This is a genomic window from Caulobacter segnis, assembly GCF_023935105.1.
Classification (GTDB): Bacteria; Pseudomonadota; Alphaproteobacteria; order Caulobacterales; family Caulobacteraceae; genus Caulobacter; species Caulobacter segnis_B.
On record NZ_CP096040.1, the window covers coordinates 4361319 to 4584199 of the forward strand.

Sequence of the window (222881 nt, forward strand, 5' to 3'; positions counted from 1 at the left end):
GCGCTGATCCGTGCGTCGCATTGAGCTTTCCAGGCTCGCCGAGACCGATCTGGATCGCCTGGAAGCTTGGCTCGAAAAAAATGGCGCGCCGTACGCCGCCGATCTCGGGGTCGCGCTGGAAGATGCGATCACCAGTTTAGGAGAATTTCCGGAACGAGGCAGGCATTCTGGTTTCGGCGAATTGCGCGAACTGGTCGTGCCGTTTCGCACCTGGAGTTACGTGGTGACCTATTCCGTAACGGTCAGCAGGGTGATCATCGTGCGCATTCATCACGGCTTCGAAGATCGCTGAACCCGCCGGACTCGCCTATATCTGCCCTCGTGACCGACGTGACTTCCGACACCCCCGCCTCCCCTCGCCTGATCGGCGCCGCCCTGATCAAGGACGAGGTCACGCGCCTGCCCGACGCGCCCGGCGTCTACCGGATGATCGGCGAGGCCGACGAGGTCCTCTATGTCGGCAAGGCCAAGAGCCTGAAGAAGCGGGTGATCCAATACGCGCAAGGCCGCTTCCACACCAACCGCATCGCCCACATGGTCGACGCCACGCGGGCCATGGAGTTCGTCACCACCCGCACCGAAGCCGACGCCCTGCTGCTCGAGATCAACCTGATCAAGCAGCTGAAGCCGCGCTTCAACGTGCTGCTGCGCGACGACAAGAGCTTCCCCGAGATCGTCATCCGCCGCGACCACGACGCGCCGCAGCTGCGCAAGCACCGCGGCGCTCACACGATCAAGGGCGACTATTTCGGCCCGTTCGCCAGCGCCTGGGCGGTCAATCGCACGCTGAACACCCTGCAGAAGGCCTTCCTGCTGCGCTCGTGCAGCGACAGCGTCTACGACAGCCGCGACCGGCCCTGCATGCTGCATCAGATCAAGCGCTGCGCCGCCCCCTGCACCGGCCTGATCGGCAAGGACGACTACCAGGCCCTGGTCGACCAGGCCGAGGCTTTCCTGCGGGGCAAGTCTCGCGCCGTCATCGCCTCCATGGCCAAGCAGATGGAGGACGCCGCCGAGGACCTGGAGTTCGAGCGCGCCGCCCGCCTGCGCGACCGCATCCGCGCCCTCTCCAGCGTCGCCCAGGAGACCCAGATCAACCCCGAGACCGTCGACGAGGCCGATGTCGTGGCCCTGCACGTCGAGGGCGGCCAGGCCTGCGTCCAGGTATTCTTCTTCCGCGCCGGCCAGAACTGGGGCAACCGCGCCTATTTCCCGCGCGTCACCGGCAACGCCGAGGAGACCGATGAGACCACCACCGAGGAACAGCGCATCCTCACCGCCTTCCTCGGCCAGTTTTACGACGACAAGCCGATCCCGCGCCTGATCCTCTCGAACCTGCAGCCGGCCGAGGCCGACCTGCTGGCCGAGGCCTTCGCCCTGAAGAGCGGCCGCAAGGTCGAGATCAGCACGCCCAAGCGCGGCGAGAAGGCCGACCTGGTCCAGCACGCCCTGACCAACGCGCGCGAGGCGCTCGGGCGAAAAATGGCCGAGGGCAGCGCCCAGACCAAGCTCCTGGCCGGCGTCTGCGAGGCCTTCAAGCTGGAGGCCCCGCCCGAGCGGATCGAGGTCTACGACAACAGCCACATCCAGGGCACGAACGCGGTCGGCGGCATGATCGTGGCCGGGCCGGAAGGCTTCATGAAGGGCCAGTACCGCAAGTTCAACATCAAGAGCACCGAGCTCACGCCCGGCGACGACTACGGCATGATGAAGGAGGTGCTGCGCCGCCGCTTCGCCCGCCTGGTCAAGGAGGAGGAGGAAGGCGACGACGCCAACCGCCCCGATCTCGTGCTGGTCGACGGCGGCAAGGGCCAGCTGGACGCGGCGCTGGAGATCATGGCCGACCTGGGCGTCGACGACATCGCCGTCGTCGGCGTCGCCAAGGGCCCGGACCGCGACGCGGGGCTGGAGCGCTTCTTCCTGCCCGACCAGCCGCCGTTCATGCTCGAGCCCAAGTCGCCGGTGCTCTACTACCTGCAGCGCCTGCGCGACGAAGCCCACCGCTTCGCCATCGGCGCCCACCGCACGCGGCGCTCGATGGACCTGAAGAAGAACCCCCTCGACGAGATCGAGGGTGTCGGCCCGGGACGGAAGAAGGCCCTCCTCCACGCCTTCGGCTCCGCCAAGGGCGTGGGCCGGGCCAGCGTGGAGGACCTGATCAAGGTCGAAGGCGTCAGCCAGGCGCTGGCCGAGCGGATTCACGGGTTTTTCCGGAAGGGGTGAGGGGGCCCTCACCCACCGAAGACGAAGTCGGCTTTGTAGTAGCCCTTGGCCGGGTCGAGGATATCGATGGCGAACGGCGCCGAGCCGTCAGCTAGGTCGGTCAGCCAGGCGTCGTTGGACCGGGCCATGACCCCGAGGTTCTCGGTCGCCGCCGCGGCCAGCAGGAAGCCGACCATCGCCGCCTTGGTCCCAATGCCTTCCGCGCCATCGCCGCCATAGGCCGCCAGATAGTCCACCCGACCATCGATCAGGGCGTGGACCTTGGTGTCGGTCGGCGTGCCCCCGAAGATGGCCGCATAGGCTTTCTTGGTCGCATCGAACAGGCTCAGTCCGCCGTAGTTGGCCGCGAAGCTGTCCTTGGCCTCGCCGTTCTTGCCCAGATTGACCGCGAAGTTGATGTAGCGGTTCACGGTGTTGAACTGGGCGTAGTAGGCGCTGTTGAGATTGTTGCCGTTGGCGCTGGTCGGCGAGATCAGGAAGTCGATGCCGCCACCGCTGGGAACCTTGCCGGTGAAGAACTGGTAGCTCAGCGCGGCGACCGTGGTGGTGGCGTCGGCGGCCTCGACGACCGCCGAGACGGCCTGGGCCTGGGTCATGGCGCCGGCGGTGATCTTGGCCGTGAGCTCGGCCGTCAGAACGCCGCCGGCGCCCGCCGCGGCGCTGGTCCGCAGCAATTGGGCGACCGCCAATCCCACCTGCGGGTCGCCCAAGTTGAGGCTCTTGTCGGCGAAGAGCAGGGTTTCGACATTGACCAGGGTGTCGGCGCCGTCGCGCGGATCGGCGCGCGCGTCGGTGACGGTCCAGCCCCCGCCCCGACCCCGATGACGTAGTCCGCCGCCGCGCCGCCGTAGCGGGCCTGGTCGGTCCCGGCCCCGCCGTCGATCCGGTCGGCCCCGGCCCCGCCGATCAGGATGTCGACCCCGTCGCCGCCGTTCAGGGTGTCGTCCCCCGCGCCGCCGGCCAGGACGTCGTCCCCGGCCAGGCCGTTCAGGGTCTCGCCCCGCGCATCGCCGATCAGGGCGTCGGCGCCGGCGCCGCCATTGACCGTCGTTCCCGCGTCGACCCCGAGGTGCACGGTCACGTGCTCGGCCCCCTCCCAGACGCCGCGCCAGGCGATCACGTCCATTCGGCCGTCGCCATTGACGTCGGCCGCCTGCAGCCGATCGTATTGCGAGATGTTCAGCCAGCCCTCGGGCAGTTGGACGAAGCGGCCGGCGCCGTCGTTCAGGAACGCCGCCTGCTTGTGGCTGTTCGACGCCAGGAGATCGGCATAGCCGTCGCCGTTGAGGTCGACCAGCTGGGTGCGGGTGTACCAGTCCTCGGTCGTCTGGACGGGCAGGCGCTTGGCGGTCTCGTCGGCGAAGCCGCCCTTGCCGTCGTTGATCCAGATCTGGGTCGTGCCCGGCTTGAACAGGTCAACGACCGTGGTCAGCACCAAGTCCAGCTTGCCGTCGCCATTGAGGTCCGCCGCCTTGGCGTCGATCACGGTCTCGGTGGCGCCGTGCTTGGGCATCGTGAACGCGGACAGGGCCGTGAAAGCGCCCTTGCCATCGTTCTTCAGCAGCCGCGCACCCTGGGTCTGGGTTTCGTTGGGGGTCAGCAGCAGGTCCAGGTCGCCATCGCCATCGGCGTCGAACAGCAGGCTGGCGGGGGAATTGTACTGGCCCGCGACGATGTCGGCCGGCAGGCCGGCGCGGCTGAGGGTGAAGTTGGCCGCGCCGTCGTTGAGCAGGAAGTACGAGGCCTCCTCGGTCCCGCCGTTGTAATTGCCGACATAGAGGTCGATGTCGCCGTCGCCGTCGATGTCGCCCGCGGCGGCCGAGTGGCTGTAGTCGGCCAGGGTCGGCAACCGCGTCGTGGCGTCGATCACGCCCGTCGCGCCCGACGACAGGAACAGCGCGTTGCGCGCGCCGGGGAACGGCGCGGCGTCATAGCCGTGGTCGGCGAAGAAGGCGTCGGCGCGGCCGTCCTTGTTGAAATCGGCCAGCACGATCTGGCGCCCGTGCACCGTCACCGGCGGCTGGGCGCCGAACAGGGCGACGGTGGAGTCGGTGAAGGTCCCTGAGCCGTCCCCAGTCAGCACCCGGATCGGGACAGCGCGATCCTCCAGCGGATACAGGAAGTACGAGATGACCACGTCGACCTTGCCGTCGCCGTTGAAGTCGCCCACCGCGATCTCGTGGGCCGAGGCGGCGGTGAACCCGGCGCGCAGCGCCAACGTCAGGTCCTGGGTCTGAAACTTGGCGGCCATCGAACTGTCTCCACGCGCCCGGACACGGGCCGTCACGCGATGTCAGCTAATCCACCTGGCCCGGCGCGGGCATCGCCGTTTGTAGGGTGTGACGCCGCCCCCCTGGACGCCTGGCCGGACCCGCGCCAAGCTGGGTGTTCCGGCCGCGGGTGGTTCGCTTTCCGGAGATGGGGTTGGTCGTCGTGGTTTCGAGGTCGGCGCTTGGCTGAGGACGCCGACGAGCAGCGCCTGGCGCCTTTCCTGCGGGCGGTCCTGGAGAACGCCGACGCCGTGCTGGAGACGGCCCAGTCGGACCCCGATGCGCTTGCCGGCCTGATCACCACCGACGCCGCCCAGGCCGAGTTCCTGCCGCTGTTCGACCCCCAGAGCATCGCCGCGGCGGTGCTGGACGCCCAGGGCGCGGTGCGAGTCGCCTCGCGCCTGTTCGCCGAGGAGCGGGGCGAGCGCTACATCGATCCCGGGCTGGTCCAGCGCGCGCTGCGTTCGGGCGCGCCGGTCGTGGTCCCGGTCGCCATCGAAACCCAGGACGGGGCCGAGTCGGCGATCTTCGTCTACGCCTCGGCCGCGATGGCCTTTCCGCTGTGGCGCCTGCCGCCCGAACTGTCGGCCGAGGCGCCGTCGGGCAAGGTGGTGGTGCTGACCACCCTGGCGGCGCGCACCGAGCCTGTCGCCCGGGCCTGCGCCGCCTTCGGCCTGACCGGCCTGCAGACCCGCGTCGTCCTGGCGGTCGTCCGCGCCGGATCGATCAAGGCGGCCGCTGGGAAGCTGGGCATATCGCACATCACCGCCCGCGAGGCGCTGTCGAACGTCTATCGCCGCACCGGCGCGCGGCGGCTGCCGGAGTTGGTCGGACTGCTGTCGGGCCTGGCCTTCGGGCTGCTGCCGTCGGAAGCCGATCACGCCCCGCTGCTGGTCGACGTCTGGGGGCTGACGCGGAAGCAGGCCTCGATCGCGCTGCTGGTCGCGGGCGGCGCCTCGCGGGAAGAGGCGGCCAGAGCCCTGGGCCTGTCGGTCGCGGTCGTGCGCAAGGACCTGGAGCAGGTCTTCGCGGCCCTGCGGGTCGGCTCGGCCAGCGAGCTGGCGCGCACCGTCTCGACCATGAACGCCCTGGCCGCCCTGCTGGCGGCGACGCGGGGCCAGCTGGGCTTCGCCGACCCGCGCGCCGAGCCCCTGCGGTTGCTGCCCCGGGCGGACGGCACGCGCATCGCCTGGAGCGACTACGGCCCGGCCGGAGGCCGACCGGTGCTGATCGTCCATTCCAGCATGACCTCGCGCCTGGCGCCGTCGGGCCTGGTGGCGGCCCTGCAGGCGGCGGGCCACCGCGTGCTGGCCATCGACCGGCCGGGCTTCGGCATGAGCGACGCCGTGCGCGGCGTGCGGGCCGGCGAGCATGATCCCTTCGACGTGGCGGCCCTCGACGTCGTGGCGCTGCTGGACGCCCTGCGGCTGCCGGCTATCGACATCGTCGCGCGCGGCGGGGCCCAGGCGGTGCTGGCCCTGGCCCGCCGGGCGCCGCATCGCATCGGCCAGGTGGTGCTGGTCAATCCCGATCCCCCGATGGGGACCGACGGCCGGCGGCACGGCCCGCTGGGGGCGTTCAAGGAGGCCTATCTGCGCCGCCCCGAACTGATCGGGACCTTCGCGCGCCTGCTGGCCGGCAATCTGACCCGCGAGCGCCTGCACCGCATGCTGCGCCAGTCGATGCGCGGCAGCCCGCCCGACGAGGCCGCCGCCGCCGACCCGCGCCTGGCCGAGAACTACTGGCGTTCGGTGCGCATGTTCGCCACCGGGCGGATCGAGGGCTATGTCAACGAGCAGGTGGCCATGGCGCGCGCCGACAAGCCCCAGCCCGCGCCCGGCCTGACGCGCTGGACGGTGCTGATCGGCGGGCACGACACCATGCACGATCCCGAGCACGTCGAGCGCCACTGGCGCGAGGTTCTGCCCGACAGCGCCTTCCAGCGCGTGCCCGAGGCCGGCCGCTTCCTGGCCATGACCCATCCCGAGCGGGTCGTCGCGGCGCTGTCGCCCGAGGGCGCGGCGTCGGACGCGACCCGAGCCGTCACGCCCCCTTGACCGCCGCCTCGCGACCGGTGAAAGGTTCTCAACCTTAGAGCGTGGAGCGTGCATGCGCGGCTTGTTGTGCCTGGCCCGGACGGCCGTGGTTTCGCTCGTGATGGTCCCGGCCCTCCTGGCGCCCACCCTGGCCCGTGCGGCCATCCCGCCGCCGCCCAGCGATCCCAAGGCGCCGATCAGGCTGGTCAGCTTCGCAGCGCCGCCGGTCAGCGTTACCTGCGCCGGCGGGCCGGTCGCGTTGCTGGAGGGCGCCGGGCCGCCGCCCAAGCTCTGGCAGGTCTGGATGCCGCCCGTCGGCCAGGCCAGCGCGCCGCCCTATACGCCCCCGCCGCCGCCCACGGCCGAGGTCTACGGCTTCTCGATCGACGCCGGCGGCCATCCCGCCGACCTGAAGCGCAAGACCGTGTCCAACGGGCTGGGCATCTGGAACAGCGAGGAGCACGCCGCCATCCTGGCCAGCTGGCGGTTCCCCGCCGGCGCGGCGGCCAAGGACTGCTCGGTCGATCTGGCGCCCAGCTACATCCCGCTGGCCGAGGCCTCGCCGGCCCGGCTGTTCGAGGCCCTGGCCGCCGACCCGCGCAACGCGCCGCCGATGCTGCGCAAGGCCGTGGCGGCCGACGGCGATTGCGTCGGCGCCGAGCGTCGCCGGCCCAAGACCATGTCCTATCCCGACACTCGCCCGTTCGACGACAAGACCGTCGATCCGGCCTGGGCGGGGCTGACCTTCGACATCGACGCCGGCGGGGCCACGCGCAACGTCCGAGTCGTCGCCCAGCACGGCGCGCCCGCCTTCACCAAGGCCGTGACCAGCGCGGTCGCCAAGGGCCGCTACTTCCCCGGCCCGGCGCGCACCCGCTGCTACATCGTCTTCAAGGCCATGCCCAAGGCGACCGACGCGCCCAAGCGCGAAGGCCCGCCCGCGGTCGACGAGGAGACCTGCAAGATCACCCGCGAGCAGTTGAACCTGCCCGAGAACAAGTTCTTCCCGCCCGCCTACGCCCGCCAGCGGGTCGGCGGCCGGGCGCTGCTGCGCTTCGACGTGGCGCCGTGGGGCCAGATCGGCGCCGTCGAGGTGCTGGAGAGCCAGCCCACCGCCGCGTTCGGCGACGCGGCCCGCATGCTGCTGGGCATCGCCCGGCCCAAGGCGGCCGGCGTCGGCCATCACGGCTGCGTCGTGCCGATCATCTACGCGATCCCGCCCAGCGGCGAACAGGAGCCCTGACCCGACTCGAAATGAGGATTTCTGGCGAGCTTCACTGCAACCAATCGTCCCCGGCCTCGTTTGAGAGCTTGAGTATTTTTTCCCGAACGGGGGCCGTCATGGACCATCAAGACCAGAAGACCTTCGAACGCGACCTGATCGCGCTTATCCCGCACCTGCGGGCCTTCGCCCGCTCGCTGTGCGGCGACGCCACCGCGGCCGACGACCTGGCGCAGGACGCCGTCGCCAAGGCCTGGGCCAGCCGGGGCAGCTTCACCATGGGCACCAACATGAAGGCCTGGACCTTCATGATCCTGCGCAACCAGTTCTATTCCGACAAGCGCCGCAGCTGGCGCTCGGTCGGGCTGGACCAGGAGACCGCCGAGCGGACCCTGGTGGCCAACACCAATTTCGACAGCGCCATCGCCCTGGACGACCTGCGCCAGGCGATGATGATGCTGCCCGAGAACCAGCGCGAGGCCCTGATCCTGATCGGCGCCGGCGGCTTCAGCTACGAAGAGGCGGCCGAGGTGATCGGCGTCGCCGTCGGCACGGTCAAGAGCCGCGTCAGCCGCGCCCGCGCCGACCTGGTCCGCATCTTCGAGACCGGCGACTACGAACGCGACGGCCTGCCGGTGCATGAAGCCATGGGCAGCATGCTGCGCGCCCTGGAACGCCTGGCGGCTTAGCGTGAACCGCTTCCCCTCTCCACTTGCGGGAGAGGGTGGCCCGCGAAGCGGGTCGGGTGAGGGGTTGAAGACAGAAACCGCCGCGACTGGCCTGACCGCTGGTCGCGGCGGTTTTCGTTTGCGAGACCCCTCATCCGTCATCCTTCGGATGACACCTTCTCCCGCAAGGGGAGAAGGACCCCTATGTCAGCCCCGCGCACGCCGCGCAGAAGGCCGCGATATCCGCCTCGTCGTGATAGATCGACAGCCCGATCCGCAGCACGTCGTCGCGGACGTCCACCACCACGCCCTTGTCGGCCAGCGCCGCCTTCCAGGCGTTGGCGTCGGCGTGCCGTAGCGCCAGGAAGCGCGCGGAGGGCCCGGGGCCCAACGGGTTGACCACGGTCGCGGCCTTCAACGGCCCGGCCTCGCCCAGGGCGATCCGGGCCAGCAGCACCGACTTCAGCCGGGCCACATGGCGGGCGACCGCCGCCGTGGTCAGGCCTTCGGCCTCCAGCATCCGTCCGGCCGCCACGAAGCGGTACAGGCCCGACGGGTCGAAGGTCGCGCCCAGGAAACGGCCGGCGTCGCGGGCGTAGCCGACCCCGCCCGGCGGGCCTTCCAGGTCGCCGAACTCGGCGTACCAGCCGGTCAGGACGGGGCGCGGCCCGAAGCCCGGCGGGGCGTGCAGGAACGCCGCCCCCTCCCCGGCCATGGCGTACTTGTAGCCGCCGGCCAGGTAGAACAGCCGGTCGGCCACGGCCGCAAGATCGGTCGGCACGGCCCGGAAGCCATGATAGCCGTCGACCACCACCCATGGCCCCTCGGGCCGGGCCAGCTCCGCCAGCTCGAACACCCGGTCGAAGACGTATCCGGTCTTGAAGAACACGTGGCTGGCGAAGATCAGGTCATGACCGCCTTCGCGCGCGGCCGCCAGGAAGCGCTCGGCGAAGTCGGCCCCCTCGCTCTCCACCAGGGTCAGCTCGATCTCGCCGGCCTCGACCCAGCGCTGGGCCTGGCGGCGGAACGAATGGAACTCGCCGTCGGTCGACAGCACGCGGACAGGCCGAGGCCAGTCCATCGCCGACAGCAGGCCCGCCAACAGGGTGTGGGTGTTGGGGGCGAAGACCACGGTCTCCGGCGACGGCAGCGACAGCGCTCGCGCCACCAGCCCCTGGGCGGCCGGATAGACCTCGCCGAACACCTTGTCCCACTTGTGGTCGGCCAGGACGGCGGCGTCGCGCCAGGCGTCGACCTGGGCGTCCAGAGTGACGTCGGGCCACAGATGGTGGCTGTGGGCGGCCATGTGCAGCCGCCCCCCTCCTGACGAATTGGGCACGCCCAGAGCTCGCGCGAACAGGTCCTTGCGCGCGCCGCTCGTCACAGCTTGGTCCTCAGCGACCACAGCTCCGGGAACGCCCGCCGGCGCAAGGTCGAGGCCAGGTAGCCGACGCCGTCGGTGCCGCCCGTCCCCGGCCGCCCGCCGATGATCCGCTCGACGGTCAGCACGTGCTTGTGGCGCCAGGTGACCAGGGCGTCGTCCAGGTCGACCAGCTTCTCGGCCAGCTGATACAGCTCCCAATAGCGCTGCGGGTCGCGATAGACCTCCAGCCAGGCGGCCTCGACCGCCTCGGACGGGACGTAGGTCTGGGTCCAGTCGCGGTGCAGCGCCGCGTCGGGGACGGCCAGGCCGTGGCGCGGAAGCTGGGCGATGGCCACGTCGTACAGGCTGGGCGCGGCCAGGGCCGCCTGCAGCAAGGCCAGGCCGTCCGAGCCCTCCTCCTGGAACTTCAGGAAGCTCTGGTCCTTCAGGCCCAGCAGATATTCCAGGGTGCGGAACTGCGCCGACTGGAAGCCCGAGCTGGAGCCCAACTCGCCCCGGAAACTGAGATAGTCGGCCGGAGTCATGGTGGCCAGCACGTCCCACGACAGGGTCATCACCGTCTGGATCCGCGACACCCGCGCCAGGGCCTTGTAGGCCGGCTCGACATCGCCGGCCGCGATCAGCCGCCGGGCCAGTCCGACCTCGTGGATGATCTCCTTGAGCCACAGCTCCTTGGTCTGGTGGATGACGATGAACAACAGTTCGTCGTGCCGGTCGCTCAGTGGCTGCTGGGCCGAGAGCAGGGTGTCGAGCGCGAGATACCGCGCGTAGGTCATGTCTTGCGCCATGGAGGGACCTTAGAGCCGTCGCGACGGCACATTGTCCCGGTTTGCGCACGTCCTGGCGAGCGGGATAGAACGATGTCCCGTCTTGGCATGATTGAGCAGAACGAATGCCGCCCCTCAGCCGTATCGACCTATCCATCCTCCGTGTCCTGGAGGCCGACGCCCGCATCTCGTTCGCCGATCTGGCAGAGCGGGTGGGCCTGTCGAAGTCGCCTTGCTGGACCCGCGTCCAGGCCCTGGAGAAGCAGGGTGTGATCACCGGCTACCACGCCCGCCTCGCGGCCAAGGCGGTCGGCAAGGGCCTGACCGTCTACGCCCAGGCCACCGTCGACTTCGCCCGCGCCGAGGCCTTCGAGGCCGCCGTCCTCAAGCACCCGGCCATAACCGACTGCCACTCCACGGCCGGCGCGGGCGACTACCTGCTCAGGGTCGTGGCCGCCGACGTCGAGGACCTGGACCACCTGCTGCGCAAGGACCTCAGCCAGCTGCCGGGCGTGCAGCGCTTCACCACGACCGTGTGCATGAAGGCGATCAAGGAGGGCGGCGGGTTGATGGGGTGAGACGGGCGGCGATCGGGCCGAAAGCTTCACGCAAGCCTCGGCGCTCATAGGCGGTGGGCCTTCCCATGGAGCCCCTCGCGATGACACCATCCTCGATCACCGGCCGTCTCGGATTGCTCGCCAGCCTGGCCCTTGTCTGCGCCGCGCCTCACGCCGCCTGGGCCCAGTCGCCGGTCGACGTCGCGGAAACACCGGCCGAGCCGCCGTCGCCCTACGCCGCCGCGCCGAACGATCCCTGGGAGGGGTTCAACCGCGGGACCTTCAAGCTCAATCGCGGCTTCGACCGGTTCCTGATCGGACCGATGGCCCGCGGCTACATGAGGGTCACGCCGCGCGTCGCGCGCAATCGCGTCACGACCTTCGTGGCCAACCTCGCCGAGCCGCGCACGGCCCTCAACGACCTGGCGCAGGGGCGGCCGCGCGCGGCGGGCGTGACGGCGTCGCGCTTCCTGATCAACAGCACGGCCGGCGGCCTGGGCCTGTTCGATGTGGGCGGCAAGCTGGGCCTGGAAGGGCATGTGGGCGATTTCGGCCAGACCCTGGGGCGCTATGGCGCCAAGCCCGGGCGCTACCTCGTCCTGCCCCTGATGGGCCCCACCACCTTGCGGGATGGCGCCGGCCGGCTGGTCGACATGATGACCGATCCGGTCTCCATGGCCACCGCCGACGCGCCGAAGATGTTCGGATCGATCCGGGCGACCACCACGGTCCTCGACAAGCGCGCGACCGGCGACGGCTTCTTTCGCGCCCTCGACGACGCGGCTGATCCCTACGCCATGATGCGCTCGGCCTATCTGCAGAACCGCGCCGACATGGTTCGCCAGGCCAAGGGCGGCGTCCAGGTCCTGCCCGATTTCGACGCCGCCAAGATCGAGCCCTGATCCCGGCATGGCCTATCGCTTCACCTCCTGGCGCGCCCTGATGGAGTGCGCCCTCCCGGCCCCGGAGGACGTCGTGTTCGGCGATCCGGACGCAGAGGCGTTCGTGACCGACGCCTTGCGGGACCTGCTGCGCATCGCCGGCGACGCGGACCTGACCGCGTCCCGGCGGGCGGCGGCCTTCGCCTCGGCCGTCAGCGGCCTGACGGGCGGCGGCGCGGGCGTCGCCTATGCCTATGACGGCCGCCTGCGGCGCGGATCCGCCGGCGACATGACGCTGCTGGGCTCGACCAGCCCCGGGCGCGACGAGGCGATCGTCATGGTCGCCGTCCGCGACGACCGGGCGTTCGCGCCGCTGCAGATGTCCTGGCGGGTCGCGAGATCCGCGGGCGGATGGCGGCTGATCGACGTAGAGTGTCGCGGAATCTGGCCGCGCGGTGGGCGCCGGTCGGCATTGGCGGGACGACGTCGCGAATGAAGCACATGCTGGGGATCCGCGCGCGCCTGGCGCCGCTGAGACGCCGACGGGGCGGGCCGTCGCTGATGCGGATGCTGGCGCCCCTGGTCCTGCTCGCCGTGGCCACCACCATCCTGTTCGCGGAGGTCAATGGCGATAAGCCGGACGAACCCTCTCTGCCCCTGATCCAGCACCTGACTCCGGCGCACCTTTGGGAAGAGCTCAAAGGCAACACGATGGAGATCCTGCTGCTGATCACCCTGATGATGATCGGCGTCTACCTGACCCTGCATATCGGCCTTCGGCCGCTCCGCCGCATGTCGCAGCTGGCCGGACACATCACCCCCGCCACCATCGAGGCCCGCCTGTCCGTCGACAGCGCCCCGCGCGAGATCGCGCCCCTGGTCGAAGCCTTCAACGCCGCCCTCGATCGATTGGAAAGCGGCCTGCGCGCGCAGCGGGACTTCTCGGCCAACGCCGCCCACGAACTGCGCACGCCCCTGGCGACGCTGCGCGCCCAGGTCGAAAGCCTGCTGGAGCCGGGCGAGCGCCGGGCGGCCAGCGAGGAGTTCGAGCGTCTTGGACGGCTGATCGCCCAACTGCTGTCCCTGGCCGAGGCCGAGGGCGGTGCCTCGGGCGTCAGCGCGCGCTTCGACCTCGTCGCCCTGTCACGCGACGTGACCGGCGAGATGGCCAGCTTCATCCTCTCCAGCGGCCATGGCGTCGGCTTCGACAGCGTGGTCGAGACCTTCATGATCGACGGCCAGGCCGGCCTGGTGGAGACGGCGCTGCGCAATCTGCTCGAGAACGCCGTCCGCCATACGCCGCCCGGCGCGGAGATCCTGGTGACGGTGGACGCCGCCGGCGTCCTGCGCGTCAGGGACGACGGTCCGGGCGTTCCGGCCGGGGTGCGGGACCGCGTGTTCGAGCGGTTCAGCCGCGGCGATCCGCGCGGCTCCGGCGCGGGCCTTGGCCTGTCGATCGTGCGTCAGATCATGGAGCAGCATGGCGGCGCCGCGCGGCTCGCGCCCGCCGACCGCGGCGCCTGTTTCGAGTTGGATTTCCAGCCGGTGGCGAAAGAGACGATCAGTCGGCCGCGCCGCCGCCTGACCTGACGGCCATGTAGCCGAGGCCGCGAAGGGCGCGGATCGTCACGTCCGCCCCCAGCTCGGCCATCTTGCGGCGCACGCGATGGACGTGAACCTGGATGGAGTTGTCGGTGTAGTCCTGGTCCAGGCTGTGCAGGCTGTCGCCCAGCTGGGCCTTGGTGACGACCCGGTTGGGATTGCGCAGGAACCTTTCCAGCACGATGCTTTCGCCGCGCGACAAGGGCAGGCGCGCCTCGCGCACGCTGATCTCGCGCGCGTTCTGGTCATATTCCAGATCGCCGTAGCGCAGGACGTCGGCCGTCAGGGCCGGCCGACGTCCCAGCGCCCGCAGGCGCGCCACCAGTTCCTCTATCGCGAACGGCTTGACCAGATAGTCGTCGGCGCCCCGCTCCAGCCCCTGCACGCGCTGGTCGACGCTGCCCAGGGCGGTCAGCATCAGCACCGGCGTGCGCAGGCCCGCCGCCCGCGCCCTGGGCAGCAGGTCCAGCCCGCTCTCGTCGCCCAGCATGATGTCGAGGATCACCACGTCATAGGTCACGCTGCGCCAGGCGTGCCATCCGTCCCCGACGGTGTCGAACAGATCGACCGTGAATCCGGCCTTGGCCAGCGACTTCACGGTCGCCTCGCCGAGCCGAACATTGTCCTCGATGAGCAGGGCGCGCATGGCCGTCAGAAGTTGTAGAGCAAGGCGAAGGCGACCTGACCCTGGTTCGCGGAGCCCCCGCGCGCGACTATGGGACTGTCGGCCGCGCTGTCAACGAGCCGGCGATAGCCGCCAAGGGCCAGGGCGCTCCAGCGGTCGCTGATCCGATAGCTCAGGCTGGCCCCGACCTCGACGTTCTCGATCCCGGCGCTGGCGACATAGGGCGAAAACCCGCTCGCCGCGGCCCCGGCGCCGGAGACGCCGTAGTAGGTCCTCATGTACTTCCGGTCGGCCCAGGTCGCCGACAGGTTGGCGCTCACGTTCCAGCGGTCGTTGAGCTGGCGGTCATAGCCGACGCCGGCCGTAGCCAGCACGCCCTTGTGGACCTTGCCGGTGTCGGTCAGCGCCTCCACGCCGATCGTCAGGTCGCCCGCCCCGACCTTCAGCCGCTTGCGGGCGAAAGCCCCGACGTTGACGGCGGCGTCGATCTCGCCCAGGCGGCGGACCGCCAGGTTCTTGATGTCCTTCTTCCGGCCGCGCTCATACGAGATGACCGGGCCGAACTCCAGGACCTGGCCGGACAGCACATTGGCCCGCAGCGAAGGCCCCTCCAGGGCCACGTAGCGGTCGCCCAGCCCATAGCGCAGGCCGACGAAGGGCAAGGGCTTGAACTCATAGTCCTTCGAGCCCTTGAACTCCGGCCGGTAGACGCCCGCCACGCCCAGCGACAGACTCAGGCCATCGCGCTGGTCGTCTTCGGCCCGGGCGACGCCGCCTCCGGCCAGGACGGGCGCGACAAGGCAGAGAATAAACAGATGGGGCTTCATTTCGGTGGGATCCGGCAACACCGCCTTGGCGCGGTGGCTGGCCTATGCGAGCCCAAGCTTGCGCGGACCTTTCGGCGGCCAACCTCGCCGCGCGCCGCGTCTCCGGCGCGTGGATTTTTCAGGCGACCAGGCCCTGTGGATAACTTTTCACTCGCGCGGCGCCCCCTCCCCCTCGGCGCTTAAGCCCGCTAAACCAGCGCCATGGTTTCGCCCGTCGCTTCCGCACCCGCCTCCAACGCGCCCGTCCCCGCCCCCACCCGCTCGCGCGTCGGCAAGCGGCTGTCGATCGTCGCCCCCTGCTTCAACGAGCAGGAGGTGCTGGACCTGTTCTTCGATCGGATCGAGGCGGAGCTGGCGGCGCTGGGCGTCGAGTACGAGATCGTCTGCGTCAACGACGGCAGCCGCGACCACACCCTGGCGGTGCTGCTGGCGCATCACCAGCGCGACCCGCGCGTCAAGGTCATCAACCTGGCCCGCAATTTCGGCAAGGAGACGGCCCTGTCGGCCGGGCTGGACGTGGCGACGGGCGACATGGTGGTGCCGATCGACGTGGACCTGCAGGATCCGCCCGAACTGATCGGCCAGTTCATCGACGCCTGGGAGGCCGGGGCCGACGTCGCCTATGGCGTGCGGGTCGACCGCAGCGCCGACTCGCTGCTCAAGCGCCTGACCGCCCAGGGCTTCTACAAGGCGTTCAACGGGCTGTCAGACGTCGACCTGCCCTACAACGCCGGCGACTTCCGGCTGATGGACCGGCGGGTGGTCGAGGTGCTGCGCCAGCTGCCCGAGCGCAACCGGTTCATGAAGGGCCTGTTCGCCTGGGTCGGCTTCCGGCAGCAGGCCATTCCCTACGCGCGGCCCGAGCGGGCGGCGGGGACCAGCTCGTGGCGCTATTGGAAGCTGTGGAACTTCGCCCTGGACGGCATCACCTCGTTCAGCACCGCGCCGATCCGGGTGTGGAGCTATGTCGGCCTGGCCGCGGGCCTGACCGCCGTGGCCTTCGCCGGAGCGATCGTGCTGCGCACCCTGTTCTTCGGCCGCGACGTGCCCGGCTATCCGTCGCTGATGGTGGTGATCCTGATGAGCTTCGGCCTGCAGATGCTGGCCATTGGCGCGCTCGGCGAATACGTCGCCCGCATCTATCAGGAGGTGAAGGGCCGGCCCCTGTACGTGGTCATGGACCGCTACGGGTTCGACTCTTGAGCCTGGCCGCCCTGCTGACCCCCGCGCGGCGGGCGTTCCTGGTCTCGGCGCTGCGCTACGGCGTGGCCGGGGTGTTCAACACCCTGGTCGGCTTCTCGATCATCGTGGCGCTGGACGTCGGCCTGCATCTGGATCCGCACCTGGCCAACGCCATCGGCTACGCGGTGGGGATCTGCTTCAGCTTCGTGCTGAGCAAGGTCTTCGTGTTCAAGGCGCGGCGCACGACCCGCTCGGCCCCGCTGCGCTACATCGTGGCCGTGGCCGCCGCCTTCGCCCTGAACCAGGGCGTGCTGACCCTGGCCCGGCTGGTCCTGCCCGAAGGGCCCCAGGCGGGCCCGCTATGGAGCGTGGCGGCGCAGGGGGCCGCGGCGGTCAGCTACACCGCCGCCCTGTTCCTGCTGAGCCACTTCTGGGTCTTCGCGCATGTGGAGACGGAGGCCTAGGACCTCCGCCCCCTACTGCACGATCCGGATCTCCTGCACCCCGATGCCCAGGACGCGGGTGTCGGGACGGGCGGAGCGGGCGTCGGGCAGGTCGAACATGAACCGCACCGGCTTGCCCGGGGTCACCGTCCCGTTCGGCACCTTGAAGCGGTAGGTGTAGAAGTTGCCCGTGTCGACGTTCTGGGTCTCCAGACGCTTGCCCTCGGCGTACAGCGTGGCCCGTTGCGGGCGCACCGGCTCATCCGAGAAGGCGATGGCGACGATGTCGACGAAGAAGCCGCCCGGCCCGATCTTCGCCGGCGCGTCCAGCTCGAACAGGGCCTTGTGGCCCACGGTCCACAGGCCCTTGCCGCCCGGGTCCAGGTCGGCCCAGCCCGAGATCAACGCCGACGACTTGGGCAGTTGGTCCAGACGGATCGACAGCAGCGGCGGGCGCTCGATGGCCAGCTCGCCCGGCAGCACCGGCGCCAGGCCGTCGATGCCGGCCAGGTCGCGGCCGCAGACCACGCCGCGCTTGAACCGATAGCAGTCGCTGCGCCGGGCGATTGGCTGCAGGTCGCCGCCCTCCATCTTGCCGTTGGCCATCACGATGGTCATGCGCCGGTCGCCAGGGGCTGCGTCCATGGTCAGGGCCGGGTCCACCGAGGCGCAGGGGGCGTCGTTGCTGCGCGCCGTGGCGAAGGTGTTGGAGGTCCCGCCCGTGCGCGAGGCGATCAGGGCCATCTGGCTGATCACCCGCTCGTCCAGCGGATTGGGGCTGCAGAAATAGGTCGGGCGGAACACCCAGGGGCGGCCGCGGATGACCGGGCTCTCGGCGAAGGCCTTGGGCATGTCCAGGGTGTCGGGCGCGGAGAAGATGTGGCGCACGCCCTGGCGCAGGGGGCTGGAGTCATAGGCCTGGACGGCGAAGGCCACGCCCAGCAGCGACAGGCCCACGCGCGGCGGCAGGCGGCTGGTCCAGTTGATCGCCAGCGCCATCAGCAGATAGCCCGGCGCCCAGAAGAACCTGCCGTGGGCGCGATAGCCGCCGACGATCTCGGCGATCTTGCCGCTGGGCTTGGGCACGTCGAACAGGTGCAGCGGGCCGGCATAGACCACCCAGCCGATGGCCCACAGGGTCAGCACCGTCATGGTCAGGATCAGCGGGGCCCAGCGGGTCCAGAAGCCGCTCTCGGGACGACGGCCGTCGATCAGGTCGCGCACGGCCAGGCCCAGCATGGCCAGCACCAGCAGCAGCACGCCCACGCCCATGAACTGGAAGCCCTCGAAATACTGGCCGCCGTTCGGGTCCAGGGTCCCGCGGTACCAGCCGCCGGTCCAGTACTGGCCGAAGACGTTCGAGGCCTGCGGCCACACCGGGCCCAGCACGTTCATCGAATAGAGGCCGATGGCGGCGGCCCCGCCGGTCGGGCCGCTGCCCTCGCCGTAGCCGAGGATGAAGGCCGGCAGGGCCACGGCGGTCAGGACGGCGACGGCCGCGATCGGGACGCGCTTCCAGGCGTCGACCCGGCGCTGGGTCAGCTCGGCCAGCAGGGCCGCGCCGAAGCAGGCCGCGATGGGGACCAGGTGATAGGCGTGGATGCCGGTGGCCAGAGCCGCCAGGGCCGCGAAGCCGCCGATCCGCTTGGCGGTCAGGCCGAAGCGCGCCGACGACACCGACAGGGCCAGGGCGAACAGGATCAGCCAGTGGCCGACCAGGGCGATGTGGCCGAACTGGCGGGCGATCCAGGTCGGGTACATCACGGCCATCAGCCCGCCGATCACCAGCGCCGCGCGGCTCTTGACCCCCAGCGACCGCAGCAGGGCGACCATGCCCCACGCCTGCAGCGGGTAGCTGATCATCAGGAAGACGCCCAGCGGGTTGAAGTACGGGCCCAGGCCCGAGGCCTTCAGCAGGACCGACAGCCAGGGGATGCTGTCGCTGAACACGATCGAGAAGGGCTTGGGCAGCAGGCCCGAGACCATGGTGATCGGGAACGTCCACGGCTGGCGGACATAGGCCTCGTAGGCCGCCGTCATGGCGATCATGTCGTTCTTGGGCCGAACCCAGAACTTCGCCGACGCCAGCGGAATGTCGAAGCCGAACATGAACCCGCACAGCAGGATCGGCACGATCGTGACGATCGCGACGAAGGCGATCCGCTCGATCTGGTCGCGCGACAAGCTAGTCGAAAAACGCATGGATTCTCCCGGCACGAGGACTGCTGCATAGCATCGAACCCGCGCCCGAACACCCCTGCGGCGGTAAGGGCGGGATCGCGCGTCCGGGGGTTGCGCCAAGGGACTTGTGATACGGCCCCGCGACCTCACATCGAAGGGATGAGCCAGACCACCCTGATCCTGATCGCCCTCGCGGCGCTGGTGATCCCGCTGGGCGTCTGGCTGATCCGCGCGGCCCGGCGCTCGCGCGGCGCCTTCGCCCCGCTGGTCGGGATGCTGATGCTGCTGGGCGCGTTCTATCCGCCCGATCCGCCGCCGCCCCCGCCGGCCGAAAGCGTCGCGTCGGACGAGGACGACGAACCGAAGGATCCGGTCGGCTAGGGCCGCATGACCAGCGACGCGCAATGAATTTATACTTGTAATTTTCAATGCGACCGCCGAACCTCCGTTCAACGGGATGGGAGAGCCTCGATGGCGGTGCTGGATTTCGGAACGCGCGTGACGCGGCGACTGTGGGCGCCGCTGGTCATCTCGGCCGTGGCGGTGACCGGGACGCTGGGCGCCTTCGTGTTCACCGGCTTCGACCTGGCGCGGTTCGAGCGCGAGAACGCCCTGCTGCCCACGCCCTCGCCCGTGCAGATGGCGCGCTACCGGCCGCTGGCCCAGGCCGAGTGGCGGATCGTCCGGGCCAATCTGGAGAGCCGCCTGAACCAGACCAATCCGCTGGAGCTGGGCGCGGTGTGGTCCACCCGCACCGGCCAGATCTGCGGCCTGGTCAACGGTCGCGGCAGCTTCGGCGGCCTGACCGCCATGACCCGCTTCTACACGGTCGACCAGCGCCCGGTCTTCCACCAGGACGTCGACCACATCGCCTTCCAGAAGGCCTGGTTCGAATGCCGCCGCGACCAGTACGTGATGCTGCACGCGGGGACCGAGGAGCCGGGCTTCTGCGGGACGGAACTGGGCCGGCGGCGGTGCTTCAACGTGCGGAACGGGGTTCCGGAGGGCTGACGGCGGGCGTTCAGATCCTGGCTCCCAGGCCTCTCGCGGGCCCGGAGGGTGAGACCGCCGATCGGGCGGCGCGACGACGGGAAGCCCAGCGGAAGAGCTCGGCGCTGACGAAGATCAGGACGACGTAGAAGACCGCGCCCTGCCACTGCTCGGACTTGGTCGCGACGGCCTCCGCCGCTCCGTCGGCGTTGACTTCGGACGCGCCCACAAAGGGTTCATGGACCAGAAACGACACGAAGTTGACGCCACAATGCGCGCCAATGGGAAACGCCAGGGTTCCGGTTCGCACGGCCGCCCAGCCAAGCGCCACGCCCAGAAGGAACCGGGTGACCAGGAAGTCGAGGCTCATCTCCATATGCGCGTAGGCGAACAGGACCGAGGCCAACAGAAGCGCCGCCGGCGTCCCGATCGCCTTCGCCAACTGAGGTTGGATGGCGCCACGGAACACGAGCTCCTCGCTGGCCGCCGCCGCGACCAGGAGCGCCAGCGCCAGCGAAACGAAGCCAAGATTGGTCAGGGCACCCCACGGCGGCCCGGTGACGACGGACGTTATGCCGATCGCCACGGCTGCGCCGATCAAAGCCAGTAACGGGAAGCTCGCGCCGAAAAAGCCGGCCATCCAGCCCTTCAACGCCTGGCGTCCCAAGGATGGCTTCACCGGCGCGATGAGCCGCAGGCGGCCCGCGATCCACACCGCCAACACCGATGCCGCGACGACCGACACCCCGCCGATCAGCAGCTGCAAGGTATGGTCCAGCGGGTTCTCATCGCCCCGCCCGATCACTTTGCCGGCTATCAGGATGGAAATACAATGACTCAGGGCCAGGCGGGTCAACGCCAGGAGCGCCCCGAAGAGAAGAACGACACCGACGGCCCGGACGAACGCTCCCAGCCTTTCGCGCTTCCACCCCACGGCCCCGCTCCGCGCATCCCCAACACCCTCAACCTTTAGGAGAGTCTCGGTCGGGTCAAGCGGCTATGTCGAGCCCGAGTAGGCGCCGGGACTTCGAGGTGAGCAACGGGGTTCGGGTTGAACCGCCCACGTCGTTCCTCCCCCGCGTCGCGGGGGAGGTGGCCCAGAGGGCCGGAGGGGGCCAATGCAGCATTCGCCAGCTTGCCCCCTCGGTCGCTCCGCGACAGCTCCCCCGCATCGCGGGGGAGCATCTGGAAAGTCCTACTCCGCCGCGTAGCTCTGCAGCGGGCGCACGTCCAAGGCTTCGGCCGGGGCGCTGGAGATGGCCTGGGCGGCGGCCAGGGCGCCGGCGCTGGTGGTGTAGTACGGCACCTTCATCATCAGGGCCGTGCGGCGGATCTCGAAGCTGTCCTCCAGGGCCTGCTTGCCCTCGGTGGTGTTGAACACCAGCTGGACGCCGCCGTTCTTCATCACGTCGACGATGTGCGGACGGCCCTCCAGGACCTTCTTGACGTGCTCGACCTTGACGCCCTGGGTCGCCAGATAGGCCTGGGTGCCCTCGGTCGACAGCACCGTGAAGCCGGCCTGCTGCATGAGGCGCACGGGCTCGACGATCCAGGGCTTGTCGCTTTCCTTGACCGAGACGAACACCGCGCCCTTGGTCGGCAGCTTGACCCCGCCGCCCAGTTGGCTCTTGGCGAAGGCGCGGGCGAAGGCCGGGCCCAGGCCCTGTTCGCCCTCGCGGATCCAGTCCAGGCCCATGACCTCGCCGGTCGAGCGCATTTCCGGGCCCAGCACCGTGTCGACGCCGGCGAAGCGGGCGAACGGGAACACCGCTTCCTTGACCGCGATGTGGTCGTAGGGGACGTCCTTCAGGCCGAAGCTCTTCAGGCTCTCGCCGGCCATGATCTTGGCGGCGATGGCGGCGACCGGCTGCCCGATCGTCTTGGCCACGAACGGCACGGTGCGCGAGGCGCGCGGGTTCACTTCCAGCACGTAGATGCGCGGGTTGTCGCCGTGCGGCTCCTCGATGGCGAACTGCACGTTCATCAGGCCGCGCACGTTCAGGGCCAGGGCCATCTGCACCGTCTGGCGCTTCAGCTCCTCGACCGTCTCGGCCTTCAGCGAGAAGGGCGGCATCGAGCAGGCGCTGTCGCCCGAGTGGACGCCGGCTTCCTCGATGTGCTCCAGCACGCCGGCCACGAACACGTCGGTCCCGTCGCACAGGGCGTCGACGTCGACCTCGGTGGCGCGGCTCAGATAGTGGTCCAGCAGGATCGGGTGCTCGAACGAGATCTCACCGGCGTTGGCGATGTAGCGTTCCAGGTGATCGTGGTCGCGGATGATCTCCATGCCCCGGCCGCCCAGCACGTAGGACGGACGCATCACGAACGGGAAGCCGATTTTGTCGCCTTCGGCCCGGGCCTCGTCCCAGGTGCGGGCGATGGCGTTTTCCGGCTGGGCGATGTTCAGGCCGTTCAGCAGCTGCTGGAAGCGTTCGCGGTCCTCGGCCAGGTCGATGGCGTCGGGGCTGGTTCCCAGGATCGGGATGCCCGCCTCTTCGAGAGCATGCGCGAGCTTCAGCGGGGTCTGGCCGCCGAATTGGACGATGACGCCGGCCAGGGTCCCCTTGCTCTGTTCGACATGCAGCAGCTCCAGCACGTCCTCGGCCGTCAGCGGCTCGAAGTACAGGCGGTCGGAGGTGTCGTAGTCGGTCGAGACGGTCTCAGGGTTGCAGTTGACCATGATCGACTCGACGCCGATCTGGTCCAGCGCGAAGGCCGCGTGGCAGCAGCAATAGTCGAACTCGATGCCCTGGCCGATCCGGTTGGGACCACCGCCCAGGATCACGGCCTTCTTGGCCGACGACGGGTCGCTCTCGCACTCGGGGACCTGGCCCAGGGCGCCGGTCTCATAGGTCGAGTACATGTAGGGCGTCGAGGCCAGGAACTCGCCGGCGCAGCTGTCGATGCGCTTGAAGACCGGGCGGACGTGCAGTTCCTGGCGCAGGGCGCGCACGGCGCCTTCGCTGGAGCCGGTCAGCTTGGCCAGGCGGGCGTCGGAGAAGCCTTGGGCCTTCAGGGCGCGGAAACCAGCGGCGTCGGTGGGCAGGCCGCCGGCCCGGACCCAGCCTTCCTGGCGGACCAGTTCGGCGATCTGGCGCAGGAACCACGGCTCGTAGCTGCAGGCGGCGTTGACCTCTTCCACGGTCAGGCCGTGGCGGAAGGCCTGGGCGATGACGCGCAGGCGGTCGGGCGTGGGCGTGCCCAGGGCGCGGATCACCGCGGCCTTGCCGGTGTCGGGATCGTCGGCGCCGTCGATCAGCACCTCGTCGAAGCCGGCCAGGCCGGTCTCCAGGCCGCGCAGGGCCTTCTGGACGCTTTCCTTGAAGGTGCGGCCGATGGCCATGACCTCGCCGACCGACTTCATGGCCGTGGTCAGCAGGGGCTCCGAACCCGGATACTTCTCGAAGGCGAAGCGCGGGATCTTGGTGACGACGTAGTCGATGCTGGGCTCGAACGAGGCCGGGGTCGCGCCGCCGGTGATGTCGTTCTTCAGCTCGTCCAGGGTGTAGCCGACGGCCAGGCGCGCGGCGACCTTGGCGATCGGGAAGCCGGTGGCCTTCGACGCCAGGGCCGACGAGCGCGACACGCGCGGGTTCATCTCGATGACGACCATGCGGCCGTCGGCCGGGTTCAGGGCGAACTGGACGTTCGAGCCGCCGGTCTCGACGCCGATCTCGCGCAGCACGGCGATCGAGGCCGCGCGCATCCACTGGTACTCCTTGTCCGTCAGGGTCAGGGCCGGGGCGACGGTGATCGAGTCGCCGGTGTGGACGCCCATCGGGTCGATGTTCTCGATCGAGCAGACGATGATGCAGTTGTCCGCCGTGTCGCGGACCACTTCCATCTCGTATTCCTTCCAGCCCAGGACGCTCTCTTCGATCAGGACTTCCGTGGTCGGCGACAGGTCAAGGCCGCGTTCGACGATCTCCTCAAACTCCTCGATGTTGTAGGCGATGCCGCCGCCGGTGCCGGCCAGGGTGAAGGACGGGCGGATGATCGCCGGCAGGCCGACGAACGCCAGGCCTTCGCGGGCCTCGTCCATGTTGTGGGCGGCCTTGGACTTGGGGCTTTCCAGACCCAGCTTGTCCATGGCGTCGCGGAACTTCTGGCGGTCCTCGGCCTTGTCGATGACCTCGGCCTTGGCGCCGATCATTTCCACGTTGAACTTGGCCAGGGTGCCGTCGGCCTCGAGCGCCAGGGCGGTGTTCAGCGCGGTCTGGCCGCCCATGGTCGGCAGGAGGGCGTCGGGGCGCTCCTTCTCGATGATCTTGGCGACCATCTCGGGCGTGATCGGCTCGATGTAGGTCGCGTCGGCCACGTCCGGATCGGTCATGATCGTCGCCGGGTTCGAGTTGACCAGGATGATCCGGTAGCCCTCGGCGCGCAGGGCCTTGCACGCTTGAACGCCGGAGTAATCGAACTCGCAGGCCTGACCGATGACGATCGGGCCGGCGCCGATGATCAGGATCGAGGAAAGGTCGGTTCTCTTGGGCATGGCTAACTCGCGCAAAGACACGGTCGCGCACATCCGCGCGCCCGCTGTCGACCATCTTGCAGGTTAAGGCGCCCGTGTAGAGACGGAGTCGGTTCCGCGCAACCCCGCATCTTATGAAGGGGTTAACGGGGCCTCCCGGCGAACGCGGTTCGCCTCTGGGAGGCTTGCCACGACGCCGTGAAGAAAGGGGCTGGACTGATATTTCGATCTTTAGCTAAATAACAAATATGAGCAGCGTCTTCAAAGCCCTCTCCGACCCCACCCGGCGCCGTGTCCTGCAGTTGCTGAGGGAGCGCCCGATGACCGCCGGCGAGCTGGCCAGCCACTTTTCCAGCTCCAAGGCGACCATGTCGGCCCACTTCGCCGCCCTGCGCGAAGCCGGGCTGATCTTCGCCGACAAGCAGGGAACGACGATCACCTACACCCTGCGGCTGTCGGTGCTGGAAGACGCGCTGCTGGGCTTCGCCGAGTCCCTCGGGATCGGCCTTCAGATCCAGGGCGCTCCGGCCCTGCGCAGCGAGGAGGGTTCGAAGTGAAGAACAAGACCAAGATGGTCGTGCTGCTGGCCTTCAGCGAAATGACGGCGGTCGCCCTGGGCGTGCTAGCCTGGAAGTTTCCCCAGCTGGGTCCGCTGACCGCCTTCGACGGCTCGCCGGAGTGGCGGCGGCTGTTCAGCCAGGTGGCGGTGATCGCCTTCTGCCCGATCTGGCTGGGGGCCGGATGGCTGGTCGCCCAGCACCGGCTGGCGACGGCCATCCCCCGCCCTTCCGAAGACTATCGCCGCTGGACCGAGGTCAGCCTGGTGGCGTCGGGCCTGGCGCTGCTGGTCATGCAGGGCTGGGTGGCCCGCAACTTCATCGCCGAGGAGAATCTGGGCCGCGAAACCCTACTGCGAGGCATCACCCTGTTTCTGGGCGCGATGACGACGGCGCAGGGCAACTTCCTCGCCAAGGTCGAGCCGCCCACCGGCGTCGGCGCGCCGGCGCCGGGCGTGTGGACCCGGGTCGCCCTGCGCATGGGCTGGGCCATGGCCCTGACCGGCCTGGGGATCATGGTCAGCGCCCTGGTCCTGGACATGCCCGCGCTGTTCTTCGTCCCGCTGATTGCATTCGTGGTCCTGATCACCAACGCCGTCCTCAGCCGCCGGGCGCTGCGGGCCCAGACCTAGCGCGCGCCAGCCCAAGCCATCGACATCGCGCGAGCCGGAGGGGCAGCCTTCCGGCTCTTTTCGTTTGACAGGCGCGCGCCCCCAATTTAACAAACTCATTAAATAACACACTCGTTAAATAGATGACCGATCCCCTCTCCTCCACCTTCGCGGCCCTGGCCGATCCGACCCGCCGCGCGATCCTGGCGCGGCTGGCCAGCGGCGAGGCCACGGTCAATGAACTGGCCCAGCCGTTCGACATCAGCCTGCCCGCCGTCTCGCGCCACCTGAAGGTGCTGGAGGGCGCGGGCCTGATCAGCCGCTCGCGCGAGGCCCAGGCCCGCCCCTGCAAGCTGGAGCCCGAGGCGCTGAAGCGCGCCTACGGTTGGATCGACCACTACCGCCGCTTCTGGGACGCCAGTTTCGACCGCATGGCCGACTATCTGGCGGAACTGCAGGCCGCCGAGCCCGAGGAGTCCGACGCATGACCGACACCGTGTTGATCCAGGACGACGAACTCGTGATCGAGCGCATCTTCGACGCGCCGCGCGCGCTGGTGTTCCGTGTCTGGACTAGGCCCGAGCACCTGATGAAGTGGTGGGGCCCCAAGACCTTCGAACCGATCGGCGTCGAGCAGGACTTCCGCGTCGGCGGGACCTATCGCTTCGGCATGAGGAGCGCCGAGGGCCGCGAGGTCTGGAAGTCGGGCGTCTACCAGGAGATCGTTCCCGACGAGCGCATCGTCATGACCTTCAAGTGGGACGACGGCGCCTGGGACGTCGACAACCTGGTCACCGTCACCTTCCTGACCATGGCCAGCGGCCGGACGCTGTTCCGCTTCCACCAGGCCCCGTTCAAGACCATCGCGGCCCGCGACTCCCACGTCGGCGGCTGGACCAGCCTGCTCGACAAGCTCACCGCCTATCTGGAGACCGTGCAATGAACGCTATCGTTTCCGCCTTCGCATGGGTTCCGGACTTCGCCAAGGGCCACGTCCGCGACCTGCGGGTGCGCTGGGCCCTGGAAGAGGCCGGCCTGCCCTACGACGCCGAGCTGATCCACCTGGAGGACAAGACCGCCTATCGCGCCAAGCAGCCGTTCGGCCAGATCCCCGCCTATGTCGACGGCGAGGTCGAGATGTTCGAGAGCGGGGCGATCGTGCTGCACCTGGCCGAGCGCTCCGAGGCGCTGATGCCCCGCGATCCGGCCGGGCGGGCGCGGGTCCAGACCTGGATGTTCTGCGCCCTCAACACCATGGAGATCCCGATCGGCGGCCTGGCCGACATCGACGTGTTCAACGCCGGGGCGGCCTGGACCAAGGAGCGCCGTCCGGCCGTCGAGGCCGCGGTGCGCACGCGCCTGGCCGAACTGGCCGCGCGCCTGGGTGACAACGCCTATCTGGACGGCGAGCGCTTCACGGCCGGCGATCTGCTGATGACCGACGTGCTGCGCAACGCCCCTCCGCCCTGCTGGCCGAGCAGCCGAGGCTGGCGGCCTATATGGAGCGCTGCATGGACCGGCCGGCCTTCAAGAAGGCCCTGGCGGCGCAGATGGCCGATTTCACCGGCTCGCCGCCGCCGGGGTGGCCACCAGCGGCGGCGTAGGCTCTTCCGGCGTCGCCGGCGTCGTCCAGGCCACGCCCATCTCGGCCCGCCGCCGCCCCAGTTCGAACAGGTCGATGCGGTTGCTGGCGCTGAAGTCCAGGCCCGAGGTGTCGACCAACGCGTCGTCGGGAATGGCCGCGTAGACCAGGCTGCCCCCGTTGCGCCGGGCGAAGGCGGCGCTGGCCGTCAGATGGGTGCGCATCAGCGCCTTGCTCATGGTCAGCCACGAACGGCCCAGGACCGACAGGGTGCCGCCCTTGGTGAAGCCGAACGCGCCGCCGACCTTGCCGTTGACCAGCACGGTGATCCGGCCCGGCCGCGCCTCGCCGCTCTTGGGCGCGGTCCACAGCAGCAGGGATTCGGGGGCCACGAAGAACGGCGTCGTCACCCCACCGTCGACATGCATCTCCGACAGCCGCCGGCCGCTGCCCTCGACCTCGATCAGGGTCGGCGGGAAGACGCCCGGGATACTGGCCGAGGCGACCAACACGTCGCGGAACAGCTTCAGCGAGGCCTCGTCGCCCCGCGCGGCGATCGCGCCCATGTCCCAGATCACCGTCTCCTCGGTGTCGAGATTGGTGGTGGCGATCAGCAGGCGGCGGCCTCGCGCCTGCTCCATGGCGATCGCATAGAGCATGGGCGCGTCGACATACTTCTCGACCAGCCCCCGCAGCGCCTTGGTGTCGTAGAAGCCGGGCCGGAATAGCAGGTCCAGGCCGCGCCGCTCCAGGATCCGGTCGGCGGCCTTGCTGGTGTAGGCTTCGGTCAGGCGGCGATCCCAGTCGGGGCCCAGGAAGGCGAACGGCGCGGTCAGGGCGCCGGTCGAGACGCCGGTGACGATGTCGAACTCGGGCCGGTGGCCGGTCTTGGTCCAGCCGACCAGGATTCCGGCCCCGTAGGCCCCGTTCGAGCCGCCGCCCGAGATGGCCAGGACGTCGAAGGTCTTCTGGCCCGCGCGGCGGGTGCGGGCGGCCTCGGCGAAGCGGATGCCCGCACCCGCGTCGCTGGCGTTGAAGCGGACGTCGCTCAGGCCTTGCGGCGCCTCGCCGGCCAGGTCGCTGGCCGTGAACGGGTCGCGCGGCAGCGAGCCGCAGGCGGCCAGCAGCAGGACGGACAGCAAGGCGGCGAATAACCGGGCCATGGCGAATGGGAAAGCCGTGACGGTCGCCGCCGTCAAGGGGTCTTCCGGAACGCGAGCGGGCCAAACGCAAACAGGCCGGCGCGAGCGCCGGCCTGTCGTTGGCGAACCCTGGAGGGGTCCGCGATCGTTCGTCGATTAGACAGCTTGCAGCTGGCCAGCCGAGGTCTTGCCGCTGCGGCGGTCGACTTCCGGCTCGTACGAGATCTTTTGGCCTTCATTCAGCGAGCCGAGGCCCGCGCGCTCGACGGCCGAGATGTGAACGAAGATGTCCGAGCCGCCGTTGTCCGGTTGAATGAAACCGAAACCCTTGACGCTGTTGAACCACTTCACGGTGCCAGTAGCCATGGCGAGTATCCTTGTAGACATGGGTGTTCGTCATCCGAAAACGTCCCGGGTGACGATCAAATTTCGTTGGAAGTTCGGAAGGCGCGTCCGGCGCTCCACCGCGGGAGCAAGGAATAGCAGGCCGATCGGCAGCGAATTCGATGCCGTATAAGTCGACAATTCAACTTGAAAGGCAAGGAAAATAATTTTCGATCTACTTGAGAGAGATTCCACCACCCCTTTCCCGGTTCGAGCGTTGCCTTGTCGGGCGAGTCTTTTTCGTCCGATGACGACCGGAGTTCGGTATGACCTTGATCGACAAAATTCCCACGCTCAGCGACGCCGAACTGAAACAGCTGCTGTCCAACGCCCGCCGGCTGGACGTCACCGGCACGCCCGCCCAGCGCCGCGAAGTCGCCAGCGTGATTACCCCGCTGGAACGCGAAGCCTCGCGCCGCAGAGCGGTCCTGCTGAAAAAGCGCTGAACCCGAAATCGGCCTTGCGAGAGTCGTAATTGCAATTCATTCTCAGAAACATCATCGCGAAGGAGACGACGATGGTTCTGCGGATGACGGGCGTGGCCCTGCTGGCCTCGATGATGCGGGTCGGCCGTGAGGACGAGGATCGCCCCCCGGCCGATCCGGCCTGGCTGCTGGACGGCGCGACCGAGCCCGAAATGGCCGAGGCGCTGGACCGGCTGGCGGCGAACGATTGATGCTCCCCCGCGATGCGGGGGAGCTGTCACGAAGCGACTGAGCAACCATGTTGTTCAGGGTGCGACAGACCTCCAGGGGAGTTGCCTCGCGAGCACGAGGTTTGCGGCTTCGATGAGCTTTCGCATGACGGCGACGATGGCGACCTTGGGAGGTTTTCCGGCGTCGCGCAGGCGCTGGGCGAAGGCTTTGAAGCCAGGGTCGAAGCGCTTGGCGGCGATGGCGGCCAGGTAGAGCATGTGGCGCGGGCGAGCCCGTCCGCCGCCGATGAAGGCCTGGCCCTTCCATTGTCCCGACTGTCGATCGAAGGGCGCTACGCCGAGCAAGGCGGCGGCCTGCCCGCGCCGGAGGTTTCCCAGTTCGGGCATGCGGATCAGCAGGCTGGCGGCCACGATCGGTCCCACGCCGGGCAGCGACATCAAGAGGCGGTGACGCGTCAGAAGGTCTGGACAGGCCTTGATCTGCTCCAGGATCTGATCGGCCAGCCTGGCCTTCAGGTCCGACAGGCTCTGGATCTGCTCGTCCAGGGTCTGGATCAGGTCGGGCAGGTCGACGTGCTCCATGAAGGTCTTCATGGCCGCCGCCTGATCCGTGATCTGTTCGTAGGCCGTCAGGCGCTGGGCCAGTTCAACCAGGCGCGGGTCCTGGGCGGCGCGGACCGTGTCGACCTGGGCCGTCGCCGCCGCGATCAAAGCCGCATCCAGCGCATCGGTCTTGGCCTTCCAGCGCTTGAGCCGGGCGAACAGCCGAACCTCCAGCGGCTGATGGACCACGACCTCAAGGCCCACCGCTTCAAGCCGGGTCCGGATCTGGCGCTCGTAGCCCGCCGTCGCCTCCAGCCCCGCCCGAACGACGCCTTGCTCGGTCAACCAGCCGATCAGCGCCTCATGGCCCGTCTCGTCGTTGCCGAACCGGCGCGTCTCGCCCTGACCATGGACGGCGACGTCCAGCCAGCGCTTGCCTACGTCGATCCCGGCGATTTTCGTGTTACGCTCCACCCGTTCCATCGACCCATCCTTGTGGCTTCGGACCCATCCGTCCCTGCAACCATCCGGGTCATGAAACGTCGGCGGCGGCCCTGCTCAGTCCCAGCACTCAAACGCTCGGGGGCAAACGGCCCCTCCGCCGACAGCTCGCTTGGCGTTCCTCCGCCAAGCGAGCGTCCCGGAAGACCCCGTCACAATGCCACCAAATCAACAGACAAGGGGGCTGATGCGGCCTAAGCCCAGCTCGCCCCCTCTGGCTCTCTGGGCCATCTCCCCCGCATCGCGGGGGAGGATCTATTTCGCGAACGGCCAGATCCAGGCGATCAGCCAGGGCGCGATCAGCAAGATCATTGCGGTGAGTGGCGCGCCCAGGCGGGCGTAGTCGCCGAAGCGGTAGCCGCCCGGCCCCAGCACCAGGGTGTTGCACTGGTGGCCGACGGGGGTGAGGAAATCGCAGCCGGCCCCGACCGCCACGGCCATCAGGAACGGATCGGGCGACAACCCCAGCCGCTGGGCCAGACCCATGCCGATCGGGGCGGCGATCAGCACCGTGGCGGCGTTGTTCAGGAACGGGGTGGCGGCCATGGCCACGGCCATCATCGCCGTCAGGGTGGCGATCGGCGGCAGGCCGTGGAACGCACCCGACAGCCAGCCGGCGATCAAATCCGCCCCGCCGGTCTTCTGGATCGTGTCGCTGACCGGGATCAGGGCGGCGACCAGCACCAGCACCGGGGCCTCCAGCGCCGCATAGGCCTCGCGCATGCGCAGGGCGCCGGTGGCGACCACCAGCACCGCCGCGCCGAAGAAGCCCGCCGCCACCGGGACCAGGCCCGTCGCCACCAGGACCATGGCCGCGACCAGGATGGCGGTCGGCAGCACCGCGTGGCGCACCCCGCCCAGCCGCACCTCGCGCTCGGCCAGGGGCAGCAGCCCCAGGGCCTGCAGCGCGCCCGGCAGCGACTGCTCGGCGCCCTGCAGCACGATGATGTCGCCGGCCTTCAGACGAATGGTCGCCAGGCGCCCGGCCATCCGATGGCCGCTGCGGCTGACGCCCAGCAGGTTGACGCCATGGGTGTCGCTGAGCGTGACGCCGCGGGCCGACTTGCCGATCAAGTCGCTCTCGCCGCCGATCACCGCCTCGACGACGCGAACCTCCTCGGTCGGCTCGCTCATGGCCACGGGGCGATCGGCGTCGCGCAGCCGCAGCTTGGTCTTGACGATCAGCTGGTTCAGCTCCTGCTGCTCGCCCTCCAGCAGCAGGACGTCGCCAGGCTGGATCTTCAGATTGGCGTGCGGCGCCTCGATCCGCCGGCGGCGGCGCAGGATGGCCACGACCGAGACCGCGCCCTCGGCGGCCTTCTTCAGCGCCCCCACGCGGCCTTCCTCGAAGCTCCAGTCCTCGGGGACCTCGACCTCGGTGACATAGGCCTGGGCCGCCAGGGCGGCGTCGACGTCGATCGCCGCCTTGCGCTCGCGCGGCAGCAGGCGATAGCCGACCGTGAGATAGGCGATGGCGATCACCGTCAGGATCCCGCCGACCGGGAAGAAGTCGAACATCTTGAACGGCTGGCCCAGGGTCTCCTGGCGCACCTCCGAGACGATGATGTTGGGCGAGGTGCCGACCAGCACCGCCAAGCCGCCGACCAGCGAGCCGAAGCTCATCGGCATCAGCAGGCGTCCGGGTGGCACGCCGGTGCGGCGGGCGATCTGCAGGGCGCTGGGCATCATCAGGGCCAGGGCCCCGACGTTCTTGGTGGCCATCGACAGCAACGCCGTCGTCCCGGCCAGCACGGGCACCTGGGTGCGCTCGTCCTTCAGCTTGGGCAGCAGAGGGGCCATCAGCATGTCGACCACGCCCGAGCGGGCGACGGCGGCCGACAGCACCAGGGCGCTGGCGATGATGATGACGATGTCGTTGGCGAAGCCGTCGAAGGCCTCCTTCACCGGGATCAGCCCCAGGGCCATCCCGGCCGCCAGGGCGCCCAGCGCGATCAGGTCATAGCGCCACCGCCCCCAGACGAAGGCGGCGACGGTGGTCGCGATCAGGCCGAAGGCGAGGCCTTGGTGCAGTGTCACGTGTGGTTGTTCCCCGAAGCTGTGCTGGGGAAACGGGGAAGCAGGGCGGATGGTTCAGCGCCCGACCAAATCCTCCCCCCAGCGGGGGAGGTGTCGGCTCGAAGAGACGACGGAGGGGGAAGAAGCAGGCTCGGCAGGACTTCCCCCTCCGGTCCTCCGGACCACCTCCCCCGCTAGGGGGAGGATTGCTGTCAGGCCAGCGCCTTGCGCGCGGCTTCCCAGTATTGCGCGCCGGTGATCAGGGTCACGATCGTCGCCACCCACAGCAGGCCGTGGGCCACGAGCGTGAAGCCGCCGATCACCCCCGTGTCCGGCGACAGGTTGAAGGCGCCCCACGAGGCCAGGATCAGCTCGGCGCCGATGGCGACCAGCTGCAGGGTCGTCTTCCACTTGGCCAGCAGGGTCACCGGCAGCTTGACGCCCTTGCCGGCCCCGACCTCGCGCAGGGCGCTGACGGTGAATTCGCGGAACAGGATCAGGCCGGCCGGCAGCACGACCATGGCGTTGGGGCCCAGGGCCATCAGGCCCAGCAGCGCGCCGCAGACCAGGATCTTGTCGCCGATCGGGTCCAGAATCGCGCCCCAGATGCTGACCGCGTCCAGCTTGCGCGCCAGCCAGCCGTCGAAGAAGTCGGTCACCGAGGCGACGACGAAGGCGTAGAACGCCCACCGCTCCAGACGCAGCTGGCTTTCGGCCGTCAGCTGGTCGCTGACCCACGGCACGGCGCCGGCGGCGGCGGCCAGGGCGACGAACATGAACAGCGCCATCACCAGGCGCGAGGCGGTCAGGATGTTGGGCAGGTTCTTCATGGCCGTCTCATAACGCACAAAGCCCCGCCAGGGATACGGCCCAGCTGTTTGGCGAGCGTTTGGAACGAGACCACCGTTTTTGGGACGCGGGACGCGACTCCGTTCGTTATACAGGCTGGAAGAGCGACATGGCGCTCTGGTCGCAGCGGGCGCGCCTGCGCATGGATGGGTCCGGAGGTGAGAGCCTCGAGGGAGAAGACTACGGCGCGCGACGCCGCGTCGGCTCCGTGCGCGGTCGCCTCGTCCTCCTGAGCGTCAGCCTGCTGGTCCCGGCCCTGCTGTCGATGGGCCTGCTGCTGGCCACCGCCGATCGCGAGTCGCGCGGGCAGCTCTACCAGCAGCTGGTCACCACCGCCCGGGCTCTGTCGGGCGCCGTCGACCGCCAGGCCGCCGTGGGCATCTCGGTCGCCGAGACCCTGGCCACCGACCAGGCCCTGCTCAACGGCGACTGGGCCGACTTCCACGCCCGCGCCCAGCGCGTGGCCCAGAAGCGGCCGGGCTGGATCGTAGTCTCCGACCTCGACGGCCAGCAGATCCTCAACACGCTGAAGCCCTATGGCGAGCCGCTGCCGCGATCGCCGCGCGCCAACGAACTGACCAACGCCCTGCTGGCCGGCCGCAGCAAGATCTCGGACCTGCGCCAGGGCAAGGTCTCCGGCAAGCCGGTGATCACCGTGGCCACGCCGATCATGGTCAAGGGCGAGACCTACATCCTGTCCTACGTGGTGGAGGCGCAGTCGTTCACCTCGGTGTTTCGCCAGCAGCGGGTGCCCGACAACTGGGTGGCCACCTTGCTGGACAACAACCGCCGGGTCATCGCCCGCTCGCGGCTGAACGAGAAGTTCACCGGCGCCCTGGCCTCCAAGGACATGGAGGACAACCTGCGCCACTCTACCGAGGGGGTGAACAAGAGCCAGTCCCTGGAAGGCGTTCCCACCATGGTCGCCTATACGCGCTCGCCCCAGACCGGCTGGACCCTGGTGGTGGCCATCCCGCGCCGGGACCTGACCAGCACGGTCAACCGCTCGGTGGCCCTGGGCGGCGGCATCTTCCTGGTGCTGCTGGGCCTGGGGATCGCCGTGTCGCTGGTCTATTCGCGCCGCATCAACGACGACATGCGCCAGCTGGTGCTGGACGCCCAGGCCATCGGTCGCCGCGAAAGCCTGCCGCCGGCCAATCCCGCCAGCCTGGAAGAGATCGCCGCCGTCCACGCCGCCCTGCGCTCGGCCTCGCGCGAGCTGAAGGCCCGCGAGGAGCGCCAGGGGGTGATGATCAACGAGCTGAACCACCGCGTGAAGAACACCCTGGCCACCGTCCAGGCCCTGGCGCGCCAGACCTTCGCCAAGGTGCCCAATCTGGAGGATGGGGGCGCGCCGCTGGAGGTGTTCACCGACCGGCTGATCGCCCTGTCGGCCGCCCACGACCTCCTGACCCGCAGCGGCTGGCGCGAGGCCGACATGGGCGCGCTGGTCGCCGCCAGCGTCGGCGCCCATGTCGAGCGGGTCGACCGCGCGGGACCCGAGATCGCCCTGGCCCCGCACACGGCGGTGGGCCTGTCGATGGTGTTCCATGAACTGGCCACCAACAGCGCCAAGTACGGCGCTCTGTCGGCCCCCGGCGGTCGGGTCGAGATCACCTGGCGGCTGGACCCGGTGACCGACGTCCTGGCCTTCACCTGGCGCGATGTCGGCGGTCCGCCGGTGAAGCCGCCCGCCCAGCCCGGCTTCGGCACCCGCCTGATCGAGGGCTCGATCCGCCGCGAGCAGAAGGGCCAGGCCCGGTTCGACTTCCGCCCCGACGGCCTGGTCTTCGAGGCCAGCCTGCCGCTGCCCGAGCAGGCGCGGTGGAGCAACGCCTTCTGATGGCCCCCATCTGATGGCCCTGACGGCGAACGGCGAGAGCGCCCTGGTCTCGGCCTTCGTCCGCGACGAGCGCCTGCCGCCCGACTTCGCCGATCTAACCGCGCGCCTGCACCGGCCGCTGGCCCGGCGCATCGCCGCCTGGGCCGAGGCGCGCGAGGCCGCACCGCTGGTGGTGGGGATCTGCGGCCCCCAGGGCTGTGGCAAGTCGACCCTGACCGGCCTGCTGGCCTTGCTGCTGGAGGCCCGCGACCTGAAGGTCGCGACCCTGTCGATCGACGACCTGTACCTGCCCCGGACCGAACGCGAGCGGCTGGCCCGCGCGGTTCATCCGCTGCTGCGCACGCGCGGCGTTCCCGGCACGCACGATCCGGCCCTGGGTGTGGCGACGCTGGACGCCCTGGCCCGCGCCGGTCCCACCGCCCTGCCCCGCTTCGACAAGGCCGCCGACGATCGCGCCCCCGCCGCCGATTGGCCGATCTTCGAGGGCCCGGCCGACATCGTGCTGCTGGAGGGCTGGTGCGTGGGCGCCCGCCCGCAGCCGCCCGAGGCCCTGGCGGCGGCGGTCAATTCGCTAGAACGCGACGAAGACCCCGACGGGACCTGGCGCGGCTTCGCCAACGCCGCCCTGGCCGGCCCCTATCGCGCGCTGTTCGGCCGGCTGGACCGTCTGGCGCTGCTCACCGCGCCGGACTTCGCCGTCGTCCGCGCCTGGCGCGGCGAGCAGGAGGACAGGCTGCGCCAACGCCTCGCCGACCTGGGCCGGCCGCCGGACCAGACGATGGACGGCCCCGCCCTGGACCGCTTCGTCGCCCACTACGAGCGCCTGACCCGCTGGATCGCCCAGGACCTGCCCGGCGCCGCCGACGTGGTCATCCGGCTGGACGCCGCGCGACGGCCTCTCGAAACCCTGGCCTTGGCGAACGCCGGTCGCTAAAGGGCGGGCATGACCGCCTTCACCGACGCCGATATCGCCAGCCTCGCCGAGCGCCTGCTGAAGCGGACCCTGCCCAAGGACCAGTGGACCCACGCCGCGCACCTGACGGCCACCCTGCGGCTTGTCCGGGTCCGCGACGCGGGACTGGAGCGCGACCTGCCGGGCATCATCCGCGCCTACAACGTCGCGGTCGGCGGCGTGAACGACGACCAGAACGGCTATCACGAGACCATCACCCAGGCCTATCTGGCCGGCATCCGCGCCTTCGCCTCCGCCCTGCCGCCGGGGACCACCGACGCCGAAGCGGCCGCCCGCCTGCTGGCCACGCCGATGGGCGACAAGGCCTGGCCCCTGACCCACTGGTCGCGCGAGCGCCTGTTCTCGGTCGAGGCCCGGCGCGGCTGGGTCGAACCGGACCTGGCGCCGCTGGCGCATCCACCGGAGTTTTAGGGACTGGGATCGGTGGAGGGCGGACAGTTGCGGTCTGGCTGAAAACAGACGTCGGCGTTCGTCCACGCCCCCCCTTGGGGAGAACGCGGACTACGGCCAGCGATCAGACGGTCGGCACCGTCCCGCCATCAATGACGAACTCGGCGCCGTGGATCGCTGCGGCGCGATCCGAGGCGAGGAAGGCGATGAGCTCGGCAACCTCGCACGGCTCTGCGCCACGCCCGATCGGTATGCCGCCGATCCAGGCCATGACGGCTTGCCGCGCCTCCTCGAACGTGCCGCCGTTGGCGGCCTGCATGGTCTTCACCAGGTCGACGGCGCCTTCGGTCATGATCCAGCCCGGACAGACGATGTTGATCCGGACGCCCTTTGGCCCCAGTTCCTTGGAAATGGATTTGCTGTAGGTGCGCAGCGCCGCCTTGGCGGCGGCGTAAGCGGTGGTCGACTCGGGCAGGGGCAGCACCGACTGGGTCGAGGTGACGTGCACCACCGCGCCGGCGCCGCGCTCGATCATCTGAGGGATCAGGAGGCGGTCGAGGCGAACCGTCGCCAGAAGGTTCAGGTTCAGCTCCGAAAGCCAGATGTCGTCTGTCAGCGCGGCGAAGCCGCCGGGCGGCATGGCCGATCCCCCAAGGTTATGCGCCAGGATGTCAATTCCCCCGAAGCGCTCGAGCGCCGCCTTGGCCAGCGCTTCGCCACCTTCCGCCGTGGTCAGGTCCGCCTCGACGAACTCGACTCCCTCGATGGGCTCCGCCGCCGCGCGGGCGGCGGTAATCACCCGGGCGCCGCCGGCCAGGAAGCGTTCAACCGTGGCGCGACCCAGCCCTTGGTGCCGCCGCTAACGAGCACGCGCTTGCCGGCGAACTCGGTCGGATCAACCTTGCTGGTCATGCCGTGATCTCCACGGCTTTGATCGCGCCGTCTTCGAGCGTGAAACGGTAGGTGAAGCGGATCGGGCTTCCGGGAAACTCGCCGTGGGCGGGGCCTTCGACAACGATCTGGCCGTCCTCTTGGCGCAGGGTGTCGGGCGTGAAGATCGCCTTCACGGGCTCCACGGCTTCTTCGAAAAGGCGCCGGATCTCAGCGTGGCCGCTGAAGACCTTGCCGTTGTCGCGAAGGACGGCGTCCGCCGCGAACGGCTGGACCATGGCGTCGACATCGAGCCGGGCGTTGGCCGCCACATAGGCCGCGATCGGAGGCGGGAGTTCGAGTGTCATAAGACCGTCCTGCTTGCTGGGTTCGCCAGGAAGTTAGGCGTGGACAGGCTTGGCGATAATCGGGACAACACGGGATGATCTGTCACGAATATCAGGACAATGGCGCAGCATAACCTGACCGAACTGGACGCTGTGCTCATGGTCGCACGGCGGGGTAAGTTTCGTGCGGCGGCGATTGAGCTCGGGGTTTCCACGACGGCGCTCAGCAACGCGGTCGGAAAGCTTGAGCGCGCCCTGGGCGTGCGGCTTTTCAATCGCACCACCCGAAGCGTCTCCCTCACCGAGGCCGGCCAACGGTTCGTTGACCAGGTCGCGCCCGCCGTCCGGGAGATTCATGAAGCGATGGAGGCCGCGCGCTCTCAGCAGGCCGCCCCGTCCGGCACGCTGCGCATAAACGCGTTTCCGACGGCGGCGCGCGAGATCTTCGCCTCGCTCGTTCTGCCATTTCATCGGTTGCACCCTCAGGTCCACTTCGACATCGTGACGGAAGGGCGTCTGGTCGACATCGTCGCCGGCGGCTTCGATCTTGGCGTGCGGAGCACCGACCGGGTGCCGGTCGACACGATCGCCCTGCCGTTCGGCGGCGCCCGGCGCAATGTGGTGGTTGGCGCGCCGAGCTATCTGGAAGCGCGCGGGACGCCGATGACCCCACAGGACCTGGTCGCCCACGCCTGCCTGCGCGTCCGCCTTCCCAATGGCGCCATCCACCGCTGGCCGTTCGAGAAAGACGGACAGTCGATCCATATCGACGTGGACGGCGGTCTGACCCTCGACGAAGCGAGCCTCGCCCGCACCGCGGCCCTGGCGTCCATGGGACTTACCTTGGCCATGGAGTTCGACGTGCGAGACGACATCGATGCAGGCCGGCTTGTTCGGGTGCTTGAAGACTGGACGCCAACGCTGCCGCCCTTAAGCCTGTACTATCCGAGCCGGCGCAATCCCACGGCCGCATTCAAGGCCTTCATCGACTTCGCACGGCGGCAAGGCTGAGCGGCGAGCCGCCATTGGCGTCACCGAACGCCCAAGTCAGGGGGCCTCCCTGGATTTCACGGCCCGTATCAGACCTCGCCGACGTCCGCCATGGATCGAAAGCCGACGTCGGTCGCGCCTGCTCCGCTGCATTTCTTGAACCGCCTGTACAAAAAACGCAAAGACCACGCCCCGCGCTCGGGTTATGAGCGCCGTCCCATGACCAGCCGTCTCCACGCCCTCGTCCGGGGCAAGAGCCCCATTCGTCCGATCGACGCCCTGCGCGGCGGGGCCGGGGCGCTGCTGGGCCTGCTGTTCGCCGGCGTGCTGGGGCGCTTCGCCGTTTCTTCCGTTTCCGGGGGCGGCGGCGACTGGCTGCATCCGCTGCTGGTGGCGCCGATCGGGGCGTCGGCGGTGCTGGTCTTCGCCGTGCCGGCCAGTCCGCTGGCCCAGCCGCGTTCGGTGCTGGGCGGCAACATCGTCTCGGCCCTGGTCGGAATCACCGTGGCCCTGCTCGTCCCCCAGACCCTGGTCGCCGCGCCCCTGGCCGTGGGCGCCGCGATCGGAACCATGATGCTGCTGGGCTGCCTGCACCCGCCGGGCGGCGCCGTGGCCCTGATCTGCGTGATCGGCGGGCCCAAGGTGGCGCAGGCCGGCTACCTGTTCGCCCTCAATCCGGTGGCGGTCGACTCGCTGCTGCTGACCGGCGCCGGGATGATCTGGGGCCGGCTCACCGGCCACTCCTATCCGCACCGCGCGCCGGCCGCGCCGGCCAATCCGCACGGCGCCAAGGATCCCTCCCCGGCCAGCCGCATCGGCTACAGCGCCACCGACCTGGATGTCGCCCTGGCCCGCTACGGCGAGCTGCTGGACGTCAGCCGCGAGGACCTGGACGCCCTGTTCCGTGAGGTCGAGCTGTCGGCCGCCCAGCGCCTGCACGGCCAGATCCGCTGCGGCGACGTGATGTCCCGCGACGTCATCAGCCTGCACCACGACCAGTCGGCCGAAAGCGCGCTGGCCTATATGCGTGAGCACGACCTGCGCACCGCGCCGGTGGTCGACGCCGACAATCGCGTCATCGGCCTGGCCCGCCGGGCCGAGCTGCAGGCCAATCGCCGCCGCAAGGTCGAAGCGGCCCTGGATCCCTTCGTCCACAAGGTCATGGAGGGCACGCCGATCGCGGCCCTGCTGCCGATCCTCTCCACCGGCCACACCCACGAGGCCATGGTCGTCGACGGCGAGCGCCGGCTGATCGGGGTGATCACCCAGACGGATCTGATCGCGGTGCTCTACCGCGCGCACATCGTCGAGGCTGTGGTGGGGGGTTAGGGATCTTACCCATCCTCGCCCACTAAATCCGCCTTCCTAGGCCTTGCGCCTAGGACCCAGTGTTCCGCTGCTCAGATCCGAAACTAGAGCATGCCCACGCTGGCGGCGCGCTTCTTCGGCGCCGAACCCAGCTGCGCCATGGGTCCTAGGCACAAGGCCTAGGAAGGCGAATTGAGTGAGTCCTGCCGGCTGGCCTTAAGCCGCCCGCCGCATCCCCGCCTTGCCCAACCTAAACCGCCCGACCAGGTCCATCAGCCTCGCGCCCTGCCCCGCCAGGGCCTGGTCGGCGATGCGGGCGTCCTCGACCATGGCCAGGTTCTCCTGGGTGAAGCGCTCGATCTCGGCGACCTCGCCGTTGACGGCCGAGAGGTCCTGGGCCTGCTCGCGGACCGACGAGGCGATGCGGGTGGCGGCCGCGTCGATGCCGGCCATCCGCCCGGCGACGCCATGCAGGGCCGCGCCGGTGCGCTCGACCTGGGCCACGCCCGCCTCGACCCGGACGTTCGACTCGCCGATCAGGGTCTTGATCTGCCGCGCGGAGTCCGCCGAGCGCTGGGCCAGGGCCCGCACCTCTTGCGCGACCACCGCGAAGCCGCGTCCAGCTTCACCGGCCCGCGCCGCTTCGACGCCGGCGTTCAGGGCCAGCAAGTTGGTCTGGAAGGCGATCTCGTCGATCAGGCCCACGATGTCGCCGATCTGGCGCGAGGAGGCGTCGATCTCGCCCATGGTGCGGGCCGATTCGCTGACCAGGGCCCCGCCCTCGTCGGCCTCGGTGCGGGCCGAGGCGACCAGGCGGCGGGTCTCGTCGGCCCCGCCGGCCACCTCGCCCATGGCCCCGGTGACGGCGTTCAGCGAGCCGGCGGCCCGCTCCAGGCCCTGGGCCTGGCGTTCCGTGCGGCGGGCCAGTTCGCCCGACGCCTGGCTGAGGGTGTCGCTGGCCGCGCCGATCGCGTCGGCGGCCTCGGCGATCTCGCCGATCGCCAGGTCCAGGCTCTGGACGGCGCGGTTGAAGTCGGCGCGCAGCGGCTCGTAGACCGGCGCGAACGGGCCGGCGATGCGGCGCGAAAGATCACCTTCGGCCACGGCGGCCAGGGCCTCGCCCACCTGACGGACCACGGCGGTCTGCTCGTCGATCGACATCGTCAGGGCGGCGGCGCGATCGCGGTCGGCGTCGGCGGCCTGGCGTAGGGCGTCCTGCTGGTCGCGCAGGGCCTGGGCCCGCGCCAGCTCGGCGCGCAGGGTCTCCAGCGAACGGGCGATCGCCCCGATCTCGTCGGCGCGCTCCAGCTCGGCCACCGGCTGGTCGTAGCGGTGATCGGCCATCACCCGCACGGTGTCGCGCAGGGTCAGCAGCGGCTTGGCGATCAGCTTGCGCGAGGTCGCGGCCAGCACGCCCAGGGCGGCCAGCAACAGCACCAGGCCGCCGATGGCCAGGCCCAGGGCCAGTTGGCGCGCGGGGGCCAGCAGGGCCTCCTCCGTCACGTCGACCACCACCGCCCAGGTCGCGCCCGAGGCCAGCCGCACCGGGGCCACCAGGCGTTCGGCGCGCTTGCCGCCGATCTTGATGTCCTCGATCACGGTCGGCCCGCCGCCGGCGATCACCGCCTTGATCTGGCCCAGGCCAGGATCGGCATAGGCCTTCATGCGCAGCGCCGCCTCGGGGTGCGAGACCCACAGGCCGCCGGGCGAGACCAGCATGGCGCGGCCGCCGTCGAAGGGCTTCAGGGCGTTCAGCCGGCCGGCGATGTCGTCCAGCGCCAGGTCGGCGCCCATGACGCCCACCGTCTTGCCGTTCGCGATCACGGGGTAGGTGATCGAGGTCATCAGCACGTACTTGGTCTGGCCGCCGTCGGTGATGTTGTCGCGATAGGGCTCCAGGATCGCCGGCTTGCCGCTGTCGAAGCTGGTCTTGAAGAAGCCCTCGTTGAACTCGTTGTCCTCGCCCTGCTCGGAGGTCAGGGTGTCGCCGGTGCGCACCCAGTAGCCGATGAAGCGCCCCTGGGGGGTCGAGCCCAGGTCGGCGCGGCCGGCGAAGGCGGCGTCGTCGCCCAGCGCGTCCGGGGCGAACATCAGCCAGCCGCCCAGCATAGTCTTGGACGCGTGGGCGATCGGCTTCAGTTGGGCCAGGTACTGGGCGCGGTCGCGCTGGCTGGCCTCGTAAGAGGCGGCGAACAGCCCGGCCGAGGCGCGGACCACCGCGTCGGCGTCGTCCAGGTCGTTCTTGATCTCCTGGCCGGTCTGGGCGGTCACGGTGGCGGCGTAGCGTTCGGCCAGGCCGCGCATGGCCTTGCCGCTCTGCCAGGTGATCAGCAGCGATCCCGCGATCAGCAGCGCACCCAACGCGGCGCCGCCCGCTGTCATCAGCTTTCCCGCCAACGACAACCGCCTGAACGCTCCGGTCATCCTAAGTCCCCCGACTCGACTCAAGGGAGCAGAAGGCTTGGTAAACCTTGCAGAACGCTGAACGAGTGATCATCGTTCATGCAAACAGACGTATGGAACGGGGAGCTTCCGATGATCGTGGTCCACCACCTGAACAACTCGCGCAGCCAGCGGGTGCTGTGGCTGCTGGAGGAGCTTGGCCTGCCCTACGAGATCAAGCGGTACCAGCGCGACGCCAAGACCATGCTGGCCCCGCCCGAGCTGAAGGCCATCCATCCCCTGGGCAAGTCGCCGGTCATCACCGACGGCGACAAGGTCATCGCCGAGACCGGGGCGATCGTGGAGTACATCCTCGAGACCTATGGCCAGGGCCGGCTGATCCCGGCGGCCGGCACGCCCGAGCGCCTGCGCCACACCTACTGGCTGCACTACGCCGAGGGCTCGGCCATGACGCCCCTGCTGCTGAAGCTGGTGTTCTCGGCGCTGCCCGCCCGCGCGCCCGGCCTGATGAAGGGCCTGGTCAAGAGCGTCGCCGCCCGCGCCCAGCAAGGCTTCGTCGACCCGCAGCTGAAGGCCCATGTCGACTACTGGGAGGCCGAACTGGCCAAGTCCGAATGGTTCGCCGGCGGCGAGATGACCGGCGCCGACATCATGATGAGCTTCCCGCTGGAGGCCGGCGCCGCGCGGGCTGGAGCGTCGTCGCGCCCGCACATCAAGGCCTTCCTGGACAAGATCCACGCCCGCCCCGCCTACCAGCGCGCCCTCGAGCGCGGCGGGCCGTACGCCTACGCCTGACGCCTAGGTCAGGGCGACTGCTGACAGGTCCGGGCGTCGGCGCGTGAAAACGTCTTCGTCCTGGACTAACGTTACGGAAACCCAAGGGAGGATCCCCATGAAGATCGTCACCAGCCTGAGCTTCAAGGGCGAGTGCCGCCAGGCCTTCGACTTCTACGCCGAGGTGCTGGGCGGCAAGGTCACCGCCGCCTTTCCGTTCGGCGAGGGCCCGCCCGGCGGCCCGCCGATGGATCCCCAGTACAAGGACTGGCTGATGCACGCCTGGCTGGACGTCGGCGACCAGTCGATCATGGGCGCGGACATGCCGCCCGAGTTCGCCCCCAACATCGACAAGCCCAAGAACGGCTTCGACGTCACCTATCACACCGACGACCCGGTCGAGGCCAAGCGGGTGTTCGACGCCCTGTCCGAGGGCGGCAAGGTCGGCATGGCCTTCGCCGAGACCTTCTGGTCGCCCGGCTACGGCAACCTGATCGACAAGTTCGGCATCCCCTGGATGATCAACACCACGCCCAAGCAAGGGTAAGGACCGACGGCCACCGCTGCGCATGTCCGACAAATTCCACCCGAGCATGTTGGGGACGCGCAGCGGGGTTTCGGTGGCGGCCGACGAATCCTTGTTCCGCCACGGGCACCAATACCGACCTTCGGACGATTGACCTCTAAATTTGTCTGAGTAATTCTTGCGGGGGAACGCAAGGAATAATGACAAATGCGATTGGGGTTGGTGACGTTGGCGCTGGTCGCGGCGCTGTCGGTCGGCGCGCCGGCCGGGGCGCGAGAGACCAAGGGCGCCGAACCGGGCTCGAACCCCATCGTCCGGGACAAGTTCACGGCGGACCCCGCCCCGCTGGTCGTCGGCGACCGCCTCTTCCTCTACGTCGGCCATGACGAGGCCCAGCGCGACGAGATGTTCAACATGCGCGAGTGGCTGGTCTACTCGACGACGGACATGAAGCACTGGACGTCGTATCCGCCCATCATGAAGGCCACGGACTTCAAGTGGGCCAAGAAGGACGCCTGGGCGTCGCAGGCGATTGAGAAGAACGGCAAGTTCTACTTCTACGCCGCCGTCGAGCACGACAGCACCCATCCGGGCAAGGCGATCGGCGTGGCGGTCTCGGACAAGCCGACCGGCCCCTTCGTCGACGCCCGCGGGTCCGCTCTGATCACCAACCAGATGACGCCCAAGGGGACCCACAGCTGGGAGGACATCGATCCCACGGTGTTCACCGACGACGACGGAACGACCTGGATCGCCTGGGGCAATCGTCAGGCCTATATCGCCAAGCTCAAGCCGAACATGATCGAGATCGACGGCCCGATCACCGAGATCACGCCGCCGCACTTCGAGGAAGGGCCGTGGCTGCACAAGCGCGGCGAGCTGTACTACCTGACCTACGCCTCGCTGGACCGGTCGACCCAGCGTGACGAGCATGTCTCCTACGCGACCGCGCCCGCCATCACGGGGCCCTGGACCTATCGGGGACTGCTCACCGGATCGGGCAAGTACAGCTTCACGATCCATCCCGGCATCGTCGAGTTCAAGGGCGCCTGGTATATCTTCCTGCACAACGCGGACCTGGCGATCGGCGATCAGAGCGGCGCGATCGGACGCCGGGCCGTGACGGTCGAGCGTCTCCACTACAACGCCGACGGGACCCTCAAGCCCGTGGTTCAGACCAGGGCTGGGGTGTCGGCGCGGCCCTGAAACCTCTGCGACCAACCGTCGCCGTGGGCGCGATGTTAGGGGTTCGCGAACCACGTTGATCGCACCGTCCCTCCGCGCCGTGGGGTTTTTCTCGCCGCGCGAAGGAGACGCCCCGTCTTGAGCCCTCGGATCCCCGCGACGCGCCGCCTCGCCGCCGTCGCCGGTCCGACCGCCCTTGCAACCCTAGGGGTTCTTCTCAGCCTTTTCGCGGCCGTCGCCGTCGACGCCCACCCCCGGACGCCGGGACGGGTGGCGGCGGTGTTCCCGCCGTGGTGGAGCCCCGCCCAGATCGTCGGCGCGGCCGGATCGGCCGGCGACATCGCCGGCGCCGGCGGCGCGCCATTCATCGTGATCCTGCGCGCGGCCCCCGACGACAGGGGCCCCGCCGACCTCCTACAGCGCGCGCGGCAGGCCGGCGCGCTGCTGCTGCTCGACCCCGCCCTGGCCGGCGCCTGCGCGCGCCCGGCCTCGGACCTTTCCTCTCAAGACCCCGTCTGATTCATGAAGCTCTCGTTCTCGAACCTCGACGCCCAACGCGCGGTCGGCGGCAAGCTGATCGTCATCCTGGCCTGGGCCATGATCCCGGTGGTGCTGGCCGCGCGCCTGACGGTGCATGGCGGCCTGACGGGCCTGATGGTCGCCTCGGCCCTGGCGGCGACGGGCGCGACCCTGGCCTGGCGCTTCGGCGGCGAGGGCTCGGCCGGGCGTTCGCTGGTCGGCGTGGCCCTGATGGCCCAGGTCTCGCTGCTGGTCGCCGCCCTGGGCGGCCACGCCTGGCAGACCGACATGCACATGGCCTATTTCGCGGCCCTGGCCCTGCTGGTGGTCTATTGCGACTGGGTCGTCATCGCCGCCGCCGCCGCGACCGTGGCCGTGCATCACCTGGGCCTGTCCTACCTGCTGCCCAGCGCCGTTTTCCCCGGCTCGGCCAGCCTGGGCCGCGTGATCGTCCACGCCGTGATCCTGATCGTCGAGGCCGGCGCCCTGATCGCCGTCACCGCCAGCGTCAGTTCGATGTTCGCCGTCGCCTCCAGCGCCCGCGCCAAGGCCGAGGCGGCCGTCGGCGAGGCCCGCGCCGCCAATGACGCGGCCGAGGACGCCCGCCGCTCGGAGGAAGAGACCCGGGTCGTCAACACCGCCGCCCGCGAACGGGCCGAGGCCCAGCGCGACGCGGCCATCGCCGCCCTGGGCCAGGCCCTGTCGCACCTGGCGCGCGGCGACCTGACCGCCCGCCTGGAGACCCGCTTCGCCGAGGCCTTCGAGCCCTTGCGCGCCGACTACAACACCGCCGCCGGCAAGCTGGCCGACGCCCTGTCGGTGATCGAGGGCCGGGTCGACGGCGTGCGCGCCGGCTCCGACCAGATCGCCGACGCCTCGGTCAGTCTCTCGCGCCGCACCGAGCGCCAGGCCGCCAGCCTGGAAGAGACCGCCGCGGCCATGGACGAGATCACCGTCACGGTCGGCCAGACGGCCTCGGGCGCCAAGAAGGCCGCCGAGGTGGTGGCCCGCGCCCGCGACGACATCCGCCGCTCGGGCGAGGTGGTGCAACAGGCCGTCGCCGCCATGACCGCCATCGAAGGCTCGTCGCAAGAGATCACCAACATCATCTCGGTGATCGACGAGATCGCCTTCCAGACCAACCTGCTGGCCCTGAACGCCGGGGTCGAGGCCGCCCGCGCCGGCGACAGCGGCAAGGGTTTCGCGGTCGTCGCCCAGGAAGTTCGCGCTCTGGCCCAGCGCTCGGCCGAGGCGGCCAAGGAGATCAAGACCCTGATCTCGACCTCGTCCCACCAGGTCGAGGCGGGCGTCGGCCTGGTCGGCCGCACCGGCGAGGCGCTGGAGCGGATGGTCTCGCAGATCGCCGAAATCGACGGGCTGGTCAGCGAGATCGCAGCCTCCGCCCAGAGCCAGGCGCACGGCCTGAGCCAGGTGAACGGCGCGGTGAACCAGATGGATCAGGTGCTGCAGGAGAACGCCGGCATGGTCGAACAGACCTCGGTGGCCACCCAGACCCTGAACGCCGACGCGGCCCTGCTGGCCGACCTGGTCGGCCAGTTCGAGCTGCCGCGGACGGCGCGCGAACCGGCGCGACGCCGCGCCTGAGGGAGCCAGGCGCCGTCGGCCCAAACCCCTTAAGGCCAAGCTCGCCCCCTTGCGTATCCAGAACGGGGCGCCTATCCTCCCAGCCCCCGGTTGTGAGCGCCCGCGACCGGAAGTCTTTCCTCCCAAGGCGTCCGAGCTAAAATCCGCAATGGAAAAAGTGCCGATGACCGTCGGTGGGTATCAAACCCTCGACGAAGAACTGAAGCGTTTGAAGACCATCGAACGACCGGCCGTGATCGCCGCGATCGCGGAGGCGCGCTCGCACGGCGACCTGTCGGAAAACGCCGAGTACCATGCCGCCAAGGAGCGTCAGGGCTGGATCGAAGGCCAGATCGCCGAGATCGAGGACAAGATCGCGCGCGCCCAGGTCATCGACGTGTCGAAGCTCTCGGGCAAGCAGATCAAGTTCGGGGCGACCGTGTCGGTGATCGACGAGGACACCGAGGACGAGGCCCGCTACCAGATCGTCGGCGAGCATGAGGCCGACGTGAAGTCGGGCCGCATCTCTGTCTCGTCGCCGCTGTCGCGCGCGATGATCGGCAAGGAAGTCGGCGAGGTGGTCGAGGTCAACACGCCCGGCGGCGTGAAGGCCTACGAGATCACCAAGGTGGAGTGGCTGTAGGCGGTCCGCCGCCCAAGCCGCGCCATATTGCGAGTTCAAGGGAACGAGGCCGCTTAAGCTAAGCGGCCTCGTTTCGTTTGCGTTGTTCGGGATCGACGACTTGACCGAAGCTCCCAAGCTCCCCCTGCGAGTGTGGGCCGTGTCCGACGGCCGCGCCGGCATCGAGGCCCAGGTGGTGGGTCTGTCGGAGGCCCTGGCGCGCCTGGTCCCCTGCGAGGTCACCGTCAAGCGCGTCGCCTGGAAGGGCGACACGGGTCGCCTGCCCTGGTGGCTGAACCTCCTGCCCAAGCGCTGGCTGACGCCGGAGAGCGGGATCCCGACCGGCAAGCGCCGGGAGGGCGAGGACAGCGCGTGGCCCGACGTCTGGATCGCCGCCGGCCGCGCCACCCTGCCCCTCTCGATCCGGGCCAAGCGCTGGTCGGGCGGCCGCACCCACGTGGTCCAGATCCAGGACCCGCGGGTGCCGGCCCACATGTTCGACCTGGTGATCCCGCCCCGGCACGACCGCCTGACCGGCGACAACGTGCTGCCGATCACCGGCTCGCCCCACCGGACGACGCCGGCGCGACTAGAGGCCGAGTACGCGGCGTTCAAGAGCGTGATCGATCCCCTGCCCCGTCCGCGCGTGGCGGTGCTGGTCGGGGGCAAGTCCAAGGCCTTCGATCTCTCCAGCGAGCGCGCCGCCCAGATCGCCCACTCGATCCAGATCCCGCTGGAGCAGGAAGGCGGCAGCTTGCTGATGACCTTCTCGCGGCGCACGCCCGAGCCGGCTCGCGCGCTGATGACCGCCCGGCTGCGCCACCTGCCGGGGGTGATCTGGCCAGATGGGAAAGGGAACAGCGAGGGACCGAACCCCTACTTCGCCTTCCTGGCCGGCGCCGACTACATCCTCGTCACCGAGGACTCGACCAACATGGCCACCGAGGCGGCCTCGACCGGCAAGCCCGTCTTCGTGCTGAAGATGGACGGCTCCAGCCTGAAGTTCCGGCTGTTTCACGAGGAGCTGGAAAGCAGGGGCGCGGCCCGGCCCTATGGCGGCGCCTTCCATGGCTGGACCTACGAACCCGTCAACGAGACCGACCGGGCGGCGCGGGCGGTGCTGGCGATGATCGGGGTGGAAATCCCGGAACCCGCGGTCGCGGCGCCGACGGTCGAGGACGCGTCGGCGTCCAAGCCCCGCAAGCCTCGCGCGACCAGGCCGAAAGCCTGATTTTTCCAATTGCCGACGCGCGAATGTTCGCGTTACGTTCGCGCCATGATTGAGTTGCCGATCATTTCTCGCGCCTGCAAGGCCGCGCGTAATGAACAGCGCAAGGCGCTGGCGGCGACCTGCGACACGGCGTCCATCGCCTTCGTGGGCTCGGCGTTTCTCCAGCCCTTGGTGGCGGGCCATGCCAACGCGTTGCTCGTGGTTGGCGCCTTGGCGAGCTTCGTTGCTCTACAAGGCGCGCTCCATTACATTCTCTATCGGGTGGAGGATTGAATGGACCCATTCTTCCGAATGCAGCTGATCCTTTGGATCGCTATCCTGGGCGCGTTCGGCGTCCATTGGTTCTTCATGCGCGGCTACATCCGGGAACGGAAGAAGCAGCAACGCGATCGAAAATCCTAGAGATCGCATCCCACCGACGACACGGCCCACGGGCATGACCCGCATCCTCTTCATCTGCGCCGCCGGACCCAGCGTGGGCGGCGGGCATGTCATGCGGTCGCTGACCTTGGCGCGAACGCTGGAGGCGCGCGGCGCGACCTGCGCGTTCAAGGCGACGCCCGAGGTCGCCAAGGTGCTGGACGCCTTCGCCGCCGGCATGGCCCGCGTCGACGCCGACGACGGCTTCGACGCCCTGGTGTTCGACAGCTACGCCCTCGCCGCCGACGACCATCGCGCGATCGCCAAGGGTCGCCCCAGCCTGGTCATCGACGATCTGGCCGACCGGCCGCTGGCGGCGAACATGGTGCTGGACTCGGGCCCGGCGCGGCGGGCGGAGGACTATGCCGGCCTGGTCCCGCCGGACGCCAAGCTGCTGCTGGGTCCAAGCTTCGCGCCCGTGCGTCCGGCCTTCGCCGCCCTGCGCGACGAGGCGCTGGGCCGACGCGCCGAGAAGAGCCCCGTGCGGCGCATCCTGGTGTCGCTGGGCCTGACCGACGTCGGCGGGATCACCCAGCGGGTCGTCCGACTGCTGCGGCCTCTCGCCGGCGAGGCCAAGCTCGACCTCGTCCTGGGCGGCGGCGCACCCAGCCTGCCGGCGCTGTGGGCCCTGGCGGCCGATGACCCGCGCGTCGAGCTGCACGTCGACACCCAGCACATGCCACAGCTGGCGCTGGAGGCCGACCTGGCGATCGGGGCCGGAGGCTCGACCACCTGGGAGCGTTGCGTGCTGGCCCTGCCGACCCTGACCCTGGTCCTGGCCGACAACCAGGTCGCCGCCGCCCGGGCCCTGGAAGCGGCCGGCGCCTCCCCTGCCTGGACGTCCACGCGGCGGATTTCGAGACCGCCTTTACCCGCGCCGTCAAGACGCTGTTGGTCGACACCGACGCCCGCGCCGCCCTGTCGGCGGCCAGCGCCACCGTCTGCGACGGCCTGGGCGCGGACCGCGCGGCCGAAGCTTTTCTGGCGGCCCTCTAGCGAACAGCGTTCGCCTACCCCACTCTCCTTTCAGGCAAGGGAGGGCGAAACATGTCTCGGAACAAGAAATCCGTGGTGGTCACCGGCGTCTCCACCGGCATCGGCTGGGGCTCGGTCAAGGTGCTGACGGGCAAGGGCTTCCACGTCTTCGGCAGCGTGCGCAAACAGGCCGACGCCGACCGCCTGAAGGCCGAGTTCGGCGAGGCGTTCACCCCCCTGCTGTTCGACGTCACCGACGAAGCCGCCGTCAAGGCCGGCGCCAGCCAGGTCGAGGCCGCCCTGGCGGGCGCGACCCTGGCCGGCCTGGTCAACAACGCCGGGATCGCCGTGGCCGGCCCCCTGCTCTATCTGCCTGTCGACGAATGGCGCCAGCAGCTGGAGGTCAACCTGACCGGCGTGGTCATCGCCACCCAGGCCTTCGCGCCCCTGCTCGGCGCGGGCGGGCCCCGCCGCGCCGACGCCGGCCGCATCGTCAACATCTCCTCGGTCGGCGGCCGTAACGCCAACCCGTTCATGGCCCCCTACTGCACCAGCAAGTTCGGACTGGAGGGTCTGTCAGAAGCCCTGCGTCGCGAGATGCTGCTGTTCGGCGTCGACGTGGTGGTGGTCGCGCCCGGGGCGGTGGCGACGCCGATCTGGGACAAGGCCGACCAGATCGACACCAGCCGCTACGCCAATACCGTCTACGCCACGGCCCTGGACCGGCTGCGCGCCTACATGCTGCAGATCGGCAAGGCCGGGCTGGCGCCCGAGGCGATCGGCGAGGCCATCGCCACCGCCCTGACCGCGCCTCGGCCCAAGGTCCGCTATGTCGTCTCGCCCTCGCCGATGCAGGTGCTGATGACGGAGATCCTGCCCAAGCGCACCCTGGACCGCATCACGGGCCAGCGCCTGGGGCTGCTGCCGGGATCATAGATTTAGGATTGTAGTTCCCGCTCCGCGCGCTCAGCATCGCCGCCTGAGCGAGGGGGAATCAATGCCGAAGGACGGGACGCCGGACCGGACGAAGGACCGCATCGTCCTTCTCGACTCGCTGCGGGGCCTGGCGATCCTGGGGATCCTGCTGTGCAACATCCCTGTCGCCTTCGAACCGGAGTCCGTGGCCGAGAGCGTGCCGTTCTGGCCGCACGGCCAGGCGCCGGCCAGCCTGGCTGTCTGGTGGGTCACCCAGGTGTTCTTCCAGCAGAAGTTCTACACCCTGTTCGGCATGCTGTTCGGGGCCTCGGTGCTGCTGGTCGGCGGCGAGGGGGGCGACCGCGACCGTACGACGATGATCGTCAAGCGCCTGCTGGCTCTGCTGGCCATCGGCCTGCTGCACGGCCTGGTGATCTGGCAGGGCGACGTGCTGTCGTTCTACGCCGTGGTCGGTCTGATCGTGCTGCTGGTCCGGGGCTGGTCGGCGCGGCGGCTGCTGACGACGGGGATCGTCCTGCACCTGGCCATCCAGGGCTGGGAGCTGTGGCGCATGCTCAGCCGCGCGGCGCGCTTCGACTAGCCGATCCCGCCGGACCTGGCCGCCCGGATCGCCGACAAGGCCAGCGCGGAAACCGCCCGGTTCAGCGGCGACTTCATGAGCTCCCTCGCCCAGAACGCCCACGGCTATTGGGACTTCGTCACCGGTTCGTGGCAGTGGCCGCCGATCTGGCCGTTGATGGTGCTGGCGCTGATGCTGATGGGCATGGGCTTGTTCAAGACGGGCGTGCTGAAGGGCCAGCTGTCGCCGGCCGCGCACAAGGTCCTGGCGGCCATCGGCCTATCGGCGCTGGTCCTGGTCGCCGCGGTCCTGGCGCTGTACCTGGCCGTCCCGTCGCATCCGCAGATGCTGGGCCGCCTGGCGCGCTGGATGCAGGCGCTCACCGCCCCGGCGGTCAGCCTGGGCTACCTGGCCCTGCTGGCTCTGGCGTCGCGGAGCCGGGTCTGGCGCGCCATCCCCGCCGTGCTGGCCCCGGCGGGCCAGATGGCCTTCACCAACTATCTGATGCAGTCGGTGATCATGACGGTGCTGTCGTATGGCGGCCGGGGGCCCGTGCTGTACGGCAAGCTGGATCGGCCCGCTCTGGCGGGGATCGTCGTGGCGATCTGGATCGCCCAGATCCTGTGGTCCCGCTGGTGGCTCAAGCGCTTTTCCATGGGGCCGCTGGAATGGCTGTGGCGGCTGGCCTATCGGGGCCCGACGCCTTTGCGCAAGGCGGCGGAAGCCTAGCCCACCATCGACCAGTCCAGCGGCTCGCCGCGCGAGATGTCACGCGACGCGGGCTTGCCCAGGACCTTGTCCAGCTCGCCGGGCGGCAGGCCGTTGCCGGGGCGGACCGAGCGGATGTTGGCGCGAGACAGCGTCTCGCCAGCCTTGATGTCTGACGTGACGTAGAGCGAGCGGCGGAACTGCAGGTTGGCGCGCTCGGCGCCCAGCACGTCGTAGTGGGCCGCGCCCAGCGCCGCCCAGGCGTTCCTGGTGTCGTCGACCAGGGCCTTGAACTCGGCCGGCTCCAGGCTGAAGGCCGCGTCCGGTCCGCCGTCGGCGCGGGCCAGGGTGAAGTGCTTTTCGATGCAGCAGGCGCCGACCGACACCGCCGCCACCGAGGCGGCCGTGCCCGGCGTGTGGTCGGACAGGCCGACCGGGCAGCCGAAGCGGGCGGCCATGTCGGGGACCGTGCGGACGTTCGCGTCGGCGAAGGTCGCGGGATAGCTGGACACGCAGTGCAGCAGCAGCACGCCCGCCGCGCCGGCCGCCAGGGCCGTATCGCGGGCCGTCCGCATCTCCTCGAGATTGGCCATGCCGGTCGAGATGATCAGCGGCTTGCCCTTGCTGGCCGCGTACTTGATCAGCGGCAGGTCGACGGCCTCGAACGAGGCGATCTTGAAGGCCGGGGCTCCCAGGCTGTCCAGCAGGTCGACGGCGGTCTCGTCGAACGGGCTGGAGAAGATCGTCACCCCACGCTGGCGGGCGCGCTCGAAGATGGCCGCGTGCCATTCGAACGGCGTCTGGGCTTCCTGGTAAAGCTCGTACAGCGAGCGGCCGTCCCACAGACCGCCGTGGATCCGGAATTCGGGCCGGTCGACGTCCAGGGTGATGGTGTCGGCGGTATAGGTCTGGATCTTGATCGCGTCGCAGCCGGTGTCGGCCGCGGCGTCGACCATCGAAAGGCAGCGCTCGAGGCTGCCGTTGTGATTGCCCGAAAGCTCGCAGATCACATAGGGCGCGTGATCAACGCCGATCTTGCGGCCGGCGATCTCGATGAAGGGGTGGGACATGACGGATCAGCCGCGAACGTGGTTGCCGCCAGTTTAACCCCGCAAAGGTGGACGAGGCGTCAATCGCTACTCGACGACGCCACGTTCCATGGCCGGCGGCTCGACCGGCCGGGCGTCGTAATCGCGCTTGCCCATCCAGGCGGCGAATCCGGCGATGGCGCAGAAGACGCCGACCATGCCGACGCCGATGCTGACGTCGCCGAACCACAGATTGGCCAGACCCGCGAACAGCGAGACGATGGCCGCGCACAGCAGGATTCCCAGCTTCATGCGATTTCCTCCATGTGGCTTGTGTCGCCACTGAGTGGAATCGACACTATATCTGCGGCCATGTCCACGACCGCTCCCCGCCAAACGCGCTGCCTGATCATCGGTTCGGGCCCCGCTGGCTATACCGCCGCCATCTATGCCGCCCGCGCGCTGCTGAAACCCGTGCTGATCGCCGGCATCCAGCCGGGCGGCCAGCTGACCATCACGACCGACGTCGAGAACTATCCGGGCTTCGCTGACGTGATCCAGGGTCCGTGGCTGATGGACCAGATGCGCGCCCAGGCCGAGCATGTCGGGACCGAGCTGGTCAACGACATCGTGCTGTCGGTCGACCTCAGCAAGCGCCCGTTCACGGTCAAGACCGACAGTGGCCAGGACTGGATCGCCGAGACGATCATCATCGCCACCGGCGCCCAGGCCAAGTGGCTGGGCCTGGAGAGCGAGAGCCGCTTCCAGGGCTTCGGCGTGTCGGCCTGCGCCACCTGCGACGGCTTCTTCTATCGCAACAAGGCCGTCATCGTGGTCGGCGGCGGCAACACCGCCGTGGAAGAGGCCCTGTTCCTGACCAGCTTCGCCAGCAAGGTGACCCTGGTCCACCGCAAGGACGAGCTGCGCGCCGAGAAGATCCTGCAGGAGCGCCTGCTGGCCCATCCCAAGATCGAGGTGGTCTGGGACAGCGTCATCGACGAGGTGGTCGGCGAGACCGATCCCCAAAATGGACAACCGGCGGGCGTCACCGGCGCGCGTCTGAAGAACATCAAGACCGGCGAGACCACCGATATCGCCGCCGACGGCGTGTTCATCGCCATCGGCCACGCGCCGTCGTCGGAGCTGTTCGCCGGCCAGCTGGATCGCAACTCCGGCGGCTATCTGAAGGTCAAGCCGGGCACCGCCTCGACCGCGATCGAGGGCGTCTACGCCGCCGGCGACGTGACCGACGACGTCTACCGCCAGGCCGTGACGGCCGCCGGCATGGGCTGCATGGCCGCCCTGGAAGCCGTGCGCTTCCTGGCCGAGGAAGACCACAAGGCCGCCCACCACCCGATCAGCCACGCGGAAGCGAACAAGATCGGGGTTTGGTGATCCAATCCTCCCCCGCTGGGGGAGGATTTTCAGGTCTCAGTTCAACGGATTCAGCAGGCTCGGCGGCCGAGGCTTCGGCTTGGGCGGCGGCGGTGGCGGCGCGGCGGGCGCGGCGGGCGCCTCGACGGCCGGCGGCGCGGGTTCGCTGACCGCTTCCAGCGCCTTGTTGATGCGGGCGATCTCGTCCGCCGTCGGGATCCTCCGCCCGGCCACCGTGCCCTGCACGGTAACCCGCTCGCCACTCGGCGAGTTGGCGTCGGGCACCGAGACCAGCTTGGCGTCGGGCAGGACCAGGTTCGAGACCCCCAGCATCTGGGCCGCCGCGCCGACGGCGGGGGCCGGGGCGTTCTGGGCGGCCAGCACCTCGGGCGGAGCGGCCTCCAGCGTGCGCGGGTCGGCGGCCATCAGGATCTCGGCGCTCACCGTCTCGTTGCCGGAGTAGCGGCCGGTGAAGGCCCGCAGCATCCCCGACGGCCCGGTCCAGCGATAGAAGATGTGCTGGCCGAACTGCTTCAGCTTGACCAGGGTCGGGGCCCAGTACGGCGAGACGTAGTCGGCGTGGTAGTGGGTGGCCGTGCCCACCGGCTTGAACACGAAGCCGTTCAGCGCCCGGCGCGCCACGGCCTGGGCGTTGGCCCACAGGGTCGGCACCGGAACCCGGGCCAGGGAGCCGTCGCAGGCGAAGCTGAACTGGCAGCCGGTCGCGCGCGCCGCGCCCTCGTAGATCACCCCGCAGATCGACTTCGGATAGCCTGGGTGGCGCATACGGTTGATCACCGTCTGGGCCACGGCCATCTGGCCCTCGCCCGGCTCGAAGCCGGCCTCGTAATAGACCGCCTGGGCCAGGCAGTTCAGCGCCTTGGCGCGGGCGTCGGACGAGCCGGTCAGCACGAACGGCCGTGCGGCCTCCAGGCCTTCGGGGACCATCGGGCGCAGCGAATTGATCAGCCGCGCCTCGTCGAAGTCGGGCTCGCGGTCGCCGATCCGGGGGATGTCCTTGAGATTGATCACCTCCCAGCCCCGGACGCGCCCCCAGTAGTCCTTGCGCGGACGCGGGTCGTGACGGCGCGCCAGGGCCAGCATGGCGGGATCCATGTCGGCGACATAGCGTCGCAGGCCCCGCTCGCTGAAGCTGGACGTGATGCGCATCAGGCCGCCCTCGCGTCCCGCGGCGGCCGGCACGTAATGCGTCGCGCACGCGGTCAGGCCGCCGACGACCAAGGCGGTCGCGGCGGCTTTCCAGACCTGGTTTTCGATCAGGGTCCCCACCCCGCCCCCGGCGCGGCTACTTGCTACCGAGGGTGGAGCGCAGCATCCAGGCGTGCTTCTCGTGGGCCTGGAGGCGCTGGGTCAGAAGATCGGCCGTGGCCTCGTCGCCGGCGTCGTCGGCGACCGGGAACGCCTCGCGCAAGGTGCGGATAACCGTTTCATTGTCGGCTTTCAGCTCGCTCACCATGGCTTCCCACTCATTTTCGGGATTGCCGTCCTTGAGGCTGGAGAGATTACCGAACGCGCCGTAGCCCTGCGGCGCCAACTCGCCCAGAGCGCGAATACGCTCGGCGATGTCGTCCAGCGCCGCCCACTCTTCCTGGTACTGACCCTCGAGCAGAACGTGCAGCGACTGGAAGTTCGGACCGCGAACATTCCAGTGATAACCGTGCGTCTTGAGATAGAGCGCGTAGCTGTCGGCGAGAACCTTGCTGAGCGAGGCGGCGATGTCCGCGCGTTGTTTGGCGGTCAGTCCGGTGTTGAGGGCGTCGGCCATCAATGATCTCCCGTGTTGCGTGCTCTAGGTAAGCGTGTCCATGCTCATGGCAAGACATCTTTGCGGGGAGCAGAGGTGGAGAATAAAGACGCCCCGAACTTGGCTTCCGACGAGCACGGTCGAATCCATAGTCTGCTTAGCGCGTGGCTGATCCCTCCGGTTCCGCCGCCCGCCTGGCGATGCGCGGTCGCGGCCCTGATCGGCGTGGCGATGGCGGTCCTGATGCGCGTCGCCCTGCTGGGCCTGCATGGCGGGGTCGGCGCGACCCAGCCGTTCTTCCCAGCGATCATGCTGGTCACCCTCTACGCGGGCTGGCGCTGGGGCCTGGTTCCGGTCGCGGCCGGCGGGGCGTTCGGCTGGTGGCTGTGGGGCGGACGCTATGGCGAGCCCCTCAGCGAGGACGAGCTGGCCACCATGGTCATTTTCCTGCTGTGCGGCGTCATGGTGGTCGCGGCGGCGGAAGGCCTGCGCGGCGCGATGCGCGGCCTGGCGCGGGCTCGCGAGGAGCGCGCCGACGCCGAGGCCCGCCTGCGGGTGACCCAGACGGCCGCCGGCGTGGGCCCTTGGGACTTCGACCTGCGCACGGGCGAGCTCTACCTGTCGCCCGCCGCGCGCCGCAACCTGGGCATCCCCGAGCACGAGCGCGTGGATCCCGGACAACTGCCCACCCACGTCCATCCCGACGACCGCGACTGGGTGCGCGAGCGGCTGCGCCGGGCGCTCAAGGGCCTGGAGGACTACGAGGTCGAGTACCGCCTGTCCGACACCGGCCAGGGCGAGCGCTGGGTGCACGGCCGCGGCGAGGTGATCCGCGACGAGGACGGACGGGCGATCCGCATGATCGGCCTGAACTTCGACGTCACCAACCGCCGTCGCTCGGAAGAACAGGTGCGCGAGAGCGAGGCGCGGTTCCGGAACCTGGCCGACAGCGCCCCGGCCCTGATGTGGGTCTCGCGGCCCGGCGGCATCCGCGAGTTCGTCAACCGCGCCTATGTCGAATACACCGGCCTCGACTATGACGGGGCCCTGACCCTGGACTGGCGCACGCGCCTGTTCCCCGAGGACCTGCCGGGGATCCTGAAGGCCCAGGTCGCGGGCGAGGCCTCGCGCCGGCCGTTCAACCTGGAGGGTCGCTATCGGCGGGCCGACGGCGAGTGGCGCTGGCTGAAGTCGTTCTCGCAGCCGCGCTTCGGCCCCGACGGCGCCTTCCTGGGCTTCATCGGCATCGCCTTCGACACCACCGACGCCAAGCAGGCCGAGGCCAATCTGACCGGGGTCAACGAGCTGCTGGCCGACCGCGTCGCGGCCGCCGTGGCCGAGCGCGACGCGGCCCAGGCCGCGCTGCTGCAGTCGCAGAAACTGGAGGCGATCGGCCAGCTGACCGGCGGGGTGGCCCACGACTTCAACAACCTGCTGACGGTGATCATCGGCGCCCTGGACGTGGTCGAGCGTCACCCCGGGGACGCCGTCCGGCGTGAGAAGATGGTCGGGGCGGCCCTGGCGGCGGCCAAGCGCGGCGAGAAGCTGACCCAGCACCTGCTGGCCTTCGCGCGCCGCCAGCCGCTGAAGCCCGAGGTCTGTCGCGTCGACCGCCTGATCGCCGAGTCCGAGGGGCTGCTGCGGCGGGCCCTGGGCGACGCCTATACCTTCAACCTGCGACTGGGGGCCGGGGTGCGCTCGGCCCGGATCGACGCCGGCCAGTTCGAGGCGGCCCTGCTGAACCTGGTCGTCAACGCCCGCGACGCCACGCCGCCGGGCGGCGAGGTCACCATCGAGTCCCGCCCGATCACCATCGCCAAGAGGCATGGCGAGCTGGAGCCCGGAAAATACCTGCGCGTGGCCGTGCGCGACACCGGCTCGGGCATGGACGCGGCGACGATCGCCCGCGCGGTCGAGCCGTTCTTCACCACCAAGGCGCCCGGCGAAGGCACGGGCCTGGGCCTATCCCAGGTCTACGGCTTCGCGCGGCAGTCGGGCGGCTGGGTCGACATCGAGAGCAAGCCCGGCCAGGGCGCGACCGTGGTCCTGCTGCTGCCGGTCGTCGAGGGCGACACCGTCATCCTATCCGCGCCCAAGATCGACCATGTCCAGGCCCAGGTCCCCTCGCGCGTGCTGCTGGTCGAGGACGATCCCCAGGTGGCCGAGCTGATCGACGCCATGCTGAACGACCTGGGTCACAGCGTCATCCGGGCCGGCGGCGTCGACGAGGCGCTGGTTCGCCTGGAACAGGACGTCGGCATCCAACTGGTGCTCAGCGACGTGATCATGCCCGGCGGCAAGAGCGGCGTGGACCTGGCCGAGCAGCTCGCCGCGACCCGGCCGGGCCTGCCGGTGGTGCTGTGCTCGGGCTACACCGGCGGCGACCAGGGCCGCGCGCGGGCCGGCGACTGGCCGTTCATCTCCAAGCCGTTCTCCCTGGAGACCCTGGCCCAGGCCCTGGCGCGCGCGCGGCCGCACTGAGCCCATGCTCTGCCTGTGCTCTGCTCCCCCGCATCGCAGGGAGGAGAGGCGCTTGACAGATCCATAACTACAGAGTTATGAAAAAACCCATAGCTCACCAGTTATAAATTATCCCATGTCCCCCACGCCCGACGCCCTGTTCCGCACCCTCGCCGATCCGACCCGGCGCGCCCTGTTCGAACGGCTGTGCCGTGACGGGGAGCAGACGGTCGGGGCCCTGACCGCCCAGGCCGGCGTCAGCCAGCCGGCGGTGTCCAAGCACCTGATCGTGCTGCGCGACGCCGGGCTGGTGCGCGACCGCCACGAGGGTCGCCAGACCCACTATTCCGCCCAGCCGGGCGCCCTGGCCCCGCTGATCGACTGGACGCGCCAGATGGCCGGCTTCTGGGAAGCCCGCTTCGACGCGCTCGAAAACCTTCTGAACAGGATGGACCAATGACCCAGAACATCCCTGCGGACACCAAGACCGTCGTCGTCGAACGCGACATCGCCCACGCGCCCGAAAAGCTGTGGCGGGCCCTGACCCAGCCGCACCTGATGGAGGAATGGCTGATGAAGAACGACTTCGCGCCCAAGGTCGGCCACCGCTTCAACCTGCGCGGCGAATGGGGCGGCGTGCTGGACTGCGAGGTGCTGGCCCTCGAGCCGCCCACCAGCCTGTCCTACAGCTGGAACTTCAAGCACGGGGACCCCGCCTTCGACCTGACCAGCGTCGTGACCTTCACCCTGACCCCGACGCCGACCGGCACGCGCCTGCGCATGGAGCAGGCCGGGTTCCGTCCCGATCAGAAGCAGGCCTTCGGCGGCGCCCACGCCGGCTGGAAGAGCTTCCTGGACAAGCTGGAAACCCTGCTGGCCCAAGACGACCGGACCGGGGAGGCCTGATCGTCATGAGCACGCTGATGCGCCAGGTCCACCGCTGGCTGTCGATCGCCTTCACCGCCGGAGTGCTGGGCTACATCGTGGTGATGACTCGAGGCCAGCCGCCCTTCTGGGTCGGCCTCTTCGCCCTGATCCCGCTGATCCTGCTGCTGGTCACGGGGCTCTATCTGTTCGTGCTGCCGTACGCCCTGAAGGCGCGGCGGAAGGCCTGAGGACAAGACCCATGAGCAAGATGAAGCCCGCCCCCGCAGGCGTCCCGGTCTCGGACCTGATCGACAACGCCATCGCCGAGCTGGGCGACTGGCGCGGCGAGATCCTGGCCCGCCTGCGCGCCCTGATCCTGGAGGCCGATCCCGGCGTGGCCGAGGAATGGAAGTGGGGCAAGCCGGTCTGGTCGCACGACGGCCTGATCTGCACCGGCGAGACCTACAAGGCCTACGTCAAGACCACCTTCGCCAAGGGCGCCTCGGTCCCCGACCCCAAGGGCCTGTTCAATTCCAGCCTGGACGGCAATGTCCGCCGGGCCATCGACTTCCGGCAAGGCGAGCCGATCGACGAGGCGGCGTTCAAGGACCTGATCCACGCGGCGGCGGCGGTCAATGCAGCGGGAAAGAAGAAGGGCAAGGCGTAGGGCGAGGATGTTCGCCTTCGCATTGGACGTCCAAAAAATCCCGCCCTTCCCGGCGAAAGCCGGGGCCCAGATCGAACCAAGGGTGTTCATCGGAATAGCAGGGCGAAAAGGCGCGTCAGCCCCGGCCTCATCGCCTGAATCTGGGCCCCGGCTTTCGCCGGGGAGACGGCTCGTGGGGCTGGGAAAACGTCACCGGCCTGGCCGATGTCGCTCCGCCCAGACCGCCTTCCGGTGGAACCACCCCACCGAAATCACGGTTTCTCAAGTCTCCCCGGGAAGAAGCCATCCGGGGAGCGCACCGTTCTCGCCGCCTGTCGTGAGGCGGCGAGGTCGTGCCGGTCGTCCGGTTGGGGGACCGGCGACCGGAAGCGGCCACCCCGGGAGTCGCCCCTCCCCGTGAGGCGCGGGCGCCACACGCGCGGGCTCACGCGATGCAAGTAAGTAAAACTTCACTGAACCGACATCGAAAGCGCCTATGAGCGCGAGCGCGCTCGGGGGCGCGGTGGCGAGGAATCGTCTTCCGCCCGCTCCGGAGCTTCACGAAGACGGCCGCCAACGGCCGCGATGAAAGGTTCTCTCATGCATTCGACTTCCCGCAAGCTGGTCTGCCTGATGGGCGCGGCTGCCGCGGCCATGGCCTTCGCCGGCGCCGCCCAGGCGCGCCAGGCCGACGCCAGCGCCACCGCCCTGGACGAGATCGTCGTCACCGCCGAGCGCCGCTCGGAAAACCTGCAGAAGGTGCCGCTGTCGGTGGCCGCCGTCTCGGGCGACCAACTGCGCGCCGTCACCGCCGACGGCGGCGACATCCTGGCCCTGTCGGGCAAGGTCCCCAGCTTCTACGCCGAGACCACCACGGGCCGGATCTTCCCGCGCTTCTACATCCGCGGCCTCGGCAACATCGACTTCTACCTGGGCGCCTCGCAGCCCGTGTCGATCATCCATGACGACGTGGTCATGGAGCACGTGGTCCTGAAGTCGAACCCGCTGTTCGACATCGGCCAGGTCGAAGTGCTGCGCGGTCCGCAAGGCTCGCTGTTCGGCCGCAACACCACCGCCGGCATCGTCAAGTTCGACACCATCAAGCCGAGCGAAGACTTCAAGGGCCGCTTCTCGGCCTCGTACGGCACGTACGGCACGACCACGTTCGACGGCGGGATCGGCGGCCCGATCGCCGACGGCCTGATGTTCCGCGCCTCGGTCCTCTATCAGCACCGCGACGACTACGTGGACAACACCTTCGCCGGGACCAGCGCCGACGGCACCGTCACGCCGAAGAAGAACGCCATGGGCGGCTTCACCGAAAAGGACGCCCGCCTGCAGGTTCTGGCCAAGCCGAACGACAAGCTGTCGGTCCTGGTCTCGGCCCACGCCCGCAACTATTCGGGCACCTCGACCCTGTTCCTGCGCCAGGCCCTGACCAAGGGCAGCAACGACAGCAACGCCCCGCGCGACAAGGTCGCCTTCGACGAAGCCAACAACAACCCGCAAGCGTACGACACCCAGGGCATCTCGGCTCACGTCGACTACGACTTCGGTCCGGTCACCCTGACCTCGATCAGCGCGCTGGAGCACACCTCGGGCTACAGCCGCGGCGACACCGACGGCGGCGCGGCGGCCAACTTCCCGGTCAATGGCGTTCCGAACGGCTTCGGCCAGTCGATGGGCCAGATCCGCGACCTGGACCAGCTGACCCAGGAAATCCGCCTGGCCAGCAACGGCTCGGGCAAGCTGAAGTGGCAGGTCGGCGGCCTGTACTTCGACTCGCGCGACACGACCGACTTCTATCAGCGCGGCTATTTCCTGCTGCCGACCTCGGCTGGCTACAACCCCAACAACTGGGTCAGCCTGAACAACCTGAACACCTCGTGGGCGGTGTTCGGCCAGGTCAGCTACCAGCTGACCGACGCCCTGACGATCACGGGCGGCCTACGTGACACCTACGACGCCAAGAAGACGGTCCTGAAGAAGACCTCGAACAACGCCGCCAACGTCTCGACCTACACCGGCCGTCGCTATGTGCGCCTGGCCGACGAGCAGGTCAGCTGGGACCTGTCGGCCAACTACCAGGTCAATCCGGACGTCAGCGTCTACGCCCGCGCGGCCAAGGGCTTCCGTGGCCCGACCATCCAGGGCCGCTCGGCGGTGTTCAACGCCGACTTCACCACCGCCGACAGCGAAACCATCCTGTCGTACGAAGCCGGTTTCAAGAGCTTCCTGCTCGACAACACCCTGCGCTTCAACGCCTCGGCCTTCACCTATGAGGTCAGCGACATCCAGCTGAACGGCAACGACAGCAACGGCAACGGCGTGCTGTTCAACGCCGACAAGGCCAAGGCCTACGGCGTCGAGGCCGACCTGGAATGGCGTCCGGTCCAGAACCTGCTGCTGACCGCCGGGGCCAGCTACCTGCACAGCGAGATCAAGGACAAGCGCGTCTACGCCCAGGTCTGCGCGCTGAACGGCGTGGTGGTCTGCACGGTCGAAAACCCGACGATCAAGGTGGGGGCCAACACCTTCGCCCAGATCGACGGCCAGCCGCTGCCGAACGCCCCGAAGTACAATCTGAACTTCACCGCCCGCTACGACATCCCGGTCGGCGAGGCCGGCCGCGTGTTCGCCGCGACCGACTGGAACATGCAGGGCTACACCAACTTCGTGCTCTACAAGACCAAGGAGTTCTACTCGAAGGGCAGCTTCGAGGGTGGCCTGAAGCTGGGCTACGAGAACCTCGACAAGGGCTACGAGATCGCCGTCTTCGGTCGCAACATCACCAATGAGAAGAACCTCAAGGGCGTGATCGAGAACTACATGGCCGCCGTCTACAACGAGCCCCGCATCGTCGGCGTCTCGCTGAGCGCCAAGCTGAAATAACGAACTTCCTCCCCCGCTCGGCGGCCTCGCGCCGCCGGGCTCCCCCTGCCTGGCCCCGGAGTGAAAGCTCCGGGGCTTTTTCTTTGGGCGGACCTAAGGTCCGAGAGGGTGGGAAGCGGCCATTCTGCTCCCCCCCGCGATGCGGGGGAGGAGAGATCCGCCCAGGGCCGAAAGCCGACCTCACCCCGCAAAGAAAAGGGCCGGCTCCTTTCGGAACCGGCCCCGCCGAAAACCCTGAGGTCTTGGCTCTTAGTACTGGAAGCGCACGCCCAGCTTGAACGTCCGGCCGATCAGGCCGGCGTAGTGGAAGGCGCTCAGGTAGTTCGGGTTCGAGGTGTAGGCGCCCGGCGCGACCGGAGCCTTCTCGTCGAACAGGTTGCCGACATTGCCGTAGACCTGGACCTGGTCGGTCACCTGGGCGGTGGCGTTCAGGTCGACGTTCACGAAGCTCTTGATGTGGCAGAACTTCTTGCCCATCTCCTTGTCGCCGTTGTTGTACAGGTTGCCGTTTTCGCAGCTGGTGTCCTCGTACACGTCGGCGGCGACCTGCTTGATCTTGCCGACATAGTAGGCCGTGGCCGACAGGGTGTACTTGTCACCGAAGGCCAGGGTGTTCTGCCAGTTGCCGCGCCAGTTCGGCGTGCCGTTGCCGGCCGACAGGCCGTTCGGACCCAGGGTGCCCGCGTACTTCTGCACCTTGCCGTCGGCGGTGTGCAGGTCGGACTTGAACACGTGGGTGACTTCGACGCGGCTGGTCCACCGGATGCTGTCGGTGATCGGCGCCTTGACCGTGGCCGCGACGTCGATGCCCGAGGTGATCTGGTAGTTGGCGTTGACGAACGGCGCGTTGATGATCAGCACGCGCGGCAGGGCGTTCGGGAACTGCGGATCGATGCCGTCGACCAGGTTGCACGAATAGCCCGGGCCGATGGCCGCGACGGCGGCGCAGCCGTCGGCCTGGTTCGTCTTGCTGTAGTAGGCCGCGCGGGCCTGGGCCAGCAGCGGTCCGGCCACGATCAGGCCCGACTTCTTCACGTTGTAGTAGTCGGCCGTCATGCTCAGCCAACGGGTCGGCTCGAAGATCACGCCGCTGGTGAAGCTGCGCGACACTTCCGGCTTCAGGTCCGGATTGCCGTTGTAGCCGCCGCCGATCGAGTACTGGCCGGCATAGGGGTTCTTGTTGCCGCCGGTCACCGTACCGCCGTGGGCGTTCTGGAAGCTGGTCGGCGGGGTGTAGTTCGAGAAGCCGGCGTACTGCGAACGGGCGCTGGCTTCGGCGAAGGTCGGGGCGCGGAAGCCCTTGGCATAGGTGCCGCGGAAGGCCAGTTGCTTGATCGGCGTGTATTTCACGCCGAACTTCGGCGAGAAGTGGCCGTAGCCTTCCGAATAGTGGTCATAGCGACCCGAGACGTTCAGCTCGACCTTGTCCAGCACCGGGGCCAGCACTTCGAAATAGCCGGCCGACACGGTGTGCTTGCCGAACGCCGACGAGGTGGTCAGGGTCCAGGTGTCCAGGCGGGCGTTCTGGTTGTTGTTCTCCAGAACCTCGCGGCGGACCTGGCCGCCGACGGCCAGCTGCATGTCGCCGCCCGGCAGGGTCCACAGACGCTTGGTGATCGAGCCCTCGATCGCCATCAGCGACGAGTGCGACGGCGTCGTGATGTCCGGCGCGATCGCGTTGCGCACGTCGGCCGTGTTCTGCTCCGGGTTCACGAAGTTGTACGAGCCGGTGTTGATGGCCTTCAGCGTGTTGGCGATGTTCAGATAGCCATGCTGGACCAGGCGCAGGTTGTCCTTGGCGCCGACGGCCTCGACCTTCCAGTTCCAGTCGTCGCCGAAGCTGCCGGTCAGGCCGGCAGTGCCGCGGATGACTTCGTTGCGACGATCGCTGCCGAACGGGATGTCGCCGAACACGTAGTAGATGCGCGCCGCGCCGTTGGTCGGATCGTTGGCGTAGGCGGCCGCGTACGGGTTGTTCGGGTTCAGGCGGCGACCAGCGGCGCTGGGATCGGCGCAGTTGACGCCCGACGAGCAGATCCACACCGGCAGGACCATGCCCGGATTGTTCGAGGCCAGGGTCGCGGGCGCGCCGAACGGCTGACGCAGGCGGGTGTTCTGGGGCTGGCCCTTGATGCTGACTTCGCTGCGCGAGAAGCTGCCCGTGGCGTAGGCCTCGATGTTCTCGTTCAGGCGCACGCTCAGGCGGCCATTGACCGCGAAGCGCTTCTGCAGCGGCGCGATCTGGTTGTACTTGTCAGCCAGATTGTACTTGCAGCTGGTGCCTTGGGCCGAACCCGTGGTGACGGTGAAGGTGCCGTCCGCGCAGTTCAGGTTCAGGGCCTGGTACTGGTTGTTGATCGTACCGACGCCGCCGGCCAGCGGGTTGTTCAGGTCGGTCTGGACGACGCGGGTGACGACGGCGGTCGGCGTGCCCGTGGTCGGGATCATGCTGCTGTCGCCGGTGTTGTTGTCCACACCGCCGATCGGCGTCAGGTCCAGGGTGTTGTACGGGAAGCCGCGGCTGTGGTTGGTGACCCGGCCGTCCTTCTGGTACTCGGCGTTGACATAGACGTTCCAGCCGCTCTCGGCGTAGTCGCCATAGCCCAGGGTCAGGTCGGCGCGCTTGTGCTCGGCGTCGCCGCGATCGCTCTCGCCGGCCTCGGCGCTGCCCATCACGCCGACGAAGGTCTTGCGCAGCTTCAGGTTCACCACGCCGCCGATGGCGTCGGCGCCGTACGACGACGAGGCGCCGTCCTTCAGCACTTCGATCTTCTCGATCAGGCTGAACGGGATCGAGTTCAGGTCGACATAGGCGTTGTGGCCGTCGTCATTGATCGGGAAGTTGGCCGAGCGCAGGCCGTCGACCAGCACCAGGGTCGACGAGACGCCCAGGCCGCGCAGCGAGACGGCCGAGCCGCCGGCGCTGAAGCCGCCCTGGAAGCCCGTCGGGATCGAACCCGCGCCGTCGGCCGAGATGGTGCGAATGGCGTCGGCGGCGGTGGTGATGCCGGCGCGCTGCAGGTTTTCCGAGGTCAGCACGGTGACCGGCGACGGGGTCTCGGTGTCGGTGCGGCGGAACAGCGAACCGGTGACGACGATCTCTTCGACCTGCGTCTGTTCGGCGGCCGGCGCGGTCTGCGCCACGGCCTGGCTCGCCCCCAGCAGGGCCACGGCGGTTCCACAGATCATGGAGGAAGCGAGCAACCGCTCCCGGATGGACTTCGTATTCAAGTTTAGCTCCCCAGCATCTAGCGCGCGAAGACAGGCGCGCACGGCTCCGAACTCGTCGTTGAATTCGGCAGGCGGGGAGCTACGGATTGAAATGATCGTAGGTCAACGATCATTGCTACGCCGAAACACGTCGCCATCTTAGAGTCTCTTTAAAGTCACATGATTACGCAAATGTAACTTAAATACTTCTAAGATACTCACAAATATACAAGAAGACGAAATTGCTACTTTCAGCGAGGCGAGTCACTCAAATTCATCGAAATTCGATACCGGAGAAGCTATACGGCTACATGTACAGTGATTACTGTACATCCTTGATAGCCAGAGATCTGCACGAAGTTTCCGCGCAACCGCCGCTGCGGCGGAATTTTTCTTCCACATTGCCGATATGTAAGGATTAACTCTAGCGCTTGATCGGCAAATCTTGGCAACGCGTCGTCGCACGCGCACACCTTATCGCGCGAGCCCAAACGCGCCGCCCCAGACATTGGCGCGGCGCTTTTTAGAGAAGCTGGGTTTGCAATCCGACTCGCAAGAGCTATATGTGACGGACAGGTTATGCTCACTTTCAGCATAACCCCGACGCCGGACCGCCCGATCGGGGATCGCCCGAAGAGGCACGGCGTTTTTTGAGGCCCTGGAAATGCTCACTTTGAGCATAACGGAGGATCGGATGGCCGACGGGTTTGCGGCGCCGCTGGAATTCACCGCCCAGGTCGAGGCGGAGACGGCGGGGATCTGGGATAAGGTCAAGCACCACGTCACCCCGATGGAGTGGCGGACGCAGGCCCCGCTGATCGCCGAGATCAACCGCCTCAAGCGCGAGAAGAACGCCGCGATCCTGGCCCACAACTACATGACGCCGGACATCTTCCACGGCGTGGGCGACTTCGTCGGCGACAGCCTGGCCCTGGCCAAGGAAGCCGCCAAGAGCGACGCCAGGATCATCGTCCAGGCCGGCGTGCACTTCATGGCCGAGACCAGCAAGGTGCTGAGCCCCGACAAGAAGATCCTGATCCCGGACCTGAAGGCCGGCTGCTCGCTCGCCTCCTCGATCACCGGCGCCGACGTGCGGCTGATCAAGCAGCGCTATCCCGGCGTGCCGGTCGTGACCTATGTCAACACCACCGCTGACGTGAAGGCCGAAACCGACATCTGCTGCACCAGCGCCAACGCGGTGCAGGTGGTGGAGTGGGCCGCCAAGGAATGGGGGACCGACAAGGTCATCCTGATCCCCGACGAGTTCCTGGCCCGCAACGTCGCCCGCCAGACGGACATCAAGATCATCGCCTGGGCCGGTCACTGCGAGGTGCACAAGCGCTTCACCGCCAGCGACATCGCCGACATGCGCGCGGCCTGGCCGGGCGCCGAGGTGCTGGCCCACCCTGAATGCCCGGCCGAGATCCTGGAGGCCGCCGACTTCGCCGGCTCGACCGCCGCCATGAACGACTATGTGGCGTCGCGCAAGCCAGCCCAGGTGGTGCTGATCACCGAGTGCTCGATGGCCAGCAACGTCCAGGCCGAGAGCCCGGCGACCCAGTTCATCGGCCCCTGCAACATGTGCCCGCACATGAAGCGCATCACCCTGCGGAACATCCACGACGCCCTGGTCCACGAGCAGTACGAGGTCACGGTCGACGCCGACGTCCTCGACCGCGCCCGCCTGGCCGTGCAGCGGATGATCGACCTGCCGCCGCCGGCGGTTCCGGCGCGTTACGACCTGGTCAAGGCGCGGCATCACGTGGATGTCGAGCTGATCTAGTCCTTCGCCAGCTTTTCTTCCCTCTCCCCAGGGAGTGTTTCCAGTGATCGAGCGTATCTCCTTCGACGGCCCCGTGATCCTCGGCGCCGGTCTGGCGGGCCTCACCGCCGCCCTCGCGGCCAAGACGGCCCTCGTGCTGTCGCCGACGCCGCTGGCGACCGGCTGCTCCAGCGCCTGGGCGCAGGGCGGCATGGCGGCGGCCTTGGCCGGCGACGATACGCCGGCCCTGCACGCCGCCGACACCATCGCCGCCGGCGCGGGCCTCTGCGATCCGAAGGCCGTGGCGCTGCTGACGCAGGAGGGCCCGCAGGCCGTCCGCGACCTGGCCGCCCTGGGCGCGCCGTTCGACCGCAAGACCGGTGGCGACTTCGTCCTCAGCCTCGAAGCCGCCCACGCCAAGGCGCGGGTCGCCCGGGTCGGCGGCGACGGAGCCGGCGCGGCGATCATGGCCGCGGTGATCGCCACGGTGCGCGCGACGCCGACGATCGAGATCCGCGAGAACGCCCGCGCCCGCCGGCTGCTGCAGGACGCGACCGGCCGGGTGGTCGGGGTGCTGGCCCAGATCGACGGCGCGCTGATCGAGATCCGCGCCAGCAGCGTGATCCTGGCCACCGGCGGCGTCGGCGGTCTCTACGCCGTCACCACCACGCCAGCCGAGGTGCGCGGCGAGGGCCTGGGCCTGGCCGCCCTGGCCGGCGCCACGATCGCCGATCCGGAGTTCGTGCAGTTCCACCCCACGGCCATCGACATTGGCCGCGATCCCGCTCCCCTGGCCACCGAGGCCCTGCGCGGCGAGGGCTCGATCCTGCGCGATGCGAATGGTCGCGCCTTCATGGCCGACTATCACCCGGCCAAGGAACTGGCTCCGCGCGACGTGGTCGCCCGCGCCATCCACGCCGAGCGCGCCGCCGGTCGCGGCGCCTTTCTCGATGCGACGGAGGCGGTCGGCGACCAATTCCCGCACGAATTCCCCGCCGTGTTCGAGGCTTGCCGGAGCGCCGGGATCGATCCGCGCCGCGAGATGATCCCGGTCGTCCCGGCCGTGCACTACCACATGGGCGGGGTGGCCACGGACCTGGACGGTCGCGCCAGCCTGCCGGGCCTCTTCGCCGCCGGCGAGTGCGCCTCGACCGGCGTGCAGGGCGCCAACCGCCTGGCCTCCAACAGCCTGCTGGAAGCGGCCGTGTTCGGGGCCCGCGCCGGGCGCGCGGCGGCGACCGAAGGTGTGGCTCTTTCCGCTCTTGGGGGCGGCGAGCCGGTCAGCCTGGAGCCCTTCCCGGACCTGCCAGACGCCACGTTGCAGATCCTGCGCCGGGCCATGAGCCGCGACGCCGGGGTGATCCGCGACGCGGCGGGCCTCTCCCGCCTGCTGGAGCAGCTGAACGCCCTGGAGCCGGCCTACGGCCCCTGCCCGCCCCTGGTCGCCGCCCGCCTGATCGTCGAGGCCGCCCTGGCTCGCCAGGAAAGCCGGGGCGGTCACTTCCGCTCGGACTTCCCCGCGACCGCCGAACCGGTTCGCACCTTCGTGACCCTTACGAGCGCGGACGCCGCCGTCCGCTACGCCGCCGAATGACCATCCAGCCTCTCGACGATATCCTCGTCCGCCCGATCGTCGACCTGGCCCTGGCCGAGGACCTGGGCCGGGCCGGCGACATCACCGGCCGGGCCTGCATCGATCCGGACGCCCGCCTGTCGGTGGTCTGGGCCAGCCGGCAGGATGGGAGGGTTTCGGGCCTTGCCTGCGCGCGCCTGTCCCTGGCGGCCCTGGACCCGACGGCGTCGTTCGAGGTGGTCACGCCCGACGGCGCCGACGCCGCGCCGGGCGCGATCCTGGCCCGCGCCGAAGGGAACGCCCGCGCGGTGCTGGCCGCCGAGCGCACGGGCCTGAACCTGCTGGGCCGGCTCTCGGGGATCGCCACCCTGACGCGGGCCTATGTCCGCCTGGTGGCCGGCACGAACGCGACCATCGTCGACACCCGCAAGACCACGCCGGGCCTGCGGGCGCTGGAGAAGTACGCCGTCCGCTGCGGCGGCGGGGTCAACCACCGCTTCGGCCTGGATGACGCGATCCTGATCAAGGACAACCACGTCGCGGCCTGCGGCGGGGTCGGCGAGGCCGTGCGGCGCGCCCGCGCCCACGCCGGGCACCTGGTCAAGGTCGAGGTCGAGGTCGACGGCCTGGACCAGCTGGAAGAGGCCCTCAAGCACCGCCCTGACGTGGTCATGCTGGACAATTTCAGCCTCGCGGATCTGGCGACCGCCGTATCGCTGGCCAAGGGCCGCGCGGTGCTGGAGGCCTCGGGCGGGGTGAACCTGCTGACGGTCAAGGCGATCGCCGAGACCGGCGTCGACGTGATCAGCGTCGGCGCCCTGACCCACTCGGCGCCGGTGCTGGATATCGGTCTGGACGCCAACTAGCGGCAAAGCGAGCTCCCTCTCTCTTAGAGAGAGGGTTGGGGTGAGTGGTTACAGCGCTTGACGGAGTGCCGGCGCGCCGTCGATCGGCGTACCCACTCACCCTCCCACCGCTTCGCGGCGGGCCCCTCCCTCTCTCCTTGAGAGAGGGACTCCTTGCCCCTAGAACAGCTTCATCAGCTCGCGCACGACCATCGCCGCCAGCACGCCCGTGGACACCACGAACAGCAGGAACCGCAGCGCCACCAGATTGACGCTGATCTGCAGCAGGCTGTGCAGGATCCGCACGCCGACATAGACCCAGGCGAAATGCACGGCCATGCCGTCGGCGTGGCCGGCGACCTGGATGGCCAGCGCCGCCGCGTAGAAGATCGTCGGCTGCTCCATCAGGTGGTTGTAGTTGTCGGCCGCCTGGCGCGCCGTGTCGGGCAGCCTGTCCAGCGAGCCCGGGAACCGCGCCTCCTGCGGCTTGATCCCCGCCTTCTGCATCGCCGGGATCCGCTGGACGTACATCCAGATCCAGATCACCAGCGACCAGGCCACCAACGCCATCACCGGCGCGATCATAGTGTCGTTCATGGTTTCCTCCCCGTGGCGTCTGCGCGCCGATGGGAAGGCTATTCAACGACCACCGTTATGGGAAGGCGGACCCGACGTCAGGCGACGGCCCGAGACGGGGCGCCGTCGTCGCCCAGTTCGAACTCGGCCATCATCGCGTTCATGTCGCGGGCCTCGCGCGCCAGGGCCGTGGCGGCGGCCGTGGCCTGCTCGACCATGGCCGCGTTCTGCTGGGTCACGCCGTCCAGGTCGGTGATCGCCGCGTTGATCTGACCCAGGCTGGAGGACTGCTCGCACGCCGAGGCGGCGATCTCCTGCATGCGGCCGGACAGGTCGCCGACCTGCTGGACGATGCTCTCCAGGGCCTGGCCGGACGCGCCCGCCTTGTCGACGCCGTTGCGGACCTGGCGGTTGCTGTCCGCGATCAGGGCCTTGATCTCCCTGGCCGCGTCGGCCGAGCGCTGGGCCAGGGCCCGCACCTCCTGGGCGACGACCGCGAAGCCCTTGCCGCTCTCACCCGCCCGCGCCGCCTCGACGCCGGCGTTCAGGGCCAGGAGGTTGGTCTGGAAGGCGATCTCGTCGATGACCCCGACGATCGAGCCGATCTGGCTGGCGGACCGCTCGATGCCGGTGACGGCCTCGGCGGTTTCCTGGACGATGTCCCGCGCCCCGGCGGCCACCTGGCGCATGTCGCCCAGATAGTCGCGCGCCGCCGCCGCGGTGGCGGCCGCCGAACTGACCGACTCGCTGATCTGGTGCAGGGCCGCGGCGGCCTCCTCCAGCGAGGCGGCCTGGTGCTCGGTGCGGCGCGACAGGTCGTTGGCCGCGGCGCGGATCTCGCCGGAGGCCGCGCCCACGCCGCCCGAGGCGACGTTCAGGCGCTTGAGGGCCGCGCCCATGGTCTCGGCGGCGGTGTTGAAATCGGCCTGCAGGGGCAGGAAGGCCGGGGGCGCGGCGCTCACCCGGCAGGTCAGGTCGCCCGCCGCCAGCCGGCGCAGGGCCTGGCCGAAGGCGGCGTTGACCTCGGCCTCGCTGGCCGCCTGGACGCGCAGACGGGCGGCCTCCAGCGCGGCGGCGGCCTCGACACGATCGCGTTCCCGCTGAGCCTCGCCCTCGCGGCGCGCGATCTCGCCGGCCTGGAAGACCTCGAGCGCCGAGGCCATGGCGGCGAACTCGTCGCGGCGGCCAAGGCCCGGAACCTGGATGTCCAGCTGGCCGTCGGCCAGGGCCTTCATCGCCCAGACCTGCTCGGCCAGCGGATTGATCACGCCCATGCAGGCGCGCCGGGACAGCAGGACGACCAGTCCCAGCCCGACCAGGGTGGCGACGCTGACGCCCGCCAGGGTCGCCATCGCCGAGCGGCCGGCGGTCAGGGCCATGGTTCCGATGGCGCCGCCCTGCGACTTCAGGACCTCGCGCAGGTCCTCGATCCGGGCGCTGCTCGCGTCGAACCAGGCCGCGCCGGCGACGTCGCTGGGCTGGCCCGAGCGGACAGCCTCGATCGCCTTGGCCCGCATGGCGTCGACCCGCTTCCAGGTCTCGCCCTGCCCCCGGACACGCAGATCCTGGCACAACGCGGCGCGCTTGCGGCACGCCTCGTCCAGAGCGCCCTGCTGCTGGCCCGCCAACTGCCGCATCCTGGCCAGCAGCTCGGCGTCGAAGCGGGCGGCGCCGAAGCCGGCCGCCCCGGCCGCGCGCTCCTGGCCGGCCGCCTCCTTGGCGCGCAGCAGGGCGGCATAGGCGCCGACGGCGTCATCGACGTCTCCGCCCAGTTTCTTGACCTCGACCGCCTCGGCGCCCCGGATCAGGGCGGCCACCAGGTCGGTGTAGCCGGCGATGACGACCGCGCGCTGAGCATTCGGCGCGTCGGCCTGGGCGCGAAGGGCCGGCAGGGCGTCCAGCTTGGCCATGGCCTGGCGCATGGGCTCGCCCAGGGTTCCGCCGCGCACGCTGGGCGCGGCGCCCGACCAGCCGGCCGACAAGGTCGACAAGGCCTGGTCGGCGGCCGCCCGCTGCCGGGCGACCTTGGCGGCGAAGGGGCCGCGGTCCGCCGCCGCCATCATGCCCGAGGTCGCCCCGCGCTCTTTCTGCAGAGCGTCGACGGCCGCCTCGATCGGCGCGACCAGGCGCAAGGTCGCCGTCGCCTTGCGCGCCTCCATGACCTGGCCGAACTGGTTGACGCAGACCGCCAGGCTGAGGACCGCCAGGGCCAGGACCGGCGTCAGGATCGCCAAGAACATGCGCTGCTTGATGGACATTCGCGTCTTCCTCTGGCGCCGGAGGACACACACAAGGACGCGGCGCCGGACACCGAACTCCAGCGAAACTCGCCAAGTATTGATTGAATAATTGCGCCAGAAAGATACCGTCGCATGATCAATTTTTTTATTCCGGAATGCTTAATGGAGAATAATCAAGACAAATTTATCATTATACGTAAAAACACCTAATAAAATAACTTAGTTCGAATATTTCCGTTCTTGATATTGATCAAGAAACCACCAGACGCCGGAACCGACCTCCTGCGATTGCCGGAGCGCGCACATGAAGACGCCGCCGCCCCGGGCTGGGCGACGGCGTTTTCTCGACGACTTTTTAGAGCCCTGGGGAAGAGGGATCAGGTTCCACGATCGCGGAACGGGTCCGCCGGATAGACCCCGAGGATCTCGAACTTCTCGGAGAAGAACTTCAGCTCGTCCAGGGCCAGGGCCAGGCTGCGATCCTCGGGCCGGCCGTCGACCTCGGCGTAGAAGAAGGTCGCCGTGAAGTTGCCGCCCTCCATGTAGCTTTCCAGCTTGGTCATGTTGACGCCGTTGGTCGCGAAACCGCCCAGGGCCTTGTAGAGGGCGGCCGGCAGGTTTCGGACGCGGAACACGAAGCTGGTCACGCAGCGATGGGTGAACTCCGGGGCCGGCGGGTTCGGGTCGGCCGTCATCACCAGGAAGCGGGTGGTGTTGTGGCGCTCGTCCTCGATGTCGCGGGCCAGGATGTCCAGGCCGTAGATCTCGGCCGCCAGGGCCGGGGCCACGGCGCCGCGCTTGGGGTTCGGCTTCAGGGCCAGTTCCTTGGCCGCGCCGGCGGTGTCGCCGGCCGCCTCGGTGGTCACGCCCAGCTTCTTGAGGCTGTTGCGGCACTGGGACAGGGCGATCGGCATCGAGGCCACGACCTCGACGTCCGACAGCTTGACGCCCTTGTTGGCCATCAGCTGGAAGCGGATCGGCTTGAAGCGCTCGCCGATGATCTTCAGGCCCGAGGCCGGCAGCAGGTGGTGCACGTCGGCGACCCGGCCGGCGATCGAGTTCTCGATCGGGATCATGCCCAGCTGGGCGGCCCCGGTCTTGATGGCCTCGAACGCTTCCTCGAACGTCTTGCAGGGATAGGCCTCGTAGTCCGGGAAGTAGGTCCGGCACGCCTCGTGGCTGTTGGCGCCGGGCTCGCCCTGGAAGGCGATCTTCTTGAGGATGCTCATTCTGCTTTTCCTGCGGCTTGTCGCGCCGCTTCGAGGTCGGAAGGATTGTCGACGGAGATCGGTGCGGTCGCGGCCACGGCGGCGCGGATGGTCAGGCCCAGCTCCATGGCGCGCAGCTGTTCCAGCTTCTCGCGCGTCTCCAGCGGCGAAGGCGCGGCGGCGTTGAACGCCTCCAGCGCTGCGCGGCGATAGCCGTAGATGCCGATGTGGCGCCAGACGGGCGCGTCGCCATAAAGCGTCGAGCGGGTGAAATAGAGGGCGCGGCCGCTCCTGCCGTCGGCTTCCATCGTGAGCACCGCCTTGACGACGTCGGGATTCGACCGGTCGGCCGGCGAGGCCTCGGGGGCCACGACGGTGGCGATATCGGCGTCGCCGAACTCCTTAAGTACGCGGGCGCAATCGCTGAGCACGGCCGGGTCGACGAACGGCATGTCGCCCTGCAGGTTGATGACCACGTCGTGCTTCGAACCCGGATCGAGTTGCGCCAGGGCCGCCAGGATCCGGTCCGAGCCGGACGGCAGTCGCGGGTCGGTCAGTACCGCCAGACCGCCAGCGGCTTGAACCGCCTCGACGATTTCGGGATCGCCGGCGGCCACCGCCACAGGGCCGACGCCGGCCTTCAGCGCCTGGTTCAGGACGCGGACGATCATCGGAACGCCGCCGATGTCGGCCAGCGGCTTGTTGGGCAGACGTGTCGCCGCCATCCGCGCGGGGATCAGGACGATAGGGTTCATGGCCTCAAATCTATGCTGCCCGGTTGCGCGAGGGGCGGTAGCGTGTAAGAGACGCGAGCGCAACATGAGGCGTGCTGGGGACTCAGAGGGGGATTCCGGCGCGCGGGTTCAAAGCCCGCCCCTGGGGTGGGCCGACAAGAGGCTGACAAGGCTGAAATGAGCGACCTGACGTTCAACAAGATCGCTGGCGGCGTGCTGCTGACCGGCCTCGTTATCTTCGGTCTCCGCGAAGCGTCCGACATCGTCTTCAAGAAGCACGAAGTCGAGAAGGCCGGCTACGAGATCGCGGTCCAGGAAGAATCGGCCGGCGGCGGCGAAGCCGTCGACACCCCGCCGGACTGGAACGCCGTGCTGACCCCGGCCAATGTCGCCGCCGGCCAGGCCGTCTCGGCCAAGTGCGCCGCCTGCCACAAGCTGGACGCTTCGGACGCCAACGCCACCGGCCCCGGCCTGTGGGACGTCGTCGGCCGCAAGCCCGCCTCGCACCCGGCGTACAACTATTCGGGCGCGATGAAGGACTTCGCGACCAAGACCCCGATCTGGGACTACGACGCGCTGTACACCTTCCTGAAGGCGCCCGGTAAGGACGTCCCCGGCACCAACATGACCTTCGTGGGTCTGAAGAAGCCGGAAGACCGCATCGCCATGATCGCCTACCTGCACAGCCTGGGCAGCAAGCTGCCGGTGCCGCCGCCGCGTCCGGCCGCCGCGGCTCCGGCCGCCGCGGGCGCTCCGGCCGCTGACGCCGCGGCTCCCGGCGCCGCGGGTGGCACGACGGCTCCGGCCGCCGGCGCCGCGACCGCCCCCGCCGCTCCGGCGGCTGGCGGCGCCACGGCCCCGCCGAAGGCCTGATCGCTTCTCGAGCGGATCAACGAGATCTGAAGGGGCCGCGAAGTTTTCTTCGCGGCCCTTTTCCTATGCGGAAGCTAGGCTTTCCGAACTCCAAGGTTCGTCCGAAAGCCCTCGCCGATGAAGCTCCGCGCCCTGGCCGTCACCGGCCTGCTGGTTCTCTCCGCCTCCCTGGCCGCCCCGGCCGCCGCCTTCGCCGCCAAGGCCCCGACCGTGGCCCTGACGTCGATCGACGGCCTGCCCACGCCCCTGCCCTATCCCTACGACGAGAAGGCCGACGCCGAGGCCGACCTGGCGGCCGCCCTCAAGCGCGCCAAGGCGCACAGGAAGCTCGTCCTGATCGACCTGGGCGGCAACTGGTGCGGCGACTGCCGCGTGTTCGCCGGCGTCATCGAGCAGCCGGACGTCAAGCGCTGGGTCGACAAGCACTACGAGGTCGTGACCATCAATGTCGGCCGCTACGACCACAACATGCAGATCCCGGCCCGCTACGGCGTCGATAAGCTGAAGGGCGTGCCGTCCTTCCTGGTCGTGGACACCAAGGGCAAGCTGGTCAACGACGGCGCCTTCTTCGCCCTGACCGACGCCCGCCACATGACCCCGCAGTCGATCGTCGACTGGCTGGCGCAGTGGGTGAAGTAGGACGGCGGGCCCGTCCTCGCCCTTTGACAAGCTCAGGGTGAGGACTACTTTTGGCGGCCTATCGGTAGAAACCTCATCCTGAGCCTGTCGAAGGACGAGGTTTCGGCCCCGCTAGACCCGCCGATACCCCAGCGGCGCCCCCGTCGGGGTCGCTTCGATCCGCGCGATCGCCTCGGCCAGGCGCTCCACGGCCGTGGCCATGTGGTGGGCGTTGGCGTGCAGGATGGTGTCGCGGTCCAGTAGGATGGCGACGTGGCCTTTCCAGAACACCAGGTCGCCGCGCTGGCGGTCGGCCTCGGCCACTTCCGGGAAGAAGCCGCGCTGCATGTCGGTGTCGCGCGGGCAGGCGCGGGCGCAGGCATAGAGGGCCTGCTGGACCAGGCCCGAGCAGTCCAGGCCCAGGCTCTCGCGGCCGCCCCACTGATAGGGCGCGCCCAGGAAGCGCTCGGCGACGGCGACGTAGTCGCGCTCGCCCCGGCCGATCGGCGTCAGATGGTCCTCGACGAACCAGCCCGCGCCGACGGCCTTGGCGAAGCGGCCGTCGCGGTCCTCGATCGTCACCAGGGCGTTGAGGCTATAGAGCCCCTCGGGCCGCGACTTGATGTCGGGCCGACTGAACGCGTAGGTGCGCAGGGCGCTGACCGCGTGGGTCGGCGGATGGCCCTGGGGCGCCAGGTCGGCGACCGCCACATGGCCGACATAGCCGTCGCGCGGGGCCTGCCCCCAGGCGAAGCCGTCCTTTTCCTCCAGCACCCGGAAGACCTCGCCGAACAACAGCTGGTCCCACTGCTCGGCGTCGGGCGAGGCGATGGCGCGGATGGCCGTGGCGGGCGCGACGCAGACCATCACCCGGGTCTCGGCGTAGCGCTCGGCCGGGGCCAGGCCTTCCAGGCGCTGGTCGGCCAGGTCGGGGCGGGCCAGGGTGATGCGGGTGTCCAGGGTCATGCGAAGCGGCTCTTGATCATGGCGAACGCGGCGCGGATGGCCTGGACCTCCGCCCCTACCGGGAATCCGGGGCGTCCCTTGGGGTTCCAGGCGAAGACGTCGAAGTGGGCCCAGGGGCCGACGTCTTCTCCCTGCGGCGCGAACCGTTGCAGGAACAGGGCGGCCGTGGTGGCGCCGGCCTGGGCCCAGCCGTCGGGATCGTTCTTGAGGTCGGCGATGTCGCTGTCCAGGGCGTCGCGATAGGCCTGCGTCAGGGGCAGGCGCCACAGCGGGTCGGCGACCGCCGCCGAGGCTGCCTCGATCTGGCCGGCCAGCTTGTCGTCGGCGGTCCAGAACGGAATGACGAACGGGCCCATGGCGATGCGCGCCGCGCCGGTCAGGGTGGCGAAGTCCAGGGTCAGGGCCGGCTTCAGCTCGCTGGCCCGGGTCAGGGCGTCGGCCAGGATCAGGCGGCCCTCGGCGTCGGTGTTGCCGACCTCGACGGTCAGGCCGGCGCGGGTCTGCAGCACGTCGCCCGGCCGCATGGCGTCGCCGGCGATGGCGTTCTCGACCACCGGGGTCAGGATCACCAGCCGCACCGGCAGGGCGGCTTCCATGATCATCCGACCGAGGGCCAGGGCGTGGGCGGCGCCGCCCATGTCCTTCTTCATCAGCCGCATGCCGGCCGAGGGCTTGATGTCGAGGCCGCCGGTGTCGAACACCACACCCTTGCCCACCAAGACCAGCACCGGGTGCGAGGGATCGCCCCAGCTGACCTCGATCATGCGCGGCGCGCGGGCGTCGACGGCCGCGCGGCCCACGGCGTGGACGGCGGGGTAGTTCTCGCGCAGCAGGTCGTCGCCACGCACCACCGACAGGGTCGCCCCGTACTTCTGCGCGATCTCGCCGGCGATGGTCTCGATCTGCAACGGCCCCATGTCGTTGGCCGGGGTGTTGACCATGTCGCGGGCCAGGGCGCAGGCGTGGGCGAAGGCGGTCACGGCGGCGGCGTCGACGCCCTTGGGCGCGACCAGGCGCGGGATCGGCTCGCCGTGCTTCTTCTTATAGCGGTCGAAGCGATAGGTCCCCAGGGCGAAGGCCAGGGTCGCCTGCTCCGGGTCGATCCCCTTGGGAACCTTGGCCAGGGCGTACTGGCCGGCCGGAAGCTTGCCGGCCAGGGTGCGGAACAGCGACAGATCCGCGCGGCCCGCGCCGGTTCCCAGCAGCACCCGCTCGACCGCGCCGCTGGCCCCTGGGACCGCCAGCACCTGGCCGACCTTGCCCGTGAAACTGTTGGCGGCGGCGTAAGTCCTTACCGGAGCGCGCTTTTGCGCCAGGAACGCCTCGACGTCGCTCTCGGCCAGCGGATGGACGGGGATCGCCTGACCGTCGGCCTCGGCGAGGATCGGATGCGTCGCGTCGGTCATCGGCTGAACCCTTCGAGATTATGCTTAACGCTTCCTTGAGAGCCGCGCCCGGACAATGGGCGGGTTCTCTGGAGACATGTCTCTCATGTGTCGCAACCGCGCGCTCGTCGCAACCGTTCTCGCCGGCCTGCTGACGGCGGCGCCCGCGTTCGCGGCGGATGCGGCCACGTCGGTCGAGGCCGTCCGCGCCGCGCCGGCCAAGGCCTCGCCCCAGCAGCGCGCCGAGGCGCGACGCCTGGACCCGCTGGCGCGCGCGGCCTTCTGGGGTTCCGAATTCGAGCTGGATCCGGGCGACGCCGAGGCCGGCGCGGGCCTGGCCCAGGCGCTGCGCGCCCTGGGTCGCAACGACGACGCGGCCCAGGCCGTCGACCGGGCCCTGATCGCCCATCCCGACGACACCGCCCTGCTGCTGGAGCTGGCCCGCGCCCACATCGCGCGCGGCCAGGGCTTCTACGCCATCGCGCCCGCGCGCAAGGCCGCCGCCCTGGCTCCCAGGGACTGGCGTCCGCAGACCCTGCTGGGCGTGGCCTACGAACAGGCCGAGCGCGACGACGAGGCCGAGGCCGCCCATCGCCAGGCCCTGGCGCTGGCGCCGAACGAAGCGACGCCGCTGGCCAACTACGCCATGCACCTGGCCGCCAAGGGCGACCTGGCCGGGGCCGAGACCCAGCTGCGCCGCGCCGCCGCCCTGCCCTCGGCCGGGATCCAGGTGCGCCAGAACCTGGCCCTGGTGCTGGGCCTGGAAGGCCGCCTGCCGGAAGCCGAGAAGCTGGCCCGCGCCGACCTGCCGCCCGAACAGGTGGCCAACAACCTGGCCTATCTCCGCGCCGCCATCGGCCAGGCCGGCGCCAACCGCTCCTGGGACGCCCTGAAGGCCGGCGGCGGGCAGTAGCCAAGGCCTTACCTTCGCCGCAACCCGAGGCGAAACCGCGACCGTGATCGCTTTCCTCGCCCTCGCCGCCGCCCCCGCCGCTTCCACGCCGGTTCCCGATCGGGTCGTGGTCGACCTTTCCGCGCCCAGACCGGTGAACGTCTTCCGTCCCGACGAGGCTTTCGGCGGCGGGCTGGACGGGATGGGCAAGGACGAGGTCAAGGCGATCTACACCCCGCACAACGTCGCGGCCATGCGCCAGGCGGGCCTGGCCAAGATCACCTATCGCTTGCGAACCGAACTGGGCAACGAGGCCTGGCACTGGAACCCCAAGGGGCGCTGGAGCGACGCCGCCCACGCTCAGGGCTACTGGACCTCGGACGACACGCCCGGCGGGCCGATCCTGCTGTCGCACGGCTACAACCTCCCCCGGCGCGGCATGACCAAGGACCAGGCCAACAATCTGGGCTATTCGCGGCTGGACGACGGCGACCCGGCGACTTTCTGGAAGTCGAACCCTTATCTGGACAGCCGCTACACCCACGCCCCGGCGCGGCCGCAGTGGCTGATCGCCGAGCTGGACGAGGCCCGGCCGATCGACGCGGCCCGCCTGACCTGGGCCACGCCCTACGCCGTCGACTACGCGGTGCAGTACTGGACCGGTCACGACGACTGGGACCCCGACGGCCGCTGGGTGACCTTTCCGAACGGCGCGGTGAGCGGCGCGGCCGGCGGCGCTGTGACCCTGAAACTGGCCGAGGCGCCGATCCGCACGACCATGATCCGGGTGTTGATGAGCCGTTCGTCCGGGACGGCGCCGGCGGGGTCGACCGATGTCCGCGACGGCCTGGGCTACGCCCTGGCCGAGGTCGGGTTCGGCACGCTGGATGGCGACGGCTTCCACGACGCGATCCGCACGGGCCGCTCCAGCACGACCCAGACCGTCATGCACGTCTCCTCCACCGATCCCTGGCACCGGGCGGTCGACGAGGATCCTGACCTGGAGCAGCCGGGCCTGGACCTGGTGTATCGCAGCGGCCTGACCAACGGCCTGCCGATGATGGTCCCGGTCGGCGCGATGTTCGACACGCCCGACAACGCCGCCGCCGAGATCCGCTGGCTGAAGCGTCGGGGCTATCCGGTCGACCAGGTCGAGATCGGCGAGGAGGCCGACGGCCAGTACGGCTCGCCCGAGGACTACGCCGAACTCTACATCCAGATGGCGCGGGCGGTGCGCGCCGCGAACCCCAAGATCATCACCGGCGGCCCCAGCCTGCAGGCGGCCGTCGCCGACATGTGGGCGCCCGACGCCGGCGAGGACCGTTCGTGGACCCGCCGCTTCGTCGACACCCTGGCCGCGAGGGGCCGCCTGGCCGACCTGGGTTTCGTCTCGTTCGAGCACTATCCGTTCGACGATGTCTGCGGGCGGATCGACGAGAAGCTGCTGGACCACGACGCCATGCTGGACCGCGATCTGAAGCGCCTGCGCGACGACCACGTGCCGGCGACCACGCCCCTGGTGATCAGCGAGTACGGCTTCTCGGCCTATTCGGGGCGGGTGATGTCGGAGATCCCCGCGGCCCTGCTGAACGCCGACATCGTCGGTCGCTTCCTGGCCAAGGGCGGCGCCCAGGCCTTCCTGTTCGGCTACACGCCCAACCAGCCGATCAACCAGCACCAGGCCTGCGCCGGCTACGGCAACATGATGACCTGGCAGACGGACGAGAACGGCCAGGCCAAGTGGCCCAGCCCGACCTTTCAGGGCGCCTGGCTGTTGAGCCACGCCTGGAGCCAGCCGGGTCATGGCGCGCACGCGGTCTGGCCGGCGACGTCCAGCGTCCGCGACGCCAAGGGCCGCGCCTTTGTCAGCGCCTATGCCGTCAAGCGTCCGGACGGCCAGTGGTCGCTGATGCTGGTCAATCGCGACGCCAAGGCCGCCCACGCCGCCAAGCTGGTCTTCGAGAAGGGTCAGCGCGCGCACGGCTTCAAGGGTCCCGTCGACGTCTGGACCTACGACCGCACGCGCTACGCTTGGAAGGACGCGGGCGAGCAGAGCCGGCCAGCCAAGACCCTGCCACCCCTGAAGCGGCGCCAGGACGGGGCCAGGGCCGTGGTCCTGCCGCCATGGTCGCTGACCGTGGTGCGCGGACGGATCGACGCCCCGGCGCCTTAGGGCCGATCGACGTTCAGCTCTTTGCCCCCAAATCCGATCTCCCCGGCGAAAGCCGGGGCCCAGATCGAGCCCGGGACGGTTACCGGACGGGCGAGGCGAACAGGCGCGTCAGCCCCAATCTCTCCGGATGAATCTGGGCCCCGGCTTTCGCCGGGGAGACGGGTTTTGGATGGATCGCTGAATGTCGATCCCTCTCTAGCGTGCCTCAGTGCTTTCCGAAGATGTCCTGCACCCGCATGATCGCGGGGCCCAGGATCATGATGAACAGCACCGGCAGGAAGAACAGGATCATCGGCACGGTCAGCTGGGCCGGCAGGGCGGCGGCCTTCTTCTCGGCGGCGGCCAGGCGCAGGTCGCGGTTCTCCTTGGCCATGACGCGCAGGGCCGCGCCCAGCGGCGTGCCATAGCGCTCGGCCTGGATCATGGCCGTGGCGACCGACTTGACGCCCGGGTGGTTGTTGCGGCGGGCCAGGCCTTCATAGGCCATGCGACGGTCGGGCAGATACGACAGCTCGGCGGTGAGCAGGGACAGCTCCTCGGCCAGCTCCATCGACTGGCCGCCGACTTCCGAGCCGACCTTCTGGATCGCCGCCTCGATCGACATGCCGCTCTCCACGCAGATCAGCAGCAGGTCCAGGGCGTCGGGAAAGGCCGCCACGATCGACTCGCGGCGCTTCTGGGCGACATTGGTGATGTAGACGTTGGGGGCGTAATAGCCGGCCGCCAGGAAGGCCACGCAGGCGCAGACCTTCTGGATGGGCAGCAGGCCGAAGCCGTTGACCACGCTCAGATAGACCGCCACCACCGCCGCGAACACGAACGGCATGACGAAGCGGAAGAAGTAGAAGGTCGTCACCGGCCCCGGACCGCGGAACCCCGCCTGGGCCAGGTTGTCGACGACCTTGGGGTCCTCCAGCAGCTTGGACAGCTGCAGGCGCTCGACGACGGTCTTGTACAGGTCCTTTTCCTGGTGGCGCAGGGTGGCCGGCCCGCCGCCGCGCGCGGCCAGGCTCTGGCGCGAGCGCCGGCGCAGTTCCTCGCGACGGTTGGCCACCGACTTCAGGCGCCCTTCCAGGCCGCTGCCGCGCACCACCGGCGAGGCCAGGGTGATGATGGTCGCGAACACGACCAGGGCGATGAACGCCGTCAGGATGTTGGAGGGATCGGTCAGGGTCTTGACGATGTCCACGCGGCCCTCCCCCTCAGAATTTGAAGTTGATCATGCGGCGCATGACCAGGACGCCCAGCGTCATCCAGATCCCGCCCGCCAGCAGCATCAGGTGGCCGCGCGGGTCGGTGAACATCGGCCGCATGTAGGCGGGCGAGGTGATGCTGATCAGGGTGACGACGCCGGGCGGCAGCGCGCCGATGATCATGGCCGAGGCGACCGCTTCGGCCGACAGCGCCTTGATCTTCTCCTTCATCAGCTTGCGGGCGCGCAGCACGCCGGACAGGTTGTTCAGCGCCTCGGCCAGGTTGCCGCCGGTCTTCTGCTGGATGGCCAGCACGATCGCGAAGAAGCGCAGTTCGCTGGTCGGCATGCGCTCGTGCATCTTGTCCAGAGCCGCATCCATCGGCACGCCCATGCCGAGGTTCTCGGTCAGCACCCGGAACTCCCCGGCCAGGGGCTCGGGGCTCTCCTTGCCGATGATCTTCAGGCAGTCGTGGACCGGCAGGCCCGACTTGACGCCGCGCACGATGATGTCGATGGCGTCCGGGAAGGCGGCCGTGAACTTGGCGGTGCGGCCCTTGGCCAGGATGGCGAGCACCCAGCGCGGCAGGCCCGCCCCGGCGGCGAAGCCCGCGCCCAGGGCGATCAGCGGCGCCTGGCGCAGCAGCAGGAACATCATCGCCACGAAGAGACCCAGCACGCCGCTGACGATCCAGAACATCCGGACGTTGTCGCCCAGGCCGGCCGCCTGCATGCGCGAGCCGATGCTGAGTAGGCTCTTCTTCTGCTTTCGCTCCTGCTCCTTCAGCGCCTTGAGGATGGCCTGGCGGCGGGCGTCGGGGGTGTTGGCGGCGGCCTTGTCGCGCGCGCCGGCCTGGCGCGCGGCGCCGCGCACGACCAGCTGGGCGCGCTTGGAGGCCTTGGCCGAACCGCCGTCGCCGCCGGCGAAGGCCAGGCCAAGGCCCGCGATCATCAGGAAGCCCAGGACGCCGGCGATCACGTACAGCATCGCCTACTCCGCCGCGTCGAGGGCTTCGGCCAGCTCGCGCTCCAGGCCGTAGTAGCGGGCGCGATCCCAGAAGCGCGGGCGGACGATGCCGGTCGAGCGGTGCCGGCCCAGAACCCTGCCGTGCTCGTCCTCGCCGGTGATCTCGTAGACGAAGAGGTCCTGGGTGACGATCACGTCGCCTTCTAGGCCGAGCACCTCGGTGATGTGGGTGATGCGCCGCGTGCCGTCGCGCAGGCGGGCGGCCTGGATGATCACGTCGACCGAGCCGACGATCATCTCCTTGATGGTCTTGGAGGGCAGGCCGTAGCCGCCCATGGTGATCATGCTCTCGACGCGGCTGATCGCCTCGCGCGGGCTGTTGGCGTGCAGCGTGCCCATCGAGCCGTCGTGGCCGGTGTTCATGGCCTGCAGCAGGTCGAACGCCTCGGGACCGCGCACTTCGCCGACGATGATGCGCTCGGGACGCATCCGCAGGCAGTTCTTGACCAGGTCGCGCATGGTCACCGCGCCCTGGCCCTCCAGGTTCGCCGGCCGGGTCTCCAGGCGCACCACGTGCGGCTGCTGCAGCTGCAGTTCGGCCGCGTCCTCGCAGGTCACGACCCGCTCGGTGGGGTCGATGAAGGCGGTCATGGTATTGAGCAGGGTGGTCTTGCCCGAGCCGGTGCCGCCCGAGATGACGACGTTGCAGCGGCAGGCGCCGATGACCCCCAGGACCCGCGCCCCTTCAGGGCTGATGGAGGCGAACTCCACCAGGTGCTTCATGGTCAGCTTGTCGCGCCGGAACTTGCGGATGGTCAGGGTCGGACCGTCCAGGGCCAGGGGCGGGGCGATGACGTTGACGCGGCTGCCGTCCGGCAGGCGGGCGTCGCAGATCGGCGAGCTTTCGTCGACACGGCGGCCGACCTGGCTGACGATCCGCTGGCAGATGTTCATCAGCTGGTGGTTGTCGCGGAAGCGGATGTTGGTCAGCTGGACCTTGCCGCCCACCTCGATGAACACCCGGTGCGCGCCGTTGACCATGATGTCGGCGATGTCGTCACGGGCTAGAAGCGGCTCCAGCGGGCCATAGCCGAGGACGTCGTTGATGATGTCCTGGACCAGGTGCTCCTGCTCGATGACCGACATCGAGACGTTCTTGATCGCCACCAGCTCGGCGACGATGTCGCGGATCTCCTCGGCCGCCGCCTTGGTGTCGAGCTGGGCCAGCTGGCTCAGGTCGATGGTGTTCAGCAGGGCGTTGAAGATCGTGGTCTTGGTGGCGTGGTAGAAGTCGCTCTGCTCGCGGACGATGGCCGCCGTCTGCGGCTGGACCTGGGCGGCGCGCGGCGGGTCCAGGCTCGCCGTCGGCTTGGGGACGGGACCATTGACCTTGGGCGGCGGGGCCTTGGGCTCGGGTGCGGGCGGCGGCTCGGCGCGCGGCGGGCGCGCGGCGACGGCCGCCTCGCCGGCGGGCGCCAGGGGCGAAGCCTTCTGTTCGGCGGGGGCTGTCGAGGCGCGCTTGCCGAACATCTATCGTTTCTTGAACAGGCCCGAGAACATCGAGGTCTTGTGGACCGGCGGCGGCTCGCGGCGGCTGATCAGGCGCGCCAGATGCTCGACCCCTTCGGCGGCCTTCGACCTGGCCGCCACCTCGGCCAGCATCTGGCCGTTGTTGGCCGCCTGGCCGTAGGGCTTGGGATCGAACGGCAGCACCAGCGAGGGGTGGACGCCCAGGGCCTCGCCGAAGTCCTTGACCGGGATCTCGGGACGGCCGGGCACGCCGACCTGGTTCAAGACGAGGCGCGGCGGCGCGTCGTTGGGCCGCGCGCCGCGCACCAGGTCGATGATGTTCTTGGCGTTGCGCAAGCTGGCCAGGTCCGGCGTGGCCACCACCACCAGGTCGTCCGACCCGACCAGCACCCGGCGGGTGGCGGCGTTCCAGGCGTGCGGGATGTCCAGCACCACGAAGGGCGCGGCGCCGCGGATCTTCTGGGTGACTTCCTCGTAGGTGTCGGCGTCGAAGGCGTAGTCGTCTTCCAGCGTCGCCGGCGCCGCGAATAGCGACAGGCGATCGCCGCAGCGGACCATCATGCGATCCATCAGCACCGGATCCAGCCGCTCGGGCTGGTTCAGGGCGTCCAGCACGCCCTGCAGCGGGTCCTGGTTGAAGTCGAGGCCGGCGGTGCCGAAGGCCAGGTCCAGGTCGACCAGCACGGTGGCCGTCTCCAGCGTCTCCGCCATCGCCCAGGCGAAGTTGTGGGCCAGGGTCGAGGCCCCCACCCCGCCCTTGGCGCCGACGAAGGCGATCTGGCGGCCGACGAACGGCGCGGACGGGTCGGCGTACAGGCCACCGATGGCGCGGATCACCTGCAGCGGCGACAGCGGCTGGGTCAGGTACTCGCTGACCCCTCGGCGCATCAGCTCGCGATAGAGGGCGATGTCGTTGGCCTGGCCGACCACGACCACCTTGGTGCCCGAGTCACAGACCTGGGCCAGGCTGTCCAGCAGGTGCAGCAGGCGCTGGGCGGTGTCGGTGGTCTCGACCAGGACCAGGGAGGGGGTCGGCTGGTTCTGGTAGAAATCGACGGCCGCCTCCAGCCCGCCGTCGCGGACGATGGTCGTGGCGCGCGCCATGCGGCGATCGGCGGCCGCGTGCTCGACCAGCGCCGCCGTCTGGGGCCGCGCGCAGAAGGCGTGGATGGTGATGCGCGGAATGACCGCGTCGCCCAGGCCGTCGTCGGCGATGGGTTCGTGATAGACCGACGCGGCCGGCGTCTCGGCCATGGGACGCGGCGCGCCTTCGCGCGGAGGGGCCGGCGGGAACTGGGCGAACGGGTCCTCGAAGCCCTCCACGGCCGGCTTCAGCGACGGCGCGGCCGAGCGCCAGGGATCCGACGCGCCGGTCGTGAACTGGTCGGCGGCGTCGAAGCCCAGGTCGAAGGGATCGTTGTCGGTGGGCCGCATCTACTTGATCGCCTTCGACAAGGCGCCGTTGGCCTGCTCGTCCTTGGCCGAGCTGGTGATCTCGCCCTTGCGGTACTTGCCGAACACGGTGTCGCGGCGGCCCGCGTCGGGCGGCGTCATGTCGCGCGGCCGGACCAGGTCCTCGGGATTGGCGACCTGCGCCGCCAGGTTGGCGGCGACGGCGCAGCCGAAGTTGTCGTAGGCCTCGTTGTTGCGGGTGGCCGCCAGGTTGCCCCAGCGCTGGCCGCACTTGATCGGCTCGACCGCGTGGCCGACGAAGCCGACGCGGATGACGGCGTCGTCGGGGCCGGCCGGATCGAAGCCGACGACGCGCACGCGCGCGGCCGGCGCGCCCAGGGCGATCAGGCGCTCGCGGATCTGGACGGCCATGGCGCCGGCGGCGTTGGGCGCGGTGACGACCAGCTCGCGGGCCTGCGCCTCCAGCCAGCGCCCCATCAGGCCGTCCAGGGCGGCCGACTGGTTGACCGACAGGCCCACGGCATGGGTCGCCAGCACGATCTCGTCGGGCGCGGCCGTGACCTTGATCCGGTCCATCCACTGCTGAGTGTCGGTGGCGGCGGTCTTCGAAGGCCCCAGATCCGACGGCGTCGCGGCGCAGGCGGCCAGGGCCGCGAAAGCCGAGGCCAGGAGGACGATCTTGACGGGGGTGGCGAGCGTCATAGGGCGTCCTACTCGATCACGTAGCCGACGGGGCCCTGATAGGCCCGCCCGGCGTTGGCCCCGGCCGGCGCCTTGACCACCTTGTTGAGCCGCCCCAGCAGGACCGTGCTCATGTCGCTAGCGATGTCCAGGCCGTCGGCCGGCGTCTGCAGGTTCCGCGGCTTGGTCGGGTCGACGATGTACGGCGTGACGATGATGACCAGCTCGGTCTGGCCGTCCAGATAGTCGCGCGAGCGGAACAGCGAGCCCAGGATCGGCAGGCTGGTCATGCCCGGCAGCGAGTCGACGGTCTGCTTGGTGGTCTGGTGCAACAGGCCCGCGATCATGAACGAGCCGCCGGACGGCATCTCGACCGTGGTCTCGGCGCGGCGCACCGACAGGCCCGGCACGGTCAGGGTCGTGGTGGCGTTGCCGCTGCCGCCGGCGGCCAGGGTGAAGGCGCCCAGGCTGGAAAGCTCGGAGACCTCGGTGGAGATCTTCAGCGAGATGCGGCCGCCCGACATCACCAACGGGGTGTAGCCCAGGCCCACGCCGTACGGCTTGAACTCGATCGTCACCTTGCCGGTGGAGTCGCTGCCGGTCGGGACGGGGAACTCGCCGCCGACCAGGAAGTGGCCGGCCTCGCCCGACACGGCCGTCAGGTTCGGCTCGGCCAGGGTGCGGACCAGGCCCACGCGCTCGAAGGCCTGCAGGCAGGCGTTCAGGTCGTTGCCGGTGACGGTCTGCCAGGCGGTGGAGGCGGCGGACGACAGCACGGTGCTCAGCGCGCTGGACACTCCGCTGGACGTGCTGGCGTTGTTGGAATTGGTCGTCGTCACGCCGTTGGCGTCGACGGTGGTCCCCGAGACGACATTGCTGACGCTGGCGCCGTTCGACGCGGTCGAACCGGTCTGGTTCGAGGCGCTGGCGTTGCTGGTGTGGTTCGTCGCGCGGATGGTGTCGCGGCCGTAGCAGGCGCCGCCGCCGCCCAGCAGCGTGTTGTTGACGCCGTAGGTGTTGACGCGCGACAGGCTGTAGGACTTGGCGCCGTCGTTCAGCAGGTTGCTGGTCGAGATGCCCAGCTGCTTGATCACGTTGCGCTGCACCTCGACGATGCGGACCTGCAGCGTCACCTGGTCCTTGCCGCCGATGCTGATCATGTTCAGCACCTTGTCCTCGCCGCCGACGAAACGGGCGGCGATGCGCGAGGCCATCTCGGATTCGGCGGCCGAGCGAACGGCGCCGGTCAGCACCACGCTGTCGCGGATCGGCCGCACGCTCAGCTTGGCGTCCGGCAGGACCTGGTTCAGGGTTTCGGCCAGCTGGTCGACGGGCTGGGTGACCCGGATGTTCAGCGACACGATGCGGCGGCCGGCGGCGTCGAAGAAGGCCGCGTCGGTCACGCCCTCTGCCAAGCCCACCACATAGATGCGGCGCTTGTCGCGCAGCACCGCGTCGGCCACGACCGGGTTGGTGACCAGGAGGTCGCGGACGTCGGTGGGCAGCTCGATGATCGCCGACTTGCCCTTGGCCAGCTCGATGGACGCCGCGTTCTGGTCGGCGGTCAGGGTGACGCGCGTGACCTGGTCGGCGGGCGCGGTCGTGGCGACCCGCGCGGGCGCCGGACGCGCGACGCGGGCGGCGGGGCGATAGACGTGCGACCCGGAGACCGGACCATCGGCCAGGGCCGGCGCGGCCCAGGCCAGGGCCAGGGCCAGCACGGCGGCCGTGGCGAAACCTCGCTTGGCGGACATGGACGCGTTCACCAGGCTCACGGGCGCACCGCCACGCTGGTGGTCGCGCCGCCGCGATTGACGCGGACGGTGGAGTCGGCGACGGCGGCCGCGGCGCCGAAGGCTCGCCCAGGTCGGTATAGGCGCGCAGGGCCAGGGTGACGGGGCCATAGGCCTTGGCGCGGGCCAGGGTCTCGGCCTCGACCGGACCCACCTCGAGGGTGGCGGTGGCCGCGACGATCGCCTTGGCGTCCTTCTCGGCGACGGCGTTCTGGTCCAGGGCCAGGACGCGGATGTTGCGCAGCACCGTCTCGGCGATGACCACCTTGCCCGCGGCGACGCCGTCGGCGACGACCGGGGCGTCGCGGGTCGAGACGACGTCGACGCGATCGCCCGGCAGGATGAAGCCGCCCACGGCGGTGTCGGAGGTGACGGGCACGGACATGGCCCGCTTGCCGGGATTGAGCACGACCGAGAGGTAGCCGCCCTCGCCGCCGCGCACGATCTTGCGGGCGGTGATCGGCTCGCCGGTCAGGATGGGGTCACGGACGATCGCGCCGTCGACGACCTTGGCCGGATCGACGCCGGCCATCTGGTCGGCGGTGGCGGCCAGGGTGGCCTTGGCGGCCTCGACCTTGCCCTCCGGCGCCGCGCCGTTGGTGATGAAGGCGGCGTTGACCGCCTCGGACGGCCAGGCCTGCCAGGTGACGTCGTCAGCCACCAGGCGCGTGCCGATCGGCAGGTCGCGCTTGGCGACCAGCACCCGGGTCATGGGTTTACTGGACTCCGCGACGGGCGCGGCGCGCGCGACCGGCGCGACGGACTTCCCGCCCATGGCGCGCTGCAGGACCAGGGCGAGACCGATGGCCGATACGGCGGCGACCAGGACCATGATGAGACGAACGGGATTCATGGACGCGGGTTGAAACTCTCGGGTGAGCCGCGCGACCGCCTTCCGGCATGCGTGCGCGATTCGTCATTCAGCCTTTCTGGCCATCGCCATGTTCGCTTGCACATGGTTAACGCCCACTAAAATGTTCGCCGCGTCGCGGGTCGCCAACGCGCGACAGGGTGTCGCGGAAAGGGGTTGGCGCGCGCCGGAAACTCAACCCAGCGCGGCCAGCGCCAGGGCCCCATGCGGGAAGGCCGCCAGGGCGCCGACGGCGATGGCCACCCCGTACGGCAGGTCGCCGCCGCTGGCGCCCAGCCTGCGCACCCAGGCCGGCGCGCCGGCCACAGCGGGAGCCAGATAGCCCGAACGCAGGGTCAGGATGGCCAGGGTCAGGCCGCCGCCGGCCAGGGCCGTGAACAGCAGGAACAGCAAGGCGCCCGGCCAGCCCATCCACAGGGCGCACACGGCCAGCAGCTTGCCGTCGCCGCCGCCGATCCAGCCGGCCGCGAACATCCCCATGCTCAGCACCAGCGTGGCGAGGCCGACGGCCAGGCACAGACCGATCTGCGCCAGCGGCGCGCCGCAGACCAGGGCGACCGGAACGAAGGCTGCGATCAGGGCCAGCGAGATCCAGTTGGGGATCGTGTAGCTGGTCAGGTCCTTCAGGCCGCCGATCACGGCCAAGGCCGGGAAGATCAGCAGCAGCGGGATCTGGATGGCTTGCATGCGGATGAGCCTTGTTCGGCCTCTGGGGGGATCGGGCCATTCTGGGCCGGACGGATGAAGCAACCGTTTCCCGGCGAGCAGGACGGCCGCGCCCAAAGAAAAAGGGCCGAGGCTTGGAGCCTCGACCCTCTTCTTTTCGAGCGTGCGACGCGGCTTAGCTGCTCGGCGTGGCGACCTTGTCGGAGACGTCCTTGAACTTGGCGTTCAGGTTGGTGCCAAGAACGGTGACGCCCGAGATGATCACGACGGCGATCAGAGCGGCGATCAGGCCGTATTCGATGGCGGTGGCGCCCGATTCATCCTTCAGGAAGCGCGAGACGAACTTGGTCATGACTTGGTCTCCAAACCAGAGCTTGTTGATTTGAGGCTCCAAGCCGGTCGACTTGTTCACCCCCGAAAACATGATCACCTTCACGGAACGCATTTAATGCGCAGTAAATTGGAAATGGTTTATTCGCTATTTATTTTGATTTACTCAAATTCATTATTATCAACCCTTAACCATACAAGCAAAAAGGCGCGAGCAGTCCTTTCAAGTCAAGCATTTCGCGAGACGACGCTTGGTCGCATGTGATTTCGCCTTATCCTTTTGTTGACCAAAGAAAGGGATGCTCGCGGACATTCGGATCCGGGATTCCAAGACCCTCATGCGTCGCCTTTCACTCGCCATCGCCGCCCTCGCGGCCCTCTCGGGGACCGCCGCCGGCGCCCAGGGCCGCCCGGCCGACCTGCCGGTCGCCGCGGGTCAGGCCTCGTACGTCAATCTGGGCGGCGCGGTGCGCGACGTCGTGATCGGCGATCCCAGCATCGCCGACGTCAGCGTCGTCAACGACCGCACCCTGGTGGTCCTGGGCAAGCGCCCGGGCGTGACCAGCCTGCTGGCCTTCGGGGCGGGCGGCCGCGCCCTGGCCGACCGCCAGGTCGTCGTCTCGGAGAACGGGGCCGGCTCGGTCACCGTCTATCGCGGCGCCAGCGCCAGCAACTACGCCTGCGCCAGCCAGTGCACGCGCCTGACGCCGACCGCCGGGACGCCGTAGGCCGCCGATGGTCCGCAGCCTCGCCGACCGCGCCCGACGCCTGGCCGCCCGCTTCGCGCGGGCCGAGCACGGGGCCACGGCCGTCGAGTTCGCCCTGGTCTCCATCCCCTTCATGGTGCTGATCTTCGCGATCATCGAGCTGGGCCTGGTCTTCCTGGTGTCGCTGACGCTGGAGAACGCGATCGTCGACGTGGGCCGCACCATCCGCACCGGCCAGGTCCAGACCACCGGCGGCACCGCCGCCAGCTTCAAGGCCGCCGTCTGCAACAAGATCGGCTGGCTGGGCGGCGACTGCGACGGCGCCCTGTCCATCGACGTCCGCACCTTCCCCGACTACACGACCGGCGCGACGGCGACCGCGCCGACGACCATGTCCTGGACCCCGGGCGGGGCGGGCTCGACCGTGCTGATCCGCGCCTACTACACCTGGCCGCTGGTCACGCCGCTGCTGCGGACGGGCCTGCAGGACGTCAGCGGCAAGCGGGTCATCTACGCCGCGACGGCCTTCACCAACGAGCCCTACCAATGAGCCGTCGCGCCCATCGCGGCGTCCGCGTCGGCTTTCGGGGCTTCTGGCGCGACCATCGGGGCGTTTCGGCCGTGGAGTTCGCCCTGATCGCGCCGCTGCTGATCCTGATGTACTGCGGCATGGCCGAGCTGTCCCTGGCGATGATGGCCCAGCGGCGGCTGTCCAACATCGCCTCGGCGATCGGCGACCTGGTGGCCCAGAACGCCCAGACCGGTCCCGCCAAGACGGCCGACATCTTCAAGATCGGCGACACCATCATGGCGCCGTTCACGACCACCGCGCTGCAGATGTGCCTGGCCAGCGTGACGTCGGACGCCAAGGGCAAGAACACGGTCGCCTGGTCGCGGGCCTCGGTGTCCGACATGGCCAACTGCCCGGCCCAGGACGCGGTCCTGACCGACGTGCCCGCCGGCGTCCTGGCCGCCAGCCAGACGGTGATCCTGGCCCGCGCCAGCTACACCTACACGCCGACGATCAAGCTGGTGTTCCCGGGCGGCGTGACCTTCAACCGCACCTTCTATCTGCGCCCGCGCCGGAGCGACGCGGTGATCTGGAACGCGGCGAGTTAGAGAAGCGCCCCGATCAGGGGATGCGGCTGAAACACCCGCTCACCCAGGCGCGAGACCGAGCGGGCGTCGATCAGGCTGTTGGTCAGGAAGATCGCGTCGGCGCCTTCCAGCGCTTCAATCCCCACCGCGACCTCCTCCACCGACCACGCCGCCAGGATCCGCGCGCGGGTGACGCCGGCCAGCACGCCGCAGTCCAGGCGCGGGGTGAAGAGTCGTTCGCCCACGATCCAGAACAGGTTGGCCGCGCCGGCGCAGGCGATCTCGCCGCGATTGTTCAGCATCACCGCCTCGTCGGCGCCGGCGTCGCGGGCCTCCGCGCGGGCCAGGACATTGTCGAGATAGGAAAGCGTCTTCAGCCGCGCAGCGGGCGAGCCTTCGTTGCGGCGCGTGGTCGCCACGACCAGGCTGGCCGGCGTCGTCACCGGGGCCGACGGCGCGGCCGTTGCGAACAGGCGCGGGACCGGCGCGGCTGGCCGCTCCAGGCCCCGACCGCCAGACCCTGCGGTCAGGGTCAGGCGCACGGCGAACCGGCCGGCGGACGGCGTCGCCGCACGGACGCGCCGCTCGGCCTCGGCACGGTCGAACGGCAGGCCCAACGCCTCGCAACCGGCGGCCATTCGGTCCAGGTGGGCGGGCAGGCGCGGCGTCTCGCCGTCCAGCGCCAGCAGGGTCTCGAACAGGCCGTCGCCCAGCAGCAGGCCCCTGTCGTCAAGAGGAGCGCCGGTATCCGGGATCATTCGGTCAGGGCCTTCTTCAGCGCCGCGATCTTGGCCTCGGTCTCCAGGCGCTCGGCGCGAGGGTCGCTGTCGGCGACGATCCCCGCCCCGGCCCGCGCCTCCACGCGCCAGCCGCCCGCGTCCTCGACCAGGCCGACGGTGCGGATCAGCACGCTGCTGTCCAGCGCCCCGTCGAACCCTGCCCAGAACAGACTGCCGCAATAGGGCCCGCGCGGCGGCTCCAGCCCGGCGATCACCTTCATCGCCTGGACCTTGGGCGCGCCGGTGATCGAGCCCGGCGGGAAGCTGGCCCGCAGCAGGTCGGCCACGCCTTTGCCGCCGGCCAGCTGGCCGGTCACCGTCGAGACCAGATGGTGGACGTTGGCGAAGGTCTCGACCTTGAACAGCTCGGACGCCTTGACGCTGCCCGGCGGGCTGACCCGCGCCAGGTCGTTGCGCATCAGGTCGACGATCATCAGGTTCTCGGCCCGGTCCTTGTCGCTGGTCATCAACTCGGCGGCCAGGGCCAGGTCCTCGGCGGGACCCTGGCCACGCGGGCGAGTGCCTTTGATCGGCCGGGTCTCGATAGCGCCGGCGGCGTCCAGCTTCAGGAACCGCTCGGGCGAGTTGGAGACCAGCGCCCGCCCGGGCAGGCGCAGATAAGCCGAGAACGGCGCCAGGCTGGCGGCCCGCAGCCGCACGAACAGGTCGAACGGGTCGGCACCGGACGCCAGGCGTCCGGTCCAGGCGCGGGCGATGTTGGCCTGGAAGAGCTCGCCGCCGACGATCCGCTCGACCACCTCGGCGACGGCGGCCTCATAGGCGTCGGCGTCGGTGACGGCGAGGTCGGCGCACAGCGGGCCGGCGGGCTCGGGGCGGTCGTCGGCGCGGATGTCCAGCCAGGCCAGGGCGTCGCGGGCGCGGGCCTGCGCCTCGGCGTCGGTCTCGCCGCGTCCGACCGCGACGACCTGGCGGCCGTGGTGGTCGAAGGCCAGCAAGGCCGGATAGCGGGCGCAGGCCAGGTCGGGCCAGTCGGTGCGGGCCAGGCCCAGCGGCTCGACCCGGTCGCCCAGCTCATAGGCGGCCAGGCCCACGACGCCGCCCTGGAACGGCGGGCCGTCTGGATCGCCGGCAAGGCGAGGGCCGATCAGCGTTGCGAGCCTCGCGAACGGATCGGCGGCGTCGGCGGGCAAGCTGTCGAAGGTCTGGTCCGGCGCGCGCAGCAGATAGGACCACCGCGCCTGCCCGCCCGTGACCAGGGCGCAGGCGTAGGGCTCGTCCCGGAACGGAGCCAGCGCCCAGACCGGTTCGCGCCAGGGGGCGGTGAGGAGAGCGACGCGGCGCATGACGTCGAAGTATCAAAATCCTCTCCCCAGAGGGAGAGGTGTCGGCTCGAAGAGACGACGGAGAGGGAAGAGACATGCCCTCTCAGACTTCCCCCTCCGGTCGCTTCGCGACCACCTCCCCCGCTAGGGGGAGGATTGGATTCAAGCCTCCCGTCCGCCGCCCTTGACGGTGAACAGCCCGACCAGCCCCAGGGCCAGCAGGCCGGCGATCGGGATGAAGCCGGCGACCTGGCTGTGGAACATCTTGGTCGCCAGGGCCACCAGCAGCGAGCCCAGCCACATGGTCGCCGTGCCCGACAGCGAGAACAGGCCGAAGAACGCGGCCATGCGGTCCTGCGGCGCCAGGCGCACCAGCAGGGTGCGGCTCGAGGCGTACTGGGCGGTGACGAAGACGGCGATCAGCAGACCCATGCTCAGATAGATCAGCTCCGGCAGGGTGCGGAACAGCGGGCCGTTCCAGACGGCCGGGTGAGTCGCCGCGTCCCAGGTCCAGAAGAACAGGATCTTCTCGCGGCCCATGCCCAGGGTGCCCATCAGCATCAGGATGCAGCCGGCGATCTCGACCTGGACGGCGCGGCGCGGTCCCAGCTTGCGATCCAGCCAAGGGGCGATCAGCCCGCCGATCACGCCGAAGATCGACAGCGAGATCCCGTAGGCCAGCATCTCCAGCTCGCCCCACTTCATCAGCCCGGCGGCGAACAGGCCGCCGAAGATCAGCAGGGCCGTCATGCCGTCGCAGTACAGCATGCGCGCGCCCAGGAACTTGGCGACCTCGGCGTGGCCCTTGAGGTTGCCGAAGGTGTCGACGATCAGCTTCACCCCTTCCTTCAGCGAGGCCAGGACCGAGACGCCAGTGCGCGGCGCGTCCCGGGTCCACAGGAAGAACGGGATCGCGCCCAGCAGCATGACCGCGCCCGCCAGCGGCCCGACGATGCGGCTGGGCTCGTGCGCGGTCTGGCTGAGGCCGAACAGCGGCGCCGACGGCACGAACGACCACGGCACGGCCCCCGGCAGCACGAAGGCCCACATCACGAAGATCAGCAGGCTGACCGACAGGCCGTTGGCGACCGCGTAGCCCAGGCCCGACAGCACCGGCTCCTGCCCCGGCTCGGACGCCCGGGCCAGCAGCGAGTTGTTGGTCACGTCGCCCCAGTTGTAGGCCACGCCCAGCACGATCAGGGCCCAACCGACCAGCTCCACCGACGGACCGCCGGGCTTGGCCAGCCACAGGGCGAACAGCAGCGGGACCATGATGGCGATGATCAGGGCCATCAGCGGCTTGCGCGGCCCGAAGCGCTCGATCGAGGCGCCCAGCAGCGGCGCCGTGCAGGCGGTGATCAGGCCGAAGATGGTGGAGATGTCGGCGACGGTCGCCTGGCCCTTGACCGGGTCGCCGACCAGCACCCGCGAGAAATAGGGCGAGAAGACATAGATGGTGATCAGGATCACATAGGGGTCGCGCGTGCCCTGGTGCAGGATCCAACTCAGCGCGCTGCGGGAGAGCCGTCTGGGCGGAGCCGGGATGAGCCTGTCTTCGGCCACGACTTCGCTAAGGCCCGCCTCAGTTACGCCCGGGGGCGTACCCGCCAACTCGCTCATGCCACACCCTAAGCTGACTGGCCCTCTGTCGGGGCCGTAAGGGAAGGCTGGACCTTAAACGAACGTTTGTCACCTTACGGATTTGATCGAGATCAACCGCGCGCCCGGCGCCGGGTCATTTCCCGGCGGGCAGCTTGATCCCCAGCAGGACCAGCCGTTCGCCGGTGATCCCGAACCAGTGAGGGACGCCCGCCGGAACAAGGATGACATCGCCCGGGCCAAGAGGCCGCGTGGCGCCGCCCTCGATCCGGCTGCCCTCGGTCAGATTAGCGTTCTTGACCTGCGTATCGGCCAGGGCCCCGCCGGAAACCAGCGTGCCGGTCCCCTCCAGCACGATCGCGTATTCGGCCTGGGCGGGGTGAACGGCCGGACGGCCCGGCTTCTTCCAGATCTCGATCGCCGCCACGTTCGCGCCGTCGCGGACCAGGGGCCGCCACATGAAGCCCTGATCGGGCTTCATCGCGGCGAGCATCTCTCGGAGCTGGGCCTGGACATCCGCCGAGCTGGCGAAGCCGGACGGCTGGGGCGCCTCCGCGCCGCTCGCCTGGGCGGACGCCGTGGCCACGCCCGACGAGACGGCGAGCAGCAGCGACATCGCGCAGATCCTGAAGGCTCTAGCCATCGTGTTCACAGCAGCTCTCCCTAGGCGGCGAACTCATCAACGCCATAATCAGCGCCATTCCGAAAGCCTCAAGCCCGAAGGCGCCTACAGCAGGATGTGCGCCCGCACCTTTTCGCGCGCGTCGGCGTCCACGCCCAGCACCTGCTCCAGATAGGCGTCCAGCGAGCCGTGCTCGGCCTTGATCACCGCGAAGGCGGCGGCCAGGTAGCGGGCCTCGACGCCCATGGCCGCGCGGATCGCGCCCTCGGTCGGACGCCGACCGGTCGCGGCCTCGACATAGTCCATGAAGCCGACGCCGCGCCGCTCGAAGCGGGTCGGATCGTTGGTCAGTAGGTAGTCGTCGATGACGTCGTCGTCCGCGACACCGGCGATGTGGTGGGTCAGGGCCGCCAGCACGCCCGTGCGGTCCTTGCCGGCCGCGCAGTGGATCAGCACCGGCCCCCGCCCCTCGGCCAGGGCCTGGAAGTAGCGGCGGAACAGGTCGATGTGCCGCTCCTTGAACGGCAGGCGGCGATAGTACTCGTCCATGTAGCCGTGGACCGAGGTCTCGGTCAGGTCCGTGCTCTTCATGAACTCCAGCCAGGGATCCGGCCCGGTCACGCCCAGGTCGTTGTCGATCACCCGGGCGGCGAAGCCCGTCCACCGGCGCGAGGGCGAGTGCTGGCGCTCGTTGGGGCGGCGCAGGTCGACCAGGGTGGCGATGCTCAGGGACGCCAGGGTCTCCAGGTCGGCGTCGGTGGCCTCGGCCTGGTGGGCGGCGCGGAACAGCACGCCCCGCTTCAGACGCCCCACTCCGGCGGCGTAGTCGCCGAAGTCGCGGAAGTTCTCGACGCCCTGGAGGGGGATGCGGCGGGTCATGTCATTTCCTCAGCAGCGGCTGCAGACGATCCTGAATCGGCTGGTCGATATAGGTGTGGAACAGCCACGCCGCGCCGTAGGCGACCGGGAAGCCCGCCAGCCACATCAGCCATTGCCAGCCGATGCCGATCGGCACGGTGTCGATCAGCTCGTGCACCGCGCTCCAGTAGATCACGCCGACGAAGATGTGGGTGATGAACAGGGCGAAGGACAGCTTGGCGCCCTCCTCGATCCACTTGCGGGGCCGCTTGACCGGCAGACGGCCGGCGCCCAGCACGATCAGGGCGATGGCCAGCAGCGACGGCGCGTCGAACAGCCAGGGATCCGGCAGGGCATAGCGGTCCAGCGGCTGGGTGATCACCAGCAGGGCGACGCCGCCCCACAGCATGACCTTGGCCATCGTCTCCGAGGGCCAGCGCATGTCGACGGCCCGCGCCAGGCAGACGCCCAGGATGAACAGCGGCAGGGCCCGCACGACGCCGTACTGGAACTGCAGGTCGGGCAGCGCGTGGTGGAAGACCTTGCGCGCGATGACCTCGAACACGCCCAGGATCGCGGCCGCGCCCAGGGGCAAAAGCCAGGCGTGGCGCACCTTGCTGACCGTGCGCCAGAACAGCGGAAACAGGGCGTAGCAGACGATCAGGGCCGACAGCGACCAGCTGGGCAGGTTCCAGCCGTCGCTGGGAAAGCCCCAGGCGTGGATCAGCAGGGCCTGGGCCGGCAGCTGGTCCCACGCGAAGCGGCTGGGCTTGTGGGCGTCGGTGCCGACGGTGTTGAGCACCAGCACCAGAAGCGCCAGCAAGCCCAGCACCATCAGATGGCCGGGCCACACCCGCGCGGCCCGGCGGGCCCAGAAGCGTGGCGTGCTCAGCCGCCCGCTCAGCACCGAGTCGCCATAGGCCCGACCCAGCACGTAGCCGGACAGCATCAGGAAGAAGTCGGTGGCCAGGAATCCGCGCGAGAACACCTGGCCGAAGCGCTCGATGCGCATCGGGCTCTCGGCGCCATAGTGGTAGACCACGATCAGCAGCGACGCGAGGAAACGCAGGAAGTCCAGGGCCCCGCCCCGCACGGCGTCCTTGCCGGGTCGGAAGTGGGCTTCCGGCTCCGAGGGCTCGGCCGAGACAGGAGTCTCGTCCGGTGGAATCTGGGAAAGCGGGACGGTCACGGGGCTGGCCATAGCAAAGGCGCCGCGCCCACGAAAGCCGGGTCTGGAGCCTGTCCGGTTTCGGATGAACATCCGAAACCGGATAAACAGGCTCCATTCAAATAGTTGGAGCGTGATCGCCGCCGAAACCGCTCACACTTTCGGCTATCACGCTCCGGACCATGATCTTGCGGTATGGCCTTACGGCCACCATCTGTAACCAGACCTGTTTCTAAAAGGGGATCCATCATGTCCCGCATGCCCGTCCTGTTCATCGGCCACGGCTCGCCGATGAACGCCATCGAGGACAACGCCTGGAACCGCGACTGGGCGCGCCTGGGCGTCGAGCTGCCGCGCCCCAAGGCGGTGCTGATGATCAGCGCCCACTGGGAGACGCGCGGCGTTTCGGCGGTCAGCGCCTCGGCCGCGCCCGAGACCATCCACGACTTCGGCGGCTTCCCGCAGGCGCTGTTCGACGTCCAGTACCCGGCGCCGGGCGATCCGGCCCTGGCGGCGCGGGTCGTCGACATGCTGTCGCCGGACGTCGTGGTGCAGCATCCGACGCGCGGCCTGGACCACGGCGCCTGGGGCGTGCTGAAGCCGATGTATCCGCACGCCGACGTGCCGGTCGTCCAGCTCAGCCTGGATCGCGGCCGTCCGGATCGCTGGCACTACGAAGCCGGCCAGCGCCTGGCTCCGCTACGCGACGAGGGCGTGCTGATCGTGGGCAGCGGCGACATCGTCCACAACCTGCGCGCCATCGACTGGCGCCAGCCCGCCGCCCCGGCCTGGGCCGACCGCTTCAACGAGACGGCCAAGACGCTGATCCTGGCCGGCGACCACGACCCACTGATCGACTGGCGAAGCCTGGGCCCCGACGCCGAAGCCTCTATCAACAGCGCCGAGCACTACCTGCCGCTGCTCTACGTTCTGGGCGCCCAGGACAAGGGCGAGCCAGTGAGCTTCTTCAACGACGACGTCTGGGCGGCGATCTCGATGACGGGGGTCCGCATAGGGTAACCCTCTCCCCTGGGAGAGGGCGGGGCCCGCGCCGCAGGCGTGGGAGGGTGAGGGGTTCCGCCGGCTGCCGTCTCGTTCCCCTCACCCTACCCTCTCCCGAGGGAGAGGGAGACTAAACCCGCTCCGCCGCCTTCTCCGCCGCCGCCAATCGCGTCGCCATGTCCTTCCCATAGATCTTCGACACCCGTTCCAGCACCTGGGCGGGCGCCGTCTCCGGCCGGCCCGCGTTGAACGGCGGATCGGGCGCGTACTCGACCGCCAGCTGGATGCTCTGGGCCATGTCGTCGCCGGCCAGCTCGGCCACCACGGTCAGGGCGAAGTCGATGCCGGCGGTCACGCCGCCGCCGGTGATGTAGCGGCCGTCGCGCGCCACCCGCGCCGGATCGGGGATCGCTCCGAACAGCACCAGCTGGTCGCGCCATGCCCAGTGGCAGGCCGCCCGCCGCCCCTTCAACAGCCCCGCCGCCCCCAGCACCAGCGAGCCGGTGCAGACCGAGGTCACATAGCGGGCCTCGTCGGCCAGCCGGCGAACCTCCGCGATGAAGTCGCGATCGTTCATCGCCTCGGTGACGCCGAAGCCGCCGGGGATCAGCAACAGGTCGCAGGCCTCGACGTCCTGCAGCCTGGCCAGGCGCGTGAACACCAGGCCGTCGGCCTCGACGTCCGCGCCGTCCAGGCTGGCGACCGTGACCTTGGCCCCGGGCAGCCGGCACAGGACCTGGTGCGGACCGGTGAAGTCCAGGTGCGTCACGCCCGGAAACAGCGCGATCACGATTTGCAACGTCTGGCTCATGCGATGGTCTCCGTCACATTGACGGAGAGAACATGGTTCGATTAGCGTCTGTCTGAAATGACATAGTTCCCACGCTTTCAGCCAAGGCTTCCTCGCATGGCGCGCGCGATCGGCTTCCTCGTCTATCCCGGTTTCCAGCTGCTGGACGCCACCGGGCCCATCGCCGCCTTCGAGATCGCCGGGCGGTTCTCGCCGGGAGCCTATTCGCTGCACTTCCTGTCGCTGCGCGGCGAGCCGACGCCCAGCTCGTCGGGCGTGACCATCCACACCACCGCCCTGGCCGACGCGCCCCGGCTGGACACCCTGGTGATCTCCGGCGGCGACGGGGTCAAGGTCCCGGCCACCTGCGCCGAGACCCTGGCCTATGTCCGCGAGGCCGGGCGGCTGGCCCGCCGCGTGGCCTCGGTCTGCTCGGGCGCCTATGTCCTGGCCGAGGCGGGCCTGCTGGACGGCAAGCGCGCCACCACCCATTGGAGCCGCACCCAAGACTTCCAGCGCCGCTATCCGAGCGTGAAACTGGAGCCCGACCGCATCTTCATCCAAGACGGCGCCATCTGGAGCTCGGCGGGCATCACCGCCGGCATCGACCTGGCCCTGGCCCTGATCGGCGCCGACGAGGGCGAGACCATCGCCCGCCGCACGGCCCAGCAACTGGTGGTCTATCACCACCGCCCCGGCGGCCAGAGCCAGCACTCGGCCCTGATCGACCTGCGCCCCGGCCGCTTCGACGCCCTGCTGTCCTGGGCTCGCCAGAACCTGGCCGAGTCCCTGTCGGTCGAGCAACTGGCCGACCGCGCCGCCATGAGCCCGCGCAACTTCGCCCGACTGTTCGCCCAGGAGACCGGCGTCACCCCGGCCAAGGCCGTCGAGCGCCTGCGGGTCGAAGCCGCCCGCGCCCTGCTGGACAGCGGCCCGCTGCAGGTCGAGGACGTGGCCCTGGAGGTCGGCTTCGGCGATAGCGAGCGCATGCGTCGCGCCTTCATCCGCGCCTTCGGCCAGCCGCCCCAGTCGCTGCGACGCGCGACCCGAGCCGGCTAGGCGCGCGGCGTCATCAGCTCGATGCGGTTGCCGAACGGGTCGTCGGCATAGACTCGGTCCCAGCCCACTAGCGGCTCGTCCTCGACCACCCGCACGCCGGCCGCCTTCAGACGCGCCGCCAGGGCCAGGACGTCGTCGACCACCAGGGCCGGATGCGCCTTGCGGGCCGGCCGGAAGTCGGCCTCGACGCCCAGGTGGATCTTCACCGACCCTTCCTCGAACCAGCACCCGCCGCGCGCGGCGAGGTGCGGAGGCTTCGGCGTCTCGGCTATGCCCAGCAGGTCGCGATAGAAGGCCCGCGCCGCATCCTCACCGCCCGCCGGCATGGCCAGTTGCACGTGCTCGATCGCCAGGATGGTCATGGACGCCTCCCGCTCTGTGCTTGGACCTGGCGCCGGATCGGTCCAGGCTGGCGGCATGCTCTATCTCGCCATCAAGGCCGCCGTCTCGGGGGTCATCGTCGCCGCCGTCGCCGAGATTTCCAAGCGCTATCCGGGCCTGGGCGGGCTGGTCGCGTCGCTGCCGCTGGTCTCGGTGCTGGGCATGATCTGGCTGTGGCGCGACACCCACGACCCGGTGCGGATGGCCGACCACGCCACCGGCACGTTCTGGTTCGTGCTGCCCTCGCTGCCGATGTTCCTGCTGATCCCGGCCCTCTTGAAGCGCGGCGCGCCGTTCTGGGCGGCGCTGGTCGCCGGCTGCGTCCTGACCATGGCGCTCTACGCGGCGATGGTCTGGGCCGGGCCGAAGCTGGGGCTGAAGCTTTAGGGCGGATCGACATTCATCGATGCGGATGGGGCTTCATGCCCGCTCACCGCTCAAAGCGGACTGCAGATTGCCTCATCAGCCCCGCTCCGCCCGCAGCCGCGCCACCTCGTCCTGCAGCGCCGAGAGGCGCTCGGCGTGCTCGCGGCACAGGACCATCAGTTCGTCGCTGCGCAGGGCGTCCAGCTTGTCGATCACCCGCATGATCTCCAGCTCGGCCCGCAGGTTGACGGCGTAGTCGTGCTCGGCGGTCATGCGGTCCTTCGCCGCCTGGCGGTTCTGGCTCATCATGATCACCGGCGCCTGGATGGCCGCCAGGGTCGAGAGCAGCAGGTTCAGGAAGATGAAGGGATAGGGGTCGAAGGCGTGCTTGAACGGGGTCAGCGCCAGGTTCAGCCCCATCCACAGCACCAGGGCCAGGGCGAAGCCGCCGATGAAGCCCCATGAGCCGCCGACCGCCGCCACCCGGTCGGCCAGCCGCGTCCAGAAGGTGGATTCGTCGTCCTCTTCCGGCTCATCCGACGGCGTCTCGGTCAGGATCAGGTCGATGACCCGCTTCTGCACGTCGGTCAGGTCGTCGTACGGGCTGTTCAGCAGCTCCAGCGACAGGTGATTGAGGCGTTCATGGCTCATCGGGGACTCGGCGACGGGAGACTTTCCCCGATCATGTGTCGACGTCGGCGCGGCATGACAAGGTCGAGATTGACAGGGTGGCGTCGGGAAGGCGACGCTCGACCATCGGGGGGCCGATACTTCGCAACCTTCAAAAGGAGCAAGCCGATGGCCCACAAGTTTCTGATCAAGAAGAACAAGGCCGGCGAGTTCGTCGCCTACTTCACCTACAACGGCGAGAGCATCTTCTGGACCGAAGGCTACGCCTCGAAGGCCTCGGCCAAGAGCGCCATCGAGTCGATCAAGAAGAACGGCCCAGGCGCGGTGACCGAGGACGATACGGTCGAGCTCACCGAAGGGCCGTAGGATTCTGTCGCGGAGCGACTGAGGGGGCTGGGCGGCCCCGGCCGAGCCGCCCCCTCCGTCCCTCTGGGCCACCTCCCCCGCATCGCGGGGGAGGATCTACGCAAAGCAGCCTTGACCCCTCCCCCCATTCGGCCTTCTGATCATTGATAACAATGATACGGGAGGGGAACGCCATGGCCGCCAACGGCCGGAAATCCATCTTCATCACCGGCGCCGCCAGCGGCATCGGCCTGGCCTGCGCCAAGCGGTTCGCCGCCGCCGGCTGGTTCATCGGCCTGTCCGACATCGATCGGACCGGCCTGACCGCCGCCCTCCAGGCGATCGGCCCGGACAACGGCTCGGTCCACGTCCTGGACGTCCGTGACCGTGAGGGCTGGGCCAACGCCCTGGGCGACTTCGGGCGCGAGACGGGCGGCAAGGCCGACGTCATCCTGAACAACGCCGGCGTCGCCCGCTTCGGGGTGCTGGAGGATCTGTCCGACGCCGACTGCGACATCCAGGTCGACGTCAACATCAAGGGCGTGATCAACGGCGCCCGCGCCGGCCTGCCGCTGTTGAAGGCCGCCGGTGGGCGGCTGATCAACGTCGCCTCGTGCGCGGGCCTCTATGGCTCACCCAAGCTGGCGGTCTATTCGGCGACCAAGTTCGCGGTGCGCGGCCTGTCCGAGGCGCTGGACGTCGAATACGCCCAGCATGGAGTCAGCGTCGCCTGCGTCATGCCGTGGTTCGTCGCGACGCCGATCCTGAACGCGGGGGCCTCGGGCTCCAACGAGCAGATGGCCGACGCCCTGCGCGCCGGAGGCCTCGAGGTCTATCCGGTCGAGGACGCCGCCCAGGTGGTCTGGGACGCCGCCCACGGCAAGGCGCTGCACTACTTCGTGGGCAAGCGGGCCAAGCAGATGCGCTTCGCCACCAGCCACATGGCGGGCAGCGTCAGGAAGCGGCTCCGCTCCCAGCCCCTACTGTCGTCTTGAGGCCTTCCAGCGCCGGCTTGTCGGCCGACGGGACCAGCGCCTTGACCGGGGTCAGGGCGGAGACCGAAGCCTTGGGCGCGGTGGCGATCGGGGCCGAGGCCGGCTCGCTGACCGGACCGATCGGACCGCCCATGCCGGCGCCGGCAGAAGCGGGTTCCAGGCGGCCGATGGCGCTGGCGGCGTAGACGACCGGCGGCTTGCCGTCGGCGGTCAGGCTGGCGATCTCGGACGGGGCGATGTCGTCGACGGTCGGCAGGCGCGTCGGCGCAACCGCGCCATGACGGCCGAAGCGATAGAAGATGTGCATGCCGACCTGGGCGACGCGCAGCAGGCGCGGGCCCCAGCCGGGCGAGACGTTGATCGTGTGGAAGTGCGTGGCCGAGCCGACCTCGTTGGACATCGCGCCAGCCAGGGTGCGCGAGGCGACCTTGCGGGCCCGGTTCCAGGCGCCGACGTCGCGGGCGCGGCGCATCGAGCCGTCGCAGGCGAAGCTGAACTGGCAGCCCGTGCGATGGTAGGCGCCTTGGAACACCACGCCGCAGATCGACTTCGGGAAGGCCGGGTGGCGCACGCGGTTCATGACCACCTGGGCCACGGCCGCCTGGCCGCTGGGGGTTTCGCCGCGGGCTTCGTAATAGACGGCGTCCGCCAGGCACTCGAGCTCGCGCGAGCTCTCCAGGGCGTTACCCAGCTGGAACGGGCCGGTCTGCAACAAAGACGCGCCGCCGACGTTGAATGAGGAGCCGAAGCTGGCGCGCAGCATCAGCGGGCCGGTGCGGCCGCTCTGGCCGGGACGCAGGGTGTTCGAGGCGCCGGCGCCTTCCAGGCGGGCGGTCAGCATGGCCGACTGGCGGTCGCGCTGATCGAGAGCGGCGAACAGATAGGGATCGTGACGCTTGGCCACGGCGAGGGCGCCGGGGTCCATACGCGTAGAAGCGCTCAGCATGGCCGCGTCGGAGAAGTTCCCCGAAGCGCCTTCCGCCAATCGGGCGACGCGGGCGTGGGTGGAGGCCGACTGGGCAAGGCCACCCATGAGGTAAACGCCGCCCAGGGCCAGACCCGTGATGGATCCGACCAATACGGCGCCGACCAGCCCGCGCGCATCCGCGCGCGTCTGCGACTTGATATACAAAACTCGTGTCCTGCGCGGCGAGGGCGCTCCGGCCCCCCGACAAAAACCGCCTCGAAATCCCCGGTAAAAGCACTGGCGGGGAGCCCTTCGAAGCGGAGGATTGGCCGTATCACGACGTGGCCAGGATCCTGCTATTGCCGGCTTATGACGTATCGATGACCGGCGCGCAAGCACTTGCCGCAGCGCAGCATGGCCCATTCTCGGTCAAGTTTCGGGTTCAAATCCTTAACGCCTTGAATCCTCGCGAAAAGCTCGACAAGAGCGAGCGACGTTTTTTTGTGGATCAAAAACCCTTGCCCTGGCTTTGCTCGGCCTGAACCTGGGTGACTTCGGCGCCGCCGCATCGTTACTCGACGACGACATGAACCTTAACGAACATGCTTAATCATGACCTAAGGGCAAGCCGTGGACGGACCGGCGGGAACATGGCCCTAGCGACCCCGGATCAGCCGCCAGCCGTCGACGAAAAGCTTGGTCACGTTGATGGCGATGGCGACCACCAGAATCACCTGGAAGGTCAGGTCCGTGACCCGCTGCAGATCGGCGAAACCCTCGGTCGCGGCCGCGCCGGTCACAAAGGTCACGATCGGCTGGGCATGCCACAGGACGGCGCTGACCAGCAGACCGCCCGCCGCGCAGCACAGCTCCAGGCTGGCGCGGGCTCGCACCCAGCCCGGCCGGACGACCAGGACCAGAGCCGAGACCCCCTGCAGGACCGCCAGGGCCAGAATCGGCCCATGCAGTGCGACGAGCACCGGGCTCAGGGCGACGCCGACACCGTCGGGCGCGCGCACCAGCTTCTCCATCGGAAACGGCAGGCCGCCGGTCCACCAGGCGATGAACAGGGCGATGGCCGCCAGCTCGAACAGGCCGTCGAAGCGGCTCTTGGCGAACCACGCCTTGCCTTCCGGAACGCGCGGCAGCTCGCTGGCCTTCCAGTTGGCCAGGCCGCCGACCTTGATCCAGCCGCGCTCGATCGCCGCCCCGACCAGGGTGGCCGCGCCGATCAGGCTGAGCGCCGTCGGGACGAAGTCGCCGAAGATCCCGTTGAACGCGTGGGCGTCGGTGTGACCGGTGGCCAGCAGCACCCCGGCTGGGACCACGGCGGCGAAGGCGGCGATGACCAGCATCACCTTCACCGCGACCAGCCAGAACGGATAGAGCTCCGGCCCGATCAGCGCGCGGTGCGGCCCGTAGCGGCCAGCCACGGCGATAGGGTGGCCGATCTCGCGCAGCAGGTCCTCGGTCTCGCGCCTGTCGAGCGGACGGCCCAGGCGCGCTTCGGCCTCCTCGATCCGGTTCATGACCATGTCGCGCAGTTCGGCGACGATGTCTTGGCGCTGGGCCTTGGGCAAAAGGGCGGCCACGGCCGCCAGATAACGATCGACCAGATCGCTCATGGCTGGGTTCCTTGGACGGGAGAGGCCGGGCCGGTCAAAGCAGCGGCTCGAGGGCGGCGTTGATCGCGCGCCATTCGTCGGCGAGGCGGGCCAGCACGGCCCTGCCCTCCTCCGACAGCTGGTAGAAACGCTTCTTGCGCTTGTCTTCCTCGCGCCACTCGCTGGCCAGCAGCCCCTGGGCCTCCAGCCGTCGCAGCATGGGATACAGCGCGCCTTCGTCGATCTCGACCCCGACCGCCGCGAGGGCCTGGCGCAGGCTGTAGCCGTAGCGCTCCTCCCGCAGCTGGGCGAGGACGGCCAGGATCAGCGTCCCGCGCCGCAGCTCCTGGCGGAGCGATTCAAAGATGTCCGTGTCGGTCGGCATGGGGTGTGTGACGCATAGTGTGTGGCGCATGGTGTGTGATACACACTATGTGACATACAGTACTGATGGAAGTCAAGCCGACGGAACGCCGTTCGCCTTCAGGGTTTCTCTCCGGCGAACAGGACGGAGGCTTCGCATGCTCGGCGATCAAGACGCCCAGGCGACGGTGGCGGTGAAGGACCTGGCGGTCGCCCGCCCCTTCTACGAGGAGACCCTGGGCCTGAAGCCCCTGCCCTCGGACCAGCCTGGCGTTCAGGCCTTCCAGGCGGGCAAGTCGCTGGTGCTGGTCTACGAGTCCGAGTTCGCCGGGACCAACAAGGCCACCGTCCTGACCTGGGCCCTGGGCGAAACCTTCGACGCGGCGGTGGAGATGCTGCGCGGCCGAGGCGTCGTGTTCGAGAAGTACGACCTGCCCGCCATGAGCCACGACGGCGACGTCCACGTGGCGGGCCGGATGCGGGTGGTGTGGTTCAAGGACCCGGACGGCAACGTGCTGAGCCTGGGGAACTACTGACTACGCGACGTCCGTTCGGGCTTCGGCCGGGAGACTGATCTTATCAACGCCAACGCTAGCCGCTTGGTCATGCCTTCGATCCCGAAAACCTCTCGCGCAGGAGACCCGACCCATGATCGGCGCCTATGCGGAGATCCTTTCCGACTTGGACATGCAGCCTGAAAGACCCCCATCGGGAGGTAGAAGCATGACGGTCGGCATCGAACTTGGAAGCATCATCGATGAAATCGGCACGGGCGATTTCTTCCACGCGTTCTTTTCGACGATCTCGGGCAATCTCGAGCCGAAGGGGTGGGGATCACGCTTTCCGGTGCTGATGAACAAGCTTTACCAGGGCGAGGTGACCCAGTCGGACGCGGCCGCGGCCCTGGCCGAACTGGATCAGGCCAGCGCCGAACTGGCCAAGCTGCCGGCCCGAAAGGTGATCTGGGATGTCGAGGATCGGTCCAAGACGCCGCCGTGGGGCGACAGGATCGCCACGACCATCACCGACCTGTCCAACTATTTCGTCACCTCGACCGGGCGCGACCTGATCGAGCTGCTGCGTGAGGTGCTGGTGGAGCTGAGGGATGCGGGCGGCGTCGCCAAGGTGGTGAACTATTGAGCCAAGGGCGCGTCGGCCGGCGAGCAACGACGCTAGTCTAGAAACACAGATACGACGCCTCATGCCGCTGACGAGTGTTGAGCGGCGACGATACCTCTTTATCCCTACGCGCTCGGATTGGACCGTTTTCCTGGATAATGGTCACCAGGGAACCGATGCGTTTTCACCGCTGTCCTACATGGCGGAAAAGCTGTCTTGTGAAGCCGTGCGCGCGACCTGCGCCCCGGGAACGAGGGAAAGCTCGGATCTGGCGGTGATCTGGGAGTTGTACGGGCCGGAAGTCATCGACTTCTCGAACACCGTCCGTGCTGTCTTCGTCGCCGATGATGGAAACGGATTGGTCTTCTCGGAAAGTGGCGAGGTTCAGCCCTACGAAGATATGGGGAAATATTCCAGCCGACTGAAAAGGGATCGCTTCACACCCCAGATACTTGACCACTATCTACGCGCCGTGGGGATCGAGGCCTTCGACGAGACCTTTTACCAACCCGAGGGGCAAGCGGCCATTCTCGTGGAGAAGCTTGGCCCCATCGCCCCCGCTTCGCGAGAATTCCAGCTCGCGGACTTGCGGTGAGCCTGGCGAGGGCCGTCAGCCCAGAGCGGCTGAAGGGGCTAGGGCGGCCCATGCCCAGTTGACCCCTCCGCCCCCCCAGGGGAGGAGAGTCCGGCCCTACACGATCCCGCCATTCACCCGGATCACCTGACCGTTGACCCAAGCGCCGTCCGGGCCGGCCAGGAAGGCGATGGCGCTGGCGATGTCCTCGGGCGTTCCCAGGCGCTCCAGCGGAGCGGCCTTGGCGAGGCGCTCGACCACCTCGGCGGGCTTGCCGTCCAGGAACAGCTTGGTGGCCGTGGGTCCGGGGGCGATCGAATTCACGGTGATCGCGCGGCCGCGCAGCTCCTTGGTCAGGATGGCGCTCAGCGTCTCGACCGCCGCCTTGCTGGCCGCATAGACGCCGTAGGTCGCCGGCAGCAGCCCGACCACGCTGGACGAGACATTGATGATCCGGCCGCCGTCGCGCAGACGGCGCGAGGCCTCGCGCAGGGTGTTGAACACACCCTTCAGGTTCACCGCGATCGTCTGATCGAAGAGGGCGTCGTCGGTGTCGGCCAGGGGCGCCAGCTTCATGATCCCGGCATTGTTGACCAGCACATCGACGCCGCCGAACGCCGCCTCGGCGTGGTCGAACAGGCGGGCGACGGCGGCCGGGTCGGCGACGTCGGCCTGGGCGGTGATGGCCTTGCCGCCGGCGGCCGCGATCTCGCGGGCCACCGCCTCGGCCGCCGCCGCGCCGCCGGCGTAGTTGACGATGACGGTGAAGCCGTCGCGGGCCAGGCGCCGGGCCGTCTCCGCGCCGATGCCGCCCGAGGCGCCGGTCACCAGCGCCACCTTGTCGTTCAGGGATTGCGTCATGTTGAGGTCTCCTTCGATGAAGAGACCTTGCGCCTTCGCCGCGCTTGAATAATTCAACCATTCACGACATCACTATTCGCATTGGCGAATAATAGAGGCGCGACGCGTGGATCGGTTCGAGGCGATGCGCCTGTTCGTGCGGATCGTGGAGCGGCGCAGCTTCACCCAGGCGGCCGCTGACCTGGACCTGCCGCGCTCGACCGCGACCGAGGCCGTGCAGCAGTTGGAGGCGCGGCTGGGCGCGCGGCTGCTCCAGCGCACCACCCGCCAGGTCAGCCCCACCCTGGACGGCGAGGCCTATTACCAGCGCTGCCTGCGCCTGCTGGAGGAACTGGAGGACGCCGAGGGCGCGTTTCGCCAGCGCGCGCCCAGCGGCCTGTTGCGGGTCGACGTGCAGGGCGCCCTGGCGCGGCGGTTCGTGCTGCCGGGCCTGCCCGACTTCCTGGCGACCTATCCCGACCTGAAGATCCAGATGACCGAGGGCGACCGCCTGGTCGACCTGGTGCGCGAGAGCGTCGACTGCGTGCTGCGACTGGGCGACCTGACCGACAGCGCCATGGTCGCCCGCCGCGTGGCCCTGCTGCCGGAGGTGACCTGCGCCGCGCCGGCCTATCTGGCGCGGCGCGGTATTCCGAGGGCGCCCTACCACCTGGCCGACCACCGCATGGTCGGCTTCCTCCAGTCCGGGACGGGCCATCCCCACCCACTGGAGCTGACCATCGACGGCAAGCCCCGCCAGGTGCCGGTCGCGGCCGACGTCATCGTCAACTCGGCCGAGAACACGGTGGCCATGGGCCTGCTGGGCCTGGGCCTGATCCAGGTCCCGCGCTATCGCGTCGAGGACGCGCTGGCGGACGGAAGCCTCGTCGAGGTGCTGGCCGACTTCCCGCCGACGCCGACGCCGGTGTCGCTGCTGTATCCGCGCAGCCGCCAGTTGTCGCCGCGCGTGCGGGTCTTCATCGACTGGGCGGCCAAGCGGTTCGCCCCCTAGAACGGCCGTCTAAGTAGTTTTCCGACCCGTAGCGCCCCGAACTGACGCCCCGGAAGGCCCGGGCCTAGGGTGATGGCCACCATCCGCAATCCGGGAGACGCCACCATGCAAGCGATCATGAAGGCCGCCGTCGTACGCGCCTTTGGCCAGCCGCTGGTCTTCGAGGACGCGCCCAAGCCGACGCCGGGCCCCGGCCAGGTGCTGGTCAAGATCGCCGCCTGCGGCGTCTGCCACACCGACCTGCACGCCGCCCACGGCGACTGGCCGATCAAGCCGACCCTGCCGTTCATTCCGGGTCACGAGGGCGTCGGCGCCGTGGTCGAGCTGGGCCAGGGCGTCACCCACCTGAAGCTGGGCGACCGGGTCGGCGTGCCGTGGCTGCACACCGCCTGCGGCCACTGCGTCCACTGCCTGGGCGGCTGGGAGACGCTGTGCGAGGCCCAGCAGAACACCGGCTACTCCGTCGACGGCGGCTTCGCCGAATACGTGCTGGCCGACGCCGACTATGTCGGGCTGATCCCCGACGCGCTGAGCTATGTCGAGGCCGCGCCGATCCTGTGCGCCGGCGTCACCGTCTACAAGGGCCTGAAGGTGCTGGACGCCAAGGCCGGCGACTGGGTCGCGATCTCGGGCATCGGCGGCCTGGGCCACCTGGCCGTACAGTACGCCAAGGCCATGGGTTTCAAGGTCGCCGCCGTCGACGTCGCCGAGGACAAGCTGGCCCTGGCCCGCGACCTGGGCGCGGAGATCACCATCGACGCCAGCCGCGAGGATCCGGCGGCCGTGCTGCGCAAGGCGATCGGCGGGGCTCAGGGCGTGCTGGTCACGGCCGTCTCGCGCATCGCCTTCTCTCAAGCCCTGGGCATGGTCCGGCGCGGCGGCACGGTGTCGCTGAACGGCCTGCCGCCCGGCGACTTCCCGCTGGCGATCTTCGACACCGTGCTGCGCGGGATCACCGTGCGCGGCTCGATCGTCGGCACCCGGTTGGACCTGGCCGAGGCCCTGGCCTTCGCCGCCGACGGCCGGGTCAAGGCCACGATCGAGACCACCCGGCTGGACGCCGTCAACACGGTGTTCGACCGCATGGAGAAGGGCCAGATCAACGGCCGCGTGGTGCTGGACTTCGAGGCCGGCGCGTGAAGCCGGCGGGCGTCCTGCTGGTCGCCGCCGCCTTGACCCTGGTCGCCGTTCCGGCCCTGGCCCGCCAGGCCTCGGCCAGCAACGGCGAGCGGCTGGCCCGCCGCCATTGCGGCGGCTGCCACGCCGTGCGGGACGGGGTCAGCCCCCTGCCCGACGCCCCGCCGTTCGCCAGCCTGCACGACCGCTATCCGCCCGGCGGCCTGGCCGCGATCCTCGAGGAGGGCATGCTGGCGCCCCGACAACCGCCCGAGGAGGGCGCGCCGCGCGGCCACCCGCGCATGCCGATGACCCAGCTCGACGACGACCAGCGCGCCGACCTCGAAGCCTATCTGCGCGGCCTGGATCCGCGCCGGCCCGGCCTGCGGAGGCCCAGGCTTTAGCCCGTCGGCGTTCGGCTTTGAGCTTCCAGATCCGCTCATCCGAGGATCGAAGGGCTGCTCTTGGCCCTAGTCGGACGGCCACCAGAAACCCTCTCTCATAGAGAGAGGGAGGGGCCCGCCGCGCAGCGGTGGGAGGGTGAGAGGTTACAGTCTCTCAGAATGGAACTCTGGCGAAGATGATCGGCATAGGCGGGCCCGCCGGTGTCAGAGAACGTTTCTTGGTGGCGGGAAGCGACCGAACGGCTCTGGTTGTGCCCGAAAGGGTGAAACCACTCACCCTCCCACCGCCTCCGGCGGCGGGCCCCTCTCTCTCTCCATGAGAGAGGCACTCTGAATGTCCGCCCTACGCCTCCTCGCCACGCCTTCCCAGCCCTTGTTGCAAGTCATTTGCATTAGCGGATTCGCGCGCTATAGCTCCCGCCGATGTCGGACAGACCGACGTCGTGGCGCACTCCCCGCGCCGCGCCCGCCGGCGTTGGGCCGCGCGGGGTCAGTGCAATCCAGTTTAGGTGGGGCATATGGTTTTGAAGGCTACGCTGCTCGCGGGCGGCGCGTTCCTGGCTCTTGGTTCTCAGGCTTCGGCGCAGACGACCTCGGCGACGGCCGAGGACACGCGCGTCGACGAGGTGGTCATCACCGGCTCTTACACGCTCAACAACCGGATCGACACGGCCACCGGCCTGGGCCTGACCCTGCGCGAGACGCCGCAGTCCGTCACCGTGATCACCGCCCAGCGCATCCTCGACCAGAACCTACGGACCATCTCCGACATCGTCGCCAACACGGTCGGCGTCGCGACCAATCAGGTCGACGACGTGCGCAACACCTTCAACGCGCGCGGCTTCGCGATCACCAACTATCAGGTCGACAGCGTGCCGACGGCCTGGACCCTGGCCGGCGGCGCCGGCGAGACCATCACCGACGTCTCGCTCTACGAGCGGGTCGAGATCGTGCGCGGCGCGACCGGCCTGATGACCGGCGCGGGCGATCCTTCGGCCTCGATCAACATGGTGCGCAAGCACGCCACCAGCCGCGAACTGACCGGCTACGTCAACGCCAGCGTCGGCAGCTGGAACAACCGCCAGGTCCAGGCCGACGTCGCCGGACCGCTGACCGCCAGCGGCAATATCCGCGGCCGCGCCGTCGCCAAGTACGAGAAGACCGAGAACTTCATCGACTACTACAAGAACGAGAAGTCGGTGCTGTACGGGGTCATCGACGCCGACCTGACGCCGAACACCCTGCTGCGCGTCGGGGCCAGCCAGCAGAAGGGCTCGCCGAACGCACCGGCCTGGGGCGCCCTGCCCACCTTCTTCGACGACGGCTCGGTCGCCGTCTGGCCGCGCAGCAAGACCGCCTCGGCCAAGTGGAGCTACTGGGACAGCAAGAACCAGAACGTCTTCGCCAATCTGCAGCACAGGTTCGGCAACGGCTGGTCGCTGAACGTCAACTACAACTGGACCCGGAACGCCCAGGAAACCAAGCTCCTCTACCTCTCGGGCCTGATCAACAAGACGACCGGCGCCTGGCAGTTCGCGGCCTATCCCTACAAGGACCAGGGCGAGAACACCCAGAACAGCTTCGACGTCCAGCTGAAGGGCGACTACGCCCTGTTCGGCCGCCAGCACGAGTTCATGCTGGGCGCCCTGCACAGCGAGCAGGACCTGACCACCGACAGCTTCGCGGCCAACGCCTTTGGCGACGCGGGGAACTTCTACACCTGGGACGGCAATTTCCCGGATCCGGGCTTCTCGAGCACGGGCGTGCGCCAGGTCGACCAGACCACCAAGCAGACCGGCTACTACGCCGCCACACGCCTGAACATCACCGACGCCTTCAAGATCATCGGCGGCGGCCGCCTGGCGACCTGGAAGCAGACCGGCGTCAGCTACGGCGCCAAGCTGGACTTCGGCGACGACAACGTCTTCATCCCCTATGTCGGGGCGCTGTACGACCTGACGCCACAACACCGGCTGTACGCCAGCTACACCGAGATCTTCCAGCCGCAGAACGCCCAGGACTACACCGGCGCCTACCTGGCCCCGGTCACCGGCGAAAGCCTGGAAGGTGGCCTGAAGAGCGCCTTCTTCGACGATCGCCTGCAGACCTCGATCGCGGTGTTCCGCACCGTGCAGGACAATCTGGCCCAAACCGATCCGGACGCGACCCATATCATCCCCGGCTCCAGCCCGCCGACCCGCGCCTCGATCGCCGCCAAGGGGGCGACCAGCAAGGGCTTCGAACTGGAAGTGATCGGCAGGCCGCTGGAGAACTGGAACATCTCGCTGGGCTACAGCCAGTTCCAGATCCGCGACGAGGCAGACGCCAGGGTCAATACCGACTTCCCGCGCCAGCTGTTCAAGCTGTTCACGACCTACAAGCTGTCGGGCGGGCTGGACGGGCTGACGGTCGGCGGCGGCGTCAACTGGCAGAGCCAGGCCTATTCGGCCTCGACCAACCCGGTCACCGGCGCGCCGTTCCGCTTCGAGCAGAAGGCCTACGCCCTGGTCAGCCTGATGGCCCGCTACGAGATCAACGACCAGCTGTCGGTGCAGGCCAATCTCGAGAACCTGACCGACAAGACCTACTTCGCCCAGACCGGCTTCTACAGCCAGTACCGCTATGGCAAGCCGCGCAACTACACGGTCGCCCTGAAGTACGCGTTCTAGACGCTCCCGGGCCCCTCCGGCGGTCGCCGACCGTCGGAGGGCGAGCCCAACGCTTGCGATTATTTCCCCACGATGCAACTATGAAGATCATCGTTCGACGAACCTAGGTTCGCGACGGCCGGTCTTCGTATTGCGGCCGTCTTCGCGTTGAGGGAAGCGAATGACACGGCACATCCTGTTCCTCGTCCACGGCATGGGCCGCTACGGCGTGTGGGCGGACGGCGCCTACAAGCCCGACCAGAAGAGCTGGTTCGAAGAGTGCGAGCGGGAGCTTCGGGCCAACTACGCCCGGTTCATCCAGGACACGGTCGGCGCGGGCGCCGCCTTCGACGACCTCTTCGTCGTCAAGCCCATCGAGTACGACAGCATCCTCGACCATTTCCGCGCGGTCTGGGAAACCCAGTCCGACGCCTGGAGCCAGCTGGGCGTCGGCAAGGGCTTCATCGGCGGGATCCAGAAGTTCTTCGCCAAGAACAGCGACGACGCCTTCCTGTGGACCCACCTGGCCGATGTCGCCCTCTACATGGCGCCGACCGTCCGGGCCCACGTCCAGGCCCACGTGGCGACCGAGATCACCAAGGTGCTGGCCGAGGCGCTCGCGGCGGGCAGGTTCTCGCAGTGGAGCGTGATCGCCCACTCGCTGGGCACGGCCGTCACCCATGACACGGTCGCCCAGCTGGCCCGGCTGACCAAGACGACCTGGGGCAAAGCGCTGGGCCCGATCCCATCGCCGCGCGCCCTGGTCATGGTCGCCAACGTCGCCCGCCTGCTGACCGACGACGCCGCCACCTTGTACGCCGACACCCTGGCGCCGGTCGGACCGCGCCATCCGACCTATTACATCAGCTGCGCGCACGTCCTCGACCCGTTCACGCGCCTGGCCCCGTTCAAGCCGGCCTGGACCAGCCCGCGCTACAGGGCCTTGGCGAGGCTGGACACCTACTACCTCGCGCCGGAGGTCATCGACCTCCTGCGCCCGGGGGAGAACCACAACAAGTTCGGCCAGGTCGCGCCTCACGGCTTCAAGCACTACCTGCGCCAGCCCGAGGTCACGGCCACGATGTGGCCGCTGCTGCTGGCCGAGGATCCAGCCGACTATCCGGGCGTCGCCGACGCCGTCCTGAAGGCCTATCTGGACGAACAGAAGGACGCGCTGAAGGCCAAGCTGAAACCCAGGCTCGACGACCTTCTGGCCCATATGCCCCCGGCCGACCCGGTCCTGGAAAAGCTCCTCAAGCTGCTGAAGGGGCTGCTCTGATGCGCCTCGCCGTCCTCGCGCTCGCCGCCTGTCTCGCCGGCCCCCTCCCGGTCCGAGCCCAGACCCCGCCGCCTTTGTCGTTCGAGGCCACGCGGACGGCCTGCGTCGCCGCCGTCCAGGCCGCCCTGCCGGCGGGATCGACGGCGGACCAGGCGATCGGCGTCCTGGCGCGGCAGACCCGCGACGCCGGTCCCACCGACTGCAAGGGCCCCGACCTCGAACCCTATTCGCCGCCCCGGATCCTGGACGCCGTCCAGGCGGGCGTGGCGCGCGGCCAAGTCGACAACGGTTGCGCCAGCGACGCCGCCCAGCCGGCCTGCGAAGGCCTGGCGGCGGCCGCGACGCGCCTGACGACGGCCCGCGTGCTGCTGGGTCCCGACGGCCCCGCTAAGACCGCCGCCCGGCAAGGCGCCCTGGCGGACTACACGACCGCGGTCCATTGGGACCACGCCTATCTCGGCTTCGGCCAGTCCCCCGCCGGGATCAGCCTGCTGAAGCTGGCCCTGAAGGCCGGTCCCGGCGCCGAGGCGGCGGCCAGCGTCGACGCCGCCACCGTCGCCAGCGATTTCCGGACGACATTCCGCGACACGCCGCAAGGCGCGGCGCCCTGCGACGCGGCCTGCGCCCTCGCCACCGCCAGGGTCGTGGCGCTATTTCCCCTGCTGCACGGCCTGGACGTCGCCTGGCAAGGGCCGGCCGGCGAGGGCCTGGCGGCCTATGGCGACCACCTCCAGGCCACGCGCGAGCGCTGGGACGCCTATCATTTCGGCGGCGGCGACGCCCGGGTGCAGCTGCCCTGGGAGCTGGCGGTCAACGGCCTGATCTTTCAGCGGACGCGGCCGCGCCTGGCCGACGGCTCCCGCGAGCCCTTTCCGCGCCCGCCCGCCTGGGCCCTGGTGGTCGCCCACCCCAGCGTCGGCCTGGCGCTGAAGGACACGCGCGGCGCGGACTCCAACCTCGTCGGCGTGATCGAGGTGCTGGGCTTCTCCAAATGGACCTATGGCGAGGACAACAAGCGCTCCGGCGAATGGGGCGTGTCGGCCGTCGCCGCCTACCAGCCGCGCGACAACGGGCGGGACTGGGGCTACGGCGTGCTGGCGCGCCTGCCCTGGCGCGGCGTCAACCTGGCCTGGACCCGCGCGCGCCTCGACGGCGGCAAGGACGTCGACCATGTGCTGGTCAGCGTCGACGTCTCGAAATACCTCGGCGGCGGCGCGGGGAACCTGGCCAAGCTGTTCGGGCTGCGGGATCCGGGGAAGTAGGACCGCCGCCTCTCCCGCCACCCTGCTGCCAGTGCTGTCAGCAGCCCCTCTAGCCGAGACCCGCGCGGGCGCCTAACTTGGGGCCATGCCTTCTCGCGACACTTCCGGCGTCTCCGACGTCTCGACACCCTTCGTGATGGACACCGTCCAGGACGTGGCGGGCGGCGTCATGCCCATGCTGTGGACCCCGCACCGTCCCGCGCGGCCGGACAAGACCGAGGGCGGCAAGAAGTTCAAGCTGGTCAGCGAGTACAAGCCCGCCGGCGACCAGCCGACGGCGATCGCCGAACTGGTCGAGGGCATCCAGAACCGCGAGCAGGATCAGGTGCTGCTGGGCGTCACCGGCTCGGGCAAGACCTTTACCATGGCCCAGGTCATCGAGCGCACCCAGCGCCCGGCCCTGATCCTGGCCCCCAACAAGACCCTGGCCGCCCAGCTCTACAGCGAGATGAAGTCGTTCTTCCCGGAGAACGCGGTCGAGTACTTCGTCAGCTACTACGACTACTACCAGCCCGAGGCCTACGTGCCCCGGACCGACACCTATATCGAGAAGGATTCCTCGATCAACGAGCAGATCGACCGGATGCGCCACTCGGCCACCCGGGCGATCCTGGAGCGCGACGACGTCATCGTCGTGGCCTCGGTGTCGTGCATCTACGGCATCGGCTCGGTCGAGACCTACACCGCCATGACCTTCACCCTGGAGGTCGGGCAGAAGGTCGACGAGAAGCAGCTGATCGCCGACCTCGTGGCCCAGCAGTACAAGCGCAACGATCAGGCCTTCGAGCGCGGCACGTTCCGCCGCCGGGGCGACACCATCGAGATCTTCCCCGCCCACTACGAGGACCGCGCCTGGCGCGTGACCATGTTCGGCGACGAGGTCGAGGCCCTGTCCGAATTCGACACCCTGACGGGCAAGAAGACGGCCGAGCTGGAGATGATCAAGGTCTACGCCAACAGCCACCACGTCACCCCGCGCCCGACCCTGCGCCAGGCGATCATCGCCATCCGCGCCGAGCTGAAGGAGCGGCTGGAGTGGCTGGTGGCCAACGGCAAGCTGCTGGAGGCCCAGCGCCTGGAGCAGCGCACGACCTTCGACCTGGAGATGATCGAGACCACCGGCTCGTGCGCCGGCATCGAGAACTACAGCCGCTACCTGTCGGGCCGGAAGCCCGGCGAGCCGCCGCCGACCTTCTTCGAATACATCCCCGACAACGCCCTGCTGTTCACCGACGAGAGCCACCAGACGGTTCCGCAGATCGGCGCCATGTACAAGGGCGACCGCAACCGCAAATGGACGCTCGCGGAGTACGGCTTCCGCCTGCCCTCGGCCTTGGATAACCGCCCCCTCAAGTTCGAGGAATGGGACGCCATGCGGCCGCAGTCGGTGCACGTCTCGGCGACGCCGGCCGATTGGGAGCTGGAGCGCGCCGGCGGCGTCTTCGCCGAGCAGGTCATCCGCCCCACCGGCCTGATCGACCCGCCGGTCGAGGTCCGTCCGGTCTCCAAGGACGGCGCCAGCCAGGTCGACGACGTGGTCGACGAGATCCGCCAGACCATCAAGAAGGGCTATCGCACCCTGGTCACCGTGCTGACCAAGAAGATGGCCGAGGACCTGACCGAATATCTGAACGAGCAGGGCATCCGCGTCCGCTACATGCACTCGGACGTCGACACCCTGGAGCGCATCGAGATCATCCGCGAGCTGCGGATGGGCAATATCGACGTGCTGGTCGGCATCAACCTGCTGCGCGAAGGCCTGGACATCCCCGAGTGCGGCTTCGTGGCCATTCTCGACGCCGACAAGGAAGGCTTCCTGCGGTCGGAAACCTCGCTGATCCAGACGATCGGCCGAGCGGCGCGGAACGTCGACGGCAAGGTCGTGCTGTACGCCGACCGGATCACCGGCTCGATGGAGCGGGCCATGGCCGAGACCGCCCGCCGACGCGAGAAGCAGCACACCTACAACCTTGAGCACGGCATCACGCCCGAGAGCGTCAAGCGCGACATCAAGGACATCCTCAACAGCCCCTATGAGCGCGGCGACCGCGTGCTGGTGCCGATGGGCATGTCCGAGACAGACGACCGCCCGTTCAGCGGCGACAACTTCAAGGCCGCGCTCAAGGACCTGGAGGCCCGCATGCGCGAGGCCGCCGCCAACCTCGAGTTCGAGACCGCCGCCCGCCTGCGCGACGAGATCAAGCGCATGAAGCTGATGGACCTGGAATTCGCCAACGAGGCGCTGGCGGCGACGGGCGACGAGGTGGACCGGGCGGCGCCCAAGCGCATCCGGGCGGAGATCCGCCAGGAGAAGGCCGAGGAGTTCCGGAAGAAGCGGAAGTGATCCCCCCTCTCCCGCCGCCGGGAGAGAACGCTCCGCTTGCGGAACACTGTTATTCCAACCAAGCTCCCCATTCCGAGGGGACGCTTGATCATGACCGCCAGGATCCTAATCGTCGGCCAGGACGCCGACACCGTCGATTACGCCGCGCCCGGCATCATCGCCGGCATGACGGCCGAGAAGGTCCGCGCGGGCCTGGCCGCCTCCAAGGCGGCGCTGGAAAGCCAGGGCCACGCCTGCGACCTGCTCGAGGTCCAGCCCGACCCACCCACCGCCGAAGCCGAGGTCCGCGCCCAGCTGGCCGGCGCGACCTACGACGTGGTGGTGATCGGCGCCGGCATTCGCAACCCGCCGCCCAAGCTCTTCCTGTTCGAGACGGTGTTGAACGCCGTGCACGCGGGCGCGCCGAGCGCCCGGATCGCGTTCAACACCCGGCCCGACGACAGCGACGGCGCGGCGCTGAGGTGGGCGGGGCGCTAGGTCTCGCCTCCCCGACCAACTCGCTATAGTCAGGACCCCGACGGCCGCGCGGGCCGTGCGAGGACCCTGCCGCATGACCGAAGGCCCACGGGACGCCGCTGCCGCTGCTCCGGCGTCCTTCGTCGACAAGCTGATCGGGATCCTGGTCACCGTCGCCCTGGTGAGCGGCGGCCTGGCCGCGCTGGCGCTGATCCAGGTGCTGTTCGAACGCCGCGACGACCAGATCCTTCGCACCATTCCCGACGTGCTGCTGACCTGGCGCGAGCCGGCCGACCTGTTCCTGCCGATGATGCTGATCGCCATCGCGCCGCTGATCCTGGCGCCCGGCTTCTTCGGCTTGAACCGGACCTCGACGGTCTTTCCGGCGCGGACCCGCTGGCGCATGGTCGCCCTGGCGGCGGGCTGCGTCGCGGCCAGCGTCGCCTGGGGAGCCCTGGCGGGCCGCGAGGAGATGGGGGTGGCCACCCGCTTCGGCGCCGCCTGGCTTCGCGACGGCAAGCCGATCGAACACTGGTCGTGGGGCGCGGCGACCAGCGTCGGCGCGGCCTGCGTCAACCAGCGCGACGAGGCGACGGGCAAGGTCGCGCCGGCGCTGAACTATGACGTGACGTTCCCGAGCGGGCGGGAGGCCAGCCTGGCCCGGGACGTCGGGGATGTGAGGACTTTGCTCGGGCGGCTGGCGCCCATCGACGAGAGCCTGCGGGCGCGGAGCGTGCCGAGGTTCGTCAGCACGGACGCGGGGTGCATGGCGCATTACGGGCGGGGGCTGTCCCCCGACGAACAGGCGCGGTTGCGCGGCCTGCTCGGCCGCTGAACGCGGCCGCGCGGGCTGTTGGGGATCAGCCGATCTGATCGATGACGATGGCGCGCAGCTCGGCGCGCGTGAGGCCCGGCCACACCCAGTCCGAGGCGGCGGGCCGCGTCGACGAGGGCTTGGCGTGAGAGGGTGAGGACTTGCGGGGCTCGCTCCGAATGGCGGCCTCGCGGGTAACGGTGGTTTTCATAAACTTCCAGACAAGGGCCGGGCGTATCGCCGGGCCGTAAAGATCAAAAGGATGGATGGTTCCGCCCGAGGCCGTCGAGGACGGCGCGACAAACGGGCGACGGAAACGCCTCAGGCGTTCAACCCGCTCTTTGAGAGGGGCCGGAAGCGATTAGCGGCTTCCCGTATAGCATATGGTTAGCCGAATGTCGTTTTCAACCGCCGCGACATGTCGGCGCGGGACCCGACCGCTCCGGATCGACCGCGAACGTTGACAGGCGAAGGCTTTGCAAACCTGATGGCGGTTCGCGCGACGGGATGACCTGGATGCTGACCAGCCTCTTGCTTTTCTTCTACATCTTCATCTGGCCGGTGATCCTGCCCTTGATCTGCATCGTCGCCGTGGCGCGGGCCGCGCGCCCGGTCTTCGCGAAGGTGGTCACGCGCCTTGCCCTGGTGATCGCGGTGACCGCCGTCCCGCTGGTCTTCGTGATCCAGACCGAGGCCGACCATGACCTCCCGCTGGCGTCGCTGATGCTCTATCCGATCGCGGTCGCCTGCCTGGGCCTCACCGCGCTGCTCCGGCTAATGCTGATCCGGATGAAGAGGCCCAAGGCCCAGGCCTGAAGACGCTTGCAACGGATAGGGCGGCCGCGGCGCGAGGCGCGAGTTGACGGCGCGGCTCCACCATAACTAGAACATTCCATGAACACGCCGTCGCCATTGCGGAAGCTGGGCGGAAGGATCCGGGCGCTGCGGGCGGCGGCGGGACTGGTGCCGGAACGGCTGGCGGCGGCGGCGATGATCGAGGAGGAGATCCTGGCGGCGATCGAGGCGGGGCGGCGCGACCCCGACTATAGGACCCTGGCGCGGATCGCCGAGGCGCTGGGTGTGGGCGTCGGCGCGCTGCTGTCGGCGATGGACGAGAATTGAGCCGCCCGGCCCCAATCGTCAGAGCCGCCCGACCAGCTCCGACAGTCGGATCTCCAGGGCGCGGGCCAGCTGGAAAAGGGTGGTGGCGCTGGGGTTGCGCTCGCCGCGCTCCAGCAGGCCGACATAGTTGCGATGCAGGCCGGCCAGCTCGGCCAGGGCTTCCTGGCTGAGGTTCCGGGCCTTGCGGCGGTCGCGGATTTCTCGCCCCAGGGCGGTCAGGTCGGAGTCTTCGGCCACGCGCGACCCTTGCCTTGGTCGCTCCGCGCATCTACACACCTTCAGTGTGTATTTTTCGCGTCGAAGTCGAGGATCACACGCATGGGTCGCCAAACACGTCCTCTATCCGTCGCTGTCCATCCGGTCGATCGCCATGTCGGCCAGGTGTTGCGCGCCCGCCGCCGGGCGCTGCAGCTGAGCCAGTCGGCAGTGGCCGCGCGGCTGGGGATCAGCTTCCAGCAACTTCAGAAGTACGAGCGCGGGACCAACCGGATCAGCGCCTCGGCCCTGCACGGCCTGTCGCTGGCGCTGGACATGCCGGTGGCCCGGTTCTTCGAGGGCCTGGTCGCGCCGGAAAGCCCCGGCGACGCGCGCGGCCGCGACCTGGTCGCCGAAATGGTCGCCGCCCCCGAGGGCCCGGCCCTGGCCGAGGCCTTCCTGAACCTGCCGCCAGGTCCGATCCGCAACCGCCTGACGGCCCTGGCGCGGGCGATCGGGACGGGGCGGTGATCCGCACTCGAACAAATAGCCGCGCTTCCCGCCAGCACTCTTTTTCAGGTTGGGCCCCCTGCAGTGTCCGCTAGGGTTCGCGACATGGGGGACGCCATGACCGACCAAATCGCCGACGCGGCCGCGACGCCTGAAACAGCGCCCCTTGTCGGCGCGCCGGAGGCCAAGCCGGGACGAGCGCATCCCTGGACCGAGACCGAGGCCCGTCCTTGGCGACGGTTCTTCGCACGGATGCTGGACGTCAGCCTGTTTGGCGCGTTCGCCTCCCTCCTCATCGGCATAGTGATCGCGCTGACGGCCGGACCGGAGGCGGCCGACACGGCGGCCGCTCAGTTGGACGGGTGGATGGGCCGCTTGTTAGGCGGGATCGTCATGGTGGTCCTGGCCGGTCCGTTGATAGCCCTATCGATCGCTTGGACCGGCGGCACGCCCGGAAAATGGCTGATGGGCGTGCGCGTCCAACGTCCGGACGGGCAGCGGCTCGGCCTGGGTCAAGCGTTCAAGCGCGAAGCCATCGCGGCCGCCAAGGGCATGGCCTTGGGCGCGCCGCTGATCTGCCTGTTCTTCATGAACACCGCCCGCGAACACCTGGAGCAGCACGACATCGCCGACTGGGACGATGACGAACGCTCGGTCGTCTATCGGTCGGACGGCCTGTTTCAGACCATCCTGACCGTGATCGGCGCGACGATCCTGGTGATAGAGCGGCTCTGGACCCTGATCGAGCGCGTGGCGACGATCGGCGCTTAACCCACCATTCCCGCCAGCCGCTGGCGGATGATCGCCTCGGCCTCGCTCATGATGCGGTCGACCAGGGCCTTCACGGTCGGCACGTCGTGGATCAGGCCCTGGACCATGCCGGCGGTCCAGACGCCGTGGTCGACGTCGCCGCTCTCCAGACCTTCACGGCCCCGCGCGCCCTTCACCAGCTGGGCGACGTCCTCGAACTTGGCGCCGCCGGCCCGCTCGATGGCCACGACCTGCTGGCTGATGGCGTTGCGGGCGACGCGGGCGGTGTTGTGCAGGGTGCGGAAGATCAGGTCGGTGGCGCGCTCGTCATTGGCGACCATGGCCTGCTTGAAGTTCTCGTGGATCGGCGCCTCGACCGTGGCGCAGAAGCGGGTGCCCATGTTGACGCCGTCGGCGCCCAGGGCCAGGGCCGCGACCAGGCCGCGCGCGTCGCCGAAGCCGCCCGAAGCGATCATCGGGATCTTCACCTTGTCGGCGGCGGCCGGGATCAGGATCAGGCCGGGGATGTCGTCCTCACCTGGGTGGCCGGCGCACTCGAAGCCGTCGATCGAGATGGCGTCGACGCCCATCCGCTCGGCGCTGAGGGCGTGGCGGACGGCGGTGCACTTGTGGATCACCTTGACGCCGTGGGCCTTCAGGTCGTCGACGTGCTCCTGGGGCTTGTAGCCCGCCGTCTCGACGATCTTGATCCCGCTCTCGATGATCGCCGCGCGATATTCGGCATAGGGCGGCGGGGTCATGGCCGGCAGGATGGTCAGGTTCACCCCGAACGGCTTGTCGGTCATCTCGCGGGTGCGGGCGATCTCCTTGGCGAGCGCCTCGGGCGTCGGCTGGGTCAGGGCGGTCAGGAAGCCCAGCGCCCCGGCGTTGGCCACGGCGGCGACCAACTCGGCCTTGCCGACCCACTGCATGCCGCCCTGGGCGATCGGGTGCTCGACCCCGAACAGCTCGGTAAAGCGGGTCTTGATGGCCATGACGCGGTCGCTCCCTCTCGTTGGTTGGAAGGACTATGCGGAGGCGGCCCCTAGGTCAGGCAAGAGCCTCACTGCGCCTGGCGAAACCGCTCCAGGGCGTCGGCCCGGCGGGCGGTGTGCTCCAGCACGCAGCTATTGGCCTCGACGCGGCTCAGCGTGCCCCAGTCCTGGTCGTACAGGCTGGCGCAGTCGGCGTCGCGGAAGGCGATCCAGGCGCGCTGGGCCTTGGTGAGGGCCGTCTTCTGGCGCGGCAGGCTCATCCGCTTCTGGGCGGCCTGGTAGGCGCGATTGAGCCGGGCGTCCTGACCTTTGAGCTCCGCGCCGACGCAGCCGATCATGCCGGCCGTGCTCTGGCCCGACGGCGCGGCCAGGCAGCGGTCGTAGGCCGGCGAATAGGTCGGCTCGGCGGCCTGGGCGCCGCCGGTCAACAGAACGAACGGCAGGGCAAGCAGGACAAGGCGCATCGAAGGTTCCTTCTGAAAGGTCCCCCGACCGAAAAGGCTTGGCCTATTGCAGGCCGGCGCGGCCGATGGCGTAGAAGCGCTCGGCGCGCTGCTCGCGCAGCTGCTGGGCGCTCATGTGGGCCATGGCCTTCAGCTCTTCCTCGACCGCGTCGCCGACGGCCTGGATGGCGACTTCGGTGTTGGAGTGGGCGCCGCCGGCCGGCTCGTCGACGATGCGGTCGACGATGCCCAGCTTGATCAGGTCCTGGGCGGTGATGCGCATGTTGGTCGCCGCGTCCTTGGCCCGTGCGCCGTCGCGCCACAGGATCGAGGCCGCGCCTTCCGGCGAGATCACCGAATAGATCGAATGCTCCAGGATCAGCACGCGATTGGCCCCGGCCAGGGCGATGGCCCCGCCGCTGCCGCCCTCGCCGACGATGGTGGCGACCATCGGGGTGCCCAGGGTCAGACAGCGCTCGGTCGAGCGGGCGATGGCCTCGGCCTGGCCGCGCTCCTCGGCGCCCAGCCCCGGATAGGCGCCGGCGGTGTCGACGAAGGTGATGACCGGCAGGGAAAAGCGCTCGGCCATGTCCATCAGACGGACGGCCTTGCGATAGCCCTCGGGGCGGGCCATGCCGAAATTGTGCTTCAGGCGCGTGGTGGTGTCGTGGCCCTTCTCGTGGCCCATGACCACGACCGGCTGACCGCGGAAGCGGCCCAGGCCCCCGACGATGGCCTGGTCGTCGGCGAACTTGCGGTCGCCGCGCAGCTCGACGAACTCGTCGATCAGACCCGCGACATAATCGCGCAGGTGCGGCCGCTCGGGGTGCCGGGCGACCATGGTCTTCTGCCAGGCGTCCAGATTGGCGTAGGCTTCCTTGCGCAGTTCCTGGGCGCGGTCGCGCAGGGCCTGGATCTCGAGGTCGAACGCGCCTGGTCCAGCGGTCTCGGAGAGCCGCGACAGCTCCTCGATTTTGCTTTCCAGGTCAGCGATTGGGCGTTCGAAATCGAGATAATGGGCGGCCATGGACTCTTAAACGTCGCCGTTAATGAAAGGGTGCGAACCTAGAGATGGAATCCGCCGAGGGAAAGAGGCGAGATTCCGGCGCGGAACCGCCCTCGTGAGGCCTCGTTTTATCCACAGGCTCGATGATGCGTTCCCCAGGTGAGTCTCCAAACGAGACTCTCTGCTCTGGTGAATCGCGACATAGAGTCCTATGTAGTTATGTAGCAGGTCGCGGAAGACGACTTGCGCCCGCGGCCCCCGCCATCGAACGTGAGCGGCCCCGCCTGATGAGAGCGCAAAGTTCCCATGCAGGTGTTCACCTTTTTCTGTGTCGAATCCGACGGCTCGGTGCCGCGTTTCGACGTCACGGCCTGCGCCGACGACTCGGCGGCGCGCGCGCGCGCTTTCGAACTTCTGGACATGCACCACCGCTGCGACTTCGTGGAAGTCTGGCGCGGGTCGCAGCGCGTGTTCGACGTCAGCGCCCACGCGGTCGCCGCCTAGGCTATTTCTTCGCGCGATGAATTATTGCGCGACAACCTGAGCGGCTGTAGCCTCCGCATCCGGATGGGGCCCAAAAGGGGCTCCGCATTCCGGAAGGCCGCCGCTTCATGGACGCCACCGTCCTTTCCGCGTCGCTGATCCCGCCCGCGCCCAAGATCCATCCCCTGCCGCTGGGCGGCTCCCTGCTGGGCGATCTGCGCATCGCCTGGGAGATGGGCCGCAACCTGGTCGGCGCCTGGTGCGAAGATGACTTCGACAGCCTCGTCACCCCCTACCGGTTCATGGGCCAGCCCGGCCTGGTGGTCAGCGACCCCGCCGGCGTGCGCCAAGTGCTGGCCTCGCCGAACTTCCGCCGCGCGGCGAAGCTGGGCCGCCCGCTAAAGCCGCTGGTCGGCGACAGCCTGCTGCTGACCGAGGGCGAGACCTGGAAGCGCCAGCGCAAGAGCCTGGCCCCCGTGTTCACGCCCGCCGCGATCGGCGGCCTGGTCCCGCATTTCATCGCCGCCGGCGACACGCTCGTCGGACGCCTGGCCGGCCAAACGCGCGCCAACCTGTCCGAAGCCTTTCACCACACCGCCCTCGACGCGGTGCTGCGCGCCCTGTTCTCGCGTCGCGCCGACCAGGACGGCGCCGTGCTGGCGCAGATCGCGCGCCGCTATGTCGAAGGGCCGGCGCATTTCCGGCTTCTCGACTTCGTCAGCCGCGGCGTCGACGACCTGACCTTCGCGGACGGCGACCGGCGGCGCCTGGGCGGGCGCTGGCTGGCGGCGGTCGACGCCATCATCGACGAGCGGCGCATCGCCCCGCGGTCGGGCGACATGCTGGACCGCCTGCTGGCCGCCCGCGACGAGGACGGCCGCCCCCTGCCCGACCAGGAAGTCCGCGATCAGTGCAGCTCGATGCTGGCCGCCGGCTTCGACACCACCTCGCGCCTGCTGTTCTGGGCCACTTATCTGCTGGCCCTGGATCCGACGACGCAGGACCGCGTCCGCGCCGAGGTCACCGCCTTTCCGGCCGAGCGGGTCACGGGCCTGGACGACCTCAAGGCCTGGCCGCTGTTGCGCGCGGTGCTGTTCGAGACCCTGCGCCTGTATCCCGCCGCCCCGACCTTCGGCCGCCAGGCCCTTGCCGACGGCGAGGTGCTGGGTCATCCGATCCCGGCCGGCGCCACCGTCACCATCAGTCCGTGGCTGATGCACCGGCACCGCAAGCTGTGGGACGCCCCGACCACCTTCCGGCCCGAGCGCTTCCTGGATCAGCCGCATCCGTGGGGCCTGGAGGCGTTCATCCCGTTCGGCGCGGGGCCGCGTGTCTGCATCGGGGCCGGCTTCGCCCTGGCCGAGGCCCAGATCATCCTGGCCAGCCTGCTGGCAAGGGTCGCGGTGACCCTGACCCACGAGCGGCCGGTGACGCCCAAGGCCTCGATCACCCTGGGGCCCGACCACGAGCCGGACTTCGGCCTGGAACCGATCGTGCAAGCGCGGCCCTGAAGCGGGTGCTAGGAGGAAGCCCGCGCTTTCGCCCGCCCCTTCGAGGAACCGCCCGATGACCGACGCCGTCCACACCCGCCCGTTCGCCACCGCCACGGACAGCGGCTCCGGCGCCCTGCAGACCTTCGTCACGGCCGGGCCGTCGACGATCGTCGCCGACGTCTCGGTGGCCCAGGGCGGCCTGGATCTGGGTCCCGATCCGCACGAACTGGTCGCCGCCGGCCTGGCGGCCTGCACCAGCATGACCCTGCGCCTCTACGCCAACCGCAAGGGCTGGGACATCAGCGCGATGCATGTCGAGGTGTTCTCGCACTACGACGCCGACCAGACCCCGCCGGAGCGGTTCGAGCGGGTGATCAGCCTCGACGGCAACCTCAACGACGAACAGCGCGAGCGCCTGTTCGAGATCGCCGAGCGCTGCCCGATCCACAAGCTGCTGACGGCGGGCGCCAGGGTGGTGACGACGGTGGGGGGGGAGTAAATTTCTCCCTTCCCCCTTTGATGGGGGAAGGGTCGGGGATGGGGGTGATGCTGCGTCGAAAGCCGTGCTCGGCGTCAACCGTCGTCGTCACCCCCACCCTCCCCTCCCCCATCAAGGGGGAGGGAAATCACTCTCAGAACCCATACAACGCCGCATACTCAGCATCCTTCGCCGCGATCTGGCGGGCGCAGTCGACCATCACCTTGGCCTGTTTCCAGGTGGCGTCGTCCTGCATCTTGCCGTCGATCATGGCCACGCCCGTGCCGTCCGGCATGGCCTCCAGGATCTTGCGGGCGAAGGCGACCTCGTCCGGGGCCGGGCTGAACACCGACTTGGCGATGGCGATCTGGCTGGGGTGCAGGCTCCAGGCGCCGGCGCAGCCCATCAGGAAGGCGTTGCGGAACTGCTGCTCGCAGGCGACCGGGTCGTCGATCGCCCCGAACGGGCCGTAGAACGGCTTGATGCCGTGGGCCGCGCAGGCGTCGACCATCTTGGCGAAGGTGTAGTGCCAGAGGTCCTGCTGCACCGACACGCGCGACGAACCGTCCGCATGCGGATCTTCGATGACGCGGTAGCCCGGATGGCCGCCGCCGACCCGGGTGGTCTTCATCGCCCGGCTGGCGGCCAGGTCGGCCGGACCCAGGCTGATGCCCTGCATGCGCGGGCTGGCGCCGGCAATGGCCTCGACGTTCATCACCCCCTCGGCCGTCTCCAGGATGGCGTGCAGCAGGATCGGCCGGGTGACGCCGTGCTTGGCCTCCAGCGAGGCCAAGAGCTGGTCCATGTAGAATATATCCCAGGGCCCCTCGACCTTGGGGACCATGATCACGTCGATCTTGTCGCCGGCCTTCTCGACGATGGTCGACACCTCATCCAGGTGCCAGGGCGAGTTCAGGCAGTTGATCCGGGTCCAGAAGCCGACGCCCAGGGCCTTGAAGTCGACCTCGCGCGACATCGCCACCAGGCCGGCCAGCGCCGCGCCCTTGGCGTCGGCGGGGATGGCGTCTTCCAGATTGGCCAGGATGACGTCGACGGTCGGAGCGATCTCGGCGACCTTGGCGCGGACCTTGTCCAGGTGCGGCGGCACGAAGTGGATCATCCGCTCCACGCGGGCGGGCGGCTCGCGATAGGGCGTCGGCGCGCCAATGGCCAAGGGTTTGAAAAAGCCGCGCGGCGTCTTCATGCCGGTCACTCCCCTATGTTCTTATTTCGCAGTTGCGAAGACCATGCGGCGGCGCACCACGCCCGTCAAGCGGCTCGCCGTCACGTCTTCGGCGGCGATCCGGGCGCGGGCTTGGGCGCCTCTTCCGGATCCTGGCGTTCCAGGTCGGCGGCGGCGTCGTTGCTGGAGCCCGACTTGACCCGGGCGGCGGCCTTGCGGCGGCGGGCGGCCGGCTCCAGGCGCAGGCTGGTCAGGGCGTCCTCGCCCTCTTCGCCGAACAAGCCCCGCAGGCGGATGTCGCGCTGCGGATAGGGGATCTCGATCCCGGCCCCGCGCAAAGCATCGTCGATCAGCCAGGTATAGGCCGCGAAGATCGCCGCCGGGCGGCGCACGGCCTCGACCGTCGGCCAGACGATCAGCTCGAACTTCAGGGCGTGCTCGCCGTAGCCGACCAGCCAGACCTGGGCCCGGCGGCTGGCGTCGTCGGGCGAGGTGAATGGCGCGGTCTTGGCCGCCTTCAGCACCACCTCGCGCACCTTTTCCTTGTCGGCCCCGAAGGCGGTGACGAACGGCACCCGGATGCGGCGGTTCGTGCCGCGCAGGGTCCAGTTGACCACCTGGTCGTTCACCAGCACCGAGTTCGGCACGATGATGTCGGTGCTGTCATTGGTGCGGATGCGGGTGGCGCGCGCCCCGATCTCGTGGACCACGCCGCGACCGCCGTTGGGCAGCTCCACGAAATCCCCGACCGCCACCAGCCGTTCGAACACCAGGCTGACCCCGGACGCGAAATCCTTGATGATGCCCTGCAGGCCCAGGCCCACGCCGACACCCAGGGCCCCCGCGAACACGGTCAGCGAGGTCAGGTCGACACCCATGGTCGACAGGCCCGCCATCACCCCGATGATCACCAGGCCGTAGGTCGCGACCTTCTCGATCGCGTAAAGTGAGGCGGCGCTGCCGGCGGCCCGCTCGCGCAGCCGGCGCAGGCCCGCCGAGGTCAGCCGCGCGGCGACGATCGCCGCCACCACGATCAGCACCCCGGCCGCCATTCCGCCGACCGTCACCGACGCCTTGCCCAGCTTCAGGAGTTCGAAGGAGTCGAGCGTGCGAAGCGGGTTTTCGGCCATGGGCGGGAGTTTGGCGGCAGGAAGGGGCCGCGATCAAGCGCGCCCTTCCCGGCCGTCGTTCGTCCCCTCCCGAAGGCCCGCGCCGTCAGGCGGCGAGCGCGGGACGGTCGCCGTGCAACTCGGTCCGGAAGCGGGCGATCAGCTGCGCCAGGCGCTGCGCCTCGCTCCTGAGGTTCTCCGAGGCCGCCGTCGCCTCCTCGACCATCGCCGCGTTCTGCTGCGTCACCTGGTCCATCTGGTTGACCGCGACATTGACCTGGCTGAGGCTGCTGGACTGCTCCTGGGCCGCCCGCGAGGTCTCGCCGATCACGGTGTCGATGTCGGCGATCTTGTTGACGATGCTCGACAGGGCGCTGCCCGTCTCGCCGACCAGGCGCACGCCCCGCTCGACCTGCGAGCCGGAGGCGGTGATCAGGGCCTTGATCTCCTTGGCCGCGTCTGCCGAGCGCTGGGCCAAGGCCCGCACCTCCTGGGCGACCACCGCGAAGCCACGACCCGCCTCGCCCGCCCGAGCCGCCTCGACCCCGGCGTTCAGGGCCAGCAGATTGGTCTGGAAGGCGATCTCGTCGATGACGCCGATGATCTGCGAGATCCGGCCGGCGCTCTCCTCGATCTCGCCCATGGCGTCGACGGCCTGGCCCATCAGCACGCCCGACTTCTCGCTCTCGTTGCGAGCGCTCGACACCGACGCCTTGGCCTCGTCGGCCGTCCCGGCGCCGCGCTTGACCGTCGCGGTGATCTGATCCAGCGCCGCGGCGGTCTCTTCCAGGCTGGCGGCCTGCTGCTCCGTCCGGCGCGCCAGGTCCTGCGAGGCGCTGGCGATCTCGTTCGAGCCGCCCTGGATGACCGACGTCGCCGTCGAGACGACCCGCATGACTTCGCGCAGGCTTTCCACGGCGGTGTTGAAGTCGCTCTTGAGCTGGGCGTACTGGCCTTGGAAGTCGGCCTCGATCCGCGTCGTCAGGTCGCCTTTCGCCAGCCGGTCCAGATTGGCCGCCAGCGCCGCGACGACGGCGGCCTGCTCGGCCGCGTTGCGCTGGCGCTCGGCCTCGCTGCGCTCGCGCTGGGTCTCGGCGTCGGCGCGCATGGCGGCCGCCTCTCCCTCCAGCGCCCGGGCCTTGAGGCCATTGTCCTTGAAGACCTGCACCGCCTGGCTCATCAGCCCGACCTCGTCGCGTCGCGACAGACCCAGCACCTCGACGGCGAGGTCGCCGCCGGCCAGGCGGCGCATCTGCCCCGACAGCTGGTCGAGCGGGGCGCTGACGCCGCGAACCACGAAGACGAAGGCGTAGACCGTCATGGCCAGGGCCGCGAAGGCCAGCGCCGACACGACGGCGCGGGTCCGGCTGGCGAAGCGCGCGGCCGCCACGCCGTTCTCCTTCGAGACCCTGATCTGCAGGTCGACCAGCTTCTGAAGCTCGCCGGTGATGGGGTCGATGGTTGTGTAGAGGCGCTGCCGCGCGAAGGTCTCGAGCTCGGCCTGGTCGCCGCGATCCAAGATCGCTTGCAGGGCGTTCAGCGCGGGATCGGCGGCCTGCATCTTCTTGGCCGCCGCCGCGGCGATGCCGGCCTCTTCGGGGGTCAAGGTGGTGGCCATATAGGCCGACCATTGGCGCTGGATCTCCTGGCGGGCGCTTCGCTCGCGCGCTGCGGCGATGTCCATCGCGATCTGGCCGCTGCCGGCCTTCCAGGTCGAGTCGACGATGTCCACCGCGAACCTGTCGCTGACGCTCTTGATCTGCTCCAGCGGCACGACGCGATCGTTGATCGTGGTGTCGAGCGCACCGTTGGCGTGGTTGGCCGCGATCATGCCCGCGCCGCCGACCACGACGACACAGACCGCCAGCCCTCCAACCATCGCCAGAAGTCGAGCCTTAACCGTTCTCAGCATTTCGAGGTCCCAAGCCGCCCGGCGCCCCCATGCGCCAGGAAAAACATGCCCGAGAAACAGGCACTCACTTGCTTAAGCAACCGTTCAGACCAGCGCGACAAACCACCGCATCAGCCGCGATACATACGTCGTTTTGGGTTTTTCTCGCGCTAAATCTCAGCAATACGCCGATCAAGGACGCGAAATACTAGAGGATTGACCTCAGACGCCGCGAAGAAGGCGACGGATAGATCTTCCCCCGCAATGAGTACAAAGCGACAGCTTCATGCCCCATTGCGGGGAGACCTCGAAAATTGGGGCCGCGCCCTACCGCCCAACCATGGCGAGGCCGGCGGCGGAATAGCGTTCGCCCTCGATGGCCGTTTCCGGCACGGCGGCGGCGATGCGGGCCAGGTCGTCGGCCGAGAGGACCACGTCGACGGCGCCGATGTTCTCTTGCAGGCGGGCGATCTTGGTCGTGCCCGGGATCGGCGCGATGTCCGGTCCCTGGTGCAGGATCCAGGACAGCGCCAGCTGGGCGGGGGTGACGCCCTTCTCGCCGGCGATCTGGGTCAGGGCTTCGACCAGGCCGAAGTTCTTGGCCAGGGCCTCGCCCTGGAAGCGCGGCAGCCCCCGTCGGAAGTCGTTGCCAGCCAGGGTCTCGGGCTTGATCGCCCCGGTCAGGAAGCCGCGCCCCAGCGGGCTGTAGGGCACCAGGCCGATGCCCAGTTCGCGCAAGGTCGGCAGGATCTCGGCCTCCAGCTCGCGGAACCACAACGAATATTCGCTCTGCAGGGCCGCGACGGGCTGGACGGCGTGCGCCTTGCGGATCGTCGCCGCGCCGGCTTCCGACAGGCCGAAGTGCTTGACCTTGCCCTCGGCGATCAGGTCGCGAACGGTCCCGGCGACATCCTCGATCGGCACGCTCGGGTCGACGCGGTGCTGGTAGAACAGGTCGATGACCTCGACGCCCAGCCGCTTCAGCGAGGCCTCGGCGACGGCGCGGATGTGCTCGGGCCGGCTGTTGACGCCGCGCATGCGCGAAAAGCCCTCGCCGGTCCCTTCCGGCGCGATGTCGAAGCCGAACTTGGTGGCGATCACCACCTTGTCGCGGAAGGGTTTCAGCCCCGCCCCGACCACCTCCTCGTTGGTATAGGGACCATAGACCTCGGCGGTGTCGAAGAAGGTCACGCCCAGGTCGACGGCCTTGGCCAGCACCTCGTGCGCGGCGCCGGTCTCCAGGGCCGTGCCGTAAACCTGGCCCATCCCCATGCAGCCGAGGCCGATGGCCGACACTTCCAGGCCGTCGCCGAGTTTGCGCGTCTTCATGGGGATCTCCTTGTGCGGATGGGCCGCGCGGCCCCTGCCGCCGGCCGTTCGAAGATGGGTTCTCGGCCTCGCCAGATAAGGGCCAGGTCTTCACTGCTCTGCTGAGCGAGATTCAACAATCAAGCGCTTCGGGAAAAACTTCCGGCCCGTGTCGGAACGGCGCTCTCCCCATCGTCCTTGGCTCAAGACAATGGAGGAAGACCCATGCCCAAGATCACCCCGTTCCTGTGGTTCGACAACCAGGCCGAGGACGCCGCCAAGCTGTACGTCTCGGTCTTCCCGAACGCGCGGATCCTCGACGTCGCCTACTATCCCGGCGAAGCGCCCGGCGGCGGCAAGCCCGGCAAGGTGATGACCGTGGTGTTCGAGATCGACGGCCAGAAGATCACCGCCTTGAACGCCGGCCCGGCGTTCAAGCTGGACGAGGCCTTTTCGTTCGTCATCGACTGCGACGGCCAGGACGAGGTCGATCACTACTGGAACGCCCTGACCGCCGACGGCGGACAGGAGAGCCAATGCGGCTGGCTCAAGGACCGCTACGGCCTCTCGTGGCAGGTCACGCCGCGCCAGCTGATCGAGGCGACCACCAGCCCCGACCGCGAAGCCGCCGGCCGCGCCTTCCAGGCCATGATGGGCATGAAGAAGATCGACGTCGCGGCGATCCAGGCGGCGTTCGCGGGGAAATGAGCTTCCCACCGAGACCGACAATGGCTTGTCGTGAAGGCCTGAAGGACCGAGATCGACGCCGGAGCAAGTTCAACGGCTTCAAGCTAGTTGTTGAACGGCGAGGTGAGAGCGTCTCCTAACGACCCTATCCGCCACGGATCATGATGACTTCCGACCCGCTCGGCTCGTACCGCTTTGCGGTTTGCGCCGGGCGGCATCACCAATCCTTCCAGTGGGCTAAATCGGAAGGTGAGTTCAATCGCGGGGCGTAACCTCCTATGGCTTGGTTCCCCCAACAATTTCGCAGATTCTCGTCGGCCTTCGCCCACCATGCTGCGACAGCACCCGCGTAGTAGGAGCGGCTGATACGAGCACCACCTGCCGCATCCATGCCTTCAGCAGGGCCCGAAATCCTCAGGCGTGGAAAGTCCGACGGCGGGATGATCGTTATCTTACTTTTCGGGTCTGTGAAGCCAAGCTTGGGCAGTACGGATATGTCTTTGAGAACCAGATCGACGCTGGGACAGTTCCGGCTGTCGATCCAGTCGTGCTTCAGCGTGGTTCCGCCAAACCCAGCTCGCGCATCCTTGTGGTACCGCTCGATGACCCAGTATTCAGCATTGCCCGTTTCTGCTTTTTCAGCCCTTGAGAGCAAATAGTATATTTCGAGAGAACGGCCCATGGCATCGCTCGATACTGATATTCCGTACCAAGGTGCAAATAACCGGTCGTTTTCTTTAGCCACGGCGTCAGAGGCGTGCAGAGCGGTTGTGGCGAAAAATAGCGCTAGTGCTGTCGTTGCTCTCGACCAGTGCCTTGCCATCCTACTACCTCGTAACTGTGCCGCCCACTTCACCAAGCTGAAGATCTGAAGGGTATAGGGCTTGTGTTAGCTCGGAAAGCATCTGCCCATATTCATTGGTGATTTTTTCGCGATTGGGATCGTTTACAGCCGCCGTTGTTCTGCCATCCGGCAACGCGTGCGCCATTTCGTGGTAGACTGCATAATTTAGTCCAATCGTCTGACCGAACATATCAGTGTAGTCAGTCAGTCGTGCAGGATCTATGTGTATGATGCTGGTCGGCGTTGTGACATCAGTATACGAATTGTAGACGGTGCCCGCAGGTGTCCCCGGAGGGGCGGCAAATGGCCCAACGACAATTTGAATGTTGTTCAGACCCGCGAGCAGCTCCGCTGATGTAAGCGTGGTTCCGTTCGGGCCACTTATGCTATCGCCCTGGCTCCCGCCCAGCGTGCCCACTTTTGCTCTCGCATAGAGGGAGATGATGGCTTCCCTGGCCTGTTGATAGGCGGGGCTATTTGGATCGCCTGAGATATGAGCGTCTGCATATGCTTCGGCCTCGGTCGAAGTGGCGTCTGCGTATGTGTGCAGGAGCTCCGCTGTCGCGAAAGGGTTATGAGTTCTCTCTTGGTAGTAGCTTAGACCGATGATCACTTCGGTCCCGCCCCCGCGTGACGCCTGGATGATGACCTCGGATACTTGGGTTCCCGGCTGGTCGTGGTTGTTCGGCGGCGCAGAGCCTTGGGCAACAAGCGGAGCGTCAAAGCCAAGGTCGTCCCACATGCAAAATCCTTTCGTCGGAAAATGCATCTCTAGGCGGCGAATTCATCAATGCAACCTAAACCTTCATCCAAGCTTGTCCCCGCTCTTTATCGCTGGACGTTCTTGCGCTCGCGTTTGGCTTGTCGGGCTGCTTTCCGGACCAGCCCTTCGCACGGGGTGTCTTCGGTGCTGAGCGCCATCTCGTCGAGCAACCGAGCAATACAGGGCTGATCGAAAGGTCCCGTGCAGAATTTGCTCCCCACCTGCCGGGATCAGAAACTAGATAGAGCAACCCTGTGTGCCCAACTGAAGGCCGTTACGTTGGACCGGCTGGCTTCGATTAGAGCGCCGACTTCGAGCGGGATGAAGGTTGGCATCCCTCCGGCCTATGTCTGTTTTCCACCCCTTGCGGACTCTGCTCCCTCTGGAGGAGCCTCTAGGCGAAACCGACCGAGGGGGCTAAGCGGCCCATGCCGAGCCCCCCCTCCGACCTCGCCCCCCCCCTGAGGGGAGGAGAGTTCCGCACTCCGCCTTCACCGGCATGCCCGGCGATCAGGCCCTTGAACAGCGCCCGGAAGCCGGCGATCGCCCTCGGGTGGACGCAACGTGGCTATTCAACTTCGGCAATCTCTCCGGGCGACTAGTCTCAACAGGACCAGGCAGGATTGAGCAGCGGGTACGGTTAAGCAATTGTTAACGATTTAAGCAAGATGAAATATACATTGATGTAACTGGAATTACTTCTGCGGTAATTTTATGCATGCAGGAAATTTTGAAATCATTATCAACTCGCCGATGAGTTGATACGCCAAAATGGCAAGCTTCGAGATTTCCGAAACCCTTGCGAACATTGTTATTTGTGCTTATGGTAAATTCCGTCAACGGGTGAATGCCCGTTCACTACAGGGGGGAGGCTTCCATGAAGACCTCGTCGCCATCGGGTTCGCCTGCGAGCTCGAGCGGAATAGGTGTGTCGGTTGTCGCGCCAGACGGACGGTGGCGCCGCCTTCGCGTCCCCGGCGCCGCGGCGGCGGCGATCGCCGGACTGGCGATGTCCGCGACGGCCGGTCCGGTCCAGGCCACCGACCTGCACTACACCATGATGTCCCCCAGCTTCGGCGGGACCAACTCCATCGGCCTGCAGATGGCCCAGTTCGACCGCAGCCTGCAGGCCGCGCGCGCGGCGGCGGCGGCGGCGGCGGCCAAGGCGGCGATCCCGCCCGACCCCAACGCCCCGTTCGTCAACGCCATCGTCTCGCAGCTGAACGGCCTGGTCGCCCAGTCGATCGCCCAGAAGATCGCCAATTCCGCGCCAGGCACCGCCGGCTCGGTGCATTCGGGCAATGTCACCATCACCTACACCAACTCGGACGGGCAGCTGAGCATCACCATCACCAGCCCGACCGGCTCCACCACCTTGACCGTGCCCTCGGGAGGCTGAGGCATGCGGACGCGGCGGACCGTCTGGGCGAGGCTCGGCGTCGCCGGTGTTCTGGCCCTGTCGGGGTGCTCGACGCGACCGACCCTGGTCAAGCCCCCCACCGTCGTGGCGCGACAGGAGATCCCCCTGCCGCCCCCGCCGCCCCGCGCCCTGACCGTCGGGGTCTATAGCTGCATCGACACCTCGGGCCAGCGGCGGCCCACCCAGCTGCCGCAGGAGCTGAGCACGGCGGTGCCGATGGACTGCACCCCGTACCTGATCGACGCCGTGCGGTCGCTGCGGCCCGGCTATGTCTATCTGGTCGAGCGCCAGCACGTCGACGAGCTGCTGCGCGAACGCCAGCTGGCCACCCTGGCGCTCAACAGCCTGACCGAACCCGCCGCCGCGACAGGCGGCGGAAGCGGAGGGTCTGAGCCGGGCGCGGCCCGCAAGCTCTACACCCTGCGCGTCGCCGAGATCCTGCTGGTCGGCCAGGTGGTCGCCTATGACCGCTCGACCCGCGAGGCCAAGGCCGGGGCCGCCGTCGGCGCGGTCGGCGCCAGCGGCACTTATGTCACCGATCTCGTCACCTTCAGCCTGCGGGCGGTGGCCGTGCAGACCGGCGAGGTGCTGGGCCAGACCACGGTGACCAAGTCGGTCAACTCCCTGGCCGTCGGCGGTCACATCACCAAGATCTACAGCACCTCGGTGCTCGACCTCGAACTCGGCGGCTCCGCCAACGAACCGGTGGGCCTGGCCCTCGGCTCGGCCGTGCGCAGCGCGCTCACCCAACTCATCGACCAGGGCATCCACGATGGCTGGTGGTCATGACGGCAGTCCAGGCAGAGGGCTGCCCCGGGCGATCTGGCCGATCGCGCGGCGGATCTGCTTAACGATAGGGAGGACACGACCATGGCGAGGCTTTTCGATAGACGATCACGGTTCCTGACGACCACCGCCCTGACGGCGGCGCTGATGCTGACCAGCGGCGCGGCCCTGGCGGCCAACACCCTGAAGATCAACGCCAGCGGGGCGGGCAATTCCGTCAACAGCCTGGCCATCACCCAGGACGCCTCCAACCCCAGCAACGTCATCAGCGCCAATGGCCTGCCCGGCGGCACGGCCCTGCTGATCCACGGCCCCTGGGCCTCGGTCAGCATCAACCAGCAAGGCGCCGGCAACGTCCTGAAGGGCGCCTTCACCGACGTCACGACGGGCGGCAGCCTGACGCTGAACTACGGCTCGGCCGGCGCCGGCGGCAACAACACCCACTCGCTGACCATCGGCGCCACGACGCCGCCGGTGGCCCCGACGGTGACGGTCAATGTGGTCAACACCGCGCCGGGGACCACGGCCAACACCATCACCGACGTCCTGGACGGAACCGCCCTGACCTACAGCCTGACGGTCAACGGCACCAACAACGCCATCACCAACACCGTGGCGTCGACGGGCGGAAGCAACAGCCTGACCGAAACCTTCACCGGCGACGGCAACACCGTCGTCAACACCCTGGCGGCGTCGGGGGTCATCTCGGTGACCGAGGACGTCACCGGCTCGAACAACACCATCACCAACACCTATTCGGGCGCGACGACGATCACCGGCTCGATCACCCTGCTGTCCGACAACAACACCGTGACCAACACGTCCAGCGGGGCGGGCGACAAGACCTTCTCGGTGAACCTGCCGGCCGCCAACGGCAACACGATCAGCAACGCCTTCACCGGAAGCGGCGTCCAGACCGCGAACCTCACCGTCACCGGCACGGGCTCCAAGGTCGACTACGGCCTGACCTCCAGCGCCGCCTCGGTGGCCAATGTCACCCTGTCGAACGTCGTCGGGGCGGCGACGGGGGCGGGCAAGGTGCGGGTGACGCAGACGGGCGGCGGGGCCACCTCGCTGTCGCTGACCGTCGATGGCGGGGCCTTCACCCTGGGCAGCTCGCTGTCGGGCGGGGCCGGCATCCTGATCAGCCAGACCAGCGCCGACGCGATCATGGACATCAGCACGACGCCCGGGGCCAACGGCTACACGATCAGTCTCAGCCAGTAGTCGGGCCGATCCATGCGGGATCGGAGACAAGGCGGTCGATGTCCGGTTCGGGCGTCGACCGGTCGGGGATCGGGTCGGGGCCTGGCCACCGCGGCGATGCTGCTGGTCATCGCCGTGGCCCCTTTCCCCGCCCGGGCCGCCACCCTGGCGGTGTGCCGGCAGATGGACAGCGCCAGCCCGTCGACCAACGCGCTGCCCATCCCCGCCGGCTCGCTGTTTCGCGACACCGGCCGGATCGACGATCCCTTGGCCGCCTTCACCGGCGACCGGTGGCAGTTGCGCCTGGAAACCACCGTCGCCGCCACCATCCCGCCGCTACGCGAATGCGTGCTGGTCTGGGTGCGGATCACCAGCGACTCTTCGGTCAAGTCGGTGTCGTTGGCCGACAATCGCAACTTCGTCTACGCCGGCAACAGCAACCTGCTCGACGCCACCCCGCCCTCGGAGGAACTGCTGACCCTGGTCGGCCGCGTGCTGGACCAGGTGCCCTGAGCCCGGCGCAAGGCGGACCGACGGCCAGGGTCGCGATGGCGCGCCTCAGGCCTTCTTGACGAACTCGGTGCGCAGGACCAGGCCCTTGACCTTGTCGACATTGGCCTCGATCTCGTCCGGGTCGCCGGTCAGGCGGATCTTCTTGACCACCGTGCCGCGCTTGAGCGTCACGCCGCCCGAACCCTTGACCTTGAGATCCTTGATCAGGGTGACGGTGTCGCCGTCGGCCAGGATGGCGCCGTTGGAGTCGCGGGTTTCTTCGGACATGGAAGCCTCTTTCGGATCGGGCGCCCTATCGGCAAACCCACACACTTAGTGCGGGCTTTCCTAAGCATTTCCCAGCCTGGGTCAACGTGGCGGCTAGGTCTTCTTCCGTCCCCCATCTCGTTTTCCAAGCGGATGTTTGGTCTGGACGACGTGGGCCAGGTGCTCGCCAGCCACGTGGGTGTAGATCTGGGTCGTGGCGATGTCGGCATGGCCCAGCAGGGTCTGGATGACGCGCAGGTCCGCGCCGCCCTCCAGCAGGTGGGTGGCGAAGGCGTGGCGCAGGACGTGCGGGCTGACCTTGTCGCGGTCGATGCCGGCGGCGATGGCGGCGTCCTCCAGCAGCTGCGACACCCGGCGCGCGGTCAGCCGGCCCGTCGCGCCGCGCGAGGGGAACAGCCACGGGCTTTCCGCCGCCTTGCCCGTGGAGGCCCCCTTGGACGCTTTCGGCAGGAACGTCGGCCGCTCGGCCAGATAGGCCTTCACCGCCGCGCGGGCCGCGTCGTTCAGCGGGGCCAGCCGCTCCTTGCCGCCCTTGCCCTTGACGATCAGATAGGCCGGGTCGCGGGCCAGGGCCGTCAGCGGCAGGGCCAGGAGCTCGGAGATCCGCAGGCCCGAGGCGTAGATCAGCTCGATGATGCAGGTCAGGCGCAGGCCCTGGGCCCCGTCCTTGCGGATGGCCGCCGCCAGCAGGCGTTCGATCTCCTCGCGCTCCAGCACCTTGGGCAGCGGGCGGCCGGCCTTGGGGGCGGCGACGCGGCGGGACGGGTCGTCCTGGCGCCAGCCCTCGCCCAGCACGAAGCGGTAGAACTGGCGCACCGACGAGCGGCGGCGGGCGGCGGTGGCCGGTGACAGACCCCTCGCGCCCAGATCCTGAAAATAGGCCTCGACCGTCTCGGCCCCGGCGTCGTCCAGATCCTGGCCCGAGCGGGCGAGGAAGGCGCGGGCGTCCTCCAGGTCCTTGCCATAGGCGGTCAGGGTGTTGCGGGCCGCCGCGCGCTCGACGGCCATCATCTCCAGGAAGGCGTCGACCCAGCCGGCCCCCTTCGTGCTCATTTCGTGAAGGCCAGGCCCAGGATCCCCTCGACGACGATAGCGCGGGCGTCGGCGTCCAGGCCGGCGCGATGCAGGGCGCGCGCGATGCGGGCGCGGTCGACGGGGATCGGGCCGGTCGCGCCGGCGTCGATCGCGATCGACAGGGCCAGAAGGCCCGCCTCGCCCTTGCGCTTGGCGGTCCCGGCGTCCTCCAGGACGGTCAGCCGCGCGGGCGAGGCCACGGGCTTGCCCAGGTCGAAGGCGGCGAACTGGGCGCGGGCCTCGGCGCCCAGGCTGCCGCCCAGGCTGGCCAGCAGCGCCGCGGCGGCCTGGGCCTTGCCGCCGCCCGAGACGCCCCGGCCGATCAGGTTGTCCAGCACCTGGTTGTCGACTTTTCCGGAAGCCGCGGCGATCAGGGCGTCGAGAATCGCCAGGTCGGCGGCGGTGGCGCCGGGGATGCTGTCCTGCACGAGACGGCCGCGAATGGCCTGGGCGCTGGCGACGTCGCCGGCCGCCAGGGCCGCGCGGGCCATCAGCACCGGATCGCGCAGCGGCGCGCCGGCGGCGGCCAGGGCGGCGATCGAGGCGGACGAGGCGCGCGAGGCCTCGACGAAGGCGGGCAGCGTCTTGGCCTGGCGCAGGAAGGCCAGGTCCGAGGTCTCCTGCGCCGTCAGGTCCGCGCCGGGCGCCACGCCCGACAGGTCGCCGCCCGTCTTGAGCACGGGCTTGAGGGCCGGCGAGGCCGAGGCGATCGCGGCGGCCGACTGGACGTCCAGGTTCAGGCGGCGCGACAGGGCGTAGTTGACGCCGGTCTTCAGATTGGCCGCGCCCGGCGTCGCCGTTCCGGCCAGGGCCGCGCCCATCAATCGCGCGTAGTCGGCGTCCCCGCCACCCTTCGGCGTCTGTTGCTGGGCCAGCTGGAAGGTCAGCTGGGCGGCGTCCTTCTGGCCCGCCTTCAGCTGGCAGAAGGCCCGCAGGCGCAGCCAGTAGGCGCCGCCACGATCGACGGTCAGGGCGTCCTGCGTCCGGCAGGCCTTGTCGTCGTCGCCGGCGATCAGGGCCGCCTCGGCCGTGGCCATCGACAGCGCGGCGCTGCCCGGCGCGCCTGTCGCGCGGTCGAGGATGGCGTTGGCGCCCTTGGCCTCGCCCAGGGCGATCAGGGCCAGGGCTCGCTGGGCGCCCATCTCGACGTCGTCGCCCACTCCGGCCGGGCCGTTGGCCCCGGTCGACAGCAGCCGCCGCGCCAGATCGGCGAAGGCCGGCGACAGGGGCTTGGGCCCGGAGAGCTTGGGCAGCACGTCGCGCATGATGTCGGGCGCGGCGTCCTTCCACAGGTCGCCCGGCAGGCCGGTGTCGCCGATCGGGCCGGAGAAGTAGTCGGGGGCGGCCAGGCTCTTGACCTTGACCTCTTCCTGGGCCGCCACGGGAGCAACGGCGACCAGGGCCAGCGACAGCGCCAGGGCGCTTCGAGAACGCATCGAGATGACCATGGACCGGTTATGACGCATCACGGAGTTCTCGCAAACTTGGCGGCTGGAGCCTGTCCGTTTCAAATGGAATCATTTGAAACGGATAAACAGGCTCCAATTCAGACATTTCAGAGCGTGACAGTCGCCGAAACCGGCTTCCACTTTCGGCTGTCACGCTCTAGGCCAAGCCTCGTGTAAACCCGCGACCGCATCATGACCGAGCCCGACCAAAACCTGGAAACCGCTGCGCCGTCTAAGGCGGACGACCTCGCCCCGCTGCGCGAGAAGACGATCGTGCTGGTCGGTCTGATGGGCGTGGGCAAGTCCAGCGTCGGGCGGCGGCTGGCGGGCGTGCTGGGCCTGCCGTTCCGCGACGCCGACCACGAGGTCGAGGCGGCCGCCGGCCGGTCGATCTCGGAGATCTTCGCCGAACTGGGCGAGGCCGCCTTCCGCGACGGCGAGCGCCGCGTCATCGGCCGCCTGCTGGACGAGCCGCCGCACGTGCTAGCCACCGGCGGCGGCGCCTTCGTCAATCCCGAGACCCGGGCCCTGATCAACCAGAAGGCCGTGTCGGTCTGGCTGAAGGCCGATGTCGAGCTCCTGGCTCGCCGCGTCTCGCGCAAGGACAACCGGCCGCTGGTCAAGGGCAAGGACCCGGTCGAGGTGTTGACCCAGCTGGCCCAGGTCCGCAATCCCGCCTACGCCGAGGCGCAGGTCCATGTTCAGACCGGCGACACGCCGCACATGGTGGCGGTCGACGCCATCCTGGCGGCCCTGCGCCAAAGTCGCGCTTAAGGAGTTCGCCCGATGATCCGCACCGTTTCCGTGGGCCTTGGCGAGCGCGCCTACGACGTCGTCATCGGTCCGGGCCTGATCGACAGGGCCGGCGAGCGGATCGCTCCGGTGCTGGGCAAGCGCAAGCGCGTGGCCATCGTCACCGATTCGAACGTCGGCGAGCATCACGGCGAGCGCCTGGCCGTCTCGCTGGAAAAGGCCGGGGTCGCCGTCGACGTGATCACCATCCCGCCCGGCGAGGAGAGCAAGAGCTTCGAGGGCCTCTCCGACCTGTCCGACCGCCTGCTGGCCCTGGGGCTGGAGCGCGGCGACCAGATCGTGGCCTTCGGCGGCGGCGTGGTCGGCGACCTGGCCGGCTTCGCGGCGGCGATCTACAAGCGCGGCATCGACTTCGTGCAGGTGCCGACCACCCTGCTGGCCCAGGTCGACAGCTCGGTCGGCGGCAAGACGGCCATCGACACCCCGCGCGGCAAGAACCTGATCGGCGCCTTCCACCAGCCGCGCCTGGTCCTGGCCGACCTGGACGTGCTGTGCACCCTGCCCGCCCGCGAGCTGGCCTGCGGCTATGCCGAGATCATCAAGTACGGCCTGCTCGGCGACTTCGCCTTCTTCGAGTGGCTGGAGAAGAACGTCCACGCGGTGCTGGAGCGCGACGTCGACGCCCTGGTCCGCGCCGTGGGCCGCAGCGTCGAGATGAAGGCCGAGATCGTCGAGGAAGACGAGAAGGAGGCCGGCCGCCGCGCCCTGCTGAACCTGGGCCACACCTTCGGCCACGCGATCGAGGCCGAGATGGGCTTCGGCGACGCCCTCAAGCACGGCGAGGCCGTCGGCGTCGGCATGGCCCAGGCGTTCCGCTTCTCGGCCAAGCAGGGCCTGTGCCCCAGCCAGGACGCCGTCCGCGCCACCGCCGCGATCAAGGCCGCCGGCCTGCCGACGACCCTTGCCGAAGTTCGCCCCGAGCCGTTCAAGGCCGACGCCCTGGTCGCCCACTGCGGCCAGGACAAGAAGGCCGAGGGCGGCAAGCTGACCTTCGTCCTGGTCCGCGGCATCGGCGACGCCTTCGTCGCCAAGGACGTCGACCGCGCGGCGCTGAAGGCGTTCCTGGTCGAAGAGGGCGCGGTTTAATTAGCTTCCTTCTCCCCTTGCGGGAGAAGGTGTCGGCGAAGCAGACGGATGAGGGGTCGATAGCCCTCCCCGCCCGCACCCAGCCTATCCGCCGTCGCGGCGGATGCCGTTTTCAACCCCTCACCCGACCCGCTTCGCGGGCCACCCTCTCCCGCAAGGGGAGAGGGAGACTATTTCCGCCCCTTCAGCGCCAACGCCACGCCCGCCGCCAGGAAGTAGAACGCCCCGAAGGCCGCATAGGGCGCGATCTCCACGGCCCAAGGCGGATGGCCGCCGCCGCTGATCGAGCGGACGATCATGAAGACGCCGGCCAGCGTCGATTGGGCGCCGCTCAGCACCATCGGCCATTGGGCGCCCACGGCGCGCCAACGACGAACCCCGGCGATCAGCTGCAGCAGGCCCGCGAAGCCGGCCCACACGCCGAACACGGTCAGCACGCGCGGCGGCGCGGTCTGCAGCGCCAGCAGCACCGCGCCGGCGACCACCAGGCTGATCACCAGATTGAAGGTCTGTGGCGGGTTTGCCGCGAAGCCGCCGTTGGCGCGGGCGTCCAGCGCGTTGGCCAGGGCGTCCCAGGCCGGATAGGCGACCAGCAGCAGGCCCGAGGCCAGCGGATTACCCGCGCCCACCGCGATCGCGGCCAGGATCCAGGCCACGGACACGCCGGCCCGCAGGAAGTAGTAGCGCTTGAGCGCATTGGCGTCGTCGGAATGGACGGGGGCGTGGGCCATGGCGGCCTCCCTGAAGCGTGGCTGCGAATTACATGCCAAGACATTATATGTCGTGGCATGTGAATGCCTCTAGCCGCGCGCCGGCGGCGAGTCCAGCCGATATTTGTCACGACATATATTTCCGAGGTAGGAAACGCCCGCACCAGGAGCCTTCGCCGTGTCCCAACGCCTTCCCACGCTCGACGAGCAGCTCTGCTTCTCGCTCTACGGGGCCAGCCTGGCGATCAACCGCGCCTACAAGCCGTTGCTGGACGCACTGGAGATCACCTATCCGCAGTATCTGGTGCTGAGCGCCCTGTGGGAGAGCGACGGTCTCAGCGTCGGGGCGATCGCCGAACGGCTGGGTCTGGACTCCAGCAACGTCACGCCGCTGGTCAAGCGGATGGAGGGCGCGGGCCTGATCACGCGCGTCCGCAACCCGGCCGACGAGCGGCAGGTGGTCGTCAGCCTGACCGCCCACGGCCGCGACCTGCAGGTCCGCAGCGCCTGCCTGGGCCAGACCCTGTTCACCGCGGCCGGCATGAGCGTCGATCGCCTGGTCCAGCTGAACAAGGACGTCCAGGCGTTCCGAGACTCGGTCGCGCGCTTTGTCAGCGACGCGGCCGAGGCCTAGAGGATAGCGCCATGCTCACCGCCCTGCTCGGCCTCGCGCCCATCGTCGTCGCCCTCCTGACCGTTTCGGCGCTGTTCTCGGCGGCCGAGACGTCGATGACCGGCGCCAGCCGGGCGCGGATGCACCAGCTGGAGCGCGAGGGCGACACGCCCGCCCGGCGCGTCAACAAGCTGCTGAGCGACCAGGAGACGATGATCGGGGCGGTGCTGCTGGGCAACAACCTGATCAACATCCTGGCCTCGGCCCTGGCGACCCAGGTGCTGACCACCCTGATCCCCGGCCCCTGGGGCGTGGCCGTGGCGACGGCGGCGATGACGGTGCTGGTCCTGGTCTTCGCCGAGGTGCTGCCCAAGACGGTGGCCATCGTCCGCTCGGACGACGTGGCCCGCGCCCTGTCCGGTCCCACCCTGCTGGTCGTGCGCGTGTTCGGGCCGATCATCTACGCCATCCAGTGGATCGTCCGCCGCACCCTGCGGCTGTTCGGGGTCAAGCTGGACATGGCCGTCGACGTGCTGGCCGCACACGAGGAGATCCGCGGCGCGGTCGACTACCACCACTCCGAAGGCCTGGTCGAAAGCGGCGACCGGCGGATGCTGGGCGGGGTGCTGGACCTGTCGGACATGGACGTCTCGGAGATCATGGTCCACCGCAAGTCGATGGTCCTGCTGGACGCCGGCCTGCCCGCCCGCGAGCTGGTGCGGGAGGTGCTGGAGGCCCAGCACACCCGCGTGCCGCTCTATCGCGACGAGCCCGACAACATCGTTGGCGTGCTGCACGCCCGCGACCTGCTCAAGGCCCTGGCGGAGTCGCCGACCGGGGTCGAAGGCCTGGACATCGCCGCCATCCTGCGCGAGCCGTGGTTCATCCCCGACACCACCAACCTCAAGGACCAGTTGAACGCTTTCCTCAAGCGCAAGAGCCACTTCGCGCTGGTCGTCGACGAGTACGGCGCCCTGCAGGGCCTGGTGACGCTGGAGGACATTCTGGAGGAGATCGTCGGCGAGATCGACGACGAGCACGACACCAGCCTGGACGGCGTGCGCCGCCAGGCGGACGGCTCGGTCAATGTCGACGGCCACGTCACCGTGCGCGACCTGAACCGGGCCATGGACTGGCGCCTGCCCGAGGGCGAAGCCGTGACGATCGCCGGCCTGGTGATCCACGAGGCCCAGATGATTCCCGAGCCGGGCCAGACCTTCATCTTCCATCGCCACCGATTCCAAGTGTTCCGTAGGCAGAGGAACCAGATCACCGCGCTGCGGATCAGCGCGCCGCTGGACGACGGCAACGAACCCTAAACACCTCCACGGTGAAGTTTACGGAACCGGACGGGAAACGGCGCGTTTAGCGTCATTACCGGCCAGGGGCGGTCCGGTGTTAAGGGGGCGGTTTTGGCCAGTGTCATGGCTGAGAGCAGGGTTCGTGACGGTGATGAGCCGAGCGCGAACGCGCGCTTGGCCGAACTGGAACGCGCGCTGGCCGACGAGGTTCGCAAGTCCGAGACCCTGGCGCGGGTGACCGAGGCGATCGCCTCCAGCACCGATATCGACACCTGCGTACAGGCGGTGATCGATGGCGCCCGCGAGATCAGCGGCGCCGCCTTCGGGGCCTTCTTCTACAATCGGGTCGAGGCGGACGGGGAATCCTACGCGCTGTTTCGCCTGTCGGGCGCCGCGCCCGAGGCGTTCGCCGGCTTTCCCAAGGTGCGCAAGACCGAGCTGTTCGCCCCGACCTTCGAAAACACGGGCGTGGTGCGCTCGGACGACATCACCCTGGACCCGCGCTATGGCCGCAACGCGCCGCGCCGGGGCATGCCCGAGCATCACCTGCCCGTCCGCAGCTACCTGGCCATCCCGGTCGCCACGCGACAGGGCGAGGTGCTGGGCGGCCTGTTCTTCGGCGATCCCGAGATCGGCCGGTTCTCGGCCCGCGACGAGACCCTGCTGGTGGGCCTGGGCGCCCAGGTCGCCGCCACCATCGAGTCGATCAAGCTGAACGCCAGCGCCCTGGCCGAGTTGGGTCATCGCCGCAAGACCGAGGAGCGCCTGAAGTTCGCCCTCGATTCCGGGCGCATGGGCTCGTGGGACCTGGACGTGGCGACCAAGGCCTACGAGGCCTCGGACCTCTGCAAGCTCAACTACGGCCGCCGCGCGGACGAGACCTTCACCTTCGCCGACCTGATCGCCACCATTCATCCCGAAGACCGCCCGCGCATCCTGGCGGCGATCGAGGCCGCGATCCGCGACGGGGCCGACTACGACGTCGAATATCGCGTGGTGCATCCGAACGGCGAACTGCGCTGGCTGCACGCCCGCGGCCGCGCGGCCCAGACCGCCGACGACGGCGGCGTGCGGCGCCTGGCCGGGGTCTCGCTGGACATCACCGAGCGCAAGCGCGCCGAGGAACGCCAGAAGCTGCTGGTCAACGAACTGAATCACAGGGTGAAGAACAGCCTGGCGACCGTGCAGTCGATCGCCGCCCAGACCCTGCGCTCCAACGCCTCGCCCGAATTCTTCCGCGAGGCCTTCGAGACCCGCCTGATCGCCCTGTCCCAGACCCACGACCTCTTGACCCGCGAGAGCTGGGCCGGCGCCAGCCTGCGCGAGGTGTTCGACGTCGAGCTGCACGCCATGGCCGGCGAGGACCGCGTGGGCTTCGCCTATGACGCCGACGTGCGCCTCAACCCGAAGGCCGCCGTGGCCCTGGGCATGGGCATCCACGAACTGGCGACCAACGCGGCCAAGTACGGGGCCCTTTCGGGTCCCGACGGCCGCGTGGCCGTGGACTGGTCCATAGAGGACGGCGTGCTGCGCCTGACCTGGACCGAAAGCGGCGGCCCACCCGTCACCCCACCGGCCCGTCGCGGCTTCGGCGCCCGCCTTCTGGAGCGCGGCCTCGCGGCCGAGCTATCCGGCGGGGTCGAGCTGACCTATGATGCGACGGGACTCGTCTGCCAAATGGCGTTGCCCCTGCGCGCGCTGGAGCCCTGACACATGACTACACTCTCGTCCCTGAAGGTCCTGGTCGTCGAAGACGAGGCGTTGGTCTCGATGCTCGTCGAGGACATGTTGACCGACCTTGGCTGCGCGATCGTCGGCCCGGCGGCAGAGATCGAGGAAGCCTTGCGCCTGGCGAACTCGGCCGACATCGACGCCGCCCTGCTGGACGTCAATCTGGGCGGCCGACCGATCTTCCCCGTCGCCGACGCCCTGAAGGCGCGCGGCGTGCCGTTCGCCTTCGCCAGCGGCTATGGCGAGGCGGGCCTGACCGAGGACCATCGTGGAGCGACGGTGCTGCAAAAGCCCTTCCGCGAGGCCGATCTGCGCCGCGTGCTCGAGGGCTTGGTCGGCCAGACGGCCTGAGTTTGCGCATTATGTGGGCGACGGGCGTCTGAATTACAGGCGCCGCGCGGCGACCCCGACGAACGCCGCCTCTCGGGGCGGCCACATTCCGGTGCGTAAATCCGGCCTTTTGAGACCCAAAAGCCGGCACATTGGCGCGACGCCGGTATTCCACGCGCAAGTTTCATCCCCCAAACCCCCTCCGATGAGTGGGGGTTGGCGCATTCTGGCGATCAAAACATTCCAAAATTGACGGAAGACCGTCGTTTTTGTGACTTTTCGGTAACGAATGGCGACCCGCGTCGCCCAATTCCGCCACAATCGCTTCTAGAGCGCGCGAAAGCCGATAACGTCGCCATTGAGGAATGGCCCTCTTTTGCCCCCGGCGCGCGCCGCTCACGCGTCCCGGGAGCCCGTATCTTTGAGGACGACTAAAATATGGCGTTGAAACACAAGCTGCTCCTGGCGACGACGATGCTGGGTGGGCTGACGGTGTTCGCACCTTCCGCGACCCTGGCGCAGAGCGCACCGGCCGCCGCGGACAACAGCTCCGTCGAGGAAATCGTGGTCACCGGTTCGCGCATCCGTCGCGACACCTTCAACGCCCCGGTGGCGATGTCGGTGATCAGCGGTGAGCAGATCCGCGACTCGGGCAACACGTCGATCGCCGAGACCCTGCTCGACGTGCCGATGATCAACGCCAACACCAACGCGCAGAACTCGTCCAGCTCGCTGTACCTGGCCGGCCAGGCCCGCGCCGACATCCGCGGCCTGGGCGCCGCGCGCACCCTGGTCCTGATGGACGGCCGCCGCATCGTCTTCTCGGACGCCTCCTCGCCCGCCGTCGACCTGAACCTGATCCCGTCGATGATGGTCGAGCGCATCGAGACCGTCGCGGGCGGCGCCTCGGCCGTTTATGGCTCGGAAGCCATCGCCGGCGTCGTCAACGTGCTGATGAAGAAGAAGTACGACGGCATCGAACTGGACGCTCAGTTCGGGACCTCGCAGGAAGGTGACGGCCGTGAGCGCCGCATCTCGTTCCTGGCCGGTCACGCCTTCATGGACGGCCGCCTGAACGTGCTCGCCGGCGGCGAAGTCTCGCACTCCGACCCCGTCTTCCAAAGGGATCGCGACTGGGCGTTCCCGGGCATCCGCCGCAACACCGTGGCCAACCCGCAGACCATCATCGGCGCCAGCCGCTCGAACACCGCCCCGACGGCGACGTTCCAGCTGCTGGGCGGCGGGGTCGGCGCGGCGCGCGCCGTGACCCTCGACTACCGCGACCCGACCAAGGTCGTGCGCCTGAGCGCTCCGTGCTCGACCCCGACGGTGCAGCCGACCTGTCAGGACGAGTCGCTGATCTACAGCGGCATCTACAACGCGCTGCAGGGCGAGAGCGACCGCAAGACGTTCCGCACCTACCTCGACTACGAAATCAACGACAACGTGAAGGCGTTCCTGGACGTCAGCTACGCCAAGGTGAAGGGCCACGGCTACTTCCAGCCGCCGTTCTCGTCGGCGGCCGGCGGCGGCACCATGCCCGTCACCCTGAAGGGCGATAACGCCTATCTGGCCGGTACGGACGCCACGGCGACCGCCCTGCGCAACGAGTGGCTGGCCGCGGGCAAGGCCCTGACCTCGGCTGCAACCGCCCAGGTCGGCAAGTTCTGGACCGAGTTCGGCGGCCGTGACGTGCTCACCGACCGCGACACCACCCGCATCGTCGCCGGCATGGAAGGCAAGTTCAACCTCCTGGACCGCAACGTCCACTGGGACTGGTACGGCCAATACGGCGAAACCGGCGGCAAGACGACCTCGATTAACGTTCCGAACGTGGCGCGCGTCCAGCAAGCCACCGACGCGGTCCTGCTGAACGGCCAGATCGTCTGCCGCAGCGCCGACGCCCGCGCCGCCGGCTGCCAGCCCTGGGACCTGATCCATGGGGCCTCGGCCGCCGCCGTCGCCTGGACCAACGCCCAGTCGACCACCGACCAGAAGGTCAAGCAGACGGTCCTGTCGGGCAACCTGTCGACCGACCTGTTCAACCTGCCGGCCGGTCCGGTGGGCGTGGCCGCCGGCCTGGAATACCGCAAGGAAGAGAGCAGCTTCGAACAGGACGCCCTGGGCGCCTCGGGCGCGCTGTTCTTCAACGCCATCGGCAAGCGCGCCGGCAAGTACGACGTGCGTGAAGCGTACGGCGAAATCCGCGTTCCGCTGCTGAAGGACATGATCCTGGCCGACGACCTGTCGCTGGAGTTCGCCGGCCGCGCCGCCGACTATTCGACGATCGGTCACACCAAGCAGTACGAAATGCGCGCGCTGTGGGCCCCGGTCCGCGACATCCGCTTCCGCGCCAGCCAGGGTAGCGCCGTTCGCGCGCCGAACATCGTCGAGCTGTACTCGCCGCAAAGCGTGAACTTCACGACGGCCGCGGTCGACCCCTGCGACAAGGACTCCTACGCCGGCGCCTCGGCCACGCAGAAGGCCGCTCGTAACGCCACCTGCGCCGCCGCCATCCCGGGCTGGAACTCGGCGACCTTCGTGTCGAACATCGGCACGGGCCGTCCGTCGCTGCAGCTGACCCAGGGCGGCAACCCGCAACTGGGCCCGGAAACGGCCAAGACCTACCAGCTGGGCGTCGTCGTCCAGCCGCGTTGGATCCCGCGCCTGTCGGTGTCGCTGGACTTCTTCAAGTACAACATCTCGGATCAGGTCGGCACGATCCCGATCAACACCCTGTTCCAGCAGCTGTGCTATGACTCGACCCAGGCCTACGCCAGCAACCCGTTCTGCGCCCTGATCGTCCGCGATCCGACCGGCACCACCGGCGGCGCCGTGGTCGGCGGCGTGAAAACGGTCAGCCTGACCAACCAGAACGTGGCCAAGGTCAAGGTCGAGGGCTGGGATGCGTCGGCCGAATACGGCTTCAACACCGAAGACGTGTTCAAGCGCGACCTGGGTTCGCTGGCGTTCCGCGTCGACGCGACCTGGATGTACCGCTGGGCTCTGCAAGGCCTGCCGGGCCAAGCCTATACCCAACAGGCGAACAACATCTCGAACGCCACGCCCGAGTGGAAGGCCCAGGGTTCGGTGCAGTGGACTTACAACAAGTTCTCGGCCGCCTGGACCACGCACTACATCGGCTCGATGGCTTCGACGAACGCCTTCTCGTCGACCCAGCTGGACCCGTACTACACGGGCGACTACTGGAGCCACGACGTGCGCGCCAAGTACGAGATCGACGACAAGCTGCAGATCCGCGGCGGCATCCAGAATGTCACCAACGAGACGCCGCCCTACCTGCCGGAAACCATTCAGGGCACGGGCACGGGTTCGTCGAGCTACGACAACCGCGGCCGCTACTACTATGTCGGCGTGACCATGCGTTACTAAGACCGGCGCTTCCGCCGGGCCTTCGGGCCTGGCGGGACACCGTCGAAAACGGAAAAGGGGACGCCTCGGCGTCCCCTTTTTTGTTGTCCCCTTCCTATTGGGGTGCTCAGTCCAGGTCGCGAGGCCCGAAGGACTGGGGCAGCAGGGACCAGAAGGCGACCCGCTCGGTCGGCGCTCCGCCCTGCACCGAGACGATCTCGCAGGTCTGGCCGGCGAACTCGGCGATGCGCTGGCGACAGCCGCCGCAGGGCTGGACGACGGCGTCGGTGCCGGCGGCGATCAGCACCTTGGCGATGCTCCGCGCGCCGCCGGCCGTGATCATCGCCCCGATCGCCGTCTGCTCGGCGCAGGTGCCGACCGGATAGGCGGCGTTCTCGACATTGACGCCGTAGTGGACGCGGCCCTCGTCGTCGATCACCGCCGCGGCCACCGTGAACTTCGAATAGCGCGCATACGATCGCGACAGCAGGTCGGGCAGAGCCCGGGCGGCTTCAAGTTCGATAGCGGTCGGATCGGTGACGGCGGCGCTCATGGGATTCCCAGCCTCCCGGCGGGATCGCGCCGGGGAGAGAGGCAATCAGTCGCGGCCCCGCCACGCAAGCGAAAAAGTAAGCGCCGCCTTACGTTTCCCCCGGCGCCGTGGCAACGATGGAAAGGGCGTGAATCGGGCCGGCCAACTCGTCGGCCAGCACCGTCATGACCAAGCGCTGGCGCATCACCCGGGCCTTGCCGGCAAAGGCCTCGGCCTCGATGCGCAGATTGAAGTGGCTCTCGCCCGAACCGCTGTGGCCGGCATGGCCGTGGTGACGGTCGCTATCGTCGACCAACTCCAGGCGAGTCGGCGAAAAAGCCTCGGTCAACTTGCGGCGAACGGTGTCGGCGACGGCGCCCATGATGCGACTCTTGCTTGTCAATCCTTGAACGGAAATAGCGCGAGACTACTCTAGACGCCATGAACCGGCCGTTCGAGTACCGTCCCAAATTCACCGACATCCGGGTCCGGCCGCCCAAGAAGGGCGAGGACGACCCGGTGAACGACGTCCTGGGCCTCAAGCCCGGCGAAAAGCGCTGCGATCATCCCGACTGTCGTCTGGCGGGATCGACCAAGGCGCCGAAGTCGCGCGACCTGCCGAACCAGCACTACTGGTTCTGTCAGCAGCACGCGGCCGAATACAACAAGAACTGGAACTTCTACGCCGGCATGAGCGAGGCGCAGATTCGCGCCGCCCAGGAAACCGAGCGGATGACTGGCGGCCGGCCGACCTGGAGCTTCAAGGCCGACGCCAATTCGCGCGAGGCCGCCGCCGCGGCCGCTCGCGACGCCCGCGCCTTCGCCGACCCGTTCGGCATTTTCCGCGCCCAGCAGCGTCGCGCCGAATCACAGCGCTCGGCCGCCGAGCGCAGCCTAGGCAAGCTGGAGCGCCAGGCCCTGGCCGACCTGGACCTGGAAGCCGGCGCCGACAGCGCGGCGATCAAGGCCAAGTACAAGGAGCTGCTCAAGCGCTGCCACCCCGACGCCAATGGCGGCGACCGCAGCGCCGAGCACAAGCTGCAGCGGGTCATCAAGGCCTACAAGCAGCTGCAGAAGGCGGGAATGGTGAAGTCCTGAGGCGGGCGGGCTGAGCGGATCGACATCGAGCAACCAGCGCGATTCCGACCTCACTCCCCGTCTCCCCGGAGAAGGCCGGGGCCCAGTTTCATCCAGAGAGGTTGGGGCTCACGCGCCTTTTCGCCTCGTTGCTCCATCGAACGCCCTAGGTTCGATCTGGGCCCCGGCTTTCGCCGGGGAGAGCGGTTTTCGGTGAATGCCGAACCGGCCTAGCCGTCCTGAATATCGAACCGGGCCACCTTGCCGTCGCGCAGGTGGAAGACATGCCCGACCGTCTTGTCCTTCAGCCCATGCGCCTGGCCCTGAATCGGCTGGCCCTCGAGGTCGCGGATCGTCTGGATCACCTCGGCGACCACCGCCCCGTCCGCGTCGCGATGAAAGCCCACCGGTTCGACATGCGGGCTGATCAGGCTCCACTGGCGCGTCCAGTAGGCGCGGACGGCCTCGTGGCCGTGGACGTGCCCGCCGTCCATGCCGTTGGCCCAGGCGACGTCGTCGCTCAGCTGGCGCAGCACGCCATCAATGTCGCGCGCGTTGAAGCGCTCATAGAGGCCTTCGATCACTCTGGTCTCGTCATCCATGGGGCGCTCCGGGCCTGAAGGGTGTTGCTCGATCCGATTTACATATGCACATATGTATCTCGACGAGGATCGACGCAAGGGTTCGGCTGCGATGGAACTGGATGTGCTCTCGACGCCGGGACATCTGATCAGCCTGGCGGCGCGCGGCTTCGCCCGGCTGAGCGAGGCGCGGCTGAAACCGCTGGGCTTCGGCGTCGGCCACCTGCCCGTGCTGGTCGCGCTGCGGGACGGTCAGGCCAGCAACCAGCGCGACCTGGCCCGCTTCGCCCGCACCGAACAGCCGCCGATGGCCCAGATGCTGGCCCGCATGGAACGCGACGGCCTGATCGCGCGCGCCCCCGACCCCGCTGATGGACGCAGCAGCCGCATCACCTTAACCGAGACGGCCCAGGCCCGCCTGCCGGACGCGATCGCCACCCTGCTGCGCGGCAACCAGGAAGCATTGCACGGCTTCACCGACGCGGAGGCCGGGCAACTGGTCGACCTGCTGACCCGCCTGATCGCCAACCTGGACCAGGTCGCCAGCGCCGAGGCCTGAGGCGCCCCTTGTCGCGTCGCGGCCGCACGCATATAAAACATATACGAAACGTATATGCCGGAGCGCGCCCGTGGGGATCGTCAATATCGAGGATGAGCTGCACGAGCAGCTGCGCCGGGCCAGCAAGGCCTCGTACCGCTCGATCAACGCCCAGGCCGCGTTCTGGATCAGGATCGGCATGCTGGGCGAGTTGAACCCGGGCCTGACCTTCCAGGACCTGGTGGCCCGCGAACTGAAGGCGGCGGGCGTCGACGCTCCCGAGCCGGCGGCCGCGCCGCCGCTGAAGACCGTGGCATGACCGTCGAGCACGAGGACCAGCTGGAGAAGCTGCGCGTCGTCGGCGCCCTGGTGGCCCGCACCCTGGCGGCGATGGGCGCGGCGCTGGAGCCGGGCATGACCACCAAGGAGCTGGACGACATCGGCCGCGCCCTGCTGGAGAAGGACGGCGCCCGCTCGGCCCCGGAGCTGACCTACAATTTCCCCGGCGCGACCTGCATCTCGGTCGGTCCCGACTGCGCGCACGGCATCCCCGGCGACACGGTGGTCAAGGCCGGCGACCTGATCAATATCGACGTCTCGGCCGAGCTGGACGGCTATTTCGGCGACACCGGCGCCAGCTTCGCGGTGCCGCCGGTGACCAAGCGCGTCGAGCGCCTGTGCCGCGACGGCCGTCGGGCGATGTGGGCGGGCATCCGGGCCGTGAAGCCCGGCGCGCGCCTCAACGAGGTCGGCCGTTCCATCGAGGCCTTCGCCCAGAAGAACGGCTACAGCCTGGTCCGCAACCTGGCCAGCCACGGGGTCGGCCTTTCGCTGCACGACGAGCCGCGCGAGATCGCCACCTGGAACGAGCCGCGCGACCGCCGGCTGATCCCCGAGGGCCTGGTCTTCACCATCGAGCCGTTCCTGTCGCTGGGCGCCGACTGGGTCGATGAGCTGGACGACGGCTGGACCCTGCGCCCGCCGCGCGGCCAGCCCACGGTGCAGTACGAACACACCCTGGTCGCCACTCGCAACGGCCCGCTGGTTCTGACCCTGGCCTAGCGCCGTTGCGCCAGGCGGCGATATACTCCCGATCCAGTCTCCACCCTTGCGAAATGCGGAAGGCCGGATGGATCGGATCGAAGCGATGCGCGTGTTCGTCGCCGCGCTGGACGAAGGCAGCCTGGCCGGGGCCGCGCGGCGGCTGAACCGCTCGCCGGCCGCCGTCAGCCGGGCCATCGCCTTCCTGGAGGACCATGTCGGGGTCGAGCTCCTGCATCGCACCACCCGCACCCTGCGGCTCAGCGAGGCGGGCGGACGCTACGCCCCGGCCTGCCGCCGCATCCTGACCGACCTGGAGGAAGCCGACCTCGCCGCCCTGGGCGAGCGCTCGGCGCCGCGCGGGACTCTGACCATTTCGGCCCCGCCGATCAGCGGCGAGGACATCCTGCGTCCCGTCGTCGACGCCTATCTGCGGGCCTATCCCGCCGTGTCGGTGAACCTGCTGCTGCTGGACCGTCCCGCCAACCTGGTCGAGGAAGGCATCGATATCGCCCTGCGCGTCGGCCAGTTGCCGGACTCCTCGCTGATCGCCACGCGGGTCGGCGGCGACGTGCGGCGCGTCGTCGTCGCCTCGCCCCGCTATTTGGAGACGCACCCGCGCATCGCGGAGCCCGGCGACCTGGCTCAGCACCAGATCGTCACCACCACCCACTTCGGCCACGACACCTGGGTGTTTCCGCCGGCCCCGGGCGCGACGATCGCCCGGTCTGCGCATTTCAAGCCGCGCCTGGTGGTCAACAGCGTGCGCGCCGCCCTGGCCTCGGCGGTCGAGGGCCTGGGGGTGACGCGGCTCTACGCCTATCACGTCGCCGCCCGCGTCCTGGACGGATCCTTGCGGGTGGTGCTGCGCGACGCCGAGCCGCCGTCGATGCCGGTGCATCTGATAACGCCGCAGGGCCGGACCTCGGCCCCGAAAGTCCGCGCCTTCCTCGACTTCGCCGCGCCTCGGTTGAAGACCGCCTTCGCCAGCCTGGCGGCGGACGCCGAGGTGCTGGCGTCAAGGTGAGGCCATTCCCTCGCTTTTCGGAAGAGTGACCGCCTGACGACGGCCATTCAGTCTCTTTCCGCATGACCCGACATTGACGCTCATCGGTCCCGCAAGGACCTCCGGCCGCGATCACCGCGCCGGGAACGTCATCGAGGCAAGTCATGAGCAACGCACAGAAGGTCGCCATCATCACCGGCGCGTCGCAAGGCATCGGCGCCGAACTGGTCAAGGCCTACCGGGACCGCGACTACCGCGTGGTCGCCACCTCCCGCTCGATCCAGCAGGGGTCCGACCCCGACATCCTGGCCGTCGCCGGCGACATCGGCGACCCGGCCACCGCCGACCGCATCGTCGCCGAGGCCCTGGCCCGGTTCGGCCGGATCGACACCCTGGTCAACAACGCCGGCATCTTCCTGGCCAAGCCGTTCACGACCTATACGGCCGACGACTTCGCGGCCAAGGTCTCGACCAATCTGGCCGGCTTCTTCCACATCACCCAGCGCGCCACCGCCCAGATGCTGAAGCAGGGCGCGGGCCATATCGTCAGCATCACCACCAGCCTGACCGACCACGCCCTCGGCGACGTTCCCTCGGTGCTGGCCAGCCTGACCAAGGGCGGGATCAATTCGGCGACCAAGTCGCTGGCCATCGAGCTGGCCGACAAGGGCGTGCGGGTCAACGCGGTCTCGCCGGGGGTGATCCGCACGCCGATGCACGCGCCCGAGACCCACGCCTTCCTGGCCGCCCTGCACCCGGTCAACCGCCTGGGCGAGATCCGCGACGTCGTCGACGCCGTGCTCTATCTGGAAAGCGCCGGCTTCGTGACGGGCGAGATCCTGCACGTCGACGGCGGCCAAAGCGCCGGTCACTAAGGGAGCGCCTCCAATGCCCATGGTCACCATCCAGGTCACGCGAGAAGGCTCCGCGCCGGGCCGCTTGGCCGTCACCGCCGACGAGAAGGCCCGACTGATCGCCGGCGTCAGCCAACTGCTGCTGGACGTGCTGCACAAGCCGCTGGACTCGACCTTCGTGGTCATCCAGGAGGTCGAGCTTGAGAACTGGGGCTGGGGCGGACTGCCCGTGCCCGAATATCGCCAACGCCTGGCCGGCGGCGGCCAGTAACGGGTTCCTCGGGCCGCTCCACGCGGGCGGCCCCTTGCCTCAAGGGAGGTCGGACATGGTCTCTTATTCCAATCGCCTACTGGACCTGCTGGGCGTCGCGCTGCCGATCATCCAGGCGCCGATGGCCGGGGCCACGACGCCGGAGATGGCGATCGCGGTCAGCAACGCCGGCGGCCTGGGCTCGCTGCCCAGCGCGCTTTATTCGGAGGCCGAACTGCGCGCGGCGCTGGCGACGGTGCGGGCCGGCACGTCGCGGCCGATCAACGTCAACTTCTTCAGCCACCAGGATCCGCCCGAGGATCCGGCCCGAGAGGCCGCCTGGCGACGGGCCCTGGCCCCCTACTATGTCGAGGCCGGGCTCGATCCCGACGCCCCCTGCCCGCCGGTGGCCGCGCGCCGTTCAACGAGGCCTTCGCCGGCGTGGTCGAGGATCTGCGGCCCGACGTGGTCAGCTTCCACTTCGGCCTGCCCGCCCCGGCCCTGGTCGAACGGGTCAAGCGCACGGGGGCCAAGGTGCTGTCCTCGGCGACCACGGTGGCCGAGGCCCAGTGGCTGGAGGCGCGCGGCGTCGACGCGGTGATCGCCATGGGCGTCGAGGCCGGCGGCCATCGCGGCAACTTCCTGACGCACGACATGGCCGCCCAGGTCGGGACCTTCGCGCTGGTCCCCCGCATCGTCGACGCCGTCTCGGTCCCGGTGATCGCGGCGGGCGGGATCGCCGACCGTCGGGGCGTCCTGGCCGCCTTCGCCCTGGGGGCGCAGGCCGCCCAAGTCGGCACCGCCTATCTGCTGACGCCCGAGGCGAACATCAGCGCGGTCCATCGCCAGGCCCTGACCTCGGCCGAGACCACGGCGGTCACCAACCTGTTCACCGGCCGTCCGGCGCGCGGCGTCGTCAACCGGCTGATGGCCGAGCTGGGACCGCTGTCCGACCTGGCGCCGGCCTTCCCGACGGCTGGCGGGGCGATCGCGCCGCTGCGCAAGGCGGCCGAGGCGGCCGGGCGCGGCGACTTCAGTCCGCTTTGGGCCGGCCAGGCTTTCCGCCTGGCGCGACCGATGTCGTCCGCCGACCTGACCCGGATGCTGGCCGGTGTGGCGTGATCGCGTCCGGACGCCGTCTCCGCCTTGAGCTTGCGAAGCGGCCCCCGCCTGAGCCATGCTTCCGCGCCGCAGGTGAGGGACGACTCTTCCGATGACCGACAGCCAGCCGGCGAGTCCCGACCCCGCGTGGCGCGCGCCCGACGAGCCGCCGACGCCGGTATCGCCCGTGCCGTTCGGCAAGCCGTGGAGCATCTGGTGCTGGGGCGGCCTGCTGTCGGCCTCGGGCGTGGCTCTGGCCGTCGCGCCGCGCCCCGTGCTGCATCTTCTGGACGCCCATGTCGACGCCACATCCCTGCCCTGGGTGCGGTTCGCGGGCCTGGTCCTGCTGGCCTACGCCATGGGCTACCACGTCGCCGGCTGGACCGGGCAGCGCACCTATATGCGGGCCTCGGTGGTGCTGCGGGTGTTCTCGCTGGTGGTGATCGGCGCCTTCGTGCTGCTGGACTGGCTGCCCAAGGCCTGGCTGGCCCTGGGCCTGGTCGACTTCGCCGGCGCGGTGTGGACGACGCTGGAACTCAGGTGGCGGCCGAAATCTAGGCCGTGAGGGTCGAGGGCCGCTTGAGTCGCCTCTGGACCACGAAGGCCGCCAGCCAGCAGGCCATGGCCCAGGCCGCGCCGACGCACCAGCCCGCCAGCACGTCGCTGGCCCAGTGGACGCCCAGATAGACCCGGCTCAGCCCCACCAGCAGCGACACCAGCACCGCCGCGCCGACCGCCAGCACCTTGACCCGGCGCTTGTCGGCGAACCGCGCGGCCAGCACGCCCAGGGTCAGGAACACCACGGCCGACAGCATGGCGTGGCCGGACGGGAAGCTGGCGTTGACCGCCTCGACCGCGCGATAGTCCAGGTCCGGCCGCTCGCGCTCGAACACCCGCTTCAGGGTCTGGCTGATGATCAGGCCGCCCCCCGCCCCCGCGACCAGTAGCAGGCCCTCGGTCCAGCGGCGCAAGCTGGCCAGCAGGGCGAAGGCCAGCAGGATCAAGAGGCCCAGCACCGTCACCGACCCCAGGGCCGTGACGTCGGTCGCGGCGATGTGCAGCCACTTGGGTCCGACCAGCGCGTGCGGCTGACCGTCGACCCGCAGGGCCCGCAGGACCGAAAGATCGATCGCCCGCGTCTCGCCCTCGGCCACCTCGTCGGCGATCGACAAGAAACCCCAGCCGCCCACCGCCACGATCAGCAGGGCGGCGGTCGCGCCCAGTTCGCTCCGGGCGGCGGTCACGAGACGGCGAAAGTCGAAGCGGATCAAGCGGATAGCCTCTCGGAAGCAAGCTTCAAGTTACAATATTTCCCTTTTGAAACATGAACTTAAGCTGAAGTCGATCGTTCATGCCGAGGACATGTCGAGCCGCCTAGGCTCCAGACATCTTATAAAGGAGACCCGACATGAAACGCTTTCTGACCGCCTCCATGGCCGTTCTGATGCTGGCCGGCGGCGCGAGCGCGGCCTCGGCCCAAGACTGGCGCCGCGACCACAACAACAACGGCCGCTACGACAGCCGCGATCGCGCCTATGAGCAAGGCCGCCGCGATCAAGCCCGCGCCGAGGATCGCCACGACCGTCGCGAGTATCGCCGCTGGGCCAAGGGCCAGCGCCTGGACGCCCGCTATCGCGATCATCGCTACTATGTCAGCGACTATCGTCGCTACGGCCTGCGCCAGCCGCCGCGCGGCTATCGCTGGCAGAAGGTCGACAACCAGTACCTGCTGACCGCCGTCGCCACCGGCCTGATCGCCTCGGTGATCATCGCCAATCACTAAAAAAGTTCGTTCGGAAGGGGCGTCGCGACGCGGCGCCCCTTCCCCTACCCAGCGTCAAGAGGCTAATTCGGAGACATGCCCGAGTTCGCCGACACCAGCTCCGCCACCGATCCGCTGATCACCCTGGTCCCCGACAAGTGGGTGACGCTCCGCGACGCCTTCGGCGTGGACAGCGACATGAAGGTTCCGGCCTTCTCGCACCGCGACGCCCACGTCCCCGAGATCGACACCGCCTACAAGTTCGATCCCCAGACGACCAAGGCCATCTGCGCCGGCTTCGCCAAGGACCGCCGCGTGATGGTCCAGGGCTATCACGGCACCGGCAAGTCGACTCACATCGAACAGGTGGCCGCGCGCCTGAACTGGCCGCTGGTCCGGGTGAACCTGGACAGCCACGTCAGCCGCATCGACCTGGTCGGCAAGGACGCCATCGTCCTGAAGGACGGCAAGCAGGTCACCGAGTTCCGCGAAGGCATCCTGCCCTGGTCGCTGCAGCGCCCGATCGCCCTGGTGTTCGACGAGTATGACGCCGGCCGCCCGGACGTGATGTTCGTCATCCAGCGCGTGCTGGAAGCCGGCGGCAAGCTGACCCTGCTGGACCAGAACCGCGTCATCCGCGCCAACCCGTATTTCCGGCTGTTCTCGACGACCAACACCATCGGTCTGGGCGACACCACCGGCCTCTATCACGGCACCCAGCAGATCAACCAAGGCCAGATGGACCGCTGGTCGATCGTCACGACGCTGAACTACCTGGAGCACGACGTCGAGGCCGCCATCGTGCTGGCCAAGAACCCGTCGTACGACACGGCCGAGGGCAAGCGCACCCTGGCCGCCATGGTCCGCGTCGCCGACATGACCCGCAACGCCTTCATGAACGGCGACATCTCGACCGTCATGAGTCCGCGCACGGTGATTACCTGGGCCCAGAACGCCGAGATCTTCGATCACGACGTCGCCCTGGCCTTCCGCCTGACCTTCCTGAACAAGTGCGACGAACTCGAGCGCCCCACGGTCGCCGAGTTCTTCCAGCGCGCGTTCGGCACGGACCTGCCGGAAAGCGCCGCGCGGGTGAAGGTGGCCTAACCTCCGGAGCATTTCCGACAAGACAGCGTCATCGGAACCGCCTCTACTGGCGGTCCGTTGACCTGCGACACTTTTCGGAGAGCCCCCATGACCGACATCACCTACAACATCGTCGAGCACGACGGCGGCTGGGCCTACAAGGTGGGCGACACGTTCTCCGAGACCTTCCCCAGCCATGACGCGGCCCTGGCGGCGGCCAAGCGGGCCGCGGCCGAGCAAGAGCTGCCGGGCGAGACCGAGGGCATCACCTACGAGGACAAGAACGCCGTCTGGCATGGTGAGGTGGCGGACGGCGACGACCGGCCGACCACCCATGTGCGGGACGGCGACTAGCCCCGATCCCGACCCTTTTCTGACGCCTTTTTCGGCGCCGGGCCGCGCGATGTGGCCCGGCGGCCACGTTGCACAGCTTTCCCGGAAATCCGGGGAACGCGGCCCTCAAGCCAGGCTTTGATACGGTGTGGGTTGGCGTGGACCGACCCGTATCGAGGAGCCCCAATCCATGGCCGGCAAGCCGTTGAAGATCGTGCCGCCCGTCTTGAGCGTGGCGGAAGTCTATGACCTGGGGCGCGGCCCCGAGACCACCGCTCAGCGCGTGAAACGCCTGCAGGACGAAGCCCGCATGCTGGCCCGCGAGGAGATCGAGCGTCTGGACCGCGACCTTCGCAAGCTGGCCGACCAGGCCAAGATCATCGCCGACGGCGGCGAGGCCTATCCGGCCGGCATCCGCGACCTGGCGGGCCGCATCGGGGTCGAGACGGCCCAGCGCGCCGACATCCTGCGCGCCCTGCTGGAACGCTCGCACTAAGGACAAAAGCCTCAGCCCCCGGCGTTGGCCATCTTGCGCAGACGCCGGGCCAGGTCCTCGGGCCGGTCGGCGATCTGGTCGAACAGGGCCTGGACCTCGGCCTCGCCGAACCCCGCCGCGCGCAGGGTGCGCCAGGCCCCGGCCAGCACGGCCTCGGCGATGTCCAGGCGGTCGTCCGACACGGCGAGCCCGGAATTCTGGCCCAACGGGTTCTGGCAGACGGAATAGCGAGCGGCGAGCGACATGACGGCCTCCTGCGGTCGCCGGTAATGTTCCTTTTTTGTTCTCGTCGCGCAAGGGGATAGAGTCCTCGTTTCGAGGTCCGCGCCCTTCAGCGCGCGAAAAAGCCCCGAGGCGGGGGCCTCGGGGCTGGGAAGCATCGTCGGGGCGGACGATGCGACATCAGGCCGCGGGCTCACGACCGCGGCCGGATTCGAGCATTAACGGCAGACGGTCCGCTCGCGATAGACGCCGTTCCAGCGGTCGTAGTCGCGGGTCGTCCAGCATTCGCGGTCGTCGTAGTAGGGCCGCGGGGCGTAGCCGTAGCCATAACCGTAGCCGTACCGCGGCGGGGGCGGCGGAGCGTAGCGACGGTCGTAGTAGCGATCGTCATAGCGGTCGCGGCGATTGCCGTCCGAAACGGCCGCGCCGACCGCCAGGCCAACGATTCCGGCCGCGATCGCCGCTGTGGCGACGTCGCCGCCCCGGTCGCGGTGGTGGCGGTAATAGCGCGGATCGGCCGAGGCTGCGGTGGCCGTCACCAGCGAAAAGGCGGCGACACCGGCGGCGACCCGGCCAATCGTGCTCATCATCTTGTTGGCCATGTCGGCCTCCGTGGGTCTTCGCTTCCCGGCGCCCTGCGCGTCGTCTCAAGCGTCACGAAGGACAGTCGGACTTCGCGCCTGAACGGCGCCTGAACGAGTCATTCAACGGCGATCGGAACCGGTTTGTTCACCTTTTCAGGTGATGGTGATCAAGAACGGGGGCCCCAACGCGGCCTTCGCGCCTACGGAGACCGCCATGTCCAACACCGTGTCGTACGCCCAAGGTCAGGCCCTGCAGGTCCTGTCGTTCGAGGTCGGCGCCCAGACCTATTGCGTCCCCGTCAGCGCCGTCCGGGAAATCCGTGGCGTCACGCCGCCGACCCCGCTGCCCGACGCGCCGCCTTTCGTGCGCGGCGTCATCAACCTGCGCGGCCAGGTCATGCCGGTCATCGACCTGTCGTGGCGCCTGGGCAAGGGCGCGGCGCAGGACGGCCCGCGCCAGGTGATCATCGTCGTCGAGAACCAGACCGACGTCGCCGGCCTGCTGGTCGACGCTGTCTGCGACAGCTTCACCGTCGAGGCCGAGCAGATCAATCCGCCCCCGGCCCTGGGCGACGGCGAGGACTCGCCGCTGGTCTCGGCCGTGATCACCGCCGGCGAAGGCGACATGACGGTCCTGCTGGCCGTCAGCCGCATCCTGCCGGAACGCCAGGAAGCCATGGCCGCCTGATTGGGACGGCCTGATTGGGACGGCCTAGCTGAGGTCGCCTAACTGGGCATGCCGTCGAACTGGGGCAGGTCCAGTGGCCTGACCCAGTGCAGGCGACGGCGATCGAACATCTCCAGCTTCGGCTCGATCATGTCGGGCTGGTCCAGGCTGCCCAGCTGCACGAAGACCGTGCCGGGGAAGTTGTCCAGATTGCTGGTGAACACCCGCGAACCGCACGTGGTGCAGAAGTTGCGGTCCAGCCCGCCGCCGGAATTGGCGACGTAGTGGAACGCCTTGGGCGCGCCGCTCAGCAGCTCGAAATCATCGGCCGACACGGCGAAGAAGGTGGCCATCTCGCCGCCTGACGCGCGCTTGCAGTCGTTGCAGTGGCAGTTGGCGACGAAGCTGGGGTCGGTGTCGAACGCGAACTTCACGGCGCCGCAGGCGCACTGGGCCGTATACTTCTTGGTCATGATCCGGTCCTTTCGACGTGACGAAAGCCGGCGAAGGGCGCCGCCCGACCCGGCGGCGCAGAATTACACGGTCTCGATCCGTCGCAAGCGACCTCAGCGCCACCCCTTCGGCCGGTTTGGATCGGTGCGCCAGACGCGCCAGCTTTCGAACACCGCGATCGCGGCGATGGCCAGGACGCCGAACACCACGGCCCGGAAGCCTTCCGGCTGCGGCGCGAACGGCGCGGCCAGCATGCCGGCCAGGCCGCCCCAGAAGAACAGGCGTCCAGCCAGCCGGTTGGCCTTGTCCCAGGCCAGGCGGCTGCCGAACGTCCAGGGCGTTCGCACGCCGACCAGGGCGTTGGGGCTGGTCTTGCCCAGCACGGCGCCAACGACGCCCACGATCGCGCTGACCATCGCCATGTCGAACCGGGGTCCGGGCTGGTCGAACAGACTCCAGGTCAGGCTGGCGTTCAGCAAGGCGATCAGGACCAGCACCAGTTGGGCGACGAACAGGGCCGGTCCCTGACCGGGCCGCCCCTGGACCGTGCGCGTCGCGCGCCAGCGGGCGACGGCGATCATCGTCGAGATCACCGCCAGTATCAGCACCATGAACGCCATCTCCAGCCGGTCGCCCCAGCGGTCGACCTGCCCCGTGGCGTTGAAGTGCATGGGCAACGGATGCGTCGGGCCGAACAGGGCGATGGCGCCGGCCAGGCCAAACTGGCCCAGGGCCAGCATCGCCGAGGCCGCATCGACGCGGGTGACCTCATTGTTCATGTTTCAGCTTCCCGACCGGCTCGGTCTTCGGGACCGAGTCCATGAGCTCCAAAAGCACCGCCACCGCCTCCTCGATCGCCGAGATTTGCAGGCGGTAGCGGATCGAGGTCCCGTCGCGCTCGGCCTCGACCAGGCCCGCGTCCTTCAGGGCTGTCAGGTGGCCGGTGATCGTCGGCCAGCTCATGTCGAACGCCGCGGCGATCTCGCCCGACAGCATCGGCCGGTCGCGCAGCATTTCGATGATCCGCCGGCGGGCCGGATGGCCCAACGCTTTGAAGACACCGTTCATAGGCAGAAAGCTAATTAGGAACTCCCCTAATATCAAGACACGGCCGGAACTCGCCCCAAACATTTGTTCGAATTGCCTCTTTCGCTGGCCCCGCCCCGCCCGCTAGTCTCGCGGCCAAACCTAGGGAGACGAGCATGAAGGCCGCTGTTCTGCGCGAGGTGGGCAAGCCCCTCGAGATCGAGACCGTGGCCATCGGCAAGCCAGGCCCGCGCGAGGTGCTGATCCGCACCAAGGCCGCCGGCGTCTGCCATTCCGACCTGCACTTCGTCGAGGGCTCCTACACCCATCCCCTGCCCGCCGTGCTGGGCCACGAGAGCGCCGGGATCGTCGAGGCGGTCGGCGACGAGGTGCGCACCGTCAAGGTCGGCGACCATGTCATCACCTGCCTCAACCCCTATTGCGGCCACTGCGAGGTCTGCCTGACCGGCCACATGAACCTGTGCATCAGCCCCGAGACCAAGCGTCCGAAGGGCGCCGAGCCGCGCCTGTTCAAGGAGGACCTGGGCGGCGCGACGGGACGCGGCCCGATGGCCCAGTTCCTGAACCTGTCGTCGTTCGCCGAGATGATGCTGGTGCACGAGCACGCCTGCGTGGCCATCCGCAAGGACATGCCGTTCGACCGCGCCGCCCTGATCGGCTGCTCGGTGATGACCGGGGTGGGCGCGGTGATGCACACCTCCAACGTCCGGCCGGGCGAGACCGTGGCGGTGATCGGCTGCGGCGGCGTGGGCCTGGCGACGATCAACGGCGCGGCCATCGCCGGGGCGGGCCGGATCATCGCCATCGACCGCGTCGCCTCCAAGCTGGCGCTGGCAAAGACGTTCGGCGCGACCGACGTGGTCGACGCCTCGGCGGTCGACGACATCGCCAAGGCGGTGCTGGAGCTGACCGGCGGCGGCGTCCACCACAGCTTCGAGGCCATCGGCCTGAAGGCGACCGCCGAGGCCTCGTTCAAGATGCTGCGCCGGGGCGGCACGGCCAATGTCATCGGCATGATCCCGGTCGGCACCAAGATCGAGCTGCACGGCGTCGACTTCCTGGGCGAGCGCCGCATCCAGGGCAGCTACATGGGCTCCAACCGCTTCCCGGTCGACATGCCGCGCCTGGTGGACTTCTACATGTCGGGCCGGCTGAAGCTGGACGAACTGATCTCGCGCCGGATCAAGCTGGAAGAGGTCAACAGCGCCTTCGACGAGCTCAAGCGCGGCGAACTGGCGCGGTCGGTGATCGTGTTCGATTGATCAACGAATCCGTCTCCCCGGCGAAAGCCGGGGCCCAGATCGAACCCATGGGCGCCTGACCCGCGAACGGGGCGCGTCTCGGATCATCCCAAACCGCTCAAGCTGAATCTGGGCCCCGGCTTTCGCGGGGGAGGCGGGTTAGGCTGGGATCGATACTGGTCTAGTCCAGCTGTCACATGCCCGACAAACACCCCGTGCTACCTCCGGCCCAGTTTCGTCGGAGTTCCGCCATGCCCACGCTCGACCGTCGCGCCCTGCTCGCCGCCCTTGGCGCGATGGCGCTGCCGCCGGCCCTGGCGCGCGCCGCCGCGATCGACGCGGACGTCCGCACCGGGACGATCAAGGACGTCGAGCACGTGGTGATCCTGATGCAGGAGAACCGCGCCTTCGACCACTATTTCGGAACCCTGGCCGGGGTGCGGGGCTTCGGCGATCGCTTCCCCGTCCCGGTGCGCGACCGGACGGGCCGCGCGGACGGCTCGGTGTTTACCCAGGCCTACAAGGACCAGCTGCTGGCGCCGTTCCCGCTGGAGACCACCAAGACCTTCGCCCACATGCGGGTCGAGAGCACGCCGCACAGCTGGACCAACGCCCAGGACGCCTGGGACCAGGGCCGCATGGACCGCTGGCCGGAGTCCAAGGAACCCTGGTCGATGGGCTATTTCGAACGGGCCGACATCCCGTTCCAGTTCGCCCTGGCCGAGACCTTCACCCTTTGCGACGCCTATCACTGCTCGACCCAGACCGGCACCAACACCAACCGCCTGTTCCTGTGGACCGGGACCAACGACCCGGCCGGGACGCAGGGCGGGCCGTCGATCTCGAACTCGCACGACAACTTCGCCGAGCTGGGCGGCGCGGCGGAATCCTACACCTGGACCACCTATCCCGAGCGGCTGCTGAAGGCGGGCGTCTCCTGGCGGATCTACCAGGACATGGCCGACAACTTCACCGACAACCCGCTGGCCGGGTTCAAGGCCTATCGCGACGCCTACAAGGGCCTGCCCGGCTCGGATAAGCGCCTGAAGGACCTGGCGCTGTCGACCTGGCATCTGGACAAGCTTCGCGAGGACGTGGTCGCCGGCCGCCTGCCGCGCGTGTCCTGGATCATCGCCCCCGCCGCCGACAGCGAGCATCCCGCCCCGTCCAGCCCGGCCCAGGGCGCGGACTACACCGCCCGCGTTCTCGACGCCCTGACCGCCGATCCCAAGGTCTGGGCGCGGACGGTGTTCCTGGTGATGTTCGACGAGAACGACGGCTTCTTCGATCATGTCCCGCCGCCGTCGCCGCCGTCGCTGGACGCGGCCGGCAAGCCGATCGGCGGCTCCACCGTCGACGTCGCCGGCATGCACCATCGCGTACGCAATCCGACCGAGGCCAAGGCCGAGCGCGACGACCTGATGGGCCGGCCTTACGGACTTGGCCCCCGTGTCCCGCTCTACGCTGTCTCGCCCTGGAGCCGGGGCGGCTTCGTCGACAGCCAGGTCTTCGACCACACCTCGGTGATCCAGTTCCTCGAGAAGCGCTTCGGGGTGATGGAGCCGAACATCGCGCCTTGGCGGCGAGCGGTGTGCGGCGACCTGACCAGTTGCTTCGACTTCAAGACGCCGAACGACAGGCCGTTCGCGCCGCTGCCGTCGGTGGCCGAGGCGGCCGCCCGCGCGGCCAAGCTGCCCGAGATCAAGCCGCCGACGCCGACGACGATCGCCGCCCCCGTCCAGGACAAGGGAACCCGGCCCTCGCGCGCCCTGCCCTACGCCCCGGCGGCGGACGGCCGGATGAAGGACGGGGCCATGACCCTGACCCTGGCCAATCCCGGCGCAGCGGCCTGCGTGCTGCACGTCTATGACCGCCTGCGCCTGGACGCCGTCCCGCGCCGTTACACCGTGGGACCGGGCAAACGCCTGGAGGACGCCTGGCCGGCCGGCCCCTACGACCTGTGGGTGCTGGGCCCGAACGGCTTCCACCGTCGTTTCGTGGGCGAGGACGCCGGGGTCGAGATCACCACCCGCGCCAAGGGCGCCCTGCTGCTGGTCACCCTGACCAACAGCGGCAAGACGCCCCGCCAGGTCTTCCTGGCCAGTCCCGAGGGCCTGGGCGCCGAACCCTGGAGCGTCACCCTTGCGCCCTACGAGACCCACGCCCGCGCCGCGCCCACGCACCACGGCTGGTACGACCTGACTGCCCGCCTGGACGGCGAGAAGACCTGGCTGCGCCGCCTGGCGGGCCGGATCGAGACGGGCAAGGACTCGATCAGCGACCCCCTGATGGGCGGGCCGGCGATGCTGAGCTTCTAATTCTCTCTCCGATCTCCCCGGCGAAAGCCGGGGCCCAGATCGAACCCATGAGCGCCGAACAGGCTGGCAGGCGCGTATCTGGGATCATCCCCAACCGCTCAGGCTGAATCTGGGCCCCGGCTTTCGCCGGGGAAATCGGATAGGGGTTGGGGGTTGGATTCGTCTGGATACCGCCATGCCCCTCCGCCCATCGCTGCTGGTCCTGACCCTTGCCCTGGTCGCCCAGCCCGCCTTCGCCGCGCCGGCCTTCAAGAAGGCGGTGGCCAAGCTGGACGCCGACTACGACCGCACGGTCGCCGACATCGTCACCCTGACCGAGATCCCGGCCCCGCCGTTCAAGGAGGAGGCCCGCGCCAAGGCCTATCTGGCGATGCTGAAGGCCCATGGCCTCTCGAACGTCGAGATGGACGCCGAGGGCAATGTCATGGGCGTGCGGCCGGGAACCGCGACCCGGGGCCAGGGCCCGTTCGTGGTCATCGCCGCGCACCTGGACACCGTCTTCCCCGAAGGCACGGACGTGAAGGTGCGCCGCGAGGGCACGCGGCTGATGGCCCCCGGCGTCGGCGACGACACCCGAGCCCTGGCCACCCTGCTGGCCTATCTGCGCGCCCTCGACGCGGCCGGGATCAAGACCCGCAGCGACATCCTGGTCGTCGGCAATGTCGGTGAGGAAGGCCCCGGGGACCTGCGCGGGATCCGGCATCTGTTCAACAAGGGCCCGTACAAGGGCCGGATCAGCGCCTTCTTCTCGATGGACGGCTCGGACCCGTCGCGGATCGTCGACAAGGGCGTCGGCTCCAAGCGCTATCGGGTGACCTTCAAGGGCCCCGGCGGCCACAGCTATGGCGCGTTCGGCATCGTCAATCCGATGGCGGCCATGGCCAAGGCGGTGACCGACCTCTACGCGGTCGAGACGCCCAAGCATCCCAAGACCACCTATTCGGCCAGCGTCACCGGCGGCGGCACGTCGGTGAACTCGATCCCGAACTCGGTTTTCATGGAGTTCGACATGCGCTCGGAAAGCGCGGCCGAGCTGGCCAGGCTGGACCAGACGCTGATCGGCATCCTCGACAAGGCCGTGGCCGGCGAGAACGCCGCCCGCGATACCCGCGACGGCAAGGTCAGCTACGAGGCCAAGGTGATCGGCGAGCGGCCGGCCGGCAACACGCCCCAGACGTCCGACATCGTCGTGCTGACGGCGGCGGCGGCCACGGCCCTGGGCTTCTCGCCCCAGCACGAGGAAAGCTCGACCGACAGCAATGTGCCGATGAGCCTGGGCATTCCCGCCGTCACCATCGGCGCCGGCGGGAATGCCGGCCGCGCCCACGCCCTGGACGAATGGATCGACGTTGAGAAGGGCGAGAGCCTGAAGGGCATGCAGGTCGGCCTGGCGGCCCTGCTGGCCGTGGCGGGGGTGGACTGAGATCTCTCCTCACCCGCGATGCGGGGGAGGTGGTCCAGAGGGCCGGAGGGGGCTAACTCGGCATAATCCAGCTCGCCCCCTCAGTCGCTCCGCGACAGCTCCCCCGCAGCGCTGGGGAGCAGAGGCTATGCCGGTTTCCGCGTCACCAGCCAGATCCCCGCGCACACCAAAGCCAGCGCCGCGGCGTTCTTCCAGGCCAGCACCGGCTCATGCAGGAACACCGCCGACAGCAGCACCCCGAACACCGGGATCAGGAAGTTGAACACCGCCAGCATGCCGACCGGGTTGTGCTTGATCAGCAGGCTCCACAGGGCGAAGGCGGCCGCCGACAGTCCGGCCATGTAGGCCAGCAGGGCCAGCGAGCGCGCGTCGAAGCCGCCCAGATGGCCGCCCAGCCCGAAGCCGATGGCCAGCAAGCCCGCGCCGCCGAGCGACAGCTGCCAGCCGGTCATCACCAGGGGATCGACCTTGCGCGAGATCGACTTGCCCCAGATCGAGGCGGCCGCCAGCACGAAGGCGGCGGCGACCACGAAGCCCTCGCCCAGCAGGCTGAACTCGAAGTCCAGGCCTTTTCCGCCGAGGTTCACGGCCAGAACGCCCGCGAAGCCCAGCAGGCAGCCGGCCACCTTGCGCGGGGTCAGGCGGTCGTCCTTGAACAGGAAGTGGGCCAGGATCACGCCGAAGAACGCGCCGGTGGCGTTCATGATCGACGACTTCACGCCGGTGGCGTGGGCCAGGCCGATATAGAAGAACACGTACTGCAGCGTGGTCTGAAAGACGCCCAGGCCGATCACTTGCCCGACCTGGTCGCGGGCCACGGCCAGCGGCTTGCGGGTCAGGACGGCCAGGGCCAGCAGGATCAGCCCCGCCGCCAGGAACCGCCAGCCGGCGAACAGCATCTGCGAGGCCGTGTCGGTCTTGGCGACATGCAGCAACGCATAGCCCACCTTCACCGCCGGAAAGGCGCTGCCCCACAGGAGGCAGCACAGCACGGCCATGCCGACGACGAAGCGGCGATCCTGGTAGAGGTTGGTCGGGGCGGAGGTCAAAAGGATACGCCTGGAAAAAGACATCGCCGCCCCACGCGAGCGGGGCGGCGATCGTTATGGGGGCTCTTCTAGGCCTCCGGCTCGCGACCTTCAACGCCCAAGCGCGCCCTCTCCCCTTGCGGGAGGGTGGCCGCCGAAGGCGGTCGGGTGAGGGGTTGAAGAGAGAGAGAGAGAGAGACCGCCGCGACAGCCTTACCGCCTCCGCGGCGGCTTGCGTCAGTGCGCCCCCTCATCCGTCATCCTTCGGATGACACCTTCTCCCGCAAGGGGAGAAGGAAACGCCTACCGCGACGAGACCTTCACCAGGTCCGCCGAAGCCAGCTTGGGCGCCTCATCGCCGACGGTCGCGCCGCCGTCGGCCAGCAGGTGGTCGATGCGGGCCTTCTGCGACTTGAACGAGGCCAGTTCCGAGCCGGCCAGGATGGTGCCCTGGGGAACCTTGGCGCCGATCGGATTGACCCGCTGGCCCTTCAGCCAGACCTCGTAGTGCAGGTGCGGACCAGTCGCCAGGCCGGTCGAGCCGACATAGGCCACCACCTGGCCCTGGCGGACGCGCATGCCCGGGCGGATGCCGGGGGCATAACGCGAGATGTGGCCGTAGCCGGTGTCCCACTGGCCCGAATGGCGGATGCGCAGCCAGTTGCCGTAGCCGGCCCAGCGGCGGGCCTCCAGCACCACGCCGTCGCCGGCGGCCAGGATCGGGGTGCCCGTCCCGGCCCCGAAGTCGACGCCCTTGTGGGCGCGGGTGTAGCCCAGCACCGGGTGCTTGCGCTGGCCGAAGGTCGAGGTGATCCGCGCCCCGTCCACCGGCGTGCGCAGCAGGAAGCCTTTGATGTTCTTGCCCAGCTCGTCGAAGAACTGGCTCTTGCCGTCCGGATCGCCCTTGCGGTCGAAGGCGTAGAACTTCTGGCCCTTGACCTCGGCGTATTCCAGGTCGCCGGCCTCGATGGTGCGGCCGCTCTCGGTGACCTTGCGGTCGAACACCAGGCAGAAGCGGTCGCCTTCCTTGATGTCGCGCGAGAAGTCGATCTTGTGCGAGAACAGCTTGGCCGCCTGGCTGATGATCGCCGGCGTGCCGCCGACATTGGCCACGCTCTCGTAGAACGAGCCGTTCATTTCCCCACAAGCGACTTTCTGCTCGTCGCGCACCTTCTCCTCCAGTTCGCGCAGGCGCAGGGCCCCGTCGAAGGTGCGCGAGACGGTCAGGGTCGACGACGGGCTGGCCCGCATGGAGAGGCCCACCAGGCGGGCCGGGCCGCGCTGGCCGCCGCGACGCTGGGCGATGGCGGCCTCGAAGGCCATGCCGGCCTTGATGTTGACGGTGTCGATCGCGCCTTGCAGCACCGAGACGACCTGCTTGGCCTCCTCGGGGGCGACGCCGGCGCGCTGAACGGCGCCTTGCAGGGTCTCGCCCGGGCGCACCTTGACCGCGACGTTCTCGGGACGCTCGAAACCGGGCTGGGCCTCGGCGCTGGCGAAGGCGACGTGCTGCAGGGCGACCAGGGCCGCGGGATCCAGCGCCGCCTTCTCCGTACGCGGAGTCCTGACGTCGTCGGCGGTCAGCTTCCAGCCCACGCCCAACGCGGCCAGGCCGGCGACGGCGGTGAAAATCCTCGGCGCCCAGCGTGTCGCGCTGCGTCGCGGATCAAATTCCTGCATCGTGCCCCCGTCGGTGCGATGCCGCGCAAATCAAATGACACGGCCGGGAAGCCCCCCAGCGGTCGTTCGGCCCGGACCATGCTCAGACATGCTCTCGGCGGCAAGGACTATTCGGCGCTTCGGCCAATTTGTCACGGCATGGTTAACATCCGTTAACAGCCGAAACGCAACCCCATGATCCCAATAAGAAAACGCCCACCGTTTCCGGTGGGCGTCTTGGGTAGGCTGACTGAAACTCGGGAGACCTTAGGCCGCGTTGACCTGTTCGTTCGGGTCGCGCAGCACGTAGCCGCGGCCCCAGACCGTCTCGATGTGGTGCTTGCCGTGCGCCGAAGCGGCCAGCTTCTTGCGCAGCTTGCAGATGAACACGTCGATGATCTTCAGCTCGGGCTCGTCCATGCCGCCGTACAGGTGGTTCAGGAACATTTCCTTGGTCAGGGTCGTGCCCTTGCGCAGGGAGAGCAGCTCGAGCATCTGATATTCCTTGCCGGTCAGATGCACGCGGTTGCCGTTCACTTCGACGGTCTTGGCGTCGAGGTTGACGATGATGTCGCCGGTCTTGATGACCGATTGGGCGTGACCCTTCGAACGACGGACCACCGCGTGGATGCGGGCGATCATCTCGTCCTTGTGGAACGGCTTGGTCATGTAGTCGTCGGCGCCGCCCGAGAAGGTCTTCACCTTCGTGTCGATTTCCGACGAGCCCGACAGGATCATGATCGGGGTGTTGATCTTCGCGACCCGCAGGGTGCGCAGAACATCGATGCCGCTCATGTCGGGAAGATTGAGATCGAGCAGGATGAGATCGTAGTCGTAGATCTTGCCCAGATCGACGCCTTCCTCACCAAGATCCGTCGTATAGACGTTGAAGCCTTCAGACTTCAGCATCAGTTCGATGGTCTGCGCCGTCGCGCTGTCATCCTCGATCAACAGTACGCGCATGAGCCCCTCCACGCCAAATCTGGCGTATTCGAACGTCTTAGGCGGAGAGCCGCCGGTCAAACCCTTCGGCCACTTTGCCGGAGAGTTAATTTAAGACTGGTTAATGGTGAATGTCTCTGTTGGCTGAATGGTTAATCTGATTTGCGAATCGGGTGCAAGCGGCTCTCGCCCCCTTGGTCACATTGGTCGCACGCGTCGCAGGCGGCGCTTTTGGACGCCCTTCCGGTCGCTCGAAATCGCCAGGATCCGTGCCCTGAAAGCGGTCCGAACGACGTTACCGCGTTAAGGCCATGCCCGGCGCCGTTCGCACCTGAGGCGGAATTGCGGCGTTCCGTCGCGGGAATTTGAACGCCATTCTCGCGCTTTGCGGGTGTCGTCCCGATCGCCGAAGCTCGGCCTTTCGGTTGGAGCCGCGACGCCCGGCCGCAGGGCTCAGGCCGGGTTGTCGCCCGCCAGCCAACCCGCCGCCCGCAGCTTGGCCACCGAGGCGCGGCTGACGGGCGCGGTTTCGCCATCCACCAGCCTCAGGCGCAGGTTGCGGCCGTCGCGCTCGACGCCGGCGATCGCGCGCCGCGCCACCCACCACGAGCGATGGACCTGCAGTCCCTCGACGCTCGCCAGGCCCGTCGTCACCCGCGCCAGGGGGCCCATCTCCAGCCGCGATCCGTATTCGGTCCGGATCCGGACATAGTGGTCCTCCATCCTCAGATAGAGGACGGCGCCGGGATCGAGCGCCACGGCGGGGGCGTCGGCCGGGACCAGCCCCTCGCGCGCGGGCGTACGCGTGCGGGCGAGCGCCTGGGGGCGCACGCGTATGAAGTAGTAGGCCAGCACCAGCGTGGTCGCGATGGCCACGCACTGGCCGTACCATTCCAGCGGCGACACGGCATGGGCGATCCCCGGCCAGAGGGCGATGGCGACCACGCGCAGCGGCGCGCCCTGCAGCAGGCTGCCGACCAGGACGACCGGCGGGATCATCGTCCAGTCCGGCCAGCCCAGCCGCCGCACCCCTGCCCCCGCCAGCCGCGCCAGGCCGCCGAACAGCAGCATCCCGCACGCCAGGCTGCCGACCCAGTAGGCGATCCTCAAGCCCGGCCCACCGTTGAAGAAGCTGCCGAACGGCCCCATCAGCCCCAGCAGCACCCCGATCCCCACGGCCACGCCCAGATCGACCGCCCATTCACGGGCGGTCCCCAGCAGCGGCGGATCGGAAACGCGGGCGATCATGAAACGAGGTATAGAGCGCCGTTACGCGGAGTCGCCAGCCCCGCCCATTCGCCGTCTCGCGAACCCGTTCGCCCATTCGCGCAGGAGCACTGGCGACGGCCCGGAACGCGCCTCACAGCGGTGGCGTCGTCATTCGCTGAAGGACCGCCATGTCGCTCCGCCATGTCTTCGCCGCCGCTCTGCTGGCGGCCGCCATTTCGTCACCCGCCCTTCCCTCGAAGGCCCTCGCCGCCAACGCCGGCTTCATCGTGCTGCAGGAGCCTCGCCCCGACGGCCAGGCGCCGGTCGAGGTCGGGGTCTGGTATCCCGCCGACGCCAAGCCCGCCTTCATGGCGCTGGGCAGCTGGGGCCACACCGTCGCCGCCGGCGCGCCGGTGGTGGGCGAGCACCTGCCGCTGATCGTCATGTCGCACGGCAACGGCGGCTTCTTCGGCGGCCATGCCGACACCGCCCAGGCCCTGGCCGAGGCCGGGTTCGTGGTCGCCGCCCTCACCCATCCCGGCGACAACTACAAGGACCAGAGCCGCGCCACAGCCATGTCGGACCGGCCCGCCGCCCTGTCGGCCCTGATCGGCTGGATGCTGGAAAGCTCGCCGCTGAAGGCCAGGATCGATCCCGACGAGGTCGGGGCGTTCGGCTTCTCGTCGGGCGGCTTCACGGTGCTGGCGGCGGCCGGCGGCGAACCGCACTTGTCGCGCGTGCCCGTCCACTGCCTGGCCCATCCGGCCAATTTCGACTGCAAGCTGACCGCGGGCCATCCGATCCCGGCCGGGGCGCTGACGGCCCGGTGGGTCCACGACGACCGCATCAAGGCGGTGGTCTCGGCCGCGCCGGCCCTAGGCTTCACCTTCGGCAAGGACGGATTGAAGGGGATCACCGCGCCCGTGCAGCTGTGGAAGGCCGCCGACGACGAGATCCTGCCCGGCGACGAATACGCCGAGGCCGTGCACCGCGACCTGAACCGTCCGCACGACTACCATGTCGTCCCGGGGGCGCGGCACTTCGACTTCCTGACGCCCTGCAACGCCGCGCCGCCGGCGAACCTGGCCCATCTGTGCGCCAGCGCCCCGGGCTTCGACCGCGTGGCCTTCCACCGCGACTTCAACGCCGCCGTCACGCGCTTCTTCACCGACCAATTGGTCGCACCCAAAGACGTCGCGCCCAGGCGCTGATTTCATACCTGGTTAACCACGTTGCCCGACTGTGGCGACACGGAGGCAATGGCCAAGTTCGGCGCCGCCGTGGGGTTTCGGGGTCCAGCTTGCGCAGTCTTATCGCCGCCGTCGAACGTATCGATCCTTTGAGCGTCTATGGCCGCGTGGCCGCCGTGAACGGCCTGCTGATCGAGGCCCGCGGCGGCCTGACCCGGCTGGCGGTCGGCGCCCGCGTCGAGATCGGCCGGATGGGCGAGAAGCCGTTGCCGGCCGAGGTCGTCGGCTTCCGCGAGACCCGCGCCCTGCTGATGCCCTTCGGCCCCGTCGAGGGCGTGGCGCCGGGCGCGGAGATCCGCATCGTGCCCGAAGGCGCCGTGGTCCGCCCGACCAAGGCGTGGCTGGGCCGGATCATCAACGCCTTCGGGGAGCCCATCGACGGCCTCGGCCCGCTGCCGCAGGGCGAAGTCCCCTATCCGCTGAAGACCCCGCCGCCGCCGGCCCACGCCCGCGGCCGGGTGGGCGAGCGCCTGGATCTGGGCGTGCGCTCGATGAACGTCTTCACCACCACCTGCCGGGGCCAGCGCCTGGGCATCTTCGCCGGCTCGGGGGTCGGCAAGTCGGTGCTGCTGTCGATGCTGGCCAAGGAGGCCACCTGCGACGCGGTCGTCGTCGGCCTGATCGGCGAGCGGGGCCGCGAGGTCCGCGAGTTCGTGGAAGAGACCCTGGGCGAGGAAGGCCTGCGTCGCGCCGTCGTGGTGGTCGCCACCTCGGACGAGCCGGCCCTGACCCGCCGCCAGGCCGCCTACATGACCCTGGCGATCAGCGAGTACATGCGCGACCAGGATCAAGAAGTCCTGTGCCTGATGGACTCGGTCACCCGCTTCGCCATGGCCCAGCGCGAGATCGGCCTGGCCGCCGGCGAGCCGCCAACCACCAAGGGCTATACGCCCACCGTCTTCACCGAGCTGCCCAAGCTCTTGGAACGCGCCGGTCCCGGCCCGATCCGCCCCGACGGCACCACGGCCGCTCCCATCACCGCTCTCTTCACCGTGCTGGTCGACGGCGACGACCACAACGAGCCGATCGCCGACGCCACGCGCGGCATCCTGGACGGCCACATCGTCATGGAGCGGGCCATCGCCGAGCGCGGCCGCTTCCCGGCCATCAACGTGCTGAAGTCGATCAGCCGGACCATGCCGGGCTGTCAGCACCCGCACGAGCGCGACATCGTCAAGGGCGCGCGCCAGGTGATGGCCGCCTACGCCAACATGGAAGAACTGATCCGGATCGGCGCCTATCGCGCCGGAGCCGACCCTGTCGTCGACCGCGCGATCCGCCTGAACCCGGCGATCGAAGCTTTCCTTAGCCAGGATAAGGAAGAAGCAACCAGTCTGGACGACTCTTTCGGTTACCTGGGGCAGATCCTGGCGAGTGAGTACTGATGACCAAGTGGGCCGCCTCGCTGATCCGCATCTCGAACCACGAGGTCGAGACGCTGCAGAAACGCCTCGCCGAGATCACCGAGCGCCGCATGGCGGCCGAAATGCGCATCACCATGCTGGACGCCGAGGCCGAGGCCGAAGCCAAGAACGCCGAGGGCGACGCATCGGCCGGCTGGTACATGATCGGCTATCGCGAGGGCTACAAGCGCCGCAAGGCCGACATGCTGGTGCAGGTCGAGCAGTGCCAGCAGGAGGAGATCGGCGCCCGTGACGCCCTGTCCGAGGCCTTCGAGAACCTCAAGAAATACGAGCACGTCGCCGAGCAGGCCAAGGTGCTGGCCGCCAAGAAGCTGGGTGCCTACGAATCCGCCCAGCTGGACGAGCTGAGCATCCGCCGCGCCGCCGTCGGCGGCCGCTGAGCGCGATCCGGGCGCATACACGAAATCTCAAGCGGCCCGCGACAAGGTGTCCGCATGACACCCGCCCGGACCATGGCGCCGACCAAGGCCAACGCCAAGCTGGCCGCCCTGGTCTGCGCCTATGTCTGCGGCCTGGGCTACAGCCTGTTCCTGGCGGGGGCCACTCACAACATTCCGACGATCTGGACCGCCAACGCGGTGGCGATCGCCGCCTTCATGGTCCTGAACCGGCGCCAGGCCCTCGCCTTCATGCTGGTCACCGGCGCGCTGCACGCGACGCTGGAGCTGACGATCGGCACCTCGGCGCGGTTCGTGATCCTGGTCACCGTGCTGGACACCCTCCAGACGGCGGGCACGGCCGCCCTGCTGCGCTGGATGCGCGTGCCCACCCGCGTGCGTGATCCGCGAAACCTGTTCACGATCGTCGTCTCCGCCTCGGCCCTGACCGCGATCGGCGCGATCCTGGTCAACGGTCTGATCGCGATCAGCGGCGGCCATGCCTTCTTCCGGCGCTGGGACGACTGGACGACCTCCAACGTGCTGGGCGTCGCCGTCGTCCTGCCCGTGGCCCTGATCCTGATGGACCGCCGCCATCGCGAAGGCTTCCACGTCCGCCCGCTGGAGGCCGCCGCCACTCTGCTGCTGGTGATCGCCACCTCGTCCTGGGTGTTCTTCGACGACGCGACGCCGCAGGTGCTGCTGTTCGCCCCGGCCCTGCTGGCGGCGTTCCGGGGCGGGCCGCGGGCGGTGGCGGTGGTCGTCACCACCTCGCTGGCCGTGGCCATCCCGGCCGTGCTGCATCGCACGGGCCTCGACATCAAGGTGGCCCTGTCGCCGCTGCGCCACGCCCTCATCTTCCACGTCGTGCTGTACGCGGTCAGCTTCGTGGCCGCCCTGGCCCTGAGCCGCCAGGCGCGCCTGCAGGCGCTGCTGCTGCGCCGCCAGTCGGCCGCCCGCGCCGCCCAGAACCGCGCCCTGGCCGCCAGCCAGGCCAAGTCCGACTTCCTGGCCACGATCAGCCACGAGATCCGCACCCCGCTGAACAGCATCCTGGGCTTCGCGGCCCTGGTCGCCGACGACCCGAACCTGTCGCCCGAGAACCGCCGCCGCCTGGATCTGGTCGGTCGCGCCGGCCATTCCCTGGCCGAGATCGTCGGCGACCTGCTGGACTTCGCCAAGGTCGAGGCCGGACGCCTGGACCTGACCCTGACGCCGACCTCGCCGGCCGCCCTGCTGCGCGACGCCGTCGCCATCCTGGCTCCCGAGGCCGCCGCCAAGGGCCTGTATCTGCGCACGGTGTTCGCGGCCGAGAGCGAGGGCGAAGCCGAAGGCGACGTCGACGAGCCGCTGGCCCTGGACGAGACCCGCCTGCGCCAGGTGCTGATGAATCTCTTGGCCAACGCCCTGAAGTTCACCGCCCACGGCGGGGTCACCGTCAAGCTGACCGCCGGCCCGGCACCAGGCGCCCTGCGGTTCGAGGTCATCGACACCGGCATCGGCATCGCGCCCGAGGTGCAGGCCCGTCTGTTCCAGCGCTTCTCGCAGGCCGACAGCTCGATCAGCCGCAGCTACGGCGGCACGGGCCTGGGCCTGGCGATCAGCAAGGCGCTGGTCACCCGCATGGGCGGCGCGATCGGCGTCGAGAGCCAGCTGGGCCAAGGCGCGCGCTTCTGGATCACCCTGACCGCCGAGCCCGCCGCCGTCCCGGCGCCGGCCGCCCTTCCTGCTCCGGAGACCGCGACTGAGCGCGCCGCCCGGGTGTTGCTGGTCGACGACCATCCGATGAACCGCGAGCTGGGCAAGGCCCTGCTGACTCTGGCCGGCTGCGAGACGATCACCGCCGACGACGGCGTCCAGGCGTTGCGGGCCGTCCAGGCCGACGATTTCGACCTCGTCCTGATGGACGTCCACATGCCGGGCATGGACGGCTTGGCCGCCGCCCGCGCCATTCGCGCCCTGCCCGGTCCCGTCGCCGCCATCCCGATCGTCGCGCTCAGCGCCGACGTCCTGCCCGAGCAGATCGCCCGCTGCCGTGCGGCCGGCATGGACGGCCACGTCGCCAAGCCGATCCGTCGCGAGGACCTGATCGCCGCCGTCGCCCGCGCCCTGCAAGGCGCCGCCGAGCCGCCGGCCGCCGCGAACGCCTCCTAGGGCTTGGCGAAATAGGCCTGCAGCCGCGCGGCCTCGGCCGGGGTGATGGCCATCACCGCCCCGTGCTTGGGATTGGCGAAGTTCGTCGCCTTCATCGGCGAGCCGGGCTCGTTGAAGCGGCCCAGGTTCTTGAAGTGGACGAAGTCGGTGGTCTCCGAGAAGCCCATGTTGTTCTTCGGCTTGGCCCCGAACACGTCGTACATCAGCACGTAGGTCCCCGCGCCATGGCGGCGCCACAGGTTCGGGGCCTCGGTGCTGACGGTCTCGGGATCGACCTTGGCCGGGTCGAAGACATAGCCGACATTGGCACGGTCCGAGATCGCCTGCTTCAGATAGCCCGGCTTGTCGTGAGCCACGTAGAACAGGTGGTATTTGTCGCCCACCTTGGTGATGTCGCCGTCGATCGCGGCCTTGCCGGCCACCGGATAGTCGAACAGCGCCTTGGGCGCGCTGGTCAAAGTGGTGAAGGCCGGATCGGCGTACGAATAGACCAGCGAGGCCGGCTCGTCGCGGAACCGGGTGGTGAAATAGACCATCAGCTTCCGGGCCGCCGGGTCCCAGATCGTCTCCGGCGCCCAGGCGGCGCTGCGGTCCTCGTCCTTGTCGAACAGCTGGCCGACCGGGACCCGCGCGTGGGTCCAGTGGATCAGGTCGTAGGACCGCATCAGGATCAGGTTCTTGTTGTTGCCCCAGCCATAGGGGACCTGCGGCCGCTCCCACTGCGTCTCGCGCAGCCCCGCTTCCTTGGCGAAGATGTGCAGGTCGGTCATGGCCATGTAGAAGGCCCCGTCCGGGCCGCGCATGATGTGCGGGTCGCGCACGCCTTTCTGCTGGGCCAGCTGGACGCCGGTGAAGATCGGCTCGCCGCCGTTGACGTCGGTGAAGGTGTAGCCATCGCGCGAGGTGGCGAAATAGACCGCGTGGGTCTCGTCCTTGAAGTAGACGAAGAGGTAGGCCGTTTGGGCCTTGTCGGCCGGGACGGCGGCGACGCGGCCCGGCAGCTTGTCGACCAGCTCCAGGGTCTTGGGCGCAGCCATCGCCGGAGCAGCGAAAGCCAGCAGGGCGATGATGGCGGCGACGGTCGCTTTCAGCAGGCGCTTCATGTTGGCCTCCCCCACTTCACCGGATTCAGGCCGATCACCGTCACCGAGTGCGGCGGCAACTCCAGGCTGGCCGAGCTGCCCGTCCCGCCATTTCCTCCATTGGCAGCCTTGATCACCGCCGCCTGCGGCTTGACCCGGTTCGGCGCGGCGAAGGTGTTGAACGCGCCCATGTCGTCGGCCGCCAGGGTGTCGCCCTTAGCGCCCTTGAAGGTGAAGCCCGCCACCGTCGGGGCGATCTTCAGCGGCTGGCGCGGATCCAGGTTGGTGAACGACAGCCACAGCTTGCCGTCCTTGCCGATCGCCCCGATGGCGTCCAGCCGCGGCAGGGCGATGTCGCCCTCCTGATAGGTTCCGGCGTCGTAGGCCAGCGGCACGACCTTGGCGTCCTGGAAGGCCGTGTACATCCTGAACACGTGATAGGTCGGCGTCAGCAGCATCTTGTCGCCGTCGGTCAGGATCATCGACTGCAGCACGTTGATGGTCTGGGCGATGTTGGCGCCCTTCACCCGATCGGCGTGGCGGGCGAAGATGTTGAGGTTCAGGGCCGCGACGATGGCGTCGCGCTGGCTGCTCTGCTGATACAGCGACGAGCCCGGCGCGCCCTCCTCGACCTTGAACCAGGTCCCCCACTCGTCGACGTACAGCCCGACCTTCTTGTCGGGATCGTACTTGTCCATGATCGCCGAATGCTTGCTGACCAGTTCCTCCATCCACAGGGTGGACTTCAGCAGCTCGGCATATTGATGCGCGTCGAAGCCCGTGGCGCGCTCGGGCTTCTTGGGCCAGGTGTAGCTGTGCAGCGACAGCCCATCGATGTCCCAGCTGTAGATCTTCTTGCTCCACGACTGCATGACCGTCTCGGTCCAGCCGTAGTCGTCGCGGTCGGCGCCGACCGCGATCTTCAGCATCTTGTCCGGTCCGCTCTTCTGGGCCGGGTTGAAGTTCTTGGTGAAGGTCGCGAACTGCCGCATCTCCTTGGCGTAGTCGCTGGCCGTCATCGAGCCGCCGCAGCCCCAGCTCTCGTTGCCGAGGCCCACCATGGCCACCTTGAACGGCTTCTCGCGGCCGTTCGCCGTCCGCAGCTTGCCCAGCTCGCTGGGCTTGTCGGTGGTCATATATTCCAGCCACTCGGCCGCCTCGCGCGGCGCGCCCGAGCCGACATTGACCGAGACATAGGCCTCGGCCCCGATCTGGTCGACGAAGTCCATGAACTCGTGCGTGCCGAACTGGTTGGACTCCAGCACCCCGCCCCAGCTGGAATTGGTCGTCGTCGGGCGGTTCTTCCCGACGCCGTCCCGCCAGTGATATTCGTCGGCGTAGCAGCCGCCAGGCCAGCGGACATTGGCCACCTTGATCGCCTTCAGGGCCGCCACGACGTCGTTGCGGATGCCGCGCGTGTTGGGGATTCTGGAGTCCGGACCGACCCAGATTCCCTCATAGACGCCCCGGCCCAGGTGCTCGGAGAATTGTCCGAGTATATTGCGCTCGATGACGGCGCCAGGCTTGCCGGCGTCCACCGAGACGGCGACGTCGGGCGTGGCGGCCTGGGCGGAAGCGCCTATCGACAAGGCGAGCGCCAGCGACGCGGCGAACCAAAGCGGCTTCATGACGATTTCCGACCCCGAGCGTAATTTGTCTGATTATTAGAAGCGTAGACCTGGGCCTCCCAACCTTGTCAAGGTCGGCCGGGGTCGCGCGGGGGTCCTGCCGCCGCGCATTACGCCGAGTTCACTTCCCTCGCTACACCCGTAGCGCTACACCTGTAGCGACGCACTTGCAGCGACACACTGGCGAACAGTGAGCGGAGGCCGCCTTGATCGACACCCTGCCCCGGCGCGAACGCGAGGTCTTCGAAACCCTGTGCCGGCTGGAGGCCGGGACCACGGCCGAGGTCCGCGCCGCCCTGTCGGACCCGCTCAGCGACTCGGCCGTGCGCACCATGCTCTCGCGCCTCGAAGCCAAGGGCCTGATCGAGCGGACCAGCGGCCCCGAGGGCGTCCGCTACCGTCCGGCCCAGGAGACCGAAACCGTCGCCGTCGGCGCCCTGCGGCGGGTGATCGACACCTTCTTCGCCGGCTCGGCCGCCAGCGCCGCCAGCGCCCTCCTGGGCATGGGCGAGCGCCTGACGCCCGATGAAGCCGCCGCCCTCGAGGCGATGATCGACAAAGCAGTCGAGGCCGGGGCCGTCGCGACCGGGAAGGACAAGGCGTGACCTGGACCCTGCTGTTCTCGCTGCTGGTCAAGTCCAGCCTCGTCGCCGGTGCCGGCCTGGTCTCCGCCCGCTTCCTGACCCGCCGGCCGGTCGAGCGCGTCGACATCCTGCGCGCCACGGTCTGCGTGCTGCTGGCCCTGCCGGCGATCATGAACATGCTGCCGCCGATCGAGCTGGCCTTGCTGCCGCCCTTGCCGACGGAGCCCGTCGTCGCGCCCCTGGCCGGCGCGCTTTCCGCGCCCATCGCCGCGCCGCCCTGGTGGACGACGCCGGGCGCGATGATTGGCGGCGCGTGGCTGCTGGGCGCGGCGCTGATCGGCGGCCGCCTGGCGCTGGGCCTGCGGACCCTGGAGCGCTGGACCCGCAAGGGCCAGCCGGTGACCGACCCCGCCTGGCTGGCCCCGATCGAGGACCTGCCGCCCGTCGACCGTCCCGGCCTGGTGGCCAGCGACCGCGTCGCCGGTCCGCTCAGCTGGGGCGTGGCGCCCGGAACCATCCTGCTGGATCCGGCCACCCTGGCCGAGCCGCAGACCGCTCCCGCCATCATGGCCCACGAGCTGGCCCACCTGCGCCGCCACGACTGGATCTTCCTGATCCTGTCGCGCGCGGTCTTGGCCATCTTCTGGTTCAACCCGCTGGTCTGGCGGCTGCACGCGGTGCTGGCCCAGCGCGCCGAGGAGGCCGCCGACGCCGACGCCATCGGCCAGGTCGACCGCGCGCTCTACGCCCGCACCCTGGTGCGCCTGGCCGCTGCGCCCGCCCTGCTCGGCGCCTCCAGGGAGTCCCGAGGGAAGCCCTGGCGATGGCCGCCGACTCCAAGACGCTGAAGACGAGGATCGCCCGCATCATGACCGACACGCCCGAACGCCGCCGCCCCCTGACCGTGGGCCTGACCGTCGCCGCCCTGGCCATCGTCGCCACGCCCCTGGCCGCCTTCGGCCTGAGCCGCCAGATCGCCCCCGTCGCGCCGGTCCCGCCCGCGCCGCCCGCCGCGGTCGCCAGCAGCCCCCTGCCGCCGGCGCCGCCAGCGCCCCCGCGGCGATCTCGGAAGCCGCGCCGGCCGCCGAAGCCGCCGAACCGGCTCCGCCGGCTCCCCCGCCCCACCGGCCCCCGCCGCCAATGCGGCCGACACCTATGACCGGATCCAGGCGCGGGCCCAGGCCGACTGGAACCAGGCCCAGGCGCGCGCCGACGCCGAATGGGCCAAGGCCCAGGCGGACGCCGCCCGCGTCAACGCCGCCGAGATCCGCCGCCAGATCGAGGCCCATCGCGGCGAGATCGAGATGGCCGCCCGTCTGGCCCGGCGCCAAGCCGAGCGGGCCCAGCTCTCGGCCGAGAACGCCCGCCGCATCGGCGAACAGGCGCGCCTGGCCGGTGAACGCGCGCGCCAGGAGGGCGAACGCGCCCGCGTCCTGGCCACCAGGCAGGCCCGTGTCGACATGGCCAGGGGCGCCGAGCAGATGCGCGGCGGAGCCCGCCAGATGCGCGAGGAAGCCGCCCGCCTGCGCGACCCGGCCTACCGCGCCCAGAAGATCCGGGAAAACAGCGCCCGCGGTAACACGGTCACCGACGCCGAGCTGATCGACCTCTCGCGCAAGCTGCCCGCCCAGGCCGACGACCTGGAGCGCCAGGCCGAGCACATGGCGGAACAGGCGCGGGACATGACCTGAGGCCGCCGGAGCCGCTGCCCGCCCAAAGCGCTCCGGTCGCACGATCGGGGCGCTTTTCGTTTGCCCGCCCAAACCCCGAAACGGGTAGCATTGCGATGTATTGTCGCGGAGGGCGAAAGAACAATTCGGATAACGGATTGGGTAATTTTTGACCCGACAAATGAACGCGCGTGCACAGGTCGACGGAAGGCGGGCGCCTTCCTTCGGGCCTGGGCTTAATCTCGTCATTTGGGATCAAACACTTGCGCCTCTCGGACCTTTCCATTTCCCGTAAGCTGATCCTGGCCTTCGCCTGTCTGGTGACGTTGAGCGTGGCCTCGTCGGGTTTCAGCATCTGGAAGATGCGCCAGGTGGCGCAGGCGGTTCAGTGGAACAATCATACCCAGGAGGTGCTGGCCGCCGCCGCGGCGGTCGGCGCGGCGATGGTCGACCAGGAGACCGGGGTGCGCGGCTATCTGATCGCCGGCGACGACGGCTTCCTCGAGCCGTACAAGAACGGCCGCGCCGCCTATGCCGAGGCCTTCGGCAAGCTCAAGACCCTGACCGCCGACAACGCCGCCCAGCAGACGCGGATCGCCGCCCTGGGCGCTTCGGCCGAGGGCTGGATGGGCAAGGTGGCCGAGGTCGAGATCGCGGCCATGCACGAGCCGGCGACGGTGGAGCACGCGCGCGAGATGGAACGCTCGCGCGCCGGCAAGACCTACATGGACAAGGTCCGCGGCGCGCTCGGCGAGATCAAGGGCGCGGAGACCGAACTGCTGGTCCAGCGCGCCGAGCGGCAGAACCGCGACCAGACGCAGGCCCAGCTCACCCTGATCGTCGGCGGCCTGGCGGGCGTCCTGGCGGCCGTGGGCATGGCCTGGATCCTGAGCCGCGCGATCGCCACGCCGATCAACGGCCTGGACCGCGCGATGCAGCGCCTGGCCGCCGGCGATCTGGACGCCGAGGCGCCCGGCCGCGAACGCCGCGACGAACTGGGCGCCATGGCGCGCACCGTCCAGACCTTCAAGGACGCCGCCATCGAGAAGCTGCGTCTGCAGGACGCCGCCGCCGAGCTGGACCGAACCGCCGAGGGCGAGCGCCAGCGCAACGAGGCGGCCAAGGCCGAGTCGGCCCGCCAGCAGCAGATCGTGGTCGACGGCGTGGCCTCCGGGCTGGAGAAGCTGGCGGCGGGCGACCTAGTCTATCGCATCGAGACCCCGTTCTCGGCCGAGTACGAGAAGCTGCGCACCGACTTCAACGCGGCCATGGTCCAGCTGCAGGAGACGATGAAGATCGTCACCGCCAAGGTCGACGGCATGCGCTCGGGCGCCCATGAGATCAGCCACGCCGCCGACGACCTGTCGCGGCGTACCGAACAGCAGGCCGCCAGCCTAGAAGAGACGGCCGCGGCGCTGGACCAGATCACCGCCACCGTCCGCAAGACCTCGGAGGGCGCCAACCACGCGCGCAACGTCGTCACCTCGGCCAAGTCGGACGCCGAGCACTCGGGTGAGGTCGTGCGCAAGGCGGTCGGCGCCATGAGCCAGATCGAAAGCTCGTCCAGCCAGATCAGCCAGATCATCGGGGTGATCGACGAGATCGCCTTCCAGACCAATCTCCTGGCCTTGAACGCCGGCGTCGAGGCCGCCCGCGCCGGTGAAAGCGGACGAGGCTTCGCGGTCGTCGCGCAAGAGGTGCGGGCCCTGGCCCAGCGCTCTGCCGACGCCGCCAAGGAGATCAAGGCGCTGATCTCGACCTCGACCCAGCAGGTCGAGGAAGGCGTCAGCCTGGTCGGCCAGACGGGTGAGGCCCTGGCCCGCATCCTCACCCAGGTGGGCGACATCACCGTCATCGTCAGCGAGATCGCCGCCTCGGCCCAGGAGCAGTCGACCGGCCTGCAGCAGGTCAACGCCACGGTGAACCAGATGGACCAGGTCACCCAGCAGAATGCGGCGATGGTCGAGCAATCGACCGCCGCCAGCCATTCGCTGAACCAGGAAGCCATGGACCTGGCCGGGCTGGTCGGCCGCTTCCGCGTCGATCAGCGCGCGGCCGCCGCCGCGCCCGCCTCGACCGCGCCCAAGTCCCGCGCCGCTCCGGCGATGAAGACGCTGGCGCGCGCCGGCCAGGGGGGCGCCGTGCGGAAGTCCGAAGTCGACACCTGGGAAGAATTCTGACCACGACCCGACGCCGAAACGAAAACGCCCCGGTCCTGCGACCGGGGCGTCTTTGTTTCTGGAGGGCTCTTCGCCGGGCCGAGGGCCGGACTTACGAGTCCAGGAAGCTCCGCAGCTTCCGCGACCGCGACGGGTGCTTCAGCTTGCGCAGCGCCTTGGCCTCGATCTGGCGGATGCGTTCGCGGGTGACCGAGAACTGCTGGCCGACTTCTTCCAGCGTGTGGTCGGTGTTCATGCCGATGCCGAAGCGCATGCGCAGCACGCGCTCTTCACGCGGGGTCAGCGAGGCCAGCACGCGGGTAGTGGTTTCGCGCAGGTTGCTCTGAATGGCCGCATCGATCGGCAGGATGGCGTTCTTGTCCTCGATGAAGTCGCCCAGGTGGCTATCTTCCTCGTCGCCGATCGGCGTTTCGAGGCTGATCGGCTCCTTGGCGATCTTCAGGACCTTGCGGACCTTTTCCAGCGGCATGGCCAGCTTTTCGGCCAGCTCTTCCGGGGTCGGCTCGCGGCCGATCTCGTGCAGCATCTGGCGCGACGTGCGGACGATCTTGTTGATCGTCTCGATCATGTGCACCGGGATGCGGATGGTCCGCGCCTGGTCGGCGATCGAGCGGGTGATCGCCTGACGGATCCACCAGGTGGCGTAGGTCGAGAACTTGTAGCCGCGACGGTACTCGAACTTGTCGACGGCCTTCATCAGGCCGATGTTGCCTTCCTGGATCAGGTCCAGGAACTGCAGGCCGCGGTTGGTGTACTTCTTGGCGATCGAGATCACGAGGCGCAGGTTGGCCTCGACCATTTCCTTCTTGGCCTGACGGGCCTCGCGCTCGCCCTTCTGCACGGTCTGGACGATGCGGCGGTAGTCGTCGATCGGCACGCCGGTCTCGGTGGCCAGGGCGGCGATCTCGCCGCGGATGTCCGTGACCGACTGGCTGTCGTTCTCGACGAACTTGGTCCAGCGCACGCCCATGCCCTTGACCTGCTCGGCCCAGGTCGGGTTCAGCTCGGAGCCGAAATAGGCCTTCAGGAACTCGCCGCGGCTGATGCCGTAGCTGTCGGCCAGGCGCAGAAGGCGACCTTCCAGGCCGATCAGGCGCTTGTTGATCGCGTAGAGCTGCTCGACCAGCGCCTCGATGCGGTTGTTGTTCAGCTTCAGCGTCTTCAAGTGCTGGATGATCGTCGCCGACAGGCCTTCATAGGCCTTGCGGTCGGCGTCGCTCAGGTCCTCGCCCTTCAGGCGGCTGCCGACCAGCTTGTCCTGCAGCTTGCGGAAGCTTTCGAACTCGCTGGCGATGGCGTCCAGGATGGCCATCACGCCTTCGCGCAGCTCGCCTTCCATGGCGCTGACGGTCGGACCGGCGCCATCGTCGAAGTCGTCGTCGTCCTCGCCCTCGGCGCCTTCCGGCTTGGCCTCGCCGGCCTCGTCGTCGACGGGCTCGGCCGGCTCGGCGTCATCCTCGGCGGCCGGCTGGGCGGCCACGCCGTTGATGGCGGCGTAGGTGCCTTCCAGGTCGATGACTTCACGCAGCAGGATGCGGCCGGTGCCCAGTTCCTCGCGCCACACCATGATGGCTTCGAAGGTCAGGGCCGACTCGCAAAGGCCGCGGATCATCGTGTCGCGGCCGGCCTCGATGCGCTTGGCGATGGCGATTTCGCCCTCGCGCGACAGCAGCTCCACCGAGCCCATCTCGCGCAGGTACATGCGCACGGGGTCGTCGGTGCGGTCGTAGGCGGCCGGCTTGTCGCTGGTGATGACGGCCGTGCTCTCGTCGCGGGTCGCGACCTCGCCGCCCTCGGAGCCTTCGGCGTCCTCTTCGGCCTCGACGACGTTGACGCCCATCTCGCTGAGCATGGCCAGCGTGTCTTCGATGGCGTCCGGGCTGACTTCCTCGGACGGCAGCACCTTGTTCAGCTCGTCCATCGTGACGTAGCCGCGGGCTTTCGCCTGCTTGATGAACTTCTTGACGCCAGCGTCGGTCAGGTCGAGCAGCGGACCATCACCACCGGTGGCTTCTGGCGCTTCCGTCTCGGCCGAGGAATTGTTGCTCATCAAGCTCTCCGAAATCGACACCGCCGGGCTCTGCAAGAGCGGCGCCGAGAAAATCCGTTTCGAAAAGGCGCTGCCTATTCGGTCGGCGCCTTTATTCAGCGCGCTCCCAAGGATCACGTTCCCGTCAGAAGTCGCCTAGCGCGCCCTTTTCGCCATGTGCGAACGCTCCGCGGGAAACCCGGCGGAGGCCGTAAGGCGTGGGCGCGGCCTGGCGTCTTCCCTGATCGGGTCGACGACCGCTGGGGACCTGGGGCGGCAACGAGGGTGACATCTTGTTTCGATATAGGGCGCGCGCTCCGGCGGCCCGAGTGATGTCAGTCAGCTGCTTGGCAGTTCCTTGAGTCGGCATGTGGCTTTGGGTGACGCCGGTGTCAAGATGGGACGGCCCTGTTACCGCAAAGATTTGCAGCTCCTTTTCCTCGCCGCTTCGCTCTTTTCCCGCCTCCCCGGCGAAAGCCGGGGCCTAGATTCAGCCTGAGCGACTTGGATGGATGCGCCCTCGCGCGGCGGCAGAATGACCAACGCCCTGGGTTCGACCTGGGCCCCGGCTTTCGCCGGGGAAGCGGATGTGGGAGCCGTGGAGAGACGGGTGGAGCTACTGCGCCCGCCAGAACTCCAGATTGCTGATCTGGCGCTGCAGGATGGCGATGCGGTCGCGCAGGTCGCGCGTGGCGGCCAGGCTGGCGGCGGTCACGTCCTCGCGGCGCATGCCGTCCAGGGCGCGTTCCGAATCGGCGATCTCGATCACCGCCTCGTAGCAGGCCGCCCATAGCGACCGGGCCTTGGCTGGATCGTAGCGGGCGTCCAGGAACGGCGCGTCGGACTGGGCGACGCGCTCGACCTCGGCCAGGGCGTCAGAAAGCCCCTTGCGCGACAGGCGCTCGCGCAGCGTAACGTCGTCGCCGTGGTCGTCGCACAGGGCCAGGAACAGCTCGTGGGCCAGGGGCTGCAGGCGCGGATCCCCGAAACCGACCCGCTCGAGGGCCTCGTCATAGGCCCGCGCCCAGCCCGGGTGGTCGATGGCCGCCAAGGCGATGGCGGCGCTGAACGGCTTGATGCGCCCGACGATCTGGGCCTTGGCGATGGGGCGCAGACCAGGATCCGGCGGCTCGCGCTTGCCGTTCTTCCAGGTCCCACCGCCGTTGCGGGGCGTGAACGGGCGATCGCGGAATCCGCCGCCGCCATAGCCGCCGCCGAAGCCCCCGCCATCCTGCGGCGGGCCTGGCCGCGCGCGCTGGAAGAGTTCGTCATAGCGGTCGCGCAGGTCGTCCTTGTAGGCCTGAGCCAGATCCTTGTCGGCGATGGTCCCGGCCGCCGCGCGCAGGCGCTGGCGCAGGCCGGCCTTGCGCTCGGGGGTGTCCAGCGGCTCCAGGTCGCGCTCGCGCTCGAACAGGGCCACGACGAAGGGCTTGGTGTCGGCCAGCTGCCCCCGCAGCGCGTCCACCCCTGCTCGCGCAGCACGTCGTCGGGATCCTTGCCGCCGACCGGCATCGAGAAGCGGAACGACCGGCCAGGCTTCAGCAGCGGCAGGGCGCGGTCGATGGCCCGGTGGGCCGCGCGCTGGCCGGCCTTGTCGCCGTCGAAGCACAGGGTCGGCTCGGGATGCAGGCGCCACAGGGCCTCCATCTGTTCCTCGGTCAGGGCCGTGCCCATGGCCGCCACGGCCGGCACGTTGGCGCGCTGGCAGGCGATGACGTCCATATAGCCCTCGACCACCACCATGGGCGTGCGTTCGTTGGGCGCGGCCGACTGCCCCGCGTGCAGGATCTTGCGGGCCTCGAACAGGCCGTACAGCACCCGCCCCTTGTGGAAGAGGCCAGTCTCGGGCCCGTTCAGGTACTTGGCGCGGGCGTTGGGATCCATGGCCCGGCCGCCGAACGACACCACTTTCCCCCGGCTGTCGGTGATCGGAAAGATGATCCGGTCGCGGAAGCGGTCATAGGGCGCGCCGCCGTCCTCGGGCGAGATCAGCACCCCGGCGTCGACCAGGTCGCCCGGCTTGGCGCCCTTGGCGATCAGATAGTCCTTCAGCCCCGTGCGGTTGTTGGGCGCGAAGCCGATGCGGAAACGGCTCCATTCCGTCTCGGGCAGGCCGCGCTTTTCGAGGTAGGCGCGCGCCGTCTGCCCGCCGGGCCGGCGCAACTCGGCCTCGAACCAGGCGGTGGCCAGCTCCATCCAGTCGCCCAGGGACGAGCGCTTCTGCTCCTCGCGGGCGGTTTGCGGGTCGACGGCGGGCAGGCTCATGCCGGCCTCGGCCGCCAGCCGCTCTACCGCCTCGCTGAAGGTCAGCCGCTCGGTCTCCTGCAGGAAGCTGATGATGTCGCCGTGCTTGCCGCTGGAGAAGCAGTGGTAGAAGCCCTTCTCGTCGTTGACGAAGAACGACGGGCTCTTCTCCTTGGTGAACGGCGACAGCCCCGCGTACTCGCGACCCTGCCGCCGCAGCTTCACCGTCTTGCCGACGACGTCGGACGGGCGAAGGCGGGACTTCAGTTCTTCGAGGAAGCGGTCGTCGAAACGCATCTAGGGCGGGGGCCGATCGGTGGATCGCGCATCATAGTGAAGCGGGAGGGCGTCGATATCGGACGTCGGCGCTTCGCCCACAAGTTTGCTGAGTCTGTGGATATCTCAAGCGCGGCATTAGGAACATCGACTCCGTCCGATCCGTTTTGAAGGCCGGGGCGCCTCGACGCGCCCGCAGCTTTCAAGACCGTCACGGAGAAGACCCATGCCCCAGAGATGGAATGACCGCGAAGGCCGCTTCGATGTCGAAGCCGACGGCGATTTCGACCGCGATCGCGGGTACGGCTACGACGCCGCGCGCCGTCGCGATGCGAACCGCGACCCGGATAGGTCCAGCTACACGAACTCCGGCTACGAGACCAATTCTGGCTACGAGACTGGCGCGGATCGCGAAGGCTATCGTGGCGAGCGGTCGCGTCGCCACGGCGGCCAGTTCCTGCGCGCGGCCCAGCAGGGCGGCGACATCGGCTATGGCCGCACGCGCTCGGGCGCCGACTACGGCGCCGGGGCGACCGGGACCCGCGGTCCCGGCGACTGGGGCCGCGTGGGCGGCCACGACTTCGGCGGCGCGACCGGCGACTACGGCTCCAGCGGCTATTCCAGCCGTACGGCCGACTATGGCGACGAACGCTATTTCGATCACCGCGACCGCGATCGCTACGGCTACGCGGGCGCCTATGGCGACCACCAGCCCTACCGCTCGTTCCGCGGCGACGGCGCGCATCGCCCGCGCCACGAGGAACGCACCTGGTTCGACCGGGCCCGCGACGAGGTCTCCTCGTGGATGGGCGACCAGGACGCCCTTCATCGCCGTGAAGCCGACGGCGCCCATCGCGGGCGGGGTCCCAAGGGCTATCGCCGCTCGGACGAACGCATCCGCGAGGACGTCAGCGACCGCCTGACCGACGACAGCTGGCTGGACGCCCATGGCGTCGAGGTCTCGGTCTCGGACGGCGACGTGACCCTGTCGGGCACCGTCCGCTCGCGCGAGGACAAGAAGCGCGCCGAAGCCCTGGCCGAGCGCGTGACGGGCGTCGACAACGTCCAGAACAACCTGCGCGTCGAGCGCGGGACGGATACGACGACGTCGACCGTACCGCTGTCGGATCCGCTGTAGGCGGTAAGCGGCTCACCTCCCCTCCGGGGGAGGTGGCCCACAGGGCCGGAGGGGGCAGCGCGGCCGACGCCCAGCTAGCCCCTCAGTTGCTTCGCAAGAGCTCCCCAAACGGGGGAGCAGAATATTTGCCACATTGTCGCCAAGTTTCAGCGACGAAACGAAACACCCTCCGCGTACCCACGTTCTGCGCTTCCGGGCCAAGTTGCCCTCGACAAGTGGGGGTTAACGCCACAAACATCCCGGCTTCTCGCCGCGGGAGGGAGCCCGCGCGCCGCATTTGGGGTGTTTCGTGAAAGCGCTGTTCTTCTCCGTCTCCGTCCTGTCCCTGGCCGCCACCGCGGCTCTGGCTCAGCAGCCCCTGCCGGAGTCGGCGCCCGCCACCCCGCCGATCGAAGCGCCGCGCGACGTGCCTTATGTCGGCGCCCTGAAGCTGACGGTCGACGCCACCGACCTGGACCGCAAGATCTGGAACGTCACGACCACCATGCCGGTCGGCAAGGCCGGCGACTTCGTGTTCCTGTACCCGCAGTGGGTCCCGGGCGGCCACTCGCCGCGCAACGACCTGGACAAGCTGGCGGGCCTGGTGGTGACGGCCAACGGCAAGCGCATCCCGTGGACGCGCGACGTCGTGCAGGTCAGCGCCTTCCACGTCGACGTCCCGGCCGGCGTCAGCGAGATCCAGATCAGCTACCAGTTCCTGACCGCCGTCGAGGCCAAGGTCGGCCGCACCGAGGTCACCCCCGAGATGCTGAACCTGCAATGGCTGCAGGTGACCATGTACCCGGCCGGCTACTACACCCGCCAGATCCCGATCGAGGCCAGCGTCAAGCTGCCGGAAGGCTGGAAGCTGGCCACCGCGCTGGAGACCGCCCGCACCGACGGCCAGGTCACGACCTTCAAGCCGACCACCGTCGAGACCCTGGTCGACAGCCCCATCTTCGCGGGCAAGTACTTCAAATCGATCGAGCTGGATCCGAACGGCCCGGCGCCGGTGCGCCTGAACCTGGTCGCCGACAGCCCCGAGCTGCTGGACGCCAAGCCCGAGCAGATCCAGATCCACAAGGACCTCGTGCAGCAGGCCTACAAGCTGTACGGCTCGCACCACTACGACCACTACGACTTCCTGGTCGCCCTGTCGGACAAGATCGGCGGCATCGGCCTGGAGCACCACCGCTCGTCCGAGAACCGGGTGGTCCCCAAGTACTTCACCGAATGGGACAAGAGCTTCGTCGGCCGCGACCTGCTCAGCCACGAATACACCCACTCGTGGAACGGCAAGTTCCGCCGCGCCGCCGACCTGTGGACCCCGAACCTGAACGTGCCGATGCGCGACAGCATGATGTGGGTCTATGAGGGCCAGACTCAGTACTGGGGCAACGTCCTGGCCGCCCGCTCGGGCCTTTTGACCAAGCAACAGGCGCTGGACAGCCTGGCCTCGACGGCCGCGGCCTATGACAACCGCCGCGGCCGCGACTGGCGCCCGGTGCAGGACACCACCAACGACCCGATCATCGCCAGCCGCAAGCCGCTGTCGTGGCTGTCCTGGCAGCGCAGCGAAGACTACTATTCCGAAGGGCTGCTGGTCTGGCTCGACGCCGACACCCTGATCCGCGAGAAGACCAATGGGAAGAAGTCGCTGGACGACTTCGCCAAGGCCTTCTTCGGCGTCGACAATGGCTCGTACGTGCCGCGCACCTACACCTTCGACGACGTGGTCGCCGCGTTGAACGGCGTCTATGCCTATGACTGGGCGAGCTTCCTGAAGACCCGCATCCAGGACGTCCAGGAAAAGGCCCCGCTCGATGGCTTCGCGCGCGGCGGCTACAAGGTCGTCTACACCGACACCCAGACCGAGTTCATGAAGACGGCCGAAAGCAAGGCCAAGACCACCGCCCTGCCCTATTCGCTGGGCCTGACGGCGGGGTCGGACGGCGTGCTGAGCGACGTGCAGTGGGGCGGTCCGGCGTTCAAGGCCGGCCTGACCCAGGGGCTGACGGTGGTGGCGGTCAATGGCGAGGCGTTCGACGGCGACAAGCTGAAGGCCGCCGTCACCGCCGCCATGAAGCCCGAGAACCCGCTGGTCGAACTCCTGATCAAGGACGGCTCGCGCTACCGGATGGTCAAGATCGACTATCGCGGCGGCCTGCGCTACCCGCGCCTGGAGAAGATCGCCGGCGTCCCCAGCCGCCTGGACGACATCCTCACGCCGCGCAAATAATTAACCACGCTCGCCGTCAGGTTGCGAACCGTTCGCGGCCTGCGACGATTTGGGGAAGGGCGGAAAGGCGGCCATCGTGTCACCTTTCCGACCGTTCAATCCCTCTGAACGCGTACAGAAAAGGGCCCGCTCCCCTCCCAAGGCGGGCCCTTTTTTGCGTCTGGAGTCTGGCGCGCCCGCTTGGCGCTAGAAGGGCCGAAGGCCGTCTGGCCAGCCTGGACGGGCGAGACCCGCGTCCTGGCGATCAAACCCTCGACCACCGCGCGGCGCTGAACCCGCGCTCCGGACACATATTGAAATGAGACCGGTACCATTTCTGGCTTGAGTGGTCTGACAACTGCCCCCATAGTGCCTGGCAACAGCGGCCCTTGAGAGCCGCCAACGCTAGTGCGCAGCCTCGGGGAAACGCCATGACCACGACCCTCACCCGCCGCCTGTTCGGCGCGAGCCTCGCCGCCCTCAGCGCCGCCGCCATGCCGGGCCTGGTCCAGGCCGCCGAAAAGGCCACGAAGAAGGGCGACAAGCCGCTCTACAAGGATCCGGCCCAGCCGATCGACGCCCGCGTCCAGGACCTGCTGGGCCGCATGACGCTGGAGGAGAAGGCCGCCCAGCTGATCGGCATCTGGCTGACCAAGAACAAGATCCAGACCCCCGAGGGCGAGTTCTCGCCGGAGCAGGCCAGCAAGAATTTCCCCAACGGCCTCGGCCAGATCTCGCGTCCGTCCGACCGCAAGGGCGCCAAGCCCGCCACGGTGATCGACGCGGCGGCCGGCGCCGACGACGGCGCGGTCAACCGCAACGCCAAGGAAACCGCGCGCTACACCAACGCCGCCCAGAAGTGGGCCGTCGAGAAGACCCGTCTGGGCATCCCGCTGCTGATGCACGACGAGGCCCTGCACGGCTATGTCGCCCGCGACGCCACCAGCTTCCCCCAGGCCATCGCCCTGGCCTCGACCTTCGACACCGAGCTGACCGAGAAGATCTTCGCCGTCGCCGCCCGCGAGATGCGCGCGCGGGGTTCGAACCTGGCCCTGGCCCCGGTGGTCGACGTGGCCCGCGACCCGCGCTGGGGCCGCATCGAGGAGACCTATGGCGAGGACCCGCACGTCTGCGCCGAGATCGGCCTGGCCGCCATCCGCGGCTTCCAGGGGACGACCCTGCCGCTGGCCAAGGACAAGGTCTTTGTCACCCTCAAGCACATGACCGGCCACGGCCAGCCCGAGAACGGCACCAATGTCGGCCCGGCCCAGATCGCCGAGCGCACTCTGCGCGAGAACTTCTTCCCGCCGTTCGAGCGCGCCGTGAAGGAGCTGCCGGTGCGCGCGGTCATGCCGTCGTACAACGAGATCGACGGCGTCCCCTCGCACGCCAACCGCTGGCTGCTGACCAAGATCCTGCGCGAGGAGTGGGGCTACAAGGGCTCTGTGCAGAGCGACTATTTCGCGATCAAGGAGATGATCGCCCGGCACAAGCTGACCAACGACCTGGGCGAGACGGCCGTGATGGCCCTGCACGCCGGCGTCGATGTCGAGCTGCCGGATGGCGAGGCCTACGCCCTGATCCCCGAGTTGGTGAAGGCCGGCCGCATCCCGCAGTTCGAGGTCGACGCGGCGGTGGCCCGCGTCCTGACCATGAAGTTCGAGGGCGGGCTGTTCGAGAACCCCTACTGCGACGAGAAGACGGCCGACGCCAAGACGGCGACGCCCGACGCCGTCGCCCTGGCCCGCGAGGCCGCCCGCAAGGCCGTCGTGCTGCTGAAGAACGACAAGGGCCTGCTGCCGCTGGACGGCAAGAAGGTGAAGCGCGTCGCCCTGCTGGGCACGCACGCCAAGGACACGCCGATCGGCGGCTATTCGGACATCCCGCGCCACGTGGTCTCGATCCACGAGGGCCTGACCGCTGAAGCGAAAGCCCAGGGCTTCGCGCTGGACTACGCCGAGGCCGTGCGGATCACCGAGCAGCGCATCTGGGCCCAGGACGAGGTCAAGTTCACCGACCCGGCCGTCAACGCCAAGCTGATCGCCGAAGCCGTCGAGGTGGCCAAGAAGGCCGACGTCGTGGTCATGGTGCTGGGCGACAACGAGCAGACCAGCCGCGAGGCCTGGGCCGACAACCACCTGGGCGACCGCGAGAGTCTGGACCTGGTCGGCCAGCAGAACGACCTGGCCAAGGCGATCTTCGACCTGGGCAAGCCGACCGTGGTGTTCCTGCTGAACGGCCGGCCGCTGTCGATCAACCTGCTGGCCCAGCGCGCCGACGCCATCATCGAGGGCTGGTACCTGGGCGAGCAGACCGGCAATGCCGCAGCCGACGTGCTGTTCGGCCGCGCCAATCCGGGCGGCAAGCTGCCGGTCAGCATCGCCCGCGACGTCGGCCAGCTGCCGATCTACTACAACCGCAAGCCCACGGCCCGCCGTGGCTATCTGGGCGGCGATGTCAGCCCGCTCTATCCGTTCGGCTTCGGTCTCTCGTACACCACCTTCGACATCTCGGCCCCGCGCCTGGCCAAGGCCAGCATCGGCCAGGGCGAGAGCGTCAAGGTCGAGGTCGACGTCGCCAACACCGGCAAGGTCGCCGGCGACGAGGTGGTCCAGCTCTACATCCACGACGAGACCGCCACGGTCACCCGTCCGGTGCTGGAACTGAAGCACTTCAAGCGCGTGACCCTGGCCCCCGGCGCCAGGACGACGGTAAGCTTCGAGATCAAGCCGTCGGACCTGTGGATGTGGAACATCGACATGAAGCGCGTGGTCGAGCCGGGCGATTTCAAGATCCTGGTCGGTCCGAACTCGGTGGACCTGAAGACGGCGACGCTGACGGTGGCGTAGAGCCCCGAAACGCTTTCAATAGACCGATCTCCCCGGCGAAAGCCGGGGCCCAGGTCGAACCTAGAGCGTGGGTGGATTGGCCGAAGCCTCTGGCGGGCCCGCCCAAATCGCTCAGGGTGAATCTGGGCCCCGGCTTTCGCCGGGGAAACGGAGTTCAATGACACCGCCCAGCAGAGGCGGATGGAGGCACCCATGCGCCGCGCCCTGATCCTGCTGGCCGCCCTCGCCGCGACGCCGGCCTCGGCCCAGTCTTTGCTGAACGGCCTCTTCTCCGACCACGCGGTCGTGCAGCGCGATCGGCCCCTGCCGGTGTTCGGGACGGCCAAGCCGGGCGAGACGGTCACCGCCGCCTTCGCCGGCCAGACCCTGTCGGCCAAGGCCGGCCCCGACGGCGCCTGGCGCGTCGACTTCCCGGCCACGCCCGCCGGCGGGCCCTACACGCTCACCGCCTCGACGCCGTCGGGCAGCGCCAGCGCCAGCGACGTCCTGGTCGGCGACGTCTGGCTGTGCTCGGGCCAGTCGAACATGGAGATGCAGGTCGGCGCCTCGGGCGACGCCTGGAACCAGATCAACAACGGCGCACCCAACGACACGATCCGCATGGCGACGATCGAGAAGGCCGACGGCCGCGCCCCCGCCGCCGACTACAAGAAGCCGCCCGTCTGGAAGCCGACCAACAAGGACAATGTCGGGGCCTTCTCGGCCGCCTGCTTCTACTTCGCCCGCGAGCTGCAGAAGACCCGGAAAGTCCCGCTGGGCCTGGTCCACGCCTCGTGGGGCGGGTCGGGCATCGAGGCCTGGCTGACCCCGACGGCCCTGCGCAAGGTCGGCGGCTATGACGACGCGATCGAGACGCTGAACCTGTCGATCAAGGATCCCGCCGCCGCCAACCGCCGCTGGGGCGAGACCATCAAGGGCTGGTGGAGCGCCAAGCATCCCACCGAGGCCGCCGTCGCCCCCTGGACTGGCGCCGGCCCGTGGACCCAGGCCCCCGACGGCCTGGGCGTCTGGGAGCGCTGGGGCGTGCCGGCCCTGGCCGAGTTCAACGGCGTGGTCTGGTTCAAGACCGAGGTCACCCTGACACCGACCCAGGCCAAGCAGGCCTCGACCCTGACCGTCGGCCAGGTCGACGAGATGGACACCACCTATGTCAACGGCGTCGGGATCGGCGCGACCTCGGGCGCGTGGCTGGATCGGTCTTATCCGCTGGCCTCCGGCGCGCTGAAGGCCGGCAAGAACACCATCGTCGTGTCGGCCTACGACACCTACGCCAACGGCGGCATGTACGGCGATCCGACCAAGCGGGCCCTGACCCTGGCCGACGGCACGCGCCTGCCGCTGACCGCCTGGACCTATCGTATCGAGCCGCGCGTCGGCGTCGACCAGCCCCGCGCGCCGTGGGACACCCTGGCCGGCGTCTCGACCCTCTACAACGGCATGCTGGCCCCGATGGGTCCCTACGCCTATGCCGGCGTGGCCTGGTACCAGGGCGAGACGAACGTGGGCCGCGACCAGACCTATGCGCCGCTGCTGCAGGCCCTGATGGCCGAACGCCGCCAGGGCCAGGCGGCCGACCTGCCGTTCCTGGTGGTGCAGCTGGCCAATTACGGCGCCTTCGCCGAGCGGCCCGGCCCGTCGGGCACCGCGGCCCTGCGCGACGCCCAGCGCCGGGCCGTGACCGCCGACGGCCACGCGGGCCTCGCGGTCACCCACGACATCGGCAACCCGTACGACATCCATCCGGGCGAGAAGCAGGAGGTCGGTCGCCGTCTGGCCCTGGCCGCCCGCCGCCTCTATGGCGAGGCCGTGACCACGGGGCCCGAGGTCGTCTCGGCCAAGCGGGTCGGCGACACCGTCGTGGTGACCTTCGCCCAGGTCGGCGACGGTCGCCTGGCGGCCCGCCAGTCCGACCACGTGATCGGCTTCGAGCTGTGCGACGCCGCCAACGCCTGCCGCTGGGCGGACGGGCGGATCGACGGCGCGACCGTGGTGCTGAGCGGCGCCGGAACCAAGGTCCGCTTCGCCTGGGCCGACAGCCCGGTGTTCAACCTGTTCGACGCGGCGGGCCTGCCGGCGGGGCCGTTCGAAGTTCCGGTCCAGTAGGAAGCGCCCTCCTTAAGTAAGAATTCGAAGCGAAGTTTGATCGACCCGGGGTTCAGTCGCGTCGCCGGAAAGCCCATGTTCCAGCCATGCCCGTTCCGCCGCCCCTGTTCACCGACGACGAGATCGACCGCCTGGTCGAGACCTTCTATGCGCGCGTCCGCCAACACCACCGCCTGGGCCCGATCTTCGAGGAGGCCATCGGCGAGGACGGCTGGCCGGCGCACCTGGCGACGCTGAAGGACTTCTGGTCGTCGGTGTTGAACACCTCGGGTCGCTACAAGGGCCAGCCGATGCTGGTCCACCAGCGGATCCCCGCCCTGACCGAGGGCCTGTTCATGCCGTGGCTGAACCTGTTCCACCAGACTTGCGTCGAGCTGTTCGACGCCCCGCGCGCGGCCATCGTCGGCCAGAAGGCCGAGCGCATCGCCGCCAGCCTGAAGCTGGGCTTGTTCTTCAAGCCGGACGCGGTCGCTTGAGCGCGGGCGATCGGCTGCGCGCCGACGGCTTCGTCCGCTTCGAGGCCGACGAGACCCAGGCCCTCATCGGGCCCGAGGCCGTCGCCGCCTGGGACGGCTTCGCCGACAGCTGGAACGACCTCTCCATCGACACCTTCATGGCCGACGGCGGTCGCTATCGCCGCCGGCGCTTCGCCGCCTTCGCCGCCACGCCCGACGGCGTCACGCGCAAGCCGCACCAGCCGCACTGGCAGAGCCGCGACTACAACCCGCTGAACGGCGGGGTGCAGCGCTGGTTCGAGCCGGTCACCGAGGCGATCGCCGACCATCCGGTGACGCGGTCGGTGATCCAGACCGGCCTCGACCTGTTCGATCCGCTGTCGCCCGCCTCGGACCAGCCTTGGCATGTCGAGTTGCACCAGTTCCGCATCGAGGCCCGCGCCGGCGAGCAGGGTCTGCCCACGCCCGAGGGCGCGCACCGCGACGGCGTCGACTGGGTGATCGTCATGCTGGTGGACCGCCAGAACGTCGACAGCGGCGTCACCGACGTCTTCGCGCCGGACGGGACCAGCCTGGGCGCGTTCACCCTGACCGCCCCGGGCGACGCGGTGTTCCTCGACGACCACCGCGTGCTGCACGGGGTGACCCCGATCCGACCGCTGGACCCCGCCGCGCCGGCGATCCGCGATGTTCTGGTCGTCACCTACCGGCGCGAACGCGAAACCGACGCCGACTGATACGTGGGGTTGTTGCTGCGACTGCTTGTCGCAGCCGTTAACCGTTTGGACTGTGATCACGACGTGCCACGGTGAGGTTTCAGCACCCTCGTAGGATTGAACGTCCGTCGACATGTCTCGAGACGATTACGTCCTGCCGTCCTACCCGCCCCAGGAGAGGCGCGCCGTCTTTTCCAGCGCGATGGCGGACGCGGTGCCGATCCTGATCAGCTATGTCGACCGCGAGGAGCGCTATCGCTTCGTCAACCGCGCCTACGAGGAGTGGTTCGGCGTCGACCGCTCGCGGATCGAGGGCAAGACCCTGGCGGAGGTGCTGGGTCGGGAAGCCTATGGCCGGGTGCGCCACCACGTGGCCCGCGCCCTGGCCGGCGAAAGCGTCACCTTCGAGGGCCTGGTCGACTACCAGCAGGCCGGGCCGCGCCACGTCGAGGCCCGCTACGTGCCCGACATCGGTCGCGACGGCGATGTCCCCGGCTACTACGTGCTGGTCACCGATATCTCCGAGAGCAAGAAGGCCGCCGCCGAGCTGCAACGCATGCTGCTGGGCGAACGCCGCCGGGGCGCCCTGCTGGACCTGGGCCAGAAGCTGCGTGACGAGGCCGATCCCGTCGCCATCGCCGAGACCGCCGCCGGCATGCTGACAGAGCAGTTGGGCGTCGCGCGCGCCGGCTACGCCGAGATGGACGAGGACGGCGTGGCCGTCGTCATGGCCGACGACGATCGCGCCGAGGGCGGCGTCGTCGCGATGAAGAACCGGCGGTTCAGTCTCGACGACTTCGGCGCGGAGATGAGCGCCGACATGCGCGCGGGCCACACCGTCGCCGTCGGCGACGTGGCGCTGGACGCACGCACCAACGGACAGGCCGCCCTGGAGGCCTACGCCGCCCTGGGCGTGCGCGCCTTCATGACCATCCCGCTGGTCAAGGCCGGCGAGCTGTCGGCGTATCTGTTCGTCTGCCACGACGCGGCACGGGCCTTCACGCCGGACGAGATCGCCTTCGTCTCGGACGCGGCCGAGCTGATCTGGACCGCCAGCGAACGGGCCCGCTCGGACCAGGCCCTCAAGCGCGCCCAGGAGACCGAGCGGCTGCTGATCCGCGAGGTCGACCACCGCGCCAAGAACGTGCTGGCCGTCGTCCAGTCGCTGGCCCAGCTGACCCCGTTCGAGCACAAGGACCAGTACGTCCAGGCGCTATCAGGCCGTATCGGCTCGCTGGCCCGCGCCCACAGCCTGCTGTCGACGGGCCGCTGGAGCGGCGTCGACCTGCACGACCTGCTACGCCTCGAGCTGGATCCGTACGGCGGAGAGCGGGACCATGGGGGCGGCGAGCAGGTGACGATCGACGGCCCACCGGCCTTGATCGACGCCCAGGCCGCCCAGTCCCTGGCCCTGGTGATCCATGAACTGGCCACCAACGCCAGCAAGTACGGGGCCCTGTCGCGCCCCTTGGGCCGGCTGAGCGTGACCTGGACCTGGAGCGCCTCCGGGGCGCCGGGCGAGGTGCTGAACCTGATCTGGCGCGAGGACGCCGGCGCCCACGTCGACGCCCCGGCCCGCCGCGGCTTCGGCTCGACCCTGATCGAGAGCGCCGTCAAGCAGCTGGGCGGCCGGGTCGAGAAGATCTGGCGGCCGCAGGGTCTGAAGGTGCGCCTGGACATCCTCAAGGGCGCCCAGCCCCGGGCGAGCGAAAGCACGCCTGTCTATCGCCCGGGCCTGGTGTCCGAGGACAGCCCCGCCCTGCGCGACCAGCGCGTGCTGATCGTCGAGGACGAGGCGGTCGTGGCCATGGAGCTGACCCGCGTGCTGACCGCCGCTGGCGCCAAGGTCGTGGGTCCCGCCGGCACGATCGAGGAGGCGCTGAACCTGCTGGACGACCAGCCGATCGACCGCGCCCTGCTGGACGTCAATCTGGGCGGCCGGCCGATCACGCCGGTGGCCAAAGCCCTGAGCCGCCGCCGCATCCCGTTCGTCTATCTGACCGGCTACCAGGAGCCCGACGTCGACGACGGGCCGGTCCTTCGCAAGCCGGTGGCCCCTTCCGCGCTGCTCGGCGCGTTGGCGCGGGGCATGCCGGCGGTGGCGCCGTAGGGCCCGCCATCCTTCATGCCCTCCCGGGCACAGGGTCCAGGAAGGTCGTGGTTTTGGACGGTTGCGAACCTTACCGACGTCTTGTGGCTTGAAATTGCAATTCGTTCTCAAGTAAGGACGAGCATTCCGCCGCCAAGGTTCCGCTCCTCCTCGTGAAATCCGCCGCCGACCAGCACCGACGCTCCTTCTGGCTGAAGCAGCTGCACCAGTGGCACTGGATCAGCGCGGCCGTGTCGCTGATCGGCATGCTGCTGTTCGCGATCACCGGCATCACCCTGAACCACGCCGGCCAGATCGAGGCCAAGCCCGTGGTCGTCTCGCGCAAGGCGACCCTGCCGCCAGACCTGCTGGCCCTGCTGGCCAAGGGCCCGGAAGAGGGCAAGCGCCCCCTGCCCGTCCCGCTGGAGCCGTTCCTCGACAAGGCGGTCGGCGCCGAGGTCGCGGGTCGCGAGGGCGAATGGTCGGCCGACGAGGTCTATGTCGCCCTGGCACGCCCGGGCGGCGACGCCTGGGTGTCGATCGACCGCGAGACCGGGGCCATCGAGCACGAGAAGACCACGCGCGGCGTGATCAGCCTGCTCAACGACCTGCACAAGGGCCGCAATTCCGGCAAGGCCTGGAGCTGGTTCATCGACATCTTCGCCGCCGCCTGCGTGATCTTCACGGTCACCGGCCTGATCCTGCTGCAGTTCCACGCCCGCGCCCGGCCGCTGACCTGGCCCCTGGTGGGCCTGGGCCTGGCCGCCCCCGTCATCCTCGTCATCCTGTTCGTCCACCTTTAGAGGCAGACCCCGTGAAGCGTTCGATCTCACTTCTGACTTTCGCTGGCGCCGCCGCTGGCGCCGCGCCGGCCCTGGCCGCCGACCTCAGCGTCACCGTCGAGGTACCGAAGCTGACGGTCGCCGAGTACCACAAGCCCTATGTGGCCATCTGGATCGAGAACCCGGCCGACAGCACCGCCGCCGGCACGCTGGCCGTCTGGTACGACGCCGACAATCGCGAGGACAAGGGCGCTAAGTGGCTGAAGGACATGCGCCAGTGGTGGCGCAAGGCCGGCCGGGAGATGAGCTTCCCCGCCGACGGGATCAGCGGTGCCACCCGCGCGCCGGGCCCGCAGAAGCTGGTCTTCGCCGGCTCGAAGGGCGCCCTGAAGGACCTCAAGCCCGGCGCCTACAACCTGGTCGTCGAGGCGGCTCGCGAGGTCGGCGGCCACGAGGCCGTCCGCGTGCCATTCACCTGGGGCAAGCCCGGCAAGCCGGCTTCGGCCAAGGGCGCGTCCGAGCTGGGCGCCGTCACCGTTTCCGTGAAGTGAGAAAAGCCATGACCTTCAAGAAGCGCCTTCTCGCCGTCGCCGCTCCCCTGCTCATTGGCGGCATGGCCCTGGCCCTGCCGATGTCGGCCTCGGCCCACCGCGGCTGGATCGTCCCCTCGGCCACCGTGCTGTCGGGCGACGTCTGGGTGACGTTCGACGCCGCCATTTCGAACGAGCTGTTCTATCCCGACCACAACCCGATGCGCCTGGACGGTGTGTCGGCGTGGGCGCCCGACGGCGCGGTCGACAAGATCCAGAACGGCTCGACCGGCAAGTACCGCTCGACCTTCGACGTGGCCCTGACCAAGCCGGGCACCTGGAAGATCGGCTCGGCCAGCCAGAGCGTCATGGCCAGCTATACGGAGAACGGCGAGGTCAAGCGCTTCCGGGGCAGCCCCGAGGACTTCGCCAAGCAGGTCCCGGCCGGCGCCGCCGACCTGAAGACCATCAAGAGCTTCAATCGCAACGAGGTGTACGTCACCCGCGACAAGCCGACGACCGAGGTCTTCAAGCCGACCGGCAAGGGCCTGGAGCTGTCGCCGATCACCCACCCCAACGACCTGGTCGCCGGCGAGGCCGCCAGCTTCAAGTTCCTGCTCGACGGCAAGCCCGCCGCCGACCTGGAGGTGACCATCGCCGAGGGCGGCTCGCGCTACAGCCCGCGCCCCGACCTGAAGGTGAAGACCGGCGCCGACGGCGTCGTGAAGTTCACCCTGCCTGAAGCCGGCATGTACTGGATCAACGCCACGGTGCGTACGGGCGCCATGCCCGGTCGCGGCCCCGGTGGTCCGGGTGGTCCGGGCGGCGGCATGGGCGGCCAGCAAGGTCCGGCCCAGCCCCTGGCCGGCGACGGCTACAGCGCCAGCTACACCGCCGTGATCGAAGCCCAGCGGCCTTAAGACCGCTCTCCTCCCTCGCGTCGCGGGGAGGTGGCGCGGCGCGGATACGCGCCGTGACGGAGGGGCGCACCTCGCCGTCGACGCCCCCTCCACCGCTTCGCGGTCCCCCTCCCCGTTTCACGGGGGAGGATGAGATTGCCCAATGCCCCGCGTCCTCGTCCCCGCCCTGACCACGCCGCCCGCCCGCCCCGTCGGCGGGAGCGTGCGCGCGTTCGGCGGCGCGACCATGGGGACGACCTGGTCGGTAAAGGCGGTGCTGCCAGCGACCACGGACTTGCCCGCCCTCGAAGCCATGGTCCAGCGCGCCCTCGACGCGGTCGTCGCCGAGATGAGCCCGTGGGCGCCGCTGTCGGATCTCTGTCGCTACAACCGCGCCACGCCGGGAAGCTGGACGCTCCTGCCGCCCGCGACCGCCACGGTACTGCGCCGCGCGATCGCGGTGGCGCAGCAGTCGGACGGCGCCTTCGACCCGACCCTTGGGGCCCTGGTCGATCTCTGGGGCTTCGGCCCCCGCGCCTTCTCCGGCGGCCCGCCGGACGCAACCGACATCACCGCCCTCCGCGAGGCCGGCGGCTGGACGCGCCTGACCCTGGACGGCGACGCCCTGTTCCAGCCGGGCGGGCTGAAGCTGGATCTCAACGGCATCGCCAAGGGCTTCGGCATCGACCAGGCCGCCGCCGCCCTGGATCGCGCCGGCGTCAGGAGCTATCTCGTCGAGGTCGGCGGCGAGCTGCGCGGCGTCGGCGCCAAGCCCGACGGCCAGCCCTGGTGGGTCGAACTGGAGCGCCCACCCACCGCCAATGATTCCGAACAGACGCTCGTCGCCTTGCATGACCTGGCCGTCGCCACCTCGGGCGACTACCGGCGGTTCTTCGACCATGGCGGCCGCCGTTACGCCCACACGCTGGACCCGGCCACCGGCGCGCCCGTGACCCACGCGACCGTCAGCGTCACCGTGCTGGCCAGAGACTGCATGAGCGCCGACGCCTGGGCCACGGCCCTGACGGTCATGGCGCCCGACACCGCCCTGGCCTTCGCGGCCGAACACGACCTGGCCGCCCTGATCGTCAGCCGCGACGCCTCCGGTCTGCAAGAGCGCCTCTCGCCGGCCCTGCGGGCGATGCTGGACGCATGATCGACCTCGACGCCTTCTCGCCCGAGACCCGCCGCCTGATCGCCGCCGGCGCGGTGGCGGGCGTCTATGGCCTGTTTTGTGGCGGGATCGCCCTGCGTGAGACCCTGCGCCGCCGCGCCGCCCGCCGCGAGGTCCAAGCCCTGTCGCAGGGCGCCGGCGAGCCGGTGCTGGTCGCCTACGCCAGCCAGACCGGCTTCGCCGAGGAACTGGCCAACGCCACCGCCAAGGCGCTATCGGACGCCGGCGCGCCTGTCACCCTGCGCGAGCTCGGCGCCGTCACCGCCCCCGACCTGACCGGCCGCGCCTTGTTCGTGGTCAGCACCACCGGCGAGGGCGACGCACCCGACCCGGCCCGCGCCTTCATCCGCGACGTGATGAAGGACGGCGCCGACCTCTCGGCCCTGCGCTATGGCGTGCTGGCCCTGGGGGATTCGAGCTACGCCCATGTCTGCGCCTTCGGCCGGTCGCTGGACGCCTGGCTGGCCCACTCAGGCGCCGCGCCCCTGTTCGACCGGGTCGAGGTCGACGACGGCGATCCCGGGGCCTTGCGCCACTGGCAGGGGCAGCTTTCCCTGCTCACCGGCGTCACCGACGCCCCCGACTGGAGCCGCCCCGCCTACGGCCGCTGGACCTTGGCCGAGCGCCGGCTGCTCAATCCCGGCGGCCCGGGCGGCGAGGCTTGGCATATCCGCCTGACACCGCCCGATCCTTCCGTAGGCGATGGCGCGGCGTGGCAGGCCGGCGACATCCTAGAGATCGGTCCGCGCAACGACCCGGCCTTGCCGCATCGTGAATATTCGATCGCCTCGCTGCCCAGCGACGGCGGGGTCGAGCTGATCGTCCGCCTGACGGCCCGCGCCGACGGCCAGCCGGGCCTGGGCTCGGGCTGGCTGTGCCAGGCCGCCGCGGTCGGCGGCCTCATCGACGCCCGCGTGCGCGTCAACCGCGGCTTCCACGCCCCGGACCCGATCCGGCCGCTGATCCTGATCGGCTCAGGCACCGGCCTGGCCGGCTTGCGCGCCCACCTCAAGGCCCGCGCGGCCCTGGGCGCCCACCGAAACTGGCTGGTGTTCGGCGAGCGAACCTCGGCCCACGACTTCTTCCATCGCGCCGAGATCCAGGGCTGGAAGGCCGCCGGCGTGCTGGAGCGCCTGGACCTGGCCTTCTCCCGCGACCAGACCGAGCGGACCTATGTCCAGCACCGCCTGCGCGCGGCGGCGGAGGTGTTGCGCCAATGGGTGACCGACGGCGCGGCGATCTATGTCTGCGGATCGCTGGAAGGCATGTCGCGCGACGTGCACGCGGCGCTGGTCGAGGTGCTGGGAACGGAGACCGTCGAGCGCCTAACCGACGAGGGGCTGTACCGGCGGGACGTCTACTAGCGCCGTAGCGCCTCGCGCTCCTCCGGCGTATTGGCCCCCCTCAGCCGCGCCATCGCGCCGTCCGGGACCGGCAGGGCCACCAGCCCCGCCCGCTCCACCAGCCGCCGCAGCGGCCAGCCGGCCTCGGCGTCGGCCGGGATCGCATCGGCCGCCACCACCATCGGCACCGGCAAGCCTTCGTAGACCCCGCCGCCGAGCAACAGCGGCGCGAGGTCCTCCACCGTCACGGTCGGCGCGTCCACGGCCAGCACCAGCAGCCGCGTGGTCCCCAGCGCCTTCGCGCCGGCCAGCACGCCGCCGACCGGGCCCGCGCCGGCCTCGTCGTCCGGGACCCAGGGCAGGCCCAGGTCCGCGCCGGCGGTGACCAGGGCCTCCGCGCCCACGGCCCGCGCCAGGTCCGCGACACGGTCCACCGCCCGCCGCCCGTCCCAGTCGAGCACGGCCTTGTCTCGCCCCATCCGCCGGGAGCCGCCGCCACACAGAATGATCGCGCCCAGCGAGGTCATGGCCCGGTCTTAGCAGGATTTTCCATCGGTCTTCCAAGCTCTGCCCGAAGCGGTCTAGTGTCCGGCCCGCAAAGGGACGGAAAAACAATGAGCCAGCCTGCCGAGCGCCAGCGTCGTCGTACGACCCAGAGCGCCACGATCCGTGACGTGGCCGCCCGCGCGGGCGTGTCGCCGATGACCGTGTCGCGGGTGATCAATCGCGAGAGCACGGTCAAGGAAGAGACCCGGGCCTTGGTCGAGAAGGCCATCGCCGACCTCAACTACGCCCCCAACCCCGCCGCCCGCAGCCTGGCCGGCAGCGCGCCGTTCCGCATCGGCCTGCTCTACGACAACCCCTCGACCGGTTACCTGTCCGAGTTCCTGGTCGGGGCCCTGGACGAGAGCAGCCGCACCGGGGCCCAGATCGTCATCGAGAAGTGCGCCGAGCCCGAACTGGCCGGCGCCACCCTCACTCGCCTGCTGAAGACCGGCGTCGACGGCCTGATCCTGCCGCCGCCGCTGTGCGAGTCGCCGCAGGTCCTGGCCGAGGTGAAGGCCGCCGGCGCGGCCGCCGTGGCCGTCGCCCCGGGCATGGCCAGCAGCGACATGGCCACCATCCGCATCGACAACGAAGCGGCCGCCTACGAGCTGACCCAGCACCTGATCGCCCTGGGCCACAAGCGGTTCGGCTTCATCAAGGGCCACCCCAACCAGACCGTCAGCCAGCAGCGCCTGGACGGCTTCATGGCCGCCCTGAAGGCCGCCGGGATCCCGCAGGAGGATATCCGGGTCGAGCAGGGCTACTTCACCTATCGCTCCGGCCTGGAGGCGGCCGAGCGGCTGCTGGGCGTCGAGCCCCGCCCGACGGCGCTGTTTGCGGCCAATGACGACATGGCCGCCGCCGCCGCCGGTCTGGCCCACCGCCTGGGCCTGGACGTGCCGGGCGACATCTCGATCGTCGGCTTCGACGACACCTCGATCGCCGACAACATCTGGCCGGCCCTGACCACCGTCCACCAGCCCATCGCCGCCATGGCCCGCGCCGCCGTCGACCTGGTGCTGGAAGAAATCCGCCGCCACCGCGACGGCGGCGGCGAACCCCGCCAGCTTATGCACCCCCACACGCTGATCGTGCGGGATTCATCAGGGCCGGTTAGCGACTAAAGCTCCCTCTCCCATGGGGAGAGGGTTGGGGTGAGGGGTTACGGCGCCCGACGGAGCGCGGCACGCCGTCGTAACCCCTCACCCTCCCACCGCTACGCGGCGGGCCCCTCCCTCTCCCTATGGGAGAGGGGTCTCCGAAGGGGATTCCCAAATTGGTCTGACAACGCGCTTGCCGTCTTTCCATGTTAGCGCTACCAAGTCTCGACGAACGAGCGCCGCCGATCTTAGCGGCAGCCTTGAGACGCTCGACTAAAGGGGAGACGACGCCGTGGGCGTGAGTGAATTCCTTCCGGAAGACTGGAAAGACGCGACCCTGCTGGGCCGCATCGACTTCGGCGATGGCCCGACGCCCGTGCTGGTGCGCGGCGGCCGCGTCGAGGACGTGTCGAAGATCGCCCCCACCGTCGCCGACCTGATGAACGCCTTCGGCCCCGGCGCACAGATCCCGCGCGGCGAGGACAAGGGCCCGCTGGAAGCCCTCGACATCCGCCCCGTGTGGGAAGACGCCGACGGCCAGGCGGCCGTGAAGCTGCTGGCCCCCGTCGACCTGCAGGTGCTGAAGGCCGCCGGCGTGACCTTCGCCGTCTCGACCCTGGAGCGGGTGATCGAGGAGCGCGCGCGCGGCGACGCCGCCGCCGCCCTGAAGATCCGCGAGCAGCTGTCGGCCAGCATGGGCGGCGACCTGAAGAGCGTGAACCCGGGCTCGGAAGGTGCCGAGCGCCTGAAGCAAACCCTGATCAAGGACGGCCTCTGGTCGCAGTATCTGGAAGTCGCCATCGGCCCCGACGCCGAGATCTTCACCAAGGGCCCGACCCTGTCGTCGATGGGCTGGGGCGATCACGTCGGCGTCCGCTACGACAGTCACTGGAACAACCCCGAGCCGGAAGTCGTGCTTCTGTGCGACGGTTCGGGCCAGATCCGTGGCGCCTCGCTGGGCAATGACGTCAACCTGCGCGACTTCGAGGGCCGTTCGGCCCTGCTGCTCAGCAAGGCCAAGGACAACAACGCCTCGTGCGCGATCGGCCCGTTCTTCCGCCTGTTCGACGATACCTTCGCCCTGGACGACGTCCGCTCGGCCGAGGTCGAGCTGAAGATCACCGGCCGCGACAACTTCGTGCTGGATGGCCACAGCAACATGAGCCTGATCAGCCGTGACCCCGCCGTGCTGGCCGGCCAGGCGTTCGGCAAGCAGCACCAGTATCCGGACGGTTTCGCCCTGTTCCTGGGCACCATGTTCGCCCCGATCCAGGACCGCGACGCGCCGGGCCAGGGCTTTACCCACAAGGTCGGCGACCGCGTCCGCGTCTCGACCCCCAAGCTGGGCGTGCTCGAGAACGAAGTCACCACCTGCGACAAGGCCCAGCCGTGGACGTTCGGCATCTCGGCCCTGATCCGCAACCTGGCCGGCCGCGGCCTCCTCTAATCCAAGGACTTTCGGGATGACCGACACCCTGCGCCACTACATCGGCGGCGAACGCGTCGCCGCCGACGCTCCGGCCGAGAGCCTGAACCCGTCGAACACCAACGACGTCGTCGCCAAGGTGCCGATGGGCGGCCAGGCCGAGGTCGACGCCGCCGTCGACGCGGCCAAGAAAGCCTTCCCGAGCTGGTCGGAAGCCTCGCCGGAAGTCCGCTCGGACCTCCTGGACAAGGTCGGCAGCACCATCATCGCCCGCAGCGCCGAGATCGGCAGGCTGCTGGCGCGCGAAGAGGGCAAGACGGTTCCGGAAGGCGTCGGCGAGACCGTCCGCGCCGGCCGCATCTTCAAGTACTTCGCTGGCGAGGCCCTGCGCCGCCACGGCCAGAACCTGGAAAGCACCCGTCCCGGCGTCGAGGTCCAGACCTACCGCCAGGCGGTCGGCGTGTTCGGCCTGATCACGCCCTGGAACTTCCCGATCGCCATCCCGGCCTGGAAGGCGGCGCCCGCCCTGGCCTTTGGCAACACCGTGGTGATCAAGCCGGCCGGCCCGACGCCTGCGACGGCGAACGTACTGGCCGACATCATGGTCGAGTGCGGCGCTCCGGCCGGCGTGTTCAACATGCTGTTCGGCCGTGGCTCGATGGGCGACGCCCTGATCAAGCACAAGGACGTCGACGGCGTCTCGTTCACCGGCTCGCAGGGCGTAGGCGCGCAAGTCGCCGCCGCCGCAGTGGCCCGCCAGGCCCGCGTGCAGCTGGAGATGGGCGGCAAGAACCCGCTGATCATCCTGGACGACGCCGACCTGGAACGCGCCGTCGCTATCGCCCTGGACGGCTCGTTCTACGCCACCGGCCAGCGCTGCACCGCCAGCTCGCGCCTGATCGTCCAGGACGGCATCCACGACAAGTTCGTGGCCCTGCTGGCCGAGAAGGTCGCCGCCCTGCGCATCGGCGATGCTCTGGATCCGAACACCCAGATCGGCCCGGCCGTCTCCGAAGACCAGATGGAGACCTCGTACAAGTACATCGACATCGCCAAGGGTGAAGGCGGCCGCCTTGTCACCGGCGGCGATCGCCTGAAGCTGGACAACCCCGGCTGGTACGTGCAGCCGACGCTGATCGCCGACACCCAGGCTGGCATGCGGATCAACAACGAGGAAGTCTTCGGCCCCGTCGCCTCGACCATCCGCGTGAAGTCGTACGAAGAGGCGCTGGAGATCGCCAACGGCGTCGAGTTCGGCCTGTCGGCCGGCATCGCCACGACCTCGCTGAAGTACGCCCGCCACTTCCAGCGCAACGCCAAGGCCGGCATGACCATGGTCAACCTGGCCACGGCCGGCGTCGACTATCACGTGCCGTTCGGCGGCACCAAGAGCAGCTCGTACGGCGCGCGCGAACAGGGCTTCGCCGCGGTCGAGTTCTTCACCCAGACCAAAACCTCCTACTCGTGGTCCTAAGCAGCATGTCCTCAGCCATCTATCCCAGCCTGAAGGGCAAGCGCGTCGTCATCACCGGCGGCGGCTCGGGCATCGGGGCCGGCCTGGTCGCCGGCTTCGTCCGCCAGGGCGCGGAAGTGATCTTCCTCGACATCGTCGACGAGGATTCCAACGCCCTGGTCGCCGAGCTGTCGAAGGACGCGGCGATCGCGCCGGTCTACAAGCGCTGCGACCTGATGGACCTGACCGCGCTGAAGGCGGTGTTCAGCGAGATCGGCGACGTCGACGTGCTGGTCAACAACGCCGGCAACGACGACCGCCATAGCCTTAGCGACCTGACGCCCGAGTACTGGGACAACCGCATCGGCGTGAACCTGCGCCACATGGTGTTCGCGGCCCAGGCCGTGGCGCCCGGCATGGCCAAGCGCGGCGGCGGGGCGATCATCAACTTCGGCTCGATCAGCTGGCACCTGGGCCTCGAGGACCTGGTTCTCTACGAAACCGCCAAGGCCGGCATCGAGGGCATGACCCGCGCCCTGGCCCGCGAGCTGGGCAAGGACGACATCCGCGTCACCTGCGTGGTGCCCGGCAACGTCAAGACCAAGCGCCAGGAGAAGTGGTACACGCCGGAAGGCGAGGCCGAGATCGTCAAGGCCCAGTGCGTGAAGGGCCGCATCCTGCCCGAGAACGTCGCCTCGCTGGTGCTGTTCCTGGCCTCGGACGACGCCTCGCTATGCACCGGTCACGAATACTGGATCGACGCGGGCTGGCGCTAGCTGGCGGGGCCGTTCGACGAAAGGAGGCCTTCCCAGGAGGGCCTCATCGCCTTATCGAACGGTCTGCATCGGTTTCACGGAGACTTCGAGTATGAGCGCCGCCACCTGCGTCTGGGACCTGAAGGCCACGCTGGGCGAGGGTCCGATCTGGACCGGCAACGCGTTGTGGTTCGTGGACATCAAGGACCACAAGATCCACCGCTACGACCCCGCCAGCGGCGACGCCACGACGGTCATCGCTCCGGAACAGGTCACCTTCCTGGCCCCGCTGGCCATCGGCGGCGGCTTCATCGCCGGCCTGAAGTCGGGCTTGCACAAGTTCCATCCGCTGACCGGCCTGCAGCGCATCCTGGAGGTCGAGGCGCCCGAACTCGACAACCGCACCAACGACGCCACCGTCGACGCCCAGGGCCGCCTGTGGTTCGGCACCATGCACGACGGCGAAGCGACCCCGAGCGGCTCGCTCTATCGCATGGACGCCACCGGCGTGGCGCGGATGGACAAGGACATCTGCATCACCAACGGCCCGTGCGTCTCGCCCGACGGCAAGACCTTCTACCACACTGACACCCTGGAAAAGATCATCTGGGCCTATGACCTGGCCGAGGACGGCACGCTGTCGAACAAGCGCGCCTTCGTGAAGGTCGCCATCGGCGACGATGTCTATCCGGACGGCTCTGTGGTCGATTCCGAAGGCTACGTCTGGACCGCCCTGTGGGGCGGCTTCGGCGTCGTCCGCTTCTCGCCCAGCGGCGAGGCCGTGGACCGGATCGAGCTGCCCGCGCCCAACGTCACCAAGGTCTGCTTCGGCGGACCCGACCTCAAGACCCTGTTCTTCACCACCGCCCGCAAGGGCCTGAGCGACGAGACCCTGGCCCAGTATCCGCTGGCCGGCGGCCTGTTCGCGCTTCAGGTCGACGTCGCGGGCCAGCCGCAATACGAGGTCCGCCTTGTCTGATCGCACGCCCCGCCGGTTCCGGTCCCGCGATTGGTTCGATAATCCCGACCATATCGACATGACCGCGCTCTATCTGGAGCGCTTCATGAACTACGGGATCACGCCGGAGGAGCTGCGAAGCGGCAAGCCGATCATCGGCATCGCCCAGACCGGCAGCGACATCTCGCCCTGCAACCGCATCCACCTAGACCTGGTGACGCGGGTGCGGGACGGGATCCGCGACGCCGGCGGCATCCCCATGGAGTTTCCGGTCCACCCGATCTTCGAGAACTGCCGTCGCCCGACGGCGGCGCTGGACCGGAACCTCTCGTACCTCGGTCTCGTCGAGACCCTGCACGGCTATCCGATCGACGCCGTGGTCCTGACCACCGGCTGCGACAAGACCACCCCGGCCGGCATCATGGCCGCCACCACGGTCAACATCCCGGCCATCGTGCTGTCGGGCGGTCCGATGCTGGACGGCTGGCACGAGAACGAGCTGGTCGGTTCGGGCACCGTCATCTGGCGCTCGCGCCGCAAGCTGGCGGCCGGCGAGATCACCGAGGAAGAGTTCATCGAGCGCGCGGCCTCGTCGGCCCCCTCGGCGGGTCACTGCAACACCATGGGCACGGCCTCGACCATGAACGCCGTGGCCGAGGCCCTGGGCCTGTCGCTGACCGGCTGCGCGGCCATCCCGGCCCCGTACCGCGAGCGCGGCCAGATGGCCTACAAGACCGGCCAGCGGATCGTCGACCTGGCCTATGAGGACATCAAGCCCAAGGACATCCTGACCAAGAAGGCCTTCGAGAACGCCATCGCCCTGGTGGCGGCGGCCGGCGGCTCGACCAACGCCCAGCCGCACATCGCGGCCATGGCGCGCCACGCCGGCCTGGAGGTCACCGCCGACGACTGGCGCGCGGCCTACGACATCCCGCTGATCGTCAACATGCAGCCGGCCGGCAAGTATCTGGGCGAGCGCTTCCACCGGGCCGGCGGCGCCCCCGCCGTGCTGTGGGAGCTGCTGCAGCAGGGCCGCCTGCACGGCGACGTCCTCACCGTCACCGGCAAGACCATGGGTGAGAACCTGCAAGGCCGCGAGACCAGCGACCGCGAGGTGATCTTCCCCTATGCCCAGCCGCTGGCCGAAAAGGCCGGCTTCCTGGTGCTGAAGGGCAACCTGTTCGACTTCGCGATCATGAAGGCCAGCGTCATCGGCGCCGACTTCCGCGAGCGCTACCTGTCCCAGCCGGGCCGGGAAGGCGTCTTCGAGGCCCGCGCCATCGTGTTCGACGGCTCGGACGACTATCACCACCGGATCAACGACCCGGCGCTGAACATCGACGAAAGCTGCATCCTGGTCATCCGCGGCGCGGGTCCGATTGGCTGGCCGGGCTCGGCAGAGGTCGTGAACATGCAGCCGCCGGATCACCTGCTGAAGAAGGGGATCATGAGCCTGCCCACCCTGGGCGACGGCCGCCAGTCGGGCACCGCCGACAGCCCCTCGATCCTCAACGCCTCGCCCGAAAGCGCTATCGGCGGCGGCCTGTCGTGGCTGCGCACCGGCGACACCATCCGCATCGACATCAACACCGGCCGCTGCGACGCCCTGGTGGACGAGGCGACGATCGCCGAGCGCAAGAAGGAAGGCATCCCCGCCGTCCCCGAGACCATGACGCCCTGGCAGGAGATCTACCGGGCCCATACCGGCCAGCTGGAGACCGGCGGCGTGCTGGAGTTCGCGGTCAAGTACCAGGACCTGGCCGCCAAGCTGCCCCGGCACAATCACTAGGACTCTCCCTTCTCCCCGCGCGGGAGAAGGTGTCGGCGCGAGCCAACGGATGAGGGGTCGATAAACGCAGAACGCCGCGACCGGCCTATCGGCTAGTCGCGGCGTTTCTGTTCGTGCAACCCCTCATCCTGCCCTTCGGGCCACCCTCTTCCGCGAAGGGGAGAAGGGTTACGCTAGTTCCCGGAGAACGAGCGGCGCTCGGGGTCGATGCCGCTCTGCTGGAGCACTTCGTTGGCCGTGGCCACTACGCTTTCGGCGTCCTGGCGCGAGGGCGAGACAAGCACGACCTCGTCGCCGACCGCGATGGCCCAGCGATCGCCATAGCGGCGGATGGTCAGTTGTCTGCTCTGCTGTGTCATGCGGGCGCTCGACTCCAGTCGGCAGCCTCGACGTTCAACATGGCCTCAACGTGGCAGCTTGGCCGTCGCTCGCGCTAGACGGGATCGCCGAAACCCAGCCGCGGGCCCCATCGAATGTCGCGGCAAGTAAAGAAAAATGACCATTACAGAAATGGTTAAGTAATCCTTAAAAATTGCACAAACGTTTGCAAAATTCTTGTGTAGGTTGAACCCGCGACACGGCGTATAACGGCGTTCATCGTAGGCGTCTTTTCACAACACAAACAGCACGTTGCGACTCAACATGACCCCTTATAACCCCTGCGAATGGTCAAGCTCGACGACCGATATCTCGACGCAAAGACCCGTAATAGTGGTGTTTTCGCGAATTCGGCCCTCCGCCCTCCCGGCCCTTTTCGAGCGGGTGCGGCCATGAGCGTCCGGCCCGCCCAGATCATGGATTTCGCGCCCCTGGCCCGCCTCTGGTGGCAGGGCTGGCGCGACGGCCACACCGCCCATGTCGCCGACGCCCTGGTGGCCCGGCGCACCCAGGAAAGCTTCATCGACCGCCTCGCCGTCGCCCTGCCCCACGTCCGCGTGGTGGGCCCGGTCGGCGCGCCGCTGGGCTTCCACCTGGTCAAGGGCGACGAGCTGAACCAGCTCTATGTGGACGAGGACTCGCGCGGAACGGGGATCGCCGCCCTGCTGATGGCCGACGCCCAGGACCGCCTGCTGGAAGCCGGGATCACCAAGGCCTGGCTGGCCTGCGCCGTCGGCAACCTGCGCGCCGCGCGCTTCTACGAGAAGGCCGGCTGGTCGAGGGCCGAGACCCAGACCATACCGACCGAGATCCCGAGCGGCTGGTTCCCGCTCAAGATCTGGCGCTACGAGAAGCAGCTGACGAACGACGCCTCAGCCTGGGCCGCCCGCGCTGAAGTCGAACTGTTCCGGCCGCGACTTGCCCCCGCCGAAGGCGTAGCTGAACCCAAAGAACACCGACCGGACGTTGGCGCTGCGCCGCGTGCGATCATGTAGCGTCGGGGTGTCGGTGACGACCACCTCCTGGAACCAGTCGGCGGCGTCCTGCGCCGTGACCACGAACGAGAGCTTGTCGTTGACCTTCCGGCGATAGCCCAGGTTCAGCATCTTGAACGGCTCGCGATAGCCCTGCGGGGTGATGCGCTTGCCCGAGCTGAAGATGTTGGCCTGGAAGAAGTCCTTGGGCGTGGCCTGCCAGTTCAGGTTCGCCCGCCCCGACAGGGTCGTGCCCGAGCGCGTGCCGGTGAAGCCCAGATTGGCCGCGTCGATCTCGTTCCAGAAGGCGTTGCCCGACAGGTTGTAGGTCAGGGTCTTGGTCAGCCGACCATTGGCGACCAGCTCCAGGCCGCCGCTGCGGCTCTTGCCCAGGTTCCCGCGCGTGGTCAGGAAGACGCCATTCCCCAGGTCGCTGACCACGTCGGTCACGCCGTCGCGGGCGTTGCGGAAATAGGCGGTGGCCAGGTAGGTCGTCGGCCCCTTCCGGTACTGCCAGCCCAGTTCGTAGGAGTCGGTGATCTGGGGCTTCAGGTTCGGGTTGCCCTGCCGGTAGTTGTAGGGGTCGATATAGACCCGATACGGATGCAGGTCCTGGGCGCCCGGCCGCTGGACGCGGCGACTGAAGCTGGCGCTGAGACTTTGGCTGTCGCTGAGCCGATAGCCGGTATGCAGGGTCGGATAGACCTTGAAGTAGTCGTTGTCGGCCTTCACCCCGTGGGTCACGTCGTTCAGGCCGATCTGGACCTGCTCGGCCCGCAAGCCCCCCTGCACCGTGAAGTCGCCGAACGGCCGCTCATAGGTGACGTAGGCGGCGTAGACGTCCTGATCGTAAAGGTAGCGGTTGGTGCGGGCGGGATCGACGACCAGACCGCCCGCCGTGGCGCCGCTGGCGCCGAAGTTGGTGAAGTCGTTGCTGGACTGCTCGAAGTCGACGCCGGTCTTCAGCTTGACGTCCTTGGGCAGCGGCTTGCTGTAGTCCAGCTTGAAATTGGCCCGCTCCTGGTCGACGCCCAGGCCGACGCGCTCGTAGACGGTCGCGCCGGGCGTGTTGCGGGTCACCGCGTCGCCGTCGCGCTGGAAGTCGGTGACCTCGTATTCCAGGTGCGTGGTCAGCAGGTGGTCGGCGCCCTTCAGCTGACGGCGCCAGTCGCCGCTGATGGCGGCGTTGTCGCGGGTCATGTCGCCCGAGAGGTTGCGGAGATAGGCTCGCGCCGGCGCGCCGGCCGCGTTCAGGGCCGAATAGGTCTCGTCGATGTCGGTGTCGAAGGCGATGTGGCGACCGCGGAGCTCCAGGCTGAGCCGGTTCTGCTTGTCGAGGTCATAGTCCAGCCCGCCGCGCAGATTGACCATGCCGCCGCTGTTGTCGACGGCCGCGTCCTGGGTGCTGGGCAGGAACTGGCCGCTGGCGGTGTCCCGGGTCTCGCGCTGGATCAGCTGGCGGGCGTCCTGGGTGTCGCGGCGATAGCTGGCGTCGCCGGTCAGGGCCAGCTTGCCGTTGCGGCGCGTGGCGCTGACCCCGCCGTTGTGGCGCCCGGCGGTGTCGACATTGAAGCGGACCGTGCCGTTGGTCCCCGGCTTCATGGTCTTCTTGGTGATCAGGTTGATGATCCCGGCCGAGCCGTCGGGGCGATAGGCGGCCGAGGGGTTGGTCATCACCTGGACGCGCTCGATCTGGTCGGCCGGCATGGCCATCAGGGCGTCGCCCTTGCCTTCGCCGCTGAACTGGTTGCTGGGCTTGCCGTCGATCATGATGGTGACGTTGGCGTCGCCGCGCAGGCTGACATTGCCGCGCACGTCGACCTCGACCGAAGGCACGTTGCGCAAGGCATCGGCGATCGAGCCCGTTCGGGCCGACAGGTCGTTGGCGACGCTGTAGCTGCGGCTGTCGATCGAGGTGCGCATGGCCGTCGAGTCCGAGCGGATCGTCACGCCCTCGACGGCGGTAGGGGCGTCTTTCGCGGCCGGCTTCGGCGCGGGGGACTGAGCGGCGGGCGCGGGGGCCGACTGGGCATGGCTCATCGCCGGCGGCAGCAACGCCGCGGCGGCGGCCAAGAGTACAAGCTTCAAACGCACGGCGATCCCCCAGACGACCCGGCCTCGGCGGCTCCCCGCCCCGACACCGGTATCATTACAAAATGTACATGTGTAAAATGTATATCTGGTTGTTTAGCCCCGCTTCGCCGCCGAAGACAAATTTCTTTTCCGCAATGTTCGACTTCACGGGTCTGCCGCCGACCTCAAACCCGGAAGATGCGCTCGTTGTAGGCGGCCATGACGGCGTCGTGCGTCACCAGCCTCAGGCCTTCCGTCAGCCCCTGCGCCACCAGCAGCCGATCGAACGGATCGGCGTGAATCGGCGGCAAGGTCCCGACGAGCACCGCCTGTTCCGGAGTAATCGCGATCAGCGAATAGCCGGAGGCGACGAACAGGGCCTGGGCTTCCGCCGCCGAGATCGGCATGGCGTTCGGGCCGGTCCGGCCCAGGCCGTGCTTGATGGCGATCTCCCAGAGGGTGACGGCGCTGACGCAGATCTCGTTGGCGGGCTCCAGGATCAGCGCGCGGGCCGCCGTCGACAGGCGCGGATCGTCGGACAGCGACCACAGCGCGATGTGCGTGTCCAGCAGCAGCCTCACGGCTCG

At 69.1% G+C, this 222881-nt stretch carries 221 protein-coding genes and 9 pseudogenes (2 of these 230 cut by a window edge); 141 read left to right on the forward strand and 89 right to left on the reverse strand.

Going from position 1 to position 222881, the window contains the following annotated elements; translation table 11 throughout:
- The 3 genes in view from MZV50_RS20340 to uvrC are tightly spaced (at most 17 nt apart) and all read left to right on the forward strand, a layout consistent with a single transcriptional unit that may run on beyond the window.
- Positions 1-7: the end of an antitoxin gene (locus tag MZV50_RS20340; protein ID WP_252631085.1), read on the forward strand. The gene continues 251 nt to the left of window position 1, outside the view; the window shows 7 of its 258 coding nt (coding positions 252-258); the start codon falls outside the window, past its left edge; the stop codon is at positions 5-7.
- Positions 8-10: 3 nt separating this feature from the next.
- Positions 11-292: a type II toxin-antitoxin system RelE/ParE family toxin gene (locus MZV50_RS20345; protein ID WP_252631086.1), complete on the forward strand. Its 282-nt coding sequence runs from the start codon at positions 11-13 to the stop codon at positions 290-292.
- Positions 293-309: 17 nt separating this feature from the next.
- Positions 310-2223, forward strand: a complete 1914-nt coding sequence (uvrC, locus tag MZV50_RS20350) for an excinuclease ABC subunit UvrC (RefSeq protein WP_252635285.1) — start codon at positions 310-312, stop codon at positions 2221-2223.
- An 8-nt stretch (positions 2224-2231) separates the two neighbouring features.
- Here the strand turns inward: uvrC and MZV50_RS20355 are convergent, their stop codons facing one another.
- The gene (locus MZV50_RS20355; RefSeq protein ID WP_252631087.1) at positions 2232-2933 is read right to left on the reverse strand and encodes a hypothetical protein; all 702 of its coding nucleotides are present in this window, start codon (positions 2931-2933) and stop codon (positions 2232-2234) included.
- Positions 2855-4474 carry an FG-GAP-like repeat-containing protein gene (locus tag MZV50_RS20360; protein WP_252631088.1) on the reverse strand — a complete coding sequence of 540 codons (1620 nt, stop codon included), beginning with the start codon at positions 4472-4474 and terminating at the stop codon, positions 2855-2857. Before MZV50_RS20360 ends, MZV50_RS20355 begins: the two co-directional genes overlap by 79 nt.
- A 201-nt stretch (positions 4475-4675) precedes the next feature.
- Here MZV50_RS20360 and MZV50_RS20365 point away from each other — a divergent pair, with 201 nt between their 5' ends.
- From MZV50_RS20365 to MZV50_RS20375, 3 genes are all read left to right on the forward strand, one after another.
- Positions 4676-6550, forward strand: coding sequence for an alpha/beta fold hydrolase (locus MZV50_RS20365; RefSeq protein ID WP_252631090.1), 1875 nt, complete (start codon positions 4676-4678; stop codon positions 6548-6550).
- A 52-nt stretch (positions 6551-6602) separates the two neighbouring features.
- On the forward strand, positions 6603-7772 hold the full coding sequence (locus MZV50_RS20370) for a TonB family protein (RefSeq protein ID WP_252631091.1): 1170 nt from the start codon (positions 6603-6605) through the stop codon (positions 7770-7772).
- Positions 7773-7870: 98 nt separating this feature from the next.
- On the forward strand, positions 7871-8440 hold the full coding sequence (locus MZV50_RS20375) for a sigma-70 family RNA polymerase sigma factor (RefSeq protein WP_252631093.1): 570 nt from the start codon (positions 7871-7873) through the stop codon (positions 8438-8440).
- Positions 8441-8621: 181 nt separating this feature from the next.
- On the opposite strand, the gene MZV50_RS20380 is transcribed toward MZV50_RS20375, so the two are convergent.
- Both MZV50_RS20380 and MZV50_RS20385 read right to left on the reverse strand, forming a co-directional pair.
- Positions 8622-9824, reverse strand: a complete 1203-nt coding sequence (locus tag MZV50_RS20380) for a kynureninase/PvdN C-terminal domain-containing protein (protein WP_252631094.1) — start codon at positions 9822-9824, stop codon at positions 8622-8624.
- Positions 9800-10591 carry a tryptophan 2,3-dioxygenase gene (locus MZV50_RS20385; RefSeq protein WP_252631095.1) on the reverse strand — a complete coding sequence of 264 codons (792 nt, stop codon included), beginning with the start codon at positions 10589-10591 and terminating at the stop codon, positions 9800-9802. The genes MZV50_RS20380 and MZV50_RS20385 overlap by 25 nt, the downstream gene beginning before the upstream one ends.
- 104 nt (positions 10592-10695) lie before the next feature.
- On the opposite strand from MZV50_RS20385, the gene MZV50_RS20390 reads away from it, so the two are divergent.
- From MZV50_RS20390 to MZV50_RS20405, 4 genes are all read left to right on the forward strand, one after another.
- On the forward strand, positions 10696-11148 hold the full coding sequence (locus MZV50_RS20390) for an Lrp/AsnC family transcriptional regulator (RefSeq protein WP_252631097.1): 453 nt from the start codon (positions 10696-10698) through the stop codon (positions 11146-11148).
- An 80-nt stretch (positions 11149-11228) separates the two neighbouring features.
- Positions 11229-12029, forward strand: coding sequence for an MlaA family lipoprotein (locus MZV50_RS20395; RefSeq protein ID WP_252631098.1), 801 nt, complete (start codon positions 11229-11231; stop codon positions 12027-12029).
- 7 nt (positions 12030-12036) lie between these two features.
- Positions 12037-12504, forward strand: a complete 468-nt coding sequence (locus MZV50_RS20400) for an ABC transporter substrate-binding protein (protein WP_252631099.1) — start codon at positions 12037-12039, stop codon at positions 12502-12504.
- A complete protein-coding gene (locus MZV50_RS20405) occupies positions 12501-13598 on the forward strand; it encodes a HAMP domain-containing sensor histidine kinase (RefSeq protein ID WP_252631100.1) in 1098 nt (365 codons plus the stop codon). The genes MZV50_RS20400 and MZV50_RS20405 overlap by 4 nt, the downstream gene beginning before the upstream one ends.
- Here MZV50_RS20405 and MZV50_RS20410 read toward each other — a convergent pair.
- Complete coding sequence (locus MZV50_RS20410) at positions 13570-14256, reverse strand: response regulator transcription factor (RefSeq protein WP_252631101.1); 687 nt, start codon at positions 14254-14256, stop codon at positions 13570-13572. The genes MZV50_RS20405 and MZV50_RS20410 overlap by 29 nt on opposite strands.
- A 5-nt stretch (positions 14257-14261) precedes the next feature.
- Positions 14262-15062 (reverse strand): MipA/OmpV family protein, encoded by an 801-nt coding sequence (locus tag MZV50_RS20415; protein ID WP_252631102.1) that lies wholly within the window; start codon positions 15060-15062, stop codon positions 14262-14264.
- A gap of 201 nt (positions 15063-15263) precedes the next feature.
- Between MZV50_RS20415 and MZV50_RS20420 the strand changes: the two genes are divergently transcribed.
- Positions 15264-16265, forward strand: coding sequence for a glycosyltransferase family 2 protein (locus MZV50_RS20420; protein WP_252631103.1), 1002 nt, complete (start codon positions 15264-15266; stop codon positions 16263-16265).
- Positions 16262-16708: a GtrA family protein gene (locus MZV50_RS20425; RefSeq protein ID WP_252631104.1), complete on the forward strand. Its 447-nt coding sequence runs from the start codon at positions 16262-16264 to the stop codon at positions 16706-16708. Before MZV50_RS20420 ends, MZV50_RS20425 begins: the two co-directional genes overlap by 4 nt.
- A gap of 12 nt (positions 16709-16720) precedes the next feature.
- On the opposite strand, the gene MZV50_RS20430 is transcribed toward MZV50_RS20425, so the two are convergent.
- Entirely contained in the window at positions 16721-18889 is a 2169-nt protein-coding gene (locus MZV50_RS20430; protein ID WP_252631105.1) for a DUF6311 domain-containing protein, read from the reverse strand.
- Between the two features lie 138 nt (positions 18890-19027).
- Between MZV50_RS20430 and MZV50_RS20435 the strand changes: the two genes are divergently transcribed.
- Both MZV50_RS20435 and MZV50_RS20440 read left to right on the forward strand, forming a co-directional pair.
- Entirely contained in the window at positions 19028-19249 is a 222-nt protein-coding gene (locus MZV50_RS20435; RefSeq protein WP_252631106.1) for a hypothetical protein, read from the forward strand.
- Positions 19250-19339: 90 nt separating this feature from the next.
- A complete protein-coding gene (locus MZV50_RS20440; protein WP_252631107.1) occupies positions 19340-19879 on the forward strand; it encodes a hypothetical protein in 540 nt (179 codons plus the stop codon).
- A 10-nt stretch (positions 19880-19889) separates the two neighbouring features.
- Here the strand turns inward: MZV50_RS20440 and MZV50_RS20445 are convergent, their stop codons facing one another.
- Together MZV50_RS20445 and carB are read right to left on the reverse strand one after the other, a co-directional pair.
- Positions 19890-20714, reverse strand: a complete 825-nt coding sequence (locus MZV50_RS20445; protein WP_252631108.1) for a CPBP family intramembrane glutamic endopeptidase — start codon at positions 20712-20714, stop codon at positions 19890-19892.
- Between the two features lie 339 nt (positions 20715-21053).
- The gene (carB, locus tag MZV50_RS20450; protein ID WP_252631109.1) at positions 21054-24353 is read right to left on the reverse strand and encodes a carbamoyl-phosphate synthase large subunit; all 3300 of its coding nucleotides are present in this window, start codon (positions 24351-24353) and stop codon (positions 21054-21056) included.
- A gap of 227 nt (positions 24354-24580) precedes the next feature.
- Here carB and MZV50_RS20455 point away from each other — a divergent pair, with 227 nt between their 5' ends.
- The 5 genes and pseudogenes from MZV50_RS20455 to MZV50_RS20475 all read left to right on the forward strand — a co-directional run.
- A complete protein-coding gene (locus tag MZV50_RS20455; RefSeq protein ID WP_252631110.1) occupies positions 24581-24889 on the forward strand; it encodes an autorepressor SdpR family transcription factor in 309 nt (102 codons plus the stop codon).
- The gene (locus MZV50_RS20460) at positions 24886-25521 is read left to right on the forward strand and encodes a hypothetical protein (RefSeq protein ID WP_252631112.1); all 636 of its coding nucleotides are present in this window, start codon (positions 24886-24888) and stop codon (positions 25519-25521) included. Before MZV50_RS20455 ends, MZV50_RS20460 begins: the two co-directional genes overlap by 4 nt.
- A gap of 122 nt (positions 25522-25643) precedes the next feature.
- Complete coding sequence (locus MZV50_RS20465; RefSeq protein WP_252631113.1) at positions 25644-25988, forward strand: ArsR/SmtB family transcription factor; 345 nt, start codon at positions 25644-25646, stop codon at positions 25986-25988.
- Entirely contained in the window at positions 25985-26443 is a 459-nt protein-coding gene (locus MZV50_RS20470; protein WP_252631114.1) for an SRPBCC domain-containing protein, read from the forward strand. The genes MZV50_RS20465 and MZV50_RS20470 overlap by 4 nt, the downstream gene beginning before the upstream one ends.
- Positions 26440-26625, forward strand: a pseudogene (locus tag MZV50_RS20475) (glutathione S-transferase N-terminal domain-containing protein); the annotation flags it as partial. The gene MZV50_RS20470 and the pseudogene MZV50_RS20475, both read left to right, overlap by 4 nt.
- On the opposite strand, the gene MZV50_RS20480 reads toward MZV50_RS20475, so the two are convergent.
- The 3 genes from MZV50_RS20480 to MZV50_RS20490 form a co-directional block, all read right to left on the reverse strand.
- The gene (locus tag MZV50_RS20480; protein ID WP_252631115.1) at positions 26616-26855 is read right to left on the reverse strand and encodes a hypothetical protein; all 240 of its coding nucleotides are present in this window, start codon (positions 26853-26855) and stop codon (positions 26616-26618) included. The pseudogene MZV50_RS20475 and the gene MZV50_RS20480 overlap by 10 nt on opposite strands.
- A gap of 205 nt (positions 26856-27060) precedes the next feature.
- On the reverse strand, positions 27061-28245 hold the full coding sequence (locus MZV50_RS20485; protein WP_252631116.1) for a patatin-like phospholipase family protein: 1185 nt from the start codon (positions 28243-28245) through the stop codon (positions 27061-27063).
- A 135-nt stretch (positions 28246-28380) separates the two neighbouring features.
- Positions 28381-28590 carry a cold-shock protein gene (locus MZV50_RS20490; protein ID WP_223391449.1) on the reverse strand — a complete coding sequence of 70 codons (210 nt, stop codon included), beginning with the start codon at positions 28588-28590 and terminating at the stop codon, positions 28381-28383.
- 284 nt (positions 28591-28874) lie between these two features.
- Between MZV50_RS20490 and MZV50_RS20495 the strand changes: the two genes are divergently transcribed.
- Both MZV50_RS20495 and MZV50_RS20500 read left to right on the forward strand, forming a co-directional pair.
- Positions 28875-29054 (forward strand): hypothetical protein, encoded by a 180-nt coding sequence (locus tag MZV50_RS20495; protein WP_252631117.1) that lies wholly within the window; start codon positions 28875-28877, stop codon positions 29052-29054.
- 71 nt (positions 29055-29125) lie between these two features.
- Entirely contained in the window at positions 29126-29284 is a 159-nt protein-coding gene (locus MZV50_RS20500) for a hypothetical protein (RefSeq protein WP_252631118.1), read from the forward strand.
- 54 nt (positions 29285-29338) lie between these two features.
- Here MZV50_RS20500 and MZV50_RS20505 read toward each other — a convergent pair whose 3' ends face one another.
- The 3 genes from MZV50_RS20505 to pgsA all read right to left on the reverse strand — a co-directional run bounded on the left by MZV50_RS20505 (position 29339) and on the right by pgsA (position 33153).
- A complete protein-coding gene (locus tag MZV50_RS20505) occupies positions 29339-30289 on the reverse strand; it encodes an IS110 family transposase (protein WP_252630725.1) in 951 nt (316 codons plus the stop codon).
- Positions 30290-30562: 273 nt separating this feature from the next.
- On the reverse strand, positions 30563-32344 hold the full coding sequence (locus MZV50_RS20510) for an SLC13 family permease (protein ID WP_252631119.1): 1782 nt from the start codon (positions 32342-32344) through the stop codon (positions 30563-30565).
- A gap of 191 nt (positions 32345-32535) precedes the next feature.
- Positions 32536-33153, reverse strand: coding sequence for a CDP-diacylglycerol--glycerol-3-phosphate 3-phosphatidyltransferase (gene pgsA / locus MZV50_RS20515; protein ID WP_252631120.1), 618 nt, complete (start codon positions 33151-33153; stop codon positions 32536-32538).
- 161 nt (positions 33154-33314) lie between these two features.
- On the opposite strand from pgsA, the gene MZV50_RS20520 reads away from it, so the two are divergent.
- Genes MZV50_RS20520 through MZV50_RS20530 form a run of 3 tightly spaced genes read left to right on the forward strand, consistent with a single transcriptional unit; the run spans position 33315 to position 36399 of the window.
- The gene (locus MZV50_RS20520; RefSeq protein WP_252635286.1) at positions 33315-35015 is read left to right on the forward strand and encodes a sensor histidine kinase; all 1701 of its coding nucleotides are present in this window, start codon (positions 33315-33317) and stop codon (positions 35013-35015) included.
- A gap of 13 nt (positions 35016-35028) precedes the next feature.
- A complete protein-coding gene (locus MZV50_RS20525) occupies positions 35029-35949 on the forward strand; it encodes a kinase (RefSeq protein ID WP_252631122.1) in 921 nt (306 codons plus the stop codon).
- Positions 35950-35958: 9 nt separating this feature from the next.
- The gene (locus MZV50_RS20530) at positions 35959-36399 is read left to right on the forward strand and encodes a hypothetical protein (protein ID WP_252631123.1); all 441 of its coding nucleotides are present in this window, start codon (positions 35959-35961) and stop codon (positions 36397-36399) included.
- A gap of 103 nt (positions 36400-36502) precedes the next feature.
- Here MZV50_RS20530 and MZV50_RS20535 read toward each other — a convergent pair whose 3' ends face one another.
- Positions 36503-37177: an SDR family oxidoreductase gene (locus tag MZV50_RS20535; RefSeq protein WP_252631124.1), complete on the reverse strand. Its 675-nt coding sequence runs from the start codon at positions 37175-37177 to the stop codon at positions 36503-36505.
- A gap of 109 nt (positions 37178-37286) precedes the next feature.
- Entirely contained in the window at positions 37287-37580 is a 294-nt protein-coding gene (locus tag MZV50_RS20540; RefSeq protein ID WP_252631125.1) for a nuclear transport factor 2 family protein, read from the reverse strand.
- A gap of 135 nt (positions 37581-37715) precedes the next feature.
- On the opposite strand from MZV50_RS20540, the gene MZV50_RS20545 reads away from it, so the two are divergent.
- Both MZV50_RS20545 and MZV50_RS20550 read left to right on the forward strand, forming a co-directional pair.
- Entirely contained in the window at positions 37716-38606 is an 891-nt protein-coding gene (locus tag MZV50_RS20545; protein WP_252631126.1) for a LysR family transcriptional regulator, read from the forward strand.
- Between the two features lie 198 nt (positions 38607-38804).
- Positions 38805-39914 (forward strand): HPP family protein, encoded by a 1110-nt coding sequence (locus MZV50_RS20550; protein WP_252631127.1) that lies wholly within the window; start codon positions 38805-38807, stop codon positions 39912-39914.
- 195 nt (positions 39915-40109) lie between these two features.
- On the opposite strand, the gene MZV50_RS20555 is transcribed toward MZV50_RS20550, so the two are convergent.
- Positions 40110-42317: a methyl-accepting chemotaxis protein gene (locus tag MZV50_RS20555; RefSeq protein WP_252631129.1), complete on the reverse strand. Its 2208-nt coding sequence runs from the start codon at positions 42315-42317 to the stop codon at positions 40110-40112.
- Between the two features lie 111 nt (positions 42318-42428).
- Between MZV50_RS20555 and MZV50_RS20560 the strand changes: the two genes are divergently transcribed.
- From MZV50_RS20560 to MZV50_RS20615, 13 genes and pseudogenes are all read left to right on the forward strand, one after another.
- Positions 42429-43091, forward strand: a complete 663-nt coding sequence (locus MZV50_RS20560) for a glutathione S-transferase family protein (protein ID WP_252631130.1) — start codon at positions 42429-42431, stop codon at positions 43089-43091.
- 97 nt (positions 43092-43188) lie between these two features.
- Entirely contained in the window at positions 43189-43617 is a 429-nt protein-coding gene (locus tag MZV50_RS20565) for a VOC family protein (protein WP_252631131.1), read from the forward strand.
- A 186-nt stretch (positions 43618-43803) separates the two neighbouring features.
- Positions 43804-44802, forward strand: a complete 999-nt coding sequence (locus MZV50_RS20570; RefSeq protein WP_252631132.1) for a glycoside hydrolase family 43 protein — start codon at positions 43804-43806, stop codon at positions 44800-44802.
- Between the two features lie 117 nt (positions 44803-44919).
- Entirely contained in the window at positions 44920-45300 is a 381-nt protein-coding gene (locus tag MZV50_RS20575; protein ID WP_252631133.1) for a hypothetical protein, read from the forward strand.
- Between the two features lie 3 nt (positions 45301-45303).
- Positions 45304-46905 carry a methyl-accepting chemotaxis protein gene (locus MZV50_RS20580; protein WP_252631135.1) on the forward strand — a complete coding sequence of 534 codons (1602 nt, stop codon included), beginning with the start codon at positions 45304-45306 and terminating at the stop codon, positions 46903-46905.
- 148 nt (positions 46906-47053) lie between these two features.
- Positions 47054-47527 (forward strand): transcription elongation factor GreA, encoded by a 474-nt coding sequence (greA, locus tag MZV50_RS20585; protein ID WP_223391468.1) that lies wholly within the window; start codon positions 47054-47056, stop codon positions 47525-47527.
- Between the two features lie 91 nt (positions 47528-47618).
- A complete protein-coding gene (locus tag MZV50_RS20590) occupies positions 47619-48737 on the forward strand; it encodes a mitochondrial fission ELM1 family protein (protein WP_252635287.1) in 1119 nt (372 codons plus the stop codon).
- A gap of 45 nt (positions 48738-48782) precedes the next feature.
- The gene (locus MZV50_RS20595) at positions 48783-49010 is read left to right on the forward strand and encodes a hypothetical protein (protein ID WP_252631137.1); all 228 of its coding nucleotides are present in this window, start codon (positions 48783-48785) and stop codon (positions 49008-49010) included.
- Positions 49011-49139 carry a hypothetical protein gene (locus MZV50_RS26525; RefSeq protein WP_289781881.1) on the forward strand — a complete coding sequence of 43 codons (129 nt, stop codon included), beginning with the start codon at positions 49011-49013 and terminating at the stop codon, positions 49137-49139.
- Between the two features lie 34 nt (positions 49140-49173).
- Positions 49174-50153, forward strand: a pseudogene (gene pseG / locus MZV50_RS20600) (UDP-2,4-diacetamido-2,4,6-trideoxy-beta-L-altropyranose hydrolase).
- A 51-nt stretch (positions 50154-50204) separates the two neighbouring features.
- Complete coding sequence (locus tag MZV50_RS20605) at positions 50205-51068, forward strand: SDR family NAD(P)-dependent oxidoreductase (RefSeq protein ID WP_252631138.1); 864 nt, start codon at positions 50205-50207, stop codon at positions 51066-51068.
- A gap of 61 nt (positions 51069-51129) precedes the next feature.
- On the forward strand, positions 51130-51648 hold the full coding sequence (locus tag MZV50_RS20610) for a DUF418 domain-containing protein (RefSeq protein ID WP_252631139.1): 519 nt from the start codon (positions 51130-51132) through the stop codon (positions 51646-51648).
- A gap of 75 nt (positions 51649-51723) precedes the next feature.
- Positions 51724-52356, forward strand: a complete 633-nt coding sequence (locus MZV50_RS20615) for a DUF418 domain-containing protein (protein WP_252631140.1) — start codon at positions 51724-51726, stop codon at positions 52354-52356.
- On the opposite strand, the gene pseI is transcribed toward MZV50_RS20615, so the two are convergent.
- Both pseI and MZV50_RS20625 read right to left on the reverse strand, forming a co-directional pair.
- On the reverse strand, positions 52353-53405 hold the full coding sequence (gene pseI / locus MZV50_RS20620) for a pseudaminic acid synthase (RefSeq protein ID WP_252631141.1): 1053 nt from the start codon (positions 53403-53405) through the stop codon (positions 52353-52355). The two genes, MZV50_RS20615 and pseI, sit on opposite strands and share 4 nt — an antisense overlap.
- A gap of 66 nt (positions 53406-53471) precedes the next feature.
- Positions 53472-53675 carry a hypothetical protein gene (locus MZV50_RS20625; RefSeq protein WP_252631142.1) on the reverse strand — a complete coding sequence of 68 codons (204 nt, stop codon included), beginning with the start codon at positions 53673-53675 and terminating at the stop codon, positions 53472-53474.
- A 60-nt stretch (positions 53676-53735) separates the two neighbouring features.
- Here MZV50_RS20625 and trxB point away from each other — a divergent pair, with 60 nt between their 5' ends.
- The gene (gene trxB / locus MZV50_RS20630) at positions 53736-54758 is read left to right on the forward strand and encodes a thioredoxin-disulfide reductase (RefSeq protein WP_252631144.1); all 1023 of its coding nucleotides are present in this window, start codon (positions 53736-53738) and stop codon (positions 54756-54758) included.
- Between the two features lie 36 nt (positions 54759-54794).
- On the opposite strand, the gene MZV50_RS20635 is transcribed toward trxB, so the two are convergent.
- Both MZV50_RS20635 and MZV50_RS20640 read right to left on the reverse strand, forming a co-directional pair.
- Positions 54795-56027, reverse strand: a complete 1233-nt coding sequence (locus tag MZV50_RS20635) for a cell wall hydrolase (protein ID WP_252631146.1) — start codon at positions 56025-56027, stop codon at positions 54795-54797.
- Positions 56028-56043: 16 nt separating this feature from the next.
- Complete coding sequence (locus MZV50_RS20640) at positions 56044-56523, reverse strand: Dps family protein (protein ID WP_252631147.1); 480 nt, start codon at positions 56521-56523, stop codon at positions 56044-56046.
- 60 nt (positions 56524-56583) lie between these two features.
- Between MZV50_RS20640 and MZV50_RS20645 the strand changes: the two genes are divergently transcribed.
- From MZV50_RS20645 to MZV50_RS20670, 6 genes are all read left to right on the forward strand, one after another.
- Positions 56584-58983 (forward strand): hybrid sensor histidine kinase/response regulator, encoded by a 2400-nt coding sequence (locus tag MZV50_RS20645; protein ID WP_252631148.1) that lies wholly within the window; start codon positions 56584-56586, stop codon positions 58981-58983.
- A gap of 115 nt (positions 58984-59098) precedes the next feature.
- Positions 59099-59422 (forward strand): ArsR/SmtB family transcription factor, encoded by a 324-nt coding sequence (locus MZV50_RS20650; RefSeq protein ID WP_252631149.1) that lies wholly within the window; start codon positions 59099-59101, stop codon positions 59420-59422.
- Positions 59419-59868, forward strand: a complete 450-nt coding sequence (locus MZV50_RS20655) for an SRPBCC family protein (RefSeq protein ID WP_252631151.1) — start codon at positions 59419-59421, stop codon at positions 59866-59868. Before MZV50_RS20650 ends, MZV50_RS20655 begins: the two co-directional genes overlap by 4 nt.
- A 5-nt stretch (positions 59869-59873) precedes the next feature.
- Positions 59874-60077 carry a hypothetical protein gene (locus tag MZV50_RS20660; protein ID WP_252631153.1) on the forward strand — a complete coding sequence of 68 codons (204 nt, stop codon included), beginning with the start codon at positions 59874-59876 and terminating at the stop codon, positions 60075-60077.
- 11 nt (positions 60078-60088) lie between these two features.
- Positions 60089-60496 carry a DUF1801 domain-containing protein gene (locus MZV50_RS20665; RefSeq protein WP_252631155.1) on the forward strand — a complete coding sequence of 136 codons (408 nt, stop codon included), beginning with the start codon at positions 60089-60091 and terminating at the stop codon, positions 60494-60496.
- 579 nt (positions 60497-61075) lie between these two features.
- Positions 61076-63367 carry a TonB-dependent receptor gene (locus tag MZV50_RS20670; RefSeq protein WP_252631156.1) on the forward strand — a complete coding sequence of 764 codons (2292 nt, stop codon included), beginning with the start codon at positions 61076-61078 and terminating at the stop codon, positions 63365-63367.
- Positions 63368-63616: 249 nt separating this feature from the next.
- On the opposite strand, the gene MZV50_RS20675 is transcribed toward MZV50_RS20670, so the two are convergent.
- Positions 63617-66571, reverse strand: a complete 2955-nt coding sequence (locus MZV50_RS20675; protein WP_252631157.1) for a TonB-dependent receptor plug domain-containing protein — start codon at positions 66569-66571, stop codon at positions 63617-63619.
- 700 nt (positions 66572-67271) lie between these two features.
- Between MZV50_RS20675 and nadA the strand changes: the two genes are divergently transcribed.
- The 4 genes and pseudogenes from nadA to MZV50_RS26760 form a co-directional block, all read left to right on the forward strand.
- Positions 67272-68360 (forward strand): quinolinate synthase NadA, encoded by a 1089-nt coding sequence (gene nadA / locus MZV50_RS20680; RefSeq protein ID WP_252631158.1) that lies wholly within the window; start codon positions 67272-67274, stop codon positions 68358-68360.
- Between the two features lie 43 nt (positions 68361-68403).
- Positions 68404-69933: an L-aspartate oxidase gene (locus tag MZV50_RS20685; protein WP_252631160.1), complete on the forward strand. Its 1530-nt coding sequence runs from the start codon at positions 68404-68406 to the stop codon at positions 69931-69933.
- A complete protein-coding gene (gene nadC, locus MZV50_RS20690; RefSeq protein ID WP_252631161.1) occupies positions 69930-70778 on the forward strand; it encodes a carboxylating nicotinate-nucleotide diphosphorylase in 849 nt (282 codons plus the stop codon). The genes MZV50_RS20685 and nadC overlap by 4 nt, the downstream gene beginning before the upstream one ends.
- Before the next feature lie 88 nt (positions 70779-70866).
- Positions 70867-70935 (forward strand): annotated as a pseudogene (locus MZV50_RS26760) (hypothetical protein); the annotation flags it as partial.
- Positions 70936-70937: 2 nt separating this feature from the next.
- On the opposite strand, the gene MZV50_RS20695 reads toward MZV50_RS26760, so the two are convergent.
- The 5 genes and pseudogenes from MZV50_RS20695 to MZV50_RS20710 form a co-directional block, all read right to left on the reverse strand.
- The gene (locus tag MZV50_RS20695; RefSeq protein WP_252631163.1) at positions 70938-71354 is read right to left on the reverse strand and encodes an MAPEG family protein; all 417 of its coding nucleotides are present in this window, start codon (positions 71352-71354) and stop codon (positions 70938-70940) included.
- Between the two features lie 77 nt (positions 71355-71431).
- The gene (locus tag MZV50_RS26765; RefSeq protein WP_436792232.1) at positions 71432-72022 is read right to left on the reverse strand and encodes a methyl-accepting chemotaxis protein; all 591 of its coding nucleotides are present in this window, start codon (positions 72020-72022) and stop codon (positions 71432-71434) included.
- Between the two features lie 459 nt (positions 72023-72481).
- Positions 72482-73591, reverse strand: a pseudogene (locus tag MZV50_RS26770) (nitrate- and nitrite sensing domain-containing protein); the annotation flags it as partial.
- Between the two features lie 359 nt (positions 73592-73950).
- Positions 73951-74802 carry a prephenate dehydratase gene (locus tag MZV50_RS20705; RefSeq protein ID WP_252631165.1) on the reverse strand — a complete coding sequence of 284 codons (852 nt, stop codon included), beginning with the start codon at positions 74800-74802 and terminating at the stop codon, positions 73951-73953.
- A complete protein-coding gene (locus tag MZV50_RS20710) occupies positions 74799-75536 on the reverse strand; it encodes a 3-deoxy-manno-octulosonate cytidylyltransferase (RefSeq protein WP_252631166.1) in 738 nt (245 codons plus the stop codon). The genes MZV50_RS20705 and MZV50_RS20710 overlap by 4 nt, the downstream gene beginning before the upstream one ends.
- A 156-nt stretch (positions 75537-75692) precedes the next feature.
- Between MZV50_RS20710 and MZV50_RS20715 the strand changes: the two genes are divergently transcribed.
- The 3 genes and pseudogenes from MZV50_RS20715 to MZV50_RS26775 all read left to right on the forward strand — a co-directional run.
- On the forward strand, positions 75693-76388 hold the full coding sequence (locus tag MZV50_RS20715) for a c-type cytochrome (protein WP_252631167.1): 696 nt from the start codon (positions 75693-75695) through the stop codon (positions 76386-76388).
- Positions 76389-76505: 117 nt separating this feature from the next.
- Positions 76506-77027, forward strand: a complete 522-nt coding sequence (locus MZV50_RS20720) for a thioredoxin family protein (RefSeq protein ID WP_252631168.1) — start codon at positions 76506-76508, stop codon at positions 77025-77027.
- 10 nt (positions 77028-77037) lie between these two features.
- Positions 77038-77126, forward strand: a pseudogene (locus tag MZV50_RS26775) (hypothetical protein); the annotation flags it as partial.
- Positions 77127-77138: 12 nt separating this feature from the next.
- On the opposite strand, the gene MZV50_RS20725 reads toward MZV50_RS26775, so the two are convergent.
- Both MZV50_RS20725 and MZV50_RS20730 read right to left on the reverse strand, forming a co-directional pair.
- The gene (locus MZV50_RS20725; protein ID WP_252631170.1) at positions 77139-77972 is read right to left on the reverse strand and encodes a C40 family peptidase; all 834 of its coding nucleotides are present in this window, start codon (positions 77970-77972) and stop codon (positions 77139-77141) included.
- Complete coding sequence (locus tag MZV50_RS20730) at positions 77969-79378, reverse strand: leucyl aminopeptidase family protein (RefSeq protein ID WP_252631171.1); 1410 nt, start codon at positions 79376-79378, stop codon at positions 77969-77971. The genes MZV50_RS20725 and MZV50_RS20730 overlap by 4 nt, the downstream gene beginning before the upstream one ends.
- A gap of 85 nt (positions 79379-79463) precedes the next feature.
- On the opposite strand from MZV50_RS20730, the gene MZV50_RS20735 reads away from it, so the two are divergent.
- Both MZV50_RS20735 and MZV50_RS20740 read left to right on the forward strand, forming a co-directional pair.
- The gene (locus MZV50_RS20735; protein WP_252635288.1) at positions 79464-80270 is read left to right on the forward strand and encodes a tetratricopeptide repeat protein; all 807 of its coding nucleotides are present in this window, start codon (positions 79464-79466) and stop codon (positions 80268-80270) included.
- Positions 80271-80313: 43 nt separating this feature from the next.
- On the forward strand, positions 80314-82422 hold the full coding sequence (locus tag MZV50_RS20740; protein WP_252631172.1) for a discoidin domain-containing protein: 2109 nt from the start codon (positions 80314-80316) through the stop codon (positions 82420-82422).
- Between the two features lie 205 nt (positions 82423-82627).
- On the opposite strand, the gene MZV50_RS20745 is transcribed toward MZV50_RS20740, so the two are convergent.
- The 9 genes and pseudogenes from MZV50_RS20745 to MZV50_RS20785 form a co-directional block, all read right to left on the reverse strand.
- Positions 82628-83611 (reverse strand): type II secretion system F family protein, encoded by a 984-nt coding sequence (locus MZV50_RS20745; RefSeq protein ID WP_252631173.1) that lies wholly within the window; start codon positions 83609-83611, stop codon positions 82628-82630.
- A 13-nt stretch (positions 83612-83624) separates the two neighbouring features.
- The gene (locus MZV50_RS20750) at positions 83625-84602 is read right to left on the reverse strand and encodes a type II secretion system F family protein (protein WP_252631174.1); all 978 of its coding nucleotides are present in this window, start codon (positions 84600-84602) and stop codon (positions 83625-83627) included.
- 3 nt (positions 84603-84605) lie between these two features.
- Positions 84606-86111 carry a CpaF family protein gene (locus tag MZV50_RS20755; RefSeq protein ID WP_252631175.1) on the reverse strand — a complete coding sequence of 502 codons (1506 nt, stop codon included), beginning with the start codon at positions 86109-86111 and terminating at the stop codon, positions 84606-84608.
- The gene (locus MZV50_RS20760) at positions 86112-87545 is read right to left on the reverse strand and encodes an AAA family ATPase (RefSeq protein ID WP_252631176.1); all 1434 of its coding nucleotides are present in this window, start codon (positions 87543-87545) and stop codon (positions 86112-86114) included. It lies immediately after the preceding gene.
- On the reverse strand, positions 87546-88226 hold the full coding sequence (locus MZV50_RS20765; RefSeq protein ID WP_252631177.1) for a CpaD family pilus assembly lipoprotein: 681 nt from the start codon (positions 88224-88226) through the stop codon (positions 87546-87548).
- 8 nt (positions 88227-88234) lie between these two features.
- Positions 88235-89959: a type II and III secretion system protein family protein gene (locus MZV50_RS20770; RefSeq protein ID WP_252631179.1), complete on the reverse strand. Its 1725-nt coding sequence runs from the start codon at positions 89957-89959 to the stop codon at positions 88235-88237.
- A gap of 17 nt (positions 89960-89976) precedes the next feature.
- A pseudogene (gene cpaB, locus MZV50_RS20775) lies at positions 89977-90851 on the reverse strand (Flp pilus assembly protein CpaB).
- A gap of 192 nt (positions 90852-91043) precedes the next feature.
- Positions 91044-91556 (reverse strand): A24 family peptidase, encoded by a 513-nt coding sequence (locus MZV50_RS20780; RefSeq protein ID WP_252631180.1) that lies wholly within the window; start codon positions 91554-91556, stop codon positions 91044-91046.
- A 154-nt stretch (positions 91557-91710) separates the two neighbouring features.
- Positions 91711-91887 carry a Flp family type IVb pilin gene (locus tag MZV50_RS20785; protein WP_252631181.1) on the reverse strand — a complete coding sequence of 59 codons (177 nt, stop codon included), beginning with the start codon at positions 91885-91887 and terminating at the stop codon, positions 91711-91713.
- A gap of 316 nt (positions 91888-92203) precedes the next feature.
- Here MZV50_RS20785 and MZV50_RS20790 point away from each other — a divergent pair, with 316 nt between their 5' ends.
- From MZV50_RS20790 to MZV50_RS20800, 3 genes are read left to right on the forward strand one after another with little or no spacing between them, the layout of a single operon-like run.
- Positions 92204-92593, forward strand: coding sequence for a pilus assembly protein N-terminal domain-containing protein (locus tag MZV50_RS20790; RefSeq protein ID WP_252631182.1), 390 nt, complete (start codon positions 92204-92206; stop codon positions 92591-92593).
- Between the two features lie 7 nt (positions 92594-92600).
- On the forward strand, positions 92601-93122 hold the full coding sequence (locus tag MZV50_RS20795; RefSeq protein WP_252631184.1) for a TadE/TadG family type IV pilus assembly protein: 522 nt from the start codon (positions 92601-92603) through the stop codon (positions 93120-93122).
- Positions 93119-93691 (forward strand): TadE/TadG family type IV pilus assembly protein, encoded by a 573-nt coding sequence (locus MZV50_RS20800; RefSeq protein WP_252631185.1) that lies wholly within the window; start codon positions 93119-93121, stop codon positions 93689-93691. The genes MZV50_RS20795 and MZV50_RS20800 overlap by 4 nt, the downstream gene beginning before the upstream one ends.
- Here the strand turns inward: MZV50_RS20800 and MZV50_RS20805 are convergent.
- The 6 genes from MZV50_RS20805 to MZV50_RS20830 all read right to left on the reverse strand — a co-directional run bounded on the left by MZV50_RS20805 (position 93688) and on the right by MZV50_RS20830 (position 100012).
- Positions 93688-94428 (reverse strand): aminotransferase class IV, encoded by a 741-nt coding sequence (locus tag MZV50_RS20805; RefSeq protein ID WP_252631187.1) that lies wholly within the window; start codon positions 94426-94428, stop codon positions 93688-93690. The genes MZV50_RS20800 and MZV50_RS20805 overlap by 4 nt on opposite strands.
- Complete coding sequence (gene pabB, locus MZV50_RS20810) at positions 94425-95753, reverse strand: aminodeoxychorismate synthase, component I (protein WP_252631188.1); 1329 nt, start codon at positions 95751-95753, stop codon at positions 94425-94427. Before pabB ends, MZV50_RS20805 begins: the two co-directional genes overlap by 4 nt.
- A gap of 141 nt (positions 95754-95894) precedes the next feature.
- The gene (locus tag MZV50_RS20815; RefSeq protein WP_252631189.1) at positions 95895-97352 is read right to left on the reverse strand and encodes an MFS transporter; all 1458 of its coding nucleotides are present in this window, start codon (positions 97350-97352) and stop codon (positions 95895-95897) included.
- A gap of 115 nt (positions 97353-97467) precedes the next feature.
- Entirely contained in the window at positions 97468-97947 is a 480-nt protein-coding gene (locus MZV50_RS20820) for a cupin domain-containing protein (RefSeq protein ID WP_252631191.1), read from the reverse strand.
- Positions 97948-98058: 111 nt separating this feature from the next.
- Positions 98059-98832 (reverse strand): tyrosine-protein phosphatase, encoded by a 774-nt coding sequence (locus MZV50_RS20825; protein WP_252631193.1) that lies wholly within the window; start codon positions 98830-98832, stop codon positions 98059-98061.
- A 1-nt stretch (position 98833) separates the two neighbouring features.
- A complete protein-coding gene (locus MZV50_RS20830) occupies positions 98834-100012 on the reverse strand; it encodes an acyltransferase family protein (RefSeq protein WP_252631194.1) in 1179 nt (392 codons plus the stop codon).
- A 216-nt stretch (positions 100013-100228) separates the two neighbouring features.
- Between MZV50_RS20830 and ygiD the strand changes: the two genes are divergently transcribed.
- Positions 100229-100999 carry a 4,5-DOPA dioxygenase extradiol gene (gene ygiD / locus MZV50_RS20835; protein WP_252631195.1) on the forward strand — a complete coding sequence of 257 codons (771 nt, stop codon included), beginning with the start codon at positions 100229-100231 and terminating at the stop codon, positions 100997-100999.
- Positions 101000-101111: 112 nt separating this feature from the next.
- Here the strand turns inward: ygiD and MZV50_RS20840 are convergent, their stop codons facing one another.
- Positions 101112-101792, reverse strand: coding sequence for a DJ-1/PfpI family protein (locus tag MZV50_RS20840; protein WP_252631196.1), 681 nt, complete (start codon positions 101790-101792; stop codon positions 101112-101114).
- A gap of 96 nt (positions 101793-101888) precedes the next feature.
- On the opposite strand from MZV50_RS20840, the gene MZV50_RS20845 reads away from it, so the two are divergent.
- Positions 101889-102830 (forward strand): GlxA family transcriptional regulator, encoded by a 942-nt coding sequence (locus MZV50_RS20845; protein WP_252631197.1) that lies wholly within the window; start codon positions 101889-101891, stop codon positions 102828-102830.
- On the opposite strand, the gene MZV50_RS20850 is transcribed toward MZV50_RS20845, so the two are convergent.
- Positions 102827-103192 (reverse strand): VOC family protein, encoded by a 366-nt coding sequence (locus MZV50_RS20850; RefSeq protein WP_252631198.1) that lies wholly within the window; start codon positions 103190-103192, stop codon positions 102827-102829. The genes MZV50_RS20845 and MZV50_RS20850 overlap by 4 nt on opposite strands.
- A 55-nt stretch (positions 103193-103247) precedes the next feature.
- Between MZV50_RS20850 and MZV50_RS20855 the strand changes: the two genes are divergently transcribed.
- On the forward strand, positions 103248-103598 hold the full coding sequence (locus MZV50_RS20855; protein WP_252631199.1) for a DUF3147 family protein: 351 nt from the start codon (positions 103248-103250) through the stop codon (positions 103596-103598).
- A 75-nt stretch (positions 103599-103673) separates the two neighbouring features.
- On the opposite strand, the gene MZV50_RS20860 is transcribed toward MZV50_RS20855, so the two are convergent.
- Entirely contained in the window at positions 103674-104228 is a 555-nt protein-coding gene (locus tag MZV50_RS20860) for a DUF1003 domain-containing protein (protein WP_252631201.1), read from the reverse strand.
- Positions 104229-104375: 147 nt separating this feature from the next.
- Between MZV50_RS20860 and MZV50_RS20865 the strand changes: the two genes are divergently transcribed.
- Both MZV50_RS20865 and MZV50_RS20870 read left to right on the forward strand, forming a co-directional pair.
- Entirely contained in the window at positions 104376-104573 is a 198-nt protein-coding gene (locus tag MZV50_RS20865) for a YegP family protein (RefSeq protein WP_252631202.1), read from the forward strand.
- Between the two features lie 143 nt (positions 104574-104716).
- Entirely contained in the window at positions 104717-105547 is an 831-nt protein-coding gene (locus MZV50_RS20870; protein WP_252631203.1) for an SDR family oxidoreductase, read from the forward strand.
- On the opposite strand, the gene MZV50_RS20875 is transcribed toward MZV50_RS20870, so the two are convergent.
- On the reverse strand, positions 105507-106679 hold the full coding sequence (locus MZV50_RS20875; RefSeq protein ID WP_252631205.1) for a cell wall hydrolase: 1173 nt from the start codon (positions 106677-106679) through the stop codon (positions 105507-105509). The genes MZV50_RS20870 and MZV50_RS20875 overlap by 41 nt on opposite strands.
- A 116-nt stretch (positions 106680-106795) precedes the next feature.
- Here MZV50_RS20875 and MZV50_RS20880 point away from each other — a divergent pair, with 116 nt between their 5' ends.
- Positions 106796-106996 (forward strand): hypothetical protein, encoded by a 201-nt coding sequence (locus MZV50_RS20880; RefSeq protein ID WP_252631206.1) that lies wholly within the window; start codon positions 106796-106798, stop codon positions 106994-106996.
- Between the two features lie 114 nt (positions 106997-107110).
- On the opposite strand, the gene MZV50_RS20885 is transcribed toward MZV50_RS20880, so the two are convergent.
- Positions 107111-108079, reverse strand: coding sequence for an HAAS signaling domain-containing protein (locus MZV50_RS20885; protein WP_252631207.1), 969 nt, complete (start codon positions 108077-108079; stop codon positions 107111-107113).
- 34 nt (positions 108080-108113) lie between these two features.
- A complete protein-coding gene (locus tag MZV50_RS20890) occupies positions 108114-108443 on the reverse strand; it encodes a PadR family transcriptional regulator (RefSeq protein ID WP_252631208.1) in 330 nt (109 codons plus the stop codon).
- Positions 108444-108579: 136 nt separating this feature from the next.
- Here MZV50_RS20890 and MZV50_RS20895 point away from each other — a divergent pair, with 136 nt between their 5' ends.
- The 3 genes from MZV50_RS20895 (at position 108580) to MZV50_RS20905 (ending at position 110135) form a co-directional block, all read left to right on the forward strand.
- Complete coding sequence (locus MZV50_RS20895) at positions 108580-108957, forward strand: VOC family protein (RefSeq protein WP_252631209.1); 378 nt, start codon at positions 108580-108582, stop codon at positions 108955-108957.
- 112 nt (positions 108958-109069) lie between these two features.
- Entirely contained in the window at positions 109070-109561 is a 492-nt protein-coding gene (locus MZV50_RS20900) for an Imm70 family immunity protein (RefSeq protein ID WP_252631211.1), read from the forward strand.
- Positions 109562-109622: 61 nt separating this feature from the next.
- Entirely contained in the window at positions 109623-110135 is a 513-nt protein-coding gene (locus tag MZV50_RS20905) for a hypothetical protein (protein ID WP_252631213.1), read from the forward strand.
- A gap of 96 nt (positions 110136-110231) precedes the next feature.
- Here MZV50_RS20905 and MZV50_RS20910 read toward each other — a convergent pair whose 3' ends face one another.
- On the reverse strand, positions 110232-110975 hold the full coding sequence (locus MZV50_RS20910) for an SDR family oxidoreductase (protein ID WP_252631214.1): 744 nt from the start codon (positions 110973-110975) through the stop codon (positions 110232-110234).
- Positions 110976-111081: 106 nt separating this feature from the next.
- On the opposite strand from MZV50_RS20910, the gene MZV50_RS20915 reads away from it, so the two are divergent.
- The 9 genes from MZV50_RS20915 to MZV50_RS20955 all read left to right on the forward strand — a co-directional run bounded on the left by MZV50_RS20915 (position 111082) and on the right by MZV50_RS20955 (position 122310).
- Complete coding sequence (locus MZV50_RS20915; RefSeq protein ID WP_252631215.1) at positions 111082-111966, forward strand: LysR family transcriptional regulator; 885 nt, start codon at positions 111082-111084, stop codon at positions 111964-111966.
- Between the two features lie 105 nt (positions 111967-112071).
- Complete coding sequence (gene adhP, locus MZV50_RS20920) at positions 112072-113106, forward strand: alcohol dehydrogenase AdhP (protein ID WP_252631216.1); 1035 nt, start codon at positions 112072-112074, stop codon at positions 113104-113106.
- Positions 113103-113486: a c-type cytochrome gene (locus tag MZV50_RS20925; protein WP_252631217.1), complete on the forward strand. Its 384-nt coding sequence runs from the start codon at positions 113103-113105 to the stop codon at positions 113484-113486. Before adhP ends, MZV50_RS20925 begins: the two co-directional genes overlap by 4 nt.
- 518 nt (positions 113487-114004) lie before the next feature.
- On the forward strand, positions 114005-116155 hold the full coding sequence (locus tag MZV50_RS20930; protein WP_252631219.1) for a TonB-dependent siderophore receptor: 2151 nt from the start codon (positions 114005-114007) through the stop codon (positions 116153-116155).
- Between the two features lie 160 nt (positions 116156-116315).
- Positions 116316-117413 carry a hypothetical protein gene (locus MZV50_RS20935; protein WP_252631220.1) on the forward strand — a complete coding sequence of 366 codons (1098 nt, stop codon included), beginning with the start codon at positions 116316-116318 and terminating at the stop codon, positions 117411-117413.
- A complete protein-coding gene (locus tag MZV50_RS20940; RefSeq protein WP_252631221.1) occupies positions 117413-118675 on the forward strand; it encodes a hypothetical protein in 1263 nt (420 codons plus the stop codon). Before MZV50_RS20935 ends, MZV50_RS20940 begins: the two co-directional genes overlap by 1 nt.
- 85 nt (positions 118676-118760) lie before the next feature.
- Positions 118761-121019 (forward strand): excinuclease ABC subunit UvrB, encoded by a 2259-nt coding sequence (uvrB, locus tag MZV50_RS20945; protein ID WP_252631222.1) that lies wholly within the window; start codon positions 118761-118763, stop codon positions 121017-121019.
- A 90-nt stretch (positions 121020-121109) separates the two neighbouring features.
- Positions 121110-121496, forward strand: coding sequence for a hypothetical protein (locus MZV50_RS20950; RefSeq protein WP_252631223.1), 387 nt, complete (start codon positions 121110-121112; stop codon positions 121494-121496).
- 73 nt (positions 121497-121569) lie between these two features.
- Positions 121570-122310 carry a hypothetical protein gene (locus MZV50_RS20955; protein ID WP_252631225.1) on the forward strand — a complete coding sequence of 247 codons (741 nt, stop codon included), beginning with the start codon at positions 121570-121572 and terminating at the stop codon, positions 122308-122310.
- 25 nt (positions 122311-122335) lie between these two features.
- On the opposite strand, the gene MZV50_RS20960 is transcribed toward MZV50_RS20955, so the two are convergent.
- The gene (locus tag MZV50_RS20960) at positions 122336-122500 is read right to left on the reverse strand and encodes a hypothetical protein (protein WP_252631226.1); all 165 of its coding nucleotides are present in this window, start codon (positions 122498-122500) and stop codon (positions 122336-122338) included.
- Between the two features lie 305 nt (positions 122501-122805).
- On the opposite strand from MZV50_RS20960, the gene MZV50_RS20965 reads away from it, so the two are divergent.
- Positions 122806-123105, forward strand: coding sequence for a hypothetical protein (locus MZV50_RS20965; RefSeq protein WP_252631227.1), 300 nt, complete (start codon positions 122806-122808; stop codon positions 123103-123105).
- Positions 123106-123183: 78 nt separating this feature from the next.
- Positions 123184-123411 carry a helix-turn-helix domain-containing protein gene (locus MZV50_RS20970; protein ID WP_252631228.1) on the forward strand — a complete coding sequence of 76 codons (228 nt, stop codon included), beginning with the start codon at positions 123184-123186 and terminating at the stop codon, positions 123409-123411.
- An 18-nt stretch (positions 123412-123429) separates the two neighbouring features.
- Here MZV50_RS20970 and MZV50_RS20975 read toward each other — a convergent pair whose 3' ends face one another.
- Positions 123430-123648 (reverse strand): helix-turn-helix domain-containing protein, encoded by a 219-nt coding sequence (locus MZV50_RS20975; protein WP_223391546.1) that lies wholly within the window; start codon positions 123646-123648, stop codon positions 123430-123432.
- 81 nt (positions 123649-123729) lie between these two features.
- Between MZV50_RS20975 and MZV50_RS20980 the strand changes: the two genes are divergently transcribed.
- A complete protein-coding gene (locus MZV50_RS20980; protein WP_252631230.1) occupies positions 123730-124137 on the forward strand; it encodes a helix-turn-helix domain-containing protein in 408 nt (135 codons plus the stop codon).
- 96 nt (positions 124138-124233) lie between these two features.
- A complete protein-coding gene (locus tag MZV50_RS20985; protein ID WP_252631231.1) occupies positions 124234-124887 on the forward strand; it encodes an RDD family protein in 654 nt (217 codons plus the stop codon).
- Here the strand turns inward: MZV50_RS20985 and MZV50_RS20990 are convergent.
- The 3 genes from MZV50_RS20990 to MZV50_RS21000 all read right to left on the reverse strand — a co-directional run bounded on the left by MZV50_RS20990 (position 124884) and on the right by MZV50_RS21000 (position 127331).
- Positions 124884-125861, reverse strand: a complete 978-nt coding sequence (locus MZV50_RS20990; protein WP_252631233.1) for an NAD(P)H-dependent flavin oxidoreductase — start codon at positions 125859-125861, stop codon at positions 124884-124886. The two genes, MZV50_RS20985 and MZV50_RS20990, sit on opposite strands and share 4 nt — an antisense overlap.
- A 68-nt stretch (positions 125862-125929) precedes the next feature.
- Positions 125930-126325 (reverse strand): lysozyme inhibitor LprI family protein, encoded by a 396-nt coding sequence (locus MZV50_RS20995; RefSeq protein ID WP_252631234.1) that lies wholly within the window; start codon positions 126323-126325, stop codon positions 125930-125932.
- A 43-nt stretch (positions 126326-126368) separates the two neighbouring features.
- Complete coding sequence (locus tag MZV50_RS21000) at positions 126369-127331, reverse strand: acetyl-CoA carboxylase carboxyltransferase subunit alpha (protein WP_252631236.1); 963 nt, start codon at positions 127329-127331, stop codon at positions 126369-126371.
- A gap of 285 nt (positions 127332-127616) precedes the next feature.
- Here MZV50_RS21000 and MZV50_RS21005 point away from each other — a divergent pair, with 285 nt between their 5' ends.
- The 3 genes from MZV50_RS21005 (at position 127617) to MZV50_RS21015 (ending at position 129785) form a co-directional block, all read left to right on the forward strand.
- On the forward strand, positions 127617-127814 hold the full coding sequence (locus MZV50_RS21005) for a hypothetical protein (protein ID WP_252631238.1): 198 nt from the start codon (positions 127617-127619) through the stop codon (positions 127812-127814).
- A gap of 107 nt (positions 127815-127921) precedes the next feature.
- A complete protein-coding gene (locus MZV50_RS21010; protein WP_252631239.1) occupies positions 127922-129304 on the forward strand; it encodes a cytochrome P450 in 1383 nt (460 codons plus the stop codon).
- 55 nt (positions 129305-129359) lie between these two features.
- On the forward strand, positions 129360-129785 hold the full coding sequence (locus MZV50_RS21015) for an OsmC family protein (RefSeq protein ID WP_252631240.1): 426 nt from the start codon (positions 129360-129362) through the stop codon (positions 129783-129785).
- Between the two features lie 133 nt (positions 129786-129918).
- Here the strand turns inward: MZV50_RS21015 and MZV50_RS21020 are convergent, their stop codons facing one another.
- The 4 genes from MZV50_RS21020 to MZV50_RS21035 all read right to left on the reverse strand — a co-directional run bounded on the left by MZV50_RS21020 (position 129919) and on the right by MZV50_RS21035 (position 135276).
- On the reverse strand, positions 129919-130977 hold the full coding sequence (locus MZV50_RS21020; RefSeq protein ID WP_252631241.1) for an HpcH/HpaI aldolase/citrate lyase family protein: 1059 nt from the start codon (positions 130975-130977) through the stop codon (positions 129919-129921).
- 71 nt (positions 130978-131048) lie between these two features.
- On the reverse strand, positions 131049-132077 hold the full coding sequence (locus MZV50_RS21025; RefSeq protein WP_252631242.1) for a mechanosensitive ion channel family protein: 1029 nt from the start codon (positions 132075-132077) through the stop codon (positions 131049-131051).
- An 85-nt stretch (positions 132078-132162) separates the two neighbouring features.
- Positions 132163-133968 (reverse strand): HAMP domain-containing methyl-accepting chemotaxis protein, encoded by a 1806-nt coding sequence (locus tag MZV50_RS21030; RefSeq protein WP_252631244.1) that lies wholly within the window; start codon positions 133966-133968, stop codon positions 132163-132165.
- 306 nt (positions 133969-134274) lie between these two features.
- Positions 134275-135276 (reverse strand): aldo/keto reductase, encoded by a 1002-nt coding sequence (locus tag MZV50_RS21035; RefSeq protein ID WP_252631245.1) that lies wholly within the window; start codon positions 135274-135276, stop codon positions 134275-134277.
- A gap of 204 nt (positions 135277-135480) precedes the next feature.
- Here MZV50_RS21035 and MZV50_RS21040 point away from each other — a divergent pair, with 204 nt between their 5' ends.
- Complete coding sequence (locus MZV50_RS21040; RefSeq protein WP_252631247.1) at positions 135481-135963, forward strand: VOC family protein; 483 nt, start codon at positions 135481-135483, stop codon at positions 135961-135963.
- A gap of 196 nt (positions 135964-136159) precedes the next feature.
- Here the strand turns inward: MZV50_RS21040 and MZV50_RS21045 are convergent, their stop codons facing one another.
- Together MZV50_RS21045 and MZV50_RS21050 are read right to left on the reverse strand one after the other, a co-directional pair.
- Positions 136160-136624, reverse strand: coding sequence for a hypothetical protein (locus MZV50_RS21045; RefSeq protein WP_252631248.1), 465 nt, complete (start codon positions 136622-136624; stop codon positions 136160-136162).
- A 145-nt stretch (positions 136625-136769) separates the two neighbouring features.
- Positions 136770-137528 carry a hypothetical protein gene (locus tag MZV50_RS21050; RefSeq protein WP_252631249.1) on the reverse strand — a complete coding sequence of 253 codons (759 nt, stop codon included), beginning with the start codon at positions 137526-137528 and terminating at the stop codon, positions 136770-136772.
- Between the two features lie 898 nt (positions 137529-138426).
- Between MZV50_RS21050 and MZV50_RS21055 the strand changes: the two genes are divergently transcribed.
- The 4 genes from MZV50_RS21055 to MZV50_RS21070 all read left to right on the forward strand — a co-directional run bounded on the left by MZV50_RS21055 (position 138427) and on the right by MZV50_RS21070 (position 141474).
- On the forward strand, positions 138427-138948 hold the full coding sequence (locus MZV50_RS21055) for a curli assembly protein CsgF (protein ID WP_289781882.1): 522 nt from the start codon (positions 138427-138429) through the stop codon (positions 138946-138948).
- A 3-nt stretch (positions 138949-138951) separates the two neighbouring features.
- Complete coding sequence (locus MZV50_RS21060; protein WP_252631252.1) at positions 138952-139758, forward strand: CsgG/HfaB family protein; 807 nt, start codon at positions 138952-138954, stop codon at positions 139756-139758.
- An 81-nt stretch (positions 139759-139839) separates the two neighbouring features.
- The gene (locus MZV50_RS21065) at positions 139840-140982 is read left to right on the forward strand and encodes a beta strand repeat-containing protein (RefSeq protein ID WP_252631254.1); all 1143 of its coding nucleotides are present in this window, start codon (positions 139840-139842) and stop codon (positions 140980-140982) included.
- A 96-nt stretch (positions 140983-141078) separates the two neighbouring features.
- On the forward strand, positions 141079-141474 hold the full coding sequence (locus tag MZV50_RS21070) for a hypothetical protein (RefSeq protein WP_252631255.1): 396 nt from the start codon (positions 141079-141081) through the stop codon (positions 141472-141474).
- A 45-nt stretch (positions 141475-141519) separates the two neighbouring features.
- Here MZV50_RS21070 and MZV50_RS21075 read toward each other — a convergent pair whose 3' ends face one another.
- The 3 genes from MZV50_RS21075 to MZV50_RS21085 form a co-directional block, all read right to left on the reverse strand.
- Complete coding sequence (locus tag MZV50_RS21075) at positions 141520-141741, reverse strand: alkylphosphonate utilization protein (protein WP_252631256.1); 222 nt, start codon at positions 141739-141741, stop codon at positions 141520-141522.
- A gap of 93 nt (positions 141742-141834) precedes the next feature.
- Entirely contained in the window at positions 141835-142794 is a 960-nt protein-coding gene (locus tag MZV50_RS21080) for a site-specific tyrosine recombinase XerD (RefSeq protein WP_252631257.1), read from the reverse strand.
- Entirely contained in the window at positions 142791-144281 is a 1491-nt protein-coding gene (locus MZV50_RS21085) for a hypothetical protein (protein WP_252631258.1), read from the reverse strand. The genes MZV50_RS21080 and MZV50_RS21085 overlap by 4 nt, the downstream gene beginning before the upstream one ends.
- A gap of 174 nt (positions 144282-144455) precedes the next feature.
- Between MZV50_RS21085 and MZV50_RS21090 the strand changes: the two genes are divergently transcribed.
- Both MZV50_RS21090 and aroB read left to right on the forward strand, forming a co-directional pair.
- Complete coding sequence (locus tag MZV50_RS21090; protein ID WP_252631259.1) at positions 144456-145037, forward strand: shikimate kinase; 582 nt, start codon at positions 144456-144458, stop codon at positions 145035-145037.
- A gap of 12 nt (positions 145038-145049) precedes the next feature.
- Positions 145050-146162, forward strand: coding sequence for a 3-dehydroquinate synthase (aroB, locus tag MZV50_RS21095; RefSeq protein ID WP_252631261.1), 1113 nt, complete (start codon positions 145050-145052; stop codon positions 146160-146162).
- A gap of 170 nt (positions 146163-146332) precedes the next feature.
- On the opposite strand, the gene MZV50_RS21100 is transcribed toward aroB, so the two are convergent.
- Complete coding sequence (locus tag MZV50_RS21100) at positions 146333-146893, reverse strand: DUF308 domain-containing protein (protein WP_252631262.1); 561 nt, start codon at positions 146891-146893, stop codon at positions 146333-146335.
- 157 nt (positions 146894-147050) lie between these two features.
- Here MZV50_RS21100 and MZV50_RS21105 point away from each other — a divergent pair, with 157 nt between their 5' ends.
- The 5 genes from MZV50_RS21105 to MZV50_RS21125 all read left to right on the forward strand — a co-directional run bounded on the left by MZV50_RS21105 (position 147051) and on the right by MZV50_RS21125 (position 154240).
- A complete protein-coding gene (locus MZV50_RS21105; protein WP_252631263.1) occupies positions 147051-147506 on the forward strand; it encodes a MarR family winged helix-turn-helix transcriptional regulator in 456 nt (151 codons plus the stop codon).
- Between the two features lie 11 nt (positions 147507-147517).
- Positions 147518-148804 carry an HlyC/CorC family transporter gene (locus MZV50_RS21110; RefSeq protein WP_252631264.1) on the forward strand — a complete coding sequence of 429 codons (1287 nt, stop codon included), beginning with the start codon at positions 147518-147520 and terminating at the stop codon, positions 148802-148804.
- Between the two features lie 156 nt (positions 148805-148960).
- Positions 148961-150496, forward strand: a complete 1536-nt coding sequence (locus MZV50_RS21115; protein ID WP_252631265.1) for a sensor histidine kinase — start codon at positions 148961-148963, stop codon at positions 150494-150496.
- Positions 150497-150499: 3 nt separating this feature from the next.
- On the forward strand, positions 150500-150868 hold the full coding sequence (locus MZV50_RS21120) for a response regulator (protein WP_252631267.1): 369 nt from the start codon (positions 150500-150502) through the stop codon (positions 150866-150868).
- Positions 150869-151285: 417 nt separating this feature from the next.
- Complete coding sequence (locus MZV50_RS21125; protein ID WP_252631268.1) at positions 151286-154240, forward strand: TonB-dependent receptor plug domain-containing protein; 2955 nt, start codon at positions 151286-151288, stop codon at positions 154238-154240.
- Between the two features lie 106 nt (positions 154241-154346).
- On the opposite strand, the gene cdd is transcribed toward MZV50_RS21125, so the two are convergent.
- Positions 154347-154772, reverse strand: coding sequence for a cytidine deaminase (gene cdd / locus MZV50_RS21130; RefSeq protein ID WP_252631269.1), 426 nt, complete (start codon positions 154770-154772; stop codon positions 154347-154349).
- 88 nt (positions 154773-154860) lie between these two features.
- Entirely contained in the window at positions 154861-155136 is a 276-nt protein-coding gene (locus MZV50_RS21135; RefSeq protein ID WP_252635289.1) for a BolA family protein, read from the reverse strand.
- A gap of 56 nt (positions 155137-155192) precedes the next feature.
- Between MZV50_RS21135 and MZV50_RS21140 the strand changes: the two genes are divergently transcribed.
- Positions 155193-155849: a J domain-containing protein gene (locus MZV50_RS21140; protein WP_252631270.1), complete on the forward strand. Its 657-nt coding sequence runs from the start codon at positions 155193-155195 to the stop codon at positions 155847-155849.
- Between the two features lie 209 nt (positions 155850-156058).
- On the opposite strand, the gene MZV50_RS21145 is transcribed toward MZV50_RS21140, so the two are convergent.
- Positions 156059-156430, reverse strand: coding sequence for a nuclear transport factor 2 family protein (locus MZV50_RS21145; RefSeq protein WP_252631271.1), 372 nt, complete (start codon positions 156428-156430; stop codon positions 156059-156061).
- A 91-nt stretch (positions 156431-156521) separates the two neighbouring features.
- Here MZV50_RS21145 and MZV50_RS21150 point away from each other — a divergent pair, with 91 nt between their 5' ends.
- The 9 genes and pseudogenes from MZV50_RS21150 to MZV50_RS21185 all read left to right on the forward strand — a co-directional run bounded on the left by MZV50_RS21150 (position 156522) and on the right by MZV50_RS21185 (position 161764).
- A complete protein-coding gene (locus tag MZV50_RS21150) occupies positions 156522-156968 on the forward strand; it encodes a MarR family winged helix-turn-helix transcriptional regulator (protein ID WP_252631272.1) in 447 nt (148 codons plus the stop codon).
- A 70-nt stretch (positions 156969-157038) separates the two neighbouring features.
- Complete coding sequence (locus MZV50_RS21155) at positions 157039-157266, forward strand: ParD-like family protein (RefSeq protein ID WP_252631273.1); 228 nt, start codon at positions 157039-157041, stop codon at positions 157264-157266.
- Entirely contained in the window at positions 157263-158009 is a 747-nt protein-coding gene (gene map, locus MZV50_RS21160; RefSeq protein WP_252631275.1) for a type I methionyl aminopeptidase, read from the forward strand. The genes MZV50_RS21155 and map overlap by 4 nt, the downstream gene beginning before the upstream one ends.
- Before the next feature lie 67 nt (positions 158010-158076).
- Complete coding sequence (locus MZV50_RS21165; protein WP_252631276.1) at positions 158077-159015, forward strand: LysR family transcriptional regulator; 939 nt, start codon at positions 158077-158079, stop codon at positions 159013-159015.
- A gap of 143 nt (positions 159016-159158) precedes the next feature.
- Positions 159159-159869, forward strand: coding sequence for an SDR family NAD(P)-dependent oxidoreductase (locus MZV50_RS21170; protein ID WP_252631278.1), 711 nt, complete (start codon positions 159159-159161; stop codon positions 159867-159869).
- A gap of 13 nt (positions 159870-159882) precedes the next feature.
- Positions 159883-160119 (forward strand): tautomerase family protein, encoded by a 237-nt coding sequence (locus MZV50_RS21175; RefSeq protein WP_252631279.1) that lies wholly within the window; start codon positions 159883-159885, stop codon positions 160117-160119.
- Between the two features lie 55 nt (positions 160120-160174).
- Positions 160175-160444, forward strand: a pseudogene (locus MZV50_RS26780) (NAD(P)H-dependent flavin oxidoreductase); the annotation flags it as partial.
- Positions 160445-160539: 95 nt separating this feature from the next.
- Positions 160540-161220 (forward strand): NAD(P)H-dependent flavin oxidoreductase, encoded by a 681-nt coding sequence (locus tag MZV50_RS21180; protein ID WP_252631280.1) that lies wholly within the window; start codon positions 160540-160542, stop codon positions 161218-161220.
- A 91-nt stretch (positions 161221-161311) separates the two neighbouring features.
- Positions 161312-161764, forward strand: coding sequence for a hypothetical protein (locus tag MZV50_RS21185; RefSeq protein WP_252631281.1), 453 nt, complete (start codon positions 161312-161314; stop codon positions 161762-161764).
- On the opposite strand, the gene MZV50_RS21190 is transcribed toward MZV50_RS21185, so the two are convergent.
- The gene (locus tag MZV50_RS21190) at positions 161754-162470 is read right to left on the reverse strand and encodes a phosphatase PAP2 family protein (protein WP_252631283.1); all 717 of its coding nucleotides are present in this window, start codon (positions 162468-162470) and stop codon (positions 161754-161756) included. The two genes, MZV50_RS21185 and MZV50_RS21190, sit on opposite strands and share 11 nt — an antisense overlap.
- A 137-nt stretch (positions 162471-162607) precedes the next feature.
- On the opposite strand from MZV50_RS21190, the gene MZV50_RS21195 reads away from it, so the two are divergent.
- The 4 genes from MZV50_RS21195 to MZV50_RS21210 all read left to right on the forward strand — a co-directional run bounded on the left by MZV50_RS21195 (position 162608) and on the right by MZV50_RS21210 (position 164876).
- A complete protein-coding gene (locus MZV50_RS21195) occupies positions 162608-162982 on the forward strand; it encodes an RcnB family protein (RefSeq protein WP_252631284.1) in 375 nt (124 codons plus the stop codon).
- A 75-nt stretch (positions 162983-163057) separates the two neighbouring features.
- Positions 163058-164068 carry a cobaltochelatase subunit CobS gene (cobS, locus tag MZV50_RS21200; protein WP_252631286.1) on the forward strand — a complete coding sequence of 337 codons (1011 nt, stop codon included), beginning with the start codon at positions 163058-163060 and terminating at the stop codon, positions 164066-164068.
- A gap of 87 nt (positions 164069-164155) precedes the next feature.
- Positions 164156-164401 carry a DUF2188 domain-containing protein gene (locus MZV50_RS21205; protein ID WP_252631287.1) on the forward strand — a complete coding sequence of 82 codons (246 nt, stop codon included), beginning with the start codon at positions 164156-164158 and terminating at the stop codon, positions 164399-164401.
- A 169-nt stretch (positions 164402-164570) separates the two neighbouring features.
- Positions 164571-164876: a hypothetical protein gene (locus tag MZV50_RS21210; RefSeq protein WP_252631288.1), complete on the forward strand. Its 306-nt coding sequence runs from the start codon at positions 164571-164573 to the stop codon at positions 164874-164876.
- An 11-nt stretch (positions 164877-164887) separates the two neighbouring features.
- Here MZV50_RS21210 and MZV50_RS21215 read toward each other — a convergent pair whose 3' ends face one another.
- Both MZV50_RS21215 and MZV50_RS21220 read right to left on the reverse strand, forming a co-directional pair.
- Positions 164888-165121 carry a hypothetical protein gene (locus MZV50_RS21215; protein WP_252631289.1) on the reverse strand — a complete coding sequence of 78 codons (234 nt, stop codon included), beginning with the start codon at positions 165119-165121 and terminating at the stop codon, positions 164888-164890.
- Positions 165122-165316: 195 nt separating this feature from the next.
- The gene (locus MZV50_RS21220; protein WP_252631291.1) at positions 165317-165700 is read right to left on the reverse strand and encodes a hypothetical protein; all 384 of its coding nucleotides are present in this window, start codon (positions 165698-165700) and stop codon (positions 165317-165319) included.
- A gap of 196 nt (positions 165701-165896) precedes the next feature.
- On the opposite strand from MZV50_RS21220, the gene MZV50_RS21225 reads away from it, so the two are divergent.
- Entirely contained in the window at positions 165897-166370 is a 474-nt protein-coding gene (locus MZV50_RS21225) for a chemotaxis protein CheW (RefSeq protein WP_252631292.1), read from the forward strand.
- A 38-nt stretch (positions 166371-166408) separates the two neighbouring features.
- Here the strand turns inward: MZV50_RS21225 and MZV50_RS21230 are convergent, their stop codons facing one another.
- The 3 genes from MZV50_RS21230 to MZV50_RS21240 all read right to left on the reverse strand — a co-directional run bounded on the left by MZV50_RS21230 (position 166409) and on the right by MZV50_RS21240 (position 167870).
- On the reverse strand, positions 166409-166822 hold the full coding sequence (locus MZV50_RS21230) for a GFA family protein (RefSeq protein WP_252631294.1): 414 nt from the start codon (positions 166820-166822) through the stop codon (positions 166409-166411).
- A 93-nt stretch (positions 166823-166915) separates the two neighbouring features.
- A complete protein-coding gene (locus tag MZV50_RS21235; protein WP_252631295.1) occupies positions 166916-167581 on the reverse strand; it encodes an SdpI family protein in 666 nt (221 codons plus the stop codon).
- Positions 167571-167870, reverse strand: a complete 300-nt coding sequence (locus tag MZV50_RS21240) for a metalloregulator ArsR/SmtB family transcription factor (protein WP_252631297.1) — start codon at positions 167868-167870, stop codon at positions 167571-167573. The genes MZV50_RS21235 and MZV50_RS21240 overlap by 11 nt, the downstream gene beginning before the upstream one ends.
- Positions 167871-168004: 134 nt before the next feature.
- On the opposite strand from MZV50_RS21240, the gene MZV50_RS21245 reads away from it, so the two are divergent.
- The 3 genes from MZV50_RS21245 (at position 168005) to MZV50_RS21255 (ending at position 172831) form a co-directional block, all read left to right on the forward strand.
- Positions 168005-169111 carry a Zn-dependent alcohol dehydrogenase gene (locus MZV50_RS21245; protein WP_252631298.1) on the forward strand — a complete coding sequence of 369 codons (1107 nt, stop codon included), beginning with the start codon at positions 168005-168007 and terminating at the stop codon, positions 169109-169111.
- Positions 169112-169341: 230 nt separating this feature from the next.
- Positions 169342-171408 (forward strand): phosphocholine-specific phospholipase C, encoded by a 2067-nt coding sequence (locus MZV50_RS21250; RefSeq protein WP_252631300.1) that lies wholly within the window; start codon positions 169342-169344, stop codon positions 171406-171408.
- A gap of 175 nt (positions 171409-171583) precedes the next feature.
- Positions 171584-172831, forward strand: a complete 1248-nt coding sequence (locus MZV50_RS21255) for a M20/M25/M40 family metallo-hydrolase (RefSeq protein ID WP_252631301.1) — start codon at positions 171584-171586, stop codon at positions 172829-172831.
- Positions 172832-172956: 125 nt separating this feature from the next.
- On the opposite strand, the gene MZV50_RS21260 is transcribed toward MZV50_RS21255, so the two are convergent.
- The 4 genes from MZV50_RS21260 to MZV50_RS21275 form a co-directional block, all read right to left on the reverse strand.
- On the reverse strand, positions 172957-173904 hold the full coding sequence (locus MZV50_RS21260; protein WP_252631302.1) for a DMT family transporter: 948 nt from the start codon (positions 173902-173904) through the stop codon (positions 172957-172959).
- Positions 173905-174162: 258 nt separating this feature from the next.
- Positions 174163-175539: a M23 family metallopeptidase gene (locus tag MZV50_RS21265; RefSeq protein WP_252631304.1), complete on the reverse strand. Its 1377-nt coding sequence runs from the start codon at positions 175537-175539 to the stop codon at positions 174163-174165.
- Positions 175540-175785: 246 nt separating this feature from the next.
- Positions 175786-176481, reverse strand: coding sequence for a response regulator transcription factor CtrA (gene ctrA, locus MZV50_RS21270; protein WP_047407858.1), 696 nt, complete (start codon positions 176479-176481; stop codon positions 175786-175788).
- A 432-nt stretch (positions 176482-176913) separates the two neighbouring features.
- The gene (locus MZV50_RS21275; protein ID WP_252631305.1) at positions 176914-177708 is read right to left on the reverse strand and encodes a LytTR family DNA-binding domain-containing protein; all 795 of its coding nucleotides are present in this window, start codon (positions 177706-177708) and stop codon (positions 176914-176916) included.
- A 149-nt stretch (positions 177709-177857) separates the two neighbouring features.
- Between MZV50_RS21275 and MZV50_RS21280 the strand changes: the two genes are divergently transcribed.
- The 4 genes from MZV50_RS21280 to MZV50_RS21295 all read left to right on the forward strand — a co-directional run bounded on the left by MZV50_RS21280 (position 177858) and on the right by MZV50_RS21295 (position 182874).
- Positions 177858-178880, forward strand: coding sequence for an alpha/beta hydrolase family protein (locus MZV50_RS21280; protein ID WP_252631306.1), 1023 nt, complete (start codon positions 177858-177860; stop codon positions 178878-178880).
- 89 nt (positions 178881-178969) lie between these two features.
- Positions 178970-180304, forward strand: a complete 1335-nt coding sequence (fliI, locus tag MZV50_RS21285) for a flagellar protein export ATPase FliI (protein ID WP_252631308.1) — start codon at positions 178970-178972, stop codon at positions 180302-180304.
- Positions 180304-180723: a flagellar export protein FliJ gene (locus tag MZV50_RS21290; RefSeq protein ID WP_252631309.1), complete on the forward strand. Its 420-nt coding sequence runs from the start codon at positions 180304-180306 to the stop codon at positions 180721-180723. Before fliI ends, MZV50_RS21290 begins: the two co-directional genes overlap by 1 nt.
- A gap of 54 nt (positions 180724-180777) precedes the next feature.
- Entirely contained in the window at positions 180778-182874 is a 2097-nt protein-coding gene (locus tag MZV50_RS21295) for an ATP-binding protein (RefSeq protein ID WP_252631310.1), read from the forward strand.
- On the opposite strand, the gene MZV50_RS21300 is transcribed toward MZV50_RS21295, so the two are convergent.
- Both MZV50_RS21300 and MZV50_RS21305 read right to left on the reverse strand, forming a co-directional pair.
- Entirely contained in the window at positions 182871-183977 is a 1107-nt protein-coding gene (locus tag MZV50_RS21300) for a glycoside hydrolase family 43 protein (RefSeq protein ID WP_252631312.1), read from the reverse strand. The genes MZV50_RS21295 and MZV50_RS21300 overlap by 4 nt on opposite strands.
- Positions 183974-185584, reverse strand: a complete 1611-nt coding sequence (locus MZV50_RS21305) for an alpha-N-arabinofuranosidase (protein WP_252631314.1) — start codon at positions 185582-185584, stop codon at positions 183974-183976. Before MZV50_RS21305 ends, MZV50_RS21300 begins: the two co-directional genes overlap by 4 nt.
- A 206-nt stretch (positions 185585-185790) precedes the next feature.
- Here MZV50_RS21305 and MZV50_RS21310 point away from each other — a divergent pair, with 206 nt between their 5' ends.
- The 5 genes from MZV50_RS21310 (at position 185791) to MZV50_RS21330 (ending at position 190018) form a co-directional block, all read left to right on the forward strand.
- Entirely contained in the window at positions 185791-186189 is a 399-nt protein-coding gene (locus MZV50_RS21310; protein WP_252631315.1) for a BlaI/MecI/CopY family transcriptional regulator, read from the forward strand.
- Positions 186186-187016, forward strand: coding sequence for a M56 family metallopeptidase (locus MZV50_RS21315; RefSeq protein ID WP_252631316.1), 831 nt, complete (start codon positions 186186-186188; stop codon positions 187014-187016). The genes MZV50_RS21310 and MZV50_RS21315 overlap by 4 nt, the downstream gene beginning before the upstream one ends.
- Positions 186992-187327 (forward strand): hypothetical protein, encoded by a 336-nt coding sequence (locus tag MZV50_RS21320; RefSeq protein WP_252631317.1) that lies wholly within the window; start codon positions 186992-186994, stop codon positions 187325-187327. Before MZV50_RS21315 ends, MZV50_RS21320 begins: the two co-directional genes overlap by 25 nt.
- Before the next feature lie 145 nt (positions 187328-187472).
- Positions 187473-187859, forward strand: coding sequence for a hypothetical protein (locus MZV50_RS21325; protein WP_252631318.1), 387 nt, complete (start codon positions 187473-187475; stop codon positions 187857-187859).
- A 242-nt stretch (positions 187860-188101) separates the two neighbouring features.
- A complete protein-coding gene (locus tag MZV50_RS21330) occupies positions 188102-190018 on the forward strand; it encodes a methyl-accepting chemotaxis protein (protein WP_252631327.1) in 1917 nt (638 codons plus the stop codon).
- Positions 190019-190109: 91 nt separating this feature from the next.
- Here the strand turns inward: MZV50_RS21330 and rpoD are convergent, their stop codons facing one another.
- Together rpoD and dnaG are read right to left on the reverse strand one after the other, a co-directional pair.
- Positions 190110-192068 carry an RNA polymerase sigma factor RpoD gene (gene rpoD / locus MZV50_RS21335; protein WP_252631328.1) on the reverse strand — a complete coding sequence of 653 codons (1959 nt, stop codon included), beginning with the start codon at positions 192066-192068 and terminating at the stop codon, positions 190110-190112.
- Between the two features lie 595 nt (positions 192069-192663).
- Positions 192664-194588, reverse strand: a pseudogene (gene dnaG / locus MZV50_RS21340) (DNA primase).
- Between the two features lie 205 nt (positions 194589-194793).
- Here dnaG and MZV50_RS21345 point away from each other — a divergent pair.
- From MZV50_RS21345 to MZV50_RS21405, 12 genes are all read left to right on the forward strand, one after another.
- Positions 194794-195705 carry a BON domain-containing protein gene (locus tag MZV50_RS21345; protein WP_252631329.1) on the forward strand — a complete coding sequence of 304 codons (912 nt, stop codon included), beginning with the start codon at positions 194794-194796 and terminating at the stop codon, positions 195703-195705.
- 277 nt (positions 195706-195982) lie between these two features.
- The gene (locus MZV50_RS21350) at positions 195983-197923 is read left to right on the forward strand and encodes a M61 family metallopeptidase (RefSeq protein WP_252631330.1); all 1941 of its coding nucleotides are present in this window, start codon (positions 195983-195985) and stop codon (positions 197921-197923) included.
- 410 nt (positions 197924-198333) lie between these two features.
- Positions 198334-200751, forward strand: coding sequence for a glycoside hydrolase family 3 N-terminal domain-containing protein (locus MZV50_RS21355; RefSeq protein ID WP_252631332.1), 2418 nt, complete (start codon positions 198334-198336; stop codon positions 200749-200751).
- Positions 200752-200943: 192 nt separating this feature from the next.
- Positions 200944-202854: a sialate O-acetylesterase gene (locus MZV50_RS21360; RefSeq protein ID WP_252631333.1), complete on the forward strand. Its 1911-nt coding sequence runs from the start codon at positions 200944-200946 to the stop codon at positions 202852-202854.
- Between the two features lie 86 nt (positions 202855-202940).
- Positions 202941-203330 carry a group III truncated hemoglobin gene (locus MZV50_RS21365; RefSeq protein ID WP_252631334.1) on the forward strand — a complete coding sequence of 130 codons (390 nt, stop codon included), beginning with the start codon at positions 202941-202943 and terminating at the stop codon, positions 203328-203330.
- Positions 203327-204046: a 2OG-Fe dioxygenase family protein gene (locus MZV50_RS21370; protein ID WP_252631336.1), complete on the forward strand. Its 720-nt coding sequence runs from the start codon at positions 203327-203329 to the stop codon at positions 204044-204046. The genes MZV50_RS21365 and MZV50_RS21370 overlap by 4 nt, the downstream gene beginning before the upstream one ends.
- 112 nt (positions 204047-204158) lie before the next feature.
- Positions 204159-206135 (forward strand): HWE histidine kinase domain-containing protein, encoded by a 1977-nt coding sequence (locus tag MZV50_RS26610; protein ID WP_354668907.1) that lies wholly within the window; start codon positions 204159-204161, stop codon positions 206133-206135.
- Between the two features lie 152 nt (positions 206136-206287).
- Complete coding sequence (locus MZV50_RS21385; RefSeq protein WP_252631337.1) at positions 206288-206917, forward strand: PepSY-associated TM helix domain-containing protein; 630 nt, start codon at positions 206288-206290, stop codon at positions 206915-206917.
- Between the two features lie 11 nt (positions 206918-206928).
- Positions 206929-207447 carry a DUF2271 domain-containing protein gene (locus tag MZV50_RS21390; RefSeq protein ID WP_252631338.1) on the forward strand — a complete coding sequence of 173 codons (519 nt, stop codon included), beginning with the start codon at positions 206929-206931 and terminating at the stop codon, positions 207445-207447.
- Positions 207448-207455: 8 nt separating this feature from the next.
- Positions 207456-208346, forward strand: coding sequence for a DUF4198 domain-containing protein (locus tag MZV50_RS21395; protein ID WP_252631339.1), 891 nt, complete (start codon positions 207456-207458; stop codon positions 208344-208346).
- A 142-nt stretch (positions 208347-208488) separates the two neighbouring features.
- Positions 208489-209481 (forward strand): FAD:protein FMN transferase, encoded by a 993-nt coding sequence (locus MZV50_RS21400; RefSeq protein WP_252631340.1) that lies wholly within the window; start codon positions 208489-208491, stop codon positions 209479-209481.
- Complete coding sequence (locus MZV50_RS21405; protein ID WP_252631341.1) at positions 209478-210863, forward strand: sulfite reductase subunit alpha; 1386 nt, start codon at positions 209478-209480, stop codon at positions 210861-210863. Before MZV50_RS21400 ends, MZV50_RS21405 begins: the two co-directional genes overlap by 4 nt.
- Here MZV50_RS21405 and mobA read toward each other — a convergent pair.
- The gene (gene mobA / locus MZV50_RS21410) at positions 210860-211369 is read right to left on the reverse strand and encodes a molybdenum cofactor guanylyltransferase (RefSeq protein WP_252631342.1); all 510 of its coding nucleotides are present in this window, start codon (positions 211367-211369) and stop codon (positions 210860-210862) included. The two genes, MZV50_RS21405 and mobA, sit on opposite strands and share 4 nt — an antisense overlap.
- Positions 211370-211456: 87 nt before the next feature.
- Between mobA and MZV50_RS21415 the strand changes: the two genes are divergently transcribed.
- From MZV50_RS21415 to xylD, 6 genes are all read left to right on the forward strand, one after another.
- On the forward strand, positions 211457-212512 hold the full coding sequence (locus MZV50_RS21415; protein WP_252631343.1) for a LacI family DNA-binding transcriptional regulator: 1056 nt from the start codon (positions 211457-211459) through the stop codon (positions 212510-212512).
- Positions 212513-212780: 268 nt separating this feature from the next.
- Entirely contained in the window at positions 212781-213935 is a 1155-nt protein-coding gene (locus tag MZV50_RS21425) for a fumarylacetoacetate hydrolase family protein (protein ID WP_252631344.1), read from the forward strand.
- Positions 213936-213951: 16 nt separating this feature from the next.
- Entirely contained in the window at positions 213952-215388 is a 1437-nt protein-coding gene (locus MZV50_RS21430; RefSeq protein ID WP_252631346.1) for an aldehyde dehydrogenase family protein, read from the forward strand.
- A 5-nt stretch (positions 215389-215393) separates the two neighbouring features.
- Positions 215394-216143 carry a D-xylose 1-dehydrogenase gene (gene xylB / locus MZV50_RS21435; protein ID WP_252631347.1) on the forward strand — a complete coding sequence of 250 codons (750 nt, stop codon included), beginning with the start codon at positions 215394-215396 and terminating at the stop codon, positions 216141-216143.
- Between the two features lie 91 nt (positions 216144-216234).
- Positions 216235-217101 (forward strand): D-xylonolactone lactonase, encoded by an 867-nt coding sequence (gene xylC / locus MZV50_RS21440; protein WP_252631348.1) that lies wholly within the window; start codon positions 216235-216237, stop codon positions 217099-217101.
- Positions 217094-218869 carry a xylonate dehydratase XylD gene (gene xylD / locus MZV50_RS21445; protein ID WP_252631349.1) on the forward strand — a complete coding sequence of 592 codons (1776 nt, stop codon included), beginning with the start codon at positions 217094-217096 and terminating at the stop codon, positions 218867-218869. Before xylC ends, xylD begins: the two co-directional genes overlap by 8 nt.
- Before the next feature lie 173 nt (positions 218870-219042).
- On the opposite strand, the gene MZV50_RS21450 is transcribed toward xylD, so the two are convergent.
- On the reverse strand, positions 219043-219228 hold the full coding sequence (locus tag MZV50_RS21450) for a hypothetical protein (protein ID WP_252631350.1): 186 nt from the start codon (positions 219226-219228) through the stop codon (positions 219043-219045).
- A 435-nt stretch (positions 219229-219663) separates the two neighbouring features.
- Between MZV50_RS21450 and MZV50_RS21455 the strand changes: the two are divergent.
- Positions 219664-220026 (forward strand): annotated as a pseudogene (locus MZV50_RS21455) (GNAT family N-acetyltransferase); the annotation flags it as partial.
- A 93-nt stretch (positions 220027-220119) separates the two neighbouring features.
- Here MZV50_RS21455 and MZV50_RS21460 read toward each other — a convergent pair.
- From MZV50_RS21460 to MZV50_RS21470, 3 genes are all read right to left on the reverse strand, one after another.
- Entirely contained in the window at positions 220120-222315 is a 2196-nt protein-coding gene (locus MZV50_RS21460) for a TonB-dependent receptor domain-containing protein (protein WP_252631351.1), read from the reverse strand.
- Between the two features lie 164 nt (positions 222316-222479).
- On the reverse strand, positions 222480-222875 hold the full coding sequence (locus MZV50_RS21465) for a type II toxin-antitoxin system VapC family toxin (protein WP_252631353.1): 396 nt from the start codon (positions 222873-222875) through the stop codon (positions 222480-222482).
- Positions 222872-222881: the final stretch of a type II toxin-antitoxin system Phd/YefM family antitoxin gene (locus MZV50_RS21470; RefSeq protein ID WP_252631354.1), read on the reverse strand. The gene runs 239 nt beyond the window's last position; the window shows 10 of its 249 coding nt (coding positions 240-249); its start codon lies beyond the right edge, outside the window — the gene reads right to left on this strand; the stop codon is at positions 222872-222874. The genes MZV50_RS21465 and MZV50_RS21470 overlap by 4 nt, the downstream gene beginning before the upstream one ends.

Excerpts from the sequence above, each read along its gene's own strand:
- MZV50_RS20360 (WP_252631088.1), bottom strand. The coding sequence starts at position 4,474 with ATGGCCGCCAAGTTTCAGACCCAGGACCTGACGTTGGCGCTGCGCGCC.
- MZV50_RS20370 (WP_252631091.1), top strand. The coding sequence starts at position 6,603 with ATGCGCGGCTTGTTGTGCCTGGCCCGGACGGCCGTGGTTTCGCTCGTG.
- MZV50_RS20375 (WP_252631093.1), top strand. The coding sequence starts at position 7,871 with ATGGACCATCAAGACCAGAAGACCTTCGAACGCGACCTGATCGCGCTT.
- MZV50_RS20385 (WP_252631095.1), bottom strand. The coding sequence starts at position 10,591 with ATGGCGCAAGACATGACCTACGCGCGGTATCTCGCGCTCGACACCCTG.
- MZV50_RS20390 (WP_252631097.1), top strand. The coding sequence starts at position 10,696 with ATGCCGCCCCTCAGCCGTATCGACCTATCCATCCTCCGTGTCCTGGAG.
- MZV50_RS20395 (WP_252631098.1), top strand. The coding sequence starts at position 11,229 with ATGACACCATCCTCGATCACCGGCCGTCTCGGATTGCTCGCCAGCCTG.
- MZV50_RS20400 (WP_252631099.1), top strand. The coding sequence starts at position 12,037 with ATGGCCTATCGCTTCACCTCCTGGCGCGCCCTGATGGAGTGCGCCCTC.
- MZV50_RS20405 (WP_252631100.1), top strand. The coding sequence starts at position 12,501 with ATGAAGCACATGCTGGGGATCCGCGCGCGCCTGGCGCCGCTGAGACGC.
- MZV50_RS20410 (WP_252631101.1), bottom strand. The coding sequence starts at position 14,256 with ATGCGCGCCCTGCTCATCGAGGACAATGTTCGGCTCGGCGAGGCGACC.
- MZV50_RS20415 (WP_252631102.1), bottom strand. The coding sequence starts at position 15,062 with ATGAAGCCCCATCTGTTTATTCTCTGCCTTGTCGCGCCCGTCCTGGCC.
- MZV50_RS20420 (WP_252631103.1), top strand. The coding sequence starts at position 15,264 with ATGGTTTCGCCCGTCGCTTCCGCACCCGCCTCCAACGCGCCCGTCCCC.
- MZV50_RS20430 (WP_252631105.1), bottom strand. The coding sequence starts at position 18,889 with ATGCGTTTTTCGACTAGCTTGTCGCGCGACCAGATCGAGCGGATCGCC.
- MZV50_RS20435 (WP_252631106.1), top strand. The coding sequence starts at position 19,028 with ATGAGCCAGACCACCCTGATCCTGATCGCCCTCGCGGCGCTGGTGATC.
- MZV50_RS20440 (WP_252631107.1), top strand. The coding sequence starts at position 19,340 with ATGGCGGTGCTGGATTTCGGAACGCGCGTGACGCGGCGACTGTGGGCG.
- carB (WP_252631109.1), bottom strand. The coding sequence starts at position 24,353 with ATGCCCAAGAGAACCGACCTTTCCTCGATCCTGATCATCGGCGCCGGC.
- MZV50_RS20455 (WP_252631110.1), top strand. The coding sequence starts at position 24,581 with ATGAGCAGCGTCTTCAAAGCCCTCTCCGACCCCACCCGGCGCCGTGTC.
- MZV50_RS20465 (WP_252631113.1), top strand. The coding sequence starts at position 25,644 with ATGACCGATCCCCTCTCCTCCACCTTCGCGGCCCTGGCCGATCCGACC.
- MZV50_RS20470 (WP_252631114.1), top strand. The coding sequence starts at position 25,985 with ATGACCGACACCGTGTTGATCCAGGACGACGAACTCGTGATCGAGCGC.
- MZV50_RS20485 (WP_252631116.1), bottom strand. The coding sequence starts at position 28,245 with ATGGCCCGGTTATTCGCCGCCTTGCTGTCCGTCCTGCTGCTGGCCGCC.
- MZV50_RS20490 (WP_223391449.1), bottom strand. The coding sequence starts at position 28,590 with ATGGCTACTGGCACCGTGAAGTGGTTCAACAGCGTCAAGGGTTTCGGT.
- MZV50_RS20495 (WP_252631117.1), top strand. The coding sequence starts at position 28,875 with ATGACCTTGATCGACAAAATTCCCACGCTCAGCGACGCCGAACTGAAA.
- MZV50_RS20500 (WP_252631118.1), top strand. The coding sequence starts at position 29,126 with ATGGTTCTGCGGATGACGGGCGTGGCCCTGCTGGCCTCGATGATGCGG.
- MZV50_RS20505 (WP_252630725.1), bottom strand. The coding sequence starts at position 30,289 with ATGGAACGGGTGGAGCGTAACACGAAAATCGCCGGGATCGACGTAGGC.
- pgsA (WP_252631120.1), bottom strand. The coding sequence starts at position 33,153 with ATGAAGAACCTGCCCAACATCCTGACCGCCTCGCGCCTGGTGATGGCG.
- MZV50_RS20520 (WP_252635286.1), top strand. The coding sequence starts at position 33,315 with ATGGATGGGTCCGGAGGTGAGAGCCTCGAGGGAGAAGACTACGGCGCG.
- MZV50_RS20525 (WP_252631122.1), top strand. The coding sequence starts at position 35,029 with ATGGCCCTGACGGCGAACGGCGAGAGCGCCCTGGTCTCGGCCTTCGTC.
- MZV50_RS20530 (WP_252631123.1), top strand. The coding sequence starts at position 35,959 with ATGACCGCCTTCACCGACGCCGATATCGCCAGCCTCGCCGAGCGCCTG.
- MZV50_RS20545 (WP_252631126.1), top strand. The coding sequence starts at position 37,716 with ATGGCGCAGCATAACCTGACCGAACTGGACGCTGTGCTCATGGTCGCA.
- MZV50_RS20550 (WP_252631127.1), top strand. The coding sequence starts at position 38,805 with ATGACCAGCCGTCTCCACGCCCTCGTCCGGGGCAAGAGCCCCATTCGT.
- MZV50_RS20555 (WP_252631129.1), bottom strand. The coding sequence starts at position 42,317 with ATGACCGGAGCGTTCAGGCGGTTGTCGTTGGCGGGAAAGCTGATGACA.
- MZV50_RS20560 (WP_252631130.1), top strand. The coding sequence starts at position 42,429 with ATGATCGTGGTCCACCACCTGAACAACTCGCGCAGCCAGCGGGTGCTG.
- MZV50_RS20565 (WP_252631131.1), top strand. The coding sequence starts at position 43,189 with ATGAAGATCGTCACCAGCCTGAGCTTCAAGGGCGAGTGCCGCCAGGCC.
- MZV50_RS20570 (WP_252631132.1), top strand. The coding sequence starts at position 43,804 with ATGCGATTGGGGTTGGTGACGTTGGCGCTGGTCGCGGCGCTGTCGGTC.
- MZV50_RS20580 (WP_252631135.1), top strand. The coding sequence starts at position 45,304 with ATGAAGCTCTCGTTCTCGAACCTCGACGCCCAACGCGCGGTCGGCGGC.
- greA (WP_223391468.1), top strand. The coding sequence starts at position 47,054 with ATGGAAAAAGTGCCGATGACCGTCGGTGGGTATCAAACCCTCGACGAA.
- MZV50_RS20595 (WP_252631137.1), top strand. The coding sequence starts at position 48,783 with ATGATTGAGTTGCCGATCATTTCTCGCGCCTGCAAGGCCGCGCGTAAT.
- MZV50_RS26525 (WP_289781881.1), top strand. The coding sequence starts at position 49,011 with ATGGACCCATTCTTCCGAATGCAGCTGATCCTTTGGATCGCTATCCTG.
- MZV50_RS20605 (WP_252631138.1), top strand. The coding sequence starts at position 50,205 with ATGTCTCGGAACAAGAAATCCGTGGTGGTCACCGGCGTCTCCACCGGC.
- MZV50_RS20610 (WP_252631139.1), top strand. The coding sequence starts at position 51,130 with ATGCCGAAGGACGGGACGCCGGACCGGACGAAGGACCGCATCGTCCTT.
- MZV50_RS20615 (WP_252631140.1), top strand. The coding sequence starts at position 51,724 with ATGAGCTCCCTCGCCCAGAACGCCCACGGCTATTGGGACTTCGTCACC.
- pseI (WP_252631141.1), bottom strand. The coding sequence starts at position 53,405 with ATGTCCCACCCCTTCATCGAGATCGCCGGCCGCAAGATCGGCGTTGAT.
- MZV50_RS20625 (WP_252631142.1), bottom strand. The coding sequence starts at position 53,675 with ATGAAGCTGGGAATCCTGCTGTGCGCGGCCATCGTCTCGCTGTTCGCG.
- trxB (WP_252631144.1), top strand. The coding sequence starts at position 53,736 with ATGTCCACGACCGCTCCCCGCCAAACGCGCTGCCTGATCATCGGTTCG.
- MZV50_RS20640 (WP_252631147.1), bottom strand. The coding sequence starts at position 56,523 with ATGGCCGACGCCCTCAACACCGGACTGACCGCCAAACAACGCGCGGAC.
- MZV50_RS20650 (WP_252631149.1), top strand. The coding sequence starts at position 59,099 with ATGTCCCCCACGCCCGACGCCCTGTTCCGCACCCTCGCCGATCCGACC.
- MZV50_RS20655 (WP_252631151.1), top strand. The coding sequence starts at position 59,419 with ATGACCCAGAACATCCCTGCGGACACCAAGACCGTCGTCGTCGAACGC.
- MZV50_RS20660 (WP_252631153.1), top strand. The coding sequence starts at position 59,874 with ATGAGCACGCTGATGCGCCAGGTCCACCGCTGGCTGTCGATCGCCTTC.
- MZV50_RS20665 (WP_252631155.1), top strand. The coding sequence starts at position 60,089 with ATGAGCAAGATGAAGCCCGCCCCCGCAGGCGTCCCGGTCTCGGACCTG.
- MZV50_RS20670 (WP_252631156.1), top strand. The coding sequence starts at position 61,076 with ATGCATTCGACTTCCCGCAAGCTGGTCTGCCTGATGGGCGCGGCTGCC.
- nadA (WP_252631158.1), top strand. The coding sequence starts at position 67,272 with ATGGCCGACGGGTTTGCGGCGCCGCTGGAATTCACCGCCCAGGTCGAG.
- nadC (WP_252631161.1), top strand. The coding sequence starts at position 69,930 with ATGACCATCCAGCCTCTCGACGATATCCTCGTCCGCCCGATCGTCGAC.
- MZV50_RS20695 (WP_252631163.1), bottom strand. The coding sequence starts at position 71,354 with ATGAACGACACTATGATCGCGCCGGTGATGGCGTTGGTGGCCTGGTCG.
- MZV50_RS26765 (WP_436792232.1), bottom strand. The coding sequence starts at position 72,022 with ATGCGCCAGGTGGCCGCCGGGGCGCGGGACATCGTCCAGGAAACCGCC.
- MZV50_RS20705 (WP_252631165.1), bottom strand. The coding sequence starts at position 74,802 with ATGAGCATCCTCAAGAAGATCGCCTTCCAGGGCGAGCCCGGCGCCAAC.
- MZV50_RS20710 (WP_252631166.1), bottom strand. The coding sequence starts at position 75,536 with ATGAACCCTATCGTCCTGATCCCCGCGCGGATGGCGGCGACACGTCTG.
- MZV50_RS20715 (WP_252631167.1), top strand. The coding sequence starts at position 75,693 with ATGAGCGACCTGACGTTCAACAAGATCGCTGGCGGCGTGCTGCTGACC.
- MZV50_RS20720 (WP_252631168.1), top strand. The coding sequence starts at position 76,506 with ATGAAGCTCCGCGCCCTGGCCGTCACCGGCCTGCTGGTTCTCTCCGCC.
- MZV50_RS20725 (WP_252631170.1), bottom strand. The coding sequence starts at position 77,972 with ATGACCCTGGACACCCGCATCACCCTGGCCCGCCCCGACCTGGCCGAC.
- MZV50_RS20730 (WP_252631171.1), bottom strand. The coding sequence starts at position 79,378 with ATGACCGACGCGACGCATCCGATCCTCGCCGAGGCCGACGGTCAGGCG.
- MZV50_RS20735 (WP_252635288.1), top strand. The coding sequence starts at position 79,464 with ATGTGTCGCAACCGCGCGCTCGTCGCAACCGTTCTCGCCGGCCTGCTG.
- MZV50_RS20750 (WP_252631174.1), bottom strand. The coding sequence starts at position 84,602 with ATGCTGTACGTGATCGCCGGCGTCCTGGGCTTCCTGATGATCGCGGGC.
- MZV50_RS20755 (WP_252631175.1), bottom strand. The coding sequence starts at position 86,111 with ATGTTCGGCAAGCGCGCCTCGACAGCCCCCGCCGAACAGAAGGCTTCG.
- MZV50_RS20760 (WP_252631176.1), bottom strand. The coding sequence starts at position 87,545 with ATGCGGCCCACCGACAACGATCCCTTCGACCTGGGCTTCGACGCCGCC.
- MZV50_RS20765 (WP_252631177.1), bottom strand. The coding sequence starts at position 88,226 with ATGACGCTCGCCACCCCCGTCAAGATCGTCCTCCTGGCCTCGGCTTTC.
- MZV50_RS20770 (WP_252631179.1), bottom strand. The coding sequence starts at position 89,959 with ATGTCCGCCAAGCGAGGTTTCGCCACGGCCGCCGTGCTGGCCCTGGCC.
- MZV50_RS20780 (WP_252631180.1), bottom strand. The coding sequence starts at position 91,556 with ATGCAAGCCATCCAGATCCCGCTGCTGCTGATCTTCCCGGCCTTGGCC.
- MZV50_RS20785 (WP_252631181.1), bottom strand. The coding sequence starts at position 91,887 with ATGACCAAGTTCGTCTCGCGCTTCCTGAAGGATGAATCGGGCGCCACC.
- MZV50_RS20790 (WP_252631182.1), top strand. The coding sequence starts at position 92,204 with ATGCGTCGCCTTTCACTCGCCATCGCCGCCCTCGCGGCCCTCTCGGGG.
- MZV50_RS20795 (WP_252631184.1), top strand. The coding sequence starts at position 92,601 with ATGGTCCGCAGCCTCGCCGACCGCGCCCGACGCCTGGCCGCCCGCTTC.
- MZV50_RS20800 (WP_252631185.1), top strand. The coding sequence starts at position 93,119 with ATGAGCCGTCGCGCCCATCGCGGCGTCCGCGTCGGCTTTCGGGGCTTC.
- MZV50_RS20805 (WP_252631187.1), bottom strand. The coding sequence starts at position 94,428 with ATGATCCCGGATACCGGCGCTCCTCTTGACGACAGGGGCCTGCTGCTG.
- pabB (WP_252631188.1), bottom strand. The coding sequence starts at position 95,753 with ATGCGCCGCGTCGCTCTCCTCACCGCCCCCTGGCGCGAACCGGTCTGG.
- MZV50_RS20815 (WP_252631189.1), bottom strand. The coding sequence starts at position 97,352 with ATGAGCGAGTTGGCGGGTACGCCCCCGGGCGTAACTGAGGCGGGCCTT.
- MZV50_RS20820 (WP_252631191.1), bottom strand. The coding sequence starts at position 97,947 with ATGTCGCTGCTGCTCGCCGTCTCGTCGGGCGTGGCCACGGCGTCCGCC.
- MZV50_RS20825 (WP_252631193.1), bottom strand. The coding sequence starts at position 98,832 with ATGACCCGCCGCATCCCCCTCCAGGGCGTCGAGAACTTCCGCGACTTC.
- MZV50_RS20830 (WP_252631194.1), bottom strand. The coding sequence starts at position 100,012 with ATGGCCAGCCCCGTGACCGTCCCGCTTTCCCAGATTCCACCGGACGAG.
- ygiD (WP_252631195.1), top strand. The coding sequence starts at position 100,229 with ATGTCCCGCATGCCCGTCCTGTTCATCGGCCACGGCTCGCCGATGAAC.
- MZV50_RS20840 (WP_252631196.1), bottom strand. The coding sequence starts at position 101,792 with ATGAGCCAGACGTTGCAAATCGTGATCGCGCTGTTTCCGGGCGTGACG.
- MZV50_RS20845 (WP_252631197.1), top strand. The coding sequence starts at position 101,889 with ATGGCGCGCGCGATCGGCTTCCTCGTCTATCCCGGTTTCCAGCTGCTG.
- MZV50_RS20850 (WP_252631198.1), bottom strand. The coding sequence starts at position 103,192 with ATGACCATCCTGGCGATCGAGCACGTGCAACTGGCCATGCCGGCGGGC.
- MZV50_RS20855 (WP_252631199.1), top strand. The coding sequence starts at position 103,248 with ATGCTCTATCTCGCCATCAAGGCCGCCGTCTCGGGGGTCATCGTCGCC.
- MZV50_RS20860 (WP_252631201.1), bottom strand. The coding sequence starts at position 104,228 with ATGAGCCATGAACGCCTCAATCACCTGTCGCTGGAGCTGCTGAACAGC.
- MZV50_RS20865 (WP_252631202.1), top strand. The coding sequence starts at position 104,376 with ATGGCCCACAAGTTTCTGATCAAGAAGAACAAGGCCGGCGAGTTCGTC.
- MZV50_RS20885 (WP_252631207.1), bottom strand. The coding sequence starts at position 108,079 with ATGAGCGATCTGGTCGATCGTTATCTGGCGGCCGTGGCCGCCCTTTTG.
- MZV50_RS20890 (WP_252631208.1), bottom strand. The coding sequence starts at position 108,443 with ATGCCGACCGACACGGACATCTTTGAATCGCTCCGCCAGGAGCTGCGG.
- MZV50_RS20895 (WP_252631209.1), top strand. The coding sequence starts at position 108,580 with ATGCTCGGCGATCAAGACGCCCAGGCGACGGTGGCGGTGAAGGACCTG.
- MZV50_RS20900 (WP_252631211.1), top strand. The coding sequence starts at position 109,070 with ATGATCGGCGCCTATGCGGAGATCCTTTCCGACTTGGACATGCAGCCT.
- MZV50_RS20905 (WP_252631213.1), top strand. The coding sequence starts at position 109,623 with ATGCCGCTGACGAGTGTTGAGCGGCGACGATACCTCTTTATCCCTACG.
- MZV50_RS20910 (WP_252631214.1), bottom strand. The coding sequence starts at position 110,975 with ATGACGCAATCCCTGAACGACAAGGTGGCGCTGGTGACCGGCGCCTCG.
- adhP (WP_252631216.1), top strand. The coding sequence starts at position 112,072 with ATGCAAGCGATCATGAAGGCCGCCGTCGTACGCGCCTTTGGCCAGCCG.
- MZV50_RS20930 (WP_252631219.1), top strand. The coding sequence starts at position 114,005 with ATGGTTTTGAAGGCTACGCTGCTCGCGGGCGGCGCGTTCCTGGCTCTT.
- MZV50_RS20935 (WP_252631220.1), top strand. The coding sequence starts at position 116,316 with ATGACACGGCACATCCTGTTCCTCGTCCACGGCATGGGCCGCTACGGC.
- MZV50_RS20940 (WP_252631221.1), top strand. The coding sequence starts at position 117,413 with ATGCGCCTCGCCGTCCTCGCGCTCGCCGCCTGTCTCGCCGGCCCCCTC.
- uvrB (WP_252631222.1), top strand. The coding sequence starts at position 118,761 with ATGCCTTCTCGCGACACTTCCGGCGTCTCCGACGTCTCGACACCCTTC.
- MZV50_RS20950 (WP_252631223.1), top strand. The coding sequence starts at position 121,110 with ATGACCGCCAGGATCCTAATCGTCGGCCAGGACGCCGACACCGTCGAT.
- MZV50_RS20955 (WP_252631225.1), top strand. The coding sequence starts at position 121,570 with ATGACCGAAGGCCCACGGGACGCCGCTGCCGCTGCTCCGGCGTCCTTC.
- MZV50_RS20960 (WP_252631226.1), bottom strand. The coding sequence starts at position 122,500 with ATGAAAACCACCGTTACCCGCGAGGCCGCCATTCGGAGCGAGCCCCGC.
- MZV50_RS20965 (WP_252631227.1), top strand. The coding sequence starts at position 122,806 with ATGCTGACCAGCCTCTTGCTTTTCTTCTACATCTTCATCTGGCCGGTG.
- MZV50_RS20970 (WP_252631228.1), top strand. The coding sequence starts at position 123,184 with ATGAACACGCCGTCGCCATTGCGGAAGCTGGGCGGAAGGATCCGGGCG.
- MZV50_RS20980 (WP_252631230.1), top strand. The coding sequence starts at position 123,730 with ATGGGTCGCCAAACACGTCCTCTATCCGTCGCTGTCCATCCGGTCGAT.
- MZV50_RS20985 (WP_252631231.1), top strand. The coding sequence starts at position 124,234 with ATGACCGACCAAATCGCCGACGCGGCCGCGACGCCTGAAACAGCGCCC.
- MZV50_RS20990 (WP_252631233.1), bottom strand. The coding sequence starts at position 125,861 with ATGGCCATCAAGACCCGCTTTACCGAGCTGTTCGGGGTCGAGCACCCG.
- MZV50_RS20995 (WP_252631234.1), bottom strand. The coding sequence starts at position 126,325 with ATGCGCCTTGTCCTGCTTGCCCTGCCGTTCGTTCTGTTGACCGGCGGC.
- MZV50_RS21000 (WP_252631236.1), bottom strand. The coding sequence starts at position 127,331 with ATGGCCGCCCATTATCTCGATTTCGAACGCCCAATCGCTGACCTGGAA.
- MZV50_RS21005 (WP_252631238.1), top strand. The coding sequence starts at position 127,617 with ATGCAGGTGTTCACCTTTTTCTGTGTCGAATCCGACGGCTCGGTGCCG.
- MZV50_RS21010 (WP_252631239.1), top strand. The coding sequence starts at position 127,922 with ATGGACGCCACCGTCCTTTCCGCGTCGCTGATCCCGCCCGCGCCCAAG.
- MZV50_RS21015 (WP_252631240.1), top strand. The coding sequence starts at position 129,360 with ATGACCGACGCCGTCCACACCCGCCCGTTCGCCACCGCCACGGACAGC.
- MZV50_RS21025 (WP_252631242.1), bottom strand. The coding sequence starts at position 132,077 with ATGGCCGAAAACCCGCTTCGCACGCTCGACTCCTTCGAACTCCTGAAG.
- MZV50_RS21030 (WP_252631244.1), bottom strand. The coding sequence starts at position 133,968 with ATGCTGAGAACGGTTAAGGCTCGACTTCTGGCGATGGTTGGAGGGCTG.
- MZV50_RS21035 (WP_252631245.1), bottom strand. The coding sequence starts at position 135,276 with ATGAAGACGCGCAAACTCGGCGACGGCCTGGAAGTGTCGGCCATCGGC.
- MZV50_RS21040 (WP_252631247.1), top strand. The coding sequence starts at position 135,481 with ATGCCCAAGATCACCCCGTTCCTGTGGTTCGACAACCAGGCCGAGGAC.
- MZV50_RS21045 (WP_252631248.1), bottom strand. The coding sequence starts at position 136,624 with ATGGGCCGTTCTCTCGAAATATACTATTTGCTCTCAAGGGCTGAAAAA.
- MZV50_RS21050 (WP_252631249.1), bottom strand. The coding sequence starts at position 137,528 with ATGTGGGACGACCTTGGCTTTGACGCTCCGCTTGTTGCCCAAGGCTCT.
- MZV50_RS21055 (WP_289781882.1), top strand. The coding sequence starts at position 138,427 with ATGAAGACCTCGTCGCCATCGGGTTCGCCTGCGAGCTCGAGCGGAATA.
- MZV50_RS21060 (WP_252631252.1), top strand. The coding sequence starts at position 138,952 with ATGCGGACGCGGCGGACCGTCTGGGCGAGGCTCGGCGTCGCCGGTGTT.
- MZV50_RS21065 (WP_252631254.1), top strand. The coding sequence starts at position 139,840 with ATGGCGAGGCTTTTCGATAGACGATCACGGTTCCTGACGACCACCGCC.
- MZV50_RS21070 (WP_252631255.1), top strand. The coding sequence starts at position 141,079 with ATGCTGCTGGTCATCGCCGTGGCCCCTTTCCCCGCCCGGGCCGCCACC.
- MZV50_RS21075 (WP_252631256.1), bottom strand. The coding sequence starts at position 141,741 with ATGTCCGAAGAAACCCGCGACTCCAACGGCGCCATCCTGGCCGACGGC.
- MZV50_RS21080 (WP_252631257.1), bottom strand. The coding sequence starts at position 142,794 with ATGAGCACGAAGGGGGCCGGCTGGGTCGACGCCTTCCTGGAGATGATG.
- MZV50_RS21085 (WP_252631258.1), bottom strand. The coding sequence starts at position 144,281 with ATGCGTCATAACCGGTCCATGGTCATCTCGATGCGTTCTCGAAGCGCC.
- MZV50_RS21090 (WP_252631259.1), top strand. The coding sequence starts at position 144,456 with ATGACCGAGCCCGACCAAAACCTGGAAACCGCTGCGCCGTCTAAGGCG.
- aroB (WP_252631261.1), top strand. The coding sequence starts at position 145,050 with ATGATCCGCACCGTTTCCGTGGGCCTTGGCGAGCGCGCCTACGACGTC.
- MZV50_RS21100 (WP_252631262.1), bottom strand. The coding sequence starts at position 146,893 with ATGGCCCACGCCCCCGTCCATTCCGACGACGCCAATGCGCTCAAGCGC.
- MZV50_RS21110 (WP_252631264.1), top strand. The coding sequence starts at position 147,518 with ATGCTCACCGCCCTGCTCGGCCTCGCGCCCATCGTCGTCGCCCTCCTG.
- MZV50_RS21120 (WP_252631267.1), top strand. The coding sequence starts at position 150,500 with ATGACTACACTCTCGTCCCTGAAGGTCCTGGTCGTCGAAGACGAGGCG.
- MZV50_RS21125 (WP_252631268.1), top strand. The coding sequence starts at position 151,286 with ATGGCGTTGAAACACAAGCTGCTCCTGGCGACGACGATGCTGGGTGGG.
- cdd (WP_252631269.1), bottom strand. The coding sequence starts at position 154,772 with ATGAGCGCCGCCGTCACCGATCCGACCGCTATCGAACTTGAAGCCGCC.
- MZV50_RS21140 (WP_252631270.1), top strand. The coding sequence starts at position 155,193 with ATGAACCGGCCGTTCGAGTACCGTCCCAAATTCACCGACATCCGGGTC.
- MZV50_RS21145 (WP_252631271.1), bottom strand. The coding sequence starts at position 156,430 with ATGGATGACGAGACCAGAGTGATCGAAGGCCTCTATGAGCGCTTCAAC.
- MZV50_RS21150 (WP_252631272.1), top strand. The coding sequence starts at position 156,522 with ATGGAACTGGATGTGCTCTCGACGCCGGGACATCTGATCAGCCTGGCG.
- map (WP_252631275.1), top strand. The coding sequence starts at position 157,263 with ATGACCGTCGAGCACGAGGACCAGCTGGAGAAGCTGCGCGTCGTCGGC.
- MZV50_RS21165 (WP_252631276.1), top strand. The coding sequence starts at position 158,077 with ATGGATCGGATCGAAGCGATGCGCGTGTTCGTCGCCGCGCTGGACGAA.
- MZV50_RS21170 (WP_252631278.1), top strand. The coding sequence starts at position 159,159 with ATGAGCAACGCACAGAAGGTCGCCATCATCACCGGCGCGTCGCAAGGC.
- MZV50_RS21175 (WP_252631279.1), top strand. The coding sequence starts at position 159,883 with ATGCCCATGGTCACCATCCAGGTCACGCGAGAAGGCTCCGCGCCGGGC.
- MZV50_RS21185 (WP_252631281.1), top strand. The coding sequence starts at position 161,312 with ATGACCGACAGCCAGCCGGCGAGTCCCGACCCCGCGTGGCGCGCGCCC.
- MZV50_RS21195 (WP_252631284.1), top strand. The coding sequence starts at position 162,608 with ATGAAACGCTTTCTGACCGCCTCCATGGCCGTTCTGATGCTGGCCGGC.
- cobS (WP_252631286.1), top strand. The coding sequence starts at position 163,058 with ATGCCCGAGTTCGCCGACACCAGCTCCGCCACCGATCCGCTGATCACC.
- MZV50_RS21205 (WP_252631287.1), top strand. The coding sequence starts at position 164,156 with ATGACCGACATCACCTACAACATCGTCGAGCACGACGGCGGCTGGGCC.
- MZV50_RS21210 (WP_252631288.1), top strand. The coding sequence starts at position 164,571 with ATGGCCGGCAAGCCGTTGAAGATCGTGCCGCCCGTCTTGAGCGTGGCG.
- MZV50_RS21215 (WP_252631289.1), bottom strand. The coding sequence starts at position 165,121 with ATGTCGCTCGCCGCTCGCTATTCCGTCTGCCAGAACCCGTTGGGCCAG.
- MZV50_RS21220 (WP_252631291.1), bottom strand. The coding sequence starts at position 165,700 with ATGGCCAACAAGATGATGAGCACGATTGGCCGGGTCGCCGCCGGTGTC.
- MZV50_RS21225 (WP_252631292.1), top strand. The coding sequence starts at position 165,897 with ATGTCCAACACCGTGTCGTACGCCCAAGGTCAGGCCCTGCAGGTCCTG.
- MZV50_RS21230 (WP_252631294.1), bottom strand. The coding sequence starts at position 166,822 with ATGACCAAGAAGTATACGGCCCAGTGCGCCTGCGGCGCCGTGAAGTTC.
- MZV50_RS21235 (WP_252631295.1), bottom strand. The coding sequence starts at position 167,581 with ATGAACAATGAGGTCACCCGCGTCGATGCGGCCTCGGCGATGCTGGCC.
- MZV50_RS21240 (WP_252631297.1), bottom strand. The coding sequence starts at position 167,870 with ATGAACGGTGTCTTCAAAGCGTTGGGCCATCCGGCCCGCCGGCGGATC.
- MZV50_RS21245 (WP_252631298.1), top strand. The coding sequence starts at position 168,005 with ATGAAGGCCGCTGTTCTGCGCGAGGTGGGCAAGCCCCTCGAGATCGAG.
- MZV50_RS21250 (WP_252631300.1), top strand. The coding sequence starts at position 169,342 with ATGCCCACGCTCGACCGTCGCGCCCTGCTCGCCGCCCTTGGCGCGATG.
- MZV50_RS21255 (WP_252631301.1), top strand. The coding sequence starts at position 171,584 with ATGCCCCTCCGCCCATCGCTGCTGGTCCTGACCCTTGCCCTGGTCGCC.
- MZV50_RS21260 (WP_252631302.1), bottom strand. The coding sequence starts at position 173,904 with ATGTCTTTTTCCAGGCGTATCCTTTTGACCTCCGCCCCGACCAACCTC.
- MZV50_RS21265 (WP_252631304.1), bottom strand. The coding sequence starts at position 175,539 with ATGCAGGAATTTGATCCGCGACGCAGCGCGACACGCTGGGCGCCGAGG.
- ctrA (WP_047407858.1), bottom strand. The coding sequence starts at position 176,481 with ATGCGCGTACTGTTGATCGAGGATGACAGCGCGACGGCGCAGACCATC.
- MZV50_RS21275 (WP_252631305.1), bottom strand. The coding sequence starts at position 177,708 with ATGATCGCCCGCGTTTCCGATCCGCCGCTGCTGGGGACCGCCCGTGAA.
- MZV50_RS21280 (WP_252631306.1), top strand. The coding sequence starts at position 177,858 with ATGTCGCTCCGCCATGTCTTCGCCGCCGCTCTGCTGGCGGCCGCCATT.
- MZV50_RS21290 (WP_252631309.1), top strand. The coding sequence starts at position 180,304 with ATGACCAAGTGGGCCGCCTCGCTGATCCGCATCTCGAACCACGAGGTC.
- MZV50_RS21295 (WP_252631310.1), top strand. The coding sequence starts at position 180,778 with ATGACACCCGCCCGGACCATGGCGCCGACCAAGGCCAACGCCAAGCTG.
- MZV50_RS21300 (WP_252631312.1), bottom strand. The coding sequence starts at position 183,977 with ATGAAGCGCCTGCTGAAAGCGACCGTCGCCGCCATCATCGCCCTGCTG.
- MZV50_RS21305 (WP_252631314.1), bottom strand. The coding sequence starts at position 185,584 with ATGAAGCCGCTTTGGTTCGCCGCGTCGCTGGCGCTCGCCTTGTCGATA.
- MZV50_RS21320 (WP_252631317.1), top strand. The coding sequence starts at position 186,992 with ATGGCCGCCGACTCCAAGACGCTGAAGACGAGGATCGCCCGCATCATG.
- MZV50_RS21325 (WP_252631318.1), top strand. The coding sequence starts at position 187,473 with ATGGCCGCCCGTCTGGCCCGGCGCCAAGCCGAGCGGGCCCAGCTCTCG.
- rpoD (WP_252631328.1), bottom strand. The coding sequence starts at position 192,068 with ATGAGCAACAATTCCTCGGCCGAGACGGAAGCGCCAGAAGCCACCGGT.
- MZV50_RS21345 (WP_252631329.1), top strand. The coding sequence starts at position 194,794 with ATGCCCCAGAGATGGAATGACCGCGAAGGCCGCTTCGATGTCGAAGCC.
- MZV50_RS21355 (WP_252631332.1), top strand. The coding sequence starts at position 198,334 with ATGACCACGACCCTCACCCGCCGCCTGTTCGGCGCGAGCCTCGCCGCC.
- MZV50_RS21360 (WP_252631333.1), top strand. The coding sequence starts at position 200,944 with ATGCGCCGCGCCCTGATCCTGCTGGCCGCCCTCGCCGCGACGCCGGCC.
- MZV50_RS21365 (WP_252631334.1), top strand. The coding sequence starts at position 202,941 with ATGCCCGTTCCGCCGCCCCTGTTCACCGACGACGAGATCGACCGCCTG.
- MZV50_RS26610 (WP_354668907.1), top strand. The coding sequence starts at position 204,159 with ATGTCTCGAGACGATTACGTCCTGCCGTCCTACCCGCCCCAGGAGAGG.
- MZV50_RS21395 (WP_252631339.1), top strand. The coding sequence starts at position 207,456 with ATGACCTTCAAGAAGCGCCTTCTCGCCGTCGCCGCTCCCCTGCTCATT.
- MZV50_RS21400 (WP_252631340.1), top strand. The coding sequence starts at position 208,489 with ATGCCCCGCGTCCTCGTCCCCGCCCTGACCACGCCGCCCGCCCGCCCC.
- MZV50_RS21405 (WP_252631341.1), top strand. The coding sequence starts at position 209,478 with ATGATCGACCTCGACGCCTTCTCGCCCGAGACCCGCCGCCTGATCGCC.
- mobA (WP_252631342.1), bottom strand. The coding sequence starts at position 211,369 with ATGACCTCGCTGGGCGCGATCATTCTGTGTGGCGGCGGCTCCCGGCGG.
- MZV50_RS21415 (WP_252631343.1), top strand. The coding sequence starts at position 211,457 with ATGAGCCAGCCTGCCGAGCGCCAGCGTCGTCGTACGACCCAGAGCGCC.
- MZV50_RS21430 (WP_252631346.1), top strand. The coding sequence starts at position 213,952 with ATGACCGACACCCTGCGCCACTACATCGGCGGCGAACGCGTCGCCGCC.
- xylB (WP_252631347.1), top strand. The coding sequence starts at position 215,394 with ATGTCCTCAGCCATCTATCCCAGCCTGAAGGGCAAGCGCGTCGTCATC.
- xylC (WP_252631348.1), top strand. The coding sequence starts at position 216,235 with ATGAGCGCCGCCACCTGCGTCTGGGACCTGAAGGCCACGCTGGGCGAG.
- MZV50_RS21450 (WP_252631350.1), bottom strand. The coding sequence starts at position 219,228 with ATGACACAGCAGAGCAGACAACTGACCATCCGCCGCTATGGCGATCGC.